General features: G+C 45.7%; 198 protein-coding genes (2 of these 198 only partly in view). 85 read left to right on the top strand and 113 right to left on the bottom strand.

The window, feature by feature from the left end:
* The 4 genes from FHS57_RS01170 to FHS57_RS01155 all read left to right on the top strand — a co-directional run.
* A protein-coding gene (locus FHS57_RS01170) for a hypothetical protein (protein WP_183971027.1) crosses the window boundary here: on the top strand, positions 1-903 show its 3' portion. It extends 270 nt beyond the left edge of the window; 903 of the gene's 1173 nt are visible here — the last part of the coding sequence; its start codon lies beyond the left edge, outside the window; it ends in the stop codon at positions 901-903.
* Between the two features lie 168 nt (positions 904-1071).
* Positions 1072-1410, top strand: coding sequence for a potassium transporter KefB (locus FHS57_RS01165; RefSeq protein WP_183971026.1), 339 nt, complete (start codon positions 1072-1074; stop codon positions 1408-1410).
* 108 nt (positions 1411-1518) lie between these two features.
* The gene (locus FHS57_RS01160; RefSeq protein WP_183971025.1) at positions 1519-2760 is read left to right on the top strand and encodes a DUF4153 domain-containing protein; all 1242 of its coding nucleotides are present in this window, start codon (positions 1519-1521) and stop codon (positions 2758-2760) included.
* 142 nt (positions 2761-2902) lie between these two features.
* Positions 2903-3712 (top strand): hypothetical protein, encoded by an 810-nt coding sequence (locus FHS57_RS01155; RefSeq protein ID WP_221225523.1) that lies wholly within the window; start codon positions 2903-2905, stop codon positions 3710-3712.
* Between the two features lie 86 nt (positions 3713-3798).
* On the opposite strand, the gene rpsJ is transcribed toward FHS57_RS01155, so the two are convergent.
* Entirely contained in the window at positions 3799-4104 is a 306-nt protein-coding gene (gene rpsJ, locus FHS57_RS01150) for a 30S ribosomal protein S10 (protein WP_028522456.1), read from the bottom strand.
* 155 nt (positions 4105-4259) lie between these two features.
* On the bottom strand, positions 4260-6368 hold the full coding sequence (gene fusA, locus FHS57_RS01145) for an elongation factor G (protein WP_183971023.1): 2109 nt from the start codon (positions 6366-6368) through the stop codon (positions 4260-4262).
* Positions 6369-6645: 277 nt separating this feature from the next.
* Here fusA and FHS57_RS01140 point away from each other — a divergent pair, with 277 nt between their 5' ends.
* The gene (locus tag FHS57_RS01140; protein WP_183971022.1) at positions 6646-7386 is read left to right on the top strand and encodes a DUF6089 family protein; all 741 of its coding nucleotides are present in this window, start codon (positions 6646-6648) and stop codon (positions 7384-7386) included.
* Between the two features lie 56 nt (positions 7387-7442).
* Positions 7443-7835 carry an HIT family protein gene (locus tag FHS57_RS01135; protein ID WP_183971021.1) on the top strand — a complete coding sequence of 131 codons (393 nt, stop codon included), beginning with the start codon at positions 7443-7445 and terminating at the stop codon, positions 7833-7835.
* Between the two features lie 17 nt (positions 7836-7852).
* Here FHS57_RS01135 and FHS57_RS01130 read toward each other — a convergent pair whose 3' ends face one another.
* From FHS57_RS01130 to FHS57_RS01115, 4 genes are all read right to left on the bottom strand, one after another.
* The gene (locus tag FHS57_RS01130; RefSeq protein ID WP_183971020.1) at positions 7853-8659 is read right to left on the bottom strand and encodes a hypothetical protein; all 807 of its coding nucleotides are present in this window, start codon (positions 8657-8659) and stop codon (positions 7853-7855) included.
* A gap of 128 nt (positions 8660-8787) precedes the next feature.
* A complete protein-coding gene (locus tag FHS57_RS01125) occupies positions 8788-9885 on the bottom strand; it encodes a carboxylate-amine ligase (protein WP_028522462.1) in 1098 nt (365 codons plus the stop codon).
* Between the two features lie 33 nt (positions 9886-9918).
* Positions 9919-10986, bottom strand: a complete 1068-nt coding sequence (locus tag FHS57_RS01120; protein ID WP_183971019.1) for an ATP-grasp domain-containing protein — start codon at positions 10984-10986, stop codon at positions 9919-9921.
* 75 nt (positions 10987-11061) lie between these two features.
* Positions 11062-11772 carry an esterase family protein gene (locus tag FHS57_RS01115; RefSeq protein ID WP_183971018.1) on the bottom strand — a complete coding sequence of 237 codons (711 nt, stop codon included), beginning with the start codon at positions 11770-11772 and terminating at the stop codon, positions 11062-11064.
* A gap of 146 nt (positions 11773-11918) precedes the next feature.
* Here FHS57_RS01115 and FHS57_RS01110 point away from each other — a divergent pair, with 146 nt between their 5' ends.
* Together FHS57_RS01110 and FHS57_RS01105 are read left to right on the top strand one after the other, a co-directional pair.
* A complete protein-coding gene (locus FHS57_RS01110; protein ID WP_183971017.1) occupies positions 11919-12635 on the top strand; it encodes a pyridoxine 5'-phosphate synthase in 717 nt (238 codons plus the stop codon).
* Between the two features lie 27 nt (positions 12636-12662).
* Positions 12663-13046 (top strand): RidA family protein, encoded by a 384-nt coding sequence (locus tag FHS57_RS01105; protein WP_122934169.1) that lies wholly within the window; start codon positions 12663-12665, stop codon positions 13044-13046.
* A 213-nt stretch (positions 13047-13259) separates the two neighbouring features.
* Here the strand turns inward: FHS57_RS01105 and FHS57_RS01100 are convergent, their stop codons facing one another.
* Entirely contained in the window at positions 13260-14438 is a 1179-nt protein-coding gene (locus FHS57_RS01100) for an acetyl-CoA C-acyltransferase (RefSeq protein WP_183971016.1), read from the bottom strand.
* A gap of 164 nt (positions 14439-14602) precedes the next feature.
* Between FHS57_RS01100 and porU2 the strand changes: the two genes are divergently transcribed.
* Positions 14603-19567 carry a putative type IX secretion system sortase PorU2 gene (porU2, locus tag FHS57_RS01095; RefSeq protein ID WP_183971015.1) on the top strand — a complete coding sequence of 1655 codons (4965 nt, stop codon included), beginning with the start codon at positions 14603-14605 and terminating at the stop codon, positions 19565-19567.
* A 3-nt stretch (positions 19568-19570) separates the two neighbouring features.
* Here the strand turns inward: porU2 and FHS57_RS01090 are convergent, their stop codons facing one another.
* Complete coding sequence (locus tag FHS57_RS01090) at positions 19571-20302, bottom strand: esterase family protein (protein WP_183971014.1); 732 nt, start codon at positions 20300-20302, stop codon at positions 19571-19573.
* A 9-nt stretch (positions 20303-20311) separates the two neighbouring features.
* A complete protein-coding gene (locus tag FHS57_RS01085; RefSeq protein WP_183971013.1) occupies positions 20312-21163 on the bottom strand; it encodes an RpnC/YadD family protein in 852 nt (283 codons plus the stop codon).
* 90 nt (positions 21164-21253) lie between these two features.
* On the opposite strand from FHS57_RS01085, the gene FHS57_RS01080 reads away from it, so the two are divergent.
* On the top strand, positions 21254-22669 hold the full coding sequence (locus FHS57_RS01080) for a high affinity choline transporter 1 (protein ID WP_183971012.1): 1416 nt from the start codon (positions 21254-21256) through the stop codon (positions 22667-22669).
* Here the strand turns inward: FHS57_RS01080 and FHS57_RS01075 are convergent.
* The 6 genes from FHS57_RS01075 to FHS57_RS01050 form a co-directional block, all read right to left on the bottom strand.
* On the bottom strand, positions 22613-23053 hold the full coding sequence (locus FHS57_RS01075; protein ID WP_183971011.1) for an NUDIX domain-containing protein: 441 nt from the start codon (positions 23051-23053) through the stop codon (positions 22613-22615). The genes FHS57_RS01080 and FHS57_RS01075 overlap by 57 nt on opposite strands.
* Positions 23054-23160: 107 nt before the next feature.
* Complete coding sequence (locus tag FHS57_RS01070; protein WP_183971010.1) at positions 23161-23931, bottom strand: TPM domain-containing protein; 771 nt, start codon at positions 23929-23931, stop codon at positions 23161-23163.
* A gap of 10 nt (positions 23932-23941) precedes the next feature.
* Positions 23942-24373: a TPM domain-containing protein gene (locus FHS57_RS01065; protein WP_183971009.1), complete on the bottom strand. Its 432-nt coding sequence runs from the start codon at positions 24371-24373 to the stop codon at positions 23942-23944.
* Between the two features lie 121 nt (positions 24374-24494).
* On the bottom strand, positions 24495-25076 hold the full coding sequence (locus FHS57_RS01060; protein ID WP_183971008.1) for a LemA family protein: 582 nt from the start codon (positions 25074-25076) through the stop codon (positions 24495-24497).
* Positions 25077-25231: 155 nt separating this feature from the next.
* Positions 25232-26761 (bottom strand): GH3 auxin-responsive promoter family protein, encoded by a 1530-nt coding sequence (locus FHS57_RS01055; protein WP_487756036.1) that lies wholly within the window; start codon positions 26759-26761, stop codon positions 25232-25234.
* A gap of 80 nt (positions 26762-26841) precedes the next feature.
* On the bottom strand, positions 26842-27690 hold the full coding sequence (locus FHS57_RS01050) for a glycerophosphodiester phosphodiesterase family protein (RefSeq protein WP_183971745.1): 849 nt from the start codon (positions 27688-27690) through the stop codon (positions 26842-26844).
* 398 nt (positions 27691-28088) lie between these two features.
* On the opposite strand from FHS57_RS01050, the gene FHS57_RS01045 reads away from it, so the two are divergent.
* Positions 28089-29246, top strand: coding sequence for a 2-isopropylmalate synthase (locus tag FHS57_RS01045; protein ID WP_183971006.1), 1158 nt, complete (start codon positions 28089-28091; stop codon positions 29244-29246).
* Positions 29247-29407: 161 nt separating this feature from the next.
* Here FHS57_RS01045 and FHS57_RS01040 read toward each other — a convergent pair whose 3' ends face one another.
* From FHS57_RS01040 to bshA, 12 genes are all read right to left on the bottom strand, one after another.
* Positions 29408-31021 (bottom strand): GMC family oxidoreductase, encoded by a 1614-nt coding sequence (locus tag FHS57_RS01040; protein ID WP_183971005.1) that lies wholly within the window; start codon positions 31019-31021, stop codon positions 29408-29410.
* A gap of 41 nt (positions 31022-31062) precedes the next feature.
* Positions 31063-31722 (bottom strand): hypothetical protein, encoded by a 660-nt coding sequence (locus FHS57_RS01035; protein ID WP_183971004.1) that lies wholly within the window; start codon positions 31720-31722, stop codon positions 31063-31065.
* A complete protein-coding gene (locus tag FHS57_RS01030) occupies positions 31709-32071 on the bottom strand; it encodes a GntR family transcriptional regulator (RefSeq protein WP_183971003.1) in 363 nt (120 codons plus the stop codon). The genes FHS57_RS01035 and FHS57_RS01030 overlap by 14 nt, the downstream gene beginning before the upstream one ends.
* A gap of 5 nt (positions 32072-32076) precedes the next feature.
* Positions 32077-32904 (bottom strand): hypothetical protein, encoded by an 828-nt coding sequence (locus FHS57_RS01025; protein ID WP_183971002.1) that lies wholly within the window; start codon positions 32902-32904, stop codon positions 32077-32079.
* 145 nt (positions 32905-33049) lie between these two features.
* Positions 33050-33856 carry a hypothetical protein gene (locus FHS57_RS01020; RefSeq protein WP_183971001.1) on the bottom strand — a complete coding sequence of 269 codons (807 nt, stop codon included), beginning with the start codon at positions 33854-33856 and terminating at the stop codon, positions 33050-33052.
* On the bottom strand, positions 33857-34561 hold the full coding sequence (locus FHS57_RS01015) for an ABC transporter ATP-binding protein (RefSeq protein ID WP_183971000.1): 705 nt from the start codon (positions 34559-34561) through the stop codon (positions 33857-33859).
* A 117-nt stretch (positions 34562-34678) separates the two neighbouring features.
* On the bottom strand, positions 34679-36013 hold the full coding sequence (locus FHS57_RS01010) for a DEAD/DEAH box helicase (RefSeq protein ID WP_183970999.1): 1335 nt from the start codon (positions 36011-36013) through the stop codon (positions 34679-34681).
* A gap of 37 nt (positions 36014-36050) precedes the next feature.
* Entirely contained in the window at positions 36051-36980 is a 930-nt protein-coding gene (gene ctlX / locus FHS57_RS01005) for a citrulline utilization hydrolase CtlX (RefSeq protein WP_183970998.1), read from the bottom strand.
* A 121-nt stretch (positions 36981-37101) separates the two neighbouring features.
* Positions 37102-38547, bottom strand: a complete 1446-nt coding sequence (locus FHS57_RS01000; protein WP_183970997.1) for an arginine deiminase family protein — start codon at positions 38545-38547, stop codon at positions 37102-37104.
* Positions 38548-39023: 476 nt separating this feature from the next.
* Positions 39024-39944, bottom strand: a complete 921-nt coding sequence (locus tag FHS57_RS00995; RefSeq protein WP_183970996.1) for a bifunctional metallophosphatase/5'-nucleotidase — start codon at positions 39942-39944, stop codon at positions 39024-39026.
* Between the two features lie 39 nt (positions 39945-39983).
* Positions 39984-40745, bottom strand: coding sequence for a 5'-nucleotidase C-terminal domain-containing protein (locus FHS57_RS00990; protein ID WP_183970995.1), 762 nt, complete (start codon positions 40743-40745; stop codon positions 39984-39986).
* A gap of 20 nt (positions 40746-40765) precedes the next feature.
* On the bottom strand, positions 40766-41962 hold the full coding sequence (bshA, locus tag FHS57_RS00985; protein WP_183970994.1) for an N-acetyl-alpha-D-glucosaminyl L-malate synthase BshA: 1197 nt from the start codon (positions 41960-41962) through the stop codon (positions 40766-40768).
* A gap of 167 nt (positions 41963-42129) precedes the next feature.
* Between bshA and FHS57_RS00980 the strand changes: the two genes are divergently transcribed.
* Together FHS57_RS00980 and FHS57_RS00975 are read left to right on the top strand one after the other, a co-directional pair.
* Positions 42130-43005 (top strand): geranylgeranylglycerol-phosphate geranylgeranyltransferase, encoded by an 876-nt coding sequence (locus FHS57_RS00980; protein WP_310586956.1) that lies wholly within the window; start codon positions 42130-42132, stop codon positions 43003-43005.
* Positions 43006-43037: 32 nt separating this feature from the next.
* Entirely contained in the window at positions 43038-43733 is a 696-nt protein-coding gene (locus tag FHS57_RS00975) for a TapB family protein (RefSeq protein WP_183970993.1), read from the top strand.
* Here FHS57_RS00975 and gldD read toward each other — a convergent pair.
* The gene (gene gldD, locus FHS57_RS00970; protein WP_229601229.1) at positions 43730-44317 is read right to left on the bottom strand and encodes a gliding motility lipoprotein GldD; all 588 of its coding nucleotides are present in this window, start codon (positions 44315-44317) and stop codon (positions 43730-43732) included. The genes FHS57_RS00975 and gldD overlap by 4 nt on opposite strands.
* A 130-nt stretch (positions 44318-44447) precedes the next feature.
* The gene (locus FHS57_RS00965; protein ID WP_183970992.1) at positions 44448-45212 is read right to left on the bottom strand and encodes a biotin--[acetyl-CoA-carboxylase] ligase; all 765 of its coding nucleotides are present in this window, start codon (positions 45210-45212) and stop codon (positions 44448-44450) included.
* A gap of 38 nt (positions 45213-45250) precedes the next feature.
* On the opposite strand from FHS57_RS00965, the gene rsfS reads away from it, so the two are divergent.
* From rsfS to FHS57_RS00950, 3 genes are all read left to right on the top strand, one after another.
* On the top strand, positions 45251-45634 hold the full coding sequence (rsfS, locus tag FHS57_RS00960) for a ribosome silencing factor (protein WP_028522491.1): 384 nt from the start codon (positions 45251-45253) through the stop codon (positions 45632-45634).
* Between the two features lie 118 nt (positions 45635-45752).
* Positions 45753-47729, top strand: coding sequence for an ATP-dependent zinc metalloprotease FtsH (gene ftsH, locus FHS57_RS00955; RefSeq protein ID WP_183970991.1), 1977 nt, complete (start codon positions 45753-45755; stop codon positions 47727-47729).
* Positions 47730-47848: 119 nt separating this feature from the next.
* Positions 47849-48136: a YciI family protein gene (locus tag FHS57_RS00950; protein WP_183970990.1), complete on the top strand. Its 288-nt coding sequence runs from the start codon at positions 47849-47851 to the stop codon at positions 48134-48136.
* 67 nt (positions 48137-48203) lie between these two features.
* On the opposite strand, the gene rpsU is transcribed toward FHS57_RS00950, so the two are convergent.
* The gene (gene rpsU, locus FHS57_RS00945; RefSeq protein ID WP_028522494.1) at positions 48204-48398 is read right to left on the bottom strand and encodes a 30S ribosomal protein S21; all 195 of its coding nucleotides are present in this window, start codon (positions 48396-48398) and stop codon (positions 48204-48206) included.
* A 132-nt stretch (positions 48399-48530) separates the two neighbouring features.
* Here rpsU and FHS57_RS00940 point away from each other — a divergent pair, with 132 nt between their 5' ends.
* On the top strand, positions 48531-49457 hold the full coding sequence (locus FHS57_RS00940; RefSeq protein WP_183970989.1) for a Ppx/GppA phosphatase family protein: 927 nt from the start codon (positions 48531-48533) through the stop codon (positions 49455-49457).
* Positions 49458-49459: 2 nt separating this feature from the next.
* On the opposite strand, the gene FHS57_RS00935 is transcribed toward FHS57_RS00940, so the two are convergent.
* Complete coding sequence (locus FHS57_RS00935) at positions 49460-50281, bottom strand: mechanosensitive ion channel family protein (protein WP_183970988.1); 822 nt, start codon at positions 50279-50281, stop codon at positions 49460-49462.
* A gap of 135 nt (positions 50282-50416) precedes the next feature.
* Positions 50417-52132 carry an IlvD/Edd family dehydratase gene (locus tag FHS57_RS00930; RefSeq protein ID WP_183970987.1) on the bottom strand — a complete coding sequence of 572 codons (1716 nt, stop codon included), beginning with the start codon at positions 52130-52132 and terminating at the stop codon, positions 50417-50419.
* 33 nt (positions 52133-52165) lie between these two features.
* Here FHS57_RS00930 and FHS57_RS00925 point away from each other — a divergent pair, with 33 nt between their 5' ends.
* Positions 52166-52537 carry a Uma2 family endonuclease gene (locus tag FHS57_RS00925; RefSeq protein ID WP_310586955.1) on the top strand — a complete coding sequence of 124 codons (372 nt, stop codon included), beginning with the start codon at positions 52166-52168 and terminating at the stop codon, positions 52535-52537.
* Here the strand turns inward: FHS57_RS00925 and FHS57_RS00920 are convergent.
* Positions 52534-52965 (bottom strand): ABA4-like family protein, encoded by a 432-nt coding sequence (locus FHS57_RS00920; RefSeq protein WP_183970986.1) that lies wholly within the window; start codon positions 52963-52965, stop codon positions 52534-52536. The genes FHS57_RS00925 and FHS57_RS00920 overlap by 4 nt on opposite strands.
* A 92-nt stretch (positions 52966-53057) precedes the next feature.
* Here FHS57_RS00920 and FHS57_RS00915 point away from each other — a divergent pair, with 92 nt between their 5' ends.
* Entirely contained in the window at positions 53058-53609 is a 552-nt protein-coding gene (locus FHS57_RS00915; protein WP_183970985.1) for a cob(I)yrinic acid a,c-diamide adenosyltransferase, read from the top strand.
* 125 nt (positions 53610-53734) lie between these two features.
* On the opposite strand, the gene FHS57_RS32130 is transcribed toward FHS57_RS00915, so the two are convergent.
* Positions 53735-53824 carry a pentapeptide repeat-containing protein gene (locus FHS57_RS32130; RefSeq protein WP_221225542.1) on the bottom strand — a complete coding sequence of 30 codons (90 nt, stop codon included), beginning with the start codon at positions 53822-53824 and terminating at the stop codon, positions 53735-53737.
* Between the two features lie 107 nt (positions 53825-53931).
* On the opposite strand from FHS57_RS32130, the gene FHS57_RS00905 reads away from it, so the two are divergent.
* From FHS57_RS00905 to FHS57_RS00885, 5 genes are all read left to right on the top strand, one after another.
* Positions 53932-54999, top strand: coding sequence for a branched-chain amino acid aminotransferase (locus FHS57_RS00905; protein ID WP_183970984.1), 1068 nt, complete (start codon positions 53932-53934; stop codon positions 54997-54999).
* A gap of 133 nt (positions 55000-55132) precedes the next feature.
* A complete protein-coding gene (locus tag FHS57_RS00900; RefSeq protein WP_183970983.1) occupies positions 55133-55339 on the top strand; it encodes a DUF2281 domain-containing protein in 207 nt (68 codons plus the stop codon).
* Positions 55339-55734 carry a type II toxin-antitoxin system VapC family toxin gene (locus tag FHS57_RS00895; protein ID WP_183970982.1) on the top strand — a complete coding sequence of 132 codons (396 nt, stop codon included), beginning with the start codon at positions 55339-55341 and terminating at the stop codon, positions 55732-55734. The genes FHS57_RS00900 and FHS57_RS00895 overlap by 1 nt, the downstream gene beginning before the upstream one ends.
* 305 nt (positions 55735-56039) lie before the next feature.
* Positions 56040-56264 (top strand): DUF8507 family protein, encoded by a 225-nt coding sequence (locus FHS57_RS00890; RefSeq protein ID WP_221225522.1) that lies wholly within the window; start codon positions 56040-56042, stop codon positions 56262-56264.
* The gene (locus FHS57_RS00885; RefSeq protein ID WP_183970980.1) at positions 56261-56686 is read left to right on the top strand and encodes a putative toxin-antitoxin system toxin component, PIN family; all 426 of its coding nucleotides are present in this window, start codon (positions 56261-56263) and stop codon (positions 56684-56686) included. The genes FHS57_RS00890 and FHS57_RS00885 overlap by 4 nt, the downstream gene beginning before the upstream one ends.
* A gap of 8 nt (positions 56687-56694) precedes the next feature.
* Here the strand turns inward: FHS57_RS00885 and FHS57_RS00880 are convergent, their stop codons facing one another.
* The 6 genes from FHS57_RS00880 to FHS57_RS00855 all read right to left on the bottom strand — a co-directional run bounded on the left by FHS57_RS00880 (position 56695) and on the right by FHS57_RS00855 (position 65805).
* On the bottom strand, positions 56695-57444 hold the full coding sequence (locus tag FHS57_RS00880; protein WP_183970979.1) for a glycosyltransferase family 2 protein: 750 nt from the start codon (positions 57442-57444) through the stop codon (positions 56695-56697).
* A gap of 36 nt (positions 57445-57480) precedes the next feature.
* A complete protein-coding gene (locus FHS57_RS00875; protein WP_221225521.1) occupies positions 57481-59313 on the bottom strand; it encodes a tetratricopeptide repeat-containing sensor histidine kinase in 1833 nt (610 codons plus the stop codon).
* An 83-nt stretch (positions 59314-59396) separates the two neighbouring features.
* Positions 59397-60965 carry an N-acyl-D-amino-acid deacylase family protein gene (locus tag FHS57_RS00870; protein WP_183970977.1) on the bottom strand — a complete coding sequence of 523 codons (1569 nt, stop codon included), beginning with the start codon at positions 60963-60965 and terminating at the stop codon, positions 59397-59399.
* Positions 60966-61098: 133 nt separating this feature from the next.
* On the bottom strand, positions 61099-62916 hold the full coding sequence (locus FHS57_RS00865; RefSeq protein ID WP_183970976.1) for a M14 family metallopeptidase: 1818 nt from the start codon (positions 62914-62916) through the stop codon (positions 61099-61101).
* 33 nt (positions 62917-62949) lie between these two features.
* Positions 62950-64746: a M14 family metallopeptidase gene (locus FHS57_RS00860; protein WP_183970975.1), complete on the bottom strand. Its 1797-nt coding sequence runs from the start codon at positions 64744-64746 to the stop codon at positions 62950-62952.
* Positions 64747-64872: 126 nt separating this feature from the next.
* Positions 64873-65805, bottom strand: coding sequence for an SGNH/GDSL hydrolase family protein (locus tag FHS57_RS00855; RefSeq protein WP_183970974.1), 933 nt, complete (start codon positions 65803-65805; stop codon positions 64873-64875).
* Between the two features lie 48 nt (positions 65806-65853).
* Here FHS57_RS00855 and FHS57_RS00850 point away from each other — a divergent pair, with 48 nt between their 5' ends.
* Together FHS57_RS00850 and FHS57_RS00845 are read left to right on the top strand one after the other, a co-directional pair.
* A complete protein-coding gene (locus FHS57_RS00850) occupies positions 65854-66843 on the top strand; it encodes an ABC transporter ATP-binding protein (protein ID WP_183970973.1) in 990 nt (329 codons plus the stop codon).
* A 9-nt stretch (positions 66844-66852) separates the two neighbouring features.
* Positions 66853-70155, top strand: a complete 3303-nt coding sequence (locus tag FHS57_RS00845; protein WP_183970972.1) for a S41 family peptidase — start codon at positions 66853-66855, stop codon at positions 70153-70155.
* Between the two features lie 268 nt (positions 70156-70423).
* Here the strand turns inward: FHS57_RS00845 and FHS57_RS00840 are convergent, their stop codons facing one another.
* The 6 genes from FHS57_RS00840 to FHS57_RS00815 form a co-directional block, all read right to left on the bottom strand.
* Positions 70424-71434 (bottom strand): PDDEXK nuclease domain-containing protein, encoded by a 1011-nt coding sequence (locus tag FHS57_RS00840; protein ID WP_183970971.1) that lies wholly within the window; start codon positions 71432-71434, stop codon positions 70424-70426.
* 16 nt (positions 71435-71450) lie between these two features.
* Positions 71451-72824, bottom strand: coding sequence for a neutral/alkaline non-lysosomal ceramidase N-terminal domain-containing protein (locus tag FHS57_RS00835; protein ID WP_183970970.1), 1374 nt, complete (start codon positions 72822-72824; stop codon positions 71451-71453).
* 86 nt (positions 72825-72910) lie between these two features.
* Positions 72911-73489 (bottom strand): LutC/YkgG family protein, encoded by a 579-nt coding sequence (locus FHS57_RS00830; RefSeq protein ID WP_183970969.1) that lies wholly within the window; start codon positions 73487-73489, stop codon positions 72911-72913.
* A 260-nt stretch (positions 73490-73749) separates the two neighbouring features.
* Positions 73750-75108: a lactate utilization protein B gene (locus FHS57_RS00825; RefSeq protein ID WP_183970968.1), complete on the bottom strand. Its 1359-nt coding sequence runs from the start codon at positions 75106-75108 to the stop codon at positions 73750-73752.
* A gap of 65 nt (positions 75109-75173) precedes the next feature.
* Entirely contained in the window at positions 75174-75911 is a 738-nt protein-coding gene (locus tag FHS57_RS00820) for a (Fe-S)-binding protein (RefSeq protein ID WP_183970967.1), read from the bottom strand.
* A gap of 56 nt (positions 75912-75967) precedes the next feature.
* Positions 75968-77134 carry an FG-GAP repeat domain-containing protein gene (locus FHS57_RS00815; RefSeq protein WP_183970966.1) on the bottom strand — a complete coding sequence of 389 codons (1167 nt, stop codon included), beginning with the start codon at positions 77132-77134 and terminating at the stop codon, positions 75968-75970.
* Between the two features lie 213 nt (positions 77135-77347).
* Between FHS57_RS00815 and FHS57_RS00810 the strand changes: the two genes are divergently transcribed.
* On the top strand, positions 77348-77974 hold the full coding sequence (locus FHS57_RS00810) for a DUF1016 N-terminal domain-containing protein (protein WP_183970965.1): 627 nt from the start codon (positions 77348-77350) through the stop codon (positions 77972-77974).
* Positions 77975-78225: 251 nt separating this feature from the next.
* The gene (locus FHS57_RS00805) at positions 78226-78714 is read left to right on the top strand and encodes an SRPBCC family protein (RefSeq protein WP_183970964.1); all 489 of its coding nucleotides are present in this window, start codon (positions 78226-78228) and stop codon (positions 78712-78714) included.
* 36 nt (positions 78715-78750) lie between these two features.
* Here FHS57_RS00805 and FHS57_RS00800 read toward each other — a convergent pair whose 3' ends face one another.
* Entirely contained in the window at positions 78751-81822 is a 3072-nt protein-coding gene (locus FHS57_RS00800) for a PVC-type heme-binding CxxCH protein (protein ID WP_183970963.1), read from the bottom strand.
* 310 nt (positions 81823-82132) lie between these two features.
* Here FHS57_RS00800 and FHS57_RS00795 point away from each other — a divergent pair, with 310 nt between their 5' ends.
* The 5 genes from FHS57_RS00795 to FHS57_RS00775 all read left to right on the top strand — a co-directional run bounded on the left by FHS57_RS00795 (position 82133) and on the right by FHS57_RS00775 (position 85384).
* A complete protein-coding gene (locus FHS57_RS00795; protein ID WP_183970962.1) occupies positions 82133-82519 on the top strand; it encodes a hypothetical protein in 387 nt (128 codons plus the stop codon).
* A gap of 206 nt (positions 82520-82725) precedes the next feature.
* On the top strand, positions 82726-83091 hold the full coding sequence (locus FHS57_RS00790; RefSeq protein ID WP_183970961.1) for a VOC family protein: 366 nt from the start codon (positions 82726-82728) through the stop codon (positions 83089-83091).
* A 24-nt stretch (positions 83092-83115) separates the two neighbouring features.
* Positions 83116-83871, top strand: a complete 756-nt coding sequence (locus FHS57_RS00785; RefSeq protein WP_183970960.1) for a helix-turn-helix domain-containing protein — start codon at positions 83116-83118, stop codon at positions 83869-83871.
* A gap of 30 nt (positions 83872-83901) precedes the next feature.
* Positions 83902-85071: an FAD-dependent oxidoreductase gene (locus FHS57_RS00780; RefSeq protein ID WP_183970959.1), complete on the top strand. Its 1170-nt coding sequence runs from the start codon at positions 83902-83904 to the stop codon at positions 85069-85071.
* Positions 85072-85081: 10 nt separating this feature from the next.
* Entirely contained in the window at positions 85082-85384 is a 303-nt protein-coding gene (locus tag FHS57_RS00775; protein WP_122934120.1) for a DUF1330 domain-containing protein, read from the top strand.
* 56 nt (positions 85385-85440) lie between these two features.
* Here FHS57_RS00775 and FHS57_RS00770 read toward each other — a convergent pair whose 3' ends face one another.
* Positions 85441-86304: an SDR family oxidoreductase gene (locus FHS57_RS00770; RefSeq protein ID WP_183970958.1), complete on the bottom strand. Its 864-nt coding sequence runs from the start codon at positions 86302-86304 to the stop codon at positions 85441-85443.
* A 95-nt stretch (positions 86305-86399) separates the two neighbouring features.
* Here FHS57_RS00770 and FHS57_RS00765 point away from each other — a divergent pair, with 95 nt between their 5' ends.
* The 7 genes from FHS57_RS00765 (at position 86400) to FHS57_RS00735 (ending at position 92620) form a co-directional block, all read left to right on the top strand.
* The gene (locus FHS57_RS00765; protein ID WP_221225520.1) at positions 86400-86777 is read left to right on the top strand and encodes a winged helix-turn-helix transcriptional regulator; all 378 of its coding nucleotides are present in this window, start codon (positions 86400-86402) and stop codon (positions 86775-86777) included.
* 122 nt (positions 86778-86899) lie between these two features.
* Positions 86900-87376, top strand: coding sequence for a (2Fe-2S)-binding protein (locus FHS57_RS00760; protein WP_183970957.1), 477 nt, complete (start codon positions 86900-86902; stop codon positions 87374-87376).
* Positions 87360-89531: a xanthine dehydrogenase family protein molybdopterin-binding subunit gene (locus FHS57_RS00755; RefSeq protein ID WP_183970956.1), complete on the top strand. Its 2172-nt coding sequence runs from the start codon at positions 87360-87362 to the stop codon at positions 89529-89531. The genes FHS57_RS00760 and FHS57_RS00755 overlap by 17 nt, the downstream gene beginning before the upstream one ends.
* Positions 89532-89687: 156 nt before the next feature.
* The gene (locus FHS57_RS00750) at positions 89688-90470 is read left to right on the top strand and encodes an SDR family oxidoreductase (protein WP_183970955.1); all 783 of its coding nucleotides are present in this window, start codon (positions 89688-89690) and stop codon (positions 90468-90470) included.
* Positions 90471-90472: 2 nt separating this feature from the next.
* Positions 90473-90916, top strand: a complete 444-nt coding sequence (locus tag FHS57_RS00745; RefSeq protein WP_183970954.1) for a DUF2147 domain-containing protein — start codon at positions 90473-90475, stop codon at positions 90914-90916.
* A gap of 80 nt (positions 90917-90996) precedes the next feature.
* A complete protein-coding gene (locus FHS57_RS00740) occupies positions 90997-91566 on the top strand; it encodes a Crp/Fnr family transcriptional regulator (RefSeq protein ID WP_183970953.1) in 570 nt (189 codons plus the stop codon).
* A 79-nt stretch (positions 91567-91645) separates the two neighbouring features.
* Complete coding sequence (locus FHS57_RS00735; protein WP_183970952.1) at positions 91646-92620, top strand: aldo/keto reductase; 975 nt, start codon at positions 91646-91648, stop codon at positions 92618-92620.
* A gap of 22 nt (positions 92621-92642) precedes the next feature.
* Here FHS57_RS00735 and FHS57_RS00730 read toward each other — a convergent pair whose 3' ends face one another.
* Positions 92643-93008 carry a winged helix-turn-helix transcriptional regulator gene (locus FHS57_RS00730; RefSeq protein ID WP_122934116.1) on the bottom strand — a complete coding sequence of 122 codons (366 nt, stop codon included), beginning with the start codon at positions 93006-93008 and terminating at the stop codon, positions 92643-92645.
* Positions 93009-93266: 258 nt separating this feature from the next.
* On the opposite strand from FHS57_RS00730, the gene FHS57_RS00725 reads away from it, so the two are divergent.
* The 4 genes from FHS57_RS00725 to FHS57_RS00710 all read left to right on the top strand — a co-directional run bounded on the left by FHS57_RS00725 (position 93267) and on the right by FHS57_RS00710 (position 96922).
* Complete coding sequence (locus FHS57_RS00725) at positions 93267-94097, top strand: helix-turn-helix domain-containing protein (protein ID WP_183970951.1); 831 nt, start codon at positions 93267-93269, stop codon at positions 94095-94097.
* Between the two features lie 127 nt (positions 94098-94224).
* Positions 94225-95046: an alpha/beta fold hydrolase gene (locus FHS57_RS00720; RefSeq protein WP_183970950.1), complete on the top strand. Its 822-nt coding sequence runs from the start codon at positions 94225-94227 to the stop codon at positions 95044-95046.
* A gap of 141 nt (positions 95047-95187) precedes the next feature.
* The gene (locus FHS57_RS00715) at positions 95188-96015 is read left to right on the top strand and encodes an alpha/beta hydrolase family protein (protein ID WP_183970949.1); all 828 of its coding nucleotides are present in this window, start codon (positions 95188-95190) and stop codon (positions 96013-96015) included.
* Positions 96016-96214: 199 nt separating this feature from the next.
* On the top strand, positions 96215-96922 hold the full coding sequence (locus FHS57_RS00710) for an EF-Tu C-terminal domain-related protein (RefSeq protein WP_183970948.1): 708 nt from the start codon (positions 96215-96217) through the stop codon (positions 96920-96922).
* A gap of 19 nt (positions 96923-96941) precedes the next feature.
* Here FHS57_RS00710 and FHS57_RS00705 read toward each other — a convergent pair whose 3' ends face one another.
* Together FHS57_RS00705 and FHS57_RS00700 are read right to left on the bottom strand one after the other, a co-directional pair.
* On the bottom strand, positions 96942-97640 hold the full coding sequence (locus tag FHS57_RS00705) for a LytR/AlgR family response regulator transcription factor (protein WP_183970947.1): 699 nt from the start codon (positions 97638-97640) through the stop codon (positions 96942-96944).
* Positions 97637-98698 carry a sensor histidine kinase gene (locus FHS57_RS00700; RefSeq protein WP_183970946.1) on the bottom strand — a complete coding sequence of 354 codons (1062 nt, stop codon included), beginning with the start codon at positions 98696-98698 and terminating at the stop codon, positions 97637-97639. Before FHS57_RS00700 ends, FHS57_RS00705 begins: the two co-directional genes overlap by 4 nt.
* A 239-nt stretch (positions 98699-98937) precedes the next feature.
* Between FHS57_RS00700 and FHS57_RS00695 the strand changes: the two genes are divergently transcribed.
* From FHS57_RS00695 to FHS57_RS00655, 9 genes are all read left to right on the top strand, one after another.
* Positions 98938-101322 (top strand): TonB-dependent receptor, encoded by a 2385-nt coding sequence (locus tag FHS57_RS00695; RefSeq protein WP_183970945.1) that lies wholly within the window; start codon positions 98938-98940, stop codon positions 101320-101322.
* Positions 101323-101383: 61 nt separating this feature from the next.
* Positions 101384-101959, top strand: coding sequence for a Crp/Fnr family transcriptional regulator (locus tag FHS57_RS00690; protein WP_183970944.1), 576 nt, complete (start codon positions 101384-101386; stop codon positions 101957-101959).
* A 65-nt stretch (positions 101960-102024) separates the two neighbouring features.
* Positions 102025-103053 carry an NAD-dependent epimerase/dehydratase family protein gene (locus FHS57_RS00685; protein ID WP_183970943.1) on the top strand — a complete coding sequence of 343 codons (1029 nt, stop codon included), beginning with the start codon at positions 102025-102027 and terminating at the stop codon, positions 103051-103053.
* Between the two features lie 110 nt (positions 103054-103163).
* A complete protein-coding gene (locus tag FHS57_RS00680) occupies positions 103164-104309 on the top strand; it encodes a hypothetical protein (protein WP_183970942.1) in 1146 nt (381 codons plus the stop codon).
* 18 nt (positions 104310-104327) lie between these two features.
* On the top strand, positions 104328-105074 hold the full coding sequence (locus tag FHS57_RS00675) for an SDR family oxidoreductase (RefSeq protein WP_183970941.1): 747 nt from the start codon (positions 104328-104330) through the stop codon (positions 105072-105074).
* Between the two features lie 34 nt (positions 105075-105108).
* Positions 105109-105819: a class I SAM-dependent methyltransferase gene (locus FHS57_RS00670; protein WP_183970940.1), complete on the top strand. Its 711-nt coding sequence runs from the start codon at positions 105109-105111 to the stop codon at positions 105817-105819.
* A gap of 99 nt (positions 105820-105918) precedes the next feature.
* On the top strand, positions 105919-106542 hold the full coding sequence (locus FHS57_RS00665) for an HPP family protein (RefSeq protein WP_183970939.1): 624 nt from the start codon (positions 105919-105921) through the stop codon (positions 106540-106542).
* A gap of 157 nt (positions 106543-106699) precedes the next feature.
* Complete coding sequence (locus tag FHS57_RS00660; RefSeq protein ID WP_183970938.1) at positions 106700-107203, top strand: DUF6141 family protein; 504 nt, start codon at positions 106700-106702, stop codon at positions 107201-107203.
* 206 nt (positions 107204-107409) lie between these two features.
* Positions 107410-108003 carry a hypothetical protein gene (locus FHS57_RS00655; protein WP_183970937.1) on the top strand — a complete coding sequence of 198 codons (594 nt, stop codon included), beginning with the start codon at positions 107410-107412 and terminating at the stop codon, positions 108001-108003.
* Between the two features lie 230 nt (positions 108004-108233).
* Here the strand turns inward: FHS57_RS00655 and thrA are convergent, their stop codons facing one another.
* Positions 108234-110696, bottom strand: coding sequence for a bifunctional aspartate kinase/homoserine dehydrogenase I (gene thrA / locus FHS57_RS00650; protein WP_183970936.1), 2463 nt, complete (start codon positions 110694-110696; stop codon positions 108234-108236).
* A 153-nt stretch (positions 110697-110849) separates the two neighbouring features.
* Between thrA and FHS57_RS00645 the strand changes: the two genes are divergently transcribed.
* Together FHS57_RS00645 and FHS57_RS00640 are read left to right on the top strand one after the other, a co-directional pair.
* A complete protein-coding gene (locus FHS57_RS00645) occupies positions 110850-111440 on the top strand; it encodes a Uma2 family endonuclease (protein ID WP_183970935.1) in 591 nt (196 codons plus the stop codon).
* Between the two features lie 122 nt (positions 111441-111562).
* A complete protein-coding gene (locus FHS57_RS00640; RefSeq protein ID WP_028522540.1) occupies positions 111563-111796 on the top strand; it encodes a PspC domain-containing protein in 234 nt (77 codons plus the stop codon).
* A 49-nt stretch (positions 111797-111845) separates the two neighbouring features.
* Here FHS57_RS00640 and FHS57_RS00635 read toward each other — a convergent pair whose 3' ends face one another.
* The 4 genes from FHS57_RS00635 to FHS57_RS00620 form a co-directional block, all read right to left on the bottom strand.
* Positions 111846-113072, bottom strand: coding sequence for an MFS transporter (locus tag FHS57_RS00635; protein WP_183970934.1), 1227 nt, complete (start codon positions 113070-113072; stop codon positions 111846-111848).
* Between the two features lie 151 nt (positions 113073-113223).
* Positions 113224-114885, bottom strand: coding sequence for a UxaA family hydrolase (locus FHS57_RS00630; RefSeq protein WP_183970933.1), 1662 nt, complete (start codon positions 114883-114885; stop codon positions 113224-113226).
* A 138-nt stretch (positions 114886-115023) separates the two neighbouring features.
* On the bottom strand, positions 115024-115287 hold the full coding sequence (locus tag FHS57_RS00625; RefSeq protein ID WP_183970932.1) for a type II toxin-antitoxin system RelE family toxin: 264 nt from the start codon (positions 115285-115287) through the stop codon (positions 115024-115026).
* Entirely contained in the window at positions 115268-115519 is a 252-nt protein-coding gene (locus FHS57_RS00620) for a hypothetical protein (protein ID WP_183970931.1), read from the bottom strand. Before FHS57_RS00620 ends, FHS57_RS00625 begins: the two co-directional genes overlap by 20 nt.
* A gap of 168 nt (positions 115520-115687) precedes the next feature.
* Here FHS57_RS00620 and fumC point away from each other — a divergent pair, with 168 nt between their 5' ends.
* Positions 115688-117109, top strand: a complete 1422-nt coding sequence (gene fumC / locus FHS57_RS00615; protein WP_183971741.1) for a class II fumarate hydratase — start codon at positions 115688-115690, stop codon at positions 117107-117109.
* Between the two features lie 116 nt (positions 117110-117225).
* On the opposite strand, the gene FHS57_RS00610 is transcribed toward fumC, so the two are convergent.
* From FHS57_RS00610 to FHS57_RS00595, 4 genes are all read right to left on the bottom strand, one after another.
* A complete protein-coding gene (locus FHS57_RS00610) occupies positions 117226-117645 on the bottom strand; it encodes an Hsp20/alpha crystallin family protein (protein WP_183970930.1) in 420 nt (139 codons plus the stop codon).
* 15 nt (positions 117646-117660) lie between these two features.
* Positions 117661-117912 carry a hypothetical protein gene (locus FHS57_RS00605; RefSeq protein WP_028522544.1) on the bottom strand — a complete coding sequence of 84 codons (252 nt, stop codon included), beginning with the start codon at positions 117910-117912 and terminating at the stop codon, positions 117661-117663.
* Between the two features lie 202 nt (positions 117913-118114).
* The gene (locus tag FHS57_RS00600) at positions 118115-118444 is read right to left on the bottom strand and encodes a hypothetical protein (protein ID WP_183970929.1); all 330 of its coding nucleotides are present in this window, start codon (positions 118442-118444) and stop codon (positions 118115-118117) included.
* Between the two features lie 23 nt (positions 118445-118467).
* Complete coding sequence (locus tag FHS57_RS00595; RefSeq protein WP_122934089.1) at positions 118468-119016, bottom strand: RNA polymerase sigma factor; 549 nt, start codon at positions 119014-119016, stop codon at positions 118468-118470.
* 232 nt (positions 119017-119248) lie between these two features.
* Between FHS57_RS00595 and FHS57_RS00590 the strand changes: the two genes are divergently transcribed.
* Together FHS57_RS00590 and FHS57_RS00585 are read left to right on the top strand one after the other, a co-directional pair.
* The gene (locus FHS57_RS00590; protein WP_183970928.1) at positions 119249-120961 is read left to right on the top strand and encodes an AMP-binding protein; all 1713 of its coding nucleotides are present in this window, start codon (positions 119249-119251) and stop codon (positions 120959-120961) included.
* 4 nt (positions 120962-120965) lie between these two features.
* The gene (locus FHS57_RS00585; RefSeq protein ID WP_183970927.1) at positions 120966-122762 is read left to right on the top strand and encodes an acyl-CoA dehydrogenase; all 1797 of its coding nucleotides are present in this window, start codon (positions 120966-120968) and stop codon (positions 122760-122762) included.
* Positions 122763-123128: 366 nt separating this feature from the next.
* Here the strand turns inward: FHS57_RS00585 and FHS57_RS00580 are convergent, their stop codons facing one another.
* The 3 genes from FHS57_RS00580 to FHS57_RS00570 form a co-directional block, all read right to left on the bottom strand.
* The gene (locus tag FHS57_RS00580) at positions 123129-124010 is read right to left on the bottom strand and encodes a serine hydrolase (protein ID WP_183970926.1); all 882 of its coding nucleotides are present in this window, start codon (positions 124008-124010) and stop codon (positions 123129-123131) included.
* A gap of 155 nt (positions 124011-124165) precedes the next feature.
* A complete protein-coding gene (locus FHS57_RS00575; RefSeq protein ID WP_183970925.1) occupies positions 124166-125665 on the bottom strand; it encodes a choice-of-anchor I family protein in 1500 nt (499 codons plus the stop codon).
* A 312-nt stretch (positions 125666-125977) separates the two neighbouring features.
* Positions 125978-127084, bottom strand: a complete 1107-nt coding sequence (locus tag FHS57_RS00570) for a Gfo/Idh/MocA family protein (RefSeq protein WP_183970924.1) — start codon at positions 127082-127084, stop codon at positions 125978-125980.
* A 167-nt stretch (positions 127085-127251) separates the two neighbouring features.
* Between FHS57_RS00570 and FHS57_RS00565 the strand changes: the two genes are divergently transcribed.
* Positions 127252-129780: a M14 family metallopeptidase gene (locus FHS57_RS00565; RefSeq protein ID WP_183970923.1), complete on the top strand. Its 2529-nt coding sequence runs from the start codon at positions 127252-127254 to the stop codon at positions 129778-129780.
* A gap of 82 nt (positions 129781-129862) precedes the next feature.
* Here the strand turns inward: FHS57_RS00565 and dapA are convergent, their stop codons facing one another.
* From dapA to FHS57_RS00525, 8 genes are all read right to left on the bottom strand, one after another.
* Complete coding sequence (gene dapA / locus FHS57_RS00560) at positions 129863-130747, bottom strand: 4-hydroxy-tetrahydrodipicolinate synthase (protein WP_183970922.1); 885 nt, start codon at positions 130745-130747, stop codon at positions 129863-129865.
* Between the two features lie 84 nt (positions 130748-130831).
* The gene (locus tag FHS57_RS00555) at positions 130832-132070 is read right to left on the bottom strand and encodes an aspartate aminotransferase family protein (protein WP_183970921.1); all 1239 of its coding nucleotides are present in this window, start codon (positions 132068-132070) and stop codon (positions 130832-130834) included.
* Positions 132071-132189: 119 nt separating this feature from the next.
* Positions 132190-133506, bottom strand: coding sequence for a RagB/SusD family nutrient uptake outer membrane protein (locus FHS57_RS00550; RefSeq protein ID WP_183970920.1), 1317 nt, complete (start codon positions 133504-133506; stop codon positions 132190-132192).
* Between the two features lie 27 nt (positions 133507-133533).
* Positions 133534-136611, bottom strand: coding sequence for a SusC/RagA family TonB-linked outer membrane protein (locus FHS57_RS00545; protein ID WP_183970919.1), 3078 nt, complete (start codon positions 136609-136611; stop codon positions 133534-133536).
* Positions 136612-136964: 353 nt separating this feature from the next.
* A complete protein-coding gene (locus FHS57_RS00540) occupies positions 136965-138164 on the bottom strand; it encodes a hypothetical protein (protein ID WP_183970918.1) in 1200 nt (399 codons plus the stop codon).
* 90 nt (positions 138165-138254) lie between these two features.
* Positions 138255-139124, bottom strand: a complete 870-nt coding sequence (locus FHS57_RS00535; protein ID WP_183970917.1) for a type 1 glutamine amidotransferase — start codon at positions 139122-139124, stop codon at positions 138255-138257.
* Between the two features lie 211 nt (positions 139125-139335).
* Entirely contained in the window at positions 139336-140478 is a 1143-nt protein-coding gene (locus tag FHS57_RS00530; protein ID WP_122934076.1) for a Gfo/Idh/MocA family protein, read from the bottom strand.
* A gap of 30 nt (positions 140479-140508) precedes the next feature.
* Positions 140509-142149, bottom strand: a complete 1641-nt coding sequence (locus FHS57_RS00525; protein WP_183970916.1) for a sulfatase family protein — start codon at positions 142147-142149, stop codon at positions 140509-140511.
* 257 nt (positions 142150-142406) lie between these two features.
* On the opposite strand from FHS57_RS00525, the gene FHS57_RS00520 reads away from it, so the two are divergent.
* Positions 142407-145109 carry a putative LPS assembly protein LptD gene (locus FHS57_RS00520; protein ID WP_183970915.1) on the top strand — a complete coding sequence of 901 codons (2703 nt, stop codon included), beginning with the start codon at positions 142407-142409 and terminating at the stop codon, positions 145107-145109.
* A 59-nt stretch (positions 145110-145168) separates the two neighbouring features.
* On the opposite strand, the gene FHS57_RS00515 is transcribed toward FHS57_RS00520, so the two are convergent.
* Positions 145169-146551: a S8 family peptidase gene (locus tag FHS57_RS00515; RefSeq protein ID WP_183970914.1), complete on the bottom strand. Its 1383-nt coding sequence runs from the start codon at positions 146549-146551 to the stop codon at positions 145169-145171.
* Positions 146552-146895: 344 nt separating this feature from the next.
* On the opposite strand from FHS57_RS00515, the gene FHS57_RS00510 reads away from it, so the two are divergent.
* Together FHS57_RS00510 and dnaJ are read left to right on the top strand one after the other, a co-directional pair.
* A complete protein-coding gene (locus FHS57_RS00510; protein WP_183970913.1) occupies positions 146896-147444 on the top strand; it encodes a nucleotide exchange factor GrpE in 549 nt (182 codons plus the stop codon).
* Between the two features lie 4 nt (positions 147445-147448).
* On the top strand, positions 147449-148603 hold the full coding sequence (dnaJ, locus tag FHS57_RS00505; protein WP_183970912.1) for a molecular chaperone DnaJ: 1155 nt from the start codon (positions 147449-147451) through the stop codon (positions 148601-148603).
* A 130-nt stretch (positions 148604-148733) separates the two neighbouring features.
* On the opposite strand, the gene FHS57_RS00500 is transcribed toward dnaJ, so the two are convergent.
* From FHS57_RS00500 to FHS57_RS00480, 5 genes are all read right to left on the bottom strand, one after another.
* A complete protein-coding gene (locus tag FHS57_RS00500) occupies positions 148734-149903 on the bottom strand; it encodes an ATP-binding protein (RefSeq protein WP_183970911.1) in 1170 nt (389 codons plus the stop codon).
* Positions 149904-150083: 180 nt separating this feature from the next.
* The gene (locus FHS57_RS00495; protein ID WP_183970910.1) at positions 150084-150686 is read right to left on the bottom strand and encodes a hypothetical protein; all 603 of its coding nucleotides are present in this window, start codon (positions 150684-150686) and stop codon (positions 150084-150086) included.
* 69 nt (positions 150687-150755) lie between these two features.
* Positions 150756-151322, bottom strand: coding sequence for a Crp/Fnr family transcriptional regulator (locus FHS57_RS00490; RefSeq protein WP_183970909.1), 567 nt, complete (start codon positions 151320-151322; stop codon positions 150756-150758).
* Positions 151319-152509, bottom strand: coding sequence for a DUF2252 domain-containing protein (locus FHS57_RS00485; RefSeq protein ID WP_183970908.1), 1191 nt, complete (start codon positions 152507-152509; stop codon positions 151319-151321). The genes FHS57_RS00490 and FHS57_RS00485 overlap by 4 nt, the downstream gene beginning before the upstream one ends.
* A gap of 14 nt (positions 152510-152523) precedes the next feature.
* Positions 152524-153858 (bottom strand): D-alanyl-D-alanine carboxypeptidase/D-alanyl-D-alanine-endopeptidase, encoded by a 1335-nt coding sequence (locus tag FHS57_RS00480; RefSeq protein ID WP_183970907.1) that lies wholly within the window; start codon positions 153856-153858, stop codon positions 152524-152526.
* Between the two features lie 161 nt (positions 153859-154019).
* Between FHS57_RS00480 and FHS57_RS00475 the strand changes: the two genes are divergently transcribed.
* The 7 genes from FHS57_RS00475 (at position 154020) to FHS57_RS00445 (ending at position 162101) form a co-directional block, all read left to right on the top strand.
* Positions 154020-154997 (top strand): polyprenyl synthetase family protein, encoded by a 978-nt coding sequence (locus FHS57_RS00475; RefSeq protein WP_183970906.1) that lies wholly within the window; start codon positions 154020-154022, stop codon positions 154995-154997.
* 19 nt (positions 154998-155016) lie between these two features.
* The gene (locus tag FHS57_RS00470) at positions 155017-155592 is read left to right on the top strand and encodes a Crp/Fnr family transcriptional regulator (RefSeq protein ID WP_183970905.1); all 576 of its coding nucleotides are present in this window, start codon (positions 155017-155019) and stop codon (positions 155590-155592) included.
* 75 nt (positions 155593-155667) lie between these two features.
* Positions 155668-156108 carry a carboxymuconolactone decarboxylase family protein gene (locus tag FHS57_RS00465; protein ID WP_183970904.1) on the top strand — a complete coding sequence of 147 codons (441 nt, stop codon included), beginning with the start codon at positions 155668-155670 and terminating at the stop codon, positions 156106-156108.
* Between the two features lie 139 nt (positions 156109-156247).
* Positions 156248-157138 carry a hydroxypyruvate isomerase family protein gene (locus FHS57_RS00460; RefSeq protein ID WP_122934063.1) on the top strand — a complete coding sequence of 297 codons (891 nt, stop codon included), beginning with the start codon at positions 156248-156250 and terminating at the stop codon, positions 157136-157138.
* Between the two features lie 249 nt (positions 157139-157387).
* Complete coding sequence (locus tag FHS57_RS00455; RefSeq protein WP_183970903.1) at positions 157388-158008, top strand: RNA polymerase sigma-70 factor; 621 nt, start codon at positions 157388-157390, stop codon at positions 158006-158008.
* A 4-nt stretch (positions 158009-158012) separates the two neighbouring features.
* Positions 158013-159008: a FecR family protein gene (locus FHS57_RS00450; protein WP_183970902.1), complete on the top strand. Its 996-nt coding sequence runs from the start codon at positions 158013-158015 to the stop codon at positions 159006-159008.
* A 21-nt stretch (positions 159009-159029) separates the two neighbouring features.
* Positions 159030-162101 carry a TonB-dependent receptor gene (locus FHS57_RS00445; protein WP_229601228.1) on the top strand — a complete coding sequence of 1024 codons (3072 nt, stop codon included), beginning with the start codon at positions 159030-159032 and terminating at the stop codon, positions 162099-162101.
* A gap of 307 nt (positions 162102-162408) precedes the next feature.
* Here FHS57_RS00445 and FHS57_RS00440 read toward each other — a convergent pair whose 3' ends face one another.
* Both FHS57_RS00440 and FHS57_RS00435 read right to left on the bottom strand, forming a co-directional pair.
* A complete protein-coding gene (locus tag FHS57_RS00440; protein WP_183970901.1) occupies positions 162409-163125 on the bottom strand; it encodes a class I SAM-dependent DNA methyltransferase in 717 nt (238 codons plus the stop codon).
* A 15-nt stretch (positions 163126-163140) separates the two neighbouring features.
* The gene (locus FHS57_RS00435; RefSeq protein ID WP_183970900.1) at positions 163141-163854 is read right to left on the bottom strand and encodes a class I SAM-dependent methyltransferase; all 714 of its coding nucleotides are present in this window, start codon (positions 163852-163854) and stop codon (positions 163141-163143) included.
* Positions 163855-164053: 199 nt separating this feature from the next.
* Between FHS57_RS00435 and FHS57_RS00430 the strand changes: the two genes are divergently transcribed.
* Positions 164054-164479: a hypothetical protein gene (locus FHS57_RS00430; RefSeq protein ID WP_183970899.1), complete on the top strand. Its 426-nt coding sequence runs from the start codon at positions 164054-164056 to the stop codon at positions 164477-164479.
* A gap of 12 nt (positions 164480-164491) precedes the next feature.
* On the opposite strand, the gene FHS57_RS00425 is transcribed toward FHS57_RS00430, so the two are convergent.
* Both FHS57_RS00425 and FHS57_RS00420 read right to left on the bottom strand, forming a co-directional pair.
* Positions 164492-165547: a hypothetical protein gene (locus FHS57_RS00425; RefSeq protein ID WP_183970898.1), complete on the bottom strand. Its 1056-nt coding sequence runs from the start codon at positions 165545-165547 to the stop codon at positions 164492-164494.
* Positions 165548-165645: 98 nt separating this feature from the next.
* Positions 165646-167520 (bottom strand): ABC-F family ATP-binding cassette domain-containing protein, encoded by a 1875-nt coding sequence (locus FHS57_RS00420; protein WP_183970897.1) that lies wholly within the window; start codon positions 167518-167520, stop codon positions 165646-165648.
* A gap of 90 nt (positions 167521-167610) precedes the next feature.
* On the opposite strand from FHS57_RS00420, the gene FHS57_RS00415 reads away from it, so the two are divergent.
* Positions 167611-168915 carry a Gfo/Idh/MocA family protein gene (locus FHS57_RS00415; RefSeq protein WP_183970896.1) on the top strand — a complete coding sequence of 435 codons (1305 nt, stop codon included), beginning with the start codon at positions 167611-167613 and terminating at the stop codon, positions 168913-168915.
* A 142-nt stretch (positions 168916-169057) separates the two neighbouring features.
* Positions 169058-170080 carry a glycoside hydrolase family 43 protein gene (locus FHS57_RS00410; RefSeq protein WP_183970895.1) on the top strand — a complete coding sequence of 341 codons (1023 nt, stop codon included), beginning with the start codon at positions 169058-169060 and terminating at the stop codon, positions 170078-170080.
* A gap of 87 nt (positions 170081-170167) precedes the next feature.
* Here FHS57_RS00410 and FHS57_RS00405 read toward each other — a convergent pair whose 3' ends face one another.
* Positions 170168-171913, bottom strand: a complete 1746-nt coding sequence (locus tag FHS57_RS00405) for a DUF885 family protein (protein WP_183970894.1) — start codon at positions 171911-171913, stop codon at positions 170168-170170.
* A gap of 84 nt (positions 171914-171997) precedes the next feature.
* Between FHS57_RS00405 and FHS57_RS00400 the strand changes: the two genes are divergently transcribed.
* Positions 171998-172897, top strand: a complete 900-nt coding sequence (locus FHS57_RS00400; protein WP_183970893.1) for an NAD(P)-dependent oxidoreductase — start codon at positions 171998-172000, stop codon at positions 172895-172897.
* Between the two features lie 167 nt (positions 172898-173064).
* Here the strand turns inward: FHS57_RS00400 and FHS57_RS00395 are convergent, their stop codons facing one another.
* The 9 genes from FHS57_RS00395 to FHS57_RS00355 all read right to left on the bottom strand — a co-directional run bounded on the left by FHS57_RS00395 (position 173065) and on the right by FHS57_RS00355 (position 181476).
* Positions 173065-173223: a hypothetical protein gene (locus FHS57_RS00395; RefSeq protein WP_183970892.1), complete on the bottom strand. Its 159-nt coding sequence runs from the start codon at positions 173221-173223 to the stop codon at positions 173065-173067.
* Between the two features lie 4 nt (positions 173224-173227).
* Entirely contained in the window at positions 173228-173755 is a 528-nt protein-coding gene (locus FHS57_RS00390; protein ID WP_183970891.1) for a hypothetical protein, read from the bottom strand.
* Positions 173756-174049: 294 nt separating this feature from the next.
* Positions 174050-175120 carry a M42 family metallopeptidase gene (locus FHS57_RS00385; protein ID WP_183970890.1) on the bottom strand — a complete coding sequence of 357 codons (1071 nt, stop codon included), beginning with the start codon at positions 175118-175120 and terminating at the stop codon, positions 174050-174052.
* A gap of 97 nt (positions 175121-175217) precedes the next feature.
* Positions 175218-176759 carry a hypothetical protein gene (locus FHS57_RS00380; RefSeq protein WP_183970889.1) on the bottom strand — a complete coding sequence of 514 codons (1542 nt, stop codon included), beginning with the start codon at positions 176757-176759 and terminating at the stop codon, positions 175218-175220.
* A complete protein-coding gene (locus FHS57_RS00375) occupies positions 176756-177526 on the bottom strand; it encodes a class I SAM-dependent DNA methyltransferase (RefSeq protein WP_183970888.1) in 771 nt (256 codons plus the stop codon). The genes FHS57_RS00380 and FHS57_RS00375 overlap by 4 nt, the downstream gene beginning before the upstream one ends.
* 20 nt (positions 177527-177546) lie before the next feature.
* Positions 177547-178479 carry a glycosyltransferase family 2 protein gene (locus FHS57_RS00370; protein ID WP_183970887.1) on the bottom strand — a complete coding sequence of 311 codons (933 nt, stop codon included), beginning with the start codon at positions 178477-178479 and terminating at the stop codon, positions 177547-177549.
* A complete protein-coding gene (locus tag FHS57_RS00365; protein ID WP_183970886.1) occupies positions 178448-179575 on the bottom strand; it encodes a DegT/DnrJ/EryC1/StrS family aminotransferase in 1128 nt (375 codons plus the stop codon). Before FHS57_RS00365 ends, FHS57_RS00370 begins: the two co-directional genes overlap by 32 nt.
* On the bottom strand, positions 179572-179937 hold the full coding sequence (locus FHS57_RS00360; RefSeq protein ID WP_183970885.1) for a sugar 3,4-ketoisomerase: 366 nt from the start codon (positions 179935-179937) through the stop codon (positions 179572-179574). Before FHS57_RS00360 ends, FHS57_RS00365 begins: the two co-directional genes overlap by 4 nt.
* 171 nt (positions 179938-180108) lie before the next feature.
* Positions 180109-181476 (bottom strand): Gfo/Idh/MocA family protein, encoded by a 1368-nt coding sequence (locus tag FHS57_RS00355; RefSeq protein ID WP_183971739.1) that lies wholly within the window; start codon positions 181474-181476, stop codon positions 180109-180111.
* Between the two features lie 124 nt (positions 181477-181600).
* Between FHS57_RS00355 and FHS57_RS00350 the strand changes: the two genes are divergently transcribed.
* Positions 181601-182254, top strand: coding sequence for a class I SAM-dependent methyltransferase (locus tag FHS57_RS00350; RefSeq protein ID WP_183970884.1), 654 nt, complete (start codon positions 181601-181603; stop codon positions 182252-182254).
* Here FHS57_RS00350 and menD read toward each other — a convergent pair.
* The 3 genes from menD to FHS57_RS00335 form a co-directional block, all read right to left on the bottom strand.
* Entirely contained in the window at positions 182251-184023 is a 1773-nt protein-coding gene (gene menD, locus FHS57_RS00345) for a 2-succinyl-5-enolpyruvyl-6-hydroxy-3-cyclohexene-1-carboxylic-acid synthase (RefSeq protein WP_183970883.1), read from the bottom strand. The two genes, FHS57_RS00350 and menD, sit on opposite strands and share 4 nt — an antisense overlap.
* A gap of 112 nt (positions 184024-184135) precedes the next feature.
* Positions 184136-189628, bottom strand: a complete 5493-nt coding sequence (locus tag FHS57_RS00340; RefSeq protein ID WP_183970882.1) for a YCF48-related protein — start codon at positions 189626-189628, stop codon at positions 184136-184138.
* Positions 189629-189823: 195 nt separating this feature from the next.
* On the bottom strand, positions 189824-190285 hold the full coding sequence (locus tag FHS57_RS00335; protein ID WP_122934045.1) for an Lrp/AsnC family transcriptional regulator: 462 nt from the start codon (positions 190283-190285) through the stop codon (positions 189824-189826).
* 195 nt (positions 190286-190480) lie between these two features.
* On the opposite strand from FHS57_RS00335, the gene ald reads away from it, so the two are divergent.
* Together ald and FHS57_RS00325 are read left to right on the top strand one after the other, a co-directional pair.
* On the top strand, positions 190481-191596 hold the full coding sequence (gene ald / locus FHS57_RS00330) for an alanine dehydrogenase (protein WP_183970881.1): 1116 nt from the start codon (positions 190481-190483) through the stop codon (positions 191594-191596).
* Between the two features lie 164 nt (positions 191597-191760).
* Positions 191761-194487, top strand: coding sequence for a M14 family zinc carboxypeptidase (locus tag FHS57_RS00325; protein WP_183970880.1), 2727 nt, complete (start codon positions 191761-191763; stop codon positions 194485-194487).
* Between the two features lie 130 nt (positions 194488-194617).
* On the opposite strand, the gene FHS57_RS00320 is transcribed toward FHS57_RS00325, so the two are convergent.
* The 4 genes from FHS57_RS00320 to FHS57_RS00305 form a co-directional block, all read right to left on the bottom strand.
* A complete protein-coding gene (locus tag FHS57_RS00320) occupies positions 194618-195082 on the bottom strand; it encodes a pyrophosphohydrolase domain-containing protein (protein ID WP_183970879.1) in 465 nt (154 codons plus the stop codon).
* Positions 195083-195163: 81 nt separating this feature from the next.
* Entirely contained in the window at positions 195164-196438 is a 1275-nt protein-coding gene (locus FHS57_RS00315) for an HlyD family secretion protein (protein ID WP_183970878.1), read from the bottom strand.
* Positions 196439-196764: 326 nt separating this feature from the next.
* Positions 196765-198999, bottom strand: coding sequence for a peptidase domain-containing ABC transporter (locus tag FHS57_RS00310; RefSeq protein WP_183970877.1), 2235 nt, complete (start codon positions 198997-198999; stop codon positions 196765-196767).
* Positions 198996-202172, bottom strand: coding sequence for a lantibiotic dehydratase (locus FHS57_RS00305; RefSeq protein ID WP_183970876.1), 3177 nt, complete (start codon positions 202170-202172; stop codon positions 198996-198998). The genes FHS57_RS00310 and FHS57_RS00305 overlap by 4 nt, the downstream gene beginning before the upstream one ends.
* A gap of 879 nt (positions 202173-203051) precedes the next feature.
* On the opposite strand from FHS57_RS00305, the gene FHS57_RS00300 reads away from it, so the two are divergent.
* Positions 203052-203855, top strand: coding sequence for a LytR/AlgR family response regulator transcription factor (locus FHS57_RS00300; RefSeq protein WP_183970875.1), 804 nt, complete (start codon positions 203052-203054; stop codon positions 203853-203855).
* Between the two features lie 2 nt (positions 203856-203857).
* Positions 203858-206875, top strand: a complete 3018-nt coding sequence (locus FHS57_RS00295; protein WP_183970874.1) for a sensor histidine kinase — start codon at positions 203858-203860, stop codon at positions 206873-206875.
* Between the two features lie 15 nt (positions 206876-206890).
* On the opposite strand, the gene FHS57_RS00290 is transcribed toward FHS57_RS00295, so the two are convergent.
* The 6 genes from FHS57_RS00290 to FHS57_RS00270 all read right to left on the bottom strand — a co-directional run bounded on the left by FHS57_RS00290 (position 206891) and on the right by FHS57_RS00270 (position 209282).
* Positions 206891-208105, bottom strand: a complete 1215-nt coding sequence (locus FHS57_RS00290) for a lanthionine synthetase LanC family protein (protein ID WP_183970873.1) — start codon at positions 208103-208105, stop codon at positions 206891-206893.
* A gap of 188 nt (positions 208106-208293) precedes the next feature.
* Positions 208294-208422 carry a class I lanthipeptide gene (locus tag FHS57_RS31645; RefSeq protein ID WP_221225519.1) on the bottom strand — a complete coding sequence of 43 codons (129 nt, stop codon included), beginning with the start codon at positions 208420-208422 and terminating at the stop codon, positions 208294-208296.
* 40 nt (positions 208423-208462) lie between these two features.
* The gene (locus tag FHS57_RS00285) at positions 208463-208630 is read right to left on the bottom strand and encodes a class I lanthipeptide (protein WP_164490261.1); all 168 of its coding nucleotides are present in this window, start codon (positions 208628-208630) and stop codon (positions 208463-208465) included.
* A 47-nt stretch (positions 208631-208677) separates the two neighbouring features.
* Positions 208678-208845, bottom strand: a complete 168-nt coding sequence (locus FHS57_RS00280; RefSeq protein ID WP_183970872.1) for a class I lanthipeptide — start codon at positions 208843-208845, stop codon at positions 208678-208680.
* A gap of 47 nt (positions 208846-208892) precedes the next feature.
* Entirely contained in the window at positions 208893-209060 is a 168-nt protein-coding gene (locus FHS57_RS00275) for a class I lanthipeptide (protein ID WP_183970871.1), read from the bottom strand.
* A gap of 78 nt (positions 209061-209138) precedes the next feature.
* Positions 209139-209282: a class I lanthipeptide gene (locus tag FHS57_RS00270; protein WP_183970870.1), complete on the bottom strand. Its 144-nt coding sequence runs from the start codon at positions 209280-209282 to the stop codon at positions 209139-209141.
* Between the two features lie 260 nt (positions 209283-209542).
* On the opposite strand from FHS57_RS00270, the gene FHS57_RS00265 reads away from it, so the two are divergent.
* The 4 genes from FHS57_RS00265 to FHS57_RS00250 all read left to right on the top strand — a co-directional run bounded on the left by FHS57_RS00265 (position 209543) and on the right by FHS57_RS00250 (position 214789).
* Entirely contained in the window at positions 209543-212740 is a 3198-nt protein-coding gene (locus tag FHS57_RS00265; RefSeq protein ID WP_183970869.1) for a ligand-binding sensor domain-containing protein, read from the top strand.
* 136 nt (positions 212741-212876) lie between these two features.
* Positions 212877-213293, top strand: coding sequence for a globin family protein (locus FHS57_RS00260; protein WP_183970868.1), 417 nt, complete (start codon positions 212877-212879; stop codon positions 213291-213293).
* A 3-nt stretch (positions 213294-213296) separates the two neighbouring features.
* Positions 213297-213935: a sensor histidine kinase gene (locus FHS57_RS00255; RefSeq protein WP_183970867.1), complete on the top strand. Its 639-nt coding sequence runs from the start codon at positions 213297-213299 to the stop codon at positions 213933-213935.
* 92 nt (positions 213936-214027) lie between these two features.
* A complete protein-coding gene (locus tag FHS57_RS00250; protein WP_183970866.1) occupies positions 214028-214789 on the top strand; it encodes a LytR/AlgR family response regulator transcription factor in 762 nt (253 codons plus the stop codon).
* Positions 214790-214878: 89 nt separating this feature from the next.
* Here FHS57_RS00250 and FHS57_RS00245 read toward each other — a convergent pair whose 3' ends face one another.
* The gene (locus FHS57_RS00245; RefSeq protein WP_183970865.1) at positions 214879-215601 is read right to left on the bottom strand and encodes a head GIN domain-containing protein; all 723 of its coding nucleotides are present in this window, start codon (positions 215599-215601) and stop codon (positions 214879-214881) included.
* 288 nt (positions 215602-215889) lie between these two features.
* Between FHS57_RS00245 and FHS57_RS00240 the strand changes: the two genes are divergently transcribed.
* The gene (locus FHS57_RS00240) at positions 215890-216756 is read left to right on the top strand and encodes a TIM barrel protein (RefSeq protein ID WP_183970864.1); all 867 of its coding nucleotides are present in this window, start codon (positions 215890-215892) and stop codon (positions 216754-216756) included.
* Between the two features lie 163 nt (positions 216757-216919).
* On the opposite strand, the gene FHS57_RS00235 is transcribed toward FHS57_RS00240, so the two are convergent.
* From FHS57_RS00235 to rsmH, 3 genes are read right to left on the bottom strand one after another with little or no spacing between them, the layout of a single operon-like run.
* Positions 216920-219118: a PASTA domain-containing penicillin-binding protein gene (locus tag FHS57_RS00235; RefSeq protein ID WP_183970863.1), complete on the bottom strand. Its 2199-nt coding sequence runs from the start codon at positions 219116-219118 to the stop codon at positions 216920-216922.
* Between the two features lie 30 nt (positions 219119-219148).
* On the bottom strand, positions 219149-219541 hold the full coding sequence (locus FHS57_RS00230; protein ID WP_183970862.1) for an FtsL-like putative cell division protein: 393 nt from the start codon (positions 219539-219541) through the stop codon (positions 219149-219151).
* A gap of 21 nt (positions 219542-219562) precedes the next feature.
* Positions 219563-220465, bottom strand: a complete 903-nt coding sequence (gene rsmH / locus FHS57_RS00225) for a 16S rRNA (cytosine(1402)-N(4))-methyltransferase RsmH (RefSeq protein ID WP_183970861.1) — start codon at positions 220463-220465, stop codon at positions 219563-219565.
* Between the two features lie 244 nt (positions 220466-220709).
* On the opposite strand from rsmH, the gene FHS57_RS00220 reads away from it, so the two are divergent.
* Together FHS57_RS00220 and FHS57_RS00215 are read left to right on the top strand one after the other, a co-directional pair.
* Positions 220710-221831 (top strand): sensor histidine kinase, encoded by a 1122-nt coding sequence (locus FHS57_RS00220; protein ID WP_183970860.1) that lies wholly within the window; start codon positions 220710-220712, stop codon positions 221829-221831.
* Positions 221806-222564 (top strand): LytR/AlgR family response regulator transcription factor, encoded by a 759-nt coding sequence (locus FHS57_RS00215; RefSeq protein ID WP_183970859.1) that lies wholly within the window; start codon positions 221806-221808, stop codon positions 222562-222564. Before FHS57_RS00220 ends, FHS57_RS00215 begins: the two co-directional genes overlap by 26 nt.
* On the opposite strand, the gene FHS57_RS00210 is transcribed toward FHS57_RS00215, so the two are convergent.
* The 5 genes from FHS57_RS00210 to FHS57_RS00190 form a co-directional block, all read right to left on the bottom strand.
* Positions 222536-223672 (bottom strand): sialidase family protein, encoded by a 1137-nt coding sequence (locus tag FHS57_RS00210; RefSeq protein WP_221225518.1) that lies wholly within the window; start codon positions 223670-223672, stop codon positions 222536-222538. The genes FHS57_RS00215 and FHS57_RS00210 overlap by 29 nt on opposite strands.
* A gap of 16 nt (positions 223673-223688) precedes the next feature.
* Complete coding sequence (locus FHS57_RS00205) at positions 223689-224792, bottom strand: galactose oxidase (protein WP_183970858.1); 1104 nt, start codon at positions 224790-224792, stop codon at positions 223689-223691.
* 189 nt (positions 224793-224981) lie between these two features.
* The gene (locus FHS57_RS00200) at positions 224982-227255 is read right to left on the bottom strand and encodes a DUF5703 domain-containing protein (RefSeq protein WP_221225517.1); all 2274 of its coding nucleotides are present in this window, start codon (positions 227253-227255) and stop codon (positions 224982-224984) included.
* A gap of 369 nt (positions 227256-227624) precedes the next feature.
* Positions 227625-229142 carry a RagB/SusD family nutrient uptake outer membrane protein gene (locus FHS57_RS00195; RefSeq protein WP_183970856.1) on the bottom strand — a complete coding sequence of 506 codons (1518 nt, stop codon included), beginning with the start codon at positions 229140-229142 and terminating at the stop codon, positions 227625-227627.
* A 42-nt stretch (positions 229143-229184) separates the two neighbouring features.
* Positions 229185-230686: the 3' portion of a SusC/RagA family TonB-linked outer membrane protein gene (locus tag FHS57_RS00190; RefSeq protein WP_229601227.1), read on the bottom strand. Its footprint extends 1657 nt past the window's final position; the window shows 1502 of its 3159 coding nt (coding positions 1658-3159); its start codon lies off the right edge, out of view — the gene reads right to left on this strand; it ends in the stop codon at positions 229185-229187.

The following is a 230686-nucleotide window of genomic DNA, read 5'->3' as shown; positions in this document are numbered from 1 at the left end:
GGCGGCAGTACTTTCCGCGACCGCCACGATGACCTCCTAAAATCGACAAAAGCCTTTATTGGCACCACCGACCATTTTATGTTGGCCTTGGTGCGCACCCTCGGATACGCTACCCTCGATGCGTACCGACAAGCCAATGGTTTTGAGCCCACCACCGTACGAACCAATATCAATAAACCTTCCGCAGAATCTTCTCCGTCGGAAGAAACCAAAGCCCCCAAATCTTCCGAACAACGCTGGAAAATAGCTACTGCCGTTGCCTGTGCAGGCTTAATAGCAATGACCGCGTGGAATTTGTTTTTTACGAGGCAAAATACAGCGGGCAAAATCATTCGCTCAGTAGCCGACACTTCAACTTTAGCCAAAGGTATCGTGGGAAATTGGTACAGTTACAACCGCAACTACGAAGCGCGCGGCAAAAATGATGGTTATACCTTCAACCGCATTGCGTGGCAAATTTCGGTGGACGAGCACGGTTTTTTGAGCTTAAAACGCTACTGGAAAGCCATTGAATTTGACGGCTGGACGGAGTTTATTGGAGGCAGTTTGCCGCAACTTCATTTTTTCTTGAACGTCTATCCCAATGGCAGTGGCTACAAAAACCCCGTGGGATATCGGCATTTCAACTGCGGAATTTGGGGCGAAAACAACGATTGGATGCACGCCGACACCCTGAGTTGCATTTGTACCTCTTACAATTTCAGCGATAGTCATTTGGGGGAACCGCTGGCCAGTCGCGAAATCCTTATCCGCCAACCTACCGCATCGTTCGACTCCCTCAAAATCAACGCTAAAAGCCTCACCACCGCCGAAGCACCTTGGCTCGAACGCTTTCTGCCCAAAGACGAAAGTTATTTGTTCCAAAAGCCCAAGAAAAGCGCGACCATAAAGCAGGCTGAATGAAACTTAAAAAGCCTGATTCAGCTACCTATCGAAAGCTTGGAAAGTCTTCAAAAAAATAATTGAGATTTTGTTTGGATTATAATTTGTGAATCCATTTACTTTGCAAAACAAAGTACTTTTATTTATTTCAATCACAGTCATTTTATCATCCGTCAACACCTCATTTTTATGACACCAACCAACGCTTTCGCCCCGCAGCCCTTTCAGCCTGCACCTTTCATCAAACGCTCTGTTATTGGAGCGAGTATTGCGCTTGCCGTCATTGCTTTTTTTGTTTTTAGTGTCAATACACCAAAACCTGAGTGGGGGACTTTCTGGATGGTAAAACCACTCATTATTACCCCTTTGGCTGGAGCAGCGGGCGGCGGAGCTACTTACTTGGTAAGTCTGTTAGGTACACAAAACGGCTGGCAAAAAGCCCTTGCTATAGTCGTGAGCGTGGTGGGATACATTATTGCCCTCTGGTTGGGGATTGTTCTAGGTCTCAACGGTACTTTGTGGGATTAATTCGTGTAACTGTTATTCGTTATCGGTTATCAGTGTACTCGTTATCAGTGTACTCGATAACAGATACACCAATAACAGTTATCAGATACACCAATACCTCCATCTCCTATGAAAGACCTAATCACAGCGCATATCAACGAGCCACCGCAGCTTGAGAAGCTGTACCGCTCCAATAAAGCCTTGTTCAAACGTACTTTTAGCTCCGTTTATCCCGAGCTCAAAGGCAACAGCGTAGCCGACGTTTGGCACGAGCGCTTGAGTTACGACAGCGACGACATTCAATGGGGTACAAGCCAAGACCTTGCCCTTCTGGTGGGGGCGTCTTTGGTGGCGGGTCTCATTGCCAAACTCCCCGCTTTTGCCCAGCTCAACGAAGAGTTTTTTTACACCCGCAACATCGGATTTATTATCTTTCCACTCCTGACGGCCTATTTTGGTTGGAAAAACAAGGTTTCGACAAAGACAATGGCCCTACTTGCAGGAGCATTTGTAGTGGCAGCTATCTTTATTAATAGCCTTCCCAACCAACCCACAAGCGATACCCTGACGCTATCCTGCGTTCACCTTGTTTTGTTTTCGTGGTCTATTCTCGGATTTTCTTTTGTGGGAAACTCTAATAACTCCGAAAAACGATTAGGTTACCTCAAATACAACGGCGATTTGGTGGTGATGACCACGCTGATTGTCATTTCGGGCGGCATATTAAGTGCGATTACCGTCGGCCTGTTTTCGTTGATAAATCTGGACATCGGTAAATTTTATTTTGAAAACATCGGTGTTTTTGGACTTGCCGCCGCACCTTTGGTGAGCACTTACCTTACCCAAACCAATCCGCAGTTGGTGGGTAAAGTGTCGCCCGTTATTGCCAAAATTTTCAGCCCGTTGGTGTTGGTGATGCTAGTGGTGTACCTCGGCGCGATTGTTTATTCGGGCAAAGACCCGTACAACAACCGTGAGTTTTTGATGGTATTTAATGCGCTGCTCATTGGAGTGATGGCACTCATTTTCTTTTCGATTGCCGAAACCTCCAAAACTTCTCACCACCGCGCCCAAGTATGGGTATTATTTCTGCTCTCGGCGCTAACGATTGTGGTCAATGGCGTGGCACTTTCGGCGATTTTGTTTCGGATTTCGGAATGGGGCATCACCCCCAACCGTACGGCAGTATTGGGCGGAAACTTGCTTATTTTGGTGAATTTACTGCTCGTGATGATACAGCTTTCCAAAGTACTGACCAAAAAAACCTCTCTCGCCGACGTGGGAAAAACAATTGCGATTTATTTACCTATTTACAGCCTCTGGACCATCGTCGTTACGTTCTTGTTTCCCTTTTTGTTTGGATTTAAGTAAATACTACGGGGGTTCTTTCTTAAACACTGGCACGGATCGTTTGGCCTGTGCTAGTGTTTTTTGTGTAAATTTGTCTCACTCCTTTTTAAGACAACCACAAATGATAATCGCCAATCCGATATACGACACTGTGTTTAAAAGAATGATGGAAAACGAACGAGTAGCCAAGTTTTTCATTGAGACACTTTTGGAACAAGCCATTGAGACGATAGAAGTAAAACCACAAGAGTTTACTTACACGGACGAACTAGCAGGGCTTGCCGTTTTTCGTTTGGATTTTATCGCCACTATCAAAACCGAAACAAGCGAATACAAAAAGGTTTTAATCGAAATTCAGAAGGCCAAAAATCAAATCGACTTAATGCGTTTTCGTAGGTATTTGGGTGAACAATATAAAAAAGAAGATAAAGTAAACAATGAAAACCAAGCTCTTCCAATTACTACAATCTATATTCTTGGATTTACCCTTCCTGAGATAGAAACAGCTTGTATTCGAGTAGAACGTAATTACAAAGATTTAATCAACAAAACCGTCATTGAAAAGAAATCGGATTTTGTTGAAAAACTGACCCACGACAGCTACATCGTACAAGTGGACAGAATTACTAATCGTTACCAAACGAGTTTAGATAAACTATTGAGCGTTTTTGAGCAAAGTAACTTCGTGGATGACAGAAAAATTACCAAACAATTTTCTCACCCAACCGACAACGAGGAGTTAAAAATTTTGACCGACATCTTACACCATAGCGGTTCTGATCCGATAGAACGTAAACGAATCGAAGATGAACAAGAAGCATGGCGGACCATCAATGCGATGTTTGAAGATAAGGAAAAAGCATTTCAAAAGGCACTAGCTGAAAGCAAAAAAGCACTTGACGAGACAAAAAAAGCGCTTGATGAAAAAGAGAGAATTATAGAAGAACTAAAACGAAAACTCGGAGAACAATAGCATTAGGAATTGAATTACCTCTCCCCCCAAAAACAACAAAAGCCGACACTTTGCAGCGTCGGCTTTTTATTTGAAACCAAATGTCATTAAACTTTAATTTCGACATCAACACCACTTGGCAATTCAAGTTTCATCAAGGCATCTACAGTTTTAGCGCTTGACGAGTGGATGTCGATAAGGCGCTTGTAAGTGCAAAGTTGGAACTGCTCGCGTGATTTTTTGTTTACGTGAGGTGAACGCAAAACTGTGTAGATTTGCTTCTCTGTAGGCAATGGAATAGGTCCGCTTACTACAGCTCCCGTTGATTTTACCGCTTTCACGATACGATCGGCCGATTTGTCCACCAAGTTGTGGTCAAATGACTTCAATTTGATACGAATCTTCTGGTTCATTATAATTGGTTGGCTCTGATTGATTATTACTTTCCCCATCGAAAGAGCCATTAACTCCGATAGGAAATATCTTTACTGTTTACAGTTTGTAAGTTTTGGGTTTACGGTTTGTAGTTAAACTCTAAACCTATAAACCCAAAACAGTAAACTTAAAACTATCCTTTCGACTTAGCGATTACGGTTTCTGCCAAGTTGTTTGGCAAGAATTCGTAGTGCGAGAACGTCAAGTTAGCAGTTGCACGACCCGATGAAATCGTACGAAGGTCAGTTACGTAACCAAACAATTCTGACAATGGTACATCCGCTTTGATTACTTGCGAACCTGCTTTTGTATCCATTCCTTTCATCATACCACGACGACGGTTCAAGTCACCTGTGATAGGACCAGTGTATTCGTCTGGCGATACTACTTCTACTGACATGATTGGTTCCAACAATTTTGGACCTGCCTGACGAGCCGCTTCTTTGAAGCCCATACGAGCTGCCAATTCAAACGACAATGAGTCAGAGTCAACATCGTGGTACGAACCGTGGAAGAGACGAACTTTCATTGAATCGATTGGGTAACCAGCCAATGCACCGTTCTTCATTGAGTCGTTGAAACCTTTCTGTACCGCAGGGATAAATTCACGAGGAATAGCACCACCTACGATTTCGTTGACGAACAACAAACCAGTTTTAACTTCTTCTCCTTCTTTCTGGTCATCACGTGGCCCGAGTTCAAACACGATATCGGCGAATTTACCACGACCACCCGACTGCTTCTTATATACTTCGCGGTGTTCAAAGTTTTTAGTAAGTGCCTCTTTGTAAGCTACCTGAGGAGCACCTTGGTTTACTTCTACTTTAAACTCACGACGCATACGGTCGATGATGATTTCCAAGTGAAGCTCACCCATCCCTTTGATGATGGTTTGGCCTGTTTCCTCGTTTGATTCTACTTGAAGCGTTGGATCCTCTTCAATCAACTTACCAATTGCTTTCGAGAAGTTATCTTGGTCAGCTGTTTTCTTAGGCTCAATCGCATACCCGATAACTGGCTCAGGGAATACCATTGATTCAAGAACGATTGGGTTTTTCTCATCCGAAAGGGTATCTCCCGTTTTGATGTCTTTAAAACCTACCACCGCACCGATGTCACCAGCTTCCAAGCGCTCAATTGAGTTTTGCTTGTTGGCGTGCATTTGGAAGATACGAGAAATACGCTCTTTGTTGCCCGAACGGTTGTTCAACACATAAGAACCTGCTTCCAATACTCCTGAATAAGCACGGATAAAACACAAACGACCTACGTAAGGGTCAGTTGCAATTTTAAATCCTAAAGCAGCAAAAGGCTCATCAACACTTGGCTTGCGCGAAATCTCAACGCCAGTATCAGGGTTAGTTCCTTTGATGCTTTCTTTGTCAAGTGGTGAAGGCAACAACGCCATCACGTAGTCAAGCATGGTTTGTACTCCTTTGTTTTTGAACGAAGAACCACAAAGCATTGGAACGATTTTCATGTCAATCACCGCTGCACGCAATGCAGTCAAGATTTCATCTTCCGTGATTGAATCTGGATCATCGAAGAATTTCTCCATCAATGTCTCATCGTATTCTGCTACTGCTTCGAGGAGTTTTTCACGCCACTCAGCCGCTTCTTCCTTCATATCGTCAGGAATAGGCACAACTTCATACGTCATTCCTTTGTCATGCTCGTTCCAAATCATACCACGGTTGTTGATCAAGTCAACTACCCCTTTGAATTGGTCTTCTGCACCGATAGGCAACTGCAAAGGTACTGCGTAGCTACCCAACATTTCTTTTACTTGCTTGCACACGTTCAAGAAATCAGCACCCGAACGGTCCATTTTGTTCACGAAGCCCAAACGAGCTACGTTATAGTTGTTGGCCAAACGCCAGTTAGTTTCAGATTGAGGCTCAACACCATCTACCGCACTAAACAAAAACACAAGACCATCTAATACGCGAAGTGAACGGTTTACCTCTACCGTAAAGTCAACGTGACCTGGAGTGTCAATGATGTTGATGTGGTAACTGTTGTCTCTCCATTTCCAATCTACTGTTGTAGCCGCAGACGTAATGGTGATACCGCGCTCTTGCTCTTGCGCCATCCAGTCCATCGTCGCTGCACCGTCGTGTACTTCACCGATTTTGTGGCTTACCCCTGCATAATAAAGAATACGCTCCGTTGTGGTGGTTTTACCCGCATCAATGTGAGCAGCAATCCCAATGTTTCTTGTGAATTTTAAATCACGTGCCATGGTTTTTGTGATTGTTATTGAATCTGTTAAGTCTGTTTCTTGACCAAAAAAATGTGTCAATTCTGACACACCCCTGAAAATCAGAGCGCAAAATTAGAAGTTTTGTCCTGAAAAACCAAAAGTCGTTTTTTACAAATTTAAAAACTACCCCTTCAAAGCCCCCTCTTTTTTATTTTCTCTACTTAATTACTAGACGTTGGTACTATTTTTGCTTACTATTTATCGTTCTCAGAACTTACCCTATTCAATCAATCACATAACCCTCAAAATCCCCCTAATGACGCGATTATTGGGTTCATTCGTTATTTCGGCACTATTATTGTTGCTGGCCCGTGCAGCATTTTGCCAGTCGATGCACCGCTGGGAAGTAGGTATCGGCACGGGTGCAGTAGGTTATTTAGGTGACCTCAATCGACACGATTTATGGCCTAGAGAATTTCGTCCCTCCGTCAATCTTTATGCAAGAAAGTACATTGGAGACGTAGTGGCACTTCGCTACAACGTTCAAGGAGGGCAATTTTGGGGGCGCGATAAACACTACCCCACTCGGCTTTCCCGCAATTTGACCCTCGAAACTAACTTTGTTGAAAATTCGCTCTTGCTCGAATGGGATTTCTACAACATGAATCCGATTTTTTATCGTCAACAAAATGGATTTCAATCCTTCTTTTCGCCTTATTTCTTTTCGGGCGTGTCGGTAGTTTATGCCAAACCTCAAATCAACTTCGACGAAAGCCAAACTCCCTACACTTGGATACGTGAAGGCATTGCCATCGACCGCGACGCCAACTACAATGCGTTTCATTTGTCGTTCCCCGTTGGGCTGGGTATTAAATACGATGTGTCTCCCGAATGGATTGTAGGACTTGAAGCGTCTTTTAGGCTTTCAACTTCCGATTATTTAGATGGCGTTAGTTATGCAGGCAATGCCAAGAAAAACGACGCGTATCAAGTAGCTACGTTCAACATTACCCGCCGATTGGGGCTATACAAAATGCGAATTCGTCGCCGATGGTAGGCTCAAAGAAGCCATTTTTGTTTGTATATTGCTCGCCAAATTTAACAGTTACCGTTATGCCTTCTATTTTCACTCGTATCGTTAATGGAGAAATTCCGTGCCACAAAATCGCCGAAACTGACGATTTTTTAGCCTTTCTTGACGTTTTTCCTTGTGCACCTGGCCATACACTCGTCATTCCAAAACAAGAAGTCGATTATATTTTTGATTTAGACGAGGCCCTTTACACGGGATTGATGCAGTTTTCAAAAACAGTGGCGGCCGCCGTAGAAAAAGCGGTTCCGTGCAAGCGAATTGGCGTTGCGGTGGTAGGGCTTGAAGTGCCTCATGCCCACGTACACCTTATCCCGCTCAACAGCATGGCAGACATGAATTTTAATAACAAGCTCAAAATGAGCCAAGAAGAACTGGCAGAGATTGCCACAAAAATAAAAAAGGAACTGCTCTAGGGCAGTTCCTTTTTTATTTATTTACAATCGGTATAGGTAAATGTCTTGCTATACGTTGAAATCCCCGAACCGTCCAAAAACCGTGTAAGGGTTTGTTCCGTCAACGGAAACCCATCGGTGGTGTAGGTAAATGTGTAAGTCGTTTCTCTCACGGCTTTACCTGATTCGTATTCAGTGCGTTTGGTGGCATTGCCTCCTGCTTTTGTCGTAAAAAGTGGAAATTTGATATAATCGGCATAATACCCCAAAACGCTAAACTGCCAACCTTTAAAAGCATCAAACATCGTCTTTTTGTTATCATACCCCGTTAGTACAACCCGAAAAACCTCCTGATTGGTGCGGGTATCTTTGGTGATGGTTTCCAAAATATTGCCTTGTGCATCACGCGTGATAGTCGCTTCCATACCCTTTGAGTCAGTGACTTTCGTAATGCGCTGATTGGCATCGGTGGTGAAGTTCAGTACATAATTGACGTAATTCGCATCGGTAGTTTTTACCACGGTTAATCGAGCAATTGAGCCATTGGCGTTGTATTCGATAGTCTCTTCTACGTCTCCGTCCACTACCTTTACCAATCGATTATCTGTATAAGTATATACCGCTTTGCCAGTAGCTTTTAATTGCCCCGTGGCATTGTCTTTTACCGAAATATTCACCCCTTCAGGCACGCCATTGGGAGCATATACGTAGTCGAGTCGGTAGGCATTGTCTCTACCAGTTTCACTGCTGATGTTACACGTGGGAGTAGTAACGGGTGTGGGGGTAATTTTCTCGTCGCAAGAAATAAAAACAAGGAAAGATAAAAAGAGAATAATCTTCTTCATGAAATGGTTGAATTGTTGTATCGTCTATTGTAACGACACATACGAGCAAATTCGCTCCTTTTTGTTGAGTTTTTTTAATGAATGGAGAATTGCCTCATTGGCAATTCTCCCACTTTTCTAACAAATTATTAGAGACCATACTCCGTCTCTTCCACAATGTAATCGACCACTCGGCTCAAATCGTGGGTGGCTTCCCAGACGGCCAATTGTCGGTCGGCGCCTGTGCCCATTTCTAGGATTTTGTGGATGTACTCTACTTCTTTACGGCTGCCTAGTTCGTCCAAGACGTCATCGACAAACTCAAGGAGTTCTTCCGCCAATTTGAAATAAGGCACTTCTTCTTTCCGTCCAAAATCAATGAGTTTGCCGTGAATACCGTACCGAGCCGCCCGCCATTTGTTTTCGTTGACGAGGATTTTGCGGTAGTGTTGAAAATTGAGGTTTTTGCTCATCAATTTATAAATCTTCACCACCAATGCCTGCATCAATGCCGCCAAACAAATAGTTTCATCGGCGCGCATCGGAATGTCACACACGCGGTATTCAATCGTGTTATAGAAAGGATGCAAACGCAAATCCCACCAGATTTTCTTACCGTTGTCGATACACCCCGTCTTAACGAGCAGGTTCACGTAGTCGTCGTAATCGTGGGCAGTTTCAAAATACTCGGGAATACCCGTGCGCGGAAACTTATCAAACACCTTCGACCGATACGATTTAAAGCCTGTATTGCGGCCACACCAGAACGGAGAATTGGTCGAAAGGGCATAAATATGCGGTAAAAAATACGTCAGTGAGTTGAGTAACTTCACTCCTGTATCGCGGTCTGGAATCCCGATATGAACGTGCAAACCGAAAATCAAATTCCCCCGAGCCACGTCGCGCATTTCTTCGATGAGCTTGTCGTAGCGTTCGTTGGGCGTAATTAACTCGTCTTGCCAATCCGAAAACGGGTGCGTTCCTGCGGCAGCAATTCGTAAATTTTGCTGCTTTGCGAGGTCAATAATCATCTTGCGCAGGTAAGTTACTTCCTTCCGCGCTTCCTCAATATTGGTACAAATATTGGTTCCCACCTCCACTACTGACTGGTGCATTTCGGCCGTCACACGCTCTTTGAGAATGATTTTTCCGTTCTCAACAATCTTCGACATGTGCGAACGTAACGCGCGGGTTTCGGGGTCGATGGTCTGGAATTCTTCTTCAATACCGATTGTAAACTGGTGCATAGGTCTTGGGTAGTGAATCGTCCGCTGAAAAACTTATTTCTTTTTAGGCGCTTTTTTGGCAGGCTCCTCAGCTTTGGCCTTTGGTGCTGCTTTTTTAGGCTTTTCTTCGGTAGGCTCTACATCTCCTTTGGCCAAATGGCTAATCGGCAAGTTCATCGCCGAAGTACGCACAAACGAACCCCACGTCAAGTTGGTTTGACCATCTTTGTGGGCTTGGGCTTTTTCAATCGCCATTTTCGCCGCGTTATCGACAATCCAATCAAAGTTTTCTTGTCCTACCGAATGAATATCAGCGTCAGGAGCAGGGTTACAGAAGTCAATCGCGTACGGAATGCCGTTGTGTACCGCAAATTCTACCGTGTTAAAATCGTAGCCTAATGCTTTGTTCAAACGGAGTACGTAATCGGTAATCGTCGCAATCAATTTTTTATGTGCTTCTCCCGTTGTTTTAGGCTGCGTCGCGTACCGCAAATGGTGCGGATTGCGAGGCTCATACGGCATGATATGGACGTACTTTCCACCAAGGCAATAGCAACGATAATAATCTTCAAACGTCACTTCGCTTTGGAGGAGCATCACCAACTGCTCGGTTTCGGCATGTTTGTGCCAAAGGTCGTCCATGTCGTTGATTTTATAAACGCTCTTCCAACCACCACCTGCGTGTGGCTTCATGTAGGCAGGGAAACCTACATAGTCAAACATTTCCCCCCATGCCATTGGCATTTTTAGGTTACGGAACGACGTCTCACTGGTATCGTCTGGACGTTCTTTAGAAGGCATCAACACTGTGTTTGGCACAGGAACGCCCAATTTTACGGCCAGAGCATTGTTAAAAAACTTCTCATCGGCACTCCACCAAAAAGGGTTATTGATAACGGCCGTTCCGCACAAAGCGGCATTTTTCAAAAAAGCCCGATAAAACGGCACATCCTGCGAAATACGGTCGATGATTACGGCATAATCCGTAGCTTCACCTTGTACTACGCGGTCGATGAGTACGGGTTCGGCTACAATGTTTTTTCCGTCCAATTGATTGACACGCTCCACAAATGCCTGCGGAAACGTATTTTCCATTCCGTGTAAAATTCCTATTTTTTTCATGATGTTTGAGCCCCCCACCCCCAATGGGGAAGTCTAGTTATTTTTTAAGCCCCCATCGGGGATAGGGGGGCTTTTTTATAAACCCATTAATGAGAGATAATGCGGAAACATTTTGTTCCAAAGTGGCCAATCGTGGCTCTCCCACCCACGAATGTCAAGCCAATGATTAATACCTTTTGAATTCAGAATTTGTGACATCCGCACGTTATCGTTGAGGCAAATATCCCATTCGGACGTCCCTAGCACGATTTTCATGTGGTTGTATTTCCAGCCTTCCTCGTTGAGCATAAAATCGACGGGATTGTTGTAATAGACCGTTTCGTCGCTGTAACCTTCCAAAAAGCTACGAATATCAAACGCGCCACTCATGCTAAACAGATACGCGACTTTGTCGGGGTGTTTTAGCGCAAAATTGAGGGCGTGGTACCCGCCAAAGCTACAGCCCGCAACCCCGATTTTGTCAACATTACTTTCGTGGCGAATCGTAGGAACGAGTTCGTTGGTCAAAAAACTATCGTAAATACTGTGATTGTGTACGCGCACCGAAGGATGAAGGTGTTTGGCGTACCAACTGTCTCGGTCGATGCTGTCAACCGAATAGAGCTTTACTTTGCCTGATTCAACCAACCATCGCGCCGATTCAATCAGTCCGAAGTCTTTGTTTTGGTGATAACGCCCCATCGACGTCGGGAAGAGCAAGATAGGATACCCCCAATGCCCAAATACCTGCATCTCAATGTCGCGCCCCAAGGTGGGGGAATACCATTTGTGATAGGTTTCTTTCAAGGTTGATAAAGTGTTTGATGAATAAATATTTTGACGAAATATAGATAAAAACTCAGAATATCAAGTTTCTGAACTAAAAATTGTCAAAAACTCGTTTTCCGAATACCTTTGGGTGTGTCTATTCGACCATTAATTAACTACCGCTTATGACTCGTCTTAGTGTAAACATCAACAAAATTGCTACCCTCCGCAACTCGCGGGGCGGCGATAATCCAAATGTCGTAAGAACTGCGCTTGATTGCGAGCGATTTGGAGCGCAGGGCATCACGGTTCATCCCCGTCCCGACGAGCGTCATATTCGTTACCAAGACGTCCTTGAACTCAAGGAAGTCGTCACTACTGAGTTTAACATTGAGGGCAATCCTACCGAAAAAAAGTTTGTTGAGTTAGTCTTGAAAACGCAGCCAGCTCAAGTAACGCTCGTTCCTGATGCACTAGGGGCGATTACCTCAAACGCAGGTTGGGATACCATTGCTCACCGCGACCGACTGACCGATTTGGTACAGACCTTCAAATCAGCAGGAATTCGAGTGTCGGTGTTCGTTGACCCTATCGAAGCCATGGTTGAAGGTGCCAAAATTTGCGGAGCCGACCGAGTAGAGCTTTATACCGAACCCTACGCCGCTGAGTATTTTGATAACCGTGAAGCAGCGGTGGCATCCTACGTACGAGCGGCGAACGTTGCCAAAGAAGTGGGTTTGGGGCTGAATGCGGGACACGATTTGAGTTTGGATAACCTGCGATTTTTGAAACAACAAATACCCCATTTGGACGAAGTATCCATCGGCCACGCGCTTATCTGCGACGCGCTCTACTACGGCCTTGAAAACACCATCCAGATGTATTTACGCGAATTGGAGTGACTAAATTAACCTTATAATTTTATAGTTATGTCGAAGAAAATCATTTTCACCACTGCGGCACCCTCGCCCATTGGCCCTTATTCGCAAGCTGTGATGGTTGGCGATACGTTGTATGTATCAGGACAAATTCCCATTGACCCTGACAATGGCGACCTCGTCACGGGCAATATCGAAAACGAAGCGCGTCAGGTGATGTTGAACATTGGAGCTATCTTAAAAGAAGCTGGACTGCACTACCATAACATCATCAAAACGTCCATTTTTTTGAAGGACATGAATAACTTTGGGAAGGTGAATGAAGTGTATGGGCACTTTTTTTCGGGTCACTACCCTGCCCGTGAAACTGTAGAAGTCTCACGCCTACCGAAGGATGTTAACGTTGAAATTTCAGTAATTGCGGTGAAAGATTAGTGGCAAAAAAATAAAGGGCAAGTTTGCAAAATAGCAAAGGGCAAAAAATAAAGAGCAAGTTTGCAAAATAGCAAAGGGCAAGTTTGCAAAATAGCAAAAGGCAAGTTTGCAAAATAGCAAAAGGCAAAGTTGGTATTCTGCGTTTTGCTCCTTGCTAACTTGCCTCTTGCTATTTGCTCTGTACAAATTTGCTCTTTGCAAACTTGCACAGAATTAGTTCAAAAACTCGTAAATACCTGCTACTCCTTGGCCACCACCGACGCAGGCGGTCACCATGCCGTATTTCTGCTCGCGACGGCGCATTTCGTTGAACAATTGCACCGACAAACGCGCACCCGTTGAGCCCAGGGCGTGTCCAAGCGCAATAGCGCCCCCGTTAGGGTTTAGTTTAGTCGGGTCAATTCCCAATTCTTTTATTACTGCCAGCGACTGAGCTGCAAACGCCTCATTCAATTCGATTTGGTCAATGTCATTGAGGGTAAGACCCGCTTGTTTAAGCGCAATCGGAATCGCCGCCACGGGGCCGATACCCATAATGCGTGGCTCTACCCCTGCCGATGCGTACGACATCATGCGCGCAATCGGCTTCAGGTTTAGTTCATTTACCATTTTTTCAGACATCACCACCACAAAAGCCGCTCCATCTGACGTCTGAGACGAATTCCCTGCTGTCACACTTCCGCCTGCTGCAAATACGGGCTTCAAACGCCCTAGGGCTTCGAGGGTAGTATCGGCGCGTGGACCTTCGTCTTTGTTTACTACATATTCTTTTGTCTTTTTCTTTCCTGAGTTGGCGTCGAAAAACGTTTCTTTTACCGTAATAGGGACAATTTCTCCGTCAAATTTACCCGCAGCTTGTGCGGCCAATGCCTTTTGGTGCGAAGCCAACGAAAACGCATCTTGCTCATCGCGGCCAATTTTAAATTGGTTAGCTACTTGCTCAGCCGTTAATCCCATTCCAATGTAATAATCAGCGTGGTCTTTTGCGATTTCGTAGTTGAGGGCTGTTTTCCAACCCGTTGTAGGCACCATCGACATCGACTCTACACCTCCTGCCACGATGCAATCCGCAATGCCCGCGTTGATTTTAGCCGCTGCAATCGCAATCGCCTCCACCCCTGACCCACAGTAACGGTTAATCGTAAAACCAGGGACGCTTTTAGGCAAAGCAAGCAGCGAAATAAAACGCGCAATTTGCATTCCCTGTTCGGCTTCAGGCACGGCATTTCCCACGATGAGGTCATCCACCCGAGCGGGGTCAAGTTGCGGCAATTGCGCCATCATGTGTTTGATTACTTCTGCACCAAGGTCGTCGGGGCGTGTAAAACGAAAAACACCTTTCGGGGCTTTTCCCACGGCGGTGCGGTATCCTGCTACAATGTATGCGTTCATGTTTTAAGGTTGTTTCGTCTTATTGTTTAACGTTTTAGATTCCTTACCACAAAACAACCATTTTTTTTGTAAAAAATACTCTGCAAGCATAACATATTTTTAAATACTTGGCATTTCTTCGCTGAGTCGTTAACTTGCATCTTCAATATCAGCGAGTAAAACCCATGAAACTTAGATTTGAGGTAGAGGCGAAAATTGCTACGTTTCTCTTTTTTATTGTTGCACTCTCAACCAACGCCCAGCGCTACGGCAACGAGTGGATTAATTTTCAGCAAACGTATTTTAAAATTCCTGTTGCTCAAAAAGGGCTTTATCGTATCTCCACCAACGAACTTCGCCAAGCGGGGGTTCCTGTTTCGACCCTCAACCCTACCTCCATTCAATTGTTTTTTCGGGGTAAAGAACAGGCTATTTTTATTCAAGGCGAGAGCGATAATAAGCTGGATGAAACCGACTACCTTGAGTTTTACGGGGAAGGAAATGACGGCACCCAAGACTCGTTGCTTTACTTACCTCACAGCGCCCAACCGCACAAACTATACAATCTTTATTCAGACACTACTGCCTACTTTTTGACCTGGCGCCTTGATGGGCAAGCGGGCAAACGCATGGTTTTTTATCAGGAAAATCCGACACCAACGCTCACCCCTGAGCCTTATCACCACGAAGATTTGTTGGTTTCCAACATTGCAAGTTACAATTACACGGGCATGTCGGAAGGCTTGATGTATCCTTTAGGTTCGCCGAGTGGGGCACAAAATTCTTTTTATGATTATGGTGAAGGATGGACGGGGCCAGAAATTTCCATCAACAAACGAAACCAACGGAGATTTGCCCTCGAAAATCCCGTCCGAACGGCTTTTCAGCCTCAACTTGAGCTGCATTTGATGGGCCGCGACCACCGCGCCCATTTTATCGAAATCAGCGTTGGAAGCACCCTCAATGCCAATCGATTGGTGGATACGGTTCGGTTTAGTTACCAAAATGCGTTGTTGGTTCAGTATCCTATTTCATTTTCGGACGTGTCGCTCGACAGCAATCGTATTTCAATTGCCACGGTTTCAAGAGGCGGTTTTCCGAACCAAGCCGAAGATGTTTATAGCGTGACTTATTATCGCCTCCGCTATCCCCAACGTTTTGATGTACTCAATACTTCTCAGAAATACTTTTACCTTTTACCCAATTCTCAAAACAAATCGTACCTCGAAATTGCCAATGCTACCGCTGCCACACGCTTATTTGACATCAGCGATAAAAACAACGTAGGTCGTGTTGGTTCAACCCTCGAAAACAGCATCCTAAAAGCCGTAGTGCGGGAAACCGCTTCTGAAAAAACGCTTTTTACCACGCGCCTCCCATTGGCCGTTCCGAGCATACAGCGCGTTACGTTCCGCAACATTGACCCAACCAAAGCCAATTATCTGGTGGTGACGCACCGTAACCTTATCAACGTCGCCAAACAGTTTGGTGGCTACCGAGCGTCTGTTGCAGGAGGGAAATACGACACCCTCACCGTGCAGATGGATTTACTCGTTAATCAATTTAACTACGGCGAGTTTAGCCCGTTGGCTGTGCGTCGTTTTGTACAATTTATGGTCGAAAAAGGGAATCCCAAGTTTTTATTCATTGTGGGACGTACCCAACAAATCGACTTTAACCGTACCAATTCCAACCTTGCGAATGTGGACATGGTGCCAACGTTTGGATGGCCTGGCTCCGACAATCTGTTTTCGCACGGCTTAAAGGGACAACCCTCGCTCGTGCCCGCCCTTCCTACGGGGCGAATTTGGACGGATAATCCACAGGAAGTACTTAACTACTTAGAAAAAGTAAAAGAGCACGAAGCCACGCCCATGAATGCGCTTTGGCGAAAAAACATTCTGCATTTGAGCGGTGGCACCAATTCGTTTGAGCAAGCGCAATTTTTGGGTATCATGGAGTCTTTCAGGAAAAAAGCCCAAAAGGAATTTTTAGGTGCCAAAGTAACAACCATCACCAAAAAAACCGACGAAGCCATTGAGTACGTGGGCATTACCAACGAAGTCAACGAAGGAGCGGGAATTATGACGCTGTTTGGGCATTCGGCCCTCAACGTCACCGATATTGATTTGGGCATGGTGTCCAACGACGTGTTTGGCTACCGCAACAAAGGCCGTTATCCGTTAGTATTTGCCAATGGCTGCGTGGTTGGGAATTTTACGTTTGGCTACAGCCGAACCTACGCCCAAGACTGGATTACGACCAAAGACCGCGGAGCCATTTTGTTTTTGGCACACTCCAACGTGGCTTATGTGTATTCGCTAAATGATTATGCCAACACTTTTTATAACGTCATGCTGGGTGATAGTACCAACTTCAATCGTCCGTTTGGAGAGGTTTACCAGCAAATTATCCGTAAAACGTTGGCGCTTTACCCCGAAGACCCTACGTACCAAGCAGATGCCCAACAGATGACACTTCAAGGCGACCCTGCCGTGGTGATTTTCCCCACCCAAAAACCTGATTATGCTGTTAACAGCCAAAGTATTTTGGTTCAAGGCAAAAACGGAGCTGCTGTTTCTGCGTTTAGTGACTCGCTCAAAATCAAGGTGGTGGTAGCGAATCTGGGACTTTATCGCAACGAAAAACTACCCCTTCGCCTTACCCGTACTACCCGCGACGGAATTGTTTCGGCCTATGACGCTAGTTTCTCAGCCGTTGCGTACCTTGATACACTTACCTTCAGCCTTCCCCACGACCGTAGCCAAAGCGGGTTGAATCGCTTTGAGGTTCAAATTGACCCCAATAGCGTTTTGGCCGAGACCAGTCGTACGAATAATGTAGCTGCTGTTGAATTAAGTTTGCCCGTTGCAGGGGCTTACCCTTTGTTACCTGCGGAGTATTCCGTGGTTTCAACGACCGAAAATGGCCTGCCAACCACGCTGCTGGTTGCCCAGCAAATTGATAATAGTAACCGAAATTACACCGTTGAAATTGACACGACTGCCCGTTTTGACAGTCCTTTCAAACGTACCCAAGCCGTCGCGGCAACGGTGCTACCAAGTTGGAAAGTAACGCTTCTTAACCGCGATTCAACCACCTATTATTGGCGCATTCGCTACGCCGACCGCCCCGCAAGCAGCGACAATGTCTGGACCGAAAGTTCGTTTACCTTTGTCAAAAATGGCGGAGAAGGTTGGGCACAGCGTCAGCCTCCTCAGTTTACCAAAGCTACTCCATTGGAGGTGAATTTATCCGTCAATACCCAACCTACTTGGTCGTACAAGACCGTTTTCACCAACGTAAAAGCCGTAGTGGCAGGAAGTTCCGTCGGGGCTTTTAATGAGGGTTACAAAGCGTCACAATTATCCATCAATGACATTTTGTTGGTGGTGGAAGGCAACTGCACGACTTTTGACCAAATCGACAATTGGCGACCTGGTGCCAATCTTGCCGTCACGGCACTTCACCGCGACAACCTTCAAGCGTATTCAGTGATGCCCAGCCGTAATTGCGGAAATCCGCCGTACGTTATGAACACCCTCCGCCAGCGCGAGATTGTGAACGATAAGCTTTTTAGCAAATGGGTGGACGCCGTTCCTGACGGTGATTGGATTGTGCTGATGACGCTCAACGGTATTCAATTTGATTTATGGCCAGCCTCAGAGCTTACTAAACTCACTGAGCTTGGACTAACGCAAGCGAGTATGGCACGACTTAAAAGCCCTTATTTACTGATTGTTCAAAAAGGAGCCAAACAACCTGCCGTTGAGGTTGGCCCCGACCCAAATGACCTTGCTCCGAGCCTTCGGACGCTTACATTGGATAATTTCACCTTAAAAAGTAACAGCGGGAAAGGACAAATTACCTCTTCGTTGGTGGGGCCAGCTAGTCAATGGAAAATGCTGAACTACAACACAAAACCTCTTACTTCTAACCAAACACAAGCAACCCTAGAAATGATTGGAATTTCCCTCAACGGTGCTGAAAAGGTTTTAAAAACGGGCGTAGCCACGGGGACAATTTCTCTCCAAGACGTTGACGCCACTACGTATCCTTACCTTCGTTTAAGGCTTCAACTGGCCAATAATGATGCCCGAGTGAGTACACCTTTGCAATTACGAAATTGGTGGGTCAACTACACACCCGTTCCCGAAGGAAGTGCCACCGCAAGCCTGAATGGCGCTCTTGAACGTCAAGAAGGAGAAGTGGTTTCAGTCAATGTTTCGTTCAAAAATATCTCTCCCGTTGCTTTTCGCGATTCGCTGGTTGTTCAGCAAACGATTTTTAGCCCCACAGGTGCGCCCCAAATGAGTGAGCGAAAGTTGGGGCGCCTGCAACCCAATGAAGAAGCAGCGTTTACCGTTGCAATGCCTACGTTGGGGAAAGGCGGCGATAACCGTTTGTTGGTAACAATAAACCCACGCCGTCAGCCTGAGCAAAACTACGATAATAACACCATCAATCTACCGTTTACGGTTGTCTCTGACCGCTTTGCTCCCACGCTCGATGTGTTTTTTGACGGACAACGCATCCGCGACGGAGAAGTAGTTTCGGCTACACCAACGATTTTGCTTCAACTCAAAGACGAGAATCGTTTTCTTTTCAAAAGGGATACGTTAGGCATGGATTTATTTTTGCAACGCCCCTCACAAACGACCTTCCAGCGCGTTGCTTTTTCTAGCTCAGTCCTTCGATTTATACCCGCCGATAACCAAAATGTAGCTCGAATTGAATTTCGCCCCGCTTCCCTTCCCGATGGGGTGTACACCCTTCGTTTTCAAGGGGCTGATGCTACCTTAAACCGAACGGGCGTTTATCAAATCAGTTTTCGAGTGATAAACGAACAAAAACTTGTTTCGGTAGAAGCTACTCCCAACCCAGCGAATGAGCTTATTAAAGTTTCTTTTACGGTTTCGGGCAAAGAAAACCCCACCGAAGCAACGATTGCGCTGGTAGATATGACGGGGAGAATCTTCAAAACCGCTTCGTTTGTGCCTCGGGTTGGGTTTAATGAATGGATTTGGACAAACACCACCGACCTACCCGCAGGAACGTATGTGTATCGGGTGACTGTCAAGAAGAATGGAGAAGATATTCCTGTTGCCGACGGAGTCAAGACAACAGGAAAAACCGTAGTAATTCGCTAAAAGTTAGAAGCGAGTTTCGAGGTAATGAGGCAACATTTTTCGCCATGACGGCCAATCGTGCGGAATATCGTACCCCCAAACGTCTAACTCATGTGGGATATTTTTGGAGCTCAACACGCTCGAAAGGTAACGTGATGAATCGGGGTCTTCGTAACTGCCCGAGCCCGTGACGATATGGATGTGTTTACTCGCACGATACTTTGCCAAATAAGCTTCATCCGAAAGGTTTCGCAAATAATGAACAGGCGAGTTGAAATAGACATTGTCGTCGTAGTGTCCTTTGGTATAAGCCGTTAGGTCATAGCACCCACTCATGGCAATCACTCCATTAATCAAATCAGGACGGCGAAAGAAAAGGTTGGCCGAATGTAACGCCCCAAACGACGCTCCTGCCGCAATAATCGGCGTATCAGGGCTTGTTTGGCTTTTGATGTACGGAATCACTTCGTTAAAAATATACTCATTGAACTGTTGATGACGCACCGCTTTGTCGCGTCCGCTCATGTGATTGTTTAACCAACTCTCGGTATTGATACTATTGACCGAAAAAACTTTCACTTTCCCTTCGTTGATAGGTTTTGCAATCGTATCAATGAGTTGAAAACGTTCGTATTCAAGGTAATCAGCGGCGGCGGTTGGAATCATCAATAGAGCAAATCCGTAGTGACCATACACCGCGATTTCCATGTGTTTATTGAGCGATGGGCTGTGCCATCCGTCTAAAAAACGTTGCATATAAAGACCTTAGTCGTTTGTTTTAATTGCAGATTGAATTTCTACTACCACCGACACCTCTACCCCCACAATATCAGCGATTTGCTCTATCGTCAGTAGGTTTGATTGTAACATTTTAGTAATAATTCCTCGTTGCTTTTGCTGCATCCCTGTTTCCATCCCCCTCTCCATTCCTTTTTCCATTCCTTTCTCCATTCCTTTGCGGTAGCTGTAGAAATCTTCCAGTGAAATATCTGTGATTGGCATATCTTCTAAAAGTTTTAAGGTTGTCTCATCTAAATTACGGATTCCTGATAAAATTACCAACTGGTTGGCGTACCGCCCCAAAGAAAAATGGTTAGGTTCCAGCTCTTGAAGTTTTGTAATAATCCGATGCGCGACTTCAATGGGTGGAATATTTTTAAAGTTTGCTAAAATAGCCAACAATACCTCCTCAGGCGAAGTACTATTTAAAAACAGCTCATAGTCAAAAGATTGAAGGCTACGTTGGTTGTACTCAAATTGACAACTACCAAAATCATGCTTCACTTCCCATTTATCACCTCCATTTTTTGTAAGATAAACGATGTACTGTCGTACTGATAAACGATATTTTCGTAAAAGAAGTGCATAATATTCCAGCATTCGGTAAGGCATATCCTTGTCCAACGCTGTTTGAAACTCCAAATGAAGTAGGTAGGGTTCAGAGCCATCATTTGGTACGACTTTCTTCAAAAAGTCAGGTTTTCGTTCTACCGTCAACTGAATATCATCGGGTAATTCGATTAAAATATCAACATCAATTCCAAGCACTTTTCGGGCAAGAAATGGAATCAAATTTTCGATATTTTCTTTGAAAATCTTGTCGTAATCGTTTGCCACAGGTTCAAGTTTGTTGTTTTACTCAAACAAAATTGCAAAAACCAGTTAATGTTCCCAAATTCGTCCCCTTCCCACTTTTTCGCTTGATTTATGCTTATTTTTTCCATTGGTATATATCTTCTTATCAACGTCGCCGTCGGTTTTTGGGCGTCTCGGCGAGTACACAGCACCCAAGATTTTGTGTTGGCTGGGCGCCGTTTACCCATGGGACTGGCCACAATGGTTACCTTTGCGACTTGGTTTGGCTCGGAAACCATGATGGGGGCTCCCAAAGAATTTATCGAAGGCGGTTTCCTAAATGTCATTGAGGAGCCTTTCGGCGCGGCCTTATGTTTGATACTTGTAGGTATATTTTTTGCCCGAACTTTTTATCGTTGGAACATCATTACTTTTTGTGATTTTTTCTTGATGCGTTTTGGTAGGACGTCAGAGTTTGTCTCGGCAGTGATGATTATCCCCTCGTACTTTGGGTGGATTGCTGCTCAGTTTGTCGCCATGGGCATTGTGGGGCAAGTCGTGTTTGGGCTGCCGTTGAGCACAGGCATCTGGGTTGGCGCCATCCTCGTTATGTTCTATACGTTTATGGGCGGGATGTGGTCGGTGTCGATTACTGACTTTTTACACAATATTATCTTGATTTTTGGACTTATCATTTTGGCCATTATCCTCTTTTCCAAAACGGGAGGAATCGCTCCTGTCACGAGCCAACAGCCTGCTGATTTTTTCCGCATTACCCCGAAAGAAATGAGTTTGCAAAGCTACGCCGAATACCTGGCAGCTTGGATTACGGTAGGGCTAGGGTCTATCCCCCAACAAGATATTTTCCAGCGAGTTATGTCGTCCAAAGATGCTGACACTGCCGTGAAATCTTCGATTTTTGCGGGAGGTCTTTATTTGACGGTGGCGCTTTTGCCTTTGTTTATCGCCTTGGCCGCCAAAACGCTTTATCCTGAATTAATGAACGGAGATACCTCCCTCATCATTCCCAACATGGTGCTTCAACACGCACCATTGTGGATTCAAATTTTGTTTTTTGGCGCCTTAATTTCGGCCTTGCTGAGCACCAGTAGTGGCGCTATTTTGGCTCCTGCGGCAGTATTGGGCGAAAATCTTGTCAAACCCTATCTTCCTAACCTATCTGACACCCGCCTTTTGCTTGTCATTCGCTTGGGCGTTGTTTTCGTGACGTTTGCCTCTATTTGGATGGCACAAACACGACAGGACATTTTTGAATTAGTGGGAGAATCTTCGGCCTTTAGTTTGGTCTCTCTTTTTGTACCGCTCACTTTTGGGCTTTATTGGAAACGCGCCAATGCCGTTGGATGTATGGCGTCAATGATACTCGGGTTCGTCGTTTGGGTGTTGTGCGCATTTGTATGGCATACGACGTTTCCTGCCATTCTCTACGGAACAGCCGCAAGCTTGTTAGGAATGCTTGTGGGGTCGTTGTTAACTAAAAAAAGGCTGGTTGATTTGCCCGACGTAGGGATGGGGCGGGCTGCCTAGTAATCCATCTTGAATGTATTGCCCAACGTTGGGGTAGAGGTTTAATTGGTGTAGCACATTCACAGGCTTCCAGCAAATTTCCAAGGCTGTCGTCTCGTTGGGGTTGAGTCGTGGGATTCCTCCGATGATTTGTGTCCCAAAAACCACATGAAGCACGTCGTCTTTTTGGTGTGGTAACAGTACCTCCCCCGAAAAAAGCATTCCCTGAACTTCTACCTCAATCCCTAACTCTTCGCTTAGTTCACGTTCAATCGTCTGCGGGAGGGTTTCGCCACGGTCGGGGTTACCACCAGGCAAAGCAAATACGTCGTTGCCGCTGTAGTTATAGCGCAGCAAAAGCAAATGGTTATTTTCAATAATGAGCGCCGCAGGCCGTACTTTCATAAAGAATCTATTTTGTTATTTTTTCGGTAGTAAGCAACCGAAAACACGGTTATTGCAACCGAGAACCCACTTTTATTCGTCATTCTACACTCCCTCACTCGTCATTCCTAATAATCTCCTCCAGCGCCTCCACCGCCAAAGTCTCCCCCACCAAAACCACCAAAGCTTGAACCGCCACCACCGCCGCCGCTGTTGCCCCAGTTGCCCGACGAGCTACCCCAGCCCGTGTAAGTGGTGTACGGATACCATCCGCCGCCGCGTCGGCTTAAACCACCGCCACCGCCGCCTTTGTTGGCTTTGGAAATGATGATGATAATAATAATGACAATGATGATTAGGAAAATAATAACCCCCAAAGGTAACTCTCCATCGCCGCCCTCGGTGCCGTCCGATTTGTATTCTCCCGCTGTGTACTTGATGATTTCATCCGTTCCTCGGTCAAGGCCACGGTAATACATCTTTTGTTTAAATTCAGGAGATATAACCGTCGAAATAATCCGTTTGGCAATTGCATCAGGCAACGCGCCCTCAATGCCTCGCCCCGTAGCGATAAAAATCTTGCGGTCATCCGACGCCCACAACAACACTATGCCATTGTCTTTGTCTTTTTGTCCAACACCCCAACGTCGTCCCAGCTCAAACGCATAATCGCCTGGAGGATACGGCAACGTTGATTTCACAATCACCACCGTAATTTGTGTCGAAGTGGAATCATTAAAAACCCGCAGTTTTTGTTCGAGGGTTTCACGTTCTGTCCCGTTTAGCATACCCGCGTAGTCGTTGACCAAACGCCGAGGATTCATCGGTTCGGGAATATCTTGTGCCCAAACACGAATGGTGCACAAGGTTATCAACAAAAGAGAAAAGAAATGACGCATTGGAAAAAAGTTACCCGAACGAAATATCGTCGGAGAGTTCGTTGATGTCGTTTGCTTGGCGAGGGAAAAACGTTTTCAGTTGCTCACCTGCCAACTGAATCCCTTGACTGAGACCTTCGGCAAATTCATTTTTTTTGAAATGAGCTCGCATTGTATCGCGCACATTGTTCCAAAAATTATCAGGAACGCGTTCGTTGATGCCTTTGTCACCCAGTACGGCAAACTTTCGGTCGTCTGTGGCCAAATAAAACAACACCCCGTTTTTCAAATCAGTGCGGTGCATTCCAAGGTCCGCAAAGACTTGTTTGGCACGTTCGATGACATCGCTTTCGAGGCAATTGGTCTCGATATGAACACGTACTTCGCCCGAAGTCACCAGTTCTGCCGAACGAATCGCCGCCACTACTTGCTCTTGTTGGGAAGAAGTCAAAAGAAGAGACATGAACAATGTACGGTTTAGAGTTTACAAGTTTACGGTTGGAAAGTACATCTTCCCGAAAGTTTTAAACTTTCGGGAAGATTGTTAAACTTTCGGGAAGGTTGTTTTTCAGAAAGTTTTGAAATTAGAACTTCACCGTAGGTGCCGTTTGTGCCGCTTGAGAGGCTTCAAAATAGCCCTTCTGCGCAAAGCCAAACATACCAGCAAAAATGTTGGCAGGGAACGTACGTACCGATTGATTATAACCTTTCACCACTTCATTGAAACGGTCACGCTCTACCTTGATACGGTTTTCGGTGCCTTCCAACTGAGCTTGCAATTCCAAAAAGTTTTGGTTGGCTTTTAGTTGCGGATACTGCTCTACCGATACCAAAAGGCGCGAAAGAGATCCACTCAATTGGTCTTGAGCTGCCTGAAACTTCTGCATATTTTCAGGAGTCAATTGGTCTGGTTTCAACTGGATAGACGTAGCTTTTGAACGTGCTTCAATCACTGCGGTAAGCGTACTTTTTTCAAAATCAGCCGCTCCTTTGACCGTATTTACTAAGTTAGGAATCAAATCTGCACGACGTTGGTAGGCGCTTTGTACGTTGGCCCACGCATTGTTGACAGTTTCGTCTTTGCTCACGAGGCCATTGTAAGTACTACAGCCGTACATTCCAAAAATGGCAAGGACGACAATGACAATTAATGTGGTTTTTGACATGGTTTTGTTAGGTTTTAGTTAACGGTTGCAAAGTTGTGTAATTCTAAAATTTCTGGTGGACTATTTACACCGATGGTTTGTTTTCGTGGCAAAATAGGCTTTTTACGTTTCAAAAAAATGACCAAGCCTAGTTTTTGGGTTTACCTTCGGTTCATTTACTCCATTTGATACACCATTTGTAAAATTCCTTCTAAATACTCCCGCGAGTTGCTCAAGCGTGGTACTTTATTTTGGCCGCCTAATTTTCCTCGACGCCCCATCCATTCATAAAATGTACCCGACGGAACATTGTGCATGAGCGGCGCCAACAACGCAAGGTCTTGATAACGCTTGGCATCGTAGTCAGAGTTCACTTCCCGAAGGCGTTTGTCTAGCAAGTGACAAAACTTTTGCCAGTCGGACGGTGCCGTACTAAATTCAATCACCCATTCGTGGCGGCCTTTACTGCCATCGTCCATATAGACAGGCCCTGCGGTGTAGTCATTGATCACGGCTCCCGTGTTTTCACAAGCAAAGGTGACGGCCTCGTCGGCGTTTTCGATGATGACTTCTTCGCCAAAAGCGTTGATAAAGTGCTTGGTACGGCCGCTAATTTTGATACGGAAAGGATATTTTGAGGTAAACTTAATGGTATCTCCAATTTGATAACGCCACAAACCACTGTTGGTCGAAATGATAAGCGCGTAGTTTTTATCCAACTCTACTTCATCCAGCGTAACGGCTTTGGGGTGCGGTTTGTCCCACTCTTCTACGGGTACAAATTCGTAAAAAATACCGTAATCGAGCATCAACAGCATTTCGCCTGGGTGGGCAAGGTCGTCTTGCACCGCAAAAAACCCTTCCGAAGCATTGTACGTTTCCATGTAGGTAACTTTGTCGCTTGGAAAGTATTTTTTCATAAACAGCTCACGGTAAGGCTGAAAGGCAACTGCTCCGTGGATAAACACCTCAAAATTAGGCCATATATCGAGCATGTGCTGCGCTCCACGTTCCTCCATAATGCGGTCGAGGAGTACAATCGTCCAAGTCGGTACGCCCAATATACTTGTCACGTTTTCGTTGCCACAGATTTCAGCCATCTTGACCAATTTCTCCTCCCATTTGTCCATCAAAGCAATGTCGATGGGTGGCGTGCGAATGTAATCGGCCCACGCGGGTAAATTCCGCATAATCACCGCCGACACGTCGCCGACCATTCCACCTTCGCTGTTGAAGGGATTATCATGCAAACTTCCGCCAATCGACAACCCTTTTCCCTCAAAAACCAACGTTCCTGGACGGTTTTGGGCGTACAGCGTCATCACGTCGCGGCCACCTCGGTAATGGCATTCTTCCAACGATTCGGGCGTGATGGGCAAATATTTGCTGCGGGCATTGGTCGTTCCCGACGATTTTGAAAACCATTCTACATCCGACGGCCAAAGGACGTTTTGGTCGCCGTGCAACACCCGCTCAATCGACGGATACAAGTCTTCGTAGCTCGAAATCGGTACGCGTTCTTGGTATTGTTTGATGGTTTGAATCGAATCATAGCGGTACTTTCGCCCCCAATCGGTGTAGCGAGACGCTTCCAGCAAATCGTGGAATACTTTGTACTGAACCTCGATGGGATTCGCCTTGAAGTGTTCGATACGCTCGGCACGACGCTTCATAAAAAAGACCATTATGTCGTTCAGTAGAGACACAGAAAATCAGGTTTTATTTTCTCAAACATAAATAAAAGCAATGAATCATACACTACCCTCCTAATAGGTTTTGGTAAAAATCAGGATTTCGGGATGCGATTCGGGTAGTCCGTAATAATGCCATCGACGCCCATGGCCTTCACTTTGTGCATTTCTTCGGTCGTATTTACCGTCCACGGCACCACTTGCATTCCCATCTTGTGCAGTTGTTGTACCCGCTCCGTCGAAAGTAATAAATAGTAAGGACTGTATATTTCAGGGATGAACCCTAAATCTTCGACGTTTTTTTCAATCCCTTTGGCATTGGCTACCAGCGCCGACAAGGCTACTTTTTTGTACTTGCCCGCGTCGATTTGTTTCTTCCAATGTTTTAAAACGTTGAAATCAAAACTTTGGAGAACAATCCGTTCGGGTGGCAATTGAGCCATGATTTCTTGATAAACCAAGTCCGAAAACTCCGCAGGTTGAGGCTGCGACTTATCGTATTCTTTTTCTTCGCTCTTGATTTCGATGTTGTACAAGAAAATCGGCAGTTTGTTTTTAACTCGGTACGCCTCCACGGCCTCAATCATCTCGCTTAAAAGCGGCTTGTAGGTTTTCTGTTTTTGTTGTTCGGGAAAATTTGCGTTGCCATTGCTCCCCACATCGTAGCGTTTGATTTCGTCATACGTGAGGTCGTACAACACAATTTTGGGACTTTTTGGCACGGGCGTACCATCGGGTTTTATCGAAAAGTCGGCGTGAAAATAAGGGTCATGCGAAACGACTACTTTCTTATCTTTCGAAACAACGACATCCAATTCTAGGGTATTCACTCCGTAGTCGAGTGCTTTCAGAAACGCAGGAATGGTGTTTTCGGGCATCAATCCACGGCAGCCACGGTGGCCTTGCCAATTGAAAAGTGGCGTTTGGGCAAAGGTAACTTCCATACCAATAGTTAGGAGAAAAATAAACAAAAAGCGGGGTTTCATCTGATTCGGGAACGTATGTCTTTACAAAACTAGGTATTTCTGCTTTATTTGTAGAAAAATAGGAAAATCTGCGGCAAGAACAAAATTTATATACCGCTACATTTTTTTTGAAAACTTTTTGCACCAAAAAATTATTCCGCTATTTTTGTAGAAGAAATACGCGTACAGCGAAAATTCGCAACACAATTTATGACATTACAACCTAATAATATTCTCGGTCTTCTCCTCACACAGGTCATGTGAGAAAGGAAACCTTTGTAGTAAAAAGGCCCTTTCTCACGTTGAGAAAGGGTTTTTTGTGAATAAAAATCCCAAAAGTCGAAATCTAACCAATTTATAATTTCTCTTTACACACAATGAGCCAAAAAGTCCAAATTTTCGACACCACGTTGCGGGACGGCGAGCAAGTGCCTGGCTGCCAATTGACAACCGATGAAAAGATTGTGGTAGCACAACAACTCGAAAAACTGGGTGTTGATATCATCGAAGCGGGTTTTCCTGTTTCGAGCCCTGGTGATTTTCGTTCGGTGGTAGAAATTTCAAAAGCTGTTCGTCAGCCTGTTATTTGCGCCCTTTCACGCGCCGTAAAAGGGGATATTGATGCCGCTGGAGAAGCCCTCAAATATGCTCAACGCGGACGGATTCACACGGGACTTGGTTCGTCCGATATTCACATTCAGCACAAATTCAACAGCACACGTGAGAAAATCGTAGAACAAGCGATTGGCGCCGTAAAACACGCCAAGTCGTACGTAGAGGATGTAGAGTTTTATTGTGAAGATGCGGGACGTGCGGATGTGGCTTTCTTGGCACATTTGGTAGAGTCAGTAATCAAAGCAGGAGCTACGGTTGTAAATATCCCAGATACAACGGGCTATTGTTTGCCTAATGAGTATGGCGACAAAATCAAGTATATTTTTGAAAATACCTCAAACGCTCACCTTGCGACTATTTCGATTCACTGTCATAACGACCTTGGTTTGGCAACGGCCAACTCTTTGGCTGGTATCATGAACGGAGCCCGTCAGGTGGAAGTAACGATGAACGGAATTGGCGAACGGGCTGGAAATACGTCGTTGGAAGAGGTGGTGATGGCTCTCAATGTACACAAAGAATTAGGATACGAAACGGGCATCAATACTCAGTTGCTTTTCCCTACCAGCCAATTGGTTTCAAAAATGATGCGTATGCCAATACAAGCCAACAAGGCGATTGTGGGGCGTAACGCGTTTGCACACTCTTCGGGTATTCACCAAGATGGTTTCTTGAAACATACCCTCAATTACGAAATTATGAGCCCTACCGACGTGGGTGTGGATAAATCAATGATTGTGTTGACGGCTCGTAGCGGTCGCCACGCGTTGAAGCACCGTTTGGAATTGTTGGGTTATACGTTCGATAAAGCAACGTTGGACATTATTTACAAGCAATTCTTGGACGTAGCCGACATCAAAAAAGAAGTAAACGACAAAGATTTGGTAGAGCTTGCTCGTGAGATAGTTGTTGCTGGTTAATTGGGTACTGGTTACCAGTTTAGCCGAAAATCATTCCTCCCCCGCAGAATCACTTTTGCGGGGGTTTTGTTTTGTCATTTTTTTTAAAACACATAGAAAACATAAGATATAACTATGTACCCTATTGTGAAAAATTCTATTGTGAACTATGTGTTTCCCAATTAACTATGACGAATATCCCCCAAAATCAAATCAGCGGCTTTTTCGCCAATCATAATGCAAGCGGCGTTGGTATTGCCCGCGATGATACGGGGCATAATCGACGCATCGGCCACCCGAAGCCCTTCGATGCCGTGCACCCGCAATTTGCTGTCCACCACCGCCATTTCGTCGTTGCCCATTTTACACGTACCAATGGGGTGATATACCGTCTCTAGCAACGTTTTGATGTGTAAAACAAGTGCCTCGTCAGAACTACGTTGAAGGGGAAGAATTACTTCCTTTCGCACCATGTCAAATGCTTTGGCGTCCATAATCTCCAGCGCTTTTTTCGTCCCTTTCAACAGCGTTAGCACGTCGTCTTCTTCGGATAAAAAACGTGGGTCAATGAGTGGCGCATCCAACGGATTTGACGAATGAAGCCCCACATAACCAACACTTTTGGGCTTGAGAAGCGTTGGTAAAATGGTAAAACCGCTGGTATGTGGAAAGGTATCAATGTTGTAAAAATCGGCTTTCCCGTCGTTGCCCATGTGAACTGGCGCAAAATGAAACTGGAAATCGACGGGGTCGGGGCCTGAATGAATTTTGGTAAACGCATTGGCTTCCAACGGACTAATCGTCATCGGTCCTTTTTTCATGAATACGTACTGCGCTAACCCCTTCACCTGCCCCCACGCCGACAGATAATCGTTGGCGGTTGGTACGTTAGCCAAGGCACTCACCCCCGTAAATAAGTGGTCTTGTAGGTTTTTACCCACCCCTGGTAAGTGTTTTTTAGCCTTTATTCCGTGCCTTTTTAGCTCGTCTTTATCGCCAATCCCCGACAACATCAAAATTTGTGGGGAATTAAACGCTCCCGCCGAGAGGATGATTTCTTTGTTGGCAAACGCTTTTTCGGTGGTATTTTTTCCCGTCAAAAACTCCACGCCTACCGCACGGTCATTGTCCAAAATCAGTTGAGTTGTGTGCGCAAACGTAATGACTTTTAAGTTGGAGCGATTTAAAATGGGCTTCAAAAACGCCGTTGCCGTACTCCACCGTTTTTGGTCTTTGATGGTAAACTGAAACAGGCTCGTTCCTGCTTGCTCGGCACCGTTATAATCGGGGTTTTCGGGAATTCCCTTTTCGGCACAAGCTTTCACAAACGCCTCCGCCACGGGCGTACGATAGCCCGTCGCGTAGGTGACGTTGAGCGGTCCACCTTGCCCGTGGTACTCGTTGTGAATCTGCTCGTTATGTTCTGATTTTTTAAAATAAGGCAATACGTCTTCGTAACTCCAGCCTTCATTTCCAAGTGCTGCCCATTGGTCGTAATCGGCGCGGTTGCCTCTCACGTAGGCCATGGCATTGGTAGAACTACTGCCGCCCAATGCTTTTCCGCGCGGCAAATACATTTTTCGATTAAGTACATGCGGCTGAGGCTCGGTTTCAAATCCCCAATCGACCTCCGTACGATTGAGTTTGGAATAAGCCGCTGGAATATGAATTTCCATTTTTTTGTCAGGCCCTCCTGCTTCCAACAACAATACTTGGATCGCTGGATTTGCCGAAAGGCGATGCGCCAGCACACAACCCGCCGAGCCCGCCCCGATGATGATGTAATCGAATGTCATTTCCGTGAAAAGGGTTTATTTTTCAGGAAATGTACAATTTTTTATTGTAAATTTTTCAGTGATTTGCCCGAAAGTGTTACCTCACTACTATCCGACTGAGAAGCCAATCGAATTTTCTTCACCGTTGCTCCCACGTCCTCCAAACCTGCTTTGTCCGCCAAGCTCACCGTCAACTGATTGATTTCGCTTCCTTCTGCCAATCGGAGTTTAGAAATATCTTCTACCCGTGCATCTAGCTTTTCCCACGTTCCTTTTTGCAGCGCACACACGCTATTTTTCTTCACCAACAGCGACGCCTGCATGGGCTTGACAGTGACGATACTGACGTTTGAATCATACAGCTCAATCGTGGGCATTTCGGAAAAATACAACTCACAAAAATCGACATCATCCTGCCGTCCCGTTACCGCTGAGATTTCGAGCGTGTCTCCCCTTTTACTATAACCAAAACCTACCCGACGGTAATCGTGGCGAAAGCCTTGTTTTTCTTCTCCTAGATGTAGCACAAAGCGAATACCTTTGGCTCTCAATACTTTAATTGGCTTATTTTCAATTCGAAACGCTTCAAAAACTGTATGCGCTTTTCCTCGTTTGGCGGTCAGTTGTTCCAAATAGGCACTCTTGTACCCAAACACTAAAAGCGCCTGAACTACCAGCGTCACAACGACGGCTACGGTTAGCAATAGATTAGATGTTTTCATATTCGTAAAATCGTTTTTCGAGTTCTTCAAAACTCATTTTTAGTAAGCGAATTTGTTTAAAAAAAATCGGTAGTTCGTTTTGTACAAACGTTTCCTTGCGCCAGTTGAGGTAATTTTGTTCGCCATTCGATGCCACAAAATACCCCAACCCACGCTTGGTAAAAATCACCTCTTGCGTTTGCAAAAAATCGTAAGTACGCTGCACCGTATTGGGGTTTACTTCCAGCTGCACCGCCAACTCCCGAATGGACGGAATTTTGTCATCGGGTTTCCAACGTTGGGTCAGAATCTGCTCGCCGATGTGTTCGGCAATTTGCAGGTAAATCGGGATTTGGTTATGAAAATTCATGGCTGTTAAACTTCTTTTTCTTTGATTTTCAAGTACGTAGCTACCCACAAAATGACAGGCAAACACCCCATCCACCAAACCAAGTAGGGTAAGTCAAGGGTTGAACCAAATTGGAGATGAAGTTTGGAGATAGTTCTTACACTTGCGTATATAAACCCTGGATAAGGGGAGGTTTCCACTCTATCGGCATTTGGCAAAATTGCTGTTAGTGCTTTTTGCTGAAACACATAGAGAAGTGCTATCGCTCCTAACCCAATTGCCAATGTTTTGAAAAAACTATATTTCCTAAAAATCAAACTTCCCAACATAAACGCTCCCGAAATGCCGAAAACTCCAATTGCTAAACTTGTTTGAATTACATTTCTAAATGCCTTCTCATAATCCATTCTGATAATTACTTTAGGAAAGGTTGAAAGGATAAACGGGGTACCAAAGAACCACGTTACTCGCCATAAAATAGCCGTTATTATCAAGCTTAAAGGGATAGTAAGAAGCCAAGCGAAACAAAATCGTTCTAAGGGGGAAACGGGCAATGTTAGAGAAGATAAAGTTTTAGAAGAAGAAGAAGAAGAAAAATAAGAGTAAGCATAGCTTCCCGAAATCCAGGTGGCTATTACGGCAGAGTTAAAAAGCCCAGCAAAAGGGTTTAAATCATACCCTTTCAACTGGTCATAATAAAATTTATCCTCCAGTGGTTTACACAACAAATAAATGAATATCAGCTGCATTACCATAATACCTACGGCAAACAGCGCATACACTTTCCAGTTTTCACGAAATTCTTTTCGGGCATAGAGTCCGAAGCGTCGAATATCAAATAGGTCATTCATCATCAATAAGATTAATTTGTTTTAAAAAATCTTCTAAGCGCTTACTTACGCACAGTTGCACCGCTTCGCTCTGTTAATCGTCATTAGAAAGCTGATAGACAGCTGATTAGATTTTACTGATAACCGATAACTAATAACGGATAACTACTTACACTTCTCGTTCTTTCATTTTTAGAAACACGATGGCGTACAAACAAATCGGCAAACAAATTACCCACCAACACTGATAGAGGTTTTCGTAAATAGAGTGGATACGTTCGACCGAAATTCCCTCAGGGCTACGCACCGTAATCGTCGGAGGTACCCAAGGTGCGGGTGTAGGATACCGCAGTCCTTCGGCAGGGAATAATGCTCGTAACAAATACCCTTGCCCCCAATGAAGTACCCCAACGCCAGCGAGCAATAAAACTCCCATCGTTTTGAGGAAATTGAGTTTGCCGAGGGTCATTGCACCCAGCATAAAAACCGCCGAACCCGTCAAGATAAAAATAGAAAAGTAAGAAGCGTCGGCCCAGTAGGCAAAATCAGTGTTGATTTTTAAGGTAGGAAACTCTTCTTGCCATTGCTCAATGATTAGCAACCAACTTATTTTCCACACAAACGCGCAAACCAACATCGGCACGGGAAGCGACACCAACCACGCATACAGCAAACGCTCAAGGTTGGATACGGGCAAAAGCAACGTCCCAAAACGTTCGTCTGCTACCGAAAAACCTCTCAGGCTAAATCCACTGCTTACCCATACCATCATACCCATTGTTATCACCAACGAAGGGTAAATATCGATGGGAATATCTCGGTATTTTTCTGGCACTTTACTGCTTTCTGAGTAAATGAAAAAGCCCATCAATGCAACCATTCCTACCAAACCCAACGCATAGGCTTTCCAGTTTTCGCGTAACTCTCTCTGAGTATACCACCCAAATCGGCGAAGGTCAAACGTATCGTTCATCATTTAGTGAAATTGAATGACTTCTTGGAACAAACTTTCGAGATTGGGCTGCGCGGTTGCCTCGGCGGCCAAGGCATTGAGGTCTTCGTTATAAACGATTTTGCCCTGATGAAGAATCAAAACGGCGTCTATCAAGCTATCCAAATCGCGCACTTGGTGGGTCGAGATCACGATGCAGCGTTCGTCGGTCATCGCCCCCGCTACCAACTTTCGGAAGGTACTTTTTGAAGGAATGTCCAAGCCATTGGTAGGTTCATCCATGAGTACCAGCGGTACTTGGGTCGCCAAAGCAAAGCTGATGACCACCTTCTTCCGCTGCCCAAACGACAGTTTAGAAAAGACCTGTTCGGCAGGGACTTGAAACTCCTTTAAGTACTCCAAATACAACGATTTGTCAAAATTTGGGTAAAAAACGCCGTAGGTATCCGCGTACCGCGCCGCCGTTGTATGTGGCAAATGAGGTTCATCGGCCACAAAATACAGCTGACTCATCAACGAAGGCCTGCGGTGGCGTGGCTCCTGCTCCAACACCTTGCACGTCCCTCCTTTTGGAAAAACCAACCCTGCTAGTAACTTGAGCAAAGTCGTTTTACCCACCCCGTTTGCCCCCAAAAGCCCATAAATATGCCCTGGCTGCAAGTGCATTGTCAACCCCGAAAACAGGGGCTGCTTTTCATAGCTGAACGAAATAGCGTCTAAATGAATCATGGAATCTTTGAGATTTAGTGTACTATTTAACTAATACACTACAAACATATAAAAACCTCTCCATACATGTCAATAGAGAGGCTTAATTTTTTTTAAATCTCCTGCAGAAGCACATCATCACCCATTGTTAGGGCGTGTTTTTCTGATGGGTTTGCCGTACTTTTTCATCATTTCTTTGGCATGGTCGCGGCGCACGTTTACTTTTTTGTTTTTCTCCGATTTGTCGTGAAATGCACCACCAAACGATTCGCTCAATGCAATCTTGACTTGCGGGAGTTTCATCATTTGTTTCGGTTTCTCCTCTTCAATCAGTTCATCCGAAATTTCGAGGTGTTTGGGCAACGGCCGCATTGGAATTTCCTGCTGCATTAGCACTTCTACCTCCAACTGCTGCTCTTTCTCGTTTTCGGTAATAAAACTAATGGCCACGCCTTTTTTGTCCACCCGACCTGTACGACCAATGCGGTGAATGTAAGTTTCGGGGAACTCTGGCATGTCAAAATTAATGACGTGCGACACTTCGGCAATGTCCAAGCCGCGCGCAATCACGTCGGTCGCAACCAAAATACGTGCTTCGCCTTTTTCAAAACGATTCACGGCCTCAAAACGCTGGTTTTGGGCTTTATTTGAGTGAATAACGCTTAATTCTTCGCCAAACTCCACCGACAATTCGTTGTACACCAACTCAGCCAAGTGCTTGGTTGCCACAAACACCAACACTTTTGTCATGTCAGGGTCGTGGCCAAGGAGCAATGTCAACAAATTGATTTTGGTATAAAAATTGGGAACGTCGTAGGCGGTTTGATAAATATTATCCAATGGTGTTCCTACGGGAGTGGCCTCTACCCGCACAGGGCTTTCGAAGTAGCTGTTCATCAACGCCTCTACTTCATCAGTAATGGTCGCCGAAAAAAGAAGATTTTGGCGTCGTTCAGGCAGCGTATCTAAAATTAGTTTCAATTGCGCCCGAAACCCTAAATTGAGCATTTCGTCGGCTTCGTCGAGCACCAACCGCTTGATATTCTTTGGCTTCACTACCCCACTCGACAGCAAATCGACCAATCGACCTGGCGTAGCGACCAAAATATCAACACCGTTGGACACCTCAGCCACTTGGGGTTTAAAATTTACCCCTCCATAGACACCCACCACGAGCAGGTTCATGTAGGTCGTTAGCTGTTTTACTGACTCCACGACCTGCACCACCAACTCGCGGGTGGGCACTAATATCACTAATTGCGGAGATTTCTCTTTGGAAAACTGAAACAGACGCAAGCACGGCAACAAGTACGCAAAGGTCTTTCCCGTCCCTGTTTGTGCAATTCCATATACATCTTTCCCTGACATCACGACTGGAAAAACCTTCGATTGGATGGTTGTGGCCGTCGTAAAACCCAAGTCATCAAGGGATTTCAACAGGGATTTGTTCAGATTTAGTTCGTCAAACTTCATGTGGCTTATTCATCGTAATAAGCCACAAAGGTACGACTTATTTCTCAGTAAGATGCACTTCGGCCATCATGCAGCGGGCAGAACCACCCCCATTTCTTTCGATAATTGACAAATCTGAGTGGAGCAATACGGCATAATCATCGAGTTCATCCCGCTGTTTGGCCGTCAATGACTCAAACGCTTGCGTGGACATCACGAGCAGTTTTTCGCCCCGTTTGTTATATACCAATAACATATTTCCTGCGAAGCTGTTCATTTGCTCCAGCGTAATTTCTATTACTTGTTTTCCCGTTTTTTCAAGCTCTTCGCGCACGTACAATCGCTCGTCGGGGTCAGTGATGGCTTGTAAACAAACTACGGCAAAGGCGTCGCCTATGCACATGAGGACGTTGGTATGGTAAATTGCTTTTCCGTTGGCATCGGCTGCGTTAAATTTCACGATACTAAAGCCCGTCGCTTCCGAAAATGCGTCCAAAACCTCGGGATGCGTGCGCGGAGAAAGACAGGCGTACGCCATTTTATACCGACGGTCGAGCACCATACTTCCCGTTCCTTCCAAAAACTTTCCTTCCTTTTCGAAGTGGGTCAAATCAATGACTTCATCCACTTGAAAATGTTCTTTCAGGCTCTCAATAATGTCCATACGGCGCTCCAAACGGCGATTTTCGGCTTGCATTGGGTAGAGAATCACCTTGCCGCTTTGGTGGAACGAAACCCAGTTGTTTGGAAAAATAGAATCGGGCGTATAAGGTTCAGGCGTATCGTCGTACGTAATCACATCCACGCCTGCGGCTGTGAGTTGTGCTACCATGTTTTCAAACTCGGTCAAGGCATCTTGTTGCGCACTGTCTTTGGTTTGAGTAGCCAAGGCGGCGTCTTGAAACGCGTTGCTTTCGGCCGTTTCTTCATTAAACCCAAAACGCACAGGCCGAATCATCATAATGTGCGTGGTGGCTTGAGGTTGCATTTTGTACGACATACTACTCATCTCTAGTTGCTGATTTTTAGGAAACTTCAAATTGAAAATCTTCTGAACGCTTTATTACCCTAAAATTACTTATACGGAGGGAGAATCCAATCAGTTTTTCTTAAAATCCATCTCGCAAAATAGGTAAACTCATGCAATGCGAACCTCCTCTCGCCCGCGAAAGCTCGGCTGAAGGCAGCATAATAAACGTATTTTGAATCGTTTCGGGCGATGAAATTCCTGCTTCAAATTCTTCCAATAGATCTTTGGCCCGCACCGTTTGGAAGCCTTTGGCACGAAATGCTTCAAGGGTTTTATCGTTGCGATCGTAACCAATCACTACGCCGTCTTTAAGCGCCAACAAATTGCACGAATCCGTCCATTGTTCGCGGGCGCCAAACGGAAATTCGTTGTTTCCTGAATAGATAAACTCCACGGGCTCGTTGCACCCCAAATCGTTTTTGCTGATGTCGGTCAACAAATCTTCTAAATTTTCGATTTCGGTGGGTTTGTTTTCCCAGCCTTTGTTGAACTGCATAATTTGCAAACGATCAGGGTCTTCTTTCGGGGCAAAAAAGTGGAGCACATCCCGTTTTTTGGCTTCGTCGCCCTGACGAGCAATCGACCCTAGCAATACCCAGACGTTGCGTTTTACTTGCGTAAAAACCGTGTCGATGTGCATATAATCCCGTTTTTTAGGGATTTTCACGATGGTAATGGTATCGACTACGTTACGTTCAAACAACGATTTCATCACCTGCTGAGCTGCGTACAAGGTCGTGCGCTCACTGCATCCAATCAGCAAATGCCGTGGTGCCACCATCATCACGTCGCCCCCTTCTAGCGTAGAACGGTGATAATCGCTTTTGAGCTCGTCTTCCGTCAACAAGAAATGGTGCTCATTATCAGGAATTTCGATGATATTATTGCGACAACCTTCAAACTGCGGGTGGTAAAAAAAGATGTATTGGGTCAACAGCGACTCCCGCGTACGAGCTGCTTTGGCGGGTTTATTGAGAAGCACGTGATCATTGATGACAATGCCAATATCGCGCGTAAAAATGAAGTTGGGCAGCGGAGCAAAAATCATGTGAAGGTCGGGCAAGGACCCAGAAATCAAGATTTTCGCCAATTCAATCGGGTCGTATTCTTTGAGTTTTTCCTGAATCCGAAACGAACAACGCTCGACAGCACAAATCGAAGCAATGAGTTTTACCCGAATCGCGTCGTCTTCAAGGATTTCTGCCAATAATTTCTGGATATCAACAACTTTATCTGAGTTAAAATAAGCAGCACTTCCTGGTTTATAAAACAACCGCTCAGGGTCAGCATCTATCTCTTTTATTTTCCCTCTCACTTTTTCAGGGTCAAGAAAATAGAGTAAAATTTTAACATAATAATCATACTCTTCGCGGCGCATGGTGTCGAGGTGAACGATGTCCTCAAAAAGCCAGTCCTGCGCTTTAGAAGGAACAACCTTGCCCAAACCACGGTCGGGGCTGTGAATAAGCAATCTACGAAGCGTCCCTACTTCGGACGATACTCTGAGTTGGTTGTCGAATGTCATAAGGAAAACTTGGTGAAAGAGCTTGGTAAGCCGCGGTGTTTTTTGTTTTTTCGCAAAATACACTTTTGACCCAAAACAAAGGATTTACAAGGCAAAAAGACGTAAAATTCTAATTTTTGAAAAAACAATTCGCTTTATTTCAACATATTCAGTCATTTTGACCAATAAAACAAGGAGCATTTGCATCGGATATACATAACATTTGTAGTCAGCGGGTTTTGAGAAACCCGCTGCACGAGGGGCATTTGCATCGGAGATGCTCAACGTTTGTAGAACCCGCCGCACGAATGAACATCATTTTCAAGCATCGGAGATGCGCAACGTTTGTAGAACCCGCTGCACGAATAAACATCATTTTCAAGCATCGGAGATGCGCAACGTTTGTAGAACTGCACGAATAAACATCATTTCCAAGCATCGGAGATGCGCAACGTTTGTAGAACCCGCACGATGCACGAATGAATACCGTGACACCATTATTGAACAGGTACGGCTCGGCTTTCGAAATAGACTTTTTTAGAAACGCGGTCAAATCTAAAATCCAAACGTCCAAGGCTCGCACCACCCCAGCCTGCCTGGTTGATAATCACCGACTTTCCTGCTTGATTTTTCAGTATTGTAGGTTCGTTTAAGAACGTATGCGTATGTCCTCCGATAATCACGTCGATGTCTTTGGTTTGCGGTGCCATCACTAAATCTGACATTTCACCATCACTCATTTTATAGCCCAAATGCGAAAGACAAACCACCAAACTACATTTCTTTTCGTTGCGGAGCATCGCGGCAGTTTCGTTGGCGGTTTTTACGGGGTCGAGGTACTTGGTTCCACCAAATAGTTTCTGCGGGATCAAGCCATCGGGGCTAATTCCAATGCCAAACACGCCTACTTTCACTCCTTGAACGTTGAAAATTTTGTACGGCTGAGCCAATCCTTCCATCGACGTCCCCGCAAAATCATAATTGGCCACCAGGACAGGAAATTTGGCATACGCCTTGATTTGATTTACGTACAGGTCAAGTCCGCCGTCGAAATCGTGGTTGCCCATTGTCACAGCGTCGTAGCCCATTTGGCTCATTAGTTCGATTTCAGGGCGGCCTTTGTAGAAATTGAAATAGGGTGTTCCTTGAAAAATATCACCCGCGTCAAAAAGCAACACGTTCTGCTCTTCCGAACGAATTTTGCTCAAAATTCGCGCCCGATTCACCACGCCACCGCGCCCCGCCATGCGGTCGCCTTTTGGAAATGGCTCCAAGCGACTGTGTTGGTCGTTGGTATGTAAAATGGTGATTTTAACTTCTTTTGCCTGAGGCGACGCCCACGTTTCAAAAGGTAACGCCCCTAAAGCTACGGCCCCAGTGGCCCCAAAAATATGTTGAAGAAATATACGTCTTTGCATGATAATGATAAAGCAACAAGTTGGTTCAAATATGACTACTTACTCAACGACGGTCGTTCTACCGTCTTTTTTAGGGTCAATCGCCTGACCTTGTTTTCCTTTGCGCCGCAAGTAGTCCGCCATGGCGTCACGCATGAGATAATTCAACGCTTGGTATCCTTGATTGTTCTTTACAACAGGTGCTAGGTCGCTACTCATTGCCATGTAGTCGCTTGTAATCAGCGTATAAGTTTGCTCCGTATTAAGCGGTTTTCCACCAATCAGCACTTCTTTTGGTTTGTTGGTCGCCTTGTCAACAACAAGTTTCAGCCCCGACTGAGGTTCCTTGCGTTGAGCCAAATAGTCAATCACTTTTTGCATGGTGGCACCCGAGAGGGTAAGTACTACCAAATCGTTGTCAAAAGGCATTACTTCATATACTTTTCCAAGGGTAATATTTCCTTGCGGCAAGTCTGTCCGAATTCCTCCGTTGTTGGTCACGGCCACGTCAATGGGTTTACCAAAACGTTCTTGTCCCATTTCCCGAAAAAGGTCTGCCATCAAATTCCCCAGTTCTGATTCGGGTGTACCTTTGGTCAGCCGACGAGGTGAAGTCGTCAGCACCGCCGTCATTTGGGCGTCCAAAGTGTCGTGGTAAGGTTTAAGGTATTTATCCACCGTTTGTGACAAAGCTGAAGACGGTGCAGTGACGGTGTCACTGACTGCAATCGGCTGAAGTTTAACGGGTTTTCCTACAAAATAGCGCGTACAAGCCCCTAAGGAAAGAGCGAGCAGCGCCAACGGCAATACAATTTTTTTCATGGTTTTTGTTTATTGATTCCTCAGTGTTTGTCTACCAATACTTCGCGCATTGGGCGGTCGGTTGATGCTACCAATGGTTCGGTCAATGCGTTTAGACTTTCGGCCACTACTTTTTCGTAATAGGCTTCGTACTGTGGCAAAATATTCGCTAACTCAAATTCTTTGGCCCGGGCCAATGCGTTGGCTTTAAAACGAGGCAAATTTTCGTCTTGTAAAATATAGACTGCATTTTTTGCCATGTCTTCAACGTCGCCCACGTTGCTCATAAAACCAGTAACTCCTTGCACGTTCAACTCTGGCAATCCACCTGCGTTGGACGTAATCAAAGGAACTTCGCAAGCCATTGCCTCTAACGCCGCCAGACCAAAACTCTCTGTTTCAGAAGGCATTACGAACAAATCTGCCACCGAAAGTACTTCCTCAATCGCATCTAAGTTCCCCAAGAAGCGAACACATTGCATCAAATCCAAGTCACGGCACATATTTTCTATTTTGGCACGTTCGGGGCCATCGCCCACCAACAGCAATTTGCTCGGTACTTCATGGCGTACTTTTTCAAACATCAACACAATGTCTTCAATCCGTTTTACCTTTCGGAAATTGGAAGTATGCACCAGCAATTTTTCACCGTTGGGACAAATTGCCAACTTGAAATGGTCTTTTTTCTGTTTCTTGAAACGATCTAAGTCAATGAAGTTCGGAATCACTTCAATGTCTTTGGTGATGGGGAAATAATCGTAGGTAGCTTGTTTTAAAAACTCCGACACCGACGTAATACCGTCCGATTGGTTGATGCTAAACGTAATCACAGGTTCGTACGAGCGGTCTTTGCCCACGAGCGTGATGTCGGTTCCGTGCAAAGTTGTGATGACGGGGATATGGATGCCTTGCGATTTGAGAATTTGCTTTGCCATGTAGGCCGTTGAGGCGTGCGGAATGGCATAATGCACGTGCAAAACATCTAATTTTTCGGTCTTCACCACGTTCACCATCGCGCTCGACAGCGCCGACTCGTACGGGGCATACTGAAACAACGGATAATTGGGAATATGAACTTCGTGGTAAAAAATATTTTCACTGAAAAAATCTAAGCGCGTAGGTTGTGAGTAAGTGATGAAGTGAACTTGATGTCCGACAGCAGCAAGCGCCTTTCCAAGTTCGGTAGCGACTACGCCACTACCACCAAATGTTGGATAACAAACAATTCCGATTTTCATTCGCGGACGGGGAGTTAGTTGAGGTATTATTCGGCACAACAAAAAAAATGCAATTTTTTCTCCACATTCTGTATAAAGATTTTGTGAAGTCCCGAAACGCATCTAACTTATCCGTTGTTTTGCATACAGCTTTGAAAACATCCACAAACCCATAATTCGTCCTATCTGTGAAACGCCGCCTCACCATCAAAGACATTTCGCTTGGGTTTATGCGGCTTATCCGCTGGCCTAACCTACTCATGATTGCCCTGACTCAATACATGACCCGCCTGTTTTTAATTGGCCCTATCGGCGACTGGAAAAGTATTTTGCTCGAAAAAGAGATTTTTCTTATCACGCTTTCTACCGTGCTTGTCGCGGCAGCAGGTTATGTCATCAACGACTATTTTGACATCAAAATCGACCTTATCAACAAACCCGACCGCGTCATCATTGGGCGATACCTCAAGCGCCGCGTCGCCATTACGACCCACCAAGTTTTCAATATTCTGGGCTGTGGTTTAGGGCTATTGGTGAATAAATGGGTATTTCTCCTGAGTGTGTTATCGGTTACACTTCTTTGGGTCTATGCCTCTTATTTCAAGAAACGACCTTTCATTGGTAATTTCATTGTTGCCCTTCTAACGGGTCTTTCCCTCATTATTTTAGCCGTTTATTACCCCCAAAATCGCTCGTTGGTTATTTTGTATGCCTTGTTTGCCTTTGGTATCTCGCTCATTCGTGAAATCATCAAAGACATGGAAGATGTCCGCGGCGATGCTTCTCACGGCTGCCAAACCCTGCCCATCATTTGGGGGATTCGACGCACCAAGGTCTTTCTTTACGGGCTCATTGCCATTTTTGTTCCCAGTTTATTTCTGGCTGCGCATTGGCTGCAAAACTCCCAATTGACGTGGATGTTTGTAGGGCTTCTTGGACTCATTGGCTGGTTGGTATATCGTCTTACCCGCGCCGACACCAAAAAAGAATTTGGTTCGTTAAGTAGTTTGTGTAAACTTGTTATGCTTATCGGAATGCTGAGTATGATCTGGTTAGCGTATTAATCCTTTAATATTTCACCTCAATTTTCACGCGTATGAAACGGTTTTTGATTACATGTTTTACCCTCATTGGTTTAATCCTACAGCTTCAGGCTCAGTCTTGCCTCGGCGTTACAATGAAAGCGGGGTCGGGTTTTGAGCTGCTCAACTACAACGCCAAAGACAAACTTACGGGTCGGCTCCTTTACACTGTGAAAGATGTAACCAATGACAACGGAACAATGGTAATGAAAATGGAAGTGCAGTCGTTTGATGCCAAAGACAAGCCCCAAATGACCAACAGCTACCAGTGCCGCTGCAAAGGCAATGAATTTATGGTGGACATGAGCGCCATGATGGCCACTCAAGATAACCCCATGATGAAAGACGCCAAAATGACGTTTACCTCCAACGACCTCACATACGGCGATACCTATACCGTAGGCAGTACCCTCAAAGATGCTTCTCTCACGGGCGACGGCACCGTAGGCGGCTCTATGAATGTCACTTACAACTTGAATTTGAAGAATAGAAAGGTCGCAAGCCAAGAGAGCATTACGGTACCCGCAGGTACCTACAACGCCTACAAAGTCACAGCTGACATGAGCGTGGCCACCAAAACAATCGTCAACCTTTCCTTTGACTTCCAGACGGTTAGTTACCGCGCTCCTGGCGTTTTGTGGGACATCAAAACCGAAACTTACCGTAAAGACAAATTGATGGCTTACAGCGTTTTGTCAAAAGTTTTTTAAGATTTTTTCTTCCACTTCAAGGTATTCAGCAAGTGAACGATGTCCTTGCGAAGGTAGTCGATGGCAGGTTGTAACGAATCTTGCTTATCGGCTACCGAAAAATAAAGCGCCCCGCGAAGGTAGTTGGTGGTAGTATCGGTGGTAAAAAATTGGACGTAGCTTGGCACATCGCCCTCCAAATCAAACATCACGGCCCGCTGCCCCGACTTTGTTTTTACTACTTGTTCCCGAATCCCTGTCGCTTTAATTTGGTGCCGACCAGCCAATTTATAGGCATCATTGATAAATCCACCAAGGCGCTGTGGATTGTTTTGGACAGGCTTGTACGTCAGCTGAATACTGGCTTTCAGGGAAGGATACGCAATAAAAATCCAGTGAGGTTCGGCGTCGCTAAAGGTATCAGGCAATATCACCGCACTTTTTGAATATTCAAACGAGTACGGATGGTCTTCTTTCATCGGTTGGTAAACTTGGGCAGGCAAATCGAGGCGCGGGAATCCTTTTGGTTTGGGGACATAATCGGATTCAGAAGAAGAACAACTCACGCCCATGCTCGCACAAAGTGGCATGATTGCCCAAACCATTTTTTTTACCAATCTTTTACTGACGTTTACCATTTTATTCTATCAAAACTATTTATTTTTACCAATAAAGCTCATACAGTGTGTTTGGTTGCTCACAACCAAACGTGCATGAGGTTGCTCACAACCGAATTCAACTCACAAACTCGTAACTAATCTCTTTAAAGTCAAAATACGCTAATCGATTGTCGATTTGAACCGCCAAGAGTCCTGCATCGGTTACGCCCACAATCATCCCCGTAAATACGTTTTCTGCCTGCCGAAAATTGTGTTGTTCTTGATAACGAAACAAACTTTGTAAATAACGCATCTTCAAAGCATCAAAATGGCCATTGCGAAGAAGCAGGTAGTTTTTTTCAAGCGAGGCCAACAAATCGGGCAAAAGCTCTTCCCGCATGTATTCTTTTTGGGTGGCTTTACGCAAGGAGGTAGCCCGTGGGTTTTCAAATAAAAGTTGGTTTATGTTTAATCCCATTCCCACAATAGACGCTTCCAGTCGGGCGCCTTGAATAGAATTTTCTATCAATACTCCACCCAGTTTCTGATCGCCCACATAGACATCATTGGGCCATTTTATTTTAAGAGCTTCCCCCAAATAAGGCTTAAAGAATTCGTATATCCCCACCGAAATGGCGACGTTGAGACGAAACTGCTGAGATGGACTCAGAAAGTGAGGACGTAGAATGAGCGAGAGCATAAAGTTCTCGCCAGCCTGCGCCAACCATTGATTTCCGCGCTGCCCACGGCCTGCCGTTTGGAAGTCAGTTATGACAACAGTTCCTTCCCAGCCCTGCCCAAGGCGCACCAAATCCGCCGCTTCATCGTTTGTTGACTGACAAGTTGGCAGATAAATCAAATTTTTTCCAATAAAAAGCGTTTTGGACTTAATTTTGTACAATATTTCTTATTTTTAGGGATGCAATTTAAGACTAACGCATGAAACAACGCAAATCAGATAGTATATCTTCAGAACAACTGTGCCATCTTGTAGTAAAAGGAATGCAGGAAAAAAAGGCAGTGGACGTAGTAGTGATGGACCTGCGCGACATTAAAAACGCCATTACGGACTTCTTTGTAATTTGTACTGGTAACTCCGACACCCAAGTCGATGCCATCGCCGATTCTATTGAGACAGAGGTATATAAAATTATCTCAGAACACCCTTGGCAGCGCGAAGGCAAAGAAGCCAAAGAGTGGATACTCATTGACTATGTGGACGTAGTTGCTCACGTTTTCAAGAAAGAACGGCGCGAATTTTATGGGCTCGAACAACTTTGGGGTGACGCCAAAATCACACTGGTAGAGGAAGAGTTCGCCTAATTGAACATTACCCTTAAAAATAGTGTTGGTCTGTTAATACGTTTGTAGTTACCTACCACTCCAAACGTATTCAGGCGAATACACCACAAAACCCGTTAATTTAATTCAATAAATAATCATGTCCGAAAACAATGGCAACCCGCTAAACCCCAACAACCGCAATCCACGCCGTACGGGCTATCAGGGATGGATTATTGCGGCCTTGGTGTTAGCGATTTTGGGAATCACCTTTTTCAGTCGCAATACGGCCATTCGCCCCATTACGCAAAAGAAATTTGAGAAGATGGTGCAAGCACACGAAGTGCAAAGCATCGTTATCGTTAATAGTGAATACGTAGAAGTAACCCTTAACGCCAAAGCCCTCGAAGATCCAAAATACCGCGCTCTTTTTGATAACAAGGCGTACTTCAACAACGGCGGGCCTCACTTTCAGTTTGAGGTGACATCGGCCGATAAATTTTTGGACGATTTTCAAAAACTTAAACCTGACAGCGACTCCATTGATTACGATTTTGATCGTCGGAGCGACTGGACAGGTTTCTTAGGTACTTGGGGCTTCCTTATCATTATGATTTTGGCCATGTACTTCTTGCTAGGTCGTATGACAGGTGGAGGTGGCCCTGGTGGTCAAATCTTTAACATTGGCCGCTCAAAGGCAACGCTCTTTGACGCTGAAAACAAAGTTAAGATTACCTTCAACGACGTGGCTGGTTTGGAAGAAGCCAAAGAGGAAATCATGGAAATCGTGGATTACCTCAAAAGCCCTACCAAATTCACAAAGCTTGGTGCTAAAATTCCAAAAGGCGCTCTTCTAGTAGGCCCTCCAGGTACAGGTAAAACCCTTATTGCCAAAGCAGTAGCAGGCGAAGCTGGCGTACCTTTCTTTTCGCTCTCGGGTTCTGACTTCGTTGAAATGTTTGTGGGGGTAGGTGCCGCTCGTGTACGTGACCTTTTCAAACAAGCCAAAGAAAAAGCACCTTGTATTATCTTTATTGATGAAATCGACGCCGTAGGTCGCTCACGTGGCCGTGGTGGTATGCCAGGCGCAAACGACGAACGCGAAAACACACTCAACTCACTGTTGGTTGAAATGGACGGTTTTGCTACCGACTCTGGTATTATCATTATGGCGGCCACCAACCGTCCTGATGTACTCGATTCTGCGCTTCTTCGCCCAGGCCGTTTCGACCGTCAGATTTCGGTGGACAAACCCGATATTGTTGGTCGTGAGGCCATCTTCAAGGTGCATTTGAAACCAATTAAATTGGCCCCAGACGTTGACCCTAAAAAATTGGCTACCCAAACGCCAGGTTTTGCAGGTGCAGAAATTGCCAACGTTTGTAACGAAGCCGCCCTTATTGCCGCTCGCCGCGACCGTGAAGAAGTAACGATGCAAGACTTCCAAGATGCGATGGATCGCGTGATTGGTGGTTTGGAAAAGAAAAACAAAATTATCTCGCCCGACGAGAAGAAAATTGTGGCTTACCACGAAGCAGGTCACGCCGTGGCAGGTTGGTTCTTGGAACATGCTGACCCATTGGTCAAAGTGACGATTGTACCACGTGGTATGACGGCTTTAGGATATGCTCAGTATTTACCTCGCGAACAGTATTTGTACCGTTCAGAACAGCTTTTAGACGAAATGTGTATGACCCTTGGAGGTCGTGCTGCCGAGGATGTTGTATTTGGGAAAGTATCGACAGGTGCCCTTAGCGACCTTGAGCGTGTTACAAAACTTGCTCACAGCATGGTTACGGTCTATGGCTTAAACGATAAAATCGGTAACATGTCGTACTACGACTCTAAACAGTCGGAATACTCATTCAACAAGCCTTATTCGGAAGAAACAGCGCGTATGATTGACGAAGAAGTTCGCAAAATCATTGACGAAGCCTACAACCGTAGTAAGGCACTTCTTACCCAACACCTTGCTGCTCTTGAAATCATTGCGCAAGAGCTTTTGGAAAAAGAAATTTTGTTCCAAAGCGACCTAGAGCGCTTGATTGGTAAACGTCCTTTTGAAAGAGAAACGGTTTACCAAGAGTTCATGAATAGCAAATCTAAAGAAGAAAATTCGACCGAAAATAACGCCTAAAACGTAGTTCGTTCACTTCTTAAAAGGTTAGAGTAACAGCATCCTGTTCTCTAACCTTTTTTTATTTCACTTCTTTTTTACAACATGCGTATCTTTCACATTTATTAAACTTAACCAATATGCTTTACGTAGTACATGCTTATGATTATACCGACGAGCAGGCCCTCGAGCGCCGCATGTCGGTTCGGGAGCGTCATTTAGAGGGCGCTAAAATTTTAAAGGCAGGTGGCCATTTTGTAATGGGAGGCGCTTTGCTTAGTCCCGAAGGGAAAATGATGGGGTCGATGATGGTCGTTGATTTTGACACCGAAAGCCACATGAACGAGTGGCTACAAAATGACCCTTATGTAACGGGCAACGTCTGGGAGAAGATAGACGTCAAGCCGTTTCGGAAGGCAGATGTATAGAAGTAACAAAAGGCACTGCGCCGTAGCGTAGTGCCTTAAAGTATATTTTCTAAGGAAGAATATCGACTTAGATTACTTCGTTTTCGCGCATTTTCTGCACGTAAGTTGCGTGAATTACTTCTTTGCGACGTTGTACTGATTTTTTCGTAAAAGCCGAGCGTGAACGCAACTCTTTCAAAACACCAGTTTTTTCAAATTTCTTTTTGAAACGCTTAAGTGCCTTGTCAATTGATTCGTTTTCTTTAACTTGTATAAGCAACATATTTGTTAGTGTTTTTTTCTCTTTTTATAAAACGGAGTGCAAAAATAAGTGTCTCCTTTTAAAAAATCAATTTTCTTTGTATTTTTTCTTTCAACTTATTCATAACACTCCCCTGAGTACATTTCTGAAGGCATGAAATACGCCATTATTGACCTCGGAAGCAACACCTTCCACCTATTGATTGTTGAAAAACAAGGAGATACCCTTCATCAATGCTTCAAAGAGCAACTACCCACCAAAATTGCGAAAGCGGGAATCAATCAAGGCCAAATTACCGAAGAGGCCACTGAGCGTGCGTTGACGGTCTTAAGATTGTTCCGCCAACACATCGACGCGCATGGCGTTTTACTGCAAAACGTGAAAGCAGTCGGAACGAGTGCCATTCGCAATGCTAAAAACGGAGAAGAATTTTGTCAGATTGTCGCCCGCGAAACGGGTATTCTTATCGAAGTCATCAGCGGAGCTCGCGAGGCTGAGCTCATTTATGAAGGCGTTCGGTTAGGCATTGACCTTGGCGAAGCTCCATCACTGCTGATGGACATTGGTGGCGGCAGTGTTGAGTTTATTATTGGGAATGCTTCGCGCATTTTTTGGAAGCAAAGTTTTGAAATCGGTGGTCAGCGTTTGTTAGAGAAATTTGTTTTGACTGACCCCATTTCCCCATCCGCAATTCAACGAATGCACAGTTATTTTCAAGAACAGCTATTGCCTCTTGTCAACGCCGCCCATCAATATGCGCCCCAAACATTGGTAGGTTCATCGGGTTCGTTTGATACACTCGTTGACATGGATTTTATGCACCGATTAGGCCAACTCCCCTCCCCTACGCAAACGAGTTTTGAATTGCCTCTGGCCGAATTTTACCGCGCCTACGACTTACTTACGACCCTCCCTCGCGAAGAGCGCATGGCAATTCCTGGCATGATTGAATTGCGCGTAGAAATGATTGTTCCTGGAGCAGTGTTGATTGCGCACGTACTACGTAGCTTGCAACTCAAGCAAATACGCAGCACAACTTACGCCCTCAAGGAAGGGATGATGCAGTGGGCACTGGGATAGCCTTACGGTTGCTTTATCCAAACCACTCGTTGCGGGTACGGGATTTCGATGTTATTTTTAGTAAACTCCTCAAAGATTGAATAACGCAAGTCGCTCTTGATGAGGTCGATATTCCACGCATCGGCAGTCCAAAACAACAATTCGTACACGGCTCCCGACTCAGCAAAATCTTGCATCCGTACGTGAGGCATGGGTTGCGCTACCACTTTCTCGTGTCGTTGAGCGCAGTCGTTGATGATGGCTCTTACTTTCTTCGGATCCGCTTGGTACGAAGCAGGAATTTTAATGCTAAAACGCGTCTGCGAACGACTGTGCGACCAATTGATAATGGTGCCATTGATAAAATACGAATTGGGGACAATGATGGCAATGCCATCTCGGGTTTGGATTTTGGAAGAACGAAGGCCAATTTTCACTACCCGCCCTACGGCTTTTTCGATTTCAACAATATCGCCCACGTCGATGCTTCCTTCAAACAAAATAATGAGTCCCGCGACCAAATCATTAAACGTTTTTTGCAATCCTAACCCCACTCCTACCAACAACGCCGCCGAACCTGCCACCAACAGGGAAATTTCAATACCGACCGTTTGCAATACAGCTAAGGCCGCAAAAACATACATGGCATATTGAACAAGTTGCATGACGGCGTGCTGCCGCCCTTCGTCGATTTGGCGTTTTTTGAAAACACCTTCACGCAGCACTCGTTGGACGATCGCCACCAGCAACCGTGCTCCTACTAAAATCAGAACTACGACCACCAACGTAGCAAGCGTAATCTCGTGGTTTTTGATGCGAAAAAGAGGAGAGTATAGAAAGTCCATTCAGTGTACCATTTTTTTTCCCCGCAGAAACTCGCTAAACAGTAAAAACGCAGAATTCCGCAGAACAAAGTCTGTGAAAATCTGCGCTTTTAAAATCCGTGCTATCTGCGGGGAAACTTTTTAGAAATCAAACAATTAATGCGATTCGCGACTTACTTCGCTGCCCGATTTACCCACAAGAAAATCAAAATCACAGCCTTCGTGCGACTGCGTCACGTGCTCGATGTATAATTTGTTATGACCACGGTTGTATCCTAAATCAATCGGCTTCCACTCCGCGCGACGACGGGCGATTTCCTCGTCGGATACGTGCCAGTGAATGTAGCGTTCGTGGATGTCGATTTCAATCAAATCACCGTCTTTGACCAAAGCCAAGTTACCACCAATGGCACTTTCGGGCGACGCGTGCAGCAACACCGTACCATAGGCCGTTCCGCTCATCCGCGCATCCGAAATCCGCACCATGTCCGAAACTCCTTTGTCCAAAATCTTTTTCGGCAAAGCCATATTTCCTACTTCGGGCATTCCTGGGTAGCCTTTTGGCCCTACGTTTTTGAGTACCATCACGCAGGTTTCGTCGATGTCCAACTCAGGGTCATCGATGCGCGCGTGGTAATCTTCGATGGTTTCAAACACCACCGCACGTCCCGTGTGTTTCATCAAATGTGCCGATGCCGCCGAAGGCTTAATCACCGCACCATTTTCGCACAAATTACCTTTGATTACCGCAATACCTCCTTCTTCCAAAATCGGTTCTGCTCCCGAAGCAATCACGTCAGGGTTCCAGTTTTTGGCATTGATTGAATTTTCAACCAGCGATTTACCATTGACCGTAATAACGTCTTTATGTAAATGTTCTTTGATTTCGTTGATAACCACTTGCAAGCCCCCTGCGTAGAAATAATCTTCCATCAAGTATTTCCCTGATGGCATCACATTCAACAAGAAAGGCATCCGTGAGCCTACGCGGTCGAAGTCATCGAGGGTAAGATCAACGCCCATACGTCCCGCAATCGCCAACAAATGCAAGACAAAATTGGTCGAACCTCCTACGGCAGCATTGGCCATAATGGCGTTTTCAAACGCTTCGCGCGTCAATATTTTTGAGAGCGTCAGGTTTTCTTTCGCCATCTCAACGATGCGCATCCCTGTCATGTGCGCGTTCATTTTTTTGCGGGAATCGGCCGCAGGAATCGCCGACAAGCCTGGGAGCGTCAATCCGAGCGCTTCGGCCATCGTAGCCATCGTAGAAGCGGTTCCCATCGTAGAGCAGTGGCCAATACTACGGCTCATACAACTTTCGGCTTCTTCAAACTCCTCAGGCGTCATTTTACCCGTTTTTACGTCGTCCGCAAAACGCCATACGTCGGTACCCGAACCAATGGCTTTGCCTTGAAAACGCCCTGCCAACATCGGTCCACCTGGCAACACAATCGTCGGTAAATCAACGCTAGCGGCTCCCATGATGAGCGAAGGAGTAGTTTTGTCGCACCCTGTCAACAGCACAATGGCGTCAAACGGGTTGGCACGAATGCTTTCCTCAACGCTCATACTTGCCAAATTGCGATAAAGCATGGCAGTAGGACGAATGAGGGTTTCTCCCAACGACATCACGGGAAACTCTAATGGGAAACCACCTGCTTCGTAAATCCCGTTTTTGACACTTTGTGCCAAATCACGAAAGTGGCCATTACAAGGTGTTACTTCTGACCACGTATTGCAAATCCCAATGACAGGCTTTCCTTTAAATTGATGCGGCGCGTGGCCTTGGTTTTTCATCCAACTACGGTAAATAAAACCGTCTTTACCTTCTTTGCCAAACCAGTCTTGGCTGCGTAGTTTCTGTTCCATTTAATTCTGAAAAGTGCGATTGCACCGTTTGTAGTGACACTGATAAGTAGCCAGGTAACAAGCCCTGTCTTCTTTTTTAAAAGGCAAAAAGGTGTAAAATCTAATAGTTGTAGTTTTGGGACAGAAGAAGTATTATCAGAAAGCAGCATCAATACCGACCGTGTGACGAAATTAGCCGAATACACGCAACTACCTACGTTGGAGTATTACCTAATTATCGAACAAGAAGAATGCTTGGTCGAAGTATTCAACCGCGAAGGAAAGCGCTGGTATGTAGAGTTTTACAGTGACATTAACGAGCGCATTGATTTACCCGCATTGAATATTCAACTGCCTCTATCAGTTATCTACAAAAAAGTTCAGCTACCAACCTCTACCGACGAATCCAATTCAGCAACGACCTAATTTTCGCCTCCCATTCGTTTGGTCTTAAACAAACGAACCAGCCAATACATCAGAAACCCCACAGGCCCTAGCATAAAGCAGAAAAATAGCGGTAGCACAATCCAACGGTGGGGGATATTCTTTTGCTGCGCATCTTGAAGCACCGCACTTCCTGCCACCAAGTCGAAGGCCAAATAGTGTATCCATCCTGCCAACAGCGCCGTATCTCCCCCTTTGGCAAATAGATTCTTGATGCCCGAAAAACTACTAAAATCCTGAAAATCAAGCGGCGCTCCGCTAAAGATGTAATACGCATACATACAAGCCAAGAGCACTGGTACCAGGTAACTCTTGACCAGCCATTGCGTCCCTTTCCATTGAGGGGCAAAAATCATGAGCATCCACTGCGGGAATACCAGCAGATTGGCAATTTGAAAGGCGGTTTCCATCGTTGTTTATTTTATTGAGCAAGATTTGTGAATAAAACCCTTTTGCGGGTAAGTTTGTTGCCTATTCTAAGAGACAAATCTCGGCAACAACGATGAAAATTTACACAAAAACTGGAGATAAAGGCACGACTTCGCTCGTGGGCGGAACGCGGGTGAGCAAAGCCGACTTGCGCATTGATACGTATGGCACCGTCGATGAGCTTAATTCGTACATCGGTTTGGTGCGCGACCAAGAGGTAAACGCCGCTCGGCGCGATTTTTTGAAATACATCCAAGACCGCTTGTTCACAATTGGTTCTATTTTGGCTTCGGAACCCGACAACAAAAAACATTTCATCCCCGACCTACACGAAGAAGACATTACCGCCCTCGAACTCGCCATGGACGAGATGAATACCGAATTACAACCGATGCGCGCATTTATTTTGCCAGGCGGGCATCCGTCGGTTTCTTTTGCGCACGTGGCCCGTACGGTATGCCGCCGAGCAGAACGTTTGGTGATTGCCCTCAACGAAGCCGAAACGGTAGAATCGGAGGTAATTCGGTACTTAAATCGCCTTTCTGACTATTTGTTTGTGCTTTCGCGTAAAATGGCACAAGAATTGGGGATAGAAGAAATTAAATGGGCAGGGCGGAAGAAGTAGGCAAGTTCGCAAAAGGCAAGGGACAAAGGGCAAAGGGCAAGGGACAAATTAGCAAAGGACAAAGAGCAAGTTTTTCTTTTTTCCCCTTTAAATATTTGCCTCTTGCATACTTGCACATTTGCCTTTTACCAATTTGCCTCTTGTACATTTGCCTCTTGCAAACTTGCCCCTTGCCAATTTGCCTCTTGCACATTTGCCCCCTGCCTATTTGCCAGTATTTGATAAGTAAATCAAGATTTTCTTGGGTTTTCGAGGAAAAATAAAAATATTTGCATTGACAACTAATTTCAGTCAATCTCTATACAGTAAACCACCAATTACAATGACAACGGACACATTGGCCATGGAAATTCAACGCGTAGAAGCTTCGCGTATCCATGAAGTAGATTTCGACAATTTGGTATTTGGTCGCCATTATGCCGACCACATGTTTGTCGCCGATTACGTCAACGGCGAATGGACTAACCTTCAAATTGTACCCTACGCCAACCTCAGCCTCAGCCCTGCTACAGCTTCTCTCCACTACGGACAAGCGATTTTTGAAGGTATGAAAGCCTACAAAAACGACGCGGGTGAAGTGCTCATGTTCCGTCCATTGGACAACTGGGCGCGTTTCAACAAATCGGCCGTACGGATGTGCATGCCCGAAATCCCAGAAGAAATTTTTATGGGCGGCCTCACAGAATTGCTTCGTTTGGATTCTGCTTGGGTTCCTACTGCTCCTGATACATCGCTTTACATTCGTCCGTACATGTTTTCGACAGATGCGTACATTGGCGTAAAAGCTTCTGATACGTACAAGTTTATCATTTTTACTAGCCCTGTAGGCAAGTACTATTCAAAGCCTCCTCGTGTGAAAGTAGAACAACACTACATCCGCGCGGCTGAAGGAGGAGTAGGTTACGCAAAATGCGCTGGCAACTACGCTGGTTCGTTGTACCCTGCGCGTTTGGCTCAGCAACAAGGCTACGACCAAATCATCTGGACCGATGCCCGCGACCACGAATACGTGGAAGAATCAGGTACGATGAACGTGATGTTTTTCATGGACGGAAAACTCATTACTCCTGCTACTTCTGACACTATCCTCAACGGCGTGACCCGCAAGAGCATCGTGGACATTGCGCGTCATTGGGGCATTCCAGTCGAAGAGCGCAAAGTGGCGGTAAAAGAAATAATCGACGCTTTGAAAGAAAGTCGTTTGGAAGCTGCTTTCGGCGCAGGTACGGCCGTGGTGGTGTCGCCGTTTGGCGTTATTGGCTACGAAGGTGTAGATTATGAACTTCCTGCCGTAACCGAGGACTCTTTTGTGGCAAAAGTAAAAGCTTTCTTAACTGACCTCCGCACGGGTAAAGTAGAAGACCCGTTTGGCTGGATTGTAAAGGCGTAAATCCATAACTTTCTCTTTAATCGTCGGACGGTTTAATGCCGTCTGACGATTTTTTGGTTAGATAGGGTTTTGTTTTTCTTTTTTCGAATGTTTTGAGTCGCTGAAATGTTAGATTTGTAAAAAATGATTAATTATGTACACCGCAATTAAAGGGATTTATGAGAATGGAGTACTGACAATGACTGAAACTCCTCCAAAAATTAAAAAATCCGAAGTTGTTATTTTGTTTATGAATGATTCTAATACCCCCAAAGGGGTTAAATTAGGGAGCCTAGAAGGCAAATACAGTATTCCAGAAGATTTCAACGAACCACTTGACGATCTAAAAGAGTACATGTAATGGCTTATATTGTTGATACCCAAATTTTTATTTGGAGCATTATCAGTCCGACTAAACTATCTGACCAAGTTAAAGAATTGCTCCAAAGTCATCAAGTTTTTGTGTGCCACATTAGCCTATTTGAGATTGCCATTAAACAAAAAATCGGTAAACTACCCGAACTAACCTTGTCTATTGATGACTTGATACACCAAGCTACGATTGATAACTTTTCATTTCTCCCTATTACTGCCTCTCATATTTCTTCGTATGATACCGTACCGTTGATAGAATCTCACAAAGACCCTTTCGACCGACTTATTATTGCCACTGCAATCGCCGAAAATTTACCTGTCATTTCGGCAGATGAAAAATTTCAGTTGTATAAGAAAATGATTACTCTTGTCGAAGCCTGAGCATATTCACGAACTCCCAATACTATTTTGAATGGAATAACGCGCAATACCATTGTGGACATTGCCAGTTATTGGAGGCTTCCCGTTGAGGAGCGTAAAGTGGCAGTAAAAGAAATAATCGATGCTTTGAAAAAAGAGCGACCTCCGCACGGGTAAAACAGAAGACCCGTTTGGCTGGATTGTAAAGGCGTAATTTCTTGTTGATATACACTCAAAGCGTCAGCTGATTCAGAATCGGCTGACGCTTTTTTTAAGAAATAAGAAAGTAGTATATTTGTTTAGAACATAGCATAATCTGGAAAGCAATGGCTACTACATCAACATTAAGTAACATTCAGTTAGAGCTCTTACGAGTTTACTCTAGGCACGTATCTGATGAAGATATGGTTGCAATCCAAAAAATGTTAGCTACGTATTTTAGTGAAAAAGCTATCCATTTGGCCGATGAAGTTTGGGATAAAAACGGCTGGAAAGCTGAAGACACAGGTGCCTTTCTAAAAGAACATAACCGTAAATCGAAAGCTTCTTGAAAATTGTCCTAGATACAAATATCCTGTGGGTTTCTATCTCTCGACGTTCTGAAACGCATTGGATTTTTCGAGCTATTTTAGATGGCACGATTACTCTCTGCGTAACTACTGATATTTTAGATGAATATGCTGAGATTATGACTCAAAAACTTGGTTTCGAGGCTTCTGAAACAGTTTTAAGTACCTTCGACCACTTACCAAATGTCAAATTGATTACTCGTTATTATCGCTGGTCAGCCATCAAAGCTGACCCTGATGATGATAAGTTTGTAGATTGTGCGGTAGCTTCAGACGCGGTTTGTATAGTTTCGGAAGATGGGCATTTTAAAGTCTTAAAGAAGCTGCCATTTCCAAAAGTAAATTGGCTCAGAGTAGGTGAATTTACAATCGCTTTCAAATCTAAACTTACTAATTTAAGCTAGTAACTACTTTACCCCTCCCCCAGCTTCTTATACTTCAAATACGTGTAGCGTGCGTTTTCTTTGGCAATAAACCAGCCGTAGTATCCGTCTAAAAAGCCCAATTTTACCACATATTCTACCAAAAAGCGAAAGGCTGGACTGAGGTAAATCTTTATAAAATTTGCTTTTTTCCCTGCTTTTATTCCTTTTTCGGCAAATAGCGTACTATAACGATCCGTTTTTTGGGCAAATTGTTCCAAGGTATCTACCGTGTAATGATACACGTAGCCCGAGAGTTTTTGAACCGAATGTTCGGGGCGAATGGTAAGTCCCTCGTGGACGGCGTCGGTGTTCCAATGAATGTTTTTTTTATTAAAAATCCGAATGTGGGCTTCGGGATTCCAGCCACCAAAGCGAATGAGTTTTCCCGCAAAAACGGTTCGAAAAGGTAAATTAAACGCATCGGTCTTCGGCTCCGACGCAAACGCCGCGCGAATACTTTTTGCAAGTTCGTCGCTAACAACCTCATCATCGTCCACCGACAAAATCCAATCGTACTTAGCTTGGTCGTTTCCAAAGTTTTTTTGCTCCGAATACCCAGGCCACGGCCGCTCAAAAACACGCGCGCCCAAGGCTGCGGCCACAGTGCGGGTGGCATCTTTGCTACCTGAGTCCACCACCACGATGTCGTCGGTCAGGGTTTTGAGGGCTTCAATCGTTTTAGCGATTTTTTTCTCTTGGTTTACGGTGATAATCACCGCCGAAAGGGGAAGTAACACAGGCTTCGTTTGGTTGAAATAGTTACGAAACGGTGATTAAGCCGCCAAGGGCAGCGTAAGGGCAATCACCGTTCCTTCATCAATGACCGAACGCACCAGTAAGTTCCCATCCAGTTCTTCTACTCGTTTTTCCATGTTAAACAAGCCATTGCCGCTGCCCCGAACCGCCTCTTTATCAAAGCCCACGCCATCGTCTTTGATGCGCAGATGCAGGCGGTCGTTTTCTTTGAATACTTGCACCCAAACGTGTCGGGCTTGGGCGTATTTGGCCACGTTGTTGATGGCTTCTTTAAAAATCAAATAGAAATTGTACTGTTGGTTCGACGGGAGTTTGTACTCTTCTAGGTCGTTCGCGACACAAAATTCGTATTTTATCCCTTTGGGGTCGAGCATTTCGGACGCAAAAATTTTCATTTTGTTCAACATGCTCTCCAAACTATCGTTCATCGGGCGGGTAGTCCAGATAATATCGCGAATCGTTGCAACCGTCCGTTGAGAATTAACGCTTATCAAATCCAGCAACTCCCGCAGTTGGCTGTCGGTTTCTCTCACTTGGCGTTTGGCGGCCTGACTCAGCATGGCGACCCCACTCAAAGTCGCGCCCAAATCATCGTGCAAATCGCGGGCAATTTGGGTCCGAATTTTATCTGACAATTGCATTTGGCGAATGGTTTCGGCCTGAACTTTTTGGGCATCACGGATTTGTTTCAGTCGATTTTGGTAAAAAGCGAAGCCAATAAAGCCCATCAACAACACTACTATCAACGCCAAAGCCACAATCAATGCCGTTTTTTGGTGTAATTCAGCCTCTTGTGCGGCCTTAATTTGTTTCAAACGTTGGTTTTCTTTGTCCTTTTCAAACGCATTGTATTTCAATTCCACCAACTCCGCCCGCACGACGTTTTTCTTTTGTTCAATCGAATCGTTGAGGACTTTATATTTCTGAAAATACGTCAGCGCGTCGCGGTAATTTCCCTGCAATTCTTCCAAATCAGCTAGTTCTTTGTTCAGCTTGGCCGTTTCTACCAGCGACCCAAATTCCTGCGCCGTCTCAAACGCCTTTTCTAAATATTGTTTGGCTTCTTCAAAGTTTTGTTGCAATCGGTACGTTTGGGCTATTTCTTGGTAACACTGAATTTGGAGCAATTTTTCGCCGTGAATTTGGCTTCGTTCAATGGCTTGGTTGAGGTAGTCGAGCGCCGTACTAAACTCTCGGCGGTGGTTGTAATTACGGCCAATGCCTAGCAAAATTTGGGGTAAAATTTGGTAATTTTGGTCGGCATCTTTGGCCAAAACCAGCCCTTTTTGCAAGTATTTCAACGATTCTTCGTAGCGCCCCATTCGTCGATACAAGTCTCCGATTTGTTCATGATTGACGGCCATTCCTCGTTTTTCGGGCTTTTCCTGCTTTTGGTTCAGTTCCAGTGCCTTAAAGGTATATTCCAAGGCTTTGGGAAGCTGATTCATCGATTTATAATTTTCGGCAATATTATTCAAACAAATCGCTTGTCCCCGCTCCCAGCCCGATTGTTCAAACAGTCGCAGGGCTTTTAAATAATACTCTTGGCCTTTGGCATAATTTCCTTCCAACGACTCCAAAATGGCGTAATTGATAAAGCTTTGACCCAAATTCACTTGATTATTAAGCTGTTTGGCCAACTGATTGGCCTCGTTGGCATAACGCCACGCAGCCGCTTGGTCGATTTCTGACAACCGATACGAAAGGCGGTGCAAGGTCACTACCCGCGCACTATCGAGTGCAGGATGCGTATCTAGCCAATGCCGTAAGCTATCGACCATTTTATTCTGGGCGCACACCACCGTTCCCAACGCCCAGAGCATTATTCCAATATATCGCCAACATCTCATACAAGAATTTCCTCTTCTGATTTTATTAGGCGAATTTCCTAATTTTCTTGCAGCAACACTAACACAATTTAGTTAGTGGTCAATTAATTAAAAATACGCAGTACTTTCCCCACTCGTAGCCCCGTGTGTTTTTCTTCATCCACCACCAATTGACCATTCACCACCACGTATTTTATGCCCTTAGAATACTGGTGAGGACGGTCGTAGGTAGAGGCGTCGATGATGGTATTTTCGTCAAATACAACCACATCAGCCTGCATGTTTGATTGCAAGAGTCCTCGGCCTTGCAGTCTAAACTTTTGGGCAGGAAGCGAAGTCATGCGGCGAATGGCTTCTTCCAACGGAATGATTTTCTTTTGACGAACATAATAGCCCAGCACGCGCGCATTGGTACCATACCCACGCGGATGAGGGACACCAAAGTTATAGACCCGAATCGACGCATCCGACGCAAACATATTTTGGGGATAACGCATGATGTTTTCCACATCCCAATCACCCATTCCGTGGAAAACCATGCTGGCGTTGCCTTTCAGCACCAATTCTAAAATGGTTTCGGCCTCAGCTTCCGCTTTGTGTTTTCGTCCTTTGAGGAGGTTGATTTCCTCTAAGTTTTTTCCGTTAAGCGATGGGTCTGGGTCGTAGGAAGCGACTACCGCATACGTAAAATGTTTTTGTTGGCGGCGTTTTAAAGTAGCTACCATGTCTTTCACCATCCGTTCGTGCGTGGTAGGATTAGCCACGCGGGCTTTGATAGAATCTTGCCCACCTGCCAACGACCAACTCGGCAGCAACGTCGTTAAACCCGTGCTACTGGCAGTATAAGGGTATTGGTCAATCGTGACGTCGATGCCTTCGCGGCGCGCGCTTTCGACCGCCGCCAAGGTTTCTTTCGAGCGCCCCCAGTTGTTTTGCCCACTTACTTTAAAGTGTGAAATTTGAACAGGAATGCCCGTTTCTCGGCCTATTAACACTGCTTCTTCGATGGCTTTGAGAACGTCATCACCTTCCGAACGAATGTGTGACGCATACACGCCGCCGTAGCGAGCCGCTACCCGCGCTAGTCCCACGATTTCGTCGGTAGTCGAAAAAGTCCCTGGAATATAAATCAGGCCCGTTGCCAACCCTGCGGCTCCGTTTTTCATCGCTTTTTCTACCAAGGCTTCCATCTTTTTTTGTTCGTCGGGCGTAGCAGGGCGGTTGACGGTACCCATCACGGCTTGGCGGACGTCGTTATGGCCAATCATCGACGCTACATTAACTGAGGTTTTGAGGCTGTCTAATTGCCCAAAATAACGTCCTAAATCCACGTTCGACAAGCCACAGTTTCCCGTTACGACGGTCGTGACGCCGTCATAAATAAAATTATCAGCCGTGGGGACACGAAATTCGTCTTCTTCAATGTGGGTATGAACATCAATAAAACCTGGGCAAACAATCAATCCTTTGGCATCTACGATGCGTTTGGCCGTGGCAGAAGGTAGTGAACCCACCTTTGCAACTTTTCCGTCTTTGATGGCTACATCGGCATTAAACCACGCATTGCCCGTCCCATCTACTACTTTCCCTCCTCGAATCAGCAAATCGTATTGTTGAGCAAAAAGCGTTAGATGTACCAAAAGAGCAGCCAGCGTCAAGCAAAAGTGTTTCATTGTAAAAAGTGGTTTGGTTCAACATAGGCGCGGGTTGTGAGCAACCCGCTTCACATTAAAAATACAAAAAGCGGTTGACATCACGCCAACCGCTTTTAAAGTTATTGTTCGTTCCCTAAAATCGGGGCACTATTTATTGGGTTTTTGAAACGATACCCCCTTTGCGGCTATCGACTTCTACCGTCCATTTGTCGGCTTTACCTTTCACAATCCAGCGAACTTTTACGGCATTACCGCCAGCACCGCCGCCGAAAGGCCCACCGCCGCCGCCAAAGCCACCACCAACCGTACCAGGAAGATTAGGAACCTCAATCGTTTGTGGGTTGTATTTTTGCTCACGCGTAAGACCCAAATCATCGTTTTCCACAATCATACCCGCTACAACTTGCGCGTTTTTCAAGGTAATGTAATCAGGACGTTCGATTTTGAAACGAAGGTCATGCGCTGAGTGGGTCGGGATAGCCCGTTGGTTTTGAATCGTAGCTGTTACTTCGCTAAGTCCATTGGCTAAAGCGCGTGACTTGATGTCCACAATCTCGATTTTAGGCATGTGGTACGCGTGCAACATCGTGAAGGCCATGTTACGGTGTCCTTCTTCTTCTAATAAGAAACCTGGGGTGTTACGGATATAATTCTTTTTCGTTCCACCAATCTCAATATCACCGTATTGTGGGTGCTTAAATGGCTTCCATTTTACGTAGCTATCGCCCAACAACAGATACTTATCAAACTCTTCAAATTCAACGTTTTGGTTTCTATTTTCGGTTGAATTTTTGTTAAACATGCGGTACGCAGTATTGATTTCGTTAGAAAACATAAACACCCCACGTCCTAGGCCAATCCAGTCGATTTCACCACCATAAACGGTGTATAAATCTTTCCAAAGTACAAAATAACGGTACCCAGGAATCATCTTTTCTCCCGTTTTTCCGATGACATCATACACGGCGATGTCCGACTGTGGAACGTACATCGCATCTTCCTCCGCGCCTGGAGGACGTAAGAACATTCCCCCAAAGTTGTGGTAGCTTTGGGCTCCTGCGATGTTTGAGTGGCTATAGAAAAATTTCTTCACGTTTTGCGTTTCGGGCAAACTTCCAGGGTAGAACAATGCACCACCTTGGATATAGTCTGGCTGCCAGCCCCAGCCCCAGTCGCGGTTCGGGTCGTATGCGCCAGGGTTATCTTCGTTGACACGTCCGTCGCCATCGTTGTCAATTCCCTCAAAACCAAGCAATTCGTACTCGCCTTTTTCGTCAGGCTTTGCCAAAATCATACGTTCAGGAAACTCAGGATCAATTTTATAACGTCCCGTTGGTGACTTGCGGCGCATGTTCACAATGTGCCCATCACCGTCCAAATCATCGTACGAATCTTCGTCCACCAAGCCATCGCCATCGTCATCCAACGGCATCATACCCGAACGCGACGAACTTGTGGTATTAGCTTTATGAATAAAATTCTCGTGTGCATCAGGGTTCAATGATGGCAAAATGTAGAACGTACGGCCTTTGAGCATGTCCGTTACAAAATCCATTTTACCAAAGCTTTCGGCCAAATACCAAGCCGTGTACATCGCAAATTGCGTTCCTTGAAGCTCGTTTGCGTGGATGTTCCCGTCAATCCAAAACGCAGGCTTAGACTCAGGGCGGCCACTCTTAAAATCGGTGATGGTGATGACGTACATTTCGCGGCCTTGGTACGACTTTCCGATAGATTCGTATTTGACCAAGTCAGGATACGCTTTAGCCAACTCTTGGGTGAGTTTGTTGAAACCAGCGTAATCCATGTAATAATTCCACGCCCATTTTACTTTCGGATTGGCAGGCGAACCAATCGCCCGCATTCCCGTCAGGTCAGCGTCGATATTGGGTGCTGTTTGCGCCATTACGCCCATGTACATAGGAGCGCAAAGCGTAGCAGTTATGATTGATTTTATGTATTTTTTCATTGGAAATTTCGATTAACGATTTGCGGAACAAATTTACTTCAACGTCACCTCGGTCGATTGTACGCCTGCCGTTGGGCATCCAGCCTCAATCGTAAGTTTGCCAGTACCCGACACAAGCCACGTATATTCTTCTGACTCATCTACCCCCAACGCACCTCTGAGGTTGAGACGTTTTCCTGAAACAATCGCTTGGCCACTGCCCAATTTAAGTTCCGTTTTTACTTTTTGAACAAAGCGAACGCGGTCACCAATTTCGGCATACGTTGGCAATAAACCTTTGTTGATAACCGTCGCTGTGATGCGCGTCAAGTTATTTCCAAGTGATTCGGTTTTTACATTTACCAACTGAATTTCTGGCATTTGAGCACCTAATCCTGACAAAAACTTGAGGTGTTTGTCAGCAACAGGCTCTAAATAAGAAAGTGGTGGGTTCAATTTTACAAATGGAGCTACGCCACCAACTTCTACTTTTTGGTTAGGGAAATCAGGATGTTGAACGGCTTTCCAATCCACAAAAACGCCCGTCAATTTTTCTTTGTCCGCCCATTTCAAGAAACGAGTATCGTCTTCGCTTGCATTGGCAGCACTTGCCGAAGCTGCTGCGGCTGCCGCAGCGGCCGCACCACCACCGCCCATCATGCCACCCGCTCGGCCACCACCGCCACCACCTGCTGCGGGAGCTGCGGCACCTGATGGAGCAGCCCCTGCACCTGAAGGAGCAGCAGCGCCAGTACCACGACGTGTAGAGTCGCGTGGGGCTTCGACTTTAGGCACCCACCAACCTGGGGTAGTAAAGCTGTAACGACCCGCGTGGAAATACGCCGTTTGCGAGAAGTTTCCACGGGTTTGTGGCATCGCTGGCGCATCTTTCATAGCCGTACGACTGTTGTACAACTTCGACACTTGCTCCATCGCTTTGGCATCTTTAGAAAGTGGTCCCGTGATGATACGACGAGCTACTTTAGACGCATCGAAACGCGGCGCTTCGCTAAGGTTGTTGTTAGGGCCAAAAGTCAATACCGCAAAAATATTTGGCGCACGGTACAAGAAGTCAAGCAAGGCGCGTACTTCGGGTTCAGAAGCAGCGTACTCGCCCGAGCCTGTCACGAAAATTTGGTAGTCAAACGTAAAGTTGCGCTCTGGGTTGATACCTCCTTGACCGTCTTCGTTATAAACGCGGTCTTTGTCGTTGTCAATCCCTTCACTGTGCAACAAATACTTACCTACTTCTCCCTTGGTAGGGTCGGCTTTCACCATGATTCGTGGGTCTTCTTTGCTCGCAACAAACGACCCTGTTGGATCTTCTACCCGCATCCAAGTAATCATTCCGTCACCGTTGAGGTCTTCAAACGGGTCTTCGTCGAGGCGGCCATCGCGGTCGTCATCGGCTTTGGTATCATTTCCAGTACGTTCAAATTTTAGCTTTGCCGCAAACTGCTCCTGCGCATCAGGATTCATGCTTGGCAAAAAATAAAACGTTTTGGTTGTCAATAATTTAGCAATACTATCAGCATTGGCCGAAGCAAGCATTTTTTCAGCCGTTTGAATGGCCAACTCCGTTCCAGCTAAGTGCGTACCGTTTAGCCCTGCCACGACCAGGATGGCAGGTTTTTTGGTCGCATCTCCTTTTCCAAGCGTAAGCAACCACAGGTCGCGCCCGCCTGCGCTCTTGCCAATCGAGCTAACGGTGGCTTGGGCAGCGTATTTTGTGGAGAGGTTTTTGAGACGAGTGGAAAGTTGGGCGTGATTGTTGTAGGACGTCTGCGCCTGACTGACGGACGCCATTCCTACCAACGCCACCACTCCTCCGTAGAGTAATTGACGAATCATTTGGGTTTGGTTTTTAGTTTGACACGGCAATTTACTACAAGAAATGTGACACTTCTACCCAATCAGGTAAAGAGAGCGATAAAAACCAAATTTGTATAGAGATAAGGCGAAGTTTTGGCTCCTTTTTTATTTTAATAGCGCCCTGATTTCCTGCTCTATCTCCGCCGCCTTCTTTTGGGCTTCTTCCAGCGGGAGCCCCACTTTCATTTCGGGGCGTTTGTGTTTTGTGGCCGTCAGCCAGGCATCTTTCATCAGCGCTTGGCGTTGTTGAACCAACTTAAAAACCGCTTCCGACGAGGGGCGGTCGGGCAGGGCGCTCTTGGGTGTCCCCGCTTTAGCGACCTGTTTTTCACCCAAATACAAAAGCACTTGTTTGGCCATAATCCAGTGCCCAACCTCGCCAGGATGCACGCCATCTTCGGCCAAAGTAAAGCCCGAAAGACCAAATTGCTCGTCGATTTTGCGGTGGGCGTCGAGGTAGGTTTTCATGGGGTAATGAATGTCGATAATTTCCCACTTTCTGGTTTTCCGTAAACTCAGCAACCAATCAGAATATCGGTCGAGAACGGCAGCGTAACCTGCATTTTTCCCGCGCAATTCGTCAAAAATAGGGGGAGTAAGGTGAACAATTTTTACGCCCGTTTTTTCTACTTCTTCGTGCAGCCATTCGATTCCTTCCCGAAACTTTTGAAAACGGTCTTCTCCAAACGGCAAATAAATACCGTCGTTCATGCCGTAGCAAGCAAAGACCAAGTCGGGTTTGGTGGCTTTGAGCACACGGTCGAGGCGTTCGTGCAAATCGGGACGGGGGAAACGTCCACCCGCGTGGCCTTCTTCCGACAGCCCCGAAACGGTTTCGCTGGGTAGCCCTACGTTGATAAATTCAATCGAACGCTGCGGATAATGCGTCACAAAATAGGCTTCAATGTCGGTTACGTAACTTCCTGCGTACGTAATGCTATTTCCCACAAACAACACCCGACGTACCTGCGGCGGGATGCCTTGGGAGAAACTCAATTGAGCAACCAACAAAAAGAGAAGAATTCGTAGAAATGGCATTTTATCAACTTGTTTTGTGTTCACCAACAAAAGAAACTAAACGTCGGAATGTACTCTTTGTTAGAATTACGTCATCTTTCTAAAAACTACCCACCTCAATCGGTTTTATCCGACATTCAGTTAGAACTTCAAACAGGAGAAATTCTTGGCCTTTTGGGCGAAAGTGGTTCGGGAAAAAGTACGTTATTGCGTTTGGCAGCGGGGCTGATTGACCCCGATGAAGGTGAAATTTGGCTCAACGGCGAAAAATTACGCCTTGCCAGCGACCAGCTCATTCCTGGGCATCCTGACATTAAAATTGTCCACCAAGACTATAATCTATCGTTGCCCATCAGTGTTCGGGAAAACATTGCGTACGCGCTTCGGTATTACCAAAAAGCCTATCGCGACGAGCGGGTGGACGAGCTTATCGAGCTTTGCCACTTAGAAACGGTGGCCGACAAACCCGCCAAATCGCTGTCGGGCGGGGAAAAACAGCGCACCGCCATTGCCCGCGCGCTGGCCGAAGAAGCCAAAGTATTGCTCCTCGACGAACCGTTTGCGCACTTGGATTTTGCCAATCGCCGTCGCCTTGCCCAAACCATCCGTACACTGGCCGAAGAAACGGGGACTGCCTGCATTTTTGTCACCCACGATGCCCCCGATGCCCTCAGTTTGTCGGACCGAATGGGGATTTTATACCAAGGGAAGTTATTACAAATGGGCACGCCCCAAGAAGTATATCAACAACCCATCAGTGAGTACGTAGCGGAGTTGACGGGAGAAATCAATGTTGTGCCTCGCAATACGTTTGAGCAGTTTTTTGGAACTCCTCCCCGACCGTCTGACACCTTGCTGATTCGCCCTGAGCAACTGATCATTACCGAAACCGAAGGCACGCAAGGCATTTGGGCAACGGTAGAGCGAAGCATTTTTGAAGGCAGCCGCTACCGAATTCAGGTAACCGCTGAACAACAATCGTTCATCGTGTATGCTCCGATTGCGTTTCCCAAAGAGAAAAGCGTATTTTTGAGGTATATTTTTCCAACAACCTACTAACCACTTTCTATGAAACTAACCTCTTTACTCTCCCTCGCGGCGGGGGTTTTGTGCAGCGTGTCGGCTATCGGCCAAGGCACACGACTGTTGCGCCAGCCTACCGTCAGCGACCGCTCCGTGGTCTTTGTCTATGCCGATGATTTGTGGATGGCCGACCGCGACGGTGGCGCTGCCCGCCGCCTTACCACGCACGAAGGCACCGAATCACTTCCGCATTTTTCGCCCGATGGCAGCATGATTGCCTTTTCGGCTCAGTACGGCGGCAACACCGACGTGTATGTGATGCCTGCCACGGGCGGTGAACCCAAACGTCTTACGTGGCACCCAGGCGAAGATGCTGTGCAAGGTTGGACACCCGACGGCGCCAGCATTGTCTTTCGTTCGGGACGAAGCGGCTACCCAACGGCCCTGACCAAATTATTAAAAGTGAGTTTTAAAGGGGGGTTCCAAGAAGAACTTCCCATGCCACAAGCCTACGCGGGGGAAGTATCGCCCGATGGCCAAATGGCGGCTTACCAAACCATTGGTTTTTGGGACCCTGAATGGCGCAACTACCGAGGCGGACAAGCCCAGCCGATTTGGATTGTGGATTTGAAAACGCTCTCGCTCAAAACCACTCCCCAAACCGACCGCGAACGCCATACCGACCCTGTTTGGTACAAAAACGTCGTTTACTTTTTGTCGGAACGCGATTATGCCAACAACGTATGGTCGTTTAATCCCAAAACCAACGAACTCAAACAGGTAACGTTTCACAAAGATTTTGATGTAAAAGGCTTAGACGCCTCCAACGACCGTATTGTGTATGAACAAGGCGGCTATTTGCATTTGCTCGACCCCCAAACGGGGCAAGCCAAGCAGCTCGTTATCAACGTTCAAGGGGATTTTACGTGGGCTACGCCGCGTTGGCAGGACGTCCGTTCGGGAGGTTTACTCAATGCGTCGCTTTCTCCTACGGGCAAACGTGCGTTGTTTGAATACCGTGGCGATATTTTTACCGTACCCAAAGAAAACGGCGATTGGCGCAACATCAGTCACAGTTCAGGCGTGGCCGACCGCTACCCTACGTGGTCGCCCGACGGGCAGAAAATAGCGTGGTTTTCGGACGCGAGCGGTGAATATCAATTGATGGTTTCGGACCAAGAAGGGCTTCAAAAACCCAAAGCGATTTCGTTGCCTTCGCCTACATTTTACTTCCGCCCCGCGTGGTCGTCGGACAACAAACACCTTGCCTACACCGACACTGATTATAATTTATGGGTGATAAATACCGAAACGGGGCAACCCAAAAAGATAGACACCGAGCGCTACGCCCATCCCAACCGCAGCCTTAACCCTGTATGGTCGCCTGATGGCAAATGGATTGCTTACGCCCGCCTTTTGGACAATCAATACAAAGCCATCAAAGTCTATAACATCGAGACAGGCGCTAGTCACCAACTGACCGATGGGATGTCAGATGCGATGTCGCCCGTGTGGGATGCCAGCGGAAAGTATCTGTATTTTTTGGCCAGTACCAACTTTGCCCTCAATACGGGTTGGCTCGACATGAGCTCCTACGAACGCCCCGTTACGCGCGGCGTGTATATGCTCATTCTGGCCAAAGGTGAACCTTCGCCTTTTTTGCCCAAAAGCGACGAGGAAGAAGCCCCCAAAGTAGAGAAGAAGGAAGCTGCTCCTGCCAAAACCGACGACAAGACCAAAACCGAGCCTAAAAAAGACGAAAAACCCACGGAAGCAAAAAAAGAAGTTTTGGTAAAAATTGACCTAGAAGGCATCGACCAGCGGATTTTGGCACTTCCCAAAGTAGCATTAAAAGAATACGACGAAATCATTGCAGGGCCTGAAGGTAGTTTATTTTTTACCGAAAATGTCCCTGACCAATCGGGCATGACGCTGCACAAATACACGTTGAAAGACCAGAAACGGGAGGAGTTTTTGAAAGGAATTCAGGAAGCAATTACCTCACACGACCGCAAAAACCTGCTTTACCGCAGCGGAACTACGTGGGGAATCGCCAATGCAACCGCCGCCACGGCAAAAATGGGTGACGGTCGCCTCAACACCAGTGAAATGAAACTATGGGTGGACCCGAAAGCCGAATACAAGCAAATTTTCCGCGAAGGATGGCGCTATCAACGCGATTTCTTGTACGTCAGCAATGTACACGGAGCTCCTTGGAACGACATCTATAAGTGGTACTCACCTTGGGTAGAACACGTACGCCACCGCACCGACCTCAACTACGTGGTGGATATTTTGGGGGGCGAAGTGGCCGTGGGGCACTCCTATACCTCAGGAGGTGATTTCCCAACCCTCGACAACAACAACCCTGCGGGGCTTTTGGGGGCTGATTTTACAATCGTAAACGGCTTTTACCGCATCAAGCGCATTCTGACGGGCGAAAACTGGAATCCTGACTTGCGAGCGCCTTTGTCTAGCCCTGGCATCGACGTAAAAGAAGGCGATTATTTATTGGAAATCAACGGTATTCTCCTCACCGCCGACGTGGATATTTACAGTTTGCTGGAAGGCACGGCCAACCGACAAATTAAAATTAAGGTCAATGCTACGCCTGATTTGGCCACGGCCAAATCGGTTACGGTCGTGCCCGTCGCCAACGAAACCCAGCTTCGAACGCGGGCTTGGGTGGAAGGCAATCGCCGTAAGGTGGATGAGCTTTCTAAGGGACAATTGGCTTACGTTTGGATTCCTAACACGGGCAACGGTGGTTACGAATATTTTAACCGTTATTATTTTGCCCAACAAGACAAAAAAGGCGCAGTTATCGACGAACGCAACAACGGTGGTGGCTCAGCTGCTGACTACATCGTGGACGTATTGGCCCGAAAACTGCAAGGATATTTCAACAGCCGCGCCAACGACCACAAACCTTTCACGACGCCGATGTCAGGCTTGTGGGGGCCTAAAGTAATGATTGTCAACGAGCGCGCAGGGTCGGGCGGCGACTTGATGCCGTTTTTGTTCCGCCAAGCCAAAGTGGGTCCACTCGTAGGCACCCGCACGTGGGGCGGATTGGTCGGTACGTGGGACACGCCACCGTTTATCGACGGTGGACGCATGGTAGCTCCGCGCGGTGGTTTTTATGACGTGGACGGAAAATGGGCGGTAGAAGGCGAAGGCATTGCCCCTGACATTGAGGTACACCAAGACCCCGCCAAAGTAGCCAAGGGAGAAGACCCGCAACTCGAAAAATCGGTACAGGTGGCGTTGGACTTGCTAAAAACCCAAGGCGTCACGCTCAAGCCTGAGCCAGCGGCTCCTATTCGTTATAAAAGACCGCAGAAATAGCATTGAACCTTGGAAAGGTTGAAAAACCTTTCCAAGACATTTTCACTCTGTGTCGAGTACGTGGGGAGGCTGTGATGAGGGTTGCTCACAACCCGAACACTTACAAATGTTGTGCTTTTTTCTACAAATGTTACGCCTCGCTGAGGCTTTGGGGATGTTGTGATAAGGGTTGCTCACAACCCGAATACCTTGTCGATATTTTCAGAGGGCGTCGGAGACGCTGTGCCTTTGTTACCCCAAATCACAGTTTGGGGCAAACTGCTTTACTTCATTCCAATAACCTGCGATTTTCGATTCTTTCTTTGGCTTCCAACAATGCTTGATGAAGTTTGGCCTCCAATTCATGTTTAGGCGGAAGCTCTGTCCAGTATTCAGCTACTATAATCCCATCTTTGTGCATTTCGAGGAGTTCAATTTGTTCGTGACTAGCTTCGGCACACAAGATGAGTCCTATAGGAGCTTCTTCACCTTCTTGTCGTTCATAACGATTGAGCCACTTCAAGTAAAGTTCCATTTGCCCTTTAAACTTTGCCTGAAATTTCCCAATTTTCAGTTCGATTGCCACCAGTCGCCTCAATCTGCGATGATAAAAAAGTAAATCTAGGTAAAAATCCTCGCCATCAATAATCATTCTTTTTTGGCGCTCGACAAACGCAAAACCCCGCCCTAACTCTAAGATAAACTGTTCGAGTTCTCGGAGTATAGCATTTTCAAGGTCGTTTTCGAGGTAGTCATTTTTTAACCCTAAAAAATCCAGGAAATAGGGGTCTTTGAAGATATTGGGCGCAATCAACGTCTCTGTAATCGGCAGTTGGCTATTGGAAATGGTAGTGCGTTCAAAAACCTTTTGATTGATTTGACTTCGCAGTTCTCTTTTGCCCCAAGCGCCCTGTACAGCTTTTTGAGCATAAAAAAGTTGCGCTTCTTGATTTTTGAGTGGTAAGAGAATCAAGAAATGTGACCAACTCAATTGTCGTGCCAGTGGCACGACAATTTGAAAGTCGTTGAATTGCTCGGCAAATTGCGACATTCTTCGCAGGTTTTTTTCCTCGAAGTTTCGCCCGTATTTTTCCTTCAATTTTGTTGAGAGTGTCGAAAAAATACGCTTACCATAATCGGCTCTTTGATTTTGAAGAATGTATTCATTGATATGTTTTCCTACTTCCCAAAATAGCAATGTCAATTCACTATTTACCTGAATAGCTACTTGTTTTTTGCTATGCTCAATTAGGTTTAAAAGCTGTTCAAGCAGCTTTTGTTCATGAATTTCAATGGCCATCTCTATAATTCCTCTTTTACGACATCTTATCCACCAAATCCCGCACAATTTCCTGAAAATACGCGCCGTTGTACGGACCAAACCAATTCATGGTGAGGGTTTCGTAGGTGTCTCTTCCGTAGTATTTGTCGGGGGTAATGTAGCCGATATACCCTCCATTGAAGCTTGTTACCATCAATTTAAGGCCCTTTTTTTCGGCGTAGGCGCTCATCTCTGCCACCAATTCCCCCGAAAAATCGCAAGGAAAACCTACCATTAGAACGTTGCCAATGCGTAGCGTTTTTACGTAATTGGGAAAATCGCCAAACGCCCAATGAAATACCCACGGACGTAGTCGCCACCCCAACGTAACGCGGGGATTAGGCTCTCGGAGCGGAATGGTGAGCGTTTCGATGCGCAAGGCAGGGTTTTCAAAGGGCTTCAGTTGGAGCAATTGTTTTTGCACGTCCGACTCCAAGCTGTCGGCTTCGGTGGCTACTTTGACCCAATCCGAATCCGACTCTACGCCCACTTTAGGCCCCATACTTCCGACCGCTCCCGAAAGAAATACCGCAAAGTTGGCTTCGCCTTTTTCCAACGAATCGACTAATACACCTGGGTAATCGCGAGAGAGGACGATATTGTCCGAACTTGTAATCGTAGAGTGAGCCGCGTACGAGCAAATCAAGGCTTTTTGCCCATCGCTACGTACGAGCTGAATGGTACGAACAAACGGGTCAATTGTTCCTTCATCAAACGCTCGATTGCGTACTTTTGCCGTATCGGCCAACTGATGATACGCCACCGTAGCAGGTTTCAGGTCTTTTTGTGCCAAAGTCACGGCTTTTACGATGGCGTCGGCCACCCATGTCACGTTGTCGGGATTAAATTTCCCCCCAAACAATTCGCCCACAATGCCACCACTCCATCCGCCCATGCTGTTGTGGGTGTGGGTAGCACCAAAATACACTTGTTCAAACGGAATGCCCGTGGCCGAAAGCTTGGTTTTTACTTGCTCGGTCACGGCAGGGGGAAGAATCAATAAATCGGCCACCACCATCGCCGCTTTGGTATTTCCGTTATCAAACACCACCGCCCGAACGTAAATAGAATCATGCACCGATTTGTACAAAGCCCCCCGACGCACTCCGTAACCCGCGGTAGGAGTCGGAGATTTGGGCGTGAAATTTACTTTGGCCCAACCGACCTTGAATGAATTAGGAGTTACGAGTGAGGAATGACGAGTGGTGTCGGTGGCAGTTAAGCCATTCACTGACTTTTTCCAGTCTTGGTAATAGCTGGTTTGTTGGTAAGGCGTATCATCGACGGGAGCGAGCATACAGGCCAACAAGGCGACAATTAGCAATAAAATAACGCCAAGTACTTTGAGAAGAATCTTTAAGAATCGCATACGAATGAAAAATTGCTTGTATAAAAAACTTCCCGAAAGTTAATGCACTTTCGGGAAGCCACTTTTAGCAAAGTTTCACCTTTTTTTCAATCTATCAAAAAGGCTACCATCGACTTAGGGCCATGCGCGCCCAAGACCAGCGATTGTTCGATGTCGGCAGTTTTGGAAGGCCCTGCGATGAAAGCGCCAAAACCGTATTCGGCCGCGCCGATTTGGGCGTAAGCGTGGTGCATCTTGGGCAAAATCGCCGATTTTTGAATGACTAATGCCAGTGTTTCGGCAATAAAAGGCGTCACTCGCTGCCCCATCTCGGCTTCTGTGACCCACACCGCCGAATTTTCAGCAACGGCAAATTGTCCTTGTAAAATGGCCAATCCTACGTCGTCCAACGAATGAGGGTCAGACGTTAGCCAACTTTGCTGGGCCATGTCTGCCAATGGTGCAAGATTGGTGACCATACGCCGCCCCGCAAAGTGCGTTTGAACGTACTGTTGGATTTCTTCCCAACTGCGCACTTCCACCACCGTACCACCGATGGTCGTCAGTACCGAGGTAAACTGCGCGACCAAATCGCTGTAGGGGTTTCCAAAATCTTGTATATCTGGTAGCGGTGTCAGCGTGGGTTTGTTTTTGGCCACGGCCGCTAATATTTTTTCACGACTCATTTTTTACTTGTTTTGGCGTTCTGTTTCGGGTTTACTGTTTACAGTTTGGGGTTTGCTGTTTCGGGTTTCTTTTTTAGAAAAAGATTTGTTTTGCGGCTGAACTCGTCGGGTTGGGAGCAACCCTCTGCACAACACAAAAAACAGGAAACTGCAAACAGGAAACTCCAAACTTTTTGGTACTTCTGAACTCGTCGGGTTGGGAGCAACCCTCCACACGCGAAAAACTCCAAACCGTAAACACTAAACAAGGAACCGAATAACTACTTCCGATTCTTCTTATACCATTCTCCAAACGACTCTTTGGGAGGTTCGGGCATTTCGCGTTGTTTGTACCAAGGATTCAAGGAGTTGTTGACTACAAACGGTGTATTTGACAACGTCAAACGGCCTATTTTTCCCGAAAAACGATACACCGATGGGCTCGACAATACCGCCGCCATCGCTTTCATTCCTATCGTTTTGGCAGTAGGTGAATGTCCGCTTTTGGTAAGTACTTGTCGCCAGCTGTAAAGTTGTTCGTGGATGTTGATTTTGACGGGACAAACGTTCGAGCAACTTCCGCACAACGTACTTGCAAACGGCAAATCAGCGTTTTTGGTCATGTCCAAATTGGGCGCCAAAATCGACCCAATCGGTCCTGCCACGGCATTGTGGTAACTGTGTCCACCACTGCGACGATACACAGGACACGTATTCATACAAGCCCCACAACGGATACATTTGAGCGAGTTACGAAACTCCTCCCGTCCCAGCTGTCGAGAGCGGCCATTGTCCACCAATACGATGTGCATTTGCTGTCCTTCGCGGGGTTTGGCAAAGTGGCTCGAATAAGTTGTAATAGGCTGTCCCGTGGCAGAACGCGCCAACAGACGCAAGAAAACCCCCAAATGCTTGCGTTTAGGGACGATTTTTTCGATGCCCATGCACGCAATGTGAACATCGGCTAAGTGCGTCCCCATGTCGGCATTCCCTTCGTTGGTACAGACCACAAACTCGCCCGTTTCGGCAACGGCGAAGTTCACCCCCGTCAGGGCCACACGACGCGTCAAAAACTTCTCACGCAGGTGTTCGCGGGCGGCCAACGTCAACGTCGATGGGTCAGCGCAGCCTTCGGGTGTACCCAAATGTTTGTGAAACAAAACGCCGATTTCCTCTTTTTTCCAGTGAATGCAGGGCATTACGATGTGGCTTGGTGGCTCGTCGGCCAACTGCACGATGCGTTCGCCCAAGTCGGTATCAATCACCTCAACGCCATTTTCGGCCAAAAAAGGGTTCAAATGGCACTCTTCGGTCAGCATCGACTTGCTTTTCACGATTTGTTGGATGCCTTGCTCTTTCAAAATCGAAAGGACAATTTGATTGTGTTCGTGCGCATCAGCGGCCCAGTGAACGGTGACGCCGTTGGCCTTGGCATTTTTTTCAAACTCAATCAAGTACGTGTCTAAGTTGGACAGTACGTTGTGTTTTATCTGCGACGCCGTGTTGCGTAAATCTTCCCATTCGGGAATGGCAAACGCCGCTCGGTCGCGTTTTTGGCGCACCCACCAGAGCGTTTCGTCGTGCCAGGTAGTGCGGTCAAAATCTTTATTAAATTTATCAGCAGCCTCAGAATGATTCATAACCGACTAGTTTCTAGGAGAATGTAAAAATCCTTCTCCCGTCAGGAGAGGGATATAAGATGAGGTTAATTCGCCGTTAAGATTTCGGCGATGTGCATTACTTTGATGGGCAACTCGCGGCGGCGAATGATGCCCTCTAAGTGCATCAAACACGACATATCGCCTCCTGTCAGGACTTGAGTACCGTTCTTGATGTGGTCGTCAATGCGGTCAACACCCATACGCGCCGAAACTGCTTCTTCGGCCACGCAAAACGTTCCACCAAATCCACAGCATTCATCTCTACGCGTGAGTTGTACCAATTCTATCCCATCGACCATTCGCAAGAGCTTTTCAGGTTTTGAGAACGCAGGCGCTACCAACTCCGACATCTGCGAAAGGTGCAATCCGCGCTGCCCGTGGCAACTTTGGTGCAGCCCTACCCGATACGGAAAATGCGCCGATAGGTTTTCGACTTTGAGCACATCGGTCAAAAACTCCGTCAGTTCATACACCCGTTGGCGGATGTGCGTCGCTTTCGCTTCCCCCTCACCTTCGGTATGCAAGTGTTCTTTGATGTGCAAGACACAGCTACCCGACGGCCCAACGATGTAGTCAAAATCAGCAAAATTTTGAACAAAAAGGCGGTTGCAATCATGCGTCAGGTGTTCATAGCCAGAATTGGCCATGGGCTGACCACAGCAGGTTTGGTTGGCGGGATACCCCACCTCACAACCAAATTTCTCTAACAATTGGAGTGTAGCAATACCCACTTTGGGGTAAAACTGATCTACATAACACGGGATGAATAAACCAACTTTCATACGACAAACATACGACAGCTTCTTTCAAAATTCTGTCCTGTACGCACCTGTTTTATTTATTTCTGTTGAAGAAACACGTGGGCTCCTTTTTTGTTTGCAGTAATGATGTCCAGCAGCCCGTCGCGGTTCATGTCTTCCACTACCAAATGCAGCCCTACGCCCGAGTTATCGTCAATCTGGTGCGGAATCCACGTTGGGTTAGGGCCAGGTTTAAACTCAAACCAATACAATACGGCAGGCTCAAACGCCCCTGGGTCTTTGCCGTTATGGGCAAAAAAGCGCTTGCCCGTCACCAAATCGGGGTTTCCATCTTTGTTGATGTCGGCCAAGGCCAAGCCGTGGGTTTGTGAAAATAGTTTCCCAATTTCGTGTTTTTCCCAGGTCGGATTCCCTTGCGCATCTTTGCCTTGCTGATGCCACCACATGCCGTATTTGTGCGCCGACATGCTAATGACGTCTTTTAGGCCGTCTTTATTGACATCGAGTAGGTACATTTGCGAGCATTCTTCCCCCAAATTGGCTCGGTGAAACGTCCAATTCGGCTGCGTACGATCCGCAGGGGCTTCCCACCAACCTTCACGCATCAGCACATCCAACCGCCCATCGCCGTTCATGTCCACCACGCCCAAGCCGTGGGTGTATTTGTGTATTCCAATATTGTCGGTACTAATCACGTAGCGTTTCCACTCGGTATCACCTTTTTTGAAAGGAGCTTTGAGCCAAATCATTTGCTTGGCTTCGGGGTCGTTTCCGATGATATCAAGACGTCCGTCGCCGTCGAGATCTGTAAAAGCAGGCGACTCATTTCCAATGGATTTGTGAATGGTGTACGCTTTCCAATGCCCCGCTTTATTTTTGGGATTTTCGTACCAAACCACCGATTCTCCTGGGGTATCGACGCGAATAAAGTCTATCCAACCGTCTTGATTGACGTCCATGCTAAAGTTCAAAAACGAATTGCTGTAGCCACCGTTGACCGTAAATGTATCGCCTTTAGCAATTTCGTGCTGTTTCCAGTTAGGTGCTTCGTACCAAAACGCCCCCGACAGCACATCTTTTTTTCCGTCGCGGTTGACGTCGCCCACGGCTACGCCTTCGGAAAAGAACATTTTCGTGAGCACTTGTTTTTGAAATTTGATGGGGCGGTTGGTTTGCGCAGAAGCAGGCAAGCTCATCCACACTAGAAGTAGCCCAAAGGCTAGAGACAACGAATACGTTTTCATTTTTGGGGAGAAAAAGGAGTTTAGAAAAGGGGTGAGAATTTTTAATTAAAGTGTCCCTCCCCTCCTTTTTTACCCACAGTTGGTTTGTTTTTTCGGAGAAGTGGGCGAACGTAAAGTCTGCCTTCCTATCTTTGACCTTTCAAAAATTCATTAGACTCCAACGAAATTGCAAGAACTCTGAACATTAACACAAAAGGTTTATTAAAAAGAGGGATGAGCAAAGAAATTGAAATCGTAAAATACCAATCGTTGCTTGGCGAAATAAAAAGCGCCATACAGCAAGCACGTCTTCGCGCCTCACTTGCCGTAAATACCGAAATGATATTGTTGTATTGGCAAACGGGTAGAATGATAGCCGAACGCCAACAGCAAGAAGGGTGGTCAGCAAAGGTAATTCCCAGGTTAACAGCAGATTTGAAGCAAGCCTTTCCCGACCTTAAAGGTTTTTCAGAAAGAAACTTGGGCTATATGTTGCGTTTTGCCTTAGAATATCCCGAAATCCCAATTTTGCAACAGGCTGTTGCAAAAATACCTTGGGGGCATCATATCTTGTTGATGGAAAAAGTGAAAGATAAAATTGTACGCCATTGGTATATGCAGCAAACCATTGAAAAAAGTTGGAGTCGAGATTGGCTGCTCAACGCCATAAAAATGGACAGTTACGCCTACGCCCAAAAGCAAATCAAATCACATAATTTTAACAAAACACTTCCCGAAATTGATGCTGATTATGCCAACGAAGTGTTTAAAGACGCGTACAATCTTGGTTTCTTAGGCATAACCGAAAAAGTGAAAGAAGCGGAATTGGAAAAACGATTAGTAGAAAAAATAAAATTGTAGCCGAATATCAACTCTTATTGCCCAAAGATGAGCTACAAGCCTTAATAATGAACGAAATCTCGGCGATTGAACAAGAAAACAATCAATAAGTCATCGACAAACTCCTCATTCCTTCCCACCTACCCAACGTTTAAGCTACGTTTATTTTTTTCAACACAAATTTTGAGAAACCGAAAAGTTGCACATATATTTGCAACCAGTCAGTTTCTCAATTGAAAAAACCAATTATCAACCATTTAAACATACTAAACATGAACCATTTATTGTTTGACTTTACCGTTGATAAAGCCGCTAAATCGGTTTTCATAACCCGCGAATTTGCCGCTGACCTTTCGCTGGTTTGGGACGCCTTCACAAAACAAGAAATTCTTGACCAATGGTGGGCTCCCAAACCTTGGACCTCAAAAACCAAAGTAATGGACTTTACCGTAGGTGGTAAAAGGTTTTATGCCATGGTAAGTCCCGAAGGACACATGACGTGGTCGCTCCAGAAATATACTTCCATCACGCCAAAAACCAATTTTAAGTACTTGAGCGCATTTGCGGATGCCGACGAAAACCCCAACCTTCCAGGTTCTGATTGGGATTATAGCTTCGGTGAGGAAAACGGCAAGACAAAAGTTAGCATTGTCATCTACAACGACTCGCTCGAACGGATGGAGAAAATGATTGAAATGGGCTTCAAAGAAGGATTTACGGCGACCTTGGATGAACTCGACCACCTATTGGCATCCCTTTAGCCACGTTTAATATGTTCAACCAACTATCACCATCCACTACTTCGTTTTCAATAAAAATCCCAAAAGCGCATAAAAGTCCTTTTCAGGAATGGTATTTCTGAATTGGTCGGGCATCAAGGTGTATTTAGAGGCTTTGTAGTCTTTGATGTCATTTTTCACTACCGAAAACTCCTGTCCTGCGTTGTTGGCAAAAATCATCGTTTGTCCTTCCGTGCGGCGATACAGTCCCGTCATGGTTTGGCCGTTGTTGAGCGTAATGTTGTAATTCCGAAACGCCTCCGAGATATTCCGATTGGGGTCTAATATCTTTTCCGAAAGTGCTTTTTTACCCCAATTCCCAATCCCGTCCAACTGCGGGCCAATCAACCCACCCGCACCTTTGATTTGGTGACACGAACTGCAATTTTGTACAAATACACTTTTGCCCGCCTCGGCCGTTGCTTTCGACGACTCAAAACCCGCCAAACGCGCCTGAATCAGTTGTTGACGTTCCTCAAACTCATTGGCGCTCCCCGCCGTCAATTCGTTGAGCAAAGCTTGCTGCTTAGGCGTCATCTTCGACGCCAAGCGCTCTTTCACCGCTCCTTCCCTGACCACGTCCACGTTGATTTCTTCTTCTTTTAAGGCATTGAGCAATTGGTCAATGCCCGACTCGGAGTTGGCCAACGCCGCCGCAATCACCCCTTGTAAGCTACGCGCCCCCCCGTTTAGTCCTTTTCGCAGCCATCCGTTTACTTCAGGCGTATGGGTACGCGTCAGTACCCCAACCAGTTTTTCCCGTAAGGATACCCTTTCCGAACGTTCCAAAAACACCCCGCCAATCAGCGGCGTGTACGCGGAAGCATCGGTGCTCATGAGCGCACTGGCAGCGGCTACCCGCACTCGGTCGTCGGCTTGGGTATTTTTAAACAAACGAAGCACCGACGGCTCCAACGATTTGCTCTTAAACTCGCCCGCTACCTCGGCCGCCTGCACCCGCCGCGCCACTTGCTGAGCCGTTTCTTTTTCCACCAACGGTTGTTCCAAATACTGCTTTGCCAGTGTTGTCCCCCACTCTTGCATACGGCTAGTCACCGTTTTTCCTCCCTGCGCCAGTCCTCTTCGCAGCGCGTTATAAAACGCAAATTGCCCTTCGCGGTTATCTGCGTAACGTTTTTCCAAAGAGCCAATGGTTTCGTTGAGCGCAAGGGCATCCGTATAGCGAGCGGTGTATTCCAGGTACTTGGCCAACTCGTCGGTGGGCAATGAGCGTTGGGTAGCATATTCCAAAACAAAGGATGCCACTTCGGGCGAGGAAACATCCACCGCCGCTTTGCTTAAAATAGCTCGTTGGGTCTCGCTCCAAGTCGCGCTTGCCACCTGACGAATCATGCCTTTTGCAGCCAAATTTGTACGTATAGCTAGCAGGGTTGTGTATTTCAAATGCGAATCTTCGTCGTTGGTTTGTTGGTACAAATCCGCCAATGGAGCGATATTTTTCAACGCAGGAAAACGGGTCAAAACTTCGGCCGCTACTCGGCGTACAAAAGAGTCTTTATCGGCCAATGCTCCCACAGCCAATGCCTGATGGGCATCGCTAATGGCCGCCGACTCCGCCAATACGCGGTATCCGTGTACTTGCACCAGTGGGTCGGGATGGTGCAGGGCTTTTTCCAAGGCCGAAGTGGGCAGAGCGTTTAAGCGGTGAAGTATCCAAAGCCCCTGCACAAACACCTTAGCATCGGTCGTAGGCGAGGCCAGCAACTGCGACACAGGCGGAATAGCCTTTTCTTTCCAGCCATCCACCAAACGATCCGCTATTTTTAGACGAACGTTGAGCTGGGGATGGCTCAACCCTGCCACCAACTCGTCGATAGAGGCTTTTGACCAATCTTTCAAAGAGGGTTGGGCGGAGCTCCCTTTGTAAGTAATCCGCCAAATACGTCCACTGGTGCGGTCGCGGCCTGGGTGATTGAGCGGTACTTCGTAGTGACCAATGATTCGATTGTAGAAATCGGCAATATAGAGCGCTCCGTCGGGGCCAACTTTCACATCCACGGGACGAAACCAAGGGTCGTCGCTGACCAAAAAATCGGCTTCTTTGTGCGCCACGGGTGTTGAGCCATTGTAGGTAATGGTGTTGCGGTTGATGCGACACGTAACCACGTCGCCGTTGTAAAAACTGTTGCGGTATTCGGCAGGAAACTGCTCGCCAATGTAATACACCAAGCCCGAAAGCGCCGTTGAGCCTAGTTCGTAGCTCATCATTTCGGGACCAAAACCAATCCCCGTTGGTTTCTTGCCAAAATGTGGATAATCAGCGCCTTTAATGAGCTGGTAAATGGGTTTGGAGTGACAATCGACGGAGTACAAAAACCCGCGTTCGTCGTAGGCATATCCAAACGGATTGACACGCCCGTAGGTGGTTTGTTCTACGCGACTGCCGTCGGTTCGAAAGCGAAAGGTATTGCCCGATACCATCGTCACCGAATCACCATCGGTACCCGCGATTTTGGACGTATTGGTAAAACCGTGGCACGAGTGCATCCAACCGTCAAACCCACGTACAAAATTGCTCACCATTCCGTGGGTATCTTTGTAGCCAAACTCCCCCAAAACCACTTTTCGGTGGTCGGCTTTGCCATCGTTGTTGGCATCAGTAAAATGATAGACGTTGGGAATGCTGTACGCAATAGCACCGTCGGTTACGGGCATGATGCCAATAGGAATAGTGAGCCCATCCTGAAAATCAGTAAATTTATCGGCTTTCCCGTCGCCGTTGGTATCTTCTAAAATGGTGATTTTATCTTTCCCTCCCCCCGAAACCGCAGGCATCGGATAATCAAGCGAGTGCGAAACCCACAGCCGCCCGCGGTCGTCAAACTCTATATTGATGGGTTTGGCAATCTGGGGTTCGGACGCAAAAAGCGTAATTTCAAAACCTGGCGGCAGCGTGAACCCTCGACGTTCTTGCTCAGGCGTCCGAAACTCGGTAGTGCGAACGTGGTCGGCAAATTTATCTTTAGAAACTACTTGTTTTTGCGGTACACTGCAACCCTGCGCATATAGCAACAACAAGCCCGTACTAAGTAATAAGGGTTTAGGAGGAAACGAAATGATGTTTTTCATTTTTCGAGAAGAAGAAATCGTGGTCAAGGGGTAGAGGATTTGCTACTAAAATGGCAACCTTACCCTTTTTTACCCAAAATCATTCTATTTTTTCGTGGAAAAATAAAAACTTTGCTCAATACTCGCTTTCGATGAGTAAGGGCTGGGAAATAGGAAAAAAAAAGTACGTTATAGAATGTGTAACGAATTGCTGAAATAGAGAAATAAAGTGTAGCAACAGGCTAGTAAACTTTTGAATTACAATACTTTGCAAACTGATACTCTCGCTAAAATCAGCGGCGAGTATTAAATCAAAGTAAAATTCTAGCTGATGGAATCCATTGATACCAAAAAAGAACAGAAAATAGTTGCAACTTCGATTGTAGTCGGTATGATGCTGTATTTATCAAAATTTTTAAGACCCTACTTCGGTAGCAACGATTTTGTACTATTTATTTTGGGGTTTTTACCCAATTTTGGTTTGGCTTTTGCGATACCTTTTATATATGCTAGCAATAGAATACGACTCAACAAATCCCTAGAGCATTTCGTTATTTCATGTATTGGCACCTTTTTGTTAATGATATTAAATGAAATCCGAGATAAATATCAACCTGACCGAGTGTTTGATTGGTATGATATTTATGCTTCATTTTTTGGGGTTGTTTTTTCATTATTTGTATTTAATAAAATATTGAAAAACAACTCTTTCAAATAGCCAAAAACAACTAGACAAAACACTTTAAAAGCCTGTTAGTGTGACACTTGCCAGTCTCCACATCAATTTCAACCAAAGTGCTGAAGAAGCATTCAATTTTTATAAGTCAGATTGGATGGAGGGTTTACAAAACTCATGCACTTCAAAGGCATTTTAGAGTGATGAATTTCCAGCATTTGCTTCAACTGTATCCCCCCCCCACTAAAATGAAAATAAGACTTCACGAAATTGAGCTGGGAACCAGTGACCCCGCCAAAAGTAAATCATTTTACAACACTATTTTAAGTCTAAATACTTCGGTTGACCAAGCAGCACTCAACGTTTTCCAATCGGGAGTGGGAGGGATTGACTTTAATACGTCCACCCATTTATCGCCCACTACGGCTGTTGTAAGTTTTTTGACAGATAATTTGCCAGAGGTAATCGAAAGACTCTCCGCAAATGGAATTAGCTTTAGCGAACCCAAAAAATCACATTTAGGGATGACAAGCATTGAATTTAGCGACCCAGATGGTCATTTAATTCGAGTCAACCAACCGACCGAAGACTCTCCGACTTGGTTAAAAGTGTAGCGGATGACAAACGGACATCGTACCATGGACAAGGAATTTGAATACAAATTTATCAAACCTCACAAATCGCTTGACGACTTTGTAGAGAGTTTTTGGCTACTAAAAAATCACACAGACAACAGCAAAGACATCGTTATTTTACCTGACGGGCGAATTGATTTGTTTTTTTCTCAATCAGCTACCGAACCTTTCCACATTACACTCTCAGGGCTTGAAACACGGCCCGACCAAGCCACCTTGGCTGCCAAATCAGTCATGTTTGTCATAAGTTTCAAACTACTTGCAACAGAGTATATCATTCAAGGTACAATTTCTGATTTACTGGACAATGCCAACTATTTACCCAGCGATTTTTGGGGGTTTAGCGCAGACGACCTGAAAGATTTTGACCTATTTTGCCAAAAGGCAACTCAAAAAATCCAATCTCTTCTACCTAAAGAAACTGACAATAGAAAACAAAAACTCTTTGACCTTATTTACTCATCCAACGGCGAAATGACGGTTAAAGAGCTTTCTGAGAATGTGTTTTGGAGCAGTCGACAAATCAACCGTTATTTCAATCAGCGGTTTGGTATTTCTCTAAAAGCGTATTGCAGTATTCTTCGTTTTCGAGCTTCATTTGGTCACATCAAAGCAGGTAAGCTATCTCCCCAGCAAAGTTTTGCCGACCAATCACACTTTATCAAAGAAGTGAGAAAACTCTCAGGGGTTTCACCGAAAGAACTGAAACGAAACCAAAACGACCGATTTATACAATTTTCGACCCTTCCCTCAAAGTAGTTTTGTGCAGTCAATAAAAAGGTATTCAGCATGAAATTACAAAACAAAGAAATCGCCATCGTTGGTGGTGGGCCAGGTGGGCTTACATTGGCCAAGCTATTGCAACAAGAAAAGATTAAGGTAAAGGTGTATGAACGAGATTTGAATAAGAATGCCCGTGTGCAAGGCTCACCACTCGACTTACACAAAGAATCGGGTTTGGCAGCGATTATCAAGGCAAACCTGTTAGAAGAATTCAAAAACAATTTTCTTCCCAAGGCAGACCGAAAGAAAATAATGGATGAAAATGCGGAAGTATTTTTTAGCGACCACGAAATCAAAATAGAAGAGAATTTCGGCAACCCCCATTTTCGTCCCGAAATCGACCGTGGGGCACTGAGGAAAATCTTGTTAGAATCATTACAGCCCGAAACCGTGGTATGGAACAGTCATTTTATTGCAATGGACAAACAGGGCGATGGTTGGTTGCTACACTTCAAAAACGGAAACTCCACTTATGCAGACATCGTTATTGCCGCCGACGGAGCAAATTCAAAAATTCGCCCTTATCTCACAGATATTGAGCCTTTTTATTCGGGTATCACCATGCTTGAAGGCACCATTTATGACGCACAAAATACCGTACCAAAAATTTTTGCTTTGCTCAATGGGGGAAAAATAATGGCTTTTGGCAACAAAAAAGATATTTTAATGGGTCAAAAAGGCAATGGAGAAATCGGCTTTTATGCAAGTTTCAAAGCAGATGAACATTGGGAAGTCAATAGTGGTTTAAATTTTAATGCCAAAGCAGAGTTGCTTGAATGGTTTAAAACAACATACGCTGAATGGAGTACAATTTGGCACGAACTGTTTGAAAATACAGTAGTACCCTTTGTCCCTCGCCCCATCTATTGTATGCCATTAGATCAAACTTGGGACGCGTTGCCCAACCTGACAATGCTTGGCGATGCAGCTCACGTAATGCCCCCATTTGCGGGTGAAGGCGTAAATATGGCAATGCGTGATGCGTTGGAATTGTGTGAGTGCTTGACTTGCAAACAATACAGTACTTTGCAAGAGGCTATTTCTGCTTATGAAATAAGTATGCGAAAAAGAGCGGCCAACGCTGCCAAAGAATCGCTTGACAACGGGGAAATCATGCACGGCGAAAAAGCATTGGCAACTATACTTGAGTTCTTTAATGGACATTTACAAACGTAATTTTTCACCAATGATACACATCACCCAACTTATTTACGTCATTGAAGGCCAAGAGGCTGTTTTTGATGAATTTGAAAGCGTGGCCATCCCCACCATTGCCAAGTACAATGGCCGTCTTTTGTTTAGGGTACGCCCACCCAAAGAGAGTTTTATTGAAGCGCAAATCGAAGCACCTTATGAAATCCATCTGGTGGAGTTTGACGCCCACGAAGACTTCCAAAATTTTATGAAAGACGAAGACCGTAAAAAGATTTTACACCTTAAAGAGCAATCCATTAAGGCATCTGTGCTCTATTTGGGGCAAAAATTGTAGCAAAAACGGGTCAAGCAACATGTATGCTGCTTGGCCCGTTTCAAGGCGTCGAAGTCTTAATTTAACAATGAACCCATGCCAAATGCGGTAATTGTTTTTTCATACTCTACCTGTACCGCTTCGTTGGCCGCTTCTACAATGTAACCCGTTGATGGATCAACGACCGTTCTGAGGGGGCGTTCGCCTTTGGGTAGGTTTATGAGCGTTACTACGGCATCGGCTACTTCTTGCGGATTAGGTTTGGTTGTTTCAAACAATTGTGCCAGTCCGCTCCCCATCTGGTTCGGAATTTCGGCCAATGCGCCGTACCCTGCCACAACCGACTCATCAGAACCCGTTCTAACTTTGTGCAAAATGTCCGTCGGGAAGGCGCCAGGCTGAATAAGCGCCACGTCCACGCCCAAGGGTTTTACTTCGTAGTGCAGTCCTTCGCTCAACCCTTCCAAGCCAAATTTGGCAGCACTATAGACCGTCATAAACGGGAAGGCAAATCTTCCTGCTCCACTCGAAATATTGACGATTAAACCATCTGCTTGTTTACGCATAACGGGTAAAACGGCTTTCATCAATCGCCAGTATGCTACCACATGCAAGCCAAACATCTCTTCTACATCGGTCGTCGTAAAGCTTTCGGCCACGCCCGCAGCTCCAAAACCCGCATTATTGACCAACACATCAATTCGCCCTTCGGCAGCGATGATTGAATCTACGGCATTCTTTACGCTGGCATCGTCCGTCAGGGTTACATCCAACACCGTAATGTTTTCAACCTGTGCAAGTGCCTTGGCCTTTTCGGCATTCTTTGATGCGGTATCTCGCATGGTAGCATATACCTTGTGACCTAATTCCGCTAACGTATTGGCTGTCAACCAACCAAACCCACTATTCGTCCCTGTAATCAATACAACTTTGTTACTCATTTGCTGTGTTTTTTTTAAAGTACGCTGCAAAGTTGATGACATTTTGTAACTTTGTGTCATAAGGTAATAGTTTATTTTAATCTACCAATTTACCAATGAGTCAGCTTGTGACAATTAAGAAACCAGCCACTTGTGTGTCGGACAACGAAGTTTGTACCGCCTCGATGAGAGCCATTCAAGACATTATGGACGTATTGGGCGGAAAATGGAAAATTTCCATCGTTACCTGCCTTTGTTTTAGTCCAAGAAGGTTTAGCGAATTATTAAAACTGGTGGACGGTATCTCTGGGAAGGTATTGAGCCGCGAATTGAAAGACCTAGAGATGAACAAATTAATTTCAAGAACGGTCAAAGACACCCAGCCTATTTCGGTAGAATATGCCATTACCGAATACGGAAATTCGTTCAAAGAACTTATTCAAATCATGGCTGAGTGGGGCGTAAAACACAGAAAAGAGATTATCGGGAAATAAAACTAGCCCCTCTCTCCCTTTTGGCTACAAGATTGCGCCTTTTAACTACATAATTGCTTTGATTTTTTTTGAAACTTGCCGTGGTAAAAAAGCAGAAACAATGACTTCTCAATTGGACTACTATGCAACTTTCACTGACCATCAATAACAAGCCTACGGTTTTGGATGTCGAGCCCGACATGCCTTTGCTGTGGCTCATTCGCGATGAAGCCAAACTCAAAGGAACAAAGTTTGGCTGTGGCAAAGCTCTATGCGGCGCTTGCTCCCTTTATGTTGACGGGGATTTAATCCGCTCCTGTTCGTATCCTGCCCAACTCGCCAATGGCAAAAAAATAACCACCATCGAAGGGCTTTCGGAAGACGAGGCCCATCTGCACCCCGTACAGCAAGCGTGGCTGGAAGTTCAAGTTCCCCAATGCGGCTACTGCCAATCTGGTTTTATGATGGCCGCCGCTAAGCTTTTGGAAGAAAACCCCAACCCCACGACCGATGACATCAAAAATGGCATTTCCAACATCTGTCGGTGTGGCACTCATCCTCGCATTATTAAAGCAATTCTTTTGGCGGCAAAACTAAAAAACGATGGAAAACGCGGATAAAAAACCTAAAAAAGGATTTTCGAGAAGAAAATTTTTGGCCATCTCTGGTTCTGGCGTGGCAGGAACGTTGGCCTTGCTCTATTTCGGACGAGGAGCCATTAGAAGAAAAATAAGTGACTTCACTTCAGAAATGGACATTCCAGCGGATGTGTCGGATTTTGACCATAAGCTGTGGTTTGAAGTCAATGCCGACAATACCATTACCCTAAAGTCGCCCAAAGCCGAGATGGGGCAAGGAATTTTTACGGGTTTTGCCATGCTTGCTGCGGAAGAACTGGACGTGGCAGTAGAGAAAATTAAGGTTGTTCACGCCAACTCCTTAAACGGTCTTCTCTCCAATACGGGGGGAAGCAACAGCACTTCTTCTTTTTATGTCTCTATCCGAGAAGTGGCCGCTACCCTGCGGGAAACCCTCAAACTTCAGGCGTCGAAATTGTGGAATATTCCCGTTGCTTCCATCTCGACCAAAGACGGAATGCTGACGGCAGGTGATAAGCAATTATCGTATGCCGACTTGGCCAAACAGATTACCAAATGGGAAACGACCGAAACACCCGCGTTACGGCCGTCTTCACAGTTCAAGTACGTCGGAAAACAACAAAAACGAATTGATTTGCCCGATAAAGTCCTCGGCAAACCGATTTATGGCATTGATGTTACCTTACCCGACATGGTGTACGGCGCGATGCTTTATTCTCCCTATGTGAAAGGAACTTTAAAAAGTGCCGATACCAGTGGGGCAAAAAATACGGCGGGCGTATTGAAGATAGTAGAAGAAACAAACTGGATTGGCGTAGTGGCCACGTCTCGCTACGCCGCCCAAACGGCGGTGGAGAAAATCAAGGCGGAGTGGGACTACAACCCCAACGTTTCTACCAAAGACCTCGAAAAATTGATAACAGTCGGGAACGGCAAAGAGGTCAATATCCAAAACGATGGCGACACAGACAGCGTACCCGATGAGGTGCTCACGGGCGAATTTCGTACGCCAATTGGTTTTCACGGCAATTTAGAACCTTCCATTGTCGTCGCTGATTATAAAGACAACAAAATAACGCTTTACGCTTCTTTCCAAAATCCAGCCTATTTGCAAACTTCCGTTGCGGAGGCGTTAGACCTTAAAACCGAGGACGTTGCCATTATGCCTACGTACATGGGAGGAGGATTTGGCAGAAAGGCGTTTAAGAGCAATGCCGTAGAAGCAGCCAAACTATCCAAAGCCGTCGGCAAGCCCGTTCACCTGCTTGCTACCCGCCAGCAAGAGTTTCAAAACGGTTACGTAAGGCCCAATACCCACCACGTTTTAAAAGGGAAAGTGGGTAAAGACGGCAAAATTTTGGCCTTTGTACACCACCTTGCTACGGGCCCGATGATCTTTAACTCCGTCCCTGCTATTGCCGAAACCATTTTAGGCGCCGATTTTATCGTGGCAGGACACGGCGCGCGGTGCCCGTACCATGTTACCAACATTAAAACCACGGTATGGCACAACAACCTCCCTTTTGAAACCAGTATATGGCGGGGTGTGGGGATGTTTGCCAACACGTTCGCCATCGAAAGTTTTATGGATGAATTGGCGCATAAAGCAGGCGTTAATCCCCTGAAATTGCGAATCGACCACTGCAACGACACGCCTCAGTTGGTTCGTCGGAAAAAGCTGCTCGAAATCATTGGCGAAAAATCAGGCTGGCACTTACCAAAGTCGGAAGGGATTGGCCGCGGCTTGGCAGTCTGCGACGACCGCAAAACGGTTTCGGCGGCGGTGGTAGAAGTAAAAATAGTCGATGGAGCCATTAAGATTGTGAAAGTGACCCAGGCCATTGACGCTGGCAAAATCATTAACCCCGACGGCATCAAGCAGCAAGTAGAAGGCGCCACCATGATGGCCATCAGTGCGACTCTTTACGAGCAAGGCACGGTAGAAAATGGGCAATTTGTCCAAACCAATTTCCATAATTACCAAGTAGTAAGGCTTAGCGACACGCCCGAAATAGAAGTCATTTTACACGAAGGTTCTGAGGTACCTTCGGGGGTTGGAGAGCCTCCCCTTTCTCCTATTGCGCCCGCCATCGCCAATGCAATTTTTGACCTGACGGGTAAGCGTTTACGGTCATTGCCTTTGCAGTTGGCTTTTCAGGCCGCATCAAATCTGTAAGATTTATTTTCCGTTGCCAAAGCTATAAGGTTTGAGAAACCTTATAGCTTTTTTTATTTTAAAAACTCCTTCCTTTTTGACTACAACAAACCGACTTTTAGCTACATCCCTTTGCGGGTTAGTGCTGACCTTTGCATTAACAAAACACGCAAAAAAATGGACTTAAAAAACAGCACAATCCTTATTACAGGAGGCACAAGTGGAATCGGTTTAGAATTTGTAAAACAATTGACTGAGCTAGGGTCAACTATCATTGTTACAGGCAGAAAACTGGATGCACTTAACGAAACAAAGAAGCAGTTTCCCAACGTACACACGTTCCAAAGTGACGTGAGTAATGCGAGGGATATTGAGAAATTATACAAAGAAGTTACGCTGCAATTTCCCGAGCTCAATATCATCATTAATAACGCAGGTTTGATGCGTTTAATTGACCTACAAGACCAGTCATTGGACTTGGAAAATATCAACCGAGAAATCGCTACTAATCTTTCGGGGACGGTTCAGATGGTGCATCAATTTTTGCCCCATTTATTGAAACAAAAATCAGCTGCGATTGTCAACGTTTCATCGGGAATAGCCTTTATGAGCTACTCAGCAGCACCCATTTATAGCGCCACCAAAGCAGGGGTTCGCGCCTACACCCAATCCTTACGACTACAATTGGAAGATACCAATGTAAAAGTATTTGAAATGATCCCTCCAGGAGTAAAAACAAAATTGCAAGACGATTGGGTAAAACAGCCTAACGAAAGCATGATGATGAACGCAGACGACATGGTAAAAGTGGCTATTAATGGTCTGCTAAAAGACAAAAAGGAATTAAAGCCTTTTGCCATCAACATTATCAAATTAGCTAGCAGGCTAATACCCAATGTTTTGTTAAACTTTGGCCACCGTGAGTTTAAAGAAATCAAAAAACTTAAAAACAACCAATAACGATGAAAAAGGTATTTTTTGCTGGACTACTATTATTTCTCTCAGTGGTAAGTTTTGCACAGCAACCTGCCGATAAGATAATCGGGCAATGGGAAAGTATTGATGGCGATGTAAAATTGAAGTTTGACCTCTTTAAGCAAGACGGGAAATATTTCGGAAAGCTTCTTTGGGCTTCCAATATGTTTGAAACCGATGGAAAAACGTCTAAAAAAGACTCCAATAATCCTGACAAATCCTTACAAAATCGTCCCCGACAAGGCATTATCAATGTCACTAACCTAAAATATGACGACGGCCAGTACGAAGGTGGAAAGCTCTACAACCCAAGTGATGGCAACAGTTACAGCTTAAATGCCAAACTAAAAACAGAAAATGAGCTTCATTTTCGTGGGTATTTGGGTATTTCACTTTTAGGAAAAACAATGAAGTTTAAAAGGATTCAATAAATTAGCAGTTCTTTTAAAATGTCAAAAACTCTCTTAACTTAGCAGTAAGGCAAGAGAGTTTTTTTATAAACAACCAAAATATGGAACAATTTATTGAATATGTATTACAATTTGGCAATTTAAACAAACAACAAATTGAGCTTATTAAAAGCAAAGCGACAGAAATATCGCTTCGCAAAGATGAGTACTTTTGGGAAGCAGGGAAAATAGTAGAACAGATTGGATTTCTTACCGATGGTGTTATCCGAGTTTTTTATTACAACAATAAAGGAGAAGAAATTACAAGGTATTTTATTGACGAAAACCATTTGATTTTATCAGGGAATATCATTGACGAAGTATATACCCCTTCAGAATACCTAGCTGCTATTACAGCGTGTCAATTAGTTGTTTTTTCAAAAAAAGATTGGAAAGATATTTTTGAAACTATTATTGGTTGGGACAATATTGTGCAAAAAATAACGACGAAACATCATAGCGAAAAAATAACTAGGCGGAGTGAATTGGTTTCGCAAGACGCAACTACCCGTTACCTTGACTTTCTTGAAAAATTCCCCAATTTAGCAAATCGAGTACCTTTGTCGTTCATTGCTTCTTACTTGGGAGTTACTCAGTCTTCATTAAGTAGAATAAGAAAAAATATTCGCTAAAAATTGCTTTTTGCCAAATGGCAAATGATTTCATTTTTTATTGACGGACCTTTGTGGTATCAAATTTTAAAATAAAATAATGGAATCAAGGAAATTAGGAAACAGCGGATTAGAAGTATCCGCATTGGGTTTTGGAGCGATGGGGTTAAGTTTTCCAAATGCCCCTTCAAAAGAAGAAAGCATCAAGTTAATCCGTTCGGCCGTTGAATATGGGATTACTTTTTTTGACACTGCTCAAGGCTACGGAGAAAATGAACTATTGGTTGGCGAAGCACTTGAACCACTTCGTAAGGAAGTTGTCATTGCCACGAAGTTTGGCCTCAAAGACGGCAACGTCAGGTTAGGGTTGGACAGTCGTCCAGAAAACATTAAAGCCGTTGCGGAAGCCTCTTTAAAAAGGCTCAGAACAGACGTAATTGATTTGTTTTACCAGCACAGACCTGACCCAAATGTTCCGATTGAAGAAGTGGCAGGAACAGTCAAGGAATTAATTCAGCAAGGAAAAGTGAGGCATTTCGGCTTGTCGGAAGCAACGGAGGAAACGATTCGCAAAGCCCATGCTGTGATGCCCGTAACAGCTTTGCAAAGCGAATACTCCATGTTTTATCGTGAACCTGAAAGCAAAATCATCCCGACATTGGAAGAATTAGGCATTGGTTTTGTGCCTTTCAGTCCATTAGGTAAAGGATTTTTGACAGGCACTATCAGTGCCGAGACTGAGTTTGATAAAAACGATACAAGAAATTTTTTCCCTCGTTTCAGCAAAGAAAACCGAGCAGCCAATCAAGCATTAGTGGATTTGGTTGTTGCCATTGCGTCTGACAAAAATGTGACTCCCGCACAAATTGCCTTAGGTTGGTTATTAGCCCAGAAACCTTTCATTGCTCCAATCCCAGGCACGTCAAAATTACATCGCTTGCAAGAAAATGTGGGCGCCATTAACGTGTCATTGACCAACAACGAGTTAGCCCAAATCAACACTGCGTTGGCCGCAATCCAAATCGTAGGAGAACGCTATCCGACACAGCTACAGACAATCGCAGAAAGAAAATAGATTAACTACGCTACGACTGAAATTAGCTTTCGTTCGTCAGTCGTTTTAAAATAACCGACCGTAAATGCGCTTCATTGGTGTCGCCCCATTGACCCAAAGCCGAAATCACGGGGATGATGGTTTCACCCAACTCAGTAAGTCGGTATTCCACTTTGGGCGGAAGAACTGGAAAAATTTCTTTAGTGACCAACCCGTGGTCTTCCAGTTCTTTCAACTGAATATTCAATACCCGTCTAGTGGCATCGGGGATTTTGCGTTGCAGTTCGCTTGGCCGTAGATGCCCTTCACTAATAAACCATAGCAAACGAATTTTCCATTTGCCATACAGTACTTCGCCAATCAAGTCTAAGCCGCAGTTTAGGCTTGGTAAAATTTTTCTTTCATACATACCACAAAATTAGACCTATGCTCCAAATCGTACAATAGGGGAAAAATTTATCCCTATCCGAATCGGATTTCCGTAATTGCTTCACCTGAATGTATGCCTGAAATTTGCACAAAAAACAATCAGATGGAACAGGATTTTAATTTCAACAACGAGCTATCGGGCAAAAGAGATTTCGGGAACTTTCCCTGGCAGTCCACTTGTATTAACGTAGTTGAAGAGAGGAAGGCTATCACAAAAGAACGATAAACGTTAAAATCAATGCTCAAAGAATTTTCATTAAAGCAATTTGGCAACCTTCGTTCTTTGGATAGCGAAATCAGCGATAGTATCCTCCAATCCATTGAAGAGCACATAAAAATTCTTTTTCTGCCCAAAAACACAGCCATCCAAGTTGACTTCCAACACTTCCTCTTGGATTCGGATGCGTTGCTCTTCATCAACCCTAAAGTGGTGATACAATTTTCTCAAAATGAGAATAATAAAGAAATCTTACTACACTTCAACCGCGACTTTTATTGCATCGAAATCCACGACCAAGAAGTAGCTTGCGATGGGATTTTGTACAACAATGTGTTTGAAGTGCCTTTCATTAAGCTAAGAGATAGCCAATCGTCGTACATGCAAAAAGTCATCAGGGAGATACAAAATGAGATGGAAAACGACGATGCCAGCACCGAAGAAATGTTACGAATTTTGCTCAAACTTATTATTCTCAAGTCCACGCGAATTTGGAAGGAACAACACCAATTGGCTGACAACGAACAACATGCTGATGTGCAATTTTTGAGAAAATTTAGCAAGTTGGTGGAGCAGCATTACAAAACCCACCATACGGTAGCCGACTATGCTGATATGCTTTTTATCACGCCCAAAAATCTCAGCAAAAAAATAGGGTTACTTAGCAAAGACACACCCAACGACATCATCAAAAACCGAATCATCCTCGAAAGCAAGCGCCTTTTGGCCCACACATCTTTATCAGTCAAGGAGATTGCGTACAGCCTAAACTACGAGGACGATGCTTATTTTGTTCGGTTCTTCACCAAAAACACGGGAATCTCCCCTACATCGTTCCGAAAACAGTTCTGATTTCGTCATTTCTGGTGATTGAGGAAAAATGTGCAATTCAAGGCGAAGTTTGTCCATTGATGGGCTTCGCTTTTTAAAAGACCTTTGCATCATCAAATCAATCATTAACCATTTGACAATCAAAACAATGAACAAGCTAACAGTAAAAGACGGAACTGAAATTTATTTCAAAGATTTAGGAGAAGGACAGCCCATCTTTTTCCACCACGGATGGCCACTATCGTCGGACGATTGGGATGCTCAAATGATGTTTTTCTTGGAAAAAGGGTTTCGAGTAATCGCTCACGACCGCCGTGGCCACGGACGCTCTACCCAAACTTACCAAGGCAATGACATGGACACTTACGCAGCCGACGTAGCAGAACTTACCGAATTTTTAGACCTCAAAAACGCGATTCACGTTGGGCATTCGACAGGAGGTGGCGAGGCCATACGATATGCCGCCAAATATGGCAAAGACCGAGTAGCCAAAGTGGTATTAATCAGCGCTATCACGCCCTACATGATTGCCGACGAAAGAAACCCTGACGGTGTGCCTTTGGAGGTATTTGATAACATTCGCCACAATACCCAACACAACCGAGCACAGTTTTACCAAGACATTACTTTTCCGTTTTTTGGGTACAACCGAGAAGGCGCAGTGGTGAAAAAAGGCATCCAAGACAACTGGTGGAGACAAGGAATGATGGGGGGAATCAAAGCACAATACGACTGTGTCAAGGTATTTTCGGAAACTGATTTCACCGAAGATTTACAAAGTGTGGATGTCCCCGTTTTAGTACTTCACGGCGACGACGACCAGATTGTTCCCTACAAGACCACTGCCGTAAAAGCCCACGAACTTTTGAAAAACGGAACACTGATTATTTACCCTGGCTTTCCGCACGGTATGCCTACTACCGAAGCCGAAACCATCAACAACGACATTTTAAAGTTCATCAATTCTTAACGAAAAGGTGTCATCTAAAAGAAAAGCTCATCCACGGATGGGCTTTTTGGCGTTGTTATAAATGCTAACAAATTCGCCTAATCACAAAATACATCTATCTTCGTGGACACGGACAATCCAACCATCAAACCCTAACATCCCATGAAGACACGCAAGAAAACCACGCTTCAATTTTGCTTCCTTTTTTGTCTCCTAGCCCAACTTGCTTTTACTAGCCATGCGAGCGATGAGCGTGCCACCGTTCATACGACCTGGAACGGATTTGAAATGCTGGAGTTTCAATTTGAAGGCGTCGAAGCCAAAGTGGTTCTACCCCATCAACCCAACCCACACAAAAACTGGATTTGGCGTACTCAGTTTTGGGCACACGAACCGCAAGTGGATATTGCCTTGTTGCAAAAAGGGTTTCATGTGGTGTATGTCGATGTGGTGGATTTGTACGGTGGGCCAAAATCAATGCACCGATTCGATGGTTTTTACAATCATCTGATTCAACGTTTCGGGCTTAGCCCCAAAACAGTCTTTGAAGGACTGAGCCGTGGGGGCTTGGATGCCTACAATTGGGCTTCACGGAACGCAGACAAGGTATATTGTATCTATGCCGATGCGCCTGTATGCGATATAAAAAGTTGGCCAGGCGGTTTAGGCAAGGGAAAAGGCTCCAAAAATGACTGGGAAAAATGCCTTAAAGCGTACGACTTGACCGAAGCGACAGTCAATGATTTTAAGGACAGCCCCATCAACAATTGTGTAAAACTGGCAGCCGCCAAAATTCCTCTCTTACACGTTTGTGGAGACGCAGATGATGTCGTCCCCATTGATGAAAATACGTATCAGTTAGCCGAGAAGTATCGAAGTGCTGGCGGGGCGATTGAGCTCATTGTCAAAAAAGGAGTAGGACATCATCCACACTGCCTAAAAGACCCTCAACCCATTGTTGACTTTATTTTAAAAAACACGGGGAATTAAGGGCTCGACTATTTTTAAATCCATTAAAACCGTATCTAATCCATAACATCCGTGTGTTATTATCGACAATTTTAGCACACGGATGACACTGATTTAACAGATTTACACGGATGAAAAACGATAAAAACCTTCGGGTATAGTAAGGTAAATGACCATAGGAAGAAGCTCTTTTTGAGAAGGATAAAAAGATTCTTATATAATGACAGAAGCTCCATTTCAACTCTACAATCCTGAACTTGAAGGAGAAGTTTACTACTTGACAGAGCAAGAAGGTGGCCGAAGGAACCCTATCACATCGGGGTATCGAGGACAGTTTTACTATAATGGCAGAGATTGGGATGCTCCCCAAATATTGATTGATAAAGAAATTTGTTACCCAGGTGAAGCTGCAAAAATTAGGCTTCAAATGTTAAGCCCTAACTTTCACGTTGGGCAATTTTACGTTGGTCAAGGCTTTGAAATAAGAGAAGGAACCACAACCGTCGGGCGCGGTAAAATCACTCAAATTTTGAGGGATGATTTTAAGTATTGGGACTTCGACACGTTTTTCAAAAACTTACAACCTGAGCAAAAACCATTTGATTTTCAAGATATTAAAAAAATTTCCACAAAAATCCACCACGGATTAACATCCATTCAGCAAATTAGTAAGCTAATTTTCACAAAATCCTTGTCCAATCCCTACCAAATGCTGACCTTCGAGTGTAAATTGAGAGACAAGGGCTGTCAGGCACAGGCATTGGTAGATGAAATCTGTAACCGTTGGAGAGAAGAAATACACCTAGACAACTCTCATTACAAAACAGAGCTACTATTTTCGGACAAAGGATTTTACTTTGAGCTCACTTTTGCCACTTGGCACACTAGGTTTTTGACGGGGAGAATTATGGTGAATACAACATCTTAACGCCGCCCTTTGCTTTCCATCACTCCCCTCCCTTACTCATCACCATTTTCAAAAAATCTTCCCGAAAATTGCTTCCGAGTGGGACTTCGCCTTTTTGAAGTAACAGGATACGGTAGGACTCTATAATGCTAATTTTCTGAATATTGACCGCAAACGAGCGATGAACTCGCACAAACTGCGACGCGGGCAAAAGCTCCAACACCGAGCCAAACGTCTGGGTAATGTTGAAGGTGCTGTTCTCGGTTACAAATTTAACTTGGTTACCTTGCGCCTCTACGTAGTACAGTTCGTCAAAAAATAACTTTATCAATTTACCGTCTGACTTCAGGAAAGTGTGGTTTTCGGGCGTGTTGGGTTGCTGCTTTAGGGCAGCTTTGGCCTTGTCAATGGCCTGCAAAAAACGCTCCATCGAAAAGGGTTTCAGCAGGTAGTCCGTAGCTGCAAGATCAAAGGCTTCGTGGGCGTGTTCTTTGTAGGCCGTCGTAAAAATAGTAATGGGTTTGTGAGGAAGGCTTCTGAGAAAATTAATGCCGTTCATCACGGGCATATTGATGTCCAAAAATAGCACATCCACCCTGCCAGTCTCCAAAATGGGCCTTGCCATAAACACATCGATTACCGAACCAACTACCTCTATTTCAGGAAAATACCTACAATACCCCTCAATAAGCTGACGCGCCAGCGGTTCATCATCCACTATGAGTGCCTTTAGTGTCATGTAAGTCTTAATTTAACCATAAAAGTATTGTTTTTCTGCTCGATACTTAAATCATGGCGGTGAGGATAAGCGAGTTCCAATCGTTTTTTTACGTTGTCCAGCCCCAAGCCACTGTGTTGCTCCAGCGTATTTCGGGTCACGCTAGGGTCAAAACTATTTTGTACCGAAAAAAGCACCGTTTTACCCCAAATTTGTACGTCTATGGCAATCTTAATCTGCGGATTTTGGGTGTTTTTGGAATGTTTAAACGCATTTTCTACAAACACAATCAACAGCATAGGAGCAATCGGCGGAGCTTCGGCAAGCGATTCGGGCCAATTTGTGACCAGTTCCAACCGTTCGCCTAACCGTATTTTTTCAAAATCAATGTAGTTTTTCAAGTAATTGATTTCGTCTTCGAGAGCCACCAACGTAGCCTTGGTGTCATACACCGTATAGCGCAGCAAGTCGGATAACTTGAGCAGCAACGGCGGCAATTTAGAAGCATCGTGTATCGAAAGTGCATACAGGTTATTGAGCGTATTAAACAAAAAATGCGGGCTCAACTGACTCTGTAATAACTTCAATTCGGCATCGCTTACGTCGGCTTTGGTCTCGGCGGTAGTAATTTTTTGCTCAATCTGGTGTTTGATAATAGCCACGCCCATCGTCGTAACAAACCCCAATCCCATCAAGGCCAGATTGACGTACAACAACACCGAAAAACTGTCAGTAAACCTCAAATAATTGATTGCCAAACCAAAACCCAGCAAAAACCCAATAAAAAGTACCCCCAAAATCGTCACGGCGCGGTCTTTATTGCGAGATTTTTTACTCAAATAATACGCTGCAATAAAACGCCCCGCCGCCGCACAGCCTATCGTCAACACGCTACTTATCAAGGCTTGGTTCTTTTCGCCATCTAAATCAATGATGTGAAATGTAAAAAGGACAGCAAAAAACAACCCCACCGCGCCTACTGCCCACTGAAAAAGGGTAATAACAATCTGCTTTGGTTTGCCAAAAATGAGCCAAAGTACAACCACCGAAAAGGTAAAAACGAGAATATTTCCAGCCATTTTGTTTCAATTTTTGGTCAAAAATGGAAATTCTGTTTCATTACTTTTCTCCTTGACTGACAGAAAGGCTTTTTTGACTGACGAAAACCGTAAAATACGGCAAGTTTGTTTAACCACTACTATTCGTCCCTCTCTCGTCAGTCGATTTTCCCTTTTTATCACAGCAGCTGCCCTTTCTGTCCGTGCCCTTCTCTAAAAAACAGCGTCTTGCAGAGTTTTGCCAAAAACCACAACGCAGCATGAAAAATTGTATGTTACTCTTTCTCTTCATTACCACCACGGCATGGGCACAAAGCAATTTGAAGGGAGAAATTAAAGACCACCACAACGAAGCCGCCGTAGGAGCCAATGTGCTATTGATTGCCTTGCCCGATAGCCAGCAAGTAGCGGGTGTCGCGGCCAATGCCCAAGGAAAATTTGAATTTACGAACCTAAAACAAGGAAACTATTTCCTCAAAATCAGCTATTTGGGGTCAAAGAAATACCAAAGCCCCACCATTCGAATAAGTGGAACGTCTTTGTCGCTACCAACCATTTTTTTACTTCCCGAGAAAACCCAACAACTGGCCGAAGTTGTCGTCAAAACGACGCGTCCGCTGGTGGTTCAGGAAGAAGACAAAACCGTCATCAACGTAGAAGCCATGAGCGGAGCTGCCACCCTATCGGCCCAAGAAGTGCTAGAACGCACCCCGAGCCTAGTGGTGGATCAAAACGGCAATGTGCAGCTCAACGGTCGCAGCAACGTGTTGGTGCTCATCGACGGGCGGCCCACTTACATGAGCGGCACCGACTTGGTGGCTTACCTCAAATCGCTGCCCGCCCAGATGTTGGACAAATTGGAGCTGATGGATTCCCCTCCCGCCAAATACGATGCCACAGGCTCGGCTATTGTGAACATTGTACTGAAAAAAAATCGCCTTTACGGTCTGACGGGGAACATTAGCACTAGCCAAAGCGTAGGGCACACGTGGCGGAGTTACAACAACCTTAACCTCAATTACCGACAAGGAAAACTCAATCTTTTTGGGGGCGTAGGTTTGCCTCGCGATGCCAATCGCACAGTTACTACTTCCACCCGAACTATCACCGAAAATACTACTAATCAAGAATATAGCAGCGATAACACCGCCACTTCTGAAAGTTTGGGCGGCACAATTCGGCTGGGTTTTGATTACGACAAAAGCAAAAATACCGTCATCGGGGGGCAATTATTTTTGCAAAAAAGCCAACGCAACGACGGAGCTGTATTTACAAATTTAATCAACAACGAACCATACTACGGCACCAACCGTGGGCAATTTGATTGGAACAATCTAAGTGCCAACCTCAATTTTACCCACAAACCCAAAAAGCAGGGCAGCGAGTGGAGCGGCGACGTAAACTATCAGCAATATGGCTCCGATGGCGTTAGAAATTTTCAGAGTAGCCACGCCAATAACACCCAGATTTTCAACAATGTTTTCTTCACACCCGCTACAATTCTGACCTTCAAAACCGATTATCGCCGCCCTGTTTCTGCCAAAACAACGTTTGAAATGGGAGCAAAAATAGGCTTTGTAAAAAACGCCAACGAAGCCGACGTAGAGCATAAAAAAGACCAGAACTTCGTACTTGACCCTACCAAAAGCAACCATTTTTTTTACAACGAAAACATCAATGCCGCTTACCTCAACCTACGCCATACGTTGAACAAGCGCACCAGTTTACAAATGGGGCTACGCGCCGAAAACACCAATATTGAAGGCAATCTACTGCCCAACATCGCTACCACGGGCGAGCAATTTTCGCAGTATTTTACCAACCTCTTCCCCACTTTCTTCTTTCGACGCGCGTTGGACAGCGTGGGCAAGCACAGTTTGAGTTTCAACTACGGCCGCCGCATCAACCGCCCAAGTTATCAGCAGTTTAACCCATTCCTCAACTACGTGGACGACTACACCTTTACCAGCGGAAACCCCTCGTTGAAGCCCTTTTATCTGCACAATCTTCAACTTCGTTACCAACACAACAACGGCATTAGCGTAGGAGTCGCCATGGATTTTGCCGATGGATTGAATGGCGATTTGAACATTCGCGAAGGCGATGTGTTCGTCCGAAAACCGTTCAATTTAGGCAAGGGCTATCGGTTTGGGATTGTGAGCAATTACAACAAAAAAATCAACAAGTATTGGACGACCAACTTGAATTTTCAAGGATTTCGTTTCAATATTCAGGGCACAGTAAACGGCGACGTGGCCGTCACTCGCTACGTGTCCTTTCGCATCAATGCGGGGCAGCAGTTTAGTTTTGGGAAAGGCTGGTCGGCGGACTTATACGCCAATATTTCGGCCCGCGACCAAGTATTTACCATGACCATGGGCAGCTTTTACTCGATTTACGTGGGCGTTGGCAAGAAAATATTGAAGGACAAAGGCAGTATCCGCTTGATGATTGACGACCCGACTTTTGCCAATTACCGCACTGAAACCATGATCAATTACCAAAATACGACCCAATATCGCAAAACACAAAGCGATACTCGCCGCATCGGGCTCAATTTCAGCTATCGTTTTGGCAACGAAAAATACACCCGCCGCCGCCAAACCGAAGACACCGCCGAAGAAGAGCGCCGAAGAGTGCAGTAGTGAACCAAACTTTTGTATATTCGTTGGGTGGGGGTTATACATCCCCTACCTCTTCAATCCCATGCATGAACAATTGCTAGAGCTCATTGCCCAAAAAGTAACGCTTTCGGCGCACGATAAAGCGCTGTGTCAACAGTACTTTGAACCTGTTCGTTTTCCCAAAAACTACATTATCGAAGAAGAAGGCAAAGTCCCTCACTACCTGTATTTTATTGTATCGGGTTACCTTCGGCTGTTTCATTACAACGATAAAGGCGATGAAGTCACAACTCACCTCAATTGTCCGCCTGGTTTTATTACTTCCTATTTTAATTTTATCAACCAAACCACCGCCCACGAAAACTTGGAATGTATCACCGAGAGCCAATTGCTACGCATCACCAAAAGCCATTTAGAACAGCTTACCTCACAGAGTAGCGCGTTCAAAGATTTTAGCATTTGGGTTTTCCAGAAATCCCTTTCGTACAACGAAAATCGCTCCAAAGAACTAGCTACGCTAACGGCCGAACAGCGCTACTTAACCCTCATTGAACATTACCCCGACCTGTTGCACAATGTCCCCGTTCAATACATCGCATCTTTTTTGGGCATGAATCCCAAAAGTTTGAGCCGAATACGCAAACAAGTAATTAGGTAACATTTGTGAAGTGGTTTTGAAAAATCGATGCTGAATTTTGTGGCATCATTTTAACAACCAAACACATGACACAAAGCCATTTAGCATTGGTAACGGGCGCCAACGGGCACCTTGGCCACAATTTAGTACGCCTACTTATTGAGAAAGGGATTCCCGTTCGGGCGTCGGTTCGAAGCCTCAAAAGCGCAACTTCGTTGGCAGGACTGAACTGTGAAGTAGTGCAAGCAGACATCACTGACAAACCATCGTTGGTGAACGCCTTTCAAGGAGTCGAAACGCTGTATGCCGTCGGGGCGGCGTTCAAGCTTTGGGCAAAAAATCCCAAAAAGGACATTTACGACGTCAACCTACAAGGCACTAAAAACACCCTCGAAGCCGCTGCCGAAGCAGGCGTAATGCGCATCGTGTATGTAAGCTCCATTGCTGCCCTCAACTACTCGACCGTACCAACCAAAGAAAGCAACGGCTACAATCCCGACCGCCGCGATATGTATTACAATTCAAAAAATGACGGGGAAAAATTGGCGTTTGAGTTGGCCAAAAAATTCAACATCGAATTGGTCGCGGTCTTGCCCTCAGCCATGATTGGAAGCGAAGCCTTTGCCCCGCTCAACGTTTCTTACAACATCATGCAGCTGATTTTGAAGAAAGAAATTCCCGTTGAAACCAACATCACTCTCAACTGGATTGACGTAAAAGACGTGGCGTTGGGCTGCTATTTGGCCGCTACCAAAGGCCGCAGTGGCGAACGCTATATTTTGGCCAATGAACACTGTATGTCCATCAAAGAAACGACAAAAATTGCCCAAGAGCTTTTTCCTGAATTAGGAATAAAACTACCAATAGCCGTCCCTAAACCGCTGTTGTTGGCCGTAGCTTGGGGCATGGAAATCGGGAGTAAAATCAGCGGCAAGGCGCCCTTGCTCACCACCAAAGACATTTCGATGTTTTCGGGTTTGCAACAAGACTTTGATGTATCAAAAGCTTATACTGAATTGGGTTTTACTCCCAAAAGTCCTACCCAAGCCGTCAAAGAAGCGATGTATTATTTGCGGAACAACGAGGGGAGGTTCAATTTTTCACCAACCCAATAAAATAACCCCAACATGGCCCATACTTTCTGTTCTTTGGGGATTGTTTACGAACTTTGCGACTGTTATCTCCGTTGGTAATAAACTTTATCTAAGAAAACAGTACTAAGCAAATGACGTTTAAGTTGTTAAGCCGTTGGACTCACATTGGGTTGCTTTTTTTCGTCACCACCTCGTTTGCGCAGCAAGCCCCCATCGACGTCACCGAACAAACCATCAAACTTGGCCCCATGCAGGAGCAAGAGTTACAGTTTGGGTTTGCAGCGGGTGATAAAATTTTGTTTCAGTTTAAAGAAATCAATGACAAAGAACTCAAAGAAATCGAAATCGTTGAATACCCCACGACTTCAAAGTTTTCGGACTATAAAACTACCCAAATGGACACAAAAACCATTCAGGTGGTAAAGCAGGGGGTGTATTTGTTCAAGTTTAAAAATGGGGCAATCTTAGGTCGTATTTGTAAAATCAAAATCCAACGCGTACCCGCCAGCGAGGCTACGGTCAACTTCAATACGGCCGTGTCGTGGGAAGACAAGCAAGAAACCACCTACAATACCTATACCAAAGAGGTACTCGCTGGCTACGACACTACGTACACGCGCAAAACCAAAAAGGTGGTGGTAAAATCGGAGCAGCGCGAAGAATTGGTGTTTGACAAACCCCAACGCGTACATTCTTCCGCCAACACCAACGGCAACAAGGCGTCCTTGTCGTTTACCTTGCCCAAAAACGTGATTACCCCTTACAAAACCACGAAAGTAGTCTCGTGGGCGTATTGGGTGGGCGTGGGCAATGAAGCCAACGAAGCGTGGAAACAAAACTCCAAAATCATCGTCAGCATCGCCAAAGGGGCAGCGGCCTATTTCACCACACCCCTCGGGGCATTGGCAGCGGGAGTCGTCACCGACTTAGCCATTCCTAAAATGGGCGAAGACGTGTATTATGCCGTAGCCGACAAAGCCAATCGCGATTTGTTTATGGCGGGCCAGCCCCATCGCGTTATTGACCAAGGTAAGGGAGTCGCGGGTTTTAGAAAATTTTCTGACCCAGCCTTAAGCCAAGGGGCGTACTACATTTTGCTGTCCAACGACAACCTTGTGCAAGGCGTAGATGCATCGGTGAAAGTAATTGCCATCGTTGAAACCACGACCTACGAAGACAAAGTCATCACCGAAACGACCCTTACGCCTCGCTACGAGAAAAAAACATTTTCGGAACCAGTGATCAAAACGGTACGAATGCCCGTAACGGGGAAGTAACCTTAAAAATATTCAAAAATGGATAAAATAGCATTGATTACAGGTGGAAGCCGTGGAATTGGGGCGGCTACGGCTCTTTTAGCGGCTCAACGGGGCTATCGCGTTTGTATCAACTACTATAAAAATACAGATGCTGCTTTTCGAGTAGTAGATACCATCCAACAAAACGGAGGCAAAGCCATCGCATTACAGGCTGATATTTCCAAAGAAAACGAAGTCGTCGGGCTATTTGAGCAGCTTGATAAGGACTTGGGCCGACTCACGGCTTTAGTCAATAATGCAGGGATTTTAGAAACCCAGTCTAGGGTGGAAGGCATCACATCCGACCGCCTTCTGCGAATTTTTAACCACAACGTCGTAGGAAGTTTTATTTGCGCACGAGAAGCCATCAAGCGGATGTCCATCAAACACGGCGGAGCAGGTGGAGCAATTGTCAATGTATCCTCTGTTGCTGCTCGTACGGGCTCTCCCAACGAATACGTGGACTATGCCGCCTCCAAAGGTGCTATTGACTCTTTTACCGTAGGACTCGCCAAAGAGTTGGCAGGTGAAGGAATTCGAGTAAACGCTGTTCGACCTGGTTTTATATACACCGACATTCACGCTAGTGGCGGCGAACCCCACCGAGTTGATCGTCTCAAAGCGATTATTCCTTTGAAACGGGGAGGGGCATCCGAAGAAATTGCCAATGCGATTTTGTGGCTTCTTTCTGACGAAGCGTCCTTCACTACGGGGGCTTTTATTGACATCACTGGTGGAATATAGCTTTATCTTTCGTATTTCATTTCTATAACAGCCCATGAAAGACCTCATTTTAAAAGCCTATGAGCAAATGGCTGTCAAATACAGCGAACTAATTGAATACAAGCCTCATAATGCACACTACGACCGTCCCAATACGCTCCGTTTGCTGCCAGATGTAGCAGGGAAGAAAATCTTAGATGCAGCTTGTGGCCCAGGGAAATACGCCGAAGCCCTGTTGGCACAAGGCGCCGAAGTGACAGGATTTGACCTAAGTCCTACGATGGTTTCTTTGGCCAAACAACGAAATCCGCAGCACCAAGACAATTTCTATGTTCATGACCTAGCCACGCCTTTCGAGCAACTCTCCGATGGCTCATTCGATATTGTTCTTTGTGCCTTAGCTTTGCATTATCTGCCTGATTGGACGCTTACGATACAAGAATTTTGCCGTGTCTTAACGCCCCAAGGCCTTCTTGTGGTGTCGATAGAGCACCCGTTTTTTGAGTATAATTATTTCAAATCGACCAACTATTTTGACATTGAACACGTCAAATGTGTTTGGAAAGGATTTGGGCAACCTGTGGAAATCAACAGTTTTCGACGCCCTCTAAACGAGTGCATCGCCCCGTTAACCGACAATGGTTTTTACATTGATAAACTCGTAGAACCCAAACCCACCCCCGAGTTTGAAGCCCTCGACCCCAAGCATTTCAAGGAGCTCAATGAGTTCCCCGCTTTTATGTGTATTCGTGCCGTAAAAAAATAGCTTACTGAAATTTGGTACAACTTTTTGATATTTGCAGTAATATCAGATTTGCTACGAATTCCGCACGTCGTAGCACCACTCATACGTTGTATTCCAAAAATGGTAAAGTCAAAAATCAGAAGAGGCTACAGGATAGCCAAGTACATTGTATATAAAGAAACCCTGGTCGATTCGGTCGAGAACTTTTGGTCCTTTACGGGTGCTTTTTTAGGAATTGGGCTCATTGCGTTCTTGCAAACAACCCTTTCCGATGCCGATAATTTATTCTTAATCGGGTCGTTTGGCGCTTCCTCTGTCTTAATTTTCGGAGCGATTCAAAGTCCTCTGGCTCAACCTCGTAACTTAGTCGGCGGGCACCTTATCTCGGCTATTTTAGGCGTAACCATTTACCAAGTATTTCCCAATATTATCTGGTTCACAGCCCCTTTGGCCGTTTCTTTATCCATCCTGTGTATGCAAATCACCAAGACCTTGCACCCTCCTGGTGGCGCTACGGCATTGATTGCTGTCATTGGTTCAGAAAAAATCAAGCACTTGGGTTATTGGTTTGTGTTATCGCCCGTCGCTTCGGGGGTGTTTATTTTGTTGGTGGTGGCACTTATTTTTAACAACCTTACGCCCCATCGCAAGTATCCTACAAGCCGTCGTTTTTCGAGGACTTTCCAATGGGCAGCTTACACCACAAAAAAAATCCTGAAAAGAATGAAAAGAGAGAGGCTGTAACAAGCTAATTTTGAGAAACCAGCCACACGCACCGTGCCTGAGGTTTCTCAAAACCGAAGTAAGGGTTTCTCAAAACCCAATGCCGCACAAAATTCGCTACCAATAGGCTGGTTTTGAGAAACCAGCCACACGACCACACACCTTTAAAAACAAAACCATGCAAGACAATATCCTTTTTCACGAAAAACAGAAATTTACCCAATGGTGGCTTTGGGTGATTCTTTTGGGGGTTGGTTTTATTTTTGTTGGTACCTTTTTGATACAAGTAATAGGCGGCACTCCACTTGGAGACAATCCATTGAGCAACGAAGGGTACATAATTGGCCTCTTTCTAATGGCGTTGTTTCTAGCTTTTTTCTACTATTTAGAACTCGAAACCATCATTAAACCAAGCGGGATTTACGTACGTTTTTTCCCATTTCATCTTTCATTTAAACATTACCCTTGGGATTCACTAGGTAAATGCTACGTAAAACAATACTCTCCTATTGGGGATTTTGGAGGTTGGGGAGTTCGAATTAGCCTATTTGGAAAAGGAACTGCTTACAACGTAGATGGCGACTATGGCCTCCAACTTGAATTTTTAACTTCTAAAAAGCTCCTAATTGGGACTCAAAAACCCCAGGAACTATCAAAAGCACTCGACTTGGCAAAGCAATAATTCTGACAATTTCCATCTACCAACAAGCTAATTTTGAGAAACCAGCGACACGCACCGTGCCTGAGGTTTCTCAAAACCGAAGAAAGGGTTTCTCAAAACCCAATGCCCCACAAAATTCGCTACCAATAGGCTGGTTTTGAGAAACCAGCGACACAAACCAGAAGCACTCGACCTAGCAAAGCAATAATCTCAAAAATCAGCATGTTATGAAAAACCTTATTCTTCTTTTACTCGTATCCCTCGTCCTACAAAGTTGTTTTAGCAATTCCAACCCACCTATCAATACTCTAGGAGGTTGGTACACACTTACGTCTGTTTCCTCCGACACTCCTGTAGATTTAAACAATGATGGAGTGCGTTCGGCTGATTTTTTAAAGGAATTAACTGCGCGTTATTACACCCCTACCCAATCTACGTCACTTTCCATGTTTACCCCAACAGGTTCTTTGTATAACGCTGAAATAAGGCCACACACGAGTAATCAAACTACGTATCCTAGCATTGATTTTAACTTCCCCCACCAATCCATTGACTCAACTTCATTGGCGAATCGCACCTATTTCCTCCACTTTTACCAACCTGTTTTTGAAGGATTTACGTACGAAATACAAAAAGACAGAAGTATCAAGCTGATTGACAAGCTCCCCACAAACAAAGAAAAGATAGGTACCGTTACTCATTTAGAGCGGATTAACTCCAACTCTTTTGAATTAACGATAGATAAAAAAGTGTTTGACTTTGCCGATAAGAGGTGGAAGACTGCCCATTTGAAGGCAATTTATCTGCGAAAAGCTTTCTAAGCCCCACTACCAACAAGCTGGTTTTGAGAAACCAGCAACACGCGCACACGCACCGTGCCTGAGGTTTCCACGTAGCTGTGCCTGAGGTTTCTCAAAACCGAAGAAAGGGTTTCTCAAAACCCAGTGCCGCACAAACTTCGCTACTAACAGGCTGGTTTTGAGAAACCAGCGACACGCGCACACGCACCGTGCCGGAGGTTTCTCAAAACCGAAGAAAAGAAGAGGTACGGTTATGCCAAATAACTACTGATACTCATTACGTCGGCGAATACGCCTGAGGCCGTGACTTCAGCCCCTGCACCCGGGCCTTTCACCACGAGCGGGCGGGTATTGTAACGCTCAGTGGTAAACGAGACAATATTGTCGGCACCTGAAAGCGAATAAAACGGATGGTCAGCGTCCACCGTACGAAGTTGAAGCGTGGCTTTACCATTTTCAAGAGTGGCGATGTAGCGAAGCTTTTCACCTTTGGCGACAGCCTCGTTGAGCAAATTCGCGAAATACGCATCCGAGCCTTCTACTTCCTTAAAAAACGCATCGACAGTGGGCGCTTGTAAACAGTTTTCGGGCAAAATAGGGGCAATTTGAATGTCGCTCATTTCGAGCGCAATGCCCGTTTCCCGTGCCAAAATCAAGATTTTACGCGCTACGTCCAAGCCACTCAAATCGTCGCGTGGGTCGGGTTCGGTGTAACCTTTTTCTTTGGCCTCACCAACGATGTCCACAAAACGAGTCCCTTCCACAAAACTGTTGAAGATAAACGACAACGTGCCTGATAAAATCGCCTCAATTTTGACAAACTTATCCCCACTTGACATCAAGCCTTGAATCGTATTGATGATGGGCAAACCAGCACCTACGTTGGTTTCGTACAAAAACTTAACGCCCTTGCGAACAGCCGTTTGTTGCAAACGACGGTACTCCGCGTAGCTGCTCGAATTAGCCACTTTGTTGGGCGTTACTACCGACACGCTCGCATCGAGCAACGGGAAATAATATTGAATAATGTCTTTGTCAGACGTACAATCTATGAAAACGCTGTTTGGTAAATTGAACTCCCGAATGCGCTGAACAAAGGCCGAAAGGCTGGTCGTTTTACCGTTTTCGTCCAGTTCTTCTTGCCAATTTTGCAGGCTTATTCCTTCGGGATTGAGCCACATTTTTTTGCTACGTGCCAACCCTACCACATTGACTTTCAACAACTTTTCTTTGGCTAAATACTCCGATTGCGCCGCAAGTTGTTTCAAAAACGTACTTCCAATCAAGCCCGTCCCTACCACAAACAAATTGAGCGTCCGTACTTCCGACTGGAAAAACACCCCGTGAATGGCGTTGAGTGCTTTCGAAAGGTCGTTTTTCTGAATCACCACCGAAATATTCAACTCCGAAGAGCCTTGTGCCGTCGCAATCACGTTGATGCCGTTTTTACCAAGGGCAGTAAATAATTTACCCGACACCCCCGTACTACGACGCATTCCTTCGCCTACAATCGCGATGATAGAAACGTTGCGCTGAATCTGAATACCGTCGCGGTCGATGTCGCCTGCGGCAATTTCAACCGAAAACTCTTGGTCGAGAACATCTTTGGCTCGTTCCGCATTTTTGGGGTCAATCGCAAAGCAAATCGAATGCTCTGACGACGCCTGCGAAATCAAAATCACGCTGATTTTATTGCGCGACATGGCCGAAAACAAACGAGCCGACACCCCAGCCACCCCAATCATCCCACTTCCCTGGACGTTGACCAACGCAATGTCGTCAATCGAACTAATCCCCGTGATGGCATAAGGCGTTTCGAGGGCCGTGTTGTGCACGGTCGTTCCTTCTGAAGCCGTATTAAACGTATTGAGAACTTTAATTGGAATGTTCTTGGCAAAGGCAGGTTGCAAGCTCGGCGGGTAAATCACCTTTGCTCCAAAGTGGCTCAGCTCCATCGCTTCGGCGTACGTAATGGTTGGAATCGTGAAGGCGTTTGACACCTTACGCGGGTCGGCGGTCATCATTCCGTCCACGTCTGTCCAAATTTCAATTACCTCAGCGTCCAATGCCGCCCCAAAAATCGAACCTGTATAGTCGGAACCTCCGCGGCCGAGCGTCGTGGTGATTCCGTCTTCGGTAGAACCAATAAAGCCTGTGATGCACAACAAGGCGTCAGTTTTGGCGAAATGGGCGTTGATTTGGGCGTTTGTTACCTCAAAATCTACTTCGGCGTAACTGAAATGATTGTTGGTACGAATGAGCGTGCGTGCATCACAAAACTCTGCATTTACGCCGCGTGCCTTGAGGGCTTCAGTAATGATGGTCGTCGAAAGGCGTTCGCCAAACGACATCAATAAGTCGAGCGTGCGCGTCGATAGTTCACGAATCAACGAAATCCCTTTCAACAAATCTTCCAATTCATTGACCAAGCCACGTACTTTGGCAATAGAGCTACTCTGACTTTTAATATCAATCAACCCGCGCACGGCCGTAAAGTGACGTTCTTCGAGAGCTTTGAGTGCATCATAATAATCGGTATTTCCCGTGGACGCCATGCGCCCGATTTCAATCAGTTTATTCGTGACGCCCCCCATTGCCGAGTACACCACGGCAATGCGTTCGCCTTTTGCAATATTATCTTGTAAAATCTGGATGACTTGCTGGATACTTTCGACTGTGCCGCACGAAGTGCCGCCAAACTTGAGGACTTTCATTCTAACTATAGCGTATCGTTAAACTGGAGCGGCGAACCGCCTCGGTGAGTGAATAATCGGGTGACTAGCACCACTTTGACTTGTCTTGCTGCAAATATAGTGCGGTGATAGGGGAATTATCGTATTTTTGTTGTAAACAATGCCTTAAAAGTTATGTCTGCCGTTGAAAAAACACTCTCGCCCGATGATTATTTGCAATGGGAACGCGCTGCTGAATTCAAAAGTGAATACCATCGAGGTACAATCACGTTGATGGCGGGGGCGTCACGCAATCATAATCGTGTGACCGCAAATTTAAGCGTAGAGATAGGAGTTCGCCTCAAGAACTCTCGTTGCCAGCATTTTTCTCAAGACTTTCGACTATGGATCCCTACCGAAGAATTTTACACCTACCCCGATTTGACGATTGTTTGTGGAAAGCTTGAGTTGCTCGATGACCAGTTTGACACCATGCTCAATCCTACGACCATCATTGAGGTTTTGTCTAAAAGTACAGCGCAATACGACCGAAGCGAAAAATTTGAATACTACCGCAGCATTCCCTCTTTTAAGGAATACGTCCTCATTGATTCAGAGCGAGTTAAAGTAGAAGTGTGGCAAAAACTAGAATCACCTAACGTATGGGCGTTGGTGCACGAAACCCGCCGTTTGGACGATTCTATTCAGTTAATGATGCTGCCATCGGCCATTTCGCTCCAAGATATTTATGCCCAAACGGTGGGGTTATTGCACATCAATGACTAAAGCTCGTCCCTAAAAAACTCCCTTTGTCCCGTTTTTTTTCCATTGGTGTGGGGGTTGTTGGAACTATTGGGTATTACATAGTACCTTTGATTCAACAATAACACAAAAACTATTTAACAGCCATGGAAACTAACAGATTGTATCGCATAAAAAATCAAGCCGCCATCGGTGGTGTAGCCGCAGGTTTAGCACATTATTTCGACATCGACCGTTCGATTGTTCGTATCTTGTTTGTCATCGCGTTCTTCTTTGCCGCTGGCGTACCTGTCGTCTTCATTTATGTGCTTTTATGGGCATTTTTACCCAAAGCCATCATGGAAGAGAAACCTATCCACGTGATTAGGTTACAGAATTAATGGCGATTGTAACATCCCGAAAGTTCAAAACTTTCGGGATGTTTTGTTTTTAAGAAAGCACACGACTTCGTTCTACCGTCAGTGACTCTACCCACCGAAATCCCAGATAACTTACCACCGATACTCCTACTAACACGCCCCAAAGCGTATAAAATCCAAAACGAGTGGCAATTTGACCACCCAATACAGGCGCTGTCACCTGCGCCACAGAGTAACACATCGAGTACAAAGCCGAATATTGTCCACGATTTTGAGGAGTTGAGCGCTCAATGGTGAGGGAGTTGAGAAACGGCATCGCCAGCATTTCACTGAAGGTGATGGTCACCACAGCAACGGGCAGAATCCACACCATTCCAGGGAAAAGGACGAAAAACAAGTAGGCCAAGCCGCACAACAATACTCCCCAGCCAATGAAGGTGAGTTTGGAACGGAGTCGCTCAATTCGATAAATCAACAGCATTTCGACGGCAGCTACCAACACCCCGTTCATTCCGAGCAACAGCCCAATATACACTTCCTTGATTTTCAACTCAGAACGCCAAAAGACAGGAACGATGCTGAAAAATGTCATAAAACAAATGGCAAAAAGCACCGTAAAAACCAACATCCGCATAAAAACTCCGTCGCGAAAGGCCGATTGAGTAACAGGAACTTCTTGTTCGGTATGTTTTTGCTCTTCGGTGGCGTTGTTCCTATTTTTTACCAAAAACAACAAAAACAAGGCCGCCGACACGTTGGTGATGCCATCCGCAATAAAGAGGTACTTGTACCCAATGGTAGCAAAAATTCCGCCCAAAGCAGGCCCTATCGCCCAGCCGACGTTGATGGCCAAACGGTTGAGTGCGTACGCCCGCGTTCGGTTTTCGGGCGTGCTGTAAAAGGCAATTGAGGTGGAATTGGCGGGACGAAACCCTTCTCCCACCAAATTGAGGAAAAATGCCGTAGCGCAGAGCGTAGGAATTGTGCGCATGTGCATCAACACAAAAAATGTCATTCCCCCCAGCGCCAAACTGAACAATTGCACGTAATAATGGCCGAGTTTATCGGTGAGTTTTCCGCCTAAATACACCCCAAGAATCCCTCCTGCTCCCGCACAGCTTACGACCAACCCTGCGTCCGACAGGGTAAAATGTAGTGATTGGGTCAGGTAAACGCTCATGAAGGGAATGACCATTGTTCCTGAGCGGTTGATGAGCATCACGGCGGCAAGCAACCATATTTCGCGCGACATCCCGCCGTACGCATTTCGATAAAGTGTGGCTGTTTTTTGTATCATGTTTTTAGCTGTGATTAAATGCGTCGAAAACGCTAAACCGTAGGGATTCCGAAACGGAATTCGGGACAAGCCCAAGGACGCATAAAATGAAAAAGGGTCAGTCGGTATAGTTCCGACTGACCCTTTTGAATCTATCGTACTGTTTACCAGTTTATAACGATACGCCGCGTTTCCACGGAATGAAATCGTCTTGGCCGAGGCGCTGGGCGTGGGTCAATTTACCGCTTGCTACGGCGATGATCTCTTCGAGTAAAGCATCGGCGTTTTCGGCAATAGTTTCCTCTCCTGTCACGACCGTTCCGCAATTAAAGTCAATCACATCCACCATTTTCTCGGCTAATTTGGAGTTGGTTGATACCTTCATCACGGGGCAAATGGGGTTTCCTGTGGGCGTTCCCAAACCTGTCGTAAACAAAATCACAGTTGCTCCTGCGGCGGTTTTTCCCGTGGTGGCTTCTACGTCGTTGCCTGGGGTACACACCAACTGCAAGCCTTTTTCGTGGGAAATTTCGGTGTAGTTGGTCACGTCCTGAATCGGTGCCGAGCCGCCTTTTTTCGCTGCTCCCGCCGACTTGATAGCGTCCGTAATCAAACCATCTTTGATGTTTCCAGGCGAAGGGTTAAACGCAAAAGCCGAACCTACGGCATCAGCTTTGCCCGAATAGTCGCGCATGAGTTTTTCAAACTTGGCGGCTTTTTCTTCCGTCACGCAGCGGTTGAGGAGTTCTTGCTCCACGCCGTGCAATTCTGGAAATTCTGCCAACAAAGTTTTTCCACCCAATGTCACCAAAATATCTGATACTTGTCCCAAAACGGGATTCGCCGAAATTCCAGAGAAGCCATCCGAACCGCCACATTTTAGGCCAACAACCAGTTCGGTAATAGACACGTCTTCACGCTCGCATTCGTTGGCTTTGATTAAGCCCAAAAACGTTTGCTTAATCGCTGCCGACATCATCGCCGCCTCCGTTCCTTGCTGTTGCTCAAAAATATACAACGGTTTATCAAACTTAGGACTACGCTTGTGGATTTCGTCCATCAAGATTTTTTCTTCCGAGTTTTGACAACCCAAACTCAACACTGTCACCCCTGCCACGTTGGGGTGAACGGCATAAGCCGCAAACAACGAGCAAAGCGTGTGGGCATCTTGGCGTGTACCTCCGCAGCCACCTTCGTGGGTCAAAAACTTAATCCCATCAACGTTTTTGAAAGGACGATTTAAATCATTAGACCACGGGCGGGGCGTTGAAGAATCGGTGAAAGGCGCTAATTTTTGAACTGTTTCCAACTGACCATTTTGGTACAAATGCAGCATTTCGCGCACTTGGTCGCGGTACAGTTCGGGTTGTGCATAGCCTAATTCACGCTCAAAAGCAGTTTTTAGAGTCAATACGTTGCGGTTTTCGCAAAATACCAACGGAATCACCAACCAGTAGTTGTAGGTTCCGACTTTTCCGTCGGAGCGGCGGTAGCCTTTAAACGTGCGTCCCACCCACTTACTTACGTCGGGCGGGGTCCAGCTATACGGCTGACGTTTGGCTGTGCTGTACGACTCAGAGTCGTGCTTGAGGTTATAAGTGGTAATGGGTTCGCCGCGTTTGATAGGCTGCGAGGCACGGCCTACCAATACGCCATACATGGTTACGGCATCGCCCGTTTCCAAATCGTGGGTTACAAACTTATGCTTGGCATAAACGGTGTGGGGCAAGAGATAAGATTCTCCTTCAAACTCAACAACTTCGCCCGCTGGTAGGTCGCGCAAAGCTACGATTACGTTATCGTTGGGGTTTACTTTTAATACTTTGTGAAGCATTTTAACAAATTGAGATGAGTGGCGTGGCCACAGTTATTAATTATTGGTTAATCTTGTAGGTGCTACAAAGGTTGTGTGTGTGTGTTTCAAACTGCTACTTTCTTTTACTCTTAATCTACGCTGCTTGACTACTAACTTTTAAGGAAAAAAGCGATAAATTTCTTTTCGGGGCAAAATTCGTGCAAACACAATGGTATCCTCCTCCACGTAAAGCCCAATCCGATATTCTCCAACTCGAATTCGGTAAACATTTTTATATCCCGATAGCTTTTTGAGATTTGGAATATCTTTGAGGTTCTGAGCTTTACCAACTTGATTGTAAATTGCTAGCACTTCAGAAATAAGAGCAGAAGGACTCTTTTTTAAGTCTCTTTCAAATGATTTATTGGTTTGAAATTTCATTCTGCATCCATTTCAAAAACTCTTCTTGTTCTTTTTCTGACAATCTGCCCTCTTTCTTCCCTTCTTCTACCGCAATGCCCAACGCGAAATCTTCCTCTTCTTCCGTCAGTTCTCGTGGCTTAACTTCAATATCAAGCGCTTTGAGCACGCTCAGAAGTGCTTTCTTCTGCTTACGAGTCACCTCAATGTCCAGCTTCAAACGCTGTTTGCGGATTGTGGAAGATGCAGTCATTGGTTTTATTTTTTTGGTAAAATTAGAGAGATTATGATTTCTATCAAAAGCGGGTAAGCGATTTGTGTTTACTTTTGCAAGATGGCTGAACAATTGTCCCAATTAGCTCATCCATCGACTCAATCATTCATTCAAATTCACCGCGCGGGCGGCCCCGTCATTCATCCAATGGAATTCCGTATAGAAAAAGACACGATGGGAAAGGTAGAAGTACCTGCACACGTGTATTGGGGAGCACAAACACAACGCTCCATCATGAACTTCCCGATTGCCCAAGACATTAACAAAATGCCAAAGGAAATCATTCGGGCGTTTGCTTACTTGAAAAAAGCGGCTGCTATCACCAACTTTGAGGCAGGTATCCTTCCAGAAGACAAAAAGAATTTGATTGCACAAGTGTGCGACGAAATTTTGGCAGGTCAGCTCGATGACCAGTTTCCGTTGGTCGTTTGGCAAACGGGTTCAGGCACGCAGTCAAACATGAACTGCAACGAGGTGATTGCTTACCGCGCCCACGTAATCAACGGTGGTTCGTTGTTGGACGAGAAAAAATTCTTGAACCCCAACGACGACGTCAATAAGTCGCAGTCTTCCAACGATACGTTCCCGACAGCGATGCACATTGCGGCCTACAAAATTTTAATCGAAGTTACTATCCCTGGCATCCAAAAACTCCGCGATACGCTCAAAGCCAAATCGGAGGCGTTTAAAGATGTGGTAAAAATTGGTCGTACGCACTTCATGGACGCTACTCCGCTTACACTCGGACAAGAATTTTCGGGCTATGTTTCTCAACTTGACCACGGCTTGCGCGCCATCAACAATACCTTGGCGCACTTGTCAGAATTGGCGTTGGGCGGAACGGCCGTAGGAACGGGTATCAACACGCCAAAAGGCTATTCTGAAAATGTAGCGGGTCACATCGCAGCGTTGACAGGTCTGCCATTCATCACGGCCGAAAACAAGTTTGAAGCCTTGGCCGCGCACGACGCAGTGGTAGAAGCCCACGGCGCGCTTAAAACGGTGGCCGTTAGCTTGATGAAAATTGCCAACGACATCCGTATGCTTTCGTCGGGACCACGCGCAGGCATCGGCGAAATTTTCATTCCTGACAACGAGCCTGGAAGCTCTATCATGCCAGGAAAAGTAAACCCAACGCAGTGCGAAGCGATGACCATGGTCGCCTGCCAAGTATTGGGCAACGACGTGGCGATCAACATCGGTGGCTCAAACGGTCACTTCGAGTTGAACGTATTTAAGCCTGTGATGATTTACAATTTCTTGCACTCAGCGCGTTTGATTGGCGATGTATGCGTGGCTTTCAACGATAAGTGTGCAGTAGGTATCGAGCCATTGACGGACAACATCCGTAAGCACGTCAACAACTCGTTGATGTTGGTAACGGCCTTGAACCCTAAAATCGGTTACTACAACGCGGCGGCCATCGCGCAAGATGCCCACAAGCGTGGTATTACCCTCAAACAAGCCGCTCTTGAGTTTGAACTCAAAGGCTTGGATTTCACCCACATGACTTCTGACCAATTTGATGAATGGGTACGCCCTGAAGACATGGTAGGTGGGTTGAAATAAGTTTACGATTTTCAGTGTGCCTGTTGACAGGTTTATAATAAAAATAGTCGGCTACCTTGGCAGCCGACTATTTTTATTATGCGCTTCGGGCGGGTTGTGAGCAACCCTTTTCACGTTTACGCCACTGCAATTTCCTGTGCGGGTTTTGCTGACCCAGGCACAAAAGGCAATGTCACTTGCAATACGCCGTTTTTGTACTCGGCTTTGATTCCTTCCGACTCGATGGTTTCGTCAATGACAAAGGTACGCTCAAACGAAGCCTTGGTAAATTCGTTGCGAATCCACTGTTGGTTTTCTTTGATGTCTTCTTTTGCCTGATACGCAATCGTCAACTCGTTGCCTTTGAGGCTAATTTTAAAGTCTTCCTTGGCGCGGTCGGGAGCGATGACGAAAATTTCGTAGCTGTTTTCGGTTTTTAGTACATTGACAGGTACTCGGTATTGATTACCTGCAAAGGCGCGACCGAACTGTTTTCCAAACGGGCCGAACCCCATTCCAGGGTGTCCGTGCCCACATTTTCTGTGATGATGATACATGGCTATTAAAATTGATTAAATTTTCGTGATAGGGTGTTGAAACGAATCGTTCAAGTTTTCTTTACGATACTGCGCTGTTACGTCCTCATAAGGTGTGTAATACGCCTGATAGCGTTTCCATTGGCGACGGCGGCGACCCATCATAAGTCGAAATGCCAAGCCAAAAAACAAGAAAAAGAAAAACGCTTTCAATAATAAGAAAGGCAATATGAACAGAAATAATGCGCCAAAAAATACGGCTCCGATAACTCTCAAAATAGTAAACATAGCTGTTAAATGGTTATATGGTGACGTGTACAAACCCTGTACAAATAGGATGACGATTGAAATCAAAAATTACTTTAACGAATTCTGATTTTTTTTGAATTAAAGTGGCAGAGCAAAAGTTTTGGGGTATTTGCTTCTATACAATTCATTGACTTTGAACGGATAACGATTAACAGATAACGATTAACTTGTGCTATAGCACTTAATTTTTACCGCAACGTTTGCGCCATTCTTCGCGCAAGCGAGCGCGCTCTTCCTCGTTCATGTGTAGCCATTTTTCCCGAAAAGCAGCTTTCTTTTGGGCGTGCTGTGCCCAAGGTGCGCCCTTGCCACGGCTAAAGTTCCCAAACAACAAACGGCACAAAATCAACAACCCCACGGCTTGCCAGTAAGAGATAAATGCTACTCCCAGTAGCGCAGGCAAAATAGCGTTCCAAAGCCACATGACGGCAGCCCCAAGTACCAAAACGGCCACCGCCGCAAAAAGCGGAAATAAGAAAAAATAGGCCCGACGATTGTGTTTAGTAGTCATGGTTGCGTTGGTCAAAAAAATGGTTAATCAATCAATAAATCTTGGTACAAACCCGCCAACCGTTTTCGCAAGTGCTGCACTGCGTAGCGCTTGCGAGAAATCAGCGTTTTGATGTTCTCACCCGTGCGGTCAGCAATCTCCTGAAACGTCTCGTCTTCGAGTTCGTTCCACACAAATACCTGGCGCTGGTTTTCGGGCAGTTCGTCGAGGGCTTCCATGAGTTGTTGCCAAAACAACTCGCGGAGATAGTCACTTTCGGGCGTTCCGTCGTCGGCGAGCAATAAATCCTTGAACACGATTTCGCCGTCTTCGTCCTCGTAGCCGTAATCTTCGAGGGTTTCGGGGCGCTGCTTGCGGTAGGTATCCACAATGCGGTTCCGAGCCACACGATACAGCCAACTTCCCACTTGCTCAATGGCTTCTACTTCGGGCTGACTGCTCAGTTGGTACCAAACGTCCTGCAAAATATCCTCAGCATCTTCGTCGCTGCTTACGCGCTGACGAATGAAGCCAAAAAGTTGCTTGCTGTACTTTTTGATGGTCTGAACAATAGGTAGTCGTGCGGTTGCCAATGTTAATTTTAAGTGGTTAATTGGTTAGACGAACAACGTTGAAAATTACTTTAAACCGGGTAAAGTTTTTTTTTCAATAGACGTTTTTGCTCGTTCTGTCGTACTGAATATAGAGGAAAAGACCTTAAAATCATTTTTTGTCATGAAAAGTCAGGGGTAAAACTTCTTCCCTCTAACTTCGTTTATATCTTTGTAGTGTACAATTTTTTCTAAACATCAACCTAAAATCTGAATGGCTGTAACTAGAGATACCTTTCCGTGGCTAAAATTTTATCCAGCGGGAATGCCCTTTGAAATTAATCCAGATGTCTATTCGTCGTTGTTAGAAATGATTGACGAAGGCTTTACCAAATATGCTTCGCGTAAAGCTTACGCTTGCATGGGGAAAGAAATTACGTATGCTGAGTTAGATAAACAGTCGCGCAATTTTGCGGCCTACCTGCAAAGCATTGGCCTCCAAAAAGGCGACCGCCTTGCGATTCAAATGCCCAACGTACTGCAATACCCCATTGCGATGTTTGGCGCATTGCGGGCAGGGCTCACGGTGGTCAACACCAATCCGCTTTATACGCCCCGCGAAATGGAGCACCAGTTCAAAGATTCGGGAGCAAAAGCCATTGTGATTTTGGCCAACTTTGCCTCTAACTTAGAAAAAGTGCTTCCCCATACCAATATCGAGCACGTACTGGTCACCGAGATTGGCGATTTGTTGGGTTTTGGCAAAAAACAACTTGTCAATTTTGTGGTAAAGAATGTCAAAAAGATGGTTCCTGACTATGACCTTCCTACCGCAAAGTCGTTTACGGATGCGTTGAGCAAAGGCTCCGCCGCCGAATACCAAAAACCTGATTTGAGAAATTCAGACTTGGCCTTTATTCAATATACGGGTGGGACAACGGGGGTGTCGAAAGGCGCCATGCTCACTCACCGCAACATTATTTCTAACGTAGAAGCCAACTGCGTTTATTTGAGCCCGATGCTCAATACGATTCCCGAAGGACAAACCAACGTGATTGTGGCCGCCTTGCCGCTGTACCACGTGTACGCGCTTACGTGCAACGCCCTTTCTGCCCTTAAAAACGGCGGAATGAACCTGTTGATTACCAATCCACGCGATATGGAGGCATTTATCAAAGACCTCAAAAAATACAAAGTGACCACCTTTACGGGGGTAAATACGCTGTACAATGGCTTAATGAACAACCCTAAAATTGGCGAGGTGGATTTTAGCGGCCTCAAAATAACCTCGGCGGGAGGAATGGCACTACAAAAAGTGGTGGCCGAACGCTGGTATAAGCTCACAGGCAATTTGCCCACCGAGGGCTACGGCTTGTCTGAGACGTCGCCCGTGCTTTGTGCCAACCCATTGAAAACCACCGACAACCGCGTCGGCACCATCGGAATCCCCTTCCCTAGTACTGAAATGCGCATCATGCGCGACGATAGCACCTGGGCCGACATAGGCGAAGCGGGTGAAATCTGCGCATTAGGGCCACAGGTAATGCCAGGATACTACAACCGCCCCGACGAAACGGCCAAAGTGATGTTTACCGACCCTGCCGATGGCCGTCAGTGGTTCAAAACGGGGGATGTTGGGGTGATGGATGCTGATGGCTTTTTCAAAATCGTTGACCGTAAGAAAGACATGGTACTTGTGTCAGGTTTCAACGTGTATCCCAACGAAATAGAAGATGTCGTAGCCCAATGTCAGGGTGTTTTGGAGGTTGCTTGTATTGGTGTACCCGACGAAAAAACAACCGAAGCGGTGAAGATTTTTGTGGTAAAAAAAGACGAAAGCCTTACAAAAGAGCAAATTATGGCCTATTGCCGCGAAAACTTGACGGCCTACAAATGCCCTAAGCACATCGAATTCCGTACCGAATTGCCCAAGACCAACGTAGGCAAAATTCTACGAAAAGCTTTGCGGGATGAGGTAAAAAAATAATTGTATGTTTTTCTCAAAACGCGACCTTCAATTTAATCTGTACCAACTGCTTGACGTGGAGCAGTTGGTACAATACCCGTACTTCCAAGACCACAATCGGGAATCGTTTGACATGGTGCTGGACGCCGCCGAGCAAATCGCCGACAAAATGCTGCGTCCTTTACTCACCGAAATGGACCGAAATGAGCCCCAACTTGTCGATGGCAAAATCCGCGTCCACGAAGGGATGAAAGCCATCACGCGGCGTTTTGGGGAAGATGGCTGGATAAATGCCACTTTTCGCTACGAAGAAGGCGGGCAACAACTCCCCGCGACGGTTCACAATGCGGCAGCGTTTATTTTTCAAGCCGCCAATTATTCGGCCAGTGTGTATCCATTTTTGACCACAGGAGCGGCCAATTTGATTCGAAGTTTTGGTTCTCCCGAACTGATTGACACCTACACGCCCAACATGTACAACGGCCGTTGGCAAGGCACCATGGCCCTGACCGAACCCAACGCAGGAAGCTCATTATCAGACATTTCTACCAGTGCCGAGCCCACCCAAACCGCAGGTATTTACAAAATACAAGGGCAAAAAATCTTTATTTCGTGCGGCGACCACGACGCGTGCGAAAACGTAGTTCACTTGTTGTTGGCCAAAATCAAAGGTGGGCCTGCGGGCACCAAAGGAATTTCTTTGTTTGTAGTACCTCAGCAACGCGTTACCCCTGAAGGATTGGTGCCTAACGGCGTCACCACGGCAGGGGTCTATCATAAAATGGGCTACAAAGGAGCACCCATTGCGCACTTGATGTTTGGCTCGGATGCCGATTGTGTAGGCTATTTGGTGGGCGAAGAACACAGAGGCTTGAGTTATATGTTCCAAATGATGAACGAAGCTCGGGTTGGAGTGGGCACCAACGCGGCGGCCATCGGTACGGCGGCTTACCACGCTTCGTTGGCCTATGCCAAAGAGCGCCCGCAAGGCAGGCCCATCGCAGCCAAAGACCCAACCCAGCCTCAGACGCTGATTATCCACCACGCCGATGTCAAACGAATGTTATTATTTCAAAAGTCGGTGGTCGAAGGTTCGCTATCGTTGTTGTTGCAGTGTGGACTTTGGGCCGATATTGCCCACGTAGCCCAAGGCACCGATAAAGAAAGAGCCGAACTTTTACTGGATTTGCTTACGCCCATTGCCAAATCGTATCCGTCCGAAATGTGCTGCCAAACTACCAGTGCCGCCGTGCAGATTTTGGGAGGTGCAGGCTATACGACCGATTTCCCGCTCGAACAATATTACCGCGAAGCCCGTATTCATCCCATTCACGAAGGCACAACGGGGATTCATGGGCTCGATTTGTTAGGCCGAAAAATTACCCTCAAAGGTGGAAAAGCGGTACAATTGCTGGCCGAAGAAATGAGCCTAGCCATCGCGCAGGCCAAAGCCGTTGCCAACGAACCAAAGCTACCTATTTGGGCCGAGCAGTTGGAAAAGACATTGCTCAAGGTACAACAAGTAACGGGGCATTTGTTGGCGATAGCTCCGCAAAATGTGGAGGCGTTTTTGGCCGATGCTACGCTGTATTTAGAAATGTTTGGAATTACGACCATCGCTTGGCAGTGGCTCAAACAAGCAACCGAAGCAAACAAAAAACTGGCGGATGCCAACGCCGATTCAGAACGCCATTTTTACCAAGGGAAAATAGCGACCGCTCATTATTTCTTTGAATATGAATTGGCAAAAACAACGGCGCTGGCTAAGCGTCTTCTTAGTCAGAATCGAGCAACGGTGGAGATGCAGCCCGAGTGGTTCTAATTCTATTGAATAGTATAAAAACAAAAAAGCCGTGCAGAAGATCCGCGCGGCTTTTTGACTTTACTCAACGTTATGAAAAACTCTTTATTTTGACTCTTCTTATAATAAGAAGTAACATCATTAGTAAATGTAGTAGCTTCTAGTTTACTTAAACACAGCCTATTTTGGTGGCAGTCGTTTAAACAACTCTACAAAGTTAGTGACTTATTCTGGTAGAAAGAAATACATTTCATTGAAAAAAAGACAAAAATCACCAAAAAGCCCACGAAAAGGCTAAAAAAGGCTATGTTCTACCGCCTTTTTGACACAAATTTTTTTACTAAACTTACGATTAGCTTCCCTAAACCTTCCAAAGATAGCCCAAACTTATTTTACGGCTTCATAAATTAGCCTTGAAATATCCGCGAGTGCTTTTACTCCTTCTTTGGGTTTGGTCAATTTCTTTGACAATAAAACCAGCACATATTTTCGTCCATCGGGAAGAAATACGATGCCCGAGTCGTGCTGAACTCCCGTAATGGAACCTGTTTTGTGAGCCACCTTGACGTTGGTGGGAAGTTGGGCAGGAATAATTTCGTTGAATTTTTGATCAAACAAAATACGAATCATGGCATCACAGGCTTTTCTGTTGACCACTTTTTTCAACGCAATTTTTTCAAAAATAAGCATCAAATCATAAGCTGTGACGGAGTTGTTCAGTCCTTTCTGAAACGCTTTGGTGTCTTCCACTCCTCGCAAAACCTGAATATCTTGCGCCCCAAGTTGACGCATGGTTGTATTGGCATTTTTGGCGTCCACGAGGTCTATCAAAATATTCGTGGCAAGGTTACTACTCACAATAATCATTTGATAGGTGAGGTCATAAATCGTCATTTTTTTGCCAATTTGGCGATACATATCATCGGCGCTGTCGTCGCTAATGTCAAGCTTAAACGGGCTGCCATCGACTATGCTCTTGAATTCATTTTTGACCAAAATCGAATCCGTAAGTTTGAATTTTTTAGCTTTGGCTTGCTTGAAAACCTCAATCATCACGGGCGTTTTCATGGTACTCGCTGCGTGGAAGTTTTCGTGATCATTAATAAAAAGGGTCTCTTGCGTTTGAAGGTCTTTAAAAGCAACTGCGAACTCCCCTTCTACGGTTTTGAGGCGTGCTGTAATCGTCTCTTTAAGGCTAGAGATTGGAGGTTTCTGGGCAAAAACGCAGAGGGATAAACAAGAAAGAAGAGTTAGGTAGAGAAGTTTCATGTTGATGATGTTTAAACACGAAACATACCAATTTTTTCGGAATTTAGCACCAAAAACCACAACGGCGCTGCCTAAATTAGGCAACGCCGTTGACAGATTGATTAGGTATCGTTACCGTTTTGTGATTGTGGTTGCTCACAACCACAATTTTCTCCTTATTGAGGACGGTAAATTTTGATAACGCCGTCGTTTTCACTGCTGACAATCAATAAGCTTTTCTTGAGCGGGCTTTGGTTTGCGGGGACAAACAAAACACCTTCTGGTGCATCACCCGTCTTGAGAAGTTGTAAAAAGACGGGAGCAGTGGGATTGGTCACGTCATAAACAGCCACTGCGTCGGCGCGTTCCATGCCTACAAAAGCTACTTTGCGAGTCCCGACTTGACCGATGGCAATACCTTCAGGCTCAACGCCTTTGTCGTCGCTACGAGCGTCGTCATACACTCCCGCGGCAATGCTGTGCACTTCAAGCTCATTTTTGCTGTCGAATACCCGAGCGCCCGTATTTCCGTTCCATACACTAAACGAACGTGCTCCCAATGAATACAATCCGTCGTAATCTCCGTCTCCATCGGTATCACCGAGCGTGGTAGTAATGTTTAGACGTCCCATTTGAGCAGTGGCTTTGAGGGTAGCGGCGTTAGGAAAGGCCGTTGGGTCGAGTACTATTGAACTGTGATTTACACGACGGATTTCGGAAAAACCAGTGTATTCGCGGGCGTCACCTTCGTTGGCCGTGAAAAGATAAGGCACACCACCTGACTCTAGAACGGCAATGGCGTCGGGCTGATACATCCCAAAAGCAGGCCATTTTTTCAACGCAATGGCATTGTCTTGGTCGCTCACGTCGATGGCGTTTTCATCGAGGTTATAATTTTTGAAGCCTAATGGAAAAATGGTGGTAATCGCTTTTGGCGTAAGGTCAATTTTGGCAATGGCATTGTTTTCTTGCAACGTCACCCAAGCGGTTTTTGAGTCTTCTGATACGGTAATGTATTCGGGTTCAATGTCTTGGGCAAAACTGGCGTTTAATCCAAAAATACGCAATCCTTGGGCTTTAAGGGCTGCTTGCTGAGGCGCAAAACCCGAAAAATCAAGGGTTTTTACCGAATAATTATCATCCACCGAAATGATAGAAACGCTTCCAACGGGGTCGATGGTGTAGGCGTCATTGGGTTCGCCTTCGTTGGCAGAAAGAATAAAACGACCATCAGGCGAAAACGTTACCATGTCAGGCAAAGCACCTACTGGGATAACTTTTACTTCTTTTTGGTCAATGGTGTTGAATACCACAACCTTGCCTGGATCCGTTTTGGTAGATGACTCAATAGCGGCCGCTAATTTACCATTATAAATGCTAAGGCTATTGACAGCTCCGCCGTACGGAGCCATGCTGATATTTCCGATGACCTTGAGCTGGCCATTCGCTCCTACTTCTAGGATGTCAATTTTGTTAACGGTACTGTTATTGACCACAAACAAGCGCCCAGTAGTGGGATCATACGCGCTAATCTCAGCAGCGCCTGTGTCACCGATATCAATGCTTGCAATTTCGGCAAAAGTAGCAGGGTTTTCATTGAATGCAGGGTCGAGACGGTGATCGGCACAAGCATATACAAACAACAATAGCGTGAGGGGTAAAAGTATCTTTTGCATATAACGAAATGGATTAAGCTGCAAAAATAGCTTCGTGGTATTACCCCTATTTCACGCAAAAGTTAAGCTCAAATGAAGTTTTAGGTACGTTTAATGAGTGTGGTTTTACAATTCGTTAATTCTGACTGTCGCCAAACATTGGTCAGACGGCAGTCAGACCGTCCTTAGCATTTTTTGCTTGCACCTGCACTAGCGGTCTGACTATCGTCTGACCGAAACCTCGAACTACGGTCAGACGGTAGTCAGACCGCCCTTAGTATTTTTTGCTTGCAACTGCCCTAGCGGTCTGACTATCGTCTGACCGAAATCAGGTTAAACCACCGACACCTTTTTCCCCCCAGCTGCAATAGACTTATAAACCGCCTCAATCACTTTCATGTCTTTCAGTCCTTCTTCGCCCGTCATGTTAGGATCGGGTTTTCCGTTGAGGATACAGTCAGCCAAACCGTCCATTTGCCACGTTTGGTGCATTTTGGTGGTATCCCAACTCATTGCGCCTTGGTGAGTACGGCCTTTGATAGGGCCATAGCCAAACGCGGGACTAAGCTCGACAAAGCCTTTTTCCCCGATGACATACAATCGTTCTAAGTTGTTGAAATTATAGGTAGTCACGCACGACGCAATCGCTCCGCTTGGGAAGCCCATTTGCCAAGTGATGGTTTCGTCAACCTCCTTGAATTTAACAGGGTCGGTTTTGGTTTCTTCCGCCGATACCCAAATCGGTTCTTCTCCCGTGGCATAACGCGCACCATTGATGCAGTAAATGCCCACGTCCATCATGGCTCCACCACCCGCTAAGGCTTTCTTGAGACGCCACTGTTTGGGGTCACCAATTTTGAAACCATCGTAGGAATTTACGTGCAAAATCTTTCCTAATTCGCCCGATTTACGCAAGCGAATCAGTTCACGGGTATAGGGTTCAAAGTGTAAACGATACCCAATATAGAGTTTGACGTTCGCTTTTTTGCAGGCGGCAATCATCTCCTCAGCTTCTTTGACCGTTACCGACATTGGTTTTTCACAAATCACGTGCTTCCCCATTTTGGCCGCCCGAATCACGTATTCGTGGTGCATAGAGTTAGGAAGCGTTATATACACCGCGTCGATGGCAGGGTTATCTTTGATTTGTTCAAAATTTTGGTAGCTGTAAAAATTGGCTTTGTCCAGCCCAAACTTGGTGCTCCAAGTATCAATTTTAGTAGGGGTTCCTGTGACACCCCCTATAAGTTTTGCCAACTTACAATCTTTCATGGCCGTAGCCACGCGGTCGGCGTAGCTTCCCAACCCCACCAAAGCCACGCCAAGTTGCTTGCCGTCGGCAGGTAAAGCGTGTGCTTGTTCGGGAAAAGTAGTAGTAGCCAATGATAAAGTAAGGGCCGAACCGCCCACTTGGCGAAGAAAATCGCGACGAGAGTTCATAAAAAGAGCTGGATTAGTTTTCTATTAAAAGCAGCTACATCGCTTTTTCTTTCGGGCTCGTCCAATAATTTTACGGTATCTTTAAAGTTTGCGTATTTTTGGCCATTCATTTTTAATTGTTGTCCCAAACTAATCATTTGTTACAACTCATCTCAACTAAAACCTCCATGAGAAAACCACTATTGTTTTTGACGGGCTTACTTCTGAGCTTACAGGCTCTGGCCCAACTTCAATCTCCTACGCAGTTCTTTGGCTTTGCGCCAGGGGAGCAAATGGTACCTACCCACCGTCTTTATCAGTATGCTACGCACGTATCGCAGCAAGTGCCTACCAAAGTAAAATTGATGTCGTACGGACAAACATTTGAAAAACGTCCACTGATGATGGTCGTCGTGAGTTCGGAAGAAAACATTAAAAACCTAGACCAAATCCGTACCGACAACCTCAAGAGCATCGGTTTGATGGCTGGGCAACCAACCAGCAAAACGCGGCCTGCGATTGTGTGGATGAGTTACAACGTGCACGGAAACGAAGTAACCAATTCGGCCGCATTTCCCAAAGTATTACACGAATTGTTGGCAGGTGGAGCGGTAGCCGACAAGATTCTAAAAAACACCGTGGTTATCTTGGCCCCTTGCCTTAACCCCGACGGCCACGACCGCTACATCAACTGGTACAACCAAAAAGTAGGTGTGACCGCCAATGCCAACACATCCGCTTGGGAACACGGCGAGCCTTGGCCAGGAGGACGTTGGAACCACTACTTGTTTGACCCCAACCGCGACTGGGCGTGGCAGACCCAAGAGATTATGCAACAACTCGTGGCTGCTTTTCAACAATGGATGCCGCAAGTACACGGCGACTTCCACGAAATGGGTCCCAACAGCCCGTACTATTTTGCCCCATCAGCCAAGCCTTACCACGAGGACATCACGCCGTGGCAACGCGAAATGCAGGAAGTGATTGGTACATACAACAAACGCTACTTTGACCGCAACAGCTGGCTCTATTATACCCGCGAGCGTTTTGATTTGTTTTATCCAAGTTATGGTGATACTTGGCCTACTTACAACGGTGCGATTGCCATGACTTACGAGCAAGGTGGCGGCGGCATCGCTGGCTTGGCCTACGAGCGCCCCGATGAAGGAGATACCCTTCGCTTGACCCACCGCGTGGCGCACGTATCGGCGGCGAGTATTGCCACCATGGAAGCCATCGCTGACCGTTCGGGAAAAGTAGTAGAAGAGTTTGTGAAATTCTACGACCGCAACCAAAATAGCCCCATTGGCCTTTATAAATCGTACGTTGTAAAAACAGCAGGCGATGAAGGCCGCGTAAAAGCATTGAAAACGTTGTTGGATAAAAACCAAATCCGCTACGGATACGCCAACGACAGCCGTGCATTGACTGGCTACAACTATTTGACTCAGAAAGACGAGTCTTTTAAAACTGAAGTGGGCGACTTGGTCATCAGTGCTTACCAACCCAAGTCGAACCTGTTGAAGATTTTGTTTGAAATCAAACCCATGCTTGAAGATTCGGTCACTTACGATATTACGTCTTGGTGCGTACCGTTGGCGTACGGTGCCAAAACATACGGCGTAAAAGAGCGACTCACCCCTAACCCACAAGCACCCGCCAGCAGCCCACAACCTGCCATTAGTGGAAAGCCTTACGCTTACATTGTATCGTGGAAATCGGCGGAAGATGCCAAGTTTTTGGCCGCCATTGCAAAACAAAAAGTACGGGTTCGGGCAGCAGAAAAAACGTTTGACATGGGCGGCAAAACCTACGCCGCAGGTACGCTCATTATTACCCGTGCAGGAAACGAAGGGCTAGGTGATTCGTTCGACAAGATTGTACAAGCCGAAGCCACTAAGTTTGGGGTAGCACTCAGCGCCACTGAAAGCGGGGCGGCTTCTAAAGGCTCTGACTTTGGCTCTGACTATGTCTATAACCTAAAAACAACGCCACGGGTTGGGCTTCTAGCAGGTGAGGGTACCACGGCGACCAACGTAGGCGAAATTTGGCATTTCTTCGATCAAGAACTCAGCTACCCGCTGACGCTCATCGACCCAAACAGCCGTTTTGGCGCAGGGATTCCGTTTGCAAAATTGGACGTCTTGATTGTCCCATCGGGCTTTGGTTCACTTATTCGTGAAAGTCAATTCCCTGCCTTGCGCGAATGGCTCCGCAGCGGTGGTCGTTTGATTTTGTTGGAAAATGCTACTGGGCTTTTGGCAGACAAAGAAGGTTTTGGCTTGAAAAACAAAAAAGACGACAGCAAAAAGTCAGACAAAAAGAACGATGACGATAACCTGAAAGCGTTTGCTAACCGCGAGCGCGAGTCGGTGTCAGACGAATCGCCAGGAAGTATCTATAAAATCAAATTGGACAATTCGCACCCATTGGCCTTTGGATTCCCTGACCACTATTTTGCCCTTGTCAACAACGTTTATAACTACGAATTCTTGAAAAACGGCTGGAACGTTGGCTACTTAAAAAGTGAAAAAGATGGCTACGTAGCTGGTTTTACGGGTAAGAATGTGAAGGAAAAACTCCCTAACTCTCTTTTCCTTGGTGTAGAAGAAGTAGGTCGTGGTAAAATAGTTTACATCGCCAACAACCCACTTTTCCGTGGTTTTTGGTACAACGGTAAGTTGTTGTTCTCCAACGCGGTGTTTATGTTACCGTAGTGTGGTTTTCCAAAAAAACAAACGAAAAGAGGCTGTCCTTGTGGGACAGCCTCTTTTCGTATATCGGGAAAATAGTTATCTACTACAGCAACCCCTCGCGGGTCATAATGGTTGTAAGTTGTACGCCAAGTTCGTCAGAAGCTTTGACTAATGGCAAACGCACTTCGCTGCTGCATATCCCTTTGATTTCGAGGCACTTTTTGATGCCTACAGGATTTGATTCTGCATACAATGGGCCGTCCATGTCCAAGAAACGATACTGAATTGCGGCGGCTTCGTCGGGACGATTTTCGAGGGCGTGCCACGTCATTTCGGTAAATTCTTTCGGGAAAGCGTTGGCAATCACCGAAATAACCCCTTTCCAACCAATACTAATCATGGGTGAAACGTGGTTATCATCTCCCGAAATCAACAAAAAGTCGCTTGGGCACAGTTTAGCCAACTCCATGTATTGGTCAAAATTGGCACACGCATCTTTGATACCGATGATATTGGGGTGTTTAGCCAACTCAACAATGGTTTCAATTTTCATGTTTACCACCGTACGGCCAGGTACGTTATACAACAATACAGGCACGGGACTCGCGTCGGCAATGGCCGTGAAGTGGGCAATTAAACCACGCTGTGAAGGCTTGTTGTAATAAGGACATACCGACAAAATAACATCTACTCCCGAAAGGTCGGTTTGTTTCAATGTTTCCAACACAGCACGGGTGTTGTTGCCACCTAAACCATATACAATTGGGAGCTTTTTGGAATTATTATCTTGAACAAACTTCAACAAATCGAGCTTCTCCTGAGCAGTAGTAGTGGAGGTTTCGCCCGTTGTACCTTGAACAACAAGGTAGTTTACACCGCCTTCGCTTACAAAATCAATGAGTTTTTTGAGCGCCGTGTAATCAATATCGTGGTTGGTGTCGAAGGGGGTAACTAAAGCCACGCCCACTCCTAAAAATCGGGTATCCATTTGATTTGTAGTACGGACAACTTGCCCGTCAATATATACTGGTAGATGATTGGTAGATTGAGGCCACAAAGGTATTAAAATTTGTCAATCTATTGCTTCTAAAATGATATTACACGCTTCCCTAATTTGGGCTTCCGTTATGACAAGCGGCGGGGCGATTCGCATGGAGTTATCGCAAAACAAAAACCAATCGGTGATTACTCCCGTGCCCTGTTTTGCCCGCCCTATCGCGCGGTCGATGATGGGTTTTAGTACTTCAAACGACTCAAACTCGACCGCCAACATCAATCCTTCCCCCCGAATTTCTTTGATGGAAGGATGCTGTAACAACCCGCGAATAAGCTGCCCTTTAGCGACAGCGCTTTCAGCAAGTCCTTCTGACTGAATCACTTCTAGGGTAGCCAACGAAGAAGCACAACTCACAGGATGTCCACCAAAGGTAGTGATATGGCCTAAAATGGGATTGTTTTTAAAAACTGCCATGATGCTTTTGGACGAAATAAACGCCCCAATGGGCATTCCGCCTCCCATGCCTTTGGCACACAACAAAATATCAGGTACGACCCCAAATTGCTCAAACGCCCAGAAGGTGCCCGTTCGCCCAAAGCCCGTCTGAATTTCATCATAGACCAACAACGTGCCCGTTTCGGTACAGCGCGCGCGCAAGGCTTGGTGGTACGCAACGTCGGGAACCCGCACACCCGCTTCGCCCGAAATCACTTCGATGATGATGGCGGCCGTTCGGGTCGTGATTAGGGAAAGGTCTTCCAATACGCCAAAACGAATGTGACGAACATCGGGAAGCAACGGTCGAAAATTGCGTTTGAAAAACTCAGCCCCTGCCAAACTCAGTGCACCTTGGGTGCTGCCATGATACGCATTGAAACATGAAATGATTTCGCTGCGCCCCGTAAAGCGCTTGGCGAGTTTCATGGCTCCTTCGACTGCTTCCGCGCCTGAGTTGGTGAAATAGACGTTGTCTAATGGCTCCAGACCTGTAAGGTTTTTGGAAACTTTACAGGTCTCGCGCGGAACCTTACAGGTCTGGACCAGCGCCTCTGCCAACTTCACTTGTGGTGTTTCGATGTACTCCCCGTACACCATCAAGTGCATGTATTTATCGAGCTGCTGGTGAATGGCTTTCAGCACGTGAGGGTGTCGGTGGCCTGCGTTGCTAACGCCAATCCCCGAAATCATATCGACGTATTTTTCGCCGTTGGCACCGTACAGATAAATGCCCTCCGCACGGTCGATGTCGAGGGCGAGCGGAAAATCAGACGTTTGGGCGAGGTAATTATAAAAAAGCTCGTGACGATTCGTCATACTATTCAAAACAATGGTATCAAAAAGCGATTTACGAATAAAATAAACACGTCGCACAAATTAATATGCGACGTGTCTGAACTACTCTTCAAATTGTTGATAAAGAAACTCCCAAACGATTAATAGCCTGGGTTTTGTACTAATTTTTTGTTCGTATCAATTTCACGTTGTGGAATCGGAAGAACCAAGTTATTAGCGCTAAAAACCGTTGTCCCTACCGTTCCTTTGGTACGCTTGATGTCGTGAATTTGTTGACCTTCAAACGCTAATTCCAGTTTACGTTCTTTCAGGATAGCGGCTAGAGTAAGTGACGCAACTGGCGCCAAACCTGCCCGAGCACGAATCATGTTGATGTCGGCCAAAGGCGTTGCGCCTACGGTCGTTCCTAAACGGAAGTTTGCTTCCGCACGGATAAGGTACATTTCAGCCAAACGAAGCACGGGTACATCGCCAAAACGATCGTTGAATTTGCTGGTAAATGTACGTGAACCTGCGTTGCTTGTATTGAAGAATTTACCACGAATATCGTTTGCTTCGTAAAGAGCCAAATGTTTTGTCTGAACTCGAATATCTCCACGACCTTGGTTCAAGGCAGAAGCATAGTACGTATTCATGTCGTTGGCACCATCCTGATCGGTTACTACGATGCTGAAAATGCTCTCGGCATTGTCGTCAACAAAGGCATTGGCAAAATCAGTTTCAAGTTCAAATAATCCTGAGGCAATAACGCGGTTGGCCGCATCACGCGCAGAGGCATTGTTTCCTTGCATCAAATAAACCCGTGCCAAAAGGGCAATAGCAGGCGGGTATTTGGCCAATTGCTCCGCCTTTGTCAGGTCATCAATGATTTGGGCATACACTTCTGCGACACTGTTACGCGCTTTGTAATCTTCGTCAGTGACCGAACGCGTAGGGTTCAACACCAACGGTACGCCTAAATTGGCCGCATTATCGCCGTCACCCCAAGCTTTGGCATACAAGCGTACGAGTTCAAAGTAAATCGCCGCCCGAATAAAACGAGCTTGCGCTTCAACGGGACCTCGGTTAGCAGTGCTTACTTTGTCGAGGGCACTCAACACGTTGTTGGCACGGTTAATCGCAGCATACGAGTTGTTCCAAGTGAGCGTAGTTTGGGAATTACCAGGGGTAATTGTTTTACGCCAAAGCTCGTCTAAGGTAGTAAACGTTCCACCGAAAACCACTTCGCGGTCATCGCCAAGAAGGTCGCCCGTATATTGGAAAGCGCCACCATATACATTTATGCTACTCATACCATCGTACGCCCCTACAAGGGTTACGTTTACGTCTTGTTCGGTTGCCAAGGCCGTCGATTCGTCGATACTTTGAGTCGGCTGTACATCGAGTCGGTTGGCACAGGCAGCGCTCAAAAGCATTACTGAGCCTGCAAGTACAAAAGATTTAATGGATGTATTCATTGTGTGAAAAATCAAAGTGTTGAAAAATTAGAAACCAATGTTGATACCCCCCGTGATGGTTTTCGCTTGAGGTGCCGTATAGAAGTCATAGCCTTGCGCAATGTTGGTTACGATGTCGTCGGCATTTACTTCTGGATCCCAACCTGTGTATTTCGTGAAGGTCAACAAGTTCTGACCCGTCAAGAACAAACGCACACTGTTGATTTTTGCTTTGTTCAACAATGATTTTGGCAAACTGTATGAAAGTGTCACGTTACGCAAACGAACAAACGAACCATCTTGGATAAAACGGCTTGAAGGTTGCGCACCGTTGTTGAAGAACAAACGTGCTTCTGGGAATTTTGCGTTTGGATTTTCTTTTGTCCAAGAATCCAGCTGGTCTGCCGTTTGGTTATCTTCAAAACGAGCATTGGCTGAAGAGAAACGTCCTACGCCGTAGAAATTGAGTTTGTTTCCAAACACGCCATTGAAGAAGATACTCAAGTCAAATCCTTTGTAGCTAAACGTGTTTGTCAAACCACCAAGGAGTCTGGGCTGCGGATTGCCAACTACGACGCGTTGTGCTTGGTTATAGCTGTTGGTCGTACTACGGTCGATTGTACCATCGGCATTCTTCACATTTTTATACCAAAGGGCATCTCCGTTGGCAGGATCTACACCCGCGTATTCGGCGGTGAAAAACGTTCCGAGTGGTTGTCCTTCTACGGCACGGCTCATGTTGTTAAGACCCGCTTCGATAATTTGCCCTTGCAAATCGGTGATTTTGTTGCGGTTAGCGGCCAAGTTGATGCTTGTTTTCCACTTGAATGCCCCTACTAGGTTATCAGTATTTAAGACAAACTCTACTCCTTTGTTTTCCAAGCGGCCTACGTTTTTCACTTGGGTCGTAAAACCAGTCGTACCTGGCACGTTTACGTTCAACAAAAGTCCTGAAGTTTGTTTGTTGTAGTAGTCAATTTCCCCACTGATGCGGTTATTGAGGATACCAAAGTCGATACCAATGTCAACTTGGTCTGACGTTTCCCATTTCAAATCGGGGTTAGCCAACTGCGAAGGGCGTTGACCTGGCAAACCTGCGTAAGCAGCATCTCCCGTGTATAGTCCAAGTTGTGGGAAGTTTCCGATTTCGGCGTTACCTGTCCGTCCGTAACTTGCCCGAAGTTTCAAGAAACTGATAACAGGATTGTTTTGCAAGAAGCTTTCTTCCGAAAGTACCCAACCTGCCGAAACCGCAGGGAAGAAACCATAGCGGCTGTCGCGTCCGAAACGTGACGAACCGTCGATACGTGCGCTCAATCCTAAGAGGTAACGGTCGTTGAATTTGTAGTTGGCACGGGCAAAATACGACAAGAAACGGAAATTGGTTTCAGTAGAAGTACCCGCTGTTTTACGAGCCGCACTCGCAATCATACGATACGCATCCGAAGGGAAATCTTGGCCTTGGGTAAGGGCAAATTTCTCTTGTGATTGCTGATACGACATCCCCAATGTACCGTCGATGGTATGTTTTCCGAAACTGTTATTGTACGTAAAGTAGTTGTTGGTGTTGTAGTTTTCAACCCGCGTAAAGGCATTTTCGCCCAAACCGTTTGGTGCACCGAAATTACGTTGTGTTTTACTGTTGTAGTACGACTCTTCTTGTTGGTTCAGTACGTCCACCCCTAGTTCAGAACGGAAATTCAATCCTTTTACAATCATCAACTGGCCATATATGCTGCTAATACTGCGGCTAACCGTTGTATTGTAGTAGGCATTGCCAATGTTGATAAGGGGGTTATAATACACAGGAATCGAAATATCACCTGGAGGCGTTCCTACTGGAAGACCCGTTTCTGGGTCGTTTTGTGGCGTCATTGGAGGCAAAGCCACCATCTGAATCGGGTTGTCAAATTGGCGGTCGCCCGACAAACGATTGTTCAACGTACGGGCCATGCTCATGTTGATTCCCATGCGGAAACGATCAGATACTTTTTGGTCGAGGTTAACACGACCCGACATACGGTTGAGGGCGTTGCCAATCAAAATCCCTTTTTGGTCAAGCAATTGTCCCGACACAAAGAACGAAGTTTTGTCATTTCCTCCGCTGATATTTAAGTCATACTGGCTCATTGGTGCTTTTTGGTACGCCAATCCACCCCAGTCAGTACTTGCTTGGTTGGCAGTACCAAATGTTCCTAAGCTTTGGGTTTGGAAGAAATCTTCCATGTAAGCCGTGTAAGAATCTGGGTCTTTAGGGTCAATACCGTCGATACGATCTGAGTTAGCAGCCGCTTGGCGGTATAGTTTCAAATACTGTTCCGTATTCAAAAACTTCACTTGCTTGGTCGGTTTGCTTGAACCAAATTGATACCCGAAGTTGATGTTTGTCCGTCCCGATTTACCACGTTTGGTAGTGATAAGCACAACACCATTGGCCGCGCGCGAACCATAAATGGCTGCCGCAGAAGCATCTTTCAATACCTCAATCGACTCAATGTCTTGCGGGTTAATATCCGCCAATGGATTGGTAGCCCCACCGTTGTTACTCAAGTTTTGGGTCGTTACTGGAATTCCATCCAAAACGTACAAAGGCTGGTTAGAAGCTGATACCGACGAGTTACCACGTACCCGTACCTGAATCGCCTGCCCTAGCTTCGACGAACCTGCCGTTACTTGTACCCCAGCGGCCTTGCCTTGGATGGCTTGGTCGAAGGTATTCACAGGCATGTCTTGGATGTCAGCAGGGCGAATTTTGGCGATGTTCCCTGTCAACTCACGCTTGATTTGTGAGCCGTATCCCGTTACAACGACTTCGCTCAAACTTCTTGTTTCAGGTTTTAGCTGAATGTTGATTGCTGAGCGGCCGTTTACTTTTTCCTCAGAAATCGTAAAGCCCACAAAACTAAAAACCAACGTTGCATTGTCAGGAACAGCCAACCGATAGTTTCCTTCAGCGTCAGAGTTAGTCCCTTTGGTTGTGCCTTTAACGGCCACAGCGACACCAGGCATTCCTACCCCATCTTCTGCCGAGGTGACTTTCCCTGTCACCATCTTGTCTTGCGCTCTTGCCAGAAGAACCGACAAGCACGTAGCCACTAATAGGCTTACACGTAAAATGTGTCTCATACAGTTTAGTTTGTTAGAGTTAATAAATAAAAAAAGTACCAAATTAGAACCTTGTTCCAATCGAATTCTTTAAGCAATACTTTGGATACGATAAAAATTACACAAAGGAGGTGTTGTTAGACCAAAATGGACTAAAAAAACGACACGAAAGTACGATGAGATTGTCTGAGAAGTTTATACTTAACAAATCATCTATTGGCAGGTGAAGACCCTGCTTAGTTTTCTTGGCCAGTTTTGGCATACAATACTCTTTTGTGTGGAAAACGACTATTTGGTAACACAAACATAACGCACAATTACCGAAAAGTCAAAGCTTTACCGTATCAAAAGTTGGTTATACTTAGGAGATATACTTAGTCAGGCTCGTAAAAACAAGTGCTTCCTCCTACCCACGTAAAGTCTTTGTTGAAGCGAACGCCAATCATTTCGCCGCGACTCAAGCGACTCAAGCTTGTGAGCAACTGCGGGCGTGGGGCATTGTCTTCCCATACATAAAGCATACGAATCTCACATTTCACCAGCCCATCCAAGGCTTGAATGATCGGCTCGTAAGCCACCTTTCGCTGTAAAATCCAATTTTCAGGGTCAGCAACCGATGATAAGTCTTCGAGAGAAACGTGGATTTTTACGCCGCTTCCTGCAAATGAGAACAGAGGTTTGAGGACATAATTTTCTAAATCGGCAGGAAATTGCCCACCGTATTCGCTCAAGAAGCGGGTATCGGGTACGTAGGGAGATTTGAGGAATGGAAGGGTGTATTTACTGATGCGAAAAAACCAGTTGGGATGCCCTACCCAAGTCACGTCCACATCATCCGTAAGGTTAAATTCCGTTTGAAGGTCAGGGAAATTACCCAAGTCATCAAAAATCAAGCGGTTATATATACGTTTGACTTGGATTTCGCGGCCGTCTTTTTCGTAGAACAATTCCCGTCCACGCTTTTTGATTTTTGTGTAACAAACTGCTTTTACCCCCAAAAATGCGTCCGTTACGGCAAAGTCGATGCGGGTTTTTTGTTGTTCTGGATAAATTTCCAGCAAAATGACATTTTCGGGGTTTTCGTTGCCCACAATTACTTCTTTCAGCTTGGCAATGTACTCCGCTTGCGTACGCACCCCGCTGAAATAATTGCTAAAGTCGGCAGGAATCGGGAAATAATTGCGAAACTTCTCGGTGACGTAGCTTTGAAACCCAAAAACCGACGGAAAGCCCTGTAACTCTATTAGTTGAGGCACAAGCTCACCTTGTGCGTCTTTACAAATGGCAAAATCAATGGCCAAAAATGAGCTATGATTATTTTCGTTTGGTACGTTTTGGTCAGCAGGAATGGCGGGTTGGGTTTGGTTTTTAAACTCGCTTCCCACAATCACATCCACAAACGATTCACAGGCTTCAATGAGCTTATTTTTTAAGGATTTTGGCACAAAAACGGGCGTTTCTGCTACCCTAAATTCGAGTTGATTGGGCCAATCGGTGTGAATACCCGCAACAAATTCGTTGTATTTTTCCTCGCTGAAAGCTGCGTTGTACGTTTGTCGAAGTTGTGTAATCATAGGAACTAAAAGGTTTACCAAGTATGATTCGATAATCAACCAAAAGTAATCAACAAATCAATTTCTCCAAATAAAACTTCATTCGACACGCTACATTCTAACCTCGACATTCATCTCACTTTGCATGCTAACTACGACATTCGCACTGAGTTGTTCGGCGGCTTTTTGGAGAAAAGTAGGAATGATAGATGCTTCGGTAAGCATGATTTTGTCGGGGTCTTGGAGGTGAGTTACCATGTCGTTGTATTTTTCTTCCCCGTGGTTTTTGATGATTCCTTCGCGTTTTTCGTCTTTTTGGAAGTGACGAAGCATCCCTTCGGCGTCGGCTTCGGGGTGGAATTGCGTCCCAAATACTTCACGAGAAAAGCGTACCGCCATCACTGCTCTTTCCAAATGCGCCACGTGCGGACGTTCTTTTTCAATCCCCAAAATTTTTGCCCCAATCCGTTCTAAATGATGATGATTAGGCTCAATTACTTGAAAGTCGCGCGAGTCAACGGCATAAAATGGATCAGGCAAGTTTTTGAAAAACGGTTCTTTCTGGCCGAAGTGTGTTTTGGTCATCGGAAATATCCCAAAAGAGGTCGAGCCGCGCTTACAAACCAATCCAACGCCCCAGTGCAAACACGCCATTTGAAAGGAGTGACAAATCAAAAAAAGGTGTTTTTTGCGGGGATGGTGCGGTTGGCGGTTGTATTGCCAAATCTGGTCAAGGAGCAAAAAGAAAGGTTTTTCCCACGGTTCGCCCACTGGTTGAGGATTGCCTGGCCCTCCCGAAGAAATAAAAATATCGAAACTCAAATCAGGCACTTCACATTTTTGGCGCACATCAAATACCTCATAGGTTGCCTCCATTCCTTCTTGATTTACAAAACGCTCCGTGATGGCTTTGATACAACGCATTCCTTCGTTGGCATACCCATCGTACATGTCCAAAATGGCAATCTTTAGTGGCTCCATTGTGATGTCTCTCTCTATTTACTTAACAAAAAAATCGTACTGCCGCTGGCTTCAAACTCCTGAAAGAGAGGAATAAAGGTCAGTGGCGGTACGATGTAAAAATACTATTTTCTCCGCAAAGTTACGGAAATATTAATTCAACAGTTTGAAAATGTGGTAATTTGAAAATGAGAATTTTGTCGAATTAGCTAATTTTCAAATTAATCAGCGGCTACACAGTTACCCAGCGGCGCTCGCGGCTACTTTCTACGATTTTGTCGCAAAGGCGAAGCTCACGCAAGCCGTCTGCAAACGTTGGATACGTTGGATTGGCTGGTTTTCCGTTGCGAATTGCCGCATATACTTCTTTGAACAACTGCTTCGACGTATCAGGGAAGCCTTCGTTGTGGCCACCTGGGAACGTCATCAAAGCACGTGCTTCTTCGTGGGCAAGGGCAGGGTCGCGCAACAATACTTGGTTGGCTACTTCACGACGCCCCATCCATACTTCGTTAGGAGTTTCTGAGCACCAATTGAAAGTTTGGTTTGCACCGCTGATTTCGAGCGTACAGCGGTTTTTACGCCCTGCCGATACCTGACTTACGGTAGCTACGCCCGTGTTGCCGTTGTCGAAACGGTACAAAATCGAGGCGAAATCTTCCGTAGTAATAGGTACTTCTTCGTAATCAGAAGCCTGAAGCAATTTGCCTGAGTAGGTTGCGATAGCCTTCTTGGGTTTCATACGCGTTTTGTGAACCGTATTGAAATCTGCCATTACTTCGGTGATGTGAAGCCCCGTGATGTATTCAATCAGGTCGAATAAGTGCGAACCGATGTCGGCAACGGCACGTGAGTCACCCGATTGCGAAGGTTCCAAACGCCAGTTGTAGTCGGTTGGTAAGAAAAGCCAGTCTTGCAAATAGCTACCTTGTACCGAATAAATATCGCCGAGTTCGCCTTTTTCACGCATCGTTTTCATCTGACGAATCAACGGGTAATAGCGAAGGTTGAAGTGAACGGCATTAACCAAGCCCAATTTATCGGCCAACTCTACCAATTCTTCTGCTTGAGCAGTGGTGGTGGCAAGTGGTTTTTCGCAAACCACATTTTTACCCGCCAACAACGCTTTTTTGGCTTGCTCATAGTGAAGAAAGTTTGGCGTACAAATGTGAACGCACTCAATAGAATCGTCGCGAAGAAGGTCGTCAAACGAATCGTAAGCGGCTGTGCCGAGCGATTGGGCACGGGCTTGGGCGATTTCGGCCGAGAAATCGGCGATACCTGCTACTTCAACGTCGGGCAAACGCCGTAGAGCTTCGATGTGGGCTGGCCCGATAAAGCCAAGACCTACTACGGCTACTTGAGTTTTTGACATAGTAATAGTGATTTGGGTTTAAACGTGGGTTTATAATTGAGGATAAATGACAATTCCACTACGTCGATAACCAATCCGCTGTGCAATCACGTACAGCGAATCGCCTTGGGATAGCTCTAAAGGGTGGCTATAAACCTGCCAACTGGCATCTTTCCAGTGTTTTTTGTACCCAATTGAGGCTCCTTTGGTGGCGCAAGTTAATGCAATTTTAGAAGAATTGACGGAGATAATCGGGATTTGCGTTTGCGGAGGGCTGTCGCTCCCACCCCACCATCCACCGACCATTTCCATTTCGGGTTCGGCGGCTTTATCGCCTACTTGCTGAATCCAACGGTCATAGATGCCCCGCATTTCTTTTAATTTTTGCTGATACTGAGCCACATCGGCAAGGTTGACAAATTGGTGGGGGTCGCTTTGGCAATCGTACAATTCTTCGGTAGGCTTGCTGGAACTAAACCACCGTAGCTGCGTAGCATTGAGCTGACCTGCTTCTTTGAGTTTTAAAATGGATTGCATCGACGGTTGTTGCAATCGGTAGCGAATATTCTGGTAGTACGGTTTTTCGGGCATGTAGTTGCGGAGGTACTGATAACGCCCATCGTGTACACTTCGTACGCGGTCGTATTCCGAGTCCATGCGGTCGCGGGCGGCAAACACAAACTTCCGCGAGCTTTTGGCTTTTTGTTCTCCCAAAAATGCCTGCCCTTGCAAATGTTTGGGAATAGGAATGTGCGCCAACGACAGCAGCGTCGGTGCCAAATCAACGAAGCTAATCAGTTGGTTATCTACTTTTCCTCGTTGGTTTTGGGGAACAAACGGATTTTTAATAATAAAAGGAACCCGCAAACCGCGCTGCGTCACTTCGCGCTTGACGTAGGGAAGGCCGTCGCCGTGGTCGGAAAAGAAAAATACGATGGTATTGTCGGCAAGACCATCTTCCCGAAGTTGTTCCAAAATTTTTCCTGCTTGTTGGTCCATCACCATGGCGTTCGACAAATGTCGCGCAATATCAAGGCGAACTTCTGGGGTATCGGGATAGTAAGGAGGTACGGTGACTTCTTCGGGTTTGACGAGCAAAGGCTCTTTCGACCGCGCCCATACCTGCGATTCGTGCGTGACAGTGAAATTAAAAACGGCAAAAAATGGTTGATTTTTATCGGGGCGGTTGCGCCAATGTGCCCGCGTGCTACTCTCATCCCAAGCGGTCGGAGGAGCTTCAAACTGATAATCTTCTTTGGAATTGTTGGTACAATAATAACCCACCGCTCGTAAGTATTCAGGAAAACATTTGACATACTCAGGAATAACCGCCGAATAACCCTTAAAACCAGGCGGATAGGCGTCGGAAGCCACCGCTGAAGCGGCCAAGGTACGCATGTGTTGGGTACCGATGGATTGTTGATACATACCCGTAATAATCGCGGAACGGCTAGGAGCGCACACACCCGCAGTAGCAAACGCGTTGGTATAGCGCGTACCCTCGGCGGCAAGTTGATCAAGCTGGGGCGTTTTGACGATTTTATTACCAAAACTACCCAACTGATAACTCATGTCTTCGCACGTAATCCACAGAATATTAGGATGTTTTGGCGGCGGAGCATCGAAATTCGCTTGCTTGAAACTTGACAGTAGAAAGGCGATGACTAGCACCCCAGCAAAGACGTGTTTCATAAAAAATACGAAGTTTAACAGTCTGACGTTTTAAGACTTGGCTCGTCTGATTTTACTGATGAGAGAAGCAAATTGAGGGGAGGTAAAAAAGGGCTTTAATAACTTTTAACAAACTTTCGTCCCTTCAAAACGCGGAATGCCGTACTTTTGCAAATAAAGTAGTTGTAAAGTTGTCTCCACGAACACAGAAGAGTATCGCAAGTGCCGCCCATTGGCTGCTATGTTTGGCCCTAATCTTGATGGGCAACTTTGGGTTAATGGCCCAAAGGTTACTTCCTCGTAAACCAACGAATCCCGTTGTAGCGCCCGATTCGCTCCAAAAGCGCTCGGCCTCACTTCCTCGCGTTGGAGTCACCATGGCCAATGCCGATAGCACCAAAAAAGATACCCTCCAAGCCCAAAGCGACCTCAAAAGCACGGTGGTCTATAGCGCCAAAGATTCGACCATCATGGATCCAACCGCCCAAGAAGTGCATCTTTATGGGCAAGCCAAAGTAACCTATGGAGCCATTGTGCTACAGGCGGATTACATTCGCTTAAACTGGACGACCAACGAGGTTTTTGCCAAAGGAACCTACGACACAACCTCCAAAAAATGGGTTGGAGAACCTATTTTTGAGGACAACGGCGAAAAGTATGACACTAAAGAACTGCGGTATAATTTCAAGACAAGAAAAGGATTTATTAAAGGTATTGTGACCCAACAAGGCGATGGTAATATCCGTGGAACAACGGTAAAGAAAGACGCCGAGGACAATATGTACATTCGTGGGTCGATTTATACAACCTGTAACCTGACTCATCCGCACTTCCACATCGCGGCCAAGAAAATCAAAGTCATTCCCGAAAAACAGGTCATTTCGGGGCCGTTCAATTTAGTAATTGCCGATGTGCCTTTGCCCCTTGGTTTACCTTTTGGTTTTTTCCCCATTCCTAAGAAAAAAGAAATCGGTACGTCGGGACTCATCATGCCTACCTACGGCGAAGAACCCAATGGACGTGGTTACTACCTCCGCGACGGGGGCTACTACTGGGCGATTAGTGATAAAATCAACATGAGCATTACGGGGCAGATTTACTCCCGAGGAAGCTGGGGAATAGGACTAGCGATGCCGTATGCGGTCAAATACCGTTTCAACGGAAACTTTAACCTGCGCTTCAACCGCAACGTGCAAGGAAACGAAATCAAGGTGTTGAACAAACCACGTAATGACTTTAGTCTCAACTGGACGCACACGCCCGTGACACGCGGGACGTCGAGTTTTGGCGCTTCGGTCAACATCGGTAGCAATAGTTTTAACCAATTCAACGAATTTAGCACCCAACGCTACATCCAGAACGTGGCGGGGTCGTCGGTACAATACAACAAACAGTTTGGGCAATTTGCGCGAATGGGAACTAGCGTGCGCGTCAACCAGCGTTTCCCCGACCGCTCTAAAGTAGATGCCGAAGGCAAACAAATTGACCCTGGGGCGATTGACGCAGGCATTGATTTTAACTTCGGTATCAACCAAATTGCTCCTTTTGCCCTCAAAGGTGGAACAGGTGCGTGGTATGAAAGTTTCCGTTTGGGGATGGATTTCAGCGGAGGGCTGACGGCCAACAACAACATTGTGTACGCCGATACGTCGAGTGCACGCTTGGGATTTGTATGGGCGAATCCTCCCTCTAACGTGGTCGGAAGTAGCACAAGTCCCATCACTACGTATGCGTTGAACGCCGAAACATTCAGCCAGTTTATCAAAAACTCACAGTTTACGGGGCGTTTTTCAATCCCGATTTCTTTGCCAAACATTAAATTATTCCGCTACATCAACATCACACCAGGGATTTCGATGTCGGGCGATGCCTTTACACAAAAGTTTCAATACAAATACATCAGCGGAAACAAAGTACAAGTGGATACCCTCAAAGGGTTCTATTTTGCCAACAACGTTTCGTTCAGCGCCAGCGTCAACACCCGCCTCTACGGAACATTTTTTATCAAAGGCAAACGCTTGGAGGCCATTCGTCATACCGTGATTCCTTCGGCGAGTATTAGTTATGTGCCCGACCAGTCGAATTTATACGAAAAAACGGTGGTGAATGAGCGCGGCGAAGTGCGTTACTTGAACCGTTATCGTACCGTAGGTGGAAACTTAACGACCTCTGGTACCTCCGCCGCCGCAATTTCGTGGAGTTTGAACAACTTATTTGAGGCCAAACTCCGCCCTAAATCCGATTCTACGGGCAAGCAGTTTGAGAAAAAATCTATTTTGGACAACTTGAGTTTGAACGGTTCGTATAACCTCATGGCCGACTCGCTCAATATGTCCGACATCAGCATGGCGGCCAATGCCCAGCTGTTTAAAAACTTAAACTTCAACTTCTCGGCTAGTTTTGACCCCTATGCCTACGTGCAAGACGCGGCCTACGGTACGGTTGGACGTAAAATCAATAAGTATTCGGTGATGGCAAACCAAGGGTTGGCAAAATTGTCAAATATAAACATCGCCTTTTCGACGCGGTTTGCCCCCAAAGGTGCCGATAAGCCTAAAAAAGCCAATACCCCTAATACCGAAGAACAACAACGGATGATTAATGCCAATCCTGCGGCCTATGTCGATTTTAACATTCCCTGGACGGTTAATTTTAGTTACAACTTCGGATACACCAAACAAGGCTTGGCCAAAGCAACGACCATTCAGGCCCTGACCATGCAGGGTGACTTTAGCTTGACTCCTAAGTGGAAATTTACGTATTCGACGGGCGTTGACGTCGTAGCCAAAGCACCTTCTATTACCAATATCGGTATCATTCGCGACTTGCACTGCTGGGAAATGTCGTTCAACTGGACGCCTTTTGCGGGATCAGGCTTCCGTGTCAACAACTACAACTTTGAAATCCGCGCCAAATCCGCCCTTTTGCGAGATTTGAAACTTTCACGCCGCCGTTCGTTCTACGATCAGGGCGGGTTTTAGACAACAAAAAAGGGTCCTCTTTTGAGAACCCTTTTTTGTTGTTATTCCTAAAATAGCGATTAGAACGTACTCACATTGAGGCGTCCGCCCGTTACAGTTTTGCCACTGAGTGACGCCGTTGGAGTTACAGTTGATAAGAGTGCGTTTTTGATAGTGGCAGCACTAGCTCCAGGATTAGATGCTGCGTACAAAGCGGCTGCCCCTGATACGTGCGGTGTAGCCATAGAAGTACCGTTGTAGCTGGCATAAGCAGATAGCACTTTATTTCCTGATTTTTTCGGTACAGTTGACCAAATTCCAGAACCAGGAGCCCCTAAGTCCACTTGAGTGGCGCCATAATTAGAGAAACTTGACAATGCCCCTGTATTAGTGATTGACGCTACTGCAATGACATTGGCCACGTTATAGTTAGAAGGGTAGTTGGCCGTTGCATCGTTGTTACTACTGTTGTTGCCAGCCGCCGCAATAAACAAAATTCCCGCATTGTTAGCCCGAACAATGGCGTCATTCAAGGCTTGTGAAAAACCTCCACCGCCCCAAGAGTTGCTAGTAGCTACTAAATTGATACCATGTCTAGTTTTCAAATCAGTGAAATAATCTACCGCTTTGATTGCATTGGCGGTTGTTCCGCCCGTAGAACCTAGAAACTTAGCATTGAGTAGTTTTACGTTCCAGCATACGCCTGCTACCCCTTTGCCATTTCCTCCGACCCCGCCGATGGTTCCTGCTACGTGAGTACCATGATCGTCGTTTACTCCGTCGAAAACGGTATTATCATTACCTGCAAAGTCCCAGCCATAGACATCATCCTTGAGTCCGTTTCCGTCGTCATCAACGCCATTACCTGCAATTTCCCCTGGATTCACGCCTGCATTTGCCGCAAGGTCTTCGTGGGTGTACATATACCCTTCGTCAATGATTCCAATATAAACCGTATTCGACCCTGTGTGGTTGTTTGCCCAAGCAACCGCTGCATGACTACCGTACTGATTGGCGGGTGTTGTGGCAGCACCGTACATTCCCCAAAGCGACCCATTGGTAAAATAGGTGTCGTTAGAGGTAGCATCAGTTGTGTAAATGTAGTTCGGTTCGGCATACTCAATTTCACCCAAGCCTTTGGCTTGAGCAATAGCTTCAAGGGCAGGTAATGGAAGCTCAACAAGTAATACTTCTTGTCCGTCACCAAATTTTTCCATCATTTTGGTGTAGATTTCTTCTTTGACTTTTCCACCAAGACGCGCTAAAACCTCCGCTTTTTTACTGGAAGTAGTACCTGCCTTAAATTTCACGAGCATTTCGTTGGCAACATAGTCGAGGCCAACTCGTGCAGCGTTGTGTGAAGGTGTTGATGAAGGTTGTTCGGTAGGAGCAAGCTCAACTTGGCATCCTACAACGGCAGCACTCAATGTGGCTGCACATAACCATTTTGTAACTGTACGCATAACGATAAAGTTTGTTTGAGATTAAGAAAACGTGAAGCCACAACCCACCTTCTCTTTTGAATATCAAGGGGTAAACAATACATTTTCATAACTTGAATAAAAAAATAGAAGTGCGATTGTGCAATGCTAAAGTGCGCTTTTTTTTAAAAAACTACAATAAAATAGTATATTTTTTATTTTAAGGCTTCCCGTTTATGTTTCACCCTCTCAAGCGGGTTGTGAGCAGCCCTTGACACAATAGGCACAATACCCCATCTGCCAATCTGTCAGTTTTGGCTACTGTGGCAAAGAAATTTTAGATATTTGTAGTTATAAAAAAGAGCAATAAAGGTATTTTTAAAAATATGACAACCGAGAACGAACCAATCCAAAACGAAGAGATTGTGGCAGAAGAAACTACGCCTACCCAAGAGGCTACAGAAATAGCGCAAGAAACGGAAGTAACCAAAACAGAAAAATTGGAAGCAGAAGTAACGGAATTGAAAGACAAATATTTGCGTTTATACGCCGACTTTGAAAACTTCCGCCGCCGTACTGCCAAAGAGAAACTCGACCTTATTTCAAATGCCAATGAAGAATTGATGAAGGCAGTACTGCCAGTCGTTGATGATTTTGAACGCGCGATGGCTTCTTTTGAAACGGTCAACGAAATTGCCCCGTTGAAAGAAGGTGTTGGGTTGATTTACAACAAGTTCTCCAAAACACTGGAAGCCAAAGGTCTAAAACCAATGACGGCAAAAGGGGAAGTATTTGATGCGGATCTACACGAGTCGATTACGCAGTTCCCTGCCCCTAGTGCAGACTTAAAGGGCAAGGTGATTGACGAAATAGAAAAAGGATATTTCTTGAACGAAAAAGTGATTCGCTACGCAAAAGTGGTAGTGGGCAGTTAAGATAATGGCACAAAAAAGAGACTATTACGAAATTCTTGGCGTAAGCAAAGGGGCGTCGGAGGATGAAATCAAGAAAGCCTACCGTAAGTTGGCTATCAAATACCACCCTGACAAAAATCCTGACGACCCGTCGGCAGAAGAAAAATTTAAAGAAGCTGCCGAAGCCTACGGAGTGCTCAGTGATGCCGAAAAACGCAAACGTTATGACCAGTTTGGGCACGCAGGCATGGGCGGAAACGGCGGCTTTGGCGGTGGCCAAGGTTTCGACATCAACGATATTTTCTCTCAGTTTGGGGATATATTTGGCGATTCGTCGCCATTTGGGGATATGTTTGGCGGTGGTGGTGGCGGCGGTGGCCGTCGCGTCCGTCGTGGAACCGACCTCCGCATCAAACTCAAATTAGACCTTCGCGAAGTAGCCGAAGGAGCTGATAAAAAAATCAAAGTAAAACGCTACGTAAGTTGCAACACTTGCGGCGGCAACGGCGCTAAAAATGGCGGCTCACTTAAAACCTGCCATACGTGTAACGGAAACGGCCAAGTACGTAAAGTAGTAAGTACGATGCTCGGCCAAATGGTATCGACCAGCACTTGCCCTACGTGTAACGGAGACGGAAAAATTGTCACCGAACGTTGTGAAGCTTGCGCAGGTGAAGGACGGGTATTAGAGGAGGATTTAATTAGCATCAAAATTCCTGGCGGAGTAGCCGACGGAATGCAGCTTTCCATGAGTGGCAAAGGAAACGTGCCTCCACGTGGCGGTATCGCAGGAGATTTGTTGATTGTCGTAGAGGAAGAAGAAGACGAGCAGTTGAAGCGCGATGGCAACAACTTGGTGTATGACTTGCACCTTAGCTTTATTGATGCCGCATTAGGAACAGCCGTTGAAGTCCCTACCCTCGACGGCAAAGCACGCGTACCGATTGAAGCGGGTATTCAAGGCGGTAAAATTTTGCGTTTGAAAGGAAAAGGAATCAAAGAACTCAATGGCTACGGCCGTGGTGATCAGTTGATTCACATCAATATTTGGACGCCAAAACAGGTAAGCAACGACGAACGTGCCCTGCTCGAAAAACTCCGCAACTCTCCCAACTTCCAGCCTAAACCTGGAAAAAATGAGAAAGGTTTTTTTGAAAAAATGAAGGATTTCTTCCATTAAGATTTTCATATACAACAAAAAAACGGGCACCTCTCAGGTGCCCGTTTTTTTTTATAGAATCTGTTTAGGTTTTTGCCTTGTTCTGTTCTATTCTTTTTACCACCAAGTACACCTTTGGGCTTGCTCAACGTTAACTCCGTTTCAAGAGCGCCAAAAATGCCCTTAACCCAATGGCTGTAGTGTGGTGTGGCATCGGAAATTGCTCAAAACCACTATATACTATCCATCGATGAGTGGCTTCGATGTCTTCAGCAGCCCGAATAAAGCCCGCAGGCACTTTGGGGGTTAGGTTTCTTTTTATTTCAATGGCCCAGCGTTCGGTAGCATTTTCCAAAATAAGATCTATTTCGGTCTGTTCGGCGGTACGATAGTAGGAAACCTGCCATTGATTACTCAAATGGCTGAGAATACTTTCTATCACAAACCCTTCCCACGAGAAACCTACCAACGGATGCCCAAGGAGCGCGTCAAGGTCGGTAATCATGGCGAGGCGGTGTAGCAAACCACTGTCTCGGATATACACCTTGGGTGATTTAAGCAATCGCTTTCGCGTATTTCCCGACCAGGGGGGCAATTCTCTCACCATAAAAAGCTCGCCCAAAATATCCAGATAACTCCTGACAGTGGTATGACTCACTTCCAGCGATTTGCCAAGCATCGAAAGATTGATTTGCTGCCCCTGCAGCTGTGCCAACATCTTCCAGAAAGTCCGCATACGAGCCGATGAAACCCTAAAACCTACCTGTGGAATATCTCTCTCTACGTAAGTTTCGATGAAATCGCCTCGCCAATTCCAACTTTCTTGGTCATTAGGTGCCAAAAAACTATCGGGATAGCCGCCCCTGAGCCAACGTTTTTCCAAAGGCTCTTCGGGTAGTTCGTCTATTTGAAAAGGACTCAACTCCATGTATCGAATCCTTCCTGCCAAGCTTTCAGAACTTTGTTGCAACAAATCTCTGGATGCAGAACCTAACAGTAAAAACTGACCTGCTCGCTCGCCTGCTCGCTTGCGTTGGTCAATCAGCACACGCAATGTACTGAAAAGTTCGGGTTGGCGTTGTACTTCGTCAATGATAATGAGATGGTTTCCGAATTGAGCAAGATACGCTTCAGGATTGGTGAGTTTAGTACGGTCGAATTCGGATTCTAAGTCAAGCAGTAGTTTGGGTTTTTGAGTGTAAACATCCGCAATTTTGTGGGCTAAAGTACTCTTTCCTACCTGTCGTGGGCCCAATAACGCCACAGCAGGCATATTTTCTAATGCTTCCAACAATTGTGGTTCGATGGTACGGAGTATCATTTTTAGTCATTTCCTTTTTTCAAAAATAACCAAAAGGTTTCATATTACAATTTTTTATCTAAAAATCTTGCTATTTGAAAGTTTATATTTCAGAATACAAAATTTTCATATCTCGGTTTATTACTCCAAGTACACAGAAAACTCAGTGAGGCTACATGATGCTAAACCTCCATACACTTCCTACACTTTAGGTATAGCAATCTCATAACGCCCTCCCATAAAAACATACAAAATCAGTATCGCAGTAAAAAAAGCCAAGGCAGTAATGACTAAACCATGAAACGTAGCTTGCTTTTCGCCCACCATTCCAGCGATTTTTTTACGGTGCGTGGCTGCTACGTGGACGCCCAACGCCATGATTCCCAAAAAATAATAGGGGACAAAGTAATACTTAAAAGGTGCTTCTAACACTACCCGAGCCGCAAAATAGAAGTCGGTGTTGGTACCAAAGTAGAGACGCTGCCCAACTACTGCCCCAATGTGTTGGACAATAAAAAACGCAAAAGCTAAACCCGCGTACATTTGCAAACGGTCGTTTAAACTCAAATGAGGCATTTTTCTAAGGGCCACCGCTTGCTTCATGCCACTATATACTTGAAAACCAAAGCACAACAGAAGTACTGTCTCAACAACGGGCTGGCGGTATATGTTGCGCAGGGCTTCCATTATTTCGCGGTGCGTTTCGATGCCATACCACGCCATTGCGTGATTAAAAAGGTGGGCTGCGGCAAAGATGGCAATGATGATTCCCGAAATTCGGTGAAGGCTTTTTGTTTTGTCCATGGTGGCGAGTGTTTATACCTCCAAAAGTCTAGAAAGCGCCTAACACTTCATTTGACAAATGTCAAAAAATCAATATTTGGCCCTGATACGGCTCAAGGTTTCAAGAGTAATTCCCAAATAGGAGGCAATATGCGTCAGTTGGAGACGGTTGCTGAGGTCGGGGAAGCGGCGAAGGAAGGTGTCGTACCGCTGTTGGGCATTTTGAAACTGAATCATGTCAACGCGTTCTTGTAAAATCAAAAACTGCTCCATTGTTACCAAACGGGCGATGCGCTCCACGACGTGAAACTGCCGACAAAGTGCTTCTAAGTCATCATACCCAATGGAATACACCTGCGAATCTTCCAGAATTTCAATCGTATATCGACTGGGCTGCCGAGCATAAAAGCTATCGATGGCCGTAAAAGGATTTCCCTGTGTCGCTAGCCAATCGACCACTTCTTTGTCTTCTTTTCCGTGAAAAACGCGCGCCAAGCCCGACACCATAAAAAACATATGGTGGCAGACTTGGCCTTGCTGAAAAATGATTTCTCCCTTGGCAAATCGGTGAAGCTTGGCTTTTTGGGCAATGAGCGCTTTGGCTTCCTCGGGAAGCCGTTCTATTTCATCAAAAAAGTGAATAATGGGCGACATCATTCAAAAAAACCCTCTTCATGCGCTTCACAGAAAGCGAAATAATCTTGGTGAACTTTGTTAGGATATTCGCGGCAAAACGTGAGTAGGTCTTGCTGCCACTGCGGTTGCTTCGCAAAGTCAATCAGCTCATCGGCAATCGACGAACCTTGACGCCCTGCACTTCGTAAATGCCCCGAGGCAACAATAACGGCCGTGGTTCGAATCAAGTCTTCGAGCGTTTCCAGCTCGCCGTCCCACAAATGAAAATCTAGCTTGTCTTGCTCGGGTTGAAGTTCTTTCAACACAAACGATTTTCCCTGACCTACGATTTCGCAAAACAAGGTTGGTAGTACATTGTTGACCCGACTTTGGATACCCACAATCCGAGCGGCTTCAGTAGGCCAAGTAGGCTGTGAAAGCGGCAAAAGCGGTGCTAGCGTGGACGTTCTTGCCTCTTTGAGATCGAGCAAATACTGTTTCTCTTTCGTATTTTCGACCAAAATCACGTAACGTTCTAAGCCCAAACTGGCCGTTCCCGTAAGCCGCACACCGATGTCACAAATACGGGTAAAAAACGGATTGGGGTGTTGTTGAAGCCAAGCCGTTAGCAACGTTTCGATTTCTGAACGCTTCTGCGCCGATATAGGCAACACCTTGCCATTTTCGAGGTTGAGTTTGCGTTCACCTTCTACTTTGACAGTACGTGCTTTGATAAAATCCTTGCGGCGGCGTTTTTCGAGTTGATCAAAAAACTCGGCCAACATGCCTGTGGCAATACGCCTCTCAATGTCGATGGGTTTTCCCGAGACCAGGGTTTTGGTATAACTATCCAAAAACGCGAGCGCCATTTGTTCGTTTTCTTCGGGTTCCAAATCCAACTCTTCCCCTGCGATGTAAAGGCTCGTGAGCATCCGTGCCAGCTCCCAAGTAGCGGGCAGTAGAGCGGCGTCATCAAAATCGTTAATGTCAAAATAAACCAAGCGATTTTCGGCTTTGTAAGTACCAAAATTCTGCAAATGCAAATCCCCACACCCCCAAACGCGGGTCGGGTCGGTGGTCGAAAAATGCTGTGCAAAGTCTTGAAAAAAGACCGATGAAGTTGCCCGAAAAAATAAGAACAGCCCCTCCGACATGCGTTCGTATTTTTGTTCCAACAACTGTGCGTTGCGCCCTTGATTCGACTGTTTTATGTGTTCGTTGACTGTCATACGTGTAATTACGTCTAGTACTTTTCGTGAATTTCGGTCAAAATTCTCTCTACTTCTGCACGAATTTCGGCCGTTTTTTTGATATAAGCTCCGTTCATCAAGCTAAAAATCAGCGTTTTGCCACTTTTGGTACGAAGATAACCACTCAAACAATACGTGTTGGCCAACGAACCCGTTTTGGCAAAAACAAAAGGCGTTTTGCTTTTGTACTGATTCCGAATGGTTCCCGCTTTTCCACCAATGGCCATCAGCCCAAAGAGGCGTTCTTGCTGAGGAACTTTCGCATGTATTTTTTGCAATAATTTCACCACCGAACGAGGCGTAAACAAATTGTAGCGCGATAAGCCCGAACCATCTTCCCAAATAGGCTCGTCAGGGAGGTCGGCCAAAAACTGTTTTTTAACGTGCTCAATGGCTTTCGTAGCGTCGATGCCTTCGTTGTTCGGGTCGATTTGGGAGGCGCATAAGAGTAAAATTTGCTCAGCAAACATGTTGTCGCTCACCTGCAACATACGGCGGTAGAGGGTATCGATAGGCAAGCTGTAAAGTGTCTTGAACTGTGGCCCAAGGGCTGTTTTTGGAAACAATCGAACTTCTTTTTTGAGCGTATCCGAAAGCAAATAGGCCATGGTGGAGTTGGCGACTCGGAAGGGTAAATCTTCGGTAAACGATTTGGTAGGCCAACCCATCGAGTAAAAATTGTTGGCAAATTCGTCGCGCGCTAGTTTGAATTTTTCGGACCAAGCCGCCGTGCGCAAACTGTCTTTGAACGTACGCGGACTCACGGTGTTGTTGGTAAAGCGCACGACGTTACCATACAAAGGTAAAGGCGAAATTTCGGCTTGGTAGTAGTCGGCATAATCGGCCCACGACCAACCCGCCCCGAAGCGCTTGCCTGTGTAATTGTGAGGATAATAAAACAAATGGCCGCGCCAGTTTTTCAGAAAAGCAAAAACGTTTGAGGCAGGCATATCGGGATGAAGTAAAGAGGGATCGCCCGTTCCCCAAAAAATCAGCGAATCACCCTTGGTGGTATAGCGCAAGGCGGGGATAGAGTCACCGAGCATACATAGCCCCGCGTAGAGCGTAAAAAGTTTGGCGTTGGAAGCGGGTGTAAAATAGCGGTCGGCTTGGTATTCGGCTACGGTTTCTTGTTTTTCGAGGTCATACAAGGCAAATCCCGTATGGTTTTGACGAAAAACGGCCGAATTACTCACCAACTCTCCCCACTTGGTAGCAGGCGGTGCGTTGTTAACTTTGGCCGTCGATTTGGTTTGGGAAGTAGCACAACTTGTCAATAAAAAACTGCCAATAAAGACAAAAAAAAGGGTTTGTAGAGGACGTAGCATAAAATCAAGCTTGTGGGTGGTACGTTCGCGAACTTTGCCAAAGTTGGGGACTTTGCCAAAGGTTTTTACATAATTTCCTCAAAACTTTTTTGGCCAGCCACCGTTTATACGTATAAGTTCCCTTATTTTGGGCTTCAAAGCTTTTTATTCCTATTTATAGCATGACGTTTCAACCTTTCTTAGAGGCCATTGGCAAGCAAGTCGATAACACCACCTACGGAGCAAACCCCATCGAATTATACGAACCTATTCAGTACATCATGTCGTTGGGAGGCAAACGTTTACGACCTCTTTTGACAACACTCTCGGCCCACCTTTTTACGGATGATTGGCAGAAAACCCTCAAACCCGCCGTGGCCGTCGAAGTGTTTCATAATTTTACGCTCATGCACGACGACATCATGGACTGCGCGCCTTTGCGCCGTGGCAAACCGACAGTCCACGAAAAATGGAACGCCAATACGGCAATTTTGTCGGGCGACGTAATGCTGGTCAATGCCTATGAACTTTTGTTGGACGTAGAACCCGTCCATTTACCAAAAGTCATCAAACGCTTTAATCGGACGGCGGCAGAAGTATGCGAAGGACAACAGTTTGACATGAACTTTGAGACGCGTACCGACGTGTCGCAGGAAGAATACATCGAAATGATTCGCCTCAAAACGTCTGTTTTGCTGGGTTTTGCCATGGAATTGGGCGGAATTATTGCAGGAGCCGACGACGCCACCACCCAAGCCCTCTACGACGCGGGCGTAAGCATGGGGCTAGGTTTTCAGTTAAAAGATGACTTGCTGGATGTGTATGGCGACCCCGAGAAATTTGGTAAGCAAGTCGGCGGCGACATCATTGCCAACAAAAAAACGTTTATGCTCATCGAAGCCCTTTTGCTGGCCGAAGGGGAAACCAAAGAACAACTTCACTACTGGCTGGCTCAGGAACAAGGTACGTACGACACCGCCACCAAAGTAGCTGCCGTGACCGATATTTATACCCAACTGGGGATTGACAAAATTGCGGAAGCCAAGGCCAATGCGTATTTTGCCCATGGTTTTGACGTTTTGCAAAACCTGCCCGTAGCCGAAGCACGCAAAAAGCCTTTGCTCGATTTTGCCGATTTTTTGGTGGGGCGTGAAAGCTAACTCCTAGGTGTTTCACAACATGTCTCCCTTGCTACAAGCACATATCAATAAATTTGTTTCCATTAGCGATGACGAAATGGCCGAAATTTTCGGCTATTTCAAACATCAAACGCTCAAAAAAAAGGAAAATTTATTGAACGAAGGGCAAATTTGCAAGACAACCTATTTTGTAACCAAGGGAATCTTACGGAAGTATTTTATCAACGAAAAGGGCGTCGAACAAACCACCGAATTTGCCATCGAAAACTGGTGGATGACTGATACTTTCTCGTTTATCAGTCAGACGACTGCGGAGTTTTACATTCAGGCAGTCGAAAATACGGAGGTATTAGCACTTCCTCGGGATGCCCACGACAAGCTGCTGGAAGCCCACCCTGCGATGGAAAAATACTTTAGATGCGTTTATCAAAGAGCATTGGCCGCTACTCAAAAGCGCCTCAAATTTCGGCACGAGCACTCTAGCGAAGAGCTGTACCATTTTTTTCGGAAGAGCCAACCCGAATTCCTTCAGCGCGTTCCGCAATACCTCATTGCCTCCTACCTCGGTTTTACTCCCGAATATTTAAGCGAAATCAGGAAAAAAAGCATTTCTTAAACCAGTTTAAGTTTTTTTTACCGTTGTTGCCTCACCTTTGTACCATCATTTCAAACATCATAAACAAAGGTAAAAATGAGCAATCGAGTAAAAATTCAGAACGCTTTTCCCGAAGCATGGAAAGCCATGTACGGAGTTGAAACTACCCTTGCAAACACCAACATTCCACTTACGACCAAAGAATTAATGAAAGTAAGGGCTTCGCAGCTCAACCAATGTGCTTTCTGTATCGACATGCACGCTACCAGCGCCCTAAAAAACGGCGAAACCGCCAAACGGTTACTGTTATTGGATGCGTGGAAAGAAACCGACCTTTTTTCGGAAGAAGAAAAAGCCGCGTTGGCCGTTGTCGAAGACATCACGCTCATTCACCAAGGAGGCTTGTCGGAGGCTACCTATCAAAATGCCCAAAAGTACTACGACGAAAAAAGCATTGCCCAACTCATCATGGTGGCGGTCGTTATCAATTCTTGGAATCGAATTGCCATCAGCACTCAGCTTCCTGTCGCCAAATAATCCATAATCGTTTTATTTGACAACAGCCTGACAGCAAATGGGTTGAAAGGTAATGTGCTACGTTAGCAGTAATTTAACAGGGAAAGGCACTTTTGTAGGTGTAAAAAAATGGCACAAGCAACACTTACCATTGTAACCAATGAAATCAAACCTTTCTCGCCGCGATGCCCTCAAAACCTTAGGAGCTTCGGCGGCTACGATTCCTGCTATTGTCGATTCTGCTGAAGCGCACGCCCCCCTTAAACTCAAAGGAAATATCAAGCACTCAGTAAGTCGCTGGTGCTACGCCTCTATCCCCTTCGAAGAACTTTGCCAAGCCAGCAAAGACATGGGCATTGAGTCGATTGAGCTAACAGGACCCAAAGAGTGGGCGATTATGAAAAACTACGGCTTGACCTCTGCCTTGGGATGGGCCGACCCTTGGCCTGAAAAAACGGGCTTAGGTAGTTTTTTGAACGACCCTAAAAATCACGACATCATCGTAAAATGCTACGAAGAATTATTGCCCCAAGCCCAAGAGTACGGAATCACCAACGTAATTTGTTTCTCAGGAAACCGCCGTGGTTTGGGCGATTATCAAGGATTGCTCAATTGCCAAAAAGGGCTTAAACGCCTGATTCCGTTGGCCGAAAAATACAACGTAACCCTCACGATGGAGTTATTGAGCTCACGCGCTAGTCACCCCGATTATCAAGCCGATAATGTAGAATGGGGAGCAGTACTGTGCGAAATGGTGGGGTCTGAGAAATTCAAACTCTTGTACGACATTTACCACATGCAAAGCATGAGCGGCGATCATATTCGCAACATTCAACGCTATGGTAAATACATCAGTCACTACCACACAGGCGGGCACCCTGGTCGTAACGAAATCGACGATACCCAAGAAATTTATTACCCTGCCATTGTGAAAGCGATTGTGGCCTCGGGTTATAAAGGATACATCGGACAAGAATTTGTACCAAAAGCCAAAGACAAAGCAGGAATGCTAGAAGCTTTGAAAAAATGTGTGTTGATTTGCGACGTGTAACGTGTCTGATTGGTTTATTTTTAGGGGAAAAACCCAACATAAATCATACCAAAGCAAATTTGCCATAAATCAGCATTTACAGTATAAAAATATCATTATAAACTATTTTCTAGTTTATAAAATTAAAAAGGGGCGTTTTTCACAAACGTCCCTTTTTTTGTAAATTACCCAAAAAAAATTTTATTCACACTAAGTATTTTAAACTCGTTAATCGTCTATGCCTTAAACTGACCTCTTTAAAAAAACCAAATGGAGCAACCAAAGCCGAACTCCGAACGAACTCCTTTTTGGCAGATAACCAATGATGAAGCCCCTAAAAACCTATCGCTAGAAGTAGAGGATAGGGTAAGGCAAGCGTTCGGCCAAAGTGTCGATGCAGGCATTGCCTTGCTGTTTAGGCTGTATTACACTCCCCTTTGTAGCCATGCGCTGCGATTTGTTTCTTCAAAGGCCATTGCCGAAGACTTGGTGTCGGATATTTTCTACGAATTTCACAGCGAACAACTTTACAAAAAAATAGATACTTCGTTTAGGGCTTATCTATTTACTACCATCCGACATCGCTGTTTTGATTACGTACGACGGGAAATGCAGCGCAAAACCGCCCTCGAAAATGCCGCGTCGGTAAGTACCCACGAAGCACAACACCCCGACTCCATCACGCAGTACGAAGAACTTTACCAAGACATTCAGAATGCCATCAATGCCATGCCCATCAAGCGCCGTCAGATTTATTTGATGAACCGCTTCGATGGCAAACGGAGCCACGAGATTGCCGAAGAATTGTCGGTTTCGTCTCGTACTGTGGAAGCACACCTTTACCAAGCCTTTAAACAACTACGCGATACCCTACGCGATAAATGGTCATAATCAAATGCAATCCACAAACGTCCACATAACCGATGACATGTTGGGCAAATACCTAGCGGGCAATGCGACGGTATTTGAAAAACAACAGATTGACGAATGGGTGAAGTATTCCGAAAATCTAGAAAAATTTTACGCCGCCCTTGTTCGATGGGAGCAGCAAAACCCGCAGTTTGTTCCCGATGTAGAAGAAGCACTTCAAACTCATTTTGCTCGTATTCAGGAAGCTCATTTTCCTACTGCGAAATCAAGAACATTTTTTAAACCTTTTCAATGGTGGGCGGCGGCTTCTGTCGTAGCGGCCTTGGGCTTGACGGCTTGGCTCAAACAAGACACGATTTTGTATAAAACCTACCGCACCGCTTTTGGCCAAACTTCGTCTTTTCGCTTGGACGACGGAAGTCAGGTTACGCTCAATGCCAACTCTTCGCTCCGAGTACCGCGTTTTGGTTTTGGCGACCATACCCGTGAAGTATTCCTGCAAGGCGAAGGAGCGTTTTCGGTGGTTCATACCGCCACACACCAGCCTTTTATTGTCAAAACCAATCGCAAATTCGAGGTCTTGGTGCTCGGTACTGAATTTACGGTCTTCAGCCGTGAACGAGGTGCTAAAGTAATCTTGAACAAAGGAAAAGTACAGCTACGCTACCGCCAAGGCACTACGCCCAAAGAAGTAACGATGAAGCCTGGCGATTTGGTAATGATTGACCCGCAAAACCAGCTGAAACAAACTGTAACCAGTGAACCCGAAAAATACGTAGCATGGAAAGAGCACCGCTTTGTGTTTGACGAAACGCCGTTGGACGACATTACGCACTTATTTCTCGAAAACTTTGGGGTAAAAGTCCGCATCGAAAATCAAGAGCTAAGTTCTTGGACGGTATCGGGTTCGTTTACGGCCCAAAATGCTGGCGAATTGCTCGAAACACTTTCGGAAGCGGCCAATTTGCGCTACCGTCACGAAGGAAATGAGATTATCATTTATTCAGAAACAAATCTATAACCAATCAACAATCACTGCCTTATGAAAAAACACTTACCTATGATGTTAATGGCAGGCATGGTACTAGGCGCCAACAGCCCTAGCACAGCTCAATTGCTTGCCCGCGCTCATGCCAGCGCCTCTATGAAAACAACTGCGGCCGCCGCTCAGAAGTCGCTCAAAGAAGCGCTTCATGATTTGAAGAACCATTACAAAAGCGACATTTTGTTCTTTGATCGAAACGTAAGTAGCTATTCGGTGTCAATGGATGCCGTTAATTACAGCCGTAACTTGGAACATAACCTCAGTAAAATCCTTCAAAACACCAATCTTCAGTTTAAGAAGAGCCATAACGGAAGTTATATCATTGCCCAAAAAGCCGAGAAGGGCGCCATGAACTTAGGCGGAGCTCCGCAAAATTCGACAGTGGAAAGCGCTGTTCCAACGGTTGAAATGGTGCAAGCAGTAGATAAGTCGATTTCGGGAAAAGTCGTAGATGCCGAAAAAGGGGAAGCACTGCCAGGCGTAAGTATTGCCCTCAAAGGGACTAACCAAGGGGTAGTAACCGACGCACAAGGCCAATACAAAATCAACGTTCCTGACGCTGGCGGGACGCTGTCGTTTTCGTTTGTGGGTTTTGCAACGCAGGAAATTGCGGTAGGTAGCCAAACCCAAATCGACGTCAAATTAGTACCGAGTGTGCAGTCGTTGAACGAGGTAATTGTATCAGTAGGTAGCCGTACATCAAAACGTACCATGACCGATACACCACTCCCGATTGATATTCTTTCGGCAGCCGATTTGCGTACTACGGGTCAATTGACGTTTGACAAAGCCCTTCAATACCGCGTGCCTTCGTTTAACACCGTCAATACGCCCGTCAACGATGCGACATCGCTGCTTGACCCTTACGAAATTCGTAACATGGGGCCAAGCCGTACGTTGATTTTGATTAACGGAAAGCGTAAAAACACCAGTGCGTTGATGTACATCCAAACCTCACCAGGACGGGGAGAAAGTGGAGCGGACATTTCGGCGATTCCTCAGCAAGCCATCAAGCGCGTAGAAATCTTGCGCGACGGCGCGTCGGCACAGTACGGTTCGGACGCGATTGCGGGGGTAATGAACATTATCCTAAAAGATAAATTTGACTACGGTTCGGCTACCCTTACGACGGGTATCACCCACAAAGGCGATGGCCAACACGTTGGGGTTGCGGTAAACAATGGGTCAAATTTTGGCAATGGGTACATCAACTACACCATCGACTTCAGTCGTACCGCCTTGGCCAACCGCCCAGGCACAGTAAGCGCTGAAGCCGAAGCCGATGGCAACCTGGGATTTGGGGCTGATTTGTCCACCGTAAAAGCATTTTTGGCCAAATTCCCCGACGCAGGAAACGTCAACGGCCAACCTGAAAACACGGCCGCGAAGTTTTTGGTAAACGGCGGAGTACCTGTCGGCGAAAACTCGGAGTTTTATTTTAACGCTGCTTACGTTTACAAAAAAGTAAACAGCTTTGCCAATTACCGCACACCTTACTGGCGTACGACCGACGACGGACTTCTTACCCCTGCGGGTCAAACTTACGTAGGTTACGTACCGACCTTCCAAGGTGATTTGAACGACTACAACGGAACGATGGGGGTACGTAGCGAAAAGAACGGCTGGAAAACCGATTTGAGCTTTACCACGGGTGGCAACAAGCAACTTTATACGGTGTCAAATACCCGCAACCGTAGTTTGGGTAAAAACTCCCCTATTTATTTTAAACCAGGCGGCTATGCCTTCTCGCACAACGTAGGAAACATTGACCTTTCCAAACAGCTCTCTGACAAACTTAGCTTTGCCATTGGGTCGGAGTTTCGGATGGAGAAATTTACGGTGTTTGAAGGAGATACTTCTTCGTACGTAGGCTCAGGCGCCGACTCTTTCCCAGGCACAACACCTAACAACGCAGGAACAAACACGCGTTTCAACTTCGGGGGATACGTGGACTTAGGTTATGATATTACTCCCGATTTTTTAATCAATGGTACATTCCGTGCCGAACGCTATAGCGATTTTGGAAATGCCAACGTATTCAAAATCAGTAGCCGTTATAAATTCAACAACGATAAAGTAACCATTCGTGGGTCGTATTCTACGGGTTTCCGCGCGCCGTTGTTGCATCAAATTTACCAACAGTTGGCGCAAGCAAGCTTTGTGCCTGGCCAAGGTATTCAAACAAAAGGTATCGTAAACAACGTAAGTCCGCAAGCATTTGCGTTGGGGGTACCTAAACTTACGCCTGAAAAATCGACCAACTTCACGCTTGGTTTGGGCTTGAACCCTAACAAAAACTTGAGCATTACGTTGGATTACTATAACATCAAAGTGAAAGACCGTATCGTACTTGGTTCGGAAATTGCGGGGACAACAGCGGGCAATACCGCTTTAGATAAAATCTTGACCAGCAACGGTATTGTGGCGGTAAGCTTCTTCTCAAATGCCCTAAATACAACAACATCGGGACTTGACTTTGTGGTATCTCAACGCAATTTGCTCCTTGGCCCAGGAAAGCTGTCGGTCAATTTGGCAGGTAATTACACCTTCGAGAATAAATATACGTCAGTAAAAAATACGAAGTTGATTGCCGATGCGGGCAAGTCGGTGTTTGACCGCACACAAGATGCGCTTTTGTTTTCGTCACGTCCTAAGTACAAAACAATTCTTGGCCTTGACTACGCGCTCAAGAAGATTATGTTCAACCTCAACAATACCTTGTTTGGCCCCACTCGTTTCCACCAAAATGGCTTGGATGACAATACCGATACGGAGTTTGTGCCAGCCGTGGTTACTGACTTGAGCATTACGATTCCGTTTACGTCAAAAGCCACATTGACACTCAATGCCACTAACTTATTCAGTGTCATGCCAAAATGGGATTTTGTTGACCTCAAAACAGGTACTCGCACGCGTTTTGAGGCCAAAAACAACGTACCATCGGCCAAATACTGGGACCAGTACAACTTGATTACGTTCAACGGACGCTACTCAAACGTGACTTACGATGGTTCGCAGTTTAGCCAGCTAGGGGCTATTTTCAACGCAAGTCTCAACTTCAAGTTCTAGGCTTGTTAAGTAATAAAGCAAAAGTTTTAGAGTAATTCAAAGTAGCCTCGGTAGAGGCGCAACATTTGTAGTAACAGCAGGTGATTTTTTAATTTTTGCTTCGGAGAAGCATAACTTGTTGCTTTGTTATGCTTCTCCGAAGCAAAAGGGTTTTATGGATGCCCCCTCTACTACTACAAAGGTTGCGCTTCTCCGAAGCGATATAAACTACAAATACACTAAAATTTATGCTCAACTAATTAATAGCATATCATCGGGTTGTGAGCAACCCTTTTCACGATAATACAAAAAACGCTGGCAATCACTGTCAGCGTTTTTTGTGGGCAATAAAATAAGCGTCTTTCCAAGCATAAGCGTCTTTGTCGAGAATCTGGCTTAGGGTGAGGCCATTTCGAGTTAGTAACAATCGAAGTTCTTCTACCAAAAAAGCCCGCAATGTCACTTCGTCTTGACCAATCAATCTGTCTCCTTCGTAATAATCCGATACCCAGTTCCACGTCCAACCCGTGGACAAATTTGGCGTACTTCGGCTCAGTCTTCGATACGTACCTACGGTAATTTCGTCGGTTCGGGTTTGGTGAAAATCGTCAAAAAGAGCAGCGGCATCGATGGCATCAAAGACAAATTTTCCTTGAGGAGCAAGATGGCGAGCAACCGAAGCAAAGCACTGCTCTACATCCTGATTGTGAAGCAAATAACTTATACTCCGACCCGTAATACAAATCATATCGAAGGTACGCCCCAGCTCGAAACTACACATATCAGCCGCATGAATGCTGGCTTTGGGAACGCGCTGCCGAGCCAATTCTACCATCGACTCACTCAGGTCGATGCCCCAATAGTCGTAGCCTGCGGCGCAAAACCGTTGGGCTAGATTCCCTGTGCCACAGCCCAGTTCGAGTACCGACTGGGCTGTGGCGTTTTGTAATTGCTGGTGATAAAAGGCAAACTCTTGGTCATAATCAAAGAGCTGCTGGTACATTTGGTCATAGACCTTGGCAAGTTCGTTGTATAAAGCACTCATGGGAGTTCAAAAACCCTAACCTACGGCATTTAGCTCATAGTGCAGCGGTTGAACAAGGTTTTTTTTCTCCAAAATCACCCCATTGGTATGTTTTGACAAAATAAAGCCATGTTCGTACAAATACTCTAAGTTCCAGCGGCGTACCATTCCATGCTGCATCAACAACGGGCTTTCGGCATGGTTGATAAAATGACCCAGTCCGTAGTAGTCATCCATTTCTTGGGCAGTGATGCTAAACGGCGCGGAATTAATCAAGGGGAAATATTCGAGTGTGATTACTAACGACTGAGTACCTACGTCAGTGAGGCGGTCGATGGCGCGCAGGTATTCGTGGCGCATGTCGAGCGGCAGCGCTACGAGCGAAGCACGGTCATACACCCAGTCGATGGGGCCGAGGTCTTCGGGCGTAAGCGCCATAAAATCTTTTCTAAGTAAGGTAATATTGCCTGCAACGTACGTCTCTTCGTCTGGTTGGTGATACGATAATTTATTCTCCTCAAAAAACTCAATGATGGCTTTTTCAACAAGCTCTACTCCGATGACTTTGTCGGCAAAAGCCGCGAGATAGACCATATCAAGACTTTTGCCACACAAAGGAACAAGGACAGTTTTACCGCGTAATTCGCTGGGGGTAAAGTATGTTAAAACAAACGGATGAATGTCGCGACGGTGAAAACTCGTGTAAAAACCGCCCTTGTCCCATGAGTCGAACCAAAATTTTGCTTCCATTGCTGTAGTTGATTAAAGAGTGTTTAGAGGATAAAACTGATTGTTGGTTCAAAAGTAAGGGAGATAAACAGGGTACTCAATTATGCTTTTTTGAAGCGTAGATTTATACTTTCCAGCCGTTGGTTTTGGTTATTAAAGCGTAAGTTCCAACTTTTTTGTACGTCAATGCGTCGTATTCAAAACCCTTAATGATACGCCAATGAAATACTTATCTCTGTTATTGTTCGCGGTGCTGTTGCTCACAAATTGCCAGCGCGAAACCGTTACCCAAGACCCAAACGTGCTTGAAGGGGCCTACCAAACCAATGCTTTCTTAGATCCATTGTGCGTTGCTATTACCGACGTGAATCAACTTCCTCGTCTTGATATTCTTAAAAATTCGGATGGAAGTTACCGTTTGGTACGCACCACATTTATCCCAAAAACAGCTACCACTACCCTCGAAAACATTTCGGCGGTGGCCGTGTCAGGCGGGTTTTCGTTGCGCTACCAAAACCAACAAATTGGGACGTACGAGGAGGGAAAGTGGTTTAACGGAAAAAAAGAAGTGCGCTCAAAAGTGTTAAAGGTTAGCCATACCGACACTCAAGGTACTTTTTTCTACTATGCAGGTGTTAAAAAATAGTCCAAAGGAAAGTTAATGCGCGTGCTTTTTGAGCCACTTATCCAAGACAGGAATACACCGTAAGTTGGCCCGATTTTGGTAGCTTTCGAGCGGTGTATCCAAGGCCGCTCGCAGCTTCCGAACCGCAGGAACGTAGTTTATTTCTGAGCCTTCAAATTTGGCAATGGTTTCAAGTACATCTTCCGTTTCCGAATAAAACTGTCCATCGTAAAACGTGTGCGTTCGGCGCATTCCATCTTCAAATTGCTTGGCCATTTCCAAGATTCCTTTTTCGATTGACCTGAAAAACAAACTTTTGTCGGGGACGTCGTTATCGGCTAAAAAAGCAAAAACCTCGCCCGCCCAAGGCGTTTCTAAGCGACTGACAAGGTACTGTTGCCACTGTGGATTGGACTTGATTTTGGCCAAGGCGGCATTTCTGACTTCGGTATCTTGGTATTTGTTGGTAAATACCAAAATCGTCACCAACGACGTTTGAGCGTCGGTATTTTCTATTTCTTTTAAAAACTGTTGCTTACGTTGTACTTCTTCATTGGTAGCGGCTTCGGCGCGTTGAGCCGCTTGAACGGGAATATTGGCAAGCCATTCACCTATTATTGCCAGACAACATACGGCACAAAACACCACCGTTCCTTTGAGCGCCCATTGCCAAATTACGTTTGGAATGACACTTTGCAGCCAAGGGTTGACAAGCACAAAACCCACTACCAATAAAGGCGGCAAAGCCCAAACAGCGACGTATTTACCCAAAAAACGCATAATCCACGGTGCGCCACCGTCGCCATTCATGGCTGCAAAAAAGCTAAAAACCATCACCGATGTCCACCCCAAAACAACCAACGCATTGCGAAGAGACGGTTTTTCGGAAACCCAACCAAGGCCACCCTTCCAAAATACCAACGCCGTAGCAATGGTGATTCCAACAGCGACGGCGGCATAAGCAAACAACAACGCAAAGGCATGACCAACGCCCGCATCTCCGCCAGGTGTGGGTTTCCCAGCCATGGTAGCCAGACTGAAGTAGCCAATAAGTGCCAACAAAAGGGCAAGATTTCCAAAGAAGGTCATAGCTTTAAGGGAAAAAGACCCTCAAAGCTATTTTTTTGTTGTCGCATCCCATAAAAAGAATGCCTGAAGCGTAGATACAGTACGTTGAGGCGTGAGGATTACATAAACTCACTCAGCTCCAACCAGCGCATTTCTTTTTCTTCCAATTCTTCGGTAATGCGCTCCACGGCTTTGGCCCACGTGGCAAAATCCTCGTGCGAGCCAACTCCACCGTTCATTTTTTCGACAAAATCCGCTTTTTGACTTTCCAACTTCGCCATGTCGCTTTCCAACGTTTCAAATTCACGTTGTTCTTTAAACGACAATTTGCGCTTGGCAGGTGCCGAAACAGGCGTAGCCGACGTAGCCTGCGGACGGGCTGCAACCGTCTGTTTGGCAGCGGCTGCTTGCTCTTTATTTTCGGCTAAGAAATTGCGATAATCGGTATAATTCCCTGGAAAATCGCGAATGTGACCGTTGTCTTCAAATACAAACAAGTGATCTACCAAACGGTCAAGGAAATAGCGGTCGTGAGAAACAATCACCAAACAGCCTGGGAAATTCATCAAAAACTCTTCAAGCACGTTCAGCGTCGTGATGTCGAGGTCGTTGGTAGGCTCATCGAGAATCAAAAAATTAGGCTCGTGCATCATAACACGCAAAAGCTGCAAGCGGCGTTTTTCGCCCCCGCTCAATTTTTCAATCATTGTTCCTTGCTTATTGGGCGGAAACAAAAATGCCTGCAAATACTGCGAAGCCGTCACGGTTTGGCCCGTCCCTAAGCGAATCACCTCGGCCACGTCTTTGACCCAATCCACCACCCGTTGGCCGTCTTTGTACTCTAAATCCGATTGTGTGTAATAGCCAAACTGCACCGTATCGCCGCGTACGACTTGGCCGTTGTCGGGACGGAGTTCGCCCGTAATCATGTTGAGCAACGTTGACTTCCCTGCACCATTTTTCCCCACAATCCCAATACGGTCACCTTTTTTGAAGGTATATAAAAAATTGTGGATGATGGTTTTATCACCGTATTTTTTACCAACACTGTTCAATTCCACAATTTTACTTCCCAGCCGCGTCGATTTGATATTTAGCTCAATTTGGTTGTCGTATTTGCGCTGATGTGCCTTTTCTTTGGTATCTTCAAACGCATCGACGCGGTACTTGGCTTTGGTTCCACGCGCTTTGGGTTGGCGACGAATCCAGTCGAGTTCTTTGCGGTATAAGTTCCTCGCTTTGTCGATTTCGGACGCTTCTACGGCTTCTCGCTCGGCTTTTTTCTCCAAAAAGTAAGCGTAATTGCCTTTGTAAGTATATAAATTTCCGTTGTCGAGTTCAACAATGACATTACACACCGTATCCAAAAAATAACGGTCGTGCGTTACCAAAAGGAGCGTTGTGTTTTGGGTGTTGAGGTAATTTTCAAGCCACTCAACCATGCTCAAGTCGAGGTGGTTGGTAGGCTCATCCAGAATCACCAAGTCAGGACTTTCGATGAGCACTTTGGCCAATGCGACGCGCTTGCGCTGCCCGCCCGACAGTGTCCCGATTTTTGCCTCAACATCATAAATGCCTAGTTTTCCCAAAATTTCCTTGACCCTTGCCTCAAAATCCCAAGCTTCCAGCGAATCGACTTGCTCAATGGCGCGCGCCAACACGGCATCATCGCCTAGCAACAAAGCCCGTTCATATTCTTTGACCGCCGCCGCCACGGGATTTTTACCCGAAAAAATCACTTCAATAACAGGAAGCTGACCGTCAAAATCGGGTGCTTGGTCGAGGTACCCTACTCGAATGTCTTTTCGGACACTCACTACCCCTTCGTCGGGTGGGGTGAGCCCCGCCAAAATGGTCATTAACGTCGTTTTTCCCGTACCATTGGCCCCAATGAGCGCCACTTTATCGCCTCGGCTCAAGCCCAGCGTCATGCCCTTAAACAGCCACTTATCGCCAAAGGACTTCGATATATTTTCTGCAGATAGGTAATTCATACCGCAAAGGTAGCAAGCATTCAGTAACCAAACCGATTTTCCGACTTTATACTTTCGTCCAACATTCATTTTAACACCTATCACATCCCCATGAATCGTCGCACTTTCATCCAAAGTTCCGCCGTTGGCGCTACTGCCACGCTTTTCTCGCCTTACGGCATTGCCGCGCCCCGTGCTTCTAAGTACCGTACTGCCCTCATTGGCACAGGCTGGTGGGGAGGCAATATTCTCCGCGTGGCAATGGCCGCAGGTCAATCTAAAGTTGTTGCCTTGTGCGACGTGGATCAAAATCAGCTCACCAAAACCGCCGCCGAAGTAGAAAAACTCAGCGGCGACAAGCCTAAACTCTACCGCGATTTCCGCGAGCTTTTGGCCACCGAAAAACCCGAAATCGTCATCGTCGCCACGCCCGACCATTGGCATCCGCTGATTTGCATTGCGGCCGTGCAGGCAGGCGCCCACGTCTATGTGGAAAAACCAATTAGCCACACCATCAACGAAGGCAAAGCCATGGTAGCGGCCGCTCGAAAAACAGGGAAGATTGTTCAAGTAGGTACGCACCGTCGGGTATCGCCCCACAACTTATCTGGTCGCGACTTTATCCGTTCGGGAAAAGTGGGTAAAATCGGAATGGTTCGAACGTTTGTACATTACGGCGGCGGCCCAGGCCAAGTAACTCCCGACTCCGAAACGCCCCAAGGGCTTGATTGGGACATGTGGTGTGGGCCTGCTCCGTTGCGACCTTTTAATACCAAAATTCATCCGCGTGGATTTCGTCAATATTTAGATTATGCCAACGGAACACTGGGCGATTGGGGCATTCACTGGCTCGACCAATTGCTTTGGGTAATGGAAGAAAAATATCCCAGAAAGGTGTTTTCGACGGGTGGACGCGCCATCAAAACCGACAATACTGATGCCCCCGACCACCAAGTGGCAGTGTATGAATTTGAGAATTTTACGGCCACTTGGGAACACCGTCAGTTTGCGGGAAACAACGCCGAAAAAACGCACCCACAACAGGCCGTAGGTTGTTATTTTTACGGAACAGAAGGCACTTTCCACATGGGCTGGCTCGACGGCTGGACGTTTTATCCGACCGATTCTAAAAAGCCCGTCATCCACGAAGATGCCAAACTTGACATGCCCGACCAGCAAAATATCGCCAACTTGTGGGCCGATTTTTTGATGTCAATTGAGAAAAACCAACCGTCGGTCTGCGACATTGAAATTGGTTACCGTTCTTCTAACATGGCTTTGTTAGGAATGCTTTCGATGAAAGCAGGGCGAAGTATTGAGTGGGACGGTGAAAAAGGACTCATCAAAAACGACCCCGAAGCCAACAAACTCCTCGAACGCCCCTACCGCAAAGGCTGGGAATATCCGAAAGTATAAAGGGAATGTCGAAGGTAGAGGGTAGAATGTCGAATTTTAGGTGAGCGTGAGTTCATCCAAAATCCGTGAATATCCGTCCAATCTGTGTCATCCGTGTTCCAAAAAAACAGCAACTTTCAACAAAAGAAACGCATTTTATCCAATGAAAAAAATCATATTTTTAGTACTTTTTCCTTTCCTTATTCACGCCCAAACGTTCAAAAATCCGTTGTTGCCCGCTGGGGCAGACCCTTGGTCGATTTACAAAGATGGGTTTTACTATTACATGCACACCACGGGCAAAAATCTGAGTATTTGGAAAGTAAAAACCCTAACCGAACTTGCTTCTGCCTCACCGACGGTGGTTTGGACACCACCTGCAACGGGGCCTTATTCTAAAGAAATCTGGGCACCTGAGTTGCATTTTCTCCAAGGCAAATGGTACATCTACTTCGCGGCCGACGATGGTCACAACCGCAACCATCGCTTATTTGTGCTTGAAAATACCTCCGCTGACCCAACGCAGGGAACGTGGAACATGAAAGGCCAACTCAAAACGCCACAGGACAAATGGGCGATTGATGGCTCGGTGTTTGAGCACAAAGGGCAGTTTTACCTGACGTGGTCGGGCTGGGAAGGTGACGAAAACGGGCAACAGTCGGTGTATTTATGCAAAATGAGCAACCCGTGGACCTGCGTAGGCGAACGAATCAAAATCTCAGAACCTCAGTTTTCGTGGGAAAAACACGGCACCATCAGCCGTCCTGGCCCCGACGATAAGCCGCTGGTGTTGGTCAACGAAGGACCTCAATTTTTGAAAAGCCCCAACGGTCGGGTCAATATCATTTTTTCTGCCAGCGGGTGTTGGACGGATTTTTATTCATTGGGGATGATTTACGCTTCTCCCAACGATGATTTGATGAAACTTGCATCGTGGAAAAAACATCCAACGCCCGTGTTTTGGGCCGAAAATACCAAAGGCACGCACGCGGCAGGCCACAACAGCTTCTTCAAATCGCCCGATGGACGTCAAAACTGGATTCTTTACCACGCCAACAGCGAAGCAGGTCAGGGATGTGGAGGCAAGCGTTCGCCTCGTATTCAGCCGTTTACGTTCTTGAAAGACGGCACGCCTTCCTTTGGTTCGCCTGTTTCGACCGACCAAGAGATGACAGCACCGAAGTAATGTTTTTATTTCAACCATATAAGTCATATAAGGGCATATAAGAGAGAAACTTATAATCTCTTATATGACTTATATGGTTCAAAAAATCTACTTCATCACAGGAGGCACATAAAACTTCCACGAAGACTTATAATCGGGCGAAAGTTTTTTGTTGGTCATCACGGCGCGTACCATGTCCACGGGCAATGAATTTTGCTGCATGATGGCATCATGAAACTGCTTGTAAGTCATCTTTTTGGAATCAACCAGTTCTTTTTTGAGGGCATAAAACTGGAACGCTCCCGTCATATACGCCAACTGATAGAGCGGCTCGTACCCACCAACAAACGAGCGGCGCACCTCTCCCTCGGCATTGGCACGCTCGTGCCCTACCCTGTCCACCAAAAAGTCGATACACTGCTGCGGCGTCCATTTGCCTAAGTGATAATTGAGCGAAAAGATAATCCGAGCGCAACGGTGCATTCGCCAAAACAACATCCCTACGCGGTCTTCGGGCGACTGCGGAAAGTTCATGTCCCACAAAATCATTTCCCAATACAAAGCCCAGCCTTCGGTCCAAAACGGCGTACGGAAACGACGGTATGTTTTGTAACGGTTGTTCATAAATCCTTGTAAGTGGTGCCCCGCAATCAGTTCGTGGTGAACGGTAGCACGCGAAAAGTGAGGGTTATTTCCCCGCATACTCATCAATTTATCTTCGTGCGACATGGCGGCCGTGGGGTACGAAATCAGAATCGTTTCTCCGCCCAAAAAGAACGGGCTAAACTTCTGCCGCTCTGCCGACATCATCGCCATCCGCCACGTTTCTTCCGCAATTGGCGGAATCGTGATCAAATCATTCTTTTTAAGAAAATCGACCGACTCGTTGTAAAGTCTCAAAATCATGGCAGGTTGTTCGCCCACGGGCACCATCGAATTTTTCACTTTTTCCTGTGCCTTTTTCCAATCGTCGCCAAAACCCATCTCGCGCGAAGCTTTGAGCAACTCACGGTCGCACCACGCAAATTCTTTGTTGGCAATATCAATGAGTTCTTCGGGAGTGTAGGAAATAAATTCAAATTCGAGCTGTCGGATGAGTTCATCACGCCCCACGGCCACGCCGTTGATACCGCTTCCATCGTCTTTTGTAGGGGCAGCTACTTTGGCTTTTTTGGCAAAAAACGACGCATACGACGTCAGCGCACTATCAAGTTTTTGGTACGGCTGCGGCACCCACCACGTAAAATCGGGGTCATAGGCATTATAAAACTCAAATACACTTTTCATCGCCGATTTTAACCCCGTGGCCGTTCCTGAGGCTCGGTCGGCTAAAATTGGGTCAATTTTATCGAGTTTTTCGACCATTTTTCGGGCTTCTGCCACCTCACGCGCCAGGGCGTTTAACTCAATGGCTATTTTTTCACCCTCCACCGACGTACCCCGACGGCGCGATTTTTCTAAGGCATACATACGGTCGGCAAACGGAAACCACGCTTGGGTCTGTGAAACTTCGTTGGCTTCTTTGGCCAATTCACGTAAATCCACCTGCAAATTGCGCTGAAACAATAGGTAATCGACCTGACTATCAACGGGCAGTTTATCAAAATCTAATTTTTTCAGTTGTTGGAGGTAATCGGTCGAAAGCCGTTCGAGACGTTGTCGGCGTTCGGGAGAGTTTTCGATGACGTAAAAACGGATTAGGCTTCCTCGGTCGGCGGCGTAATTGGCCATCAAATGATGCACGTCGCTGGTTTGTTTGTACAAAGAAGAAAGAGGAGCGGGTTGTGCCAGTACTGTTGCGCTGGTACTCAGCATCAACGACGCACACAGCAACACAGGTCTAAGTTGGAGCATAGAAAAGGGAGAGTTTGTGAATGAATGTGTGAATTTAGGCCAAATTCTTCATACTATTGCACCTTCGCACAAAAAGCTTTTGGGATGTTATTTGACCAAATTACCATCATTGATTCCTGCCGCCTTACCGAAGAAGGTGTTCAAGAAATTGCCACTTTTTCCCGCCAACCTCTGCTTCGATACCACGACGTCCCGACTTCTGACGAAGAAACGTTAGCTCGGATTGGGCAAAGTGATTGCGTGCTTGTCAGTTGGCAAACACCCGTTTCGGCCGATGTCATTGCCGCTGCTCCCTCACTAAAATACATCGGAATGTGTTGTAGTTTGTACAGTGAAGCCGCCGCCAACGTGGACATCGCCAAGGCGCGGGAATTAGGGATTCGAGTGCTTGGTGTGCGAGACTACGGCGATGAGGGAGTGGTGGAATACATTTTTGCGCAACTTATTCATTTATTCAAAGGCTACGGCCCCTGCCAATGGAAACCTCAGCCCGTAGAGTTGGGAGGTAAAAGCATCGGGATTATTGGACTAGGCACGTTGGGCAAGATGGTGGCGCGCACGGCGCTTCATTTTGGGATGGAAGTATATTATTTTGGAAGAACGCGCTATCCCGAAGTTGAAAAAGAAGGCGTTCATTATCTCCCCTTGCACGAACTATTATCTACTTGTGACATCATCACTACTCACCTACCGAAACACACGATTCTGCTGGACGAACAAGCCTTTTTGGTCAAAAAGCCCAATTCGATTCTCATCAACACCTCTTTAGGCCCTACCTTCGATGTGCAGGCCTGCTTTGCTTGGCTACAAAACGCCCCTACTTCTTTTGGTATTTTCGATTCGGATGGAATAGGTGCGCATTACCAACCATTTTCGGAGCTCAATAATGTTTTACTATACCCGCGTTCGGCAGGTTTTACGGAAGAATCAAAAGTGCGTTTGACACAAAAAGTGATTGCTAATCTGACGTCATTTTTGGAGTAATGGCGTCGCAGACGCGAGGCTCGTACCTGCCGTGCCTGCGGTTACTCCTAACCGCAACAGGGTTTCTCAAAACCTTTTTGCTGAAAGATATGCTTCGGAATCGCTAGACCATGTTGCCCCCGAATCGCAGTTCGGGGACAGAAGCATTTATTCTGAAGTTGTCTATTTTAGGCTGGCTGTTTTGCTTTCGTCCTGACAACCAACTTTTTAGCGCACTTCTCTTTATAGTCTGCAATATGTTTACTGATGTCTTGCCTGTCTTTATCGGTCAAGGGTTTACTTTGAATAATAAAGTCAACACCCTTTGGTTCTTTTATAAATCCCATAGAGTTACGTTTTAAAATATTTTTCGACTAAAAATCTTGCTGCGTGGGTTTCAATAATCATTCGATGTCCACCAATGTGAGTAGCCCCCAAGGAAGTTTCATAATGGGCTATTAGTTTAGTCTTGGCTGTAAACACTACGAACCCATCAAAACCGTATTGAAAAGAAAGTTTACAGGCATAAGCAACGAGGTTTCCTGCAACGCCCTCGTAGAGCTTATTTTGTCCAATGTTAAAAGGTGCGTTCTCAAGCAAGTTCATGAAAATATGGTCCCTTTCTTTACGAACACTCAAAACTCCCTGAATAATATCAGGATTATTTACAATCGTTAGTTTGTAAACTTCATTAACATCGTCGTTTAATTCTACTTTCCAATTGAAGTTCCAACCATTCTTCTTGGTAGTTCGTTTACTATCTTTGAGTGTAAATCGGGAGACTTCAGTAGAGAAGCTATCTCCTGAAATAGTATTTTGAATAGAGTTTGTCAACCTATCCACAAAAAAGTCTAATAATATTTCTTTTCCCTTTTTCACTTTGTGAATTTACAAAAATTTTGGAAAATCACAAAGGCTTGAGGTGTCGTTACCTACGCCTCTGTGGCTAAAAAAATACGCGTCGCAGACGCGAGGCTCGTACCTGCCGTGCCTGCGGTTACTCCTAACCGCAACAGGGTTTCTCAAAACCCTGTTGCTGAAAGATACGCGTCGAAAACACTAGCTTCGGAGAAGCATAACAAAAACCAACAAGTCATGCTTCGCCGAAGCGAAATAAACTACTAGTACACTAATAGTGCGTGCCTGCGGTTGCTCACAACCGCAGTACATTTCTTATTTAATATATCTAAAATCCTCGTTTCCTTTGAGTTGAACGAGCACCTCATACATGAGGTTGATTACATTTTGCACGTCATCTTTGTGAACAGTTTCAACAGTGGTGTGCATGTATTTCAATGGCAATGAAATTAAAGCTGAAGCAACTCCTTCGGTTGCGTAGGCAAAAGCATCAGTGTCCGTGCCCGTCGAGCGGCTTACTGCTTGGCGTTGGAACGGAATCTTTTTGTCTTCCGCTACTCCAATCATCATGTCCAACACGTTGTTTTGCACCGCAGGGCCGTAGCACAATACGGGTCCGCCGCCGCACTTCATGTCCCCTTGTTCTTTTTTCTTGTACATCGGCGACTGCGTATCGTGCGTTACGTCGGTACAAATAGCCAAGTCGGGTTTCAGACGGCGCACAATCATCTCGGCTCCGCGCAGCCCAATCTCTTCTTGAACAGCATTGACGATGTAGAGCGTAAAAGGAAGTTGAACGTTATTTTCTTTCAAACGACGCGCCACTTCTGCAATCATAAATCCACCCATGCGGTTGTCTAGGGCACGTCCTACGTAGTAGCGATTGTTCATTTCAAACAGCCCGTCCGAAAACGTAGCAACCGTACCCACGTGGATACCCATTTCTTCTACTTCTTTTTTGCTGCTGGCGCCTACGTCAATCGTCAAATCAGCCACTTTGGGAGCAGCCTCTTTGGCAAGGTCGCGCACGTGAATGGCAGGCCATCCAAAAACTCCTTTGACCGTCCCCTTTTTTGTGTGCAAATTGACTCGCATCGACGGCGCAATCAGCGCATCCGAACCACCGTTGCGGATAACGTAGATGTAGCCATCTTCCGAGATGTAATTGACAAACCAAGAAATCTCGTCCGAGTGTGCTTCAATCACCACTTTATACGGCTGGTCGGGATTGATTATACCCACGGCCGTTCCGTATGTGTCCACGAGGTAATCGTCGATGTAAGGCTTCAAATAATCCAGCCAAATTTGTTGTCCCGACGATTCAAAACCCGTCGGAGAAGCGTTGTTTAAGTAATTATAAAGGAATTCGGTGCTTTTGTCTGACATGATGTTTTTGTTATTTAACTCACTACTCATTTTTATAAATACAAATTTAATGAAGCGCTTGACACTCTCTCGCTGATATACTGCTCAGAACCAAAATTTACTCTTTTTTTCGTCGGTAAAAGCGAGCGCCTTTCACTACATCTACCAACGTATAATGCTCCCGAACATATTTTGCGATGATTGGAAATTTTTCGTGGCGGTAGTTCACATTGTCAGGAACATAAATGGTTGACACGGGAGCCACCATGGCATCCATAAATAACGCAGGTTTATTTTGGTCTAAATCATCAATCAATTCGCGTTGACGGTGGGTTTGCAAGGGGCTTTTGGTATAAATCCAGTACGAGTGCGGAAGGCGGTTACCCGCTGGCAAATGTTCATACACAAAAAAACGGTCGGCATATCCCCAAATTGTCATTGTCTCGTTGGGGCCAATGTGCGCGCGTATTGCCTTACGGATTAGTACGTCTGACTTAGGCAATTTCGGGATAGTTCCAAGAGGAAAATTCACCACATTTCTGGCACCTTCCAAAGCGATTGCCAAAAGGGCAATTGTCCACAAGCTAGAAAACATTTTTGGCGAAAAGTACAGCGAGCAAAAACCCGCCAACACGGCCGAAGGAACAAACAAAAACAATAAATAATGGTCAAACGGGTTTCCTGCTTGTAAAACGGCGTACAAACTTACCAAAGCAACTGCTACCGAAAGGCCAATCACGGAGCGAGAAACCGCCACGGGGCGCGAAGGAAATCGTAAAAACTGAACAACCCCTGTCAAAATTAATACAACTTGTACCGCCCAAAAAACACGGGTAGCCGCAGGCTGAAACACAAATCGCCCAATGGTAAGTGGACTGAAACGGTTGCTGGTTTCTAGTTTTGAATGTACGGTAGAAAATGAGTAGTAATAATAACTCCAGAAATAATCATTCCAGAATGTTTCCAGTTGGTCGTAATGATAATAATACCCGTTTACTAACAAAACAGGCAAAATTCCGCCTCCTATCAGCGCCAAAAGGCGTTTCCATTGTTGGGTTTTGAATAGAAAAAAAACGAGGAAAAGCGCCAAAACCAACCCCATCGGAATGGTTTGAAACTTGGCAAAAGGCAAAAGTCCCAGCCACAACCCCAAAAGAAAAAAGCACCACGAAGGATAAGCGCTGTCTTTCAGTTTGATAACCGCCCAAAAGCCCACCGTCAGCATCAGAATACAAACGTGTTCTGAATTGTAGGTCATAAAACCAGGCCACAAGTGAAATGCTTGGAAGAGAAGCAGAGGAACGGTAAACAAAAATGACCGTGCCGAAGAAAACCAATTTTTGAAAATCAGAAAAACAAACGTCAGCGTCGCGACCCAGAGGATGACCCCAATCCCGTCGGCCAGTGCCCAATCTACGTTGATTCCTGCCATTTCGGCCACCGCCAAAGGAAGTACCGTGAGTGGGCGGCTGTCGGAGTAATTGAGTAAAGTCCAAAGCGGGCGGTCAGCGTGCGCTGTACTGATGGCCGAACTAATCCAGGTACTCGTATCTACATCCAATTCGGTTGGAATTTGATAAAACCACCTAATGGCTATCAACACGAGTAAACTACTGACGAAGAGGGCATTCCACCAAGTTTCAGCGCGTTTTATTGTCATACGTTCTTAGGAGCCATTGTCACAAAAACCGAACTTCCGAAAGGGCCTTTGCCAATGATACTTTCTTCGATTTTTACCAACCAATACAGTGTAGTATTGATGAAAGACGGCGGAACTGCCACATCAGACGACTCTTTACTGAGGTCAATCCACCCCCGTTTCATCTGAAATCGTTGCCATGCCCGTACGGCCATGATGAGTGGCGATAAAAAGAAACTCCAGTAGGTGGCGTAGGTCACTTCCAAATCGGCGGCTTTTGCCAACCTTTGCATGTCTTCTTTGACAAATCTTTTTTGTCCTCCCACCACCACATCGTGTACTCCCGCAAAAGCAGCGTGGGCATTATTATTGGTAATAAAAATGCCGTTTGGGGCCAATTTGGCCTTAATAGCGGTTAAAACATCCACAATAACTTCATCCGAAAAATACGTAAAAACGTCATTGCAGATAATAACGTCAAACTTTTTTTCGGGTTTATAAGCGGCAATTTTGGTTAGGTCAAAATACGTCACATCCAAGCCGCGCGACTGCGAAAACTTGACGCCATCTTCCGAATAATCAAACCCTTCGATGGCCTTAAAACCTTGTTCTTTTAAATGAATCAACATTCCGCCTGTTCCGCATCCTGCGTCCAAAATCGTAAGGTTTGTTGGGTTCGTAAAATGTTGTTTGATACGCTCGGTTGCCTTCTGGTGCAGCACTTTGTACCACCACAATTGGCGTTCAGCGTTGAACATCCGTTCGTATTCGTCCTGTTTACCTATCATCGCAATCGCGTTAAAAATTCTTATTTTTTTATTTGCGGCTCCTTTGTAACCACCATTTTTTCCACGTACTGTGGCAAACCGCTTTGGGTCATAAAAATACGACCAATGTATTCCCCCACAATTCCTAAACAGGTCAAAATCAATCCACTAAAAAAAGTAAGCAGAATGAGTACCGAATTGAGGATAAAAAACTCAGAATGAATGGCGTACAACACCAAGTCTATCAACACTGCCAATAGTGAGAAACCCGAAAAGGCCAAACCCGTGGCCGTCAACAACCGCAAAGGTTTGAGCGAATACCCAAACAAAATCGTCATAAAGAGCGACGTAAGCTTGCGCAACGTATAGCCCGACTCCCCTTCTTCGCGGGCATTGTGCGACACCTGCACGCGTCCCACGTTGCGGGTGACTCTAAAAATCAGGCCGTCGAGGTACGGATACGGGCCTTTGTATTTGATAATTTCTTGAACGACAGCTTGATTAATCAACTTGAAACTCGACAAGTACAAATCGTTGGGTTTTTCGAGTAACCACGTAGTCACACGGTTGACCAGCCAACTGCCAAAATTTCGAAACCAGGAGTGTTTTTTGGTGGCATAAAATGAATATACCACGTCGTAATCACCCTGTTGAGCCGTTTCAACGAGTTTTAAAATTTCGGTAGGAGGATTCTGAAAATCGTCGTCAATCATCACACAATAATCGCCCGAAGCATGGTTCAAACCGCACATGACGGCGTTAAACTCGCCCGAATTACGACGCAATGAAATAAATTTTACTTCCGAAAAACGCTTGGCTAATTCCGTGCATACTTGCTCCGAACGGTCGCGACTACCGTCGTTGACCAACACGATTTCGAGGGTGGTTCGGTTCAGCGTTTCCAGTACATGCTCAACGAGTCGATTAATCGTCTGTTCGCTGTTATAGACGGGAATGATAACCGACAGCAGCATGGGGTTGATAGACAGATTGGTTGATGACTTGAACAATATGGCGCGCCTCTTCGTCGGTTAGCGAAGGGTTCAAAGGAAGACTAATCACTTCATTGTGAATCTGTTCCGAAATGGGCAAACTCAAATGATTGTATTCCGAATAGGCTTTTTGTTTGTGCGGCGGAACGGGATAATGCACCGTGGCTTGAATGCCATTTTCCATCAAATAATCAATGAATTGTTCCCGTTTGGGGTGGCGAACCACAAACAAATGCCACGCATCCTCGTAAAGCGTTTTGAGGCTCGGAAGCACCAAATCAGGATGCTTTATTTCAGACAAATAAAAACGTGCTAGTTCGCGGCGGCGCTGATTTTCCGTTTCTAAATATTTCAATTTCACGTTCAAAATCGCCGCTTGCAATTCGTCCAAACGACTATTGGTTCCTACGTGGTCGTTGTAGTACTTGATAGTGGAACCATAATTACGCAAGCTGGCAATTTTGCGGGCCAAGTCAGCATCGTTGGTTGTAATCGCCCCCGCATCGCCGAGTGCTCCCAAATTTTTGGTAGGATAAAAACTGAAGGCTGCCGCATCCGACAAATTCCCCGCTTTGTGCCCCTGATAGGTAGCCCCGTGTGCTTGCGCTGCATCTTCCACAATCTTCAAGCTGTATTTGCGCGCAATGGCCCAAATGGGTTTCATATCACAGCATTTTCCGTAGAGATGTACGGCTAAAATGGCTTTGGTACGAGGCGTAATTTTTTCTTCAATCTTACGTGGGTCAATGTTGAACGTCTTGGGGTCTGGTTCTACCCAAATCGGAGTTAAACCCAAAGAAGTAACCGAAAGAATGGAAGCAATATAAGTATTGGCAGGAACGATTACTTCACTTCCTGCTGGAAAATCAAAAGCTTTAAAAATAAGTTCTAAGGCATTGAGTCCGTTGGCAACTCCCAAACAATGAGACGCTCCACAGTACGCCGCCCAATTTTCTTCAAACGACGCTACTTCTTTTCCCAGAACGTACCATCCTGACTCCGCCACGCGTTGCATCGCTTCCGCTATTTCAGCCTGATACGGCTGATTTGTACGTTTAAGATCAAGATGAAGTATCATGGTTTTTCAAAGAAATAGTCGTTCTTATCGTAGTATTGATTTGACATCACCAACAGTACCGCATCTGGCGTAAATTGATCCATAATATGCCAATCTCCTGGATGTAAAATGAGTGCTTGCGAAGGCGAATTAAGAATATATGTATCTTCCTGTCCACTGTGACTAACCTGAACCCGACAACTCCCTGCCACTATTATTAAAGCATTTGTCGCTGTAAAATGGCCATGTTTTGCACGCTCTTGGCCATAAGGAACCCCGTAAATATAAAAAGCTCGTTTTATATCTCCTGGTAAAATTTTCTCAAAAACAGTCAATTTCCCTTCATCTTCTCCGAAGGTACTTAAATCTATCAATTGGGGCATAATGGGGTAAAGTGACGCTGCTAGATTAAAAGGGCATTAAAAATCCCCTAAATAAACACAAAATTTTCGAATCTACCTTCCTGTTATCGTCGCATAGGGATATTTTTAACCTTAATTTAAAAATGAAAAAGGAGCATTTCTGCTCCTAAAACCTTGTTTTTCGCCTTGTTTTTAGACTAGATTGGGGTCTGGATGCACCCATGAGCCTCGGTAGGGGCGAACCAATTTTTTTGTTGCTTCGGCATCACCTACAACCACCCGTTTTTTAGGATCATATACCAAAGGACGCCCTAATTCCATCGACATATTGGCAAGAATACAACTAGCCGTCGAAATGTGTCCTTCTTCAATATCTGCCACTGGGCGCGAATTATTTTCAATAGCCGCAATAAAATCGAGCATGTGCAAGCGCGTCGCAGGGGCGGCATTTAGCTCAATGCGTTCTTCGGTCAAATCTTCGGGGTATTTTTCTTTTTCATACACCACATCTTTATGAATCTTTTCACCCTTTCCTTGTGGAATAAAATCATACGCCATCGTACTTGCCCAAAGCGTCCCTTTTTCGCCGTAGAGCGTAAACGACCACGGATAATCGGGATTATTGGGTGTTCCCCACGTGCGGTGTTGCCATACACAGTTCAGTTCGTCGTACTCAAAAATCGCCGACTGCGTATCTGAAATATTTGATTTACCTTCTTTTTGCACATAAATTCCCCCCGACGATGTAATGCGCTTAGGCCAGCCCAAATGCAACATCCATCGCACGGTATCAAACATGTGAATACACATATCGCCCATGATGCCATTTCCGTATTCTTTAAACGTCCGCCACCAGCGAATGTGCGGCAAACCATCGTACGGACGCATTGGCGCGGGGCCTGTCCACATTTCGTAATCAAAGAAGTCAGGAACGGCTTGTACAGGTGGATTTCCGTTGTTGCGCATGTGATAATAACAGCACATTTCTACGTGCGATATTTTCCCCAACAAACCTGCATCTACAATGTTCTTTTTGGCCTCAATCAAGTGCGGCGTACTTTTTCGCTGAGTGCCTACTTGTACCACTCGCTTGTACTTACGAGCAGCCGCTACCATCGCTTCACCTTCCATTACATCGACACTAATCGGCTTTTGTACATACACGTGCGCTCCCGCCTTAACGGCGTCAATCGCTTGCATGGCATGCCAGTGGTCAGGACTGCCAATCAGCACAATATCGAGTTTGTTTTCGGCGAGCATTTTGCGGTAATCGCCGTACAAAAGGGGCACTTTGCCTGATTTCTGGCGTTGGCTTACCAGCTTCCCAGCGGCTTCAAGCATGTTTTTGTCCACATCACAAAGGGCTACTACCTCTACCGAAGCCACTTGAATAAGGCGGAACAAATCACTTTTTCCGTACCAGCCCGTTCCAATCAAGGCAACGCGGTACGTTTTGGCAGGATTATTCACATTTAAACCACTAGCATCTAGGGTGGATAATGCTATAGAAGCCGAAGTCCCTTGAAGAAATCGACGACGATTGAGCGTAAAATTATTCATTTGTGGAAAAGGAGCGGTTTCGTATTGGATTGCTTGTTTATGGAAATAAAGTCCAGCAGGTTTTGCAATTACTGCAATATGACTCATTTATTTGTCTATTGTACCCACAACCTCCCCAAAACTGATGCCCACGACCTACATCCCAGCCCTCAAATATCATTTTCTAACGCCTTTCTACGATTGGTTTATCCGATTGACCATGCCTGAGCTAAAAGTCAAAAATCGTTTGATTTACCAAGCACAACTTCAGCCTAATGAAAAAGTATTAGACTTTGGCTGCGGTACTGCTACCCTAACGCTACTCATCGAAGAACGGTGTAGTAGTGGTACAGTTATTGGCTTAGATACTGACCCGCAGATATTGGCCATCGCTCAAAAGAAAATCAGTCAAAAAAAGTCAGCAATTACGTTGTTAACCCATGAAGGAAGTACCCTCCCTTTCCCCGACTGTGTCTTTGATAAAGTTTTATCTTCTTGGGTATTTCATCATTTGACTACTGCTCAGAAAATAACAGCTTTTAAAGAAATCAATCGGGTACTGAAACCACAGGGAGAGTTGCACATTGCAGATTGGGGAAAATCAGAAACCGCTCTGATGAGGTTTTTATTTTTTGTGTTACAGGTGTTTGACAATTTTTATACCACCAACGATAATGTCGAAGGAAAACTCCCTGATTTAATGCAAAAAGCAGGTTTTAAAGAGGTGGAAATTCTTGGAAATCAATCCACTCTCTTTGGAACATTATCTTATTTTAAAACAGTTAAGTGTTCAAGCTAGCTCATTTTTCGATACGCCTCAAAAACGTTTCCATTCATCACAGGATCAGTAAAAATCTCTAACAATTTGGCTTTGCCATTTTGAACCAAAAATTGCTTCCAGATGGATTCAAATGCGTCTTCTCGGACAGTGCCAGTCAAAACAGCAGCCATCATGTCCTGGTGATTATTTGTATTATTATCCAAAGCAAAATAGGTAACGCCTGCATCCTCTGCCGCATTACGTGCCGATGTATGGTGACGCGTTTCAAAATATTGCTCCAGTTCGGGTTGTGCCGACGGCCCATCAATCAACCTAAAAATATTTCCACCGTTATTATTAAAAAGTACAATGCGCAGGTTTTCAGGAAGATGTGGATGCCAAAGCGCGTTGCGATCGTAAAAAAACGAGACATCGCCAGTCAGCAAAAACACCAACTTATCAGTCATCATCGCCGAACCGACGGCCGTACTTGTGCAACCATCAATCCCACTCGTACCACGATTGGCAAACACTTCAACTTGGGTGCTTGTCCCCACTAAGTTTGCGTAGCGCACGGGCATACTGTTGGCCAAATGCAAGACGCTATTTTCGGGCAACGAACGCATGAGAGAATCAACCAACGTAAATTCATTCCAACGGGTTTCTTGACGAAAAAACTGTGCAAGTTTCCGTTGGGCGTTACGGTCGGCTTGCAGCCATTTTTCGCGGTATTGGGTCCGCTCTTCACTGTCATCATCTTGATGCACAAACTGCTGGTAATCAATATCCTCTAGCAATTTTTGAAAGAAATAAACTGGCTCCACGGGCACTTGCAACGACAGGGTTTGAAAGGTATCTATCAGCTGCTCGGTGGGTTTGATGTGCCAATGACGCGCGGGAGCAAACTTGCGCAGGAACAGTTTCAGGTTTTTAGAAATAAACGAATCTCCCACGGTGATTAACAAATCAGGCTGTAAATCAGCCAATTGTTCGTGATTTTTTGGCCGCAAACACACATCATGGTGGCGAACAAAAGCATCGTCGGCAGGAATGTTTGAAATAATATCTCCCAACACGGGCACACCCATTTCTTCGCTAAATTCTTTCAAAACCTTCCATAAAGCCGATTGGGGCGGAAGCTGTCCTACCGCAATCAGTACGCGAGACGTATTTTCAAACTCCTCTTGCAAACGGTGCCACGTTTCGGGAGAAAGGGTCGGTTGCGTTGCAAGTCGCTCGACCAAACGGACGTTGCGGTCGTAGGTGATTTTTTCGTTGGCCGTGGGGTAAAACGGTTCGCGAATCGGCACGTTGACGTGTACTGGCCCTTTGGGGTACGTTTGGGAAAGATTTATCGCTTCGTTGAGTACACGTTCGATGTACCAATTGGTATCAGGATGGGCATAATCAGCAGGAAGTTCAAACGACTTTTTGACGTGCTTGCCATACAACTCATTTTGGTAAATGGTTTGCCCGTCTTGTTGGTGTATCCATTCTTTGGGGCGGTCGGCGGTCAACACCAGCAACGGTATTTCTTGAAAAAACGCTTCCACTACCGCAGGGGCAAGGTTATAAGCCGCACTGCCTGAGGTACATACCAAAGCCACCGTTTGGCCGCTATATTGTGCCATGCCCATACCGACAAAACCCGCCACTCGTTCGTCAGGAATTACTTTTGTTTTTATACTACCATGGCGCGCAAACGCCAAGGTAAGCGCCGCACTTCGCGACCCTGGTGAAATCACTACGTTTTGGACTCCTTTACGGGCGCAGAGTTCGGCGATGTTATTGATGGATTGAAGTATCATAAATGAAACGGAGCGGGGAAAGTAATAGCTAACTCCCCGCTCCCTTTAAGGTTACTAGCAGCTTTTGAATTTGTCGTCTATTCTGCAACAAAAATAAAAACTATTTAGTAACCTAATTGTTGCAGCCCTTAATCTCGGCTTGAAACGTAGTTTGGTCAGATGTACTAAAACCTGGTGTTAGCGTAATGCTATTACCCGCTTTATATTCAATGTTTGCTCCTGGATGAATCAGTTGTGATGACGAAATTGTTTGATTGGACTTATAAACAAATGGTGTTGAAAGAGGAGAAGTACCCGACATCGTCGCGGCACTGATAAGCGTAGCATTGGCAACATTAACAAGATTAGTTGTAAAAGTACAAGCGTTTGAATTGTAGCGAAAGATGGTATTAGCATCCCCAACAATCACCGCTGTCCCCAATGAATTGAATGCTAATGTATTCAGAGGGGTTGCCGTATTGGTCACATTCTGAACCCAAGTCGCCCCGCCATCCGTCGTCGTAGCAATATACCCATTCCCACCACAGATATAACCTTTATTGCTATCAACAAACTTTATATCCTTGACGTAGGTGGGGGTAGTAGCAATCGTACTCCAGGTATTTCCCCCATCCGTAGTCTTAATGATTGTTTGTGCCCCCGCAAGCGCGTTTACTACTGCCCACCCAATCGAAGAATCTATAAAAAACACACTAGATAGTTGATTGGTAGTTGAAGTACTTTGTGGCTGCCACGTAGCACCACTATCCATTGTTTTGAGCAATAGACCATTTTGTCCACAAATCCATCCAGTCGTGCTATTGACAAAGAAAATTTTTAAAAATGACGCTCCAGAACCAATATTTCTTACTGACCAGTTTACTCCCCCATCTAGTGTTTCAATAAATAAGCCATTGACTCCAATCCCAAAACCTTTGTTAGGGTTTATGAATACAATGTCATTGAGATTCTCTCCATCAACGGCAGTTCTTTGTTTTTGCCAAGTGGTACCTCCATCCGTTGTTTTAAAAATATTGGCTTTTGAGTCGCCCATCCAGCCGACCGACGAAGAAATAAAATGTACTGCTTTGAGCCAATTATTAGGTTCAAGGCCTGTCGGAGCGATTTTATTCCAACTTTTCCCCCTATTACTACTTTTCAACACTTTTGCGTTGTCACCAACTGCAATTAGATTGTTTGCATCTAAAAACTGAACATCGTTTAGCGAGGAAGAAGAACTGTTCCCTTTTGCCGCCCAGTTGTTTCCACCGTTGGTACTTTTAAGAATGGCTCCCCATACACCGATAATATAAGCAGACTGTCTGTTGGTAAAAACGATTCGATTTGCCTGACTTAGACTAATACCATCTTGAAAAAAGCGCGTTACCAAACTCCACGAATTTCCTCCGTCGATCGTTTTAAGTAACGTATTTCCGTAATCAATCAACCAGCCGTTTGTAGTATCTGTAAAATAGACATCTTTCCATTCGCGATTTGCATATTCGCCCGTTATCGTTACACTGTTCCAAACTACACCACCATCTGTTGTTCTCAAAATAGCTCCATTATTACCAATAATCCAGCCGAGGTTTTGGTTATAAAAATAGACCCGGCTAAAATTAGCAGTAACTCCCGAAGCCACATTACTCCACGTTTGCCCCGCATCTGTACTTCTTACAATCACTCCGCCATCACCTACCGCCAATGCAACGTTAGCTGAAACAAATTTAACATCATTCAGGGTATTGGCTGTTGCGCTACTGCCATTAGTCCATGTTTTGCCTTCGTCCGAAGTAAACATCACATTGCCCGAAGAACCCACAACAATACCTATTTTGGGGCTGAAAAAATCAACAGCTTTACTATTAAATGCTACTCCTACATTTGCCCAGCTCACACCACCTGTGGTACTTTTGAGCAACTTCCCTCCATCGCCTGCAATCCAGCCCGTATTGGAAGTCGTAAAGTGGACATCATTTAACGTTTGGGTTACTCCTGAATAAATTTTAGACCAATTTTCTCCCGCATCTTGCGTCCGCAAAATAGTCCCTCCTTCCCCTACAATCCACCCGTTATAGTCATTTAAAAAAGTAAGGCCATAGAGGTGTTCATGCGTAGGTGTAGGTTCTACTTGATACCAATTCGGGGCAATATCAGCTCGATAAATACCCACTTGATTAGCCATCAACGTAGGTTTATTTTCATTGGCGACGACACTTTCATTGACACGCCATGTGTAGGTGTAGCCCAAAGGAGCATCTAAGACGCTCAAAACAGCTGATTCGTTGGGGCAAATGGCATTGGTATTGCTTACCAATGTCCCAGAAATTTCATTATCACAAGCCGCAGCAGGATTCACCGTCACTGTTGCTGTGTTGTTACTCGACACATTGACCGTACCACAGACGTTGCTCACACTACTCAACGTGTAGGTCGTCGTGGAAATCGGAGTGAATGTCAATGGATGAGGTGAACTCTGGACATTGTTGTACGTCGTCCCGTTCACAACAATGCTCCATGGACTCGTACCTGTCAGCATAACACTCAAGTTCGCACTCTGCCCCACCACGATCGTTTGGGTTCCTGATAACGTCGCCGTTGGTACTCCATTCATTGTAACCTCCACTGTGCGCGCGGTACTCGTTCCGCAACTATTATTAGCCGCCACACTCAACGTCCCCGCCGTAGCCACGGTCGAAAAACTGACAGTTACACTCTCCGTATTTCCTGTTATCGTCGCACCCGTTCCAGAATACCCCCACGTGTAACTCGTTGCACCAGCTACCGTTGGAATTGTATAGACCACGTTGTTTTGTCCTTGACAAACGGTAGAAGATGATACTGTAAATGCACTCGGCTGGTTGGGCAATGCACCACAATTAATGGTTACATTTTTAGAATTTGTACTTAATTTACCACAAATGGTGTTGTTATCCAGCAAAGTTTGAAAGGAAACGAAACTAGTGCCAACATAAGAACCTAAGTTTAGCCCCCCTTGGTAAGACAAACCATAAAGCGTATAATTTCCCGTTGGGAAGGTAGCAGTATTGGTCAAATTAGCATTATCGCTAAAAGCGACAATCGTGCCGTTGCTATTGATCACTGGATAAGTATAAGCGTAGGGAGCGTTGAGGGTTGGGACAAGATTATAAACCGTTCCGCCTGATGGAGTGATTGTGTAATTACCCACATCCGTACTAGAAAAACCAGACACAACCAAGTAGTAAGTACCAGGCGTCAAATTAGCTGTCACATTAGAACTTAGACACACGAGTGGACTGCAAAAATTTCCGCTTGAATTTACCCAGTTTGCACACGGATTGGATGAAGAATACGTGCCATTGTACAAATTAATCACGTATGACCCTAAAGTCCCAGACGATTTTGTAAAGGTATAATTACCCCCAGTGGTTACTTTGAAAGCATAGATGTCATAGTAAGGAGTATTAGCAGAGCTACAAGAGCCCGAATTAGAAAACACCATATTTGTTCTGGCATCTGAGTTGTCTATTGTACCACTAAAAGAGGTAATACCAGTGCCATAAGCACTCAGATTTAGATTCAAGGCGCTATTGCCCGCGGAGGCTGTGACAGGTTCTGCGGGGGTAATACTTGAAATTTCTGCACTACAGGAAGTAGAGATGGTTACATTGGCATTATTTATGTCAAAAAAAGCAAATGCCCCCACAGGCTCAATCTTAATTCTACCCTGCGCAGTTTGATTGTTGGGGATGATAATGGTTTCAGAACCATCGTTGGGGGTACTAGCTGCCAATACAACAGGAAAAGTATTCCCTCCGTCGGTTGAGAGGCTAATCTTCACATTTGCTACGTTCAAAGGTGCCGTATTAGTCCCGTTGACACTCCATGTAATCGTAGCAGTACGACTCCCATTGTAAATCCACAGTTCAGAAACATTCTGTGAAGTAACCAAAAATGGCCCCGAATTGGCGACTGTAACCACGGTTTCGTCTGAATCAACCCCTCCCCCGTTGGGCTTATTGTCACGTACTGTAAAACGAAACTTCATTGTACGAGCTACTTGTGGCAGGTCTTCTCCCTCATTATCAGCAGGATTATTTTCGTTATTGAGAATGTAAGCTAATTTAGGGAACGTTCGCTCGGTGGTCGTAGTAGATCTTTCGCTTCTAAACAATGGTGCTGTAGTACTGTTGACAGCCGTATAACCACCAACCCCCGCCACCGAAGTCCCCAACGCTCCTTTATCATTGGCTACTGCTACATCATATTGCTCCCATGTATAACTCATGGCGTCATTGTTGGCATCGGAGGCTGTTCCACTAAGTTTGAAAGGCGTCCCTTTAGGAATCGTAATGTCTGCCCCCGCATTTGCAACGGGAGGGGTATTATTGGTAGCACTCGCAGTATGGCAATTGGCTGTACTGATTAAAAAGTTATAAATTTTCTCTAAGCTTTTGGTATTAAAGTATTGTAGATTGTTGTTTCCAGTCAACGACTGATTAGTAGGAGATGTGCAATTGTTGCCGTAGCTCATGAGTGTACTTCCCCCTCCAGGCTCAATGGCATCGGTGGATGACCACCCACTTTCACAAAAAGTAGGAGAACCCACACTTCCTCCTGTGGCATTGTAAGTATGAGCTGCTGAAAATTGATGACCTACCTCATGAACCATTACCCCCACCACCAATCCTAAATGCCCTGAAGTTGATAAATTGGTGGACGAGCTCCACTCCGTCCAACCTCGTGCTTTGAAAGAGTTATTACAAGGAGCCGTTCCAGCTTGTCCTCTGCATGAAATGCCCGTGGCCGTATAAATACTAAACGTATGTCCTACGTCATAATTTGAATAGGGAAGTGTCCCATTGGTATTCATGGTATTAAACCCTATTTGTGATTGGTTAGCGCTTGCAAAATTAGGGTCAGGAGTAAAAGGGTCGGTGGCAGGGTTGGTAAAGAGAAGGCTATAATCAGTCGTAGCCGTAATCAGCTGAAACCGAATCGAAGCCTCAAGTTCATAGATAAGGTTGGCCGCATTCATCACCGACACAATCCGCGCCAGCGCATTGGCTTGTCCTTCATAAAATGTTACAAGCTCTCCCGTAGCAGCCGCAGCCATACGAAAGACCCTTAATTGAGAACCTACTGGAAAAGGGCTACTGCTTAGTACACGTCCATTTTTTTTAACTATATTGTTGATAATTTCTTCATTTGACCCACATTTCATTCTATCTGCAGGAACCTCATTCATTCCATATACAATGTATAAGTTTGGGCCTGAATCAAACGGTTCTACAATAAAATAGCCATCAGGCGTATGCATCAATGCTTCTATTCGCTCTGGCAATAGGGTTACTTTTATCTTAATTGTACCATCACTAGACGTACCATCAAAGGTCTGGATATTTTGTATTTTCCTGTCACTAATCAAGGTTTCGTTTAAAACAAAGTCTTTTAAATTACCATCTGGAGTAGGTAACTTAACTGCCATTTCTTGGATTAGTGGTGCATTAGGTCCCACATTCAAACTGGCTGTTTTAAAGTCTTTTATACTAAATGGAACGACTTTCCCCATTGTGTTTAGAGGAGAATTTTGCCCAAAGCAGACATTGGCAATGAATAGAATCAGTACAATTAGTCTTTTCATTTTTTTTGAGATAATAACATAGCCAGTATGTCAACCAAAAACACACCTTAGTTTTTATTCTCAATGATAGAAATTTGAATTATAGACTCAAAAAATATGCTTTCCTTTTTCAAGAATATTTATCAAACGGTAAAATTTCAAAAAATGAGAAGAGTAACTTTTATTTGCAAAAGACAACTTGATAGGTTTTGATGGTTAAATCGGTATTGCCGTCGTGCTTTTCACTTCCGACATCACAAAAAAACTGCTGATGTGCGAAATGGCTTTAAAACTGGCTAATTTTTCTTGGTAAAAGGCGTGGTAACTCTCCACGTCGGTGGCCACGATTTTGATGAGGTAATCAAACGTCCCCGACACCACGCAGCACTCTACCACCTCAGGCATTTGAAGCATGGCTTCGTTGAACTCACGAAAGTTTTCATGTTGCTGCTTATCGAGGGTTACATTACAATAAACCACCAAGCCTTTGTTTAGTTTTTTGCGGTTTAGCATCGTCACGTATTTTTCGATGATGCCTTCCCGTTCCAGTTTTTTGATGCGGTCATGAACGGGCGTAATGGAGAGATTAATCTGCGTCGCAATCTCTTTGATTGTCAGCTGTGCATTGGTTTGCAGCAGCCTCAAAATCTGCAAATCGGTATCGTCAAGATGAACCATACTAAAGGGGGCGAATATTTTTCGTCTTTCAATCAAAATTCAGTTCAATAATAGAAATTTTTCATCTTTTTTTCGATAAATAAGTTTTATTTTCTTATTTATTTTTCAATAACAGAAAATATTTTCGTTCGCCGTAATTTTGTACCGTATTCCAAAAGTCAACATTCTGACACTTATTCTAAACCAATTACGACAATGATTATCGGCGTACCTAAGGAAATCAAAAACAACGAAAACCGCGTAGCGTTGACTCCCGCAGGAGTAGCAGAATTTCGTAAAAATGGCCATCCCGTTTACATACAGTCAACGGCAGGGGTAGGTAGTGGATTTGAAGATTCGGAATACGAAAAAGCGGGCGCAACCATCCTTCCAACCATTGAAGCGGTGTACGAAATCGCCGAAATGATTGTAAAGGTGAAAGAGCCGATTACGTCGGAATACGCATTAATCAAAGAAAATCAATTGCTGTTTACGTACTTTCACTTTGCTTCGTCGGAGCCTTTGACGCACGCAATGATTGAACGTAACGCCGTATGTTTGGCCTACGAAACCGTAGAAAAAGCAGACCGCTCGTTGCCACTTTTGGTACCTATGTCGGAAGTAGCAGGTCGGATGGCGATTCAGGAAGGTGCCAAGTATTTGGAAAAACCAATGGGCGGACGCGGTATTTTGCTCGGCGGGGTAGCAGGCGTAAAACCTGCCAATGTATTGATTTTGGGCGGTGGAATTGTAGGAACTCAGGCAGCTAAAATGGCGACAGGCTTGGGTGCTAACGTGACGATTGTGGACGTAAACTTGAACCGTTTGCGTTATTTGGAAGATGTACTTCCTGCCAATGCCGACACTGTGATGTCGAACGAGTACAACATTCGTCAATTAGTTTCACAGTCTGACCTTATCGTAGGAGCCGTGTTGATTCCTGGTGCGAAGGCGCCTCACCTCATCACGCGTGACATGCTTTCGTTGATGAAAAAAGGAACGGTATTGGTGGACGTGGCCGTTGACCAAGGCGGATGTATTGAGACTTGTACGCCGACCACACACGAAAATCCAACGTACGAAATCGACGGTATTGTTCACTACTGCGTAGCCAACATGCCAGGAGCCGTACCTTATACGTCAACACTTGCTTTGACCAACGCGACCTTGCCGTACGCAATTCAATTGGCAAACAAAGGTTGGCAACAAGCTTGCACTCAAAACGAAGAATTGAAAAAAGGTCTAAACGTCGTAAATGGCAAGATTGTTTACAAAGCCGTTGCCGATGCGTGGGGCTTGACATATACTCCCCTTGAGGAAGTACTAAATTAAGAACTGGTGGGTTAATTTTTTATAAATTGAGATTGATGTCTGAAAAGGTCGAACACAGGTTCGGCCTTTTTTATTTTACATGAATATGTATTTGGAAAAGTCATTTTTTATGACAACATTATCATCGTTTTTTACAACGTTATAAACCAAATATCGTGTCCGTTATGAAACCATTTTTATGCTCCGCCATGCTGCTATTAGCAGCTTTCTGCACTTCTTTTGGGCAAAATCGCCTTAAATTTCACCGCATACAGGTCAACATTGACCCTTATCAATTGGAAAAGTTGTTTAACGATGGCCTAGAAATTGACCACTTTAGTTTTGACAAAAAAACGTTAGTGGCCGAAATCTCCGATAACGACCTACGGGTCTTTCGCAAACATGGAATAAAAGTAAACTACTTGATTGAAGACCTTGAAAAATCGTATCAAGCTTTCAATCTTAAAATGGATGAACAAAACCGCAAGATAGGTCAAATGGCCCGAACAAGTGCCGTACCAACTCCCGCTAACTTTGGTACGGGAAGTATGGGTGGTTTTTACACTTTTCAACAGTTAGAGGCTATTCTTGACAACATGCGAGCACTCTACCCTAACCTGATTTCCTCCAAAGTTTCGATAGGAAGTTCTGTGCAGAGCCGCCCCATTTATATGGTCAAAATCAGTGACAACCCCGACGTAGATGAAAACGAGCCTGAACTCATGATGAATGCCCTCCACCATGCCCGTGAACCTATGAGCCTTACCCAGCTCGTATTTTTTATGTGGCACTTACTTGAAAATTACAATACTGACCCCGAAGTCAAGACGTTACTCAACAGCTCAGAACTCTACATTTTGCCTTGCCTCAATCCCGACGGCTACGTCTATAACCAAACCACCAACCCCAACGGCGGGGGAATGTGGCGCAAAAACCGTCGGCTCAATTCAGGGGGCTCGTACGGAGTTGACCTAAACCGCAATTACGGCTACAATTATGCGCTAAACAATACGGGCTCCTCTCCCACCCAAACCTCCGATACCTACCGAGGTACCGCCGCTTTTTCGGAACCAGAAACCAATGCCGTCAACCTGTTTTGCCAACAACATCCGTTTGTTACTACCATCAATTTTCACTCATATGGCAATTATTTAATCTACCCTTTTGAGAGCCTCAACCCCAACAATAATCCCGAACAAGCGCTTTTTCAGCAAATTAGCACCTATTTCACCCAAGAAAATGGCTTTGTAGCAGGCAATGCCTACCAAACGGTGGGTTATACGGCCAACGGCACCGCCCCCGACTGGGAATATGGCCAACAAACAAGTAAAGTGAAAATGTTTGGATTTACCCCAGAAGTAGGAAGTTCGTCTGACGGATTTTGGCCTGCCTCTACGCGCATAGTTCCGTTGTGCAATAGCACTATTGATATGAACAAGAAAATTTTGCGTGTTTCAACCTTCTATGCTACTGCTACCGACAATGGCCCCGCTACTTTTGCCAGTACCAATAGTACCCTTCAGTATGCGTTCAAAAACTTTAGCCTCAAAAATGCGAGTTATACCGTTAGTATATCGTCAACGAGTCCCTATGTTACCTCGGTAGCTGCCCCTAAAACCTATACAAACGCTACCGTTGGATTTTTACAAACCCTCAATGATGGCATTGGCTTTACCATAGATTCCGCCACGCCACTAGGCACAGCCATTACTTTTACCATCAGTGTTGATAACGGAATGCACGTTCAGCAACAAACCGTTACCAAAACCTACAACACACCTAGCTGCCCCACGCCCGCCAGTGTAACGGTTACGAACCTTAGTAGTTCTACCGCAACCGTTTCGTGGGCAAGTGTCAGTGGTGCCTCTTCTTATACCTTCGATTATCGCCCCACGGGAAGCAGTACTTGGCAAAGTTCAACTTCGACCAATCTTTCCAGTGCTCTAGCGGGATTAACGTCATTTACGACCTACGAATACAGCGTCAAGGCCAATTGCCCTTCGCTCTCAAGCACAGCCGCAACCTCTACCTTCCAAACTTACTGTCCAGGCAGTACAAGTGCTTCTAGTACTTGTTTTCCTGCCCAATGTTATTCTGACGCAGGGGGTATTGTAACCGTTGAAGCTGAAAATTACAACACGGCTGCCGCAGGAACGGGTTCGGCAGCTTCACGTTCTTGGTCGTCGTTTTCCAACTCAAGTGCTTCGGGCGGCGTAGCTATGCGCGTAACGGGGACTGGTGTAAACACAGGCACAAGTCTAAACGGCCCTCGCCTCGACTACGTACTCAATATCAGCACGCCCGGCACATATTATGTTTGGGTTCGGATGTCAGCAGGGTCAAGTACCACCTCCGACGACGCATTTTATGTAGGTCTCAACGGGGTTTCTGTTTCTTCTAACTTTACCAATGGTATCAATAACAACGGAGGCACAGCGTGGACGTGGGTAGGAGCCGTTAGTGCCGTTCGGGTTACGGCCAATGTCACTACTCCGGGCTACAACGTGCTCAACATCTGGATGCGCGAAGATGGCATACGCATTGATAAAATTGTGGTGACCAACAGCAGCAGTTTTACGCCCACGGGAACGGGGCCTTCACAGAGCACTCCTTGCCATTCGGCTACGACACGCTTGGCTGCGGAAGCATTGGATATAAGCACCGACGAAGACATAAAAGCATTTCCAAACCCTTTCCAACATACTTTAAAAGTGAACTGGAATCATGCCCCTGAGCCTGTAAAGGAACTTATACTGTATGGTGTTGATGGCCGCACTATCTACCAAAATGCTACACTCGATGGCCTTTCTGAACTTGAAATTGCGACTTCGCATTTGGCCGAAGGGAGTTATTTACTGCAAGTACAATTCCCTAGTCGGCGGCGCACCCTTAAATTGATTAAGAAGAATTAGTTACCCCCTATAACAAAACATGGCCCCGCTCCAATGGAACGGGGCTAATGCCAAATTACCCTACTCTATTATTATACTTAATTTGACATCAAACTCCATGCCAAACAAGTTTCTTAAACGACATAATTTATTATTTTAAGACACCTTCCAAATCGGCAGGTGAATAAAAAATAGATTTGAGCGTTTTGTTATCGGCGGTACGGTACACCAAATACTTCCCTGCATCTTCGACATAATAACATTCCGTGCCTTTGTCTTGGAAGTGTTTTACGGTTGCTTGGGCTTCTTCCTCGGTGTTGCAAGCTTTGCTCATATTGGAGCGCTGAACTTCGTCAAACAATGCTTTGAACTGTTCTCCCAAACCAAATTCAAGAACTGCTCCCGATAATACATACTGAATATCGGCAAGTGCGTCGGCCACCCCAAAAATATCCTTTTCTAAAATAGCTACTTCCAATTCTTTTAACTCTTCGGCGATAAGTGCAACGCGCAATTTACAGCGGTCTTCAGAAGGAATTTGGGGAGTAGAGAGAATAGGATGTTTGAAGGTACGGTGAAACTCAGCGACTTGATTGAGACAGTCTAATTTTTCCATGCTTGGGACGAGTGTGTTGGTGACTAACGTTGCCCAAAAGTAACATTTTTTTGAGTAAGGTGGCTAACTTCTCTAAAATACCTACTCAACTAACGCGGACGTTGTTTTTTGAAACTTGCGGAACAAGTACCCAAAAATCGTACGTTCATCCGTAACGATATTGGCTTTACCTAGCATACCAATGTTGAGGCGGCCGCGCAGTTTTTGTAAGTCTTCGACTTGTACCCGCACGTTGAACATTCCCTTTTCGTTAGGCGTCAGCGATACCTCTGATACCATACCCGTTGCTCCGCCCCATTCGTACACGGGATAGGCATCCAGCTTCATTACCACTTCTTGTCCCACTTTTACTTTGCCAATTTGCGACGAATTGACCTGCGTATAAGCGTACAAAGGAGCGTCTTCATAAATCATTTTGAGCAAAATAGTACTTGGAGCTACTTCTTTATCCCCTTCAAACACAAACGAGACCGTACCGTTGTGCTTGGCTTTTAAGAGCAAATGATTGTCGGCTGTCGTTTCAAAAACTCCGTAAGTTCCCTTCAAACGCTGCTGCACCGACGAATAACTTCCTTTGAGGCGATCACCTTCGAGCAGATGGTCGTTGCTATTTTTGGCAATTTGTTTTTCTAAACCAGTTATTTCCAACTCTTTAGAAGCGATGTCGCGCTGGAGTAGGTTACGGCTTTCCAAATAACTTTGGTAAGCAATTTCTTGCGCATTTTTGGAACGCAAGGCATTCGTTTCGTGCTGATTAAGTTCGTTTTTACTCACATCTCCGTTTTTGTATAATTCCTGATTTACTACAAAAAGGCGTTTCGCTTCTTGCGCTTCGTGGGCTAGTTTTTGCGATTCCGACGCCCATTTTTGTTCGGCAATGGCAAGCTGTGATTTTTTTAACGCAATTTCTTCTCGAATCCGTTGAATGTTGACTTCGATAATCTGCCGTTCATTTTGCGTTGCCACCGCTTTAAACTGCTCAAAACTTTTCAAATTGGCTTGGGCAGAAGTCAGGTCTGCCGTCAATGCGGCAATGTCGGGAGCGCTGATTTCAAGAATCGTATCGCCTGCCTTTACTTGCTGACCGTTATGAACGTGTACCCGCTCTACATAAACCGCCGATGGAAAACGATAAATGTCTTCGGTCACTTCTGATTTTAGCACAAACGGGGTTTGGATGGTATCGGGCAAAATAATCAGTGCGCCTGCCAACATGCCCGTCAGGGCAAAAATAACCGCCCACCACCCCATTCGGCTGAGCGCTTTGATGCGCAAATCGGCCACAGGCGCGTCGTCAACGTGGTACAAATCTTCGTATTGCGTGGCTTGAAGGTCTTGGAATGCTGGATTATTCATGGCTCATTGAGGTTTATAATACATTTTGGTTGCTTTGCGTCTGACTATCGTCTGACGCGTACTAGCCGTCAGACGATAGTCAGACGGTCGCTGTTTGCTCTCTGTTCGGTCTGACAACTTTTTCTTTTTGCGTCTGACTATCGTCTGACGCGTACTGGCCGTCAGACGGTCGTTGTTTGCTCTCTGTTCGGTCTGACAACTTTTTGTTTTTGCGTCTGACTATCGTCTGACGCGTGCTGGCCGTCAGACGGTAGTCAGACGGTTGTTGTTTGCTCTATTCGGTCTGACAACTTTTCTTTTTGCGTCTGACTATCGTCTGACGCGTGTTAGTAATCAATGTACGTTTTCATAAAATCATAGTAAATGCCGCGCTGCGATAGGAGGTCTTCGTGCTTGCCTTGTTCGGAAATCATTCCATCGTCAAATACCAAAATGCGGTCAGCTTTTTTGAGTGTATGCAGGCGGTGCGCAATCGAAATGATGGTTTTACCCTCAAAACGTTTATAGATATTTTCCAAAATCGTCCGTTCGGTTTCTACGTCTAAGGCACTACTCGCCTCGTCCAAAATAATAATGTCGGGATCGGGGCAAATAAACAAGCGGGCAAAACCAATTTTGAGGACTTGTCCGCCCGAAAGGTTTCCGCCAAAATTGCCCACCATTTGGTTGTACCCGAGGTGATTGCCTTTGACAAAATTGTGCAAATCGGCCAGCTTGGCCGCCTCAACGACATCTTCCGTGGAAGCAGCGAGGTTGGCACAGCGGATGTTTTCTTTGATGGTATCGTTAAAAATATACGTATCCTGCGGAAACATGTGTATGTGGCTACGCAGCACTTTGGGGTTGATTTCACGAAGCTCAACACCGTCAAAACGTATTTTTCCTTCGTATTCGGGGTAAAGACCCACAAGAAGCTTCACAAAAGTTGATTTCCCCGCGCCATTTCGCCCTACAATACCAATGCGCTCTCCTTTTTTGATTTCACAGTTAATGTTACGCAATTGGTATTTTTCTTCGCGTTGACTATACCGAAACGATACATTTTCAAACTTCACAACTTTGCTCGAACAGGCATTGATTTGTTCTTGGTAATTGCTCGTTTCGCGCTCTTCTAAGAAAATTTCGTTGACTTTTTCAAAACTCACCGTCAACTGCGTCATCATCATCCAAAGTGTACTTACGCTATTGACGGAGTTCATCAGCGTCATAAAAATAGACGAAAACGCCATGTATTGCCCAATGCTCAGTTGGCCCGTAAACACCTGATAAGCGCCCACCCAAAACACCGCGATTTGGCTAAAAATAAAAATAAGTCGCTGAAGGGAGTTGATAAGAATCTGCTTTTGCTCGTCTTGCATCACCGAGTTGATGGACTCGCGGTGAAGGTGTTTCCATTTTACCAATTTATATTTTTCGAGCGACAACAGTTTGACGGTTTTAATCCCCAACAACGTATCCAAAAAACCGCCCAACGACGCCTGATTTTTATGATAGACTTTCGAGCGAAGGTTTTTAACAATAGGAATAAAAAAGACCGTGGTAACGCAGTAAGCCACAAAACAAGTCAGCGAAATCAAGCCCAACGACCCGCTAAAAGCAAACAACACGGGGAAGTAAATAAGCATGAAGAAAATGTCGAGGAAGTTTTGAATAATCATCGGATTCGTAAGTTGACGAATCCCGATTCCCTCCTGAAAACGCGACATAAACTCTTCCCGCTTGCGGCTATCGTAGTATTTTTGTTTGAGCGAAATAAGACGGTCGAAAAATTGGGTCATAAAATCGACCTCAAACCGAAACCGATAATGCACCATGAGCATACTGCGCGTGTAAGTGAGAACAACTTGCACGATAAACACCAACCCCAGCCCCACCAACAAACCCAGCATCAATTTTTTGTTTTGGTTGACCAGCACATCGTCGAGCATGGTTTGGGTGAAAAGCGGCATGACGAGTCCCACCAACTCAAGCAACAGCGAAAACAACAAGATTTCCCCCAATACCCGCTTATTCTCTTTGATGATGGGCCAATAAATTTGTTGAAAAATGGAGCGTTTTTCTTCTTTATTTTTCTTCCCAGCCTCCGCAAGTTCGGCATTTTGGTAAAAAGCTTCGGTGGGTTTTAGTTCGAGTACAATGCCGCTCCACTTATTGGTAAACTCTTCTTTGGAATACCGAACTTTTCCAAAAGCAGGGTCAGAAACGCGCACGAAATTGTCGTTGGCTTCGTAAATGACCACAAAATGCTGCCCTTCGTAATGGGCAATGCAGGGCAACTGAATTTGCTGCAAATAGTCATAATCCAGCTCATAGCCTTCGGCCTTAAAACCGTAATTTTCGGCAATTTCGAGCAGGGCGTACAAACTTGTCCCTTCTTGGTTGATTTCGGCCAACTGCGTAAACAAATGCTTGACATTATCGACGCCGTAGTGCCGAAAAATAATGGCCAACGAAGTAGGGCCACAGTCCATCGACGCCCCTTGTTGAATATGGGGAAATCGGTCAACTAATCCATAGGGGCTCATTTTACCGCCAAAAATTGTTTTTGTGAAGTCTTTCATTGGGCTGTTACGTTGGAATCGGCTGTTTTTTTGGCTAATACGTTGCGTCCGTAGTTGATGCGGTAATATTTATGGAGGTGGTAAAAAACCATGTATTCTACCAAGCGCTGTTGGCTCCGAAACAGGCGATTGATGTTCATGTGAACCAAACTCGCCAGCAAGTCTTCCAACGAAATTTGTAACTCCCTCTGCGCGTGCAACATCCGAACGTACTCAATCATCAACTGTAAATTTTCGGTGCGTTGGTTTGACAATTCGTAGAAAAACGCGTGTTCGGGATTCGCCAACGCAAACAGTTCTTGGAGCGCAGGTTCAACGTCTTTGTAACGGGCATCCAGCTGTTTTTTCAACCCTGCATTATACCCAAATTCACGACCAAAATCGGCAGCACGTTTTTCGGTAAACTCCATTTTTTGTTTTAAATCAAACCCAAACGCCGTTAGCAGGTCATCAGTAAGTTTCATGCCAAAACGCCAGCGGCATTCTTCGCCTTCGGAGCCGTCAATCATCGACAAAAACCGCAAAATGGTATCGCTATCGAGGTGAAAGTAGTCTTCAATGGCATCGATAGAATTGCTTCCATACCGTTCCAATTCACGGTTGTAGGTGTCGTTTACGACCGAAGTGACGGTTTTGTTGGCCATGTACGGCGCCAAAGCATCGTGCAATTCTTGCACCACTTGCCCGATGTGCGCAGGGTTTGCCAAATGAAAACGCAAACGAAAATGCACGTTCGGGTCGGCGTAGCGAATGAAGAAAAACTTATCGGTCCAACCGTTGGCCTTGAAACGCTCCGTCAACGGATATAACACGTCGGTCAGAAGGCGGTCGGCGGTTTTGATACCTGTATAAACTTTATAATAGAGCCACTCCGAACCCGTAAAAAATTTGCGCGTCGTTGGAGTAGAGTTTTGTACAGGCAGCGCAGGAGAGGCTACTGAGACTGCGGGATACGAAGCGGTATTATCAAAGGCAACGACAAACTGATTGGTGTGCCAGCCCCGCCCCGACTGCACCACCGACGAATCGGCACGGTGCAAAAACTCTTTGATATTGAACTGCTCTAGTGATTTTATTTCGTTTAAGAAAGTCTCGGCCAACCATTGGTTTTCTAAATCGGCGTACAGTTCATTGTCGAACTGTGTCAAACAGATGTACCTCGGTACCGAATATTGCGCTCTCCACGCCTCAATTTCAGCTTTTAGCGCAGGCCAATTATTGTTTTTAAACGCCGCTACCATCGACTTCACGTGCTGCTCTTTGAAATTCCACTGGGCTTCGGCCAACACGATGTTGTCGAGTACCAAACGCGGAATAAACATAAACAATGGCGCAAAACTGCCCGTAAAATTACTGAGTCCCGAGCGCACGTGCTGCGATTGTAACGCACACAAAAAGTGGTACGTATCCAATGACTGAGTACTCGAAAAATTGTGGGCATTGGACAAACGCGGAACGATGATTTTGTTCAGTGATTTTGACCGTAAAAAAATCGTCCCGCCCCGTACGCTCAACATTAAATCCGAAAGCGCGATTTCAAATTCGGGCGCCGTAGAGGCTTTGCTCAAAAACGGAATTTGGTACTTTTTCAATTGAGGACGAATGATGACGTTGCCCGTCCGCGCTTCGGGCAGGTGGACAATGTCCGCAAAAATCACCTCTGGGACGCTGCGGTCTTCGGCGGCACTAATTTCTTTGAGCAACGCCAACACCGAGGCGTCGGTATGGCCAAAGCGCCCGAGCAAAAACGTTCCCGTCGTACCGCCAAAGGTATCGAGTACGATTTTCTCCCGCCCCTCCTCACGAATCACCGAAAACATGGCCGTGTTGGTGAGCGGCAACTGCGGCTGACGTACTTCTACGGCACGCAGGTCTTCTTCTTTGAGGCAAATTTCGTACGCACCTGTCAGTTGAGCTTCGGCTACTTTTTGCAGCAAATAGCTGTGCTCAGGCGGAATACTGAGGGTCTGATTGGATGACTGGTTACTACCCACCCATACACCTTCCACCAAGGGCGAAATATCGTTTTTGGCTTGTCCTCCAGGATACCCAATGCCCACTTCGGGGTCGAGGGCCAACACAAAGGGAACTTCTTCGTCTTCGTATTTTTCATAAAACCGATTCCGAAATTCGTCGAGCATCGGATTTCCTGCGGGCGATAGTTTTAATAAAGTAGGGATTTTGGAAGCTAATTTATTCAACAAGCCACGGTTCAATTGGCCTGAAAGTTCGGGTAAATAAGTATCAATTTGGAACAACACTTTACGGTCAAACGGCGTCGGAAGTTGGCTTAATAAGGCTTCCACTTTTTCAAATTTAGCGCTACCATAATCGCTCCCCGATTGCTCAATGGCCAACAATGCCTGCTGAACTTCGCCCAAAAGGCTCAAAATTTCCGCTAGGTGTTCCGACGTTTCAATCTCCGCAATCTTTTGGAGCGTCCCGATGATTTGTGCCAAAAAGTCACCGCCCGTAAGCGCAGGTTCTAGCTCGCTCACCAGTAGCTGCGAAGCCACCACCTCTTCGACGTAGTCGAGGGCTTCTTGGAGCGTAATCTCTTCCGAAACAAGCATTTCAGCCAAAGCATACAGCGATGCTCCCTTTTGAGCACGGGCCAGCACCGCCTCCAAGTACTCCGACTGCTCGGCGCTACTCAGGTGATGAACACGCATTCCGCCGCCATTGTACCGATACTCCACGTAGCGGTATTGGCCGTTGATGCTGTACAAGCTGGTATTGGGGTAAAAACGAAGGAAAGGCTTAATATCAGGGTGTTTTTCAAGGTCTTGGGTGAGCGCGCAGAGGTAGTTCATGTCGAGGCGCGTCACTTTACGAGGAGTACCGATGTTATCTATACGCACAGCTGTGGATGCAGTGGTAATGGGCAACGTAGCAAACCCTCCAAACAACCCAAAAGGTGTACAGCGGGTGGCATACCTCGCGAGGTATTTGAGGAGAGAATAAACAATTCGCTTCGATTTTTCGTCGGGATGCTGCGTTACATCCAATTTTTGTACTTCTTCGTACAGGGCAGGTGAAGCAATGTACAACGCTTCTAAAAAAGCAGGTTGGGTGAGCTGGTGGCTGAGTTTTTCCCAATCAATGTTTTCAATTGCTTCGCTCCCCGCGAGAGGCACTCGTACAAAGGCCGTTGAAAAATAGGTAGTTGACATGACTGTGGCTGATTTTTTAGTAAAAATAGCGGTACGGTCTGCCTGACTCAAAAAAAGGGGAACGAAGCGTGGTTTTTTGCTTTTAAGCAGTGGCATTTTACTACGGAAGCGTTGCTAAAAACGCTGTAAGACTGCTTACCTGTTGAGCGCTTCTTACAGCGTTTTTATTTCCTTTGATTAAGATCCCGTATTGCCACGAAGTTTATAAGCTCCTCCCTGAATGTGTTGGGCGGCGTCTTTCGACAATACTGTTTTGGCTGCTTTAGGTGCGTTTTTTTCGGTTGTCTTTTTCATGAGTTTTAACGTGTTGATTGATTGTGCTTACTCTACGTTCAGTTTTCGGCATCCCTGTGTCGTCGTGATTGACGATGTAAAGTTGCATTTTCTCAGGTTTTGAAAAATTGACAGTTTGTACGCGGTTAGTTTGAGCTTACATTCGGCCGTTTTGCGTTGGCCTACGGTACTTTACTTTTCGGAAAGATGTGGCTAGCTTCCAAGTTCACCGCCACACCAAACTCAAAAACACAATCAGTGCCACTATAATCAGCATCATCCATTCAAAACGTTGGTGTATTTGCCCCAAAACTTGTTTCTTCCACTTCGTTGTTTTCATAGCATATCACTTCATTTTTATAATACCAGCTACCCCAAAGTTGCCGATTCCTTTATTTATATAGAGCCTTACTTTATAAACGGCCTGTTTATTTCTAAAATTGGCAGTGATGAATTGATAATTGGGAAGGTCTATATTCAGCAGTTACCTTTTCCCCAGATATAAACCCAAAGCCGCCTAATTTGAAGTAAAAAGTACCACTTATCGTCAACTAATAGGGCATTTCTCAAAAAAGAACTACCTTGTTTTGCTCAATCTTGTTTCTTATGGAAAAACTCCGTGCCATCATCGTCGATGACGAAGCCAACGCCCGCCAAGCCCTCACCAATCTTCTCCAAATCGTGTGCCCTGAGGTAGAAATAAGTGGACAAGCCAAAAACGTTGATTCGGCCCTTGACTTGATTCACCTTCAACGTCCCAACTTGGTTTTTTTGGACATTCAAATGCCTGGCAAATCAGGATTTGACTTATTGGCGTGTTTTGAAAAAATTGATTTTGGAGTGATTTTTACCACTGCCTATCAAGAGTACGCCGTGCGAGCATTTCGGGTCAGCGCCATCGATTATCTTCTCAAACCTATTGATCCCGACGAACTCCAAGCGGCGGTAGAAAAATACAAATCTCAAGCGACCTCCATCACGCCACAACAGGTGACGATTTTGCAGGAAAACATTCAAAATCCCAAAACATCTTCACTCAAACAACGCCTCAGAAACAATCATCAGCGGATTGCCCTCCCCACAGCCGAAGGCATTCATATTGTACAAATGAACGATATCATTCAGTGTGAGTCGCTGGGGTCATATACAAAATTCCATTTGACCCACCACAAAGTGATTGTCGTGTCGAGGCTACTAAAGGAGTACGAAGAGATTCTGGACAATTATTATTTCTTTCGCGTCCACCAGTCTAATATCATCAATTTGGAGCATATCAAGCGCTACGTCAAAGGCGACGGTGGACAAGTATGGATGAGCGACGGGGCCGAAATCGAGGTATCGCGACGAAGAAAGGACGATTTCTTAGCGCTTCTTTCTGATTTTTATGTCAACTCAGGCAAAATAGTGTAGTTATGAACCGCATCGTTTTTTTGTTTTGTATGCTGGTAGTGGGGGGCTATTCGTTAGAAGCACAAATTCCCGAACTCACTTTTGAGTCTATTACCACCAAAGAAGGGCTTCCTTCTAACGATGTATGGTCGATTACCAAAGACCCTGACGGTTTTCTGTGGCTTGGCACCGCTCGTAGTATTTGTCGCTACGATGGGTATCGTTTTCTGACCTTCAAAGACGCTCAAATCGGGTACGCTTCTGGAGTCTCCGCAGATTCAAAAGGTACCATTTACGCTTCCATCGACAGCAAAGGGTTTTGCAAAATTGAGCGTCGTTCGCTCACAGTTAAAACTTTACTCGAAAACAACTACGCCGACAAAGACACCAAAAACGACCTTCACGAAAAAGCCTTCGTGGACACCCGCAATCACGTATGGTTATGCGATTATACCCACGTAAAACGTTATGACCCCGCCACGGGAAAGCTTCATTTTTACCGTATTTCTACCAATGAAAATGATTACCAATACGCCAGCTTTTTTGAAGATAGCCGCCGTAGGTTATGGATTATCTCCGAAATTGGCGTGTATCGCTACCTTCCCAACACCGACAAGCTTGAGTGCTTGCTCGACCACGGTATTGTCGAAAAAGGAAAGCACAAAGCCGTTCGATTTACCCAAGGATTTGAAGACATTCATGGCAATGTTTGGGTAGGCAGCCATCATGGGACCTTGACGCGCATCGCCCCCAACGACCACCTGACGCATTTTTCCAGCGGGTTTGAAAATGCAGATATTCTGTGCGGTGTCGATGTAGCCGACCTCAACGGGCAACATCTTCTCTTACTCGGTACTGAAACTGGGTTACGGGCTTTTTACCCTGAACAACAGCGGGTTTATTCATTTCCAGCGTTTTACAAAAGCGGTATCCCCATCAAAACTTTTTTCGATGACAAGGAAAATGGGCTATTGTGGATGGGCACCAAAATGGGCCTTTACAAATATCGATACAAAAACATTGGCATTCGCACCTTTCACATTGCTCATAAGGCCGTCAATGCCCCCGTGACCATTACCTCAATCTTGCCACTACCTAATGGCCACTACCTCTTAGGGCTATCGCACACGGGTGTGCTCAAATGGGCACCTGAAACCCAAGCCATCCAGCTATTTCCTCTCCCCAAATCCGAGTACATTCATCGTTTACGCTGGATTGGGAATCAAGCCGTTGCCCTTTCCGACAACGGTATCTACAAAATTGACTTTCAACAAAAAGTACTTCGCCCGTGGAAAGAAATCATGAACCTAGTCTCCGCTAATTTTACGGACGTTTTGCTTGACGCCCAAAAACGTCTATGGATTTCCTCCCAAAATCACGGTTTGCATGTTCTTGATTATCCAACGTTACGGCCGCTCTCACTTTGGACCCAAGAAGCTTATCAAAAGATTTACAAAGACAATCTTATTAAATCAATCACCCAAACTGCCAATGGCAAAATATGGTTTGCTACCTGCGGCAAAGGTCTTTTTTATTGGGACGAACCTCAAAAAACCTTTGTCAATGTTCACGAACTCCCGTTCAACAAAGGAGTAGAAATTAGTTCAATGTGTAACCTTTCTTTGCAGAATGGCGCTAATAACAGCGTTCTATTATCGGGCTGGGGTGGAGTGGACAAAATTGAAACATCGGGTAAAATTGGGGCAAGTTTTGATTACAAAAAAGATGACATTTTAGACACCTACTGCTCCAATATACTCGAAGATCCACGGGGAAATTTTTGGTTTAGCACCAACGAAGGCATTCAAATTGGTAACGTTCCAACGCGTAGCGTTCGCCACCTTTCTACGATTGAGGGGCTTTACAGTAACTCACCCGTGGGTTTTTATTACCATCCCCCCAACGAATTGTTACTAGGACACATCAACCACATCAATATACTGAAAATCAACGAAGTAAACTCCAAAAAACTACTTCCAAAAATCGTTGTGAGTGCTATAGAAGTGAGTGGTCAGGCAAGGGCGTTGGATACGAGCCAAGCAATTGGGTTACAGCCGCACGAAAAAATCCTCAACCTCCAGTTTTCAACCCTCAATTTTGAGCCCAGTACCGAAAACGTCTATCAATACCAACTCGAAGGCTTTAGTAACGACTGGGTCAATATGGGTAATCAAAATACCGTTTCGTTTACCAATTTAGCCCCCAAAACCTACACCCTAAGGGTCAAAAGTGGCAACAGTTTTGGATTTTGGACAACAACCCCGTTGAAGTTTACAATTACGGTTGAGCCCTATTTTACCGAAACATGGTGGTTTAAATTAATTATCGCCTTGATGGTCGGAATCATAGTAGCAGGACTGATTCGTTGGCGGCTAAATACGCTCCAAATTCGCAACCAGCTAGAACTTCAAATGAGCGAATGGAAACTCAAAGCGCTTCAATCGCAAATGAACCCCCATTTTTTGTTCAATTCACTTAATTCGGTTCAAAATTATTTACTCCAAAACCGAGGCGTTGAAGGAGCCAAGTACCTCTCTAAATTTTCGCGCTTGGTGCGTCGAATCATGGAAAATTCTAACCACCAATACCTACGTTTTGAAGAAATTATCGAAACCCTCAAAATGTACGTCGAAATGGAAGCATTTCGATTTAGTCATGAGTTTAGCTATGAATTTAACATCGACGAAGACGAAGATATGCTCGACACACTCCTGCCTCCAATGTTATTGCAGCCTTATGTGGAAAATGCCATTTGGCACGGCCTTATGCCCAAAGAAGGAGATAAAAAACTGGTCATTTCGGCCCGTTGTGAGGGAAATTATATTTTTTGTACGATTCAAGACAACGGCGTAGGACGTCAGTTTGCCCCACGCCGAGAGGGACATATTTCACGAGGACAAGAAATGACACGCGGCATTTTTGAATCGTTGAAATACAAGGATAAAAAAGCAAAAATTCAAGTCGTCGATTTGTTTGATGTCGAAAACCAAGCCGCAGGTACGCGCATTGAAATGTTCATCCCAACCGCTCCGCAGGCATAAAACCAAGGCTATTTTTCAAGACAACAACAAAAAACGCTCCCACGCCCGTGCTGCGCCCAAATACGTCAAAAGCGCCATGCCAATGCTCGCCTCTCCGTCAAGCAATGATAGGTTTGATTCGTATCTCTCGCCGTTGTAGCTCAAAAAAACATCGCTGCTCTCAGTCGGTTGGACATAGTCAAATGTCTTTGAAAGCCAATAGGTTTCCGTTGGTTCCAACAGGTGTTGTGGAAACGCTTTAGCAAATTTTCCAAAGAGATACGCCGCTCCCAAGGTTCCGTGGCAAAGTGCAGCGTCTTTCATCGCTACATCACGGCCTCGACGCGCCGCCGCGCGGATGATCGTTTGTTCGGCAATCTCGACCCAAAATTCGTTTTGGAGTTTTTGCCCCGCCAACAAAAACGTATTGGCAATGCCCAAATCTCCATAACACCACGCAAGGCGGCTCTCTTGGTCGGGCGCATTGGCTTGAACCACGCTTGGAAACACTGATTGCGCACTTTTATTGCGGACGTTCCACATCCACCGAAGCGCCCCCGCAATCAGTTCTTTACAACGGGCTGGCGCATGACCTTTTTCGTAAAGAAGTGTTAAAATAGCGACAATACTGGCGGTTCCGTGCGATAGACCCAAATTGTACAAGGAAGGTGAAGACGAACCTCGACGCCCAAAATCATCAAACTCCCACGTAATGCTACCACTCGGAAAACGAACGGCTACCAGCGATAGCTGTTCGACAATTTGGTCGATGTACGACGTTATTTTAGGACTGGGAGTTCGTTCCAGAAAATACAAACACACCCCAAGCGCCCCGTGCAAATAGTCAAAATTGCCGTCGGCCAACAACAACATCGCGCTTTCAAACAAGCCTTCGTCGAGGTCTTCGACAATCGACTGCGGGTCTATTTCATCGTCTTGCAATAAGCCTTCGTTGAACAAATGTAAAAAGCCCCACGCAACCCCCGCGATTCCACCCGCAAACGAATGAATGAGTTTGCCTTCTTGAATAGCGTTGAGGCTTGATGACACCCGTTCCCAAATTCGGCCATCGTCCTTGATTCCAAAATGGCGGTGATAATATGCCTCAAACAAGGCATAGCCCATTTGCCCCCCCAACAGCGACGCGTGCCCGTCGGTTGGCTGACCCGCAATATGGTGATAGATTCGATCCAAAATAGTTCTACAGTCGGCGGAGAAATCCTCCGAAGTAAGCGTATAAACACTTGTCATGGTTCACTTAGATGAGTAAGGCTTAAAATTCATTAAACTTTTTCAGGGTCTAAAATCAATCTTGCTAAACCGTCAGAAATCTCTTTTGAAGCGTAGGCAAGCCACCATAAGAACGCGAATATTGGTTATAAAAAAACAGCCACCCTAGAGAAGGGTGGCTGCCACATAAGACCGCTAAAAGATAGCTACTACAAACAAAAACAAGTTTTTTTCTGCGTAAAAGGCACGGCACCTCCTTGAGCATCTTGAAGTTGGGTCTTTGAAAGCGATACGACTTTGTCGGTTTTCAGGCTGAGTTTTGACAAATGCTTTTTCATTGTTATTGATTTTTTGGCTGTAAGTAAATGGAAAGAAAAATTAGCAGCTCCAAGATGGGCAAGTAAATGTGCACAAATCAGAATGACAATAGTGCTTCGAGGTAGGGTTCGATTGAGGACGGCCACCTACAACGCCTTGGCTGTTGTCTTTTGACAAGTTTACTACTTTGTCAGTCTTCAAGTTCAATTTTGAAAGTTGCTTTTTCATTGTTGTGTTTGTTTTGTGTTTTGTGTTTAAATGAATGGAAAGAAAAATTAGCAAGAGAATGTTGCCCCCGTGAATGTACATAAGTCACTCACACAATACACTTTTGAATTAGGGTTCGATTGAGGACGGCCACCTACAACGCCTTGGCTGTTGTCTTTTGACAAGTTTACTACTTTGTCAGTCTTCAAGTTCAATTTTGAAAGTTGCTTTTTCATTGTTGTGTTTGTTTTGTGTTTTGTGTTTAAATAAATGGAAAGAAAAATTAGCAAGAGAATGTTGCCCCCGTGAATGTACATAAGTCAGTCAGACAATACACTTTTGAATTAGGGTTCGATTGAGGACGGCCACCTACGACGCCTTGGCTGTTGTCTTTTGACAAGTTTACTACTTTGTCAGTCTTCAAGTTCAATTTTGAAAGTTGCTTTTTCATTGTTGTGTTTGTTTTGTGTTTTGTGTTTTGTGTTTAAGTGAATGGAAAGAAAAATGAGAGATTGTTTCAATAGAACGACTAACCATTTGGCCAGCAGCGACCTACTTGGCAAGAAAGAGTTTTGACCGCAGGTGCCCCTCCTTTAATAGCTAGAATATCGTTTTTAGAGAGCACAACGATGTTATCCGTTTTTAAATGAAGTTTTGAAAGTTGCTTTTTCATTGTTGTGTTTGTTTTGTTTTTTGTGTTTGAATGATTTGTTTGTCGTGATTGACATTGCAAAGGTGGTGGGTAAAACGACGCTGGGAAAAATCAAAAAAGTAAAGCGGTTAAATTCCCCATTGAAACGTTTTAACTTTCTTTCCAACGGTTCATTTATCGTTTCAATACGGTTTAATTCCCAAAATCCACGACTCGCTTTCTCTTTTTGGGTTTTTACTTCGTAAAGTTTTAGCTTTAACCCTCTAAAATTGGTCGCATTTATGCCATTTCGCCTGTCGTCCCTGCTCTTTTTGGTTTTCATCTGCTGGGGGCAGCATAGGAGTCATGCCCAATTCTCGAACGTCTCGTTTCAGCACCTTGGCCCCGAGCAGGGCCTTCCCATCCACTACATTACGGCGACAGTTCAGGATACGTCGGGCTTTATGTGGGTGGGTACCATGATGGGAATGGTGCGGTACGATGGAAAACAGTGCCGTATTTTTGACCACGAACGGCTCAACCCTCATTCTTTGTCCGACATGCTGGTGCGTGCCGTTTTTATGTCCAAAAATGGTACGTTATGGGTCGGCACCCAAAATGGGTTTAACCGCTTCGATTTTCGCACCCAACAATTTGAACGATTTTACTTTAGCCAACACGGCAAGCGCTGCAATTACATTCGCTGCGTGGCCGAAGACACCCAAGGGAAACTTTGGCTAGGTACCGCCTCTGGGCTCCTTGTTTTTGACCCTATTTCTAAAAAATCGGAACTCGTTAAACTGCCCACTGACGCCTCCTCCAAAACCCAAGTTTATTCGATTCGGAGTATCATGGCCGACGGCGAGACGATTTGGGTGGGTACCGACATGGGGCTGTATCGTTATCATCGTTCGTCTAAGTCGTTTCAGGTATTTTGCAAAAGCGATGAGCTTGGTAGCATCCCCGACAATTCGCTTTCGGCCCTGGCCAAGCACCCCCAAACGGGCGATATTCTGGTAGGGTCGCGGAGCGGAATGGTCGCTTCGTTGAGTTTATCCAGTGAGCTTTTTCGGATCATCAAACTCCCCCTCAAAGAACCCCAAGAAATCAGCCGTATTTATTTTGACCGTGACCAAACCTTATGGATTTCTACCTTGGGCGAAGGGGTTTTTTATTTTACCAAAAATTCGGACAAAGTAGGGCAATTTCTATCTGACATCAATACCCCAAGCAGCCTCGGCTCCAACTACGTCAAATCCGTTTTTCAGGACTGTGCGGGAGTTATTTGGTTTTCTACTTCGTACAAAGGGCTAAGTCGGTTCAACCCTTACAACCAGTCGTTTCGCTCGTTGCTCAAAGATGCCAACGTTCCTCAGCCCAATGCCAACGCCAGTACCATCAATCGGATTGCGGTCGATAGCAAAGACAACCTTTGGCTGGCCACAAGCGAAGGCTTGCTCTGGATTGATGCAAAAAAAACGACCCACAAACGCTATTTACATGATCCCAATAACCCGTATAGCCTGACTGACAATTACATCAACAGTGTGCTGGTGGACCGCAACGACGGCGTGTGGGTAGGAACTCGTTCGTATTTACACTATTTTGACGTTAAAACGGGCAGATTTACGCACTTCGACCACCTGCCAAATGAAGAAAATCCCTCCCCTTCGGAGGGTATTACCCGTACCGATTTTGTGGCAGGCAAACTGATTTACGACCTTGCCGAAAGTGCCGATGGCCGCATTTTTATTGGGACAGAAGAAGGTTTGACCATTTACAACCCCAAAACACGCATTTTCACCAATCATTTCAATGATGCGCGGATTCGGAAAGTACCTATCAACCGTTTTAATTCACTCTTTTTTGACAGCAAAAACTACCTGTGGGTAGGCTGCGGCGTCGATGAGGTGCTTTGCATTAGCCCCGATTTGACCAAAACTGTTTCATACCGTTACGAAGAAAGTAACCCCAAAGGACTACCCGACAACGGCGTCATGGCTTTTGCCGAAGATTCAAAGGGAAATATCTGGATGGGCACCGACAACGGATTGGGTTGTTTAAACCGACAAACGCAGCAATTTACCAACTTCACCACCCGCAACGGGCTGGCTAACAATTATATATCGGCCCTGATTCGCGTAGGAAGCACCCTGTGGATGGGAACGGCCAATGGCTTAACTCGTTTTGAGGAAAATGGCAAACGATTTACTTCTTTTGGCTCGGCCGACAACCTGCAAGTATTGTCGGTAGAAACCGAATGCGTCGCCAAAGACAGCCAAGGCAATTTGCTGTTTGGCGGCTTGTACGGGCTGGTGAGTTTTCACCCCAACCAAGTCAAGACCAATTCGTTTATCCCGCCCGTAGCCGTAACATCGGTCAAAGTGTATGGCAAGGAAGTATTGCCAACGCTTTACCGCCAAACCAACGTCCCAATAGAGCTAGATTATGACCAAAACGACCTGACGATTGAAGTCGCCGCCCTGAGTTATGACCATTCCGAAAACAATCTATTTTCGTTTTGGCTCGAAGGCATTGAAAAAACTTGGGGAGCACCCACCCACCAAACCACCCTCAATTACCTCAATTTACAGCCTAACGAATATATTTTGCACGTGCGAGCGGCCAACAACGACGGTGTCTGGAACCCTGTCCCGTACCACCTGCACATCATCATTCATCCACCCTTCTGGCAACGTTGGTGGTTTCGGCTTTTGGTCCTTGCTACCCTGATTGGTTCGGGCGTGTATTTGTACCGCTGGCGGGTCAAAATGATTGAACACGAACACGCCACCGAAGTAAAACTGTTGGAAGAACAACAAACGCTCCAAAATCAATTGAACCAAGAGTTGACCGAAAAACTCGACTACCAACAGAAGTTTGAAATAGCCCAAAAACAACAAGCCGAGACGGAACGCAAAACGATTTTGCTGGAACGAGAAAAGTTTTTATCCAAATACCAAAACCTTGTCAATCAGCTCAATCCGCACTTTTTGTTCAATAGCTTGGCCGTGCTCGACAGTTTGATTTACAAAGACCACAAACTGGCCTCGAAGTACCTGCGTCAGCTAACAAAGGTATATCGCTACCTCATCGAAAACGACGACCACGAAACCGTGACGCTGGAACAAGAATTACGTTTTGCCCGCGATTTTGTCAGCCTGCTTCACATGCGTTATAGCGACGGGCTACAGATTGACATCCACCTTTCGGAGACTTTAAACCAAAAACGAATTGTCCCAGTGACGTTCCAAAACCTGATTGAAAACGCCATCAAACACAACATTACCGCTTTGGAATCACCGCTAAAAGTGTTGATATATGAAGACAATGAGTATTTAATTTTTGAAAATAACTTACAAAAACGAGGTACCGTTGCGACCTCCAACAAACGGGGTCTCAGTGATTTTAAGGCATTGTACAGCTATCTAACCAACCGACCCCTGTTTATCGAAGAAACAAACACGCATTTTGTCGTACGGGTACCCTTATTAGATTAACGGTTCGCCCAAGTTTTTGGGGCGGATTAAGTCGCGAAACCCACGACTCAATTGCTTTTTTTGTAAAGTCCCCATTGAATTTACATAATTTCAGCCACCTGATTAGTACATCAACCCTTGCTCAATTGTTGAAACCATGAATGACCAACAAAAAAGACTCGTCCAAACAAGCTTTGCGCGTATTGTTCCTAAATCTGAATATGCCGCCAAGGTTTTTTATGGTCGCCTATTTGAAATTATCCCCGAAGTACAACCTTTGTTTAAAAGCGACCTTAAAACCCAAGGAATTAAGCTATTTCAAGTGATTAGCTTTGCGGTTTGTTCGTTAGATAATATGGACGAGTTGCTCCCACTTCTTCATGATTTGGGACGCCGCCACGTAAAATATGGCACTCAAGACAGTCATTATGCCTTTGTTGGCGAATCGCTGATTTGGACGCTAGAAAAAGTACTTAAAGACGATTTCACGCCCGAAATTCGGCAAGCGTGGCTCGATGTTTACAGCCTAATGGCAGCTGCTATGGCCGAGGCAGCCAGCCAAGAAATCACCTAATCTATGAAACCACTCGCTAACCAACCTAACCAATCCCACGAACTCCCCGCCAAACCAGCGAGTGACGCAACCAACTATGACAGTACCCAGTCCGACGTCAGGTACCAGAGTTTAGTTAGCCAGCTAAACCCACACTTTTTGTTTAATAGCCTAGCCACCTTAGAAAGCCTCATTTACAGCGACCAGCGCCTCGCCGTCAAGTTTCTGAGCCAGCTTACGCGGGTGTATCGTTACTTACTTTCGACCCGTAGCACGCCGCTCATACCACTCAGCGATGAGCTAAATTTTATTAAAGATTATGCCGACTTACTCCAAACGCGCTTTGGAAAAGGGCTTACGGTGCTCATCGACGTGCCACCTCAGTACCTCGAACGAAAGCTTGTTCCTGCTGTTTTGCAAATCTTAGTAGAAAACGCGACCCGTCACAACATCACCGACCCCGATAGTCCATTGAAAATATCCATAAAATCAATTGATAACCAATTAATTATAGAAAACAACCTTCAAAAGAAGCAAATTTTAGAACCAAAACGCAACGAAGCCCTCAAAAGCCTCACCGACTTGTACGCTTATTTTTCGAGTGTACCCATGGTCGTAGAGCAAACCCCCGAAACCTTCCGAGTCACCCTGCCTTTGCTGTGATTTTGGTTATTGGTTAACTGGTTTTTGGTTGATTGGTTCCCCCAATTCGTCATTCGTAATCCCTAATTCGTCATTCCCAAGTCCTAACTTATATGAAAGTCCTAATCGTAGAAGATGAAATTTTGATTGCTGAACAGCTCCAACGGATGCTAAAAGACATAGCACCCCAAACGGAAGTCCTTGACGTACTCCACAGCGTCAAAACGGCCCGCCGTTGGTTTATGCAAAACCCTGAACCTGATTTGCTGTTTATGGACATCCAGCTTTCGGATGGCATTAGCTTCGACTTGTTCAATTATTTCGACATCAAATGTCCCATTATTTTTGCCACGGCCTACGACGAATATGCCATCAAAGCCTTCAAGGTCAACGGTATTGACTATTTGCTCAAGCCCATTGATGAAGAAGACCTCATTCGGGCTTTGGAAAAATACAAAGCCCTGAAAAAGAATGCCCAGATGCCCACTGAGTTGCTCCAGACGTTGGTCAATCACCCAGCGCAAAAAGGAAAGTTGTACAAAGAAAAACTCATTGTGCAGCACCGCAATGCCTCCATTCCTATTTCAATCTCTGACATCGCCGCTTTTTACCTCGACCAAGTCATCTATGTCGTTACGCACGACGGACAAAAATACATTGCCGAACAAAACACGCTCGATGAAGTAGAAGATATTCTGAGTCCTATCGAATTTTTCAGAACGGGCCGCCGACAAATTATTAATCAGCAAGCCATTGAAAGTTATAAAGGAGATGCGGCAGGAAAATTGTACCTAAAACTCAAAACCAACCACCTCCCCGAAGTAGAAATTAGTCGCGAAAAAGCCCCCGTTTTTAAACGCTGGATAGATAGATAAAGGAATGTCGAGGGGAGAATGCAGAATGTCGAATTTTTTTAAATTATTCGACATTCTGCACTTTACACTCGACACTCACTCAACATTCCCTATGATTCGCTTTTGACGGAGCTTGCGCCTGAGGTATTGGAACGAACCGAGGCCGTTCCACGGTAACGCACACTACTAGCGCCACTCGCTTCTACCTCCATTTTGCCGTTGACACTCACGCGTACGTTGCTCGCGCCCGACACGTCCAAAAATGCTTCTTTTACGGGAAAATCGTACGCTCTAATCGAAGTAGCACCCGACACTTCCCCTTCGATACGGTTGGCATTTCCTGTCAATGTAATGCTAGAAGCACCCGAGGCGTCCATGATTATTTTTTGTGCTTTTACTTGAATATCCGACTTAGAAGCTCCCGAAATATCCAAGTCGAGTGTTCCTAAATCGTTGAAGCCCGACACCCTTGAGGTCGTTGCACCCGACAAGTCCAATCCTTTGAGTGTAGGCATCGAAACCGTTACTGTCACTCGCTTGCGGTTTCTTCCCCAGCCCAATGAGTCCTTGTAGCGAATCCGAAGTTTTCCCGCCGAAACGCCTGCTTCCAAATCGTCAATATCCTGTTTACGGCCTTCCACTTTGACCGAATAATTGCCTTTTGTTACCGAAATTTCAAACGCACTTCCCAACGACAAACGGTCAAAACCTTTCAAATCGTAGGTACGTGAGCTGCGGCTGTCGTCTTGTTTTGAAGAAAATGAACAAGCGACTACTACCAATGCGCTTGCCAACATTGCAAGCATTAACTGACTTCTGAAGATTGTTTTCATGTGGTTACTAGTGTTAAAACGGTTGTATTTGGTATTTGTCTATAAGATGCATCTAAAACGGCTAACGTTGCATTCTTCTCAAAGTTATTTTTTAATCGTCATACTACTGAGTCGTTTTTGCCGTTTTTAGCACGCCAACATCTTTGTTTTAGCACAAATTTCTTTTTTTCAACTCATAACACCTTGAAATACAACTTAGTATCAAATTGATAAATACTTTTCAAGTAATTATCCGATTCTGATTACTTTTGTACGAAGTTCAACCTATCAAATCACCTTTTGTACCAAATGAACCGTAGAACCTTTCTTCAAAGCACAGCGGGACTAAGTGCCCTCGCTATGCTCGGGTTGGAAGCCCGCCCCAATGCCAAATCGGTAGGATTACAGTTGTACACCCTTCGCAGCGACATCCAAAAGCAGGGAATCGAGAAAATTTTGGCCGAAGTTGCCAAACTTGGATATAAAAAAGTAGAAAACTTTGGGTACAACCAAGGCAAGTTTTTTGGAAAAACCCCTACCGAATACCGTAAGATTCTTGCCGATAATGGCCTCAAAGCCATCAGCGGCCACTACATGACAGCCCGCTCCAAGGCATTTGGAGACACCGATGGCTTGACCAAAAACTGGGATAAAATAGTGGAAGATGCCGCAGCAATTGGGCAAGAATACGCAGTTATCGCCTATTTGATTGACAACGAACGCAAACCTGAAGATTACAAACAACTTTTTGAGCTGTTGAACAAAGGCTCAGAAGTGGCAAAAAAAGCAGGTCTTACACTCGGTTACCATAACCACGATTTTGAATTTACCCAAAAAATTGACGGCGAAAAACCATACGACTTGTTGTTGAAAAACACCAACGTCATCATGGAAGTGGACTTGTATTGGGTAGCGAAAGCAGGTGAAAATGCCAACGAATACTTCAAAAAATTCCCAGGTCGTTTTCCGCTTTGGCACGTAAAAGACATGGCCAATACCGAAAAGAAAGAGTTTGCAGAAGTAGGCGTAGGCACCATTGATTTTGGCGCGTTGTTCAAAGATGCCAAAAAAGCAGGCTTAAAGCATTATTTTGTAGAGCAAGACGTGTGTCAGCGTCCACCACTAGAAAGCATCAAAATCAGCATCGACAACATCCAAGCCGCTAAGTGGGGGTAAGTTTTCGGTTGTGTGTTTTCGGTTTCTCAAAACCGAAAACCGAGGTTTCTCAAAACCTCGCAAACGCTCCATATAACAACAAGGCTTGGCGAAGATTTCGCCAAGCCTTGTTTGTTTAAAGCATATTTCGTCATTCGCTCATTCGTCCCTCGTCATTCCCCCTCTACCTCAGCACCAGCGAATACACGCCCCCCTGATTGGTATAAGAAGCCACTTTTCCCCGCCCCGAATATTTAACCTTAAAGCCGTGGTTTTCGAGCAGATACAACGCATCACGTAGCGACATTCCTTTCAAATTAGGCACTTTCGTAGGATCCGTATCGCGGTTGGCCCACGCAACTTTATCTCCTTCTTTTTTAGCTTCCACCCAACCATCTACGTTTACGGGAGCTTCGATGTCCATTTCTTCGGCCACAATCCGAATATCAGCCGAATGTCCCGCCCGCAGTTGCTTCTGCATTTCCGATGTTTTATTTTTTTGCTTCGTCAACGGCGGGTGCATTTTTATGTCGTACCCAATGATACGATCAGCCACTTCTTTAAACACGGGCGCGGCCACACTTCCTGCGTACAACTGCTCCATGCTAAACCCGCGCGGACTGTCAACGACAATCAAGCACGTGTAGCGCGGCTCATCGGCAGGAAAATAACCAATAAACGACGTATTGTATAGCCCTTGCAGGTATCGTCCATTCACCAATTTTTGCGCCGTTCCTGTTTTACCCGCAATTTTATAATGGTCATTTCTAATGTTGGTAGCCGTTCCGTGGTCCACTACCCCTTCGAGAATGGTACGCGCTTTTTTGATTGAATTTTCTGACGCAATACGTTCTTCGCTTTTAAACACTGGATATTCCTGAATCACCTTATCCGCATCTTTTACTTGCTTCACAATCATGGGGCGCACCCAATACCCGTCGTTGGCAATGGCATTGTAAAAAGCCAACATCTGCAAAGGCGTCAGCTCCGACTCATATCCGTAGCTCATGTAGGTCAGCGAAGTTTTGCTCCAACGCTTGTCCGACGGCGTCCGAACCCGTGGTGCAGGCTCACCTTTCATGTGAATACCCGTAGGTTCGCGCAAATGAAACCGTTTCAGGTATCCCACATACTTGTCTCCGTGGGCGTAGAAATAATCTTTCATAATCAAATGCACCCCTACATTCGACGATTTCTCAAATACCTGCTGGGCTGTAATGCTTCCGTGGCCCGTTTTTTTGGTATCCCGAATCACCGCCGAACGGTATTTGGCATTGCCATTGCCTGTATGATACATTTTGCTCAAGGGCAACCCTTCTTCAAAAGCTGCCAACATGGTGGGTAGCTTAAACGTAGAACCTGGATTACTCAACCCCGCCAAGGCGTAGTTGTAGGTTTCGCTGTAGGTAGAATCGGAGGAGCGCGACAAGTTGGCAATGGCCCGAATCTCACCCGTTTGGACTTCCATCACAATCACCGAACCGTACGAAGCCCTGTACCGTTCGAGCGTATTGCGCAGGGCTGTTTCGGCAATGTCCTGAAAATTCACGTCAATGGTTGTGTGTAAATCGTAACCATTGACAGGCTGTATTTTTTCGTCATCGTCGTTGGGCATAAAGGTTTGGTCGTCCAAGACGCGGTATAGGCCAATACCGGGCGTCCCCGCCAATCGGTTATCAAAACTAGCCTCTATCCCAAAAGAGCCATGCCGTGTTTTTTTATCTAAATCACCAATGGTACGCTCAGCCAGCGACCCAAACGGATTATAGCGCTCATAAACCACCGTCAGTTTTCCGCCACGGCTTCGGCCAGTTGTGGCAAATCGGCGAAAAAACGGCCAACCTTTCCAAGTTCCTTTTACTTTTTTCTTCGCTTTCTTGTCATAAACAAATCCCGTAAAAGACTGGTTAAGAATGATATTGTACTCCCGATACGTTATTCTTCGTTTCACCAGCCGAATGTTACGATTTCCTTTTTTCTTATTTTTTTCAAACTCATGGCGTGCAAACACCATCTCACGGCGGTAGTCTTCAGCCGTTCTTTGTTGAAATAACGCAGAAAGAAGCGTCGCCACCGAATCAACGCGGCTATAGAAATACGTACTATCCGTGACAGTAGGATCCAGAGATACTTCAAAGTACGGCAGCGACGTTGCCATCAAACTCCCATCATTCGAATAAATGTTTCCACGCATTGCTTCAATGGTATCAATGTGCATCGTGGTTGACATGTACTCAATCCAAGGCTTATCTTTGTGAAGGGCAAAATGCTGGATGTAAAAAATACGGTAAATTACTACTGCTCCGAGGACAATCAGGCCAATAGCCACTATCCACGAGCGGCGAGATATATCTTCACGAATATTTTTGGGTCGGGAAAGCATCGTCTAATTTTTTTAAATGGAAACCTCACACTACTCTTCCACCACAATCCGCTGTGGTGTTTTACGGCTCTCTTTAATACCAAACACCTCTACCTTGGGAGCCAATTCCGATTGTTTTCCCATCTTCATATAATTGGCTTTCAGGATGGTGTATTCGGCCCGTAAGTTATTCACCTCTTCATTTGACTTGCGCAATTGGCGCATTTGGCGCTCGGCGTTGATTCGGAAAAACACCATAATTAGCCCTAGAAATAGTAAAAAAAGGGAGCCGTCGATGTACTTGACAGGAAACTGCTTCCCTCCCATTACATTTTCTACGTTAAACCATTGGCTCAGCCATCCCAAGACTTTACTATTGCCCGTTTTGTTTTTTTTATTTGGGCGACCATTTGCATTCGGCCCACCTACTACGTTAATAGCCATAACAGTTTTAAGGGTTTGGGTTTATAACTTTTCAGCTACCCGTAATTTGGCACTACGAGCACGCGAATTTTCAGCGATTTCCTCAGGACTAGCTTCGATGGGCTTGCGGGTGATGGCCTGCAATGGTTTGAGGTCGTTTCCAAAAAAATCTTTTTCGACTTCCCCAAAAAATTTCCCCTTGGCAATGAAGTTTTTAACAAGACGATCTTCCAATGAATGATACGACATCACCACCAAACGCCCCTGAGGCTTGAGTACTTCGGCCGACTGCGTGAGAAACTCTTGCAAAACGGCCATTTCTTCGTTTACCTCAATCCGCAACGCCTGAAACACCTGCGCAAAGTATTTGTTCTCTTTTCCACGCGGGGCAAACCGTTGCAAAGCCGTCTTGAGGTCGGTCACTGTTTCAATCGAGCGATTGGCACGGGCCGCCACAATGGCCTGCGCCGCAGTTTTGGCATTTTGGAGTTCGCCGTACATTCCAAAAATACGGTGTAATTCCTCCACGGTATAGGTGTCGATAATGTCGCGGGCGGTTTTGCCAATTCGGGGGTTCATGCGCATGTCAAGCGATGCCTCAAAACGCGTAGAAAAACCTCGTTCTGGGGTATCAAATTGGTGCGAAGACACGCCCAAGTCGCCCAAAATCCCATTGACTTGCTTGACACCGTACAGGCGAAGGTACTTTTGAAGGTAGCGAAAATTGGCATCCACAAACGTCAAACGCTTGTCGTTGATGGCTTCGGCATTGGCTCGTGCGTCGGGGTCTTGGTCGAAGGCAAACAAACGGCCTTTTTCACCCAAGCGCGCTAAAATCGCTTTTGAGTGACCACCGCCGCCAAACGTCACGTCCACATACACGCCGTCGGGCTGTATGTCTAATCCTTCCAAACATTCTTCCAATAATACTGGGTTATGATACATCTCGGTTTTTAGCTGCTGGGTTCGTTTTAGTAAATGGGTATGCGAACCGCCACAAATTTAACAACTTGTTGAGAAGAGGGACAGTTATTAAACTTTCTTTTTTACAGACACTTAACCAATTCACTGATTGCCAAAAGAATCAGGTTTGTATTTTATCGGTAAATTTTCATAAACTGCCGATTATAGCAACCATCATTTTTGTTTTTTAAGTAAGATTGTTCCGTCATACTGTATCAGGAAACACATGTTACTCAATCCGAATAGAAAAAACCTACCGCTTGTCATTCATCTTTTGGCATGGTCCCTCATCTCAGGGCTGGTCTTAATGCCACCCTTTGGTGGACGGCTGGCTGTTCCCGATGAATACTGGGTGAAACAATGGATACTTTTGGTACTGCTTATCAGTAGTTTTTATTTTAATGCTAAAGTACTCATTCCCAAATTGCTTTTTAAAAACCACACCTTGTGGTACTTGGTCTCAATCGCTGCCGCGGTATTCGTCATTTACTGGACGATTCAGGGCGTGGAGTCGTGGTTGAACTTACCTGAGCTTTGGCACAAGGCCGTTCGTCCCGATAAAAAATGGGATGGCATAGCTAGGGGTCGTCGTTTTGATACCTTTACGCTGCTTTATTCGCTCTTGTCGCTGGGAGCAAGTACCAGCTTGACGATGGTTCAAAAATGGCAAAAAGACGCACGCATCCGCGAACAACTCGAACAAGAAAAGGTAACGTCCGAATTGTCTTTTTTAAAGGCACAAATCAACCCGCACTTTTTCTTTAATACCCTCAACAACATATACGCACTGACGATGCTCGACGTAGAACACGCCCGTGAGGCACTTCATCGGCTTTCGCGCATGATGCGGTATGTGTTGTACGAAACCAAAGAAGGCATGGTGAGCCTGAGCCACGAAATTGCATTTTTACAGGACTACATCCAGCTCATGCAACTGCGCCTAACGGATAAAGTAAAAATAACGTTCGACAAACCCGAGCCTTACCACGATGTGTCGATTGCGCCCATGCTTTTGTTACCATTTTTGGAAAATGCCTTCAAACATGGCGTCAGTGCCACACAACCCAGCGAAATTTTTGTAGGTTTGACCCAAGAAGGCACTACCCTCAGAGTAGAAGTTAGAAATACCCTCTTTTCGGGAAAAGGGCCTACGTTGGACGAGAGCAATGGCATTGGTTTGGTAAATACTCGCCGTCGGTTGGATTTACTTTATCCCAACCGCTATCGCCTCGACATCACCGAGCATACGCCCACCAACGAATATTTGGTGGTATTGGTGATTCAAACGCCTAATGTAACGCAATCGACCCAAACTCCTTCCTATGAACCTGACTTGCATAGCCGTTGATGACGAACCCCTCGCTTTGGGATTGGTGAGTGTATTTATCGAAAAAACGCCTTTTCTGACGTTGGTCGGCAAATACTCCAGTGCCGTTGAAGCACTACAAGGGCTACATGACCAAAAAGTTGACCTCATTTTTTTGGACATCCAAATGCCCGATTTGACGGGTATTGAGCTTGCTAGGGTTTTGGGACAAGCCCAACAAAATGGGGCTGGCCCGCGCATTATCTTCACGACTGCCTTCAACAACTTTGCCATTGAGGGCTATAAAGTCGATGCCTTAGACTATTTATTAAAACCTTTCAACTACGAAGAGTTTCTTCGGGCTGCCAACAAAGCCAAGGCGTATTTTGAGTTAATCAACCGCCCTGCACCCGCTCCTGCCGTTGCCGCAGCGCCCGTTGCCACCGAACCTGAAGAAGATTCACTCTTTTTGAAGGTTGAATACCAGCTTGTTCGGGTGGCCTTCAAAGATATTTTGTACATCGAAGGGCTAAAGGATTACGTCAAAGTTCACCTTCAGGGAAGCAACAAGCCTATTTTGTCGCTAACGAGTCTAAAAGCGTTGGAAGACAAACTTCCTGCCCGCAAGTTTATGCGGGTGCATCGGTCGTTTATTGTTTCGTTGGATAAAATCTCCAGCCTCACCCGAAATAGCATTCAAATTGGCACGATGACGATTCCCGTCAGCGATCAATACAAAGATGCCTTCAGCGTTTTTTTGAGTAAATGGACGTAGTGAAATCGTCGAACGACAGTTCTTTAAAAACGATGCTTTCGTAAGGGCTTTTTTTGCCTGCTTCGTACAAACACGCCAAGTTTCCGTTGGGTAAAATCGCCAAATTGGAATACGCCGAAGGGCCTTCATAGACTACGTGGCTTTGCGTCCACGACTTCCCTTGGTCGTACGACAGCCGAACTGTCATGTTGGCTCTTGTTTTTTGATGGGCGGGATTAGAAAAGGCCAAAAATGATTTTCTTCCTTTTTTTCCGTACCAAAGCAAACTCCCTTGACACACAGGCTCAATCAGGGTGGTGTCTCGCTGCAATTCCGCCCACGTTGCTCCACCATCTTTGCTCATCGACACTTGCCGCACGCGCACCGACGTATAATTGCGCATATTCAGCATCAAAACACCTTTGGGCAATTCGGCCACGCTGCACTCATTTACTTGGTCCGAGGGCGTAGTTCCACCCAACTGCCAGGTTTGGCCACCGTCGTCGGAATGAATGCTGTGCGAAAAATATTTTTTGGTATTGGCCTCAATGTGGTCGCAGGGAATCACCAATCGTCCTTTGTATTTTTTGGACTGCATCTGAATCCCGTTGCAAGGCCCCGTTGCGTACCAAGTCCAGTTGGGGAGTTTTACATCGGCCGTGATTTCGCGGGCTTTTGACCAACTCAGCCCGTCGTCGCTGGACGATAGCACAAAAATACGGCGCGTATCTTTACTAGTTTGGTCAATGATTTGCTTTTCGTGGTCGGCACCCAAATTCCACGTTGAGAGTAGCACAATGTTTCCCGTTTTTTGATCCACCACAGGAGCAGGATTGCCACAGGTATTGTCGGCGTCGTCCCATACCACACTCATTTCCGACCACGTTTTACCACCGTCGTTAGAGCGTTTTAGCACCAAATCAATGTCGCCCGCGTCGCCGCATCCCTTTTTACGGGCTTCCGCAAAAGCCAGCAGCGTTCCATTTTTGGTTGTCACCATTGCAGGAATACGAAAGCACTGGTAGCCCTTGTCGCCTGCTCTGAAAAGAGCGTTTCCTTCTTGCCCAAAGGCCGAGAAAGAAGCCAAAAGTACCAAGCTCACGCCCAGTTGTTTTAACGAATTCATCATGATATAATAGAAATGGTCATTTTATCCACATTACCCGTGGCGTACGCGTGCCTGGGCGTGCCTCTCCGCCAGGAATGACGTACCTTCCTTTCCAAAGAACAAAGGAAGTAGTGACGGGCAAATACGTACTTTCATTGGGGCGGGCGTCGGCATCCGAACGTATGTCCACGGGAAAAGGAGCCACCATTTTCCAGCGATTGGTAACGGACGAAAACTCCAACACATCGGTACTAAATCCTGGGTGCTTGTCCTTGAGTACGGGCGTTTGACTGGCCCACTCGCCCGTATCTCCTCCCAATACCACTACGTTATTTCCTACAACCAACGCTGGACTGGCCGCCGCCACGGTGGCATGAGGTAGGTCTGGCAAGCGTTCCCATTGCTGTTTTTGGGGGTCAAAACGGTGTACTTCTTTCAGATACACCCGACTTATCACGCCCGTGGCTTTGTCTTGGGTCAGAGCTGCTCCAGAAATTAAATAAAACTTTCCTTCCGCACTGGCCGCTACGCTGAGCATTCGTCCCTCTCCTTCCCAAGTCGATAGGGCTTTCCATACACGCGGTGACGCGGCCAAGTCTAGGGCATAAAATTTCTTGAGCGCCTCGGGCGAATTAGGCGTTTCTAAGCCTCCCGCTACGTACAATGTAGTTCCCACCAACGCGCCGCAGGCATTGGCAATGGGGTGAGGAAAATCGGGCAAAGCCTCGAACGCTATTTGGTGATTTTTCCAACGCATCAAAAACGCCTCCGCCACGTGCCCCTGTTGATTGCTTCCTCCTACGCACACCACGGCATCGCGCCACGAAACTGTCACGGCGTATCCCAAAGGCCGAGGCAGCACTCCCACTTTTTTCCATTGACTTTTGGGGGTTTCTAGCAAAAAAATGCCGTCGTACCACGTTTTGGTCGCCCCCGTCCAAGGCCGTCCGCCGTTGGGAAAATTACTCCCCCCTGCCACCAGCAGTCCACCGTTGGAAACGCCCGCAAGCGACCCCGCAAACCCGTCGCCGTCGGGAATGGGCGGTAGGTTTTCGACCAACATACGTTTTTGCGCAAACAGCAAGTTGACCGAAACAAAAACGGTGATAAAAAGCAGGAAACTAGGCTTCGCTAGACGCATGTGAAAAAGAAAGGTGACTCAACTTGGCATTCCGATGGGCTTCCCAAAACCCTATCCTTTCTAAGTCATTTTTCAGGGTTTCATACTGATTTTGAGTCAAAGTAATGAATGGAAAACGACATCTTCCTACCTCCCTACAAAAAAGAGGCACGACCACCTTGGTTGTTCAAATACCTCAATCAGCTACTGCTACTCATTGCCCATCACTTTAATATCTGCCCTGCGTGCATTCGGAAAAACCTCCAGCTTTACCAGTTTACCTTGTTTGACCACCCCCTTAATCGTTGTATTTTTGGGAGCATGTAGTTTAAAATCCACGTCCCAGTTCTTAGGCCAAGCGGGCAACAAATAAATTGTATCTCCCACGGTTTGCATAAGCATTTCTTGAACGGCAATCATCCCACTTCCGCCCCAATTGTGGTCGGGCGTCCAGTCGTGCCCAGGCTCAAAAAAAGCAGGAAAGCGGTAGGGCGAATCTTTCATTTTTTGCAAAGTGCGCTTGGCAGCTTCTTCCGTTAAGCCCAACCGAGCGGCATAAATAGCTTCTTGTCGCCAACTTAAGTACAGGTTTTGTTTCAGTATTTTGACCACTGAGGGATTGTAATTCCAGGTATTCAGGGCAATATCCAATAGAGGAAGCCCTACTCCAAATTGCCCCCAAGGATAAATCGGGTACAGTTCAGGCAATTCATTTCCGTGCGCGAACGGCCCTTTCCCCAACGTATAAGGCCCATTTTTGTAGGCATTCAACAGCGTTTTTCCTTCAATTTGGGTAGTTTCTAAAGGTGGGATTCGCGCTAGCATTCCCTGCCAAAATGTCCTTTGAGAAGCCGAAAGAAAGCGCTCAGGCAAGGCCACAAAACGACTCAAAACAGTTTTGAGTGCACTCACCGTATTGACGGGGTTGACGGCCATTTTGTAGCGTTCTAAACCGCTACCTGGGTAAATTATCAACTTCCCATCCTTGTCTAAACCATTTCTTTTTTGGTAATATTCATCATAAAAACGAAGGCAACTTTCGATGAAAGGAATGTATTTTTTGATGTCGGTGCCTGTGTACGCGTGGAGATCAATCATCATCAAACAGAACTCCAATGAACTTTCCCAATCATGCGCTAAGTAGTCGTTATCTTCTACCCCTTCCTCAAGCGGTATCCAGCGCGATGTTGGACGAGCCCAACCGTATTCGGCATTGTTGGGAAGACCAAAGTTTTCGATTTGTTCCGTAAAACTTGCGCCGTTGACACCCCAATATACCTTGCTTCGCAACTCGGCATTACGAAGGTTTTTGGTGTAAAAGTTAAACTGGGAAGGGAGCATATCAAAGTCCCCATTTTTAAACATTGGGAAATAAACCAACCGCTGATTTTGGCCTGTCATTGTACCGCCTCCCCAGCGGCGAAAATCAGGAGAAAACTTTGCGCTACTCACCGTGCCTGGGTCGAACGTAAACAACCCGCCGTTGAATTTGGTAGGCCATTCTCCGTACGCATTACAGGCCAACATGTACCTAAACAACTGATAGTTCCGTCCCACTTGCCACGCTTTTTCGTCGGAGCTTTGAATATGTACGTGGCTTCTTTGCCAAAAATCGCTCCACCACTTTAGGGTTGCTTGCTTGGCGGTAGTGTTCGCTTGTTTGGCCTTCTGAACGAGCTGAACAAGACCCTTCGTCCATGCTGCTGCCGACGGCGCTTTGCCCACGTGAAGGGCTACTTCCAACTGGTGTTTTTGTGACGCTTGAAGGCTTCGTAGGTGCCATGCTTGGTAGTCGGTATCGACATACGTACCGTACGAAATCCCATCGCTAACGAGTCCTTTTCCAAAGAGCATCCCGCCAAAAACGAGCTGTTCGAGGGGGTTGTACAAACTATCTTTGACCGCCCTAAGTCCTTGTTGCTCAACCGTCATGTCAAAAACAGCGTCTTTACGGTTTTGGTGGTAAAACACTACCTCATTGGGCGCATTAAACCGTACGCTGTCCTTGAACGTAATCACTTTGATTCGCGGCTTATTCAAGTCTTTGTGCGAATTGGCTCGATTTTCTTCCTCGGCGGTTTCGTGGTCTTTGTAACGCCACGTTTCGTAGGAGGTTTTGAGCGACACAGGCTTGGCGCTCTCGATTTCGACGTGTACAATGGGGCGAAACACATCTACCCAAAGAACCACTTTTGTTCCCGCCCCCGAGAGATGAACTGCCCCTTCTTTAAGACGCAATTCTTGTTTAAAATCTCTTCCCGTAAAAGGATTGTTGGACAGCGTCACCCGTACCCTGCCCAACTTCAAGAATTGATTATTTTCGTCGAAAGCGCCCGTTCGTGAGAGATAGAATAGAACGTCGCCATTTTCAACCCAAACATTTAGCCCAATATCGCCGCCACCGCACGGCATTGACTCCGATGAATTTTTACTTGGAGTTGTCCAAACAACGTTATAGTCATTAAGGGAATGAATTTGTGCCACCCCCTCTTTAAAAAGTAAGAAGCATAACAAAATTGATAAACTAAGGCGAAAAAATAGCATAAACATCCTGTTAAATAGAGTGCAACGGACAGTTGCTAAGAGAAAGTAAATATGATGCATCACACTAAATTCAAATGACGTGTTGGTTAAATTTGTTTAAGGTTTTACCCGCTGATGGCGCAGATTTAAAGCCGCAGATAAACGCGGAGGTATCTTCACAGCGTCTTTTTTAGCGAAAATCTGCGTTTTTACTGATCAGCGGGCTTCTGCGGGTAAATGATACAATTACTTGTTTAACAATATATTAAAAACAAAAGGAAGGCATACAAAAAACGTACACCTTCCCGATTAGAGGTAAACAATCAACAATTAATATCCTGTATTCTGCGTCAAGCTTTTATTTCTATCTACTTCCGACTGAGGGAACGGCAACACGTTGTTTTTCTCCCCAAACACCAAGGTTTGTCCCGCAGGATTTTTTACCGCGGTTAGTCTCGAAGCCATCGCGTTCCAGCGTTTCAAATCAAAATAACGGTGTCCTTCCAAGGCCAATTCCACACGGCGCTCGTGGCGAATAAACTCCCGCAACGATTCTTTGGTGTTGTATCTTGCTTGGTCAACTGCGGGAAGTTTCACACTCGTCCGAGTGCGAATGGCGTTGAGCGCGTCGTAAATACTCGCATCAGGCCCCGACACTTCGTTTTTGGCTTCGGCGTATGCCAAAAGTACTTCAGCATAGCGCATGTGTACCACGTTCATGTCCGTTAATGGAATCTTGGTTCTATCGTACGGCAATTTCGACAAATCCATGTATTTTTTCTGGGCGAATCCCGTCAAAAGTGGGTCAGTATGGATAAAATTGGTCGTTTCTGGGTCGCCAGGCGCTTTAATGGTCATGCGCAGACGTGGGTCACGGTTGGTGTACGGATTGGCCGCATCATAGCCAGAACCTGCTTCCGAAATCATCTTCCCGTTGGTCATTTCGTATTCATCCACCAAGTTCTGATAAGGAGCAATAGCGCCGTACCAACCAATTTCCACCAACATTCCTTCGTTGCCTTGGGGGTTGTTAGGAGCCAAATATTTGGTCGAAAACAAGATCTCGTTGTTGTTTTGTTGGGTAGTTGTCAAAAAGAGATTGGCGTATCCACCCTGATAAATCGAGAACAACTTTGAGTTGATGATCTCGTTGGTGATGGTCGCAGCCTCCGCCCAATTTTGTTGGTACATCCGCACGCGGGCCTTCAAAAATTGCGCACTGGCTTTTACGACACGTCCCGTATAAGCAGTGGCGGGCAGTTTTGAAATGGCATAATCCAAGTCTTCCAGCACAAAGGCAAGTACTTCTTCTTTGGTGCTTTGTTTGATTTTGGCTTCTTCGGCAGTCTTGGGAGCTACTTTATACAACACGACCCCGCCAAACAGTTGTACCAAGTCAAAATAGTACATGGCCCGCAAGAAGCGTACTTCGGCCGAGTACAGGTCTTTGTTGGCTTGCGACACCGCCGCGACTGAACCCACGTTTTCTAAAAAATAATTACACGCCGCGATTCCCGCATAAGGCTGGTTGTAAAGCCCCGAGTTGACGTTACTTGGGTTCACAACGCCTAGGGTTACGGCCTGATACCCAAAGAAATTATGGCGGTCATAGGCATTGTCAGAATACGTATCAAAAAACGGCTTTCGGTGGCCATAAATCCCGTTTTGAAGCGTGCGGTACACCCCCGCCAACGCCATAGTGACGTCGGTTTCGGTTTTCCAGAACGTCGCACCCGAGATGGCATTCAGGGGGTTTTTGTCCAAAAAGTCTTTGTCGCAAGAACTCAACGTGCTGAAGCACATCAAAGCTGCGAGGCATTGGGTCATGTATTTTTTATAAAATTTCATTGTTGTCGAACGTTTAAAATGAGTACTAAAGCGCGGTATCACCTAAAATTTGATGTTCAATCCTCCCGTAAAAATTTTCAACTGAGGGAATTGCGCAAATCGTCCTGAACCTGCTCTTTCGGGATCGTTTCCTTCGTATTTTGTCCACGTAATTAAATTGTCACCCGAGAAATACACAATCAACCCCTTGGCTCCTACTTTGCTGAGGATGTCTTGATTGAAAGTGTAAGAGAGGTACAAGTTTTTCAAACGCAAATACGACGCATCTTGCAAGAAATACGTAGAGGTATAACCTGACACCCCTGGGTAGCCCACTTGATACACGGCAGGAACGGTCGTGCTAGGGTTGGTAGGCGACCAAGCGTTTAGGAAGCGCAACGGAGGCGCCGAACCTTGTTGGAAAGGCTCATACCCCCAACCGCTCACTTGGGTCTTGATTCCCTGTACTCCCTGGAAGAAAGCCGTTAGGTTAAAACCTTTCCAACCTGCATTGAGGTTAAACGAATAGTTGTACGAAGGAAAACGGCTAATGCGCACTCGGTCTTCGGGGCCAACGGTACCGTTGCCATCCAAGTCTCTGATTTTCAAATCACCTGGCTTGAGCGTACCCGAGCTAGGTTGCTTGGGCGAACTGTTGATTTCGTCTTGGCTTTGGAAAATACCCGCCCACTCATACATAAAGAAGTTGTTGTACGGCTGTCCTACCTCAATTGTACCTAACGTCTCCGCCAGTACTTTGGTTACTTTGTTGCGATAGCGGTGGAAAAGCACACCTACCCCGTAATTGAACTCGTTGATGGTTTTGTTGTGTCTCAATTCCAACTCAATCCCTGTATTTTGCATTGCTCCTGCATTGACAATAGGCGCGGTAAGTCCTACGCTGTTTGGCAAATCTTGGCGCTGCGTGAGGATGTCGCGGGTATCGCGCTTGTACCAGTCGATGGTAGCGCCAAAAAGTCCTTTGAACAAGTCAACGTCTAGCCCAAAATCTAACATCGACGTTTTTTCCCACCTCAAATCTTTGGTCACCAATCGGGTCAACTGCGCCCCCGTCGTGAGCGACGAAGTCCAAGGATAGGCCGTTAGGTTGAGTACGTCTTGGTAAGGGTAGTTCCCGATTTCTTGGTTTCCAAGCGTACCGTACGAAGCACGTAGTTTTAGGTTGTCAATCCACGATACGTTGTTTTTAATGAAGCTTTCTTCGGAGAGTTTCCACGCGCCCGAACCTCCACCAAAAATCCCCCAACGGTTGTCGATTCCCACGCGCGACGTTCCGTCGTAGCGGATGTTACCTTCAAGGAAGTATTTGTTTTTGAAATCGTAATTGGCTCTTCCAAACAACGACTGCAACGCCCATTCGGAAGCACCACCGTTGGTTGTTTGGTTGGTCGGGCCGCTACCGTCAAGCACCATGATGGACGTAGTTGGGAAGTCGTATCTAGCTCCGCCTACGTTTTCGGTGAAGTTGTTTTGTTGCTCATAACCCGCCAATAAGTTCAGGTTATGATCAGTACCAAATTGGGTGTTGTAATTGAGCGTACTGA

It is taken from the genome of Runella defluvii (genome assembly GCF_014195535.1).
Classification (GTDB): domain Bacteria; phylum Bacteroidota; class Bacteroidia; order Cytophagales; family Spirosomataceae; genus Runella; species Runella defluvii.
The sequence above is the reverse complement of the archived record's forward strand: the minus strand, read 5'-3'. Positions and strand labels throughout refer to the sequence as shown.

Excerpts from the sequence above, each read along its gene's own strand:
- FHS57_RS00520 (WP_183970915.1), top strand. The coding sequence starts at position 142,407 with ATGGCCCAAAGGTTACTTCCTCGTAAACCAACGAATCCCGTTGTAGCG.
- FHS57_RS00905 (WP_183970984.1), top strand. The coding sequence starts at position 53,932 with ATGACAACGGACACATTGGCCATGGAAATTCAACGCGTAGAAGCTTCG.
- FHS57_RS00380 (WP_183970889.1), bottom strand. The coding sequence starts at position 176,759 with ATGACAATAAAACGCGCTGAAACTTGGTGGAATGCCCTCTTCGTCAGT.
- dapA (WP_183970922.1), bottom strand. The coding sequence starts at position 130,747 with ATGGATACCCGATTTTTAGGAGTGGGCGTGGCTTTAGTTACCCCCTTC.
- FHS57_RS00545 (WP_183970919.1), bottom strand. The coding sequence starts at position 136,611 with ATGAGACACATTTTACGTGTAAGCCTATTAGTGGCTACGTGCTTGTCG.
- FHS57_RS00255 (WP_183970867.1), top strand. The coding sequence starts at position 213,297 with ATGAAACCACTCGCTAACCAACCTAACCAATCCCACGAACTCCCCGCC.
- FHS57_RS00530 (WP_122934076.1), bottom strand. The coding sequence starts at position 140,478 with ATGTCAAAAACTCAAGTAGCCGTAGTAGGTCTTGGCTTTATCGGGCCA.
- FHS57_RS00900 (WP_183970983.1), top strand. The coding sequence starts at position 55,133 with ATGTACACCGCAATTAAAGGGATTTATGAGAATGGAGTACTGACAATG.
- FHS57_RS00340 (WP_183970882.1), bottom strand. The coding sequence starts at position 189,628 with ATGAAAAGACTAATTGTACTGATTCTATTCATTGCCAATGTCTGCTTT.
- FHS57_RS00210 (WP_221225518.1), bottom strand. The coding sequence starts at position 223,672 with ATGATGAATTCGTTAAAACAACTGGGCGTGAGCTTGGTACTTTTGGCT.
- FHS57_RS00700 (WP_183970946.1), bottom strand. The coding sequence starts at position 98,698 with ATGGCTGGAAATATTCTCGTTTTTACCTTTTCGGTGGTTGTACTTTGG.
- FHS57_RS01160 (WP_183971025.1), top strand. The coding sequence starts at position 1,519 with ATGAAAGACCTAATCACAGCGCATATCAACGAGCCACCGCAGCTTGAG.
- FHS57_RS00570 (WP_183970924.1), bottom strand. The coding sequence starts at position 127,084 with ATGAACTCTCGTCGCGATTTTCTTCGCCAAGTGGGCGGTTCGGCCCTT.
- FHS57_RS01000 (WP_183970997.1), bottom strand. The coding sequence starts at position 38,547 with ATGACATTCGACAACCAACTCAGAGTATCGTCCGAAGTAGGGACGCTT.
- FHS57_RS01010 (WP_183970999.1), bottom strand. The coding sequence starts at position 36,013 with ATGAAGTTTGACGAACTAAATCTGAACAAATCCCTGTTGAAATCCCTT.
- FHS57_RS00870 (WP_183970977.1), bottom strand. The coding sequence starts at position 60,965 with ATGAAACACTTTTGCTTGACGCTGGCTGCTCTTTTGGTACATCTAACG.
- FHS57_RS00235 (WP_183970863.1), bottom strand. The coding sequence starts at position 219,118 with ATGCTTTCCCGACCCAAAAATATTCGTGAAGATATATCTCGCCGCTCG.
- FHS57_RS01065 (WP_183971009.1), bottom strand. The coding sequence starts at position 24,373 with ATGTCTCTTCTTTTGACTTCTTCCCAACAAGAGCAAGTAGTGGCGGCG.
- FHS57_RS00805 (WP_183970964.1), top strand. The coding sequence starts at position 78,226 with ATGAACCATTTATTGTTTGACTTTACCGTTGATAAAGCCGCTAAATCG.
- FHS57_RS00695 (WP_183970945.1), top strand. The coding sequence starts at position 98,938 with ATGAAAAATTGTATGTTACTCTTTCTCTTCATTACCACCACGGCATGG.
- FHS57_RS01155 (WP_221225523.1), top strand. The coding sequence starts at position 2,903 with ATGATGGAAAACGAACGAGTAGCCAAGTTTTTCATTGAGACACTTTTG.
- ftsH (WP_183970991.1), top strand. The coding sequence starts at position 45,753 with ATGTCCGAAAACAATGGCAACCCGCTAAACCCCAACAACCGCAATCCA.
- FHS57_RS00515 (WP_183970914.1), bottom strand. The coding sequence starts at position 146,551 with ATGCGTACAGTTACAAAATGGTTATGTGCAGCCACATTGAGTGCTGCC.
- FHS57_RS00365 (WP_183970886.1), bottom strand. The coding sequence starts at position 179,575 with ATGATACTTCATCTTGATCTTAAACGTACAAATCAGCCGTATCAGGCT.
- FHS57_RS00860 (WP_183970975.1), bottom strand. The coding sequence starts at position 64,746 with ATGATTCGTCAATTACTCTACGGAGGAGTGGTGGCGTTGGTAGGAATG.
- FHS57_RS00715 (WP_183970949.1), top strand. The coding sequence starts at position 95,188 with ATGAAGACACGCAAGAAAACCACGCTTCAATTTTGCTTCCTTTTTTGT.
- FHS57_RS00840 (WP_183970971.1), bottom strand. The coding sequence starts at position 71,434 with ATGGCCATTGAAATTCATGAACAAAAGCTGCTTGAACAGCTTTTAAAC.
- FHS57_RS00420 (WP_183970897.1), bottom strand. The coding sequence starts at position 167,520 with ATGAATTACCTATCTGCAGAAAATATATCGAAGTCCTTTGGCGATAAG.
- FHS57_RS00205 (WP_183970858.1), bottom strand. The coding sequence starts at position 224,792 with ATGCGTCTAGCGAAGCCTAGTTTCCTGCTTTTTATCACCGTTTTTGTT.
- dnaJ (WP_183970912.1), top strand. The coding sequence starts at position 147,449 with ATGGCACAAAAAAGAGACTATTACGAAATTCTTGGCGTAAGCAAAGGG.
- FHS57_RS01100 (WP_183971016.1), bottom strand. The coding sequence starts at position 14,438 with ATGAACGCATACATTGTAGCAGGATACCGCACCGCCGTGGGAAAAGCC.
- FHS57_RS00535 (WP_183970917.1), bottom strand. The coding sequence starts at position 139,124 with ATGGAGCCACTAAAGATTGCCATTTTGGACATGTACGATGGGTATGCC.
- FHS57_RS00260 (WP_183970868.1), top strand. The coding sequence starts at position 212,877 with ATGAATGACCAACAAAAAAGACTCGTCCAAACAAGCTTTGCGCGTATT.
- FHS57_RS00720 (WP_183970950.1), top strand. The coding sequence starts at position 94,225 with ATGAACAAGCTAACAGTAAAAGACGGAACTGAAATTTATTTCAAAGAT.
- FHS57_RS00705 (WP_183970947.1), bottom strand. The coding sequence starts at position 97,640 with ATGACACTAAAGGCACTCATAGTGGATGATGAACCGCTGGCGCGTCAG.
- FHS57_RS00845 (WP_183970972.1), top strand. The coding sequence starts at position 66,853 with ATGAAACTAACCTCTTTACTCTCCCTCGCGGCGGGGGTTTTGTGCAGC.
- FHS57_RS00245 (WP_183970865.1), bottom strand. The coding sequence starts at position 215,601 with ATGAAAACAATCTTCAGAAGTCAGTTAATGCTTGCAATGTTGGCAAGC.
- FHS57_RS00565 (WP_183970923.1), top strand. The coding sequence starts at position 127,252 with ATGAGAAAACCACTATTGTTTTTGACGGGCTTACTTCTGAGCTTACAG.
- FHS57_RS00815 (WP_183970966.1), bottom strand. The coding sequence starts at position 77,134 with ATGAAAACGTATTCGTTGTCTCTAGCCTTTGGGCTACTTCTAGTGTGG.
- FHS57_RS01075 (WP_183971011.1), bottom strand. The coding sequence starts at position 23,053 with ATGAAAGTACGGCCTGCGGCGCTCATTATTGAAAATAACCATTTGCTT.
- FHS57_RS00920 (WP_183970986.1), bottom strand. The coding sequence starts at position 52,965 with ATGGAAACCGCCTTTCAAATTGCCAATCTGCTGGTATTCCCGCAGTGG.
- FHS57_RS00800 (WP_183970963.1), bottom strand. The coding sequence starts at position 81,822 with ATGAAAAACATCATTTCGTTTCCTCCTAAACCCTTATTACTTAGTACG.
- FHS57_RS00670 (WP_183970940.1), top strand. The coding sequence starts at position 105,109 with ATGAAAGACCTCATTTTAAAAGCCTATGAGCAAATGGCTGTCAAATAC.
- FHS57_RS00750 (WP_183970955.1), top strand. The coding sequence starts at position 89,688 with ATGGACTTAAAAAACAGCACAATCCTTATTACAGGAGGCACAAGTGGA.
- FHS57_RS00250 (WP_183970866.1), top strand. The coding sequence starts at position 214,028 with ATGAAAGTCCTAATCGTAGAAGATGAAATTTTGATTGCTGAACAGCTC.
- FHS57_RS00290 (WP_183970873.1), bottom strand. The coding sequence starts at position 208,105 with ATGACAAGTGTTTATACGCTTACTTCGGAGGATTTCTCCGCCGACTGT.
- FHS57_RS00575 (WP_183970925.1), bottom strand. The coding sequence starts at position 125,665 with ATGCAAAAGATACTTTTACCCCTCACGCTATTGTTGTTTGTATATGCT.
- FHS57_RS01040 (WP_183971005.1), bottom strand. The coding sequence starts at position 31,021 with ATGACATTCGATTACATCATCATCGGGGCGGGCTCGGCGGGTTGTGTG.
- FHS57_RS00275 (WP_183970871.1), bottom strand. The coding sequence starts at position 209,060 with ATGAAAAAGCAACTTTCAAAATTGAACTTGAAGACTGACAAAGTAGTA.
- FHS57_RS01120 (WP_183971019.1), bottom strand. The coding sequence starts at position 10,986 with ATGAAAAAAATAGGAATTTTACACGGAATGGAAAATACGTTTCCGCAG.
- FHS57_RS01130 (WP_183971020.1), bottom strand. The coding sequence starts at position 8,659 with ATGAAGAAGATTATTCTCTTTTTATCTTTCCTTGTTTTTATTTCTTGC.
- FHS57_RS00830 (WP_183970969.1), bottom strand. The coding sequence starts at position 73,489 with ATGAGTCGTGAAAAAATATTAGCGGCCGTGGCCAAAAACAAACCCACG.
- FHS57_RS00605 (WP_028522544.1), bottom strand. The coding sequence starts at position 117,912 with ATGTTTACTATTTTGAGAGTTATCGGAGCCGTATTTTTTGGCGCATTA.
- FHS57_RS00510 (WP_183970913.1), top strand. The coding sequence starts at position 146,896 with ATGACAACCGAGAACGAACCAATCCAAAACGAAGAGATTGTGGCAGAA.
- FHS57_RS00855 (WP_183970974.1), bottom strand. The coding sequence starts at position 65,805 with ATGCCATTTCTACGAATTCTTCTCTTTTTGTTGGTTGCTCAATTGAGT.
- FHS57_RS00435 (WP_183970900.1), bottom strand. The coding sequence starts at position 163,854 with ATGGAAGCAAAATTTTGGTTCGACTCATGGGACAAGGGCGGTTTTTAC.
- FHS57_RS01025 (WP_183971002.1), bottom strand. The coding sequence starts at position 32,904 with ATGATGAATGACCTATTTGATATTCGACGCTTCGGACTCTATGCCCGA.
- FHS57_RS00385 (WP_183970890.1), bottom strand. The coding sequence starts at position 175,120 with ATGTCAGACAAAAGCACCGAATTCCTTTATAATTACTTAAACAACGCT.
- FHS57_RS00495 (WP_183970910.1), bottom strand. The coding sequence starts at position 150,686 with ATGGACAAAACAAAAAGCCTTCACCGAATTTCGGGAATCATCATTGCC.
- FHS57_RS00975 (WP_183970993.1), top strand. The coding sequence starts at position 43,038 with ATGAAACGGTTTTTGATTACATGTTTTACCCTCATTGGTTTAATCCTA.
- FHS57_RS00550 (WP_183970920.1), bottom strand. The coding sequence starts at position 133,506 with ATGAATACATCCATTAAATCTTTTGTACTTGCAGGCTCAGTAATGCTT.
- FHS57_RS00470 (WP_183970905.1), top strand. The coding sequence starts at position 155,017 with ATGTCTCCCTTGCTACAAGCACATATCAATAAATTTGTTTCCATTAGC.
- FHS57_RS00400 (WP_183970893.1), top strand. The coding sequence starts at position 171,998 with ATGTTATTTGACCAAATTACCATCATTGATTCCTGCCGCCTTACCGAA.
- FHS57_RS00825 (WP_183970968.1), bottom strand. The coding sequence starts at position 75,108 with ATGAATCATTCTGAGGCTGCTGATAAATTTAATAAAGATTTTGACCGC.
- FHS57_RS00305 (WP_183970876.1), bottom strand. The coding sequence starts at position 202,172 with ATGTCAACTACCTATTTTTCAACGGCCTTTGTACGAGTGCCTCTCGCG.
- FHS57_RS00640 (WP_028522540.1), top strand. The coding sequence starts at position 111,563 with ATGGAAACTAACAGATTGTATCGCATAAAAAATCAAGCCGCCATCGGT.
- FHS57_RS00730 (WP_122934116.1), bottom strand. The coding sequence starts at position 93,008 with ATGTATGAAAGAAAAATTTTACCAAGCCTAAACTGCGGCTTAGACTTG.
- FHS57_RS00440 (WP_183970901.1), bottom strand. The coding sequence starts at position 163,125 with ATGAGTGCTTTATACAACGAACTTGCCAAGGTCTATGACCAAATGTAC.
- FHS57_RS00230 (WP_183970862.1), bottom strand. The coding sequence starts at position 219,541 with ATGGCTATTAACGTAGTAGGTGGGCCGAATGCAAATGGTCGCCCAAAT.
- FHS57_RS00835 (WP_183970970.1), bottom strand. The coding sequence starts at position 72,824 with ATGCGATTCTTAAAGATTCTTCTCAAAGTACTTGGCGTTATTTTATTG.
- FHS57_RS00780 (WP_183970959.1), top strand. The coding sequence starts at position 83,902 with ATGAAATTACAAAACAAAGAAATCGCCATCGTTGGTGGTGGGCCAGGT.
- FHS57_RS00610 (WP_183970930.1), bottom strand. The coding sequence starts at position 117,645 with ATGTATCATCATCACAGAAAATGTGGGCACGGACACCCTGGAATGGGG.
- FHS57_RS00850 (WP_183970973.1), top strand. The coding sequence starts at position 65,854 with ATGTACTCTTTGTTAGAATTACGTCATCTTTCTAAAAACTACCCACCT.
- FHS57_RS00765 (WP_221225520.1), top strand. The coding sequence starts at position 86,400 with ATGAGTCAGCTTGTGACAATTAAGAAACCAGCCACTTGTGTGTCGGAC.
- FHS57_RS00895 (WP_183970982.1), top strand. The coding sequence starts at position 55,339 with ATGGCTTATATTGTTGATACCCAAATTTTTATTTGGAGCATTATCAGT.
- ctlX (WP_183970998.1), bottom strand. The coding sequence starts at position 36,980 with ATGCAACCTCAAGCCACCACGCACATTATGATGATTCGGCCTGTGCGT.
- FHS57_RS01050 (WP_183971745.1), bottom strand. The coding sequence starts at position 27,690 with ATGGAAGTTACCTTTGCCCAAACGCCACTTTTCAATTGGCAAGGCCAC.
- FHS57_RS00790 (WP_183970961.1), top strand. The coding sequence starts at position 82,726 with ATGAAAATAAGACTTCACGAAATTGAGCTGGGAACCAGTGACCCCGCC.
- FHS57_RS00665 (WP_183970939.1), top strand. The coding sequence starts at position 105,919 with ATGGTAAAGTCAAAAATCAGAAGAGGCTACAGGATAGCCAAGTACATT.
- FHS57_RS00455 (WP_183970903.1), top strand. The coding sequence starts at position 157,388 with ATGGAGCAACCAAAGCCGAACTCCGAACGAACTCCTTTTTGGCAGATA.
- FHS57_RS00195 (WP_183970856.1), bottom strand. The coding sequence starts at position 229,142 with ATGAAATTTTATAAAAAATACATGACCCAATGCCTCGCAGCTTTGATG.
- FHS57_RS00755 (WP_183970956.1), top strand. The coding sequence starts at position 87,360 with ATGGAAAACGCGGATAAAAAACCTAAAAAAGGATTTTCGAGAAGAAAA.
- FHS57_RS00240 (WP_183970864.1), top strand. The coding sequence starts at position 215,890 with ATGAACCGTAGAACCTTTCTTCAAAGCACAGCGGGACTAAGTGCCCTC.
- FHS57_RS00410 (WP_183970895.1), top strand. The coding sequence starts at position 169,058 with ATGAAAAAAATCATATTTTTAGTACTTTTTCCTTTCCTTATTCACGCC.
- FHS57_RS01060 (WP_183971008.1), bottom strand. The coding sequence starts at position 25,076 with ATGTCAAAAACCACATTAATTGTCATTGTCGTCCTTGCCATTTTTGGA.
- FHS57_RS00280 (WP_183970872.1), bottom strand. The coding sequence starts at position 208,845 with ATGAAAAAGCAACTTTCAAAATTGAACTTGAAGACTGACAAAGTAGTA.
- FHS57_RS00315 (WP_183970878.1), bottom strand. The coding sequence starts at position 196,438 with ATGAATAATCCAGCATTCCAAGACCTTCAAGCCACGCAATACGAAGAT.
- FHS57_RS00335 (WP_122934045.1), bottom strand. The coding sequence starts at position 190,285 with ATGGTTCATCTTGACGATACCGATTTGCAGATTTTGAGGCTGCTGCAA.
- FHS57_RS00350 (WP_183970884.1), top strand. The coding sequence starts at position 181,601 with ATGCCCACGACCTACATCCCAGCCCTCAAATATCATTTTCTAACGCCT.
- FHS57_RS00915 (WP_183970985.1), top strand. The coding sequence starts at position 53,058 with ATGAAAATTTACACAAAAACTGGAGATAAAGGCACGACTTCGCTCGTG.
- FHS57_RS00865 (WP_183970976.1), bottom strand. The coding sequence starts at position 62,916 with ATGAAAAAATACATAAAATCAATCATAACTGCTACGCTTTGCGCTCCT.
- FHS57_RS00600 (WP_183970929.1), bottom strand. The coding sequence starts at position 118,444 with ATGACTACTAAACACAATCGTCGGGCCTATTTTTTCTTATTTCCGCTT.
- FHS57_RS01020 (WP_183971001.1), bottom strand. The coding sequence starts at position 33,856 with ATGATGAACGATACGTTTGACCTTCGCCGATTTGGGTGGTATACTCAG.
- FHS57_RS00375 (WP_183970888.1), bottom strand. The coding sequence starts at position 177,526 with ATGATAGGTAAACAGGACGAATACGAACGGATGTTCAACGCTGAACGC.
- FHS57_RS00630 (WP_183970933.1), bottom strand. The coding sequence starts at position 114,885 with ATGCTTCACAAAGTATTAAAAGTAAACCCCAACGATAACGTAATCGTA.
- FHS57_RS00475 (WP_183970906.1), top strand. The coding sequence starts at position 154,020 with ATGACGTTTCAACCTTTCTTAGAGGCCATTGGCAAGCAAGTCGATAAC.
- menD (WP_183970883.1), bottom strand. The coding sequence starts at position 184,023 with ATGATACTTCAATCCATCAATAACATCGCCGAACTCTGCGCCCGTAAA.
- thrA (WP_183970936.1), bottom strand. The coding sequence starts at position 110,696 with ATGAAAGTCCTCAAGTTTGGCGGCACTTCGTGCGGCACAGTCGAAAGT.
- FHS57_RS01105 (WP_122934169.1), top strand. The coding sequence starts at position 12,663 with ATGTCGAAGAAAATCATTTTCACCACTGCGGCACCCTCGCCCATTGGC.
- FHS57_RS01030 (WP_183971003.1), bottom strand. The coding sequence starts at position 32,071 with ATGAATTTTCATAACCAAATCCCGATTTACCTGCAAATTGCCGAACAC.
- FHS57_RS00655 (WP_183970937.1), top strand. The coding sequence starts at position 107,410 with ATGAAAAACCTTATTCTTCTTTTACTCGTATCCCTCGTCCTACAAAGT.
- FHS57_RS00735 (WP_183970952.1), top strand. The coding sequence starts at position 91,646 with ATGGAATCAAGGAAATTAGGAAACAGCGGATTAGAAGTATCCGCATTG.
- FHS57_RS00760 (WP_183970957.1), top strand. The coding sequence starts at position 86,900 with ATGCAACTTTCACTGACCATCAATAACAAGCCTACGGTTTTGGATGTC.
- rsmH (WP_183970861.1), bottom strand. The coding sequence starts at position 220,465 with ATGTATCATAACCCAGTATTATTGGAAGAATGTTTGGAAGGATTAGAC.
- FHS57_RS00635 (WP_183970934.1), bottom strand. The coding sequence starts at position 113,072 with ATGATACAAAAAACAGCCACACTTTATCGAAATGCGTACGGCGGGATG.
- FHS57_RS00320 (WP_183970879.1), bottom strand. The coding sequence starts at position 195,082 with ATGGAAAAATTAGACTGTCTCAATCAAGTCGCTGAGTTTCACCGTACC.
- FHS57_RS00950 (WP_183970990.1), top strand. The coding sequence starts at position 47,849 with ATGCTTTACGTAGTACATGCTTATGATTATACCGACGAGCAGGCCCTC.
- FHS57_RS00425 (WP_183970898.1), bottom strand. The coding sequence starts at position 165,547 with ATGACCTTCTTTGGAAATCTTGCCCTTTTGTTGGCACTTATTGGCTAC.
- rpsU (WP_028522494.1), bottom strand. The coding sequence starts at position 48,398 with ATGTTGCTTATACAAGTTAAAGAAAACGAATCAATTGACAAGGCACTT.
- FHS57_RS01045 (WP_183971006.1), top strand. The coding sequence starts at position 28,089 with ATGAGCCAAAAAGTCCAAATTTTCGACACCACGTTGCGGGACGGCGAG.
- FHS57_RS00310 (WP_183970877.1), bottom strand. The coding sequence starts at position 198,999 with ATGAAAGACTTCACAAAAACAATTTTTGGCGGTAAAATGAGCCCCTAT.
- porU2 (WP_183971015.1), top strand. The coding sequence starts at position 14,603 with ATGAAACTTAGATTTGAGGTAGAGGCGAAAATTGCTACGTTTCTCTTT.
- FHS57_RS00490 (WP_183970909.1), bottom strand. The coding sequence starts at position 151,322 with ATGATGTCGCCCATTATTCACTTTTTTGATGAAATAGAACGGCTTCCC.
- FHS57_RS00785 (WP_183970960.1), top strand. The coding sequence starts at position 83,116 with ATGGACAAGGAATTTGAATACAAATTTATCAAACCTCACAAATCGCTT.
- FHS57_RS00325 (WP_183970880.1), top strand. The coding sequence starts at position 191,761 with ATGAAACCATTTTTATGCTCCGCCATGCTGCTATTAGCAGCTTTCTGC.
- FHS57_RS01125 (WP_028522462.1), bottom strand. The coding sequence starts at position 9,885 with ATGCACCAGTTTACAATCGGTATTGAAGAAGAATTCCAGACCATCGAC.
- FHS57_RS00215 (WP_183970859.1), top strand. The coding sequence starts at position 221,806 with ATGAACCTGACTTGCATAGCCGTTGATGACGAACCCCTCGCTTTGGGA.
- FHS57_RS01090 (WP_183971014.1), bottom strand. The coding sequence starts at position 20,302 with ATGCAACGTTTTTTAGACGGATGGCACAGCCCATCGCTCAATAAACAC.
- FHS57_RS00405 (WP_183970894.1), bottom strand. The coding sequence starts at position 171,913 with ATGCTCCAACTTAGACCTGTGTTGCTGTGTGCGTCGTTGATGCTGAGT.
- FHS57_RS00990 (WP_183970995.1), bottom strand. The coding sequence starts at position 40,745 with ATGAAAAAAATTGTATTGCCGTTGGCGCTGCTCGCTCTTTCCTTAGGG.
- FHS57_RS01110 (WP_183971017.1), top strand. The coding sequence starts at position 11,919 with ATGACTCGTCTTAGTGTAAACATCAACAAAATTGCTACCCTCCGCAAC.
- FHS57_RS00450 (WP_183970902.1), top strand. The coding sequence starts at position 158,013 with ATGCAATCCACAAACGTCCACATAACCGATGACATGTTGGGCAAATAC.
- FHS57_RS00540 (WP_183970918.1), bottom strand. The coding sequence starts at position 138,164 with ATGATTACACAACTTCGACAAACGTACAACGCAGCTTTCAGCGAGGAA.
- FHS57_RS00620 (WP_183970931.1), bottom strand. The coding sequence starts at position 115,519 with ATGACTGCATCTTCCACAATCCGCAAACAGCGTTTGAAGCTGGACATT.
- ald (WP_183970881.1), top strand. The coding sequence starts at position 190,481 with ATGATTATCGGCGTACCTAAGGAAATCAAAAACAACGAAAACCGCGTA.
- FHS57_RS00300 (WP_183970875.1), top strand. The coding sequence starts at position 203,052 with ATGGAAAAACTCCGTGCCATCATCGTCGATGACGAAGCCAACGCCCGC.
- FHS57_RS00645 (WP_183970935.1), top strand. The coding sequence starts at position 110,850 with ATGTCTGCCGTTGAAAAAACACTCTCGCCCGATGATTATTTGCAATGG.
- FHS57_RS00480 (WP_183970907.1), bottom strand. The coding sequence starts at position 153,858 with ATGCTACGTCCTCTACAAACCCTTTTTTTTGTCTTTATTGGCAGTTTT.
- gldD (WP_229601229.1), bottom strand. The coding sequence starts at position 44,317 with ATGGTTTGGGCAATCATGCCACTTTGTGCGAGCATGGGCGTGAGTTGT.
- FHS57_RS00795 (WP_183970962.1), top strand. The coding sequence starts at position 82,133 with ATGGAATCCATTGATACCAAAAAAGAACAGAAAATAGTTGCAACTTCG.
- FHS57_RS00875 (WP_221225521.1), bottom strand. The coding sequence starts at position 59,313 with ATGAGATGTTGGCGATATATTGGAATAATGCTCTGGGCGTTGGGAACG.
- FHS57_RS00580 (WP_183970926.1), bottom strand. The coding sequence starts at position 124,010 with ATGAAACTTCTCTACCTAACTCTTCTTTCTTGTTTATCCCTCTGCGTT.
- FHS57_RS00685 (WP_183970943.1), top strand. The coding sequence starts at position 102,025 with ATGACACAAAGCCATTTAGCATTGGTAACGGGCGCCAACGGGCACCTT.
- FHS57_RS00415 (WP_183970896.1), top strand. The coding sequence starts at position 167,611 with ATGAATCGTCGCACTTTCATCCAAAGTTCCGCCGTTGGCGCTACTGCC.
- bshA (WP_183970994.1), bottom strand. The coding sequence starts at position 41,962 with ATGAAAATCGGAATTGTTTGTTATCCAACATTTGGTGGTAGTGGCGTA.
- FHS57_RS00660 (WP_183970938.1), top strand. The coding sequence starts at position 106,700 with ATGCAAGACAATATCCTTTTTCACGAAAAACAGAAATTTACCCAATGG.
- FHS57_RS00355 (WP_183971739.1), bottom strand. The coding sequence starts at position 181,476 with ATGAATAATTTTACGCTCAATCGTCGTCGATTTCTTCAAGGGACTTCG.
- FHS57_RS00270 (WP_183970870.1), bottom strand. The coding sequence starts at position 209,282 with ATGAAAAAGCAACTTTCAAAACTTCATTTAAAAACGGATAACATCGTT.
- FHS57_RS00485 (WP_183970908.1), bottom strand. The coding sequence starts at position 152,509 with ATGACAGTCAACGAACACATAAAACAGTCGAATCAAGGGCGCAACGCA.
- FHS57_RS00725 (WP_183970951.1), top strand. The coding sequence starts at position 93,267 with ATGCTCAAAGAATTTTCATTAAAGCAATTTGGCAACCTTCGTTCTTTG.
- FHS57_RS00690 (WP_183970944.1), top strand. The coding sequence starts at position 101,384 with ATGCATGAACAATTGCTAGAGCTCATTGCCCAAAAAGTAACGCTTTCG.
- FHS57_RS00285 (WP_164490261.1), bottom strand. The coding sequence starts at position 208,630 with ATGAAAAAGCAACTTTCAAAATTGAACTTGAAGACTGACAAAGTAGTA.
- FHS57_RS01015 (WP_183971000.1), bottom strand. The coding sequence starts at position 34,561 with ATGATTCATTTAGACGCTATTTCGTTCAGCTATGAAAAGCAGCCCCTG.
- FHS57_RS00775 (WP_122934120.1), top strand. The coding sequence starts at position 85,082 with ATGATACACATCACCCAACTTATTTACGTCATTGAAGGCCAAGAGGCT.
- FHS57_RS00370 (WP_183970887.1), bottom strand. The coding sequence starts at position 178,479 with ATGCTGCTGTCGGTTATCATTCCCGTCTATAACAGCGAACAGACGATT.
- FHS57_RS00585 (WP_183970927.1), top strand. The coding sequence starts at position 120,966 with ATGTTTTTCTCAAAACGCGACCTTCAATTTAATCTGTACCAACTGCTT.
- FHS57_RS00810 (WP_183970965.1), top strand. The coding sequence starts at position 77,348 with ATGAGCAAAGAAATTGAAATCGTAAAATACCAATCGTTGCTTGGCGAA.
- fusA (WP_183971023.1), bottom strand. The coding sequence starts at position 6,368 with ATGGCACGTGATTTAAAATTCACAAGAAACATTGGGATTGCTGCTCAC.
- FHS57_RS00770 (WP_183970958.1), bottom strand. The coding sequence starts at position 86,304 with ATGAGTAACAAAGTTGTATTGATTACAGGGACGAATAGTGGGTTTGGT.
- FHS57_RS01140 (WP_183971022.1), top strand. The coding sequence starts at position 6,646 with ATGACGCGATTATTGGGTTCATTCGTTATTTCGGCACTATTATTGTTG.
- FHS57_RS00555 (WP_183970921.1), bottom strand. The coding sequence starts at position 132,070 with ATGACGAATCGTCACGAGCTTTTTTATAATTACCTCGCCCAAACGTCT.
- FHS57_RS00220 (WP_183970860.1), top strand. The coding sequence starts at position 220,710 with ATGTTACTCAATCCGAATAGAAAAAACCTACCGCTTGTCATTCATCTT.
- FHS57_RS00500 (WP_183970911.1), bottom strand. The coding sequence starts at position 149,903 with ATGATACTCCGTACCATCGAACCACAATTGTTGGAAGCATTAGAAAAT.
- FHS57_RS01135 (WP_183971021.1), top strand. The coding sequence starts at position 7,443 with ATGCCTTCTATTTTCACTCGTATCGTTAATGGAGAAATTCCGTGCCAC.
- FHS57_RS00360 (WP_183970885.1), bottom strand. The coding sequence starts at position 179,937 with ATGCCCCAATTGATAGATTTAAGTACCTTCGGAGAAGATGAAGGGAAA.
- fumC (WP_183971741.1), top strand. The coding sequence starts at position 115,688 with ATGGAATTCCGTATAGAAAAAGACACGATGGGAAAGGTAGAAGTACCT.
- FHS57_RS00820 (WP_183970967.1), bottom strand. The coding sequence starts at position 75,911 with ATGAAAGTTGGTTTATTCATCCCGTGTTATGTAGATCAGTTTTACCCC.
- FHS57_RS00740 (WP_183970953.1), top strand. The coding sequence starts at position 90,997 with ATGGAACAATTTATTGAATATGTATTACAATTTGGCAATTTAAACAAA.
- rpsJ (WP_028522456.1), bottom strand. The coding sequence starts at position 4,104 with ATGAACCAGAAGATTCGTATCAAATTGAAGTCATTTGACCACAACTTG.
- FHS57_RS00680 (WP_183970942.1), top strand. The coding sequence starts at position 103,164 with ATGACGTTTAAGTTGTTAAGCCGTTGGACTCACATTGGGTTGCTTTTT.
- FHS57_RS00445 (WP_229601228.1), top strand. The coding sequence starts at position 159,030 with ATGAAAAAACACTTACCTATGATGTTAATGGCAGGCATGGTACTAGGC.
- FHS57_RS00930 (WP_183970987.1), bottom strand. The coding sequence starts at position 52,132 with ATGGAACAGAAACTACGCAGCCAAGACTGGTTTGGCAAAGAAGGTAAA.
- FHS57_RS01165 (WP_183971026.1), top strand. The coding sequence starts at position 1,072 with ATGACACCAACCAACGCTTTCGCCCCGCAGCCCTTTCAGCCTGCACCT.
- FHS57_RS00525 (WP_183970916.1), bottom strand. The coding sequence starts at position 142,149 with ATGAAACACGTCTTTGCTGGGGTGCTAGTCATCGCCTTTCTACTGTCA.
- FHS57_RS01035 (WP_183971004.1), bottom strand. The coding sequence starts at position 31,722 with ATGAAAACATCTAATCTATTGCTAACCGTAGCCGTCGTTGTGACGCTG.
- FHS57_RS00465 (WP_183970904.1), top strand. The coding sequence starts at position 155,668 with ATGAGCAATCGAGTAAAAATTCAGAACGCTTTTCCCGAAGCATGGAAA.
- FHS57_RS00995 (WP_183970996.1), bottom strand. The coding sequence starts at position 39,944 with ATGCAAAGACGTATATTTCTTCAACATATTTTTGGGGCCACTGGGGCC.
- FHS57_RS00890 (WP_221225522.1), top strand. The coding sequence starts at position 56,040 with ATGGCTACTACATCAACATTAAGTAACATTCAGTTAGAGCTCTTACGA.
- FHS57_RS00625 (WP_183970932.1), bottom strand. The coding sequence starts at position 115,287 with ATGAAATTTCAAACCAATAAATCATTTGAAAGAGACTTAAAAAAGAGT.
- rsfS (WP_028522491.1), top strand. The coding sequence starts at position 45,251 with ATGAAACAACGCAAATCAGATAGTATATCTTCAGAACAACTGTGCCAT.
- FHS57_RS00675 (WP_183970941.1), top strand. The coding sequence starts at position 104,328 with ATGGATAAAATAGCATTGATTACAGGTGGAAGCCGTGGAATTGGGGCG.
- FHS57_RS01080 (WP_183971012.1), top strand. The coding sequence starts at position 21,254 with ATGCTTATTTTTTCCATTGGTATATATCTTCTTATCAACGTCGCCGTC.
- FHS57_RS00940 (WP_183970989.1), top strand. The coding sequence starts at position 48,531 with ATGAAATACGCCATTATTGACCTCGGAAGCAACACCTTCCACCTATTG.
- FHS57_RS31645 (WP_221225519.1), bottom strand. The coding sequence starts at position 208,422 with ATGAAAAAGCATTTGTCAAAACTCAGCCTGAAAACCGACAAAGTCGTA.
- FHS57_RS00935 (WP_183970988.1), bottom strand. The coding sequence starts at position 50,281 with ATGGACTTTCTATACTCTCCTCTTTTTCGCATCAAAAACCACGAGATT.
- FHS57_RS00395 (WP_183970892.1), bottom strand. The coding sequence starts at position 173,223 with ATGGGATTTATAAAAGAACCAAAGGGTGTTGACTTTATTATTCAAAGT.
- FHS57_RS00265 (WP_183970869.1), top strand. The coding sequence starts at position 209,543 with ATGCCATTTCGCCTGTCGTCCCTGCTCTTTTTGGTTTTCATCTGCTGG.
- FHS57_RS00460 (WP_122934063.1), top strand. The coding sequence starts at position 156,248 with ATGAAATCAAACCTTTCTCGCCGCGATGCCCTCAAAACCTTAGGAGCT.
- FHS57_RS00745 (WP_183970954.1), top strand. The coding sequence starts at position 90,473 with ATGAAAAAGGTATTTTTTGCTGGACTACTATTATTTCTCTCAGTGGTA.
- FHS57_RS01070 (WP_183971010.1), bottom strand. The coding sequence starts at position 23,931 with ATGCGTCATTTCTTTTCTCTTTTGTTGATAACCTTGTGCACCATTCGT.
- FHS57_RS00590 (WP_183970928.1), top strand. The coding sequence starts at position 119,249 with ATGGCTGTAACTAGAGATACCTTTCCGTGGCTAAAATTTTATCCAGCG.
- FHS57_RS00430 (WP_183970899.1), top strand. The coding sequence starts at position 164,054 with ATGAAATACTTATCTCTGTTATTGTTCGCGGTGCTGTTGCTCACAAAT.
- FHS57_RS00710 (WP_183970948.1), top strand. The coding sequence starts at position 96,215 with ATGACAGAAGCTCCATTTCAACTCTACAATCCTGAACTTGAAGGAGAA.
- FHS57_RS00295 (WP_183970874.1), top strand. The coding sequence starts at position 203,858 with ATGAACCGCATCGTTTTTTTGTTTTGTATGCTGGTAGTGGGGGGCTAT.